The following is a 178,565-nucleotide window of genomic DNA, read 5'->3' as shown; positions in this document are numbered from 1 at the left end:
TCAGAAGTGAAACGCCGTAGCGCCGATGGTAGTGTGGGGTCTCCCCATGTGAGAGTAGGGAACTGCCAGGCATCAAACAAGTGAAGAGGCCATCCGAAAGGATGGCCTTTTTGCGTTTATGCGCTGCACAAACTGATCCCCCATCACCCTGCTTATACGGTAAACTACCTGCGTTTTTGCATCAGGATAGCGTCTATGAACCACTCCCTTAAGCCCTGGAATACCTTTGGCATTCAACGCAATGCTAATCAAATTGTACGTGCCGATACTGCACAGCAACTGCTGGATGCATGGCAAAACGCGACAGAAAATAACGAACCCGTACTGATTCTGGGCGAAGGAAGTAATGTCCTGTTTCTCGATGATTTTGTGGGAACGGTGATCGTTAACCGCATCATGGGAATTGATGTGGTAGAGCGTGCCGATAGCTGGCACGTGCACGTGGGTGCCGGAGAAAACTGGCATCATCTGGTGCAATTTACCCTCGAAAAAGGGATGCCGGGCCTGGAAAACCTTGCGCTTATTCCAGGCTGCGCCGGATCGTCTCCTATTCAAAACATCGGCGCCTACGGCATCGAACTGAAACATGTTTGTGAATATGTCGACTGCATCGAACTGGCGACCGGAACGGCTAAGCGTTTAACGGCAGAACAGTGCCGTTTCGGCTATCGTGACAGTATCTTCAAACATGAATATCAGGATCGCTACGTGATTGTCGCCGTGGGCCTGCGCCTGTCGAAGAACTGGCAGCCGGTGTTGACCTACGGGGATTTAACGCGTCTCGATCCGGCGACCGTTACCGCCCGCGACGTTTTTGACTCGGTTTGCCATATGCGGATGACCAAGCTTCCCGATCCAAAAGTAAACGGAAATGCAGGAAGCTTCTTCAAAAACCCGGTTATCAGCAGCGAAAATGCAAAAGTCTTTCTTGAAGGATGGCCAGCAGCGCCACATTACCCTCAGGCGGACGGCAGCGTGAAGCTGGCCGCGGGGTGGCTCATCGATCAATGCCAGCTAAAAGGCACTTCAGTTGGCGGGGCAGCCGTTCACCAACAGCAGGCCCTGGTGCTGATTAACCAGCGCGATGCGACCAGCGACGATGTGGTACAGTTGGCTCACTACGTTCGCCAGCGTGTCGGCGAAAAATTTAACGTCTGGCTGGAGCCAGAAGTCCGCTTCATTGGTCGCACAGGTGAAGTCAACGCTGTGGAGACTATCGCATGAAGGACAATACGGTCCCGTTAACCCTGATTGGTATCCTGGCGGATGGTGAATTTCATTCCGGCGAGCAGCTGGGTGAACAGCTGGGCATGAGCCGCGCCGCCATTAACAAGCATATCCAGACGCTTCGCGACTGGGGTGTGGATGTGTTTACGGTTCCCGGAAAAGGCTACAGCCTGCCGGAGCCGATTCAGTTGCTGAATGAAGACGCGATCCGCAGCCAGATTGGACACGGCAATGTGGCGGTGCTGCCGGTGATTGACTCGACGAACCAGTATCTGCTGGATCGTCTGCCTGAGCTGAAATCCGGCGATGCCTGCGTTGCTGAATATCAGCAGGCCGGTCGTGGCCGTCGCGGCCGCAAGTGGTTTTCACCCTTTGGCGCTAACCTCTATCTGTCCATGTACTGGCGACTCGATCAGGGCCCGGCCGCTGCCATTGGCCTGAGTCTGGTCATCGGCATCGTCATGGCGGAAGTGCTGCACGATCTGGGGGCGGATAAAGTGCGTGTTAAATGGCCTAATGACCTCTACCTCAACGATCGTAAACTTGCCGGGATTCTGGTCGAACTGACGGGAAAAACGGGCGATGCGGCGCAAATCGTCATTGGCGCAGGCCTCAATATGGTGATGCGCAATGTCCAAAATGATGTGGTGAACCAGGCCTGGACTAACCTCCAGGAGGCGGGGATCGTCATCGATCGTAACACCCTTGCCGTACGTATGATTAAAGAGCTGCGCAGCTCGCTCACGCTTTTTGAGCAGGAAGGGCTGGCACCGTTCCTGTCTCGTTGGGAAAAGTTGGATAACTTCATCAACCGCCCGGTGAAATTGCTGATCGGTGATAAAGAGATCTACGGGACTTCCCGCGGTATTGACGCTCAGGGTGCGCTGCTTCTGGAGCAGGATGGCGTGATCAAACCCTGGATGGGCGGTGAGATTTCCCTGCGAAGTGCCGAATAACCGGATGGAGTGAATGATGCGAAAACCCGTCTGCGCGACGCTGGCCGTCATGATGAGTCTGCTGTTCTCACCCCTCTCTCAGGCAGGTCAGGCCTGGGAGAGTTACAAGGCGCGCTTTTTCAAACCGGAAGGCCGCATTGTCGATACCGGCAATGGCGGCGTGTCGCATACGGAAGGTCAGGGCTTTGCCATGCTGATGGCAGTGGCCAACGACGATAAAGCCACGTTCGATAAGCTCTGGCAATGGACAAACCGTGAGCTGAAGAACAAAGAGAACGGTCTGTTTTACTGGCGCTTTAACCCCGCAGAGTCCAACCCGATCGCCGACAAAAACAACGCTGCCGATGGCGATGTGCTGATTGCCTGGGCGCTGCTTAAAGCCGATGCCCGCTGGCATGACAAACGCTACAGCGCCGCATCGGATGCTATTACAAAAGCGCTGGTCGCCCATAGCGTCATCCGCTATGCGGGTTACCGCGTGATGCTGCCCGGCGTCCAGGGATTTAAGCTTGACGGTGAAGTGGTTCTTAATCCTTCCTATTTTGTGTTTCCGGCCTGGCAGGCCTTCGCCGGACGCAGTCATTTGCCGGTCTGGCGCGATTTGATTAAGGACGGGGAACGCCTGCTGGGGAAAATGGGCTCGGGTAAAGCGAACTTGCCCACTGACTGGGTTTCACTGACATCAGGTGGCAAGCTGGCTCCCGCTAAAGGCTGGCCACCGCGAATGAGCTATGACGCGATTCGTATTCCGCTGTACGTTGCCTGGTCTGAGAAACAAAGCCCGCTCCTGGCGCCGTGGAAGGCCTGGTTCGGTCAGTTCCCCCGGGAACAAACGCCCGCCTGGGTTAACGTCACGACTAACGAATATGCGCCCTACATGATGGAAGGTGGTCTGCTGGCGGTTAGGGATTTAACGATGGGACAGTCTTCCGGAGAACCCGAAATCACGTCTAAGGACGACTACTATTCGGCAAGTCTGAAAATGCTGGTGTGGATTTCAGCGCAATAATAACGCACTGGCTATCCCCTCTCCCCGATGAGGAGAGGGGTAAATCAGTTACTGTGGATACGGTACCCAATCCCCGCCGTTCAGGCGAACGTACGGTTTGTTCTGATACTGAATCACTACCGCGTTGGCGTTCTCCGAGACTTCTGCCGTTTGCGGCAGTTTGCTGGTGAGCTGGTCCCAGTTCACGCTATCTTCCACAAAGAGTTTCCCGTCAACGGCGCGGGCAACCAGTTCTGAGATCGCCAGATAGCTGGTTGGCTGCGTAATCTCTATTGGTGCGCCCTGATGCGGTGCCTTCATACCAAAGAATTTAATGCCTGCAGGTACGTTGGTGATGGACGGGCTTGGGATATCACGCAGACCTGACACCTGCATTCTGTCACCTTTCAGCGCACCACCGTGCTCAGGCACCACAACCACCATCACTTTACGGCCTGATTTTTCCAGCTCCGTGAAGAACGCGTCCAGCTCGTCGAAGAATTTCTGCGCACGCACTTTATAATCTGCCGTTTTGCTCACGCCCGGGAAATGGTTACCGTCGTGGAGCGGCAGGGTATTAAAGAACGTCGCGCTGCGTGGATTACTGTCTTTTTCGATGGTCTGCAGCCAGCGTTGCAGGACGGCGGTATCGTCATAGACGGGCGAGCCGTCGAAGCCCAACAGAGAGACAGGAAGACCGGTTTGGTCCATCAGCGGTGACTGCATACCACCCTGTTCGCGCACCTCTTTCAGGAAGTTACCGAACTGGCCGTTATGTCCCAGCATCAGATGCTGCGTAAAGCCCAGCTTGGCGAGGTTATCGAACAGATAACACTGGTTGCCGGCGGGTTGATACAGATTCTTATGCGATGCCTGACCGCAGCTTGCACGCAGCAGGCGGATCGCCGCCGGGCCGCTGTAGGAGGTGGCAGAGTTGAAATCTTTAAACTGAATGTCGAAATGTGACCACAGCGGATGAGACATCAAACCAGCTGCATCCACATCGGCCCAGGAGAGAGAGCAGATGTTGATCACCAGCAGTTCAAACGGCTGAGCATCCGCAGGCAGCGCATCCGGGAATTTCGTCTGTCGCTTGTCTTCCGCGGTATAGAAACTGGAGAGCCAGGCGTTCAGGTTGGTTGAGGTCGGCGGTGCGGTCTGGGTTGGGATATCACCCACCACTGGCGTATCGCCTGCCGTGGTGACGGTGGCCGCTGCGCTTCCCCCGGTGGTGGTCACCGTGGTGGTCGGTTGACCGGCAGGCCACAGCGAAAAGTTTGGCCCAGCCAGGGTCAGCACGTTAAGCCAGATCATAATCGCGACGACAAACACCGTGACGCGGATCCACTGTGACAGGAACAGCCAGGCAACCAGCAGCACAAATACCGCGCCTATCATCTGCCAGTTAATAAACCGCTCGGTCAGATCGAGGACATAGCTGGCGCTAAAGCCTGCCACCTGGGACCCCTGGCTCATAATGCTGTCCGGCCCCGGTAGCCAGGTATCATGCCAGAACAGCGCAAAGCCGACGGGGATGGCAACCCAGTGACGTAAGCGATGCAGCCTGATATTTGGCAGCGGCATCAGCAGGAAGGCCATAAACACGAGGTTGAGTAGAGGATGGAAATTCAGATAGCCTGCCCAAAGCAGACCAAACTTCACCAGAAAGTAGAAGTTCCAGCCGGAAAGGCCGCGCCAGTATTGCCAGAGCGGCGAGGGTGACGAAGCGGTATAGGTAGAATTAGTCATGTTTTCGGTCTGCCTTGACGTGTGATGCCCGTGTCAGTGTTCCGGCTGGTTTTACATAGCGAGGTTTTATAAACAGCACTCTGGCCGTATCACGGATACGGCGTATGGAATGACGCGCATAGTAGCCAAGCGGGAAAAAGATCAGCGCACAGAATATAACCAGTTGAATAATATCGCTGATATTCATGATGATGCGTTCTCCGCGTTGTCTGTTAATAAGCGAAGGGGTTCCGGAACCCGACGCCAGACGTGTCCATCATGTCTGGCATTGAGGATCGGTTTAGCATCGCTCTTGATAGCGAGCGGTTTAACCCATTGTTCAGGCTGGAGCGCACGCATCTGCACCAGCTCCGCGCTGATCGTATTATCTTCGAACCAAATCATACGGTTCGAGAAAATATCCCCGGTAGGCAGGGGGAAGATGTGGTTAAGCGCCGTATCGAGATCGTTTACCCGGCAGAAGGACAAAAACAGCACCAGGCGATTGTCGCCAATGGTCATGATGTCCCCTGTACGGTTCGGGCGGCATAAGGTAAGCGCCTGTTCAACGCGGATACCCGGAACAGGGCGCAGGGCAACCATAACCCCTTTTCCGTCTGCAGGAAGAAGCGTATTGCTCATCATGTTGCCGACGGCGTCGCAGAAGGTATCCCATTTTTGGTAACCGCGCAGCTTCATCGGCTGCGTCATGGAGAGCAGCGTAGAAATGTCTTCCGGTACATGGCGGCTAAACTGCTGACCCTGAACGCTTTCGATAAGCGTCAGGCAGCGTGACAGCGGCGCGTTCCAGGGGATAACCATATTGGCGCCGCAACCCAGAAGCAGACGCTCATCGGTGGCGCGCAGGCTGGTATTGTTTTCGCGTACGATGATTTTTAACGCACTGCCGCGCTGGCGGCGTAAGGTGTGGATTTGCCTTGCCAGCGTCTCAATCTGATTATTCTGCATCAGCGAGAAAATAATCGTTGCCGCCTGGGTTGTGCGCGCTTCATGGAAAAGGGCTTCGTTAGATTCAAACAGTGACCAGTTTTCCGACAGGGCGGGCGCCCCCTCTAAAACCGCGATATGGCTCAGAATGCGTTTTTCATCACTGCGCGGCTGCACCACGGTTTCTTCCTGCTGCGCCAGGTGCCACTTACCCTCGATATGTTTCAGCGTAAGTTGTTGCCTGGCGCTCACACCTTTTTCATTACACCAGAATGCAATATCGTAGAGATAGCTTCCCGCCTGGTCACGAACGCTTGCCAGACCGAACAGGGAGCGATATTCACCCATTAAAAGTGAGAATAGCTTGTCATTATTACTGCCGGGATTGACTATCAATAGCGTGCAATTTTGAAATTTTGCCCATTTATTGATTTTTTCCAGCCACGGCAGCAGTTTTTCAGAAGGGATATTTTGCAGGACGTTATTTGCGCATTTAAGGATCACTAAATAGTGATCCGGATCAATAGTGCACTGAACGTCGCGGGACAAAAAGTATAGACTATCGGCATCCGATGTCATGGAAAATAATCGCACCGTCTGAGGCCCGCAATCGTTTTCCAGCGTGATAATTTTCTTCGGATCTTCGCCCATGCTAATGACGGCCACGCGGGAATCCTTATCCTGGGCAGCAATTGTCTGGTTTACTAGACTGATAGCATCTTCATTTCGGTCCGTATTAATCCACCAGACTCCTCCGACTGGCATGTGGCTCAATTCGTCCCATAATGACTGGATGCCAATAGAAAATATGGAGTCCACGGTGTCCCTCTTTTCGTCTAATTTATCTGTATCTCAGTTTACTAGCGAAAGCGTAGAAATAAACCTAACATTGAAATTAAAGAACATCAGATTTAGCATGTAAATGAAATTTGTCAGGGCAGGAAGCCCCGCAACTTCTTTAGCGTGCGATTTTCCTCAAAGGGATGGAAAAAGAATGGATAATAACGAACCCGGAACCCCAGTCGATTCGACCCTGGGTTACACATTCCAAAACGATTTTCTGGCGCTGACGCAGGCCTTTTCTTTACCTGAAATAGATTACACCGATATTTCCCAGCGGGAACAGTTGGCCGCGGCTATTAAACGCTGGCCGTTATTAGCTGAATTCGCCCATCAACATTAAGGGAGCCATTGATGGCCATACTCGGATTACAGGGTGTCCGTGGCGGTGTGGGTACCACATCTGTTACCGCGGCGCTGGCGTGGTCATTACAGCTTTTAGGTGAATCGGTGCTGGTTATTGACGCCTGCGCCGATAATTTGCTGCGTATGTCGTTTAACGTCGACTTTACTCGCGAAGAGGGCTGGGCCCGGGCGCTGCTCGACGATAAAGACTGGCAGGATGCAGGGATGCGCTATACCTCCCAGCTCGATCTGCTGCCGTTTGGTCAACTGACCACCACGGAGCGCGAGAATGAAGCCGCGTATCAGCGTCTGTTTTCGCAGTTCACGCTGGCGCTGCAGACCCTGAAAGAAAAGGGGCACTACAAGTGGATCCTGCTGGATCTGCCGCACGGCGCCGGCACGCTGACCAGACAGCTTATTGCCCAGTGCGATCATGTGCTCTCGATCGTCAACGTCGATGCGAACTGCCATATCCGCCTGCATCAGCAGGGGCTACCTCAAAATGGCCATATCCTGATTAACGATTTGCGCATTGGCAGCCAGATCCAGGACGATCTGTATCAGGTCTGGCTGCAGAGCCAGCGCCGCCTGCTTCCCATTGTCATCCATCGTGATGAGGGCATGGCGGAATGCCTTGCGTCGAAGCAACCGCTCGGCGAATACCGTAGCGATTCACTGGCGGCAGAAGAGATCCTGACGCTGGCTAACTGGTGTCTGCTGAACTTCGCCAACAGGGCGGAGCATGCAGGGAGTGATGTATGAGTCGTCTCGCCAGCTGGTTACTCATCCCACCGGTCAGTTCGCGTTTGAGCGAACATTACCGGCATTTTCGCCGTCACGGCGCGTCGGCATTCAGCGCCGCGCTCGGCTGTTTCTGGATGATTCTGGCCTGGATATTTATTCCACTCGAACACCCGCGCTGGCAGCGCATACGTGCCCGGCACAGTGAGCTTTATCCGCACATTAATCCCGACCGACCACGTCCTTTGGATCCGGCGCGTTATCTCATTCAGGCCATCTGGCTGGTGGCGACCTCATCCCGCGCGGAGACAAAAACGCCGCACTGGCGCAGTTTCTCCCGCGTGCAGCAGCTACGTGAACGCTACCACCAGTGGCTGGATAAACTGCCCAACAGCGTCAGCGATAAGACCAGCCATCTGGATAACCATAAAGAGCTCGGGCATCTCCACCCGGGCTTGCGGCGTTTTATCCTCGGCGTGATCGTCGTGTTCTCGCTCATTCTGGCGCTGGTCTGTATTACGCAGCCTTTCAACCCTCTGGCGCAGTTCACCTTCCTGATCCTGCTGTGGGGCGTGGCGCTGTTGGTCCGCCGTATTCCGGGCCGTTTCTCGGCGCTGATGCTGATTGTGTTGTCGTTGACCGTCTCCTGTCGCTACATCTGGTGGCGTTATACCTCGACGCTGAACTGGGACGACCCGGTGAGTCTGGTGTGCGGCCTGGTGCTGCTGTTTGCTGAAACCTACGCCTGGATTGTGCTGGTGCTGGGCTATTTCCAGGTGATTTGGCCGCTCAACCGCCAGCCGGTTCCGCTGCCAAAGGACACCACCCAGTGGCCAACCGTCGATCTCTTCGTGCCGACCTACAACGAAGACCTGAGCGTGGTGAAGAACACCATCTATGCCGCGCTGGGCATCGACTGGCCGAAAGATAAGCTCAAGGTCTGGATCCTGGATGACGGCAACCGTCCGGCGTTCCGCCAGTTCGCAGAGGAGGTCGGCGTCGAGTACATCGCCCGTCCGACGCACGAACATGCTAAAGCCGGGAACATCAACAACGCGTTGAAGTATGCCACCGGGGAGTTTGTCTCGATCTTTGACTGCGACCACGTGCCGACGCGCTCGTTCCTGCAGATGACCATGGGCTGGTTCCTGAAGGAGAAAGAGCTGGCGATGATGCAGACGCCGCACCACTTCTTCTCGCCGGACCCGTTTGAACGTAACCTTGGCCGTTTCCGTAAAACCCCGAACGAAGGCACGCTGTTCTATGGCCTGGTGCAGGACGGAAACGACATGTGGGATGCCACCTTCTTCTGCGGCTCCTGTGCGGTTATCCGCCGTAAACCGCTGGATGAAATTGGTGGTATCGCCGTCGAAACGGTCACCGAAGATGCGCATACCTCGCTGCGCCTGCACCGTCGTGGCTATACCTCAGCCTATATGCGCATTCCGCAGGCTGCCGGTCTGGCAACGGAGTCACTGTCGGCGCACATTGGTCAGCGTATTCGCTGGGCGCGCGGGATGGTGCAGATTTTCCGTCTCGATAACCCCCTGATCGGGAAAGGGCTCAAGCTGGCGCAGCGTCTCTGCTACGTCAACGCCATGTTCCACTTCTTATCGGGTATCCCGCGGCTGATCTTCCTGACCGCGCCGCTGGCGTTCCTGCTCCTTCACGCTTATATCATCTACGCCCCGGCGCTGATGATTGCGCTGTTTGTTCTGCCGCACATGATCCACGCGAGCCTGACGAACTCGAAGATACAGGGTAAATACCGCCACTCCTTCTGGAGTGAAATCTACGAAACGGTGCTGGCCTGGTACATCGCACCGCCGACGATGGTGGCGCTGATTAACCCGCATAAAGGGAAATTCAACGTCACCGCGAAGGGCGGCCTGGTGGAAGAAGAGTACGTCGACTGGGTGATCTCCCGTCCGTATATCTTCCTGGTACTGCTGAATATCGTTGGCGTCATCGCCGGTATCTGGCGTTATTTCTACGGCCCGGAAAACGAAATCCTGACCGTCTTCGTGAGTATGGCCTGGGTCTTCTACAACCTGATTATCCTCGGCGGCGCGGTGGCGGTGTCGGTGGAAAGCAAACAGGTTCGTCGTGCGCATCGCGTTGAAATCTGCATGCCTGCGGCGATCGCCCGTGAAGATGGCCATCTCTTCTCCTGTACCGTGCACGACTTCTCTGACGGCGGTCTGGGGATCAAAATCAACGGCCAGGCGAAGGTGCTGGAAGGGCAGAAAGTTAACCTGCTGCTTAAGCGCGGTCAGCAGGAGTATGTCTTCCCGACGCAGGTTGTTCGCGTGGCGGGCAATGAAGTCGGTCTGCAGCTGATGCCGTTGACCAAAAAGCAGCATATCGATTTTGTGCAGTGTACGTTTGCCCGCGCGGATACGTGGGCTCTCTGGCAGGACAGCTTCCCGGAAGATAAACCTCTGGAAAGCCTGCTGGATATTCTGAAGCTGGGGTTCCGTGGCTATCGTCACCTTGCAGAATTTGCCCCGTCGTCGGTGAAATTAATTTTCCGGTCACTTACTTCGCTGGTTTCCTGGGTCGTGTCGTTCATTCCTCGTCGTCCTGAGCGGGATGAGGCGAAGCAGGCGGACCCGGTTATGGCTCAACAATGATGATAACGCGATGAAAACAAAACTTTCCTGGTTATGTGCAGTGGCAATGGGGATGAATGTCCTCCCCGCAACAATGGCTAACGCCGCTCCTGGTAATGCAGCGGCAACGCCTGCGCCAACGGTACCTGTCGTCGCGCAAGCAACCGATCCGGTTGTCACCGCGGCACCCGGTCAAACGGAAAACATCATGCCGAACCAGCCAACGGAGGGGAACACCCTGCCGGCAGACGGTCAGGTCATCGGACAGGTGATGCCGGGCGTCCGGGGGGCGAATGCGCCCGTCGTCGCGGACAATGCGCCGTCACGGGACGTGAAGCTGACCTTCGCGCAAATTGCGCCGCCTCCGGGCAGCATGGTGCTGCGCGGTATCAACCCTAACGGCGGCATTGAATTTGGCATGCGCAGCGATGAGGTCGTCTCTAATGCGGTGCTGAACCTTGAGTACACCCCGTCACCGTCGCTGCTGCCGACCCAGTCTCAGCTGAAGGTCTATCTGAATGATGAGCTGATGGACGTCCTGCCGGTCACGAAAGAGCAGCTGGGCAAGAAAACCCAGGCTCAGGTGCCGATCAACCCGCTGTTCATCACCGACTTTAACCGTATCCGCCTGGAATTTGTCGGTCACTACCGCGATGTCTGCGAAAACCCGGCCAGCAACACGCTGTGGATGGACGTCGGGCGTAACTCCTCGCTGCAGCTGACCTACCAGTCGCTGGCGTTGAAAAACGATCTCTCAGCCTTCCCGGTTCCGTTCTTCGATCCGCGTGATAACCGTCCGCTCACGTTGCCGATGGTGTTTGCCTCTTCCCCGGACGTGACCGAGCAGCTGGCGGCCACCATCGTGGCGTCCTGGTTTGGTTCACGCGCGGGCTGGCGCGGCCAGAGCTTCCCGGCGATGTATGACAAGCTGCCGGACAGAAATGCCATTGTGTTTGCGACCAACGCTAAACGCCCGGCCTTCCTGCGCGATCATCCGGACGTCAAAGCGCCGACCGTTGAGATGATAAGCCATCCGGAAAACCCGTACGTGAAGCTGCTGGTGGTCTTTGGTCGTGATGATAAAGATCTGGTGCAGGCAGCAAAAGCCATTGCCCAGGGCAACGTCCTGTTCCGCGGCAACAGCGTGGTGATAGATGAGGTCAAGCCGCTGCTGGCGCGTAAACCGTATGATGCGCCAAACTGGGTGCGTACCGACCGTGCGGTAACCTTTGGCGAGCTGAAAACCTATGAAGAACAGCTGCAGGCGACGGGGCTTGAGCCAGCGCCGATTAGCCTGTCGCTGAATCTGCCGCCGGATCTGTACCTGCTGCGCACCAACGGCATTGATATCAATCTGAACTACCGGTATACCGCGCCAGCCACCAAAGACAGCTCGCGCATGGATATCAGCCTGAACAACCAGTTCCTGCAATCCTTCAGCCTGCAAAGCACGCAGGATACGAACCGCCTGATGCTTCGCCTGCCGGTGCTGCAGGGGCTGCTGGACGGTAAAACGGATGTTTCCATTCCGGCACTGAAGCTGGGTGCGATAAACCAGCTGCGCTTTGACTTCCAGTACATGAACCCGATGCCTGGCGGCTCGGCGGAAAACTGCATCACCTTCCAGCCGGTTCAGAACCACGTGGTGATTGGCGATGAGTCGACCATCGACTTCTCGAAGTACTATCACTTCCTGGCGATGCCGGACCTGCGCGCGTTTGCTAACGCGGGCTTCCCGTTCAGCCGCATGGCCGATCTCTCTGAGTCCATTGTGGTGATGCCAAAAGCGCCAAACGAAGGGCAGGTCACGACCCTGCTGGACACCATGGCGACCGTTGGGGGACAAACAGGATTACCGGCGATTAACGTCACGTTGACGGACGATGGCAGCCAGATTCAGAACAAAGACGCTGACATCATGGTGATCGGTACCATTCCGGATAAGCTAAAGGATGACAAACGTATCGATCTGCTGGTGAAAGCGGCCCAGTCCTGGGTTAACACGCCGCTGCGCCAGACCGAGTTCCCGAGCATTATGCCGGATGTGAACGACCGTCAGGCCAGCGCGCAGACGACGGTAACGTCTCAGGGGGCGATGGCCGCAGTGGTGGGCTTCCAGTCCCCATACAACGAACAGCGCAGTGTGGTGGCTCTCCTTGCGGACAGCCCGCGCGGGTATGAGCTCCTCAATACGGCCATGAACGACAGCGGTAAACGTGCCGCGATGTTTGGTTCCGTGTCGGTGATCCGTGAGTCCGGCGTCAATAGCCTGCGCGTGGGCGATGTGTACTACGTGGGCCATCTGCCGTGGTTTGAACGCCTGTGGTATGCGCTGGCCAACCATCCGGTGCTGCTCGCCATCCTGGCTGCGGTCAGCGTGGTCTTGCTGGCATGGGTGCTGTGGCGTCTGCTGCGTATCATCAGCCGTCGCCGTCTGAACCCGGATGAGTAAGATGTAATGAAAGCCTTTCGCTGGTGTGCATTAGCAGCGGTGATGCTGGCGGCGCTTCCTCTTCGCGCCGCCTGTACCTGGCCTGCCTGGGAGCAGTTTAAAAAGGACTACATCAGTGAGGGCGGGCGTGTCATTGATCCCAGTGACACGCGCAAAATTACGACCTCGGAAGGGCAAAGCTACGCCCTGTTCTTTGCCCTGGCGGCGAACGATCGCAACGCGTTTGACCAGCTGCTGACGTGGACGCGCGATAATCTTGCCAGCGGCGATCTCAACGACCATCTGCCTGCCTGGCTATGGGGTCAGAAGGATAAAGAAACGTGGGCGGTGATTGATACCAACTCCGCCTCAGACGCCGATGTCTGGATCGCCTGGGCACTGCTCGAAGCGGGTCGGCTGTGGAAACATCCGGACTATACCCGCACGGGTAAAGCGTTGCTGAAACGCATTGTCAGCGAGGAAGTGGTGAAAGTGCCGGGGCTCGGCGCAATGCTGCTTCCCGGTAAAGTCGGTTTTGCCGATGAACAGGTCTGGCGCTTTAACCCCAGCTATCTTCCTCCGCAGTTAGCGAGTTATTTCACGCGCTTTGGTTCCCCGTTGACCCAGCTTCGTGAAACCAATCTGCGTCTGCTGCAGGAGAGTGCGCCGAAAGGTTTTTCGCCGGACTGGGTGCAGTATCAGAAAAACAAAGGCTGGTGGTTACAGCAGGATAAGGCGCTGGTGGGCGGCTACGACGCCATCCGCGTGTATCTCTGGGTGGGCATGATGAGTGACAACGATCCTCAGAAAGCCCGGCTGCTGACGCGCTTCCAGCCGATGGCGGCAAAGACCATGAAACGGGGTGTGCCGCCGGAGAAAGTGGATGTGGCGACGGGGAAACGCACCGGGAATGGTCCGGTCGGGTTCTCTGCCGCCATGCTGCCGTTTTTACAACAGCGTGATGCCCAGGCGGTTCAGCGCCAGCGCGTTGCGGACCATTTTCCCGATAACAATGCCTATTACAGCTACGTGCTGACTCTCTTTGGGCAAGGATGGGATCAGCATCGTTTTCGCTTCACCGCAAAAGGTGAATTAATACCGGATTGGGGCCAGGAATGCGCAAGTTCACAGTAAATCTACTCACTTTATCGCTTGGCCTGGCACTGATGCCGCTGGCTGAAGCCGCCAACTCTCCGCAGCAGAAACAGCTGCTGGAACAGGTTCGGCTGGGCGAATCGACACAGCGTGAGGATTTGGTTCGTCAGTCGCTTTATCGTCTAGAGCTGATTGACCCGAACAACCCTGACGTCATTGCCGCACGCTTTCGCTACCTGCTGCGCCAGGGCGATAACGCCGGTGCGCAAAAAGAGCTGGATCGTCTGAAAGGGATCGCGCCGGGCTCGAGTGCGTACCAGTCATCACGCAACACGATGCTGCTTTCTACCCCGGATGGCCGGCAGCAGCTCCAGCAGGCGCGACTGCTCGCCACCACGGGACACACGCAGGAGGCGATTGCCGCCTATGACAAGCTGTTTGACGGCAACCCGCCGGGCGGCGACGTGGCCACGGAATACTGGAACGTTGTGGCGAAAGACCCTGCTCGCCGAAATGCAGCCATTAACCAGCTCAAGAAAATAAACAGCAGCAGCCCCGGAAATACGCAGCTTCAGGCAACGCTGTCCCAGCTTTTGTTCCAGAGCGGACGCCGTGATGAAGGCTTTGCGGTATTGCAGGAGATGGCCAAATCCACCAATGGCCGTAACCAGGCGTCTGATATGTGGTATGACCAAATCAAAGGTCAGCCTGCCAGCAGTGCCAGCGTCAGCGCGCTGCAAAAATACCTGAGCGTATTCAGCGACGGTGATAGCGTCGCGGCGGCGCGTGCCCAGCTTGAAGCGCAGCAAAAACAGCTCGCCGATCCGGCGTTCCGCGCGAAAGCGGAAGGGCTGGCGGCGGTGGATGCCGGGCAGGGGAGTAAGGCGGTGGCGGAGCTGCAAAAAGCCGTCAGCGCCAACCATGCCGACAGTGAGGCTGTGGGGGCCCTTGGACAGGCGTATTCTCAGAAGGGCGACCGCGCCCGCGCGGTGGCACAGTTTGAAAAGGCGATTGCCCTCGATCCCCAGAGCGATAACCGGGGTAAATGGGACAGTCTTCTGAAGGTTAACCGCTACTGGCTGCTGATTCAGCAGGGTGACGCGGCGCTGAAGGCGAATAACCCGGCGCAGGCGGAGCGTTACTATCAGCAGGCACGCGGTATCGACAATGCCGACAGCTATGCCGTGCTGGGGCTGGGCGACGCCGCCGCGGCGCGTAAAGATAACGACGCGGCGGAACGTTATTATCGCCAGGCGCTGCGTATGGACAGCGGCAACAGCAATGCGGTTCGCGGGCTGGCCAATATTTACCGCGCGCAGTCGCCGGAGAAGGCTTCGCAGTTTATCCAGTCTCTCTCCGCCAGCCAGCGCCGGAGCATAGACGATATTGAACGTAGCCTGACCAACGAGCAGCTCTCCACTCAGGCCGAACAGCTGGAAAATCAGGGGAAATACGCTCAGGCGGCAGACATTCAGCGTCGTCGTCTGGCGCTCTCTCCCGGCGACGTGTGGATAACCTACCGTCTCTCGCGCGATCTCTACAGCGCGGGTCAGCGCAGCCAGGCGGATACCCTGATGCGTCAGCTTGCCAGCCAGAAACCGTCCGATCCGGATCAGGTGTACGCCAACGGGCTCTATCTTTCCGGAAACGATCAGGACCGCGCCGCGCTGGCGCATCTGGACACGCTGCCGCGCAGCCAGTGGAACGGCAATATTCAGGAACTTGCCGACCGCCTGCAAAGCAACCAGGTGCTGGAAACCGCCAACCGTCTGCGCGACAGCGGCAAAGAGCAGGACGCAGAGAATCTCCTTCGCCAGCAGCCGACCTCCACCCGTATCGACCTCACGCTGGCGGACTGGGCACAGCAGCGTGGCGATCTGGACTCGGCGAAAACGACGTACAACGCCGTCCTGCAGCGTGAACCGCAGAACGAAGACGCAATCCTCGGCCTGACCGAGATTTACAGCGCGCAGGGTAACAAAGATGCCGCGCGCGCAGAGCTGGCGAAACTGCCCGCCGCGCAAAACGGTCAGCCGCTGTCGCTCAACATGCAGCGCCGCATCGCGATGGCGCAGGCGGGCCTGGGCGATTCCGCTGCCGCAGAACAGACCTTCAACAAAATCATTCCGCAGGCTAAATCGCAGCCCGGCTCCATGGAAAACGCGCTGGTGCTGCGTGATGCCGCACGTTTCCAGGCGCAGAACGGCCAGCCTCAGCAGGCGCTGGAAACCTATAAAGATGCGATGGTATCGACAGGTATCACCACGACGCGTCCGGCTGACAACGACAGTTTCACCCGTCTGACGCGTAACGATGAAAAAGACGACTGGCTGAAGCGCGGCGTGCGCAGCGATGCCGGTGACCTGTACCGTCAGCAGGATGTTAACGTCACGCTGCAGCACGACTACTGGGGCTCCAGCGGCACGGGCGGTTATTCCGACCTGAAAGCGCATACCACTATGCTACAGGTGGATGCCCCGCTCTCAGATGGGCGCATGTTCTTCAGAAGCGATCTGGTCAACATGGACGCCGGTTCATTTGATAGCAAGAACGGGACTTACGACCCTAAATGGGGAACCTGCTACGAAACGCCGTGTAGCGGCAACACCCATCAGTCCGACAATGGCGCGAGCGTCGCCGTCGGCTGGCAGAATAAGACCTGGGCGATGGATATTGGCACCACACCAATGGGCTTTGACGTCGTCGACGTGGTGGGCGGCATCAGCTACAGCAGCGATCTGGGGCCCATCGGCTATACCGTTAACGCCCATCGCCGCCCAATCTCCAGCTCTCTGCTGGCCTTCGGCGGGCAAAAAGATACCAATACCGGCACCACCTGGGGCGGCGTACGCGCCACCGGTGGCGGCGTAAGTATGAGCTATGACAAAGGGGAAGCGAACGGCGTCTGGTCAAGCCTGAACGCGGAAACGCTGACGGGTAAAAATGTGGAGGATAACTGGCGCGTCCGCTGGATGACGGGTTACTACTACAAGCTCATTAATAAAAACAATGAGCGCCTGACGGTCGGCGTCTCCAATATGCTCTGGCACTACGACAAAGACCTGAGCGGTTATACCCTGGGCCAGGGCGGCTATTACAGCCCGCAGGAGTATGTCTCCTTCGCCTTGCCGGTGACATGGCGTAAGCGCACGGAAAACTGGTCCTGGGAGCTGGGTGGCTCGGTGTCCTGGTCCCACTCCAAAACCAAAGACGAGCTGCGCTACCCGATTCAGAATCTGATCCCGACCGATGAGCCAGACCGCTATACCGACCGGGGCGCGATGGAAACCGGCAGCAGTTCTTCCGGTACGGGTTATACCGCACGGGCCATTATCGAACGCCGCGTAACGTCCAACTGGTTTGTGGGCATGGGCGTGGATATTCAGGAAGCGAAAGACTATACCCCAAGCCACGCGCTGATCTATGTGCGCTACTCTGCTGCAGGCTGGCAGGGCGATATGGACTTACCGCCGCAGCCGCTTATCCCGTACGCGGACTGGTAATCGGATTTTCCTTAATCCATTTGTAAGTCTCTCTTAATAGCGCGGCAATCGGGTATACTCAGGCGCGCCAGGTTTACACCCTGGCGCGCCCTGCGCTTCGAGTTTTGTGGAGAGTCATTTTGCGTGTCAGCCGTTCCTTAACAATCAAACAGATGGCGATGGTTTCTGCCGTCACCATGCTGTTTGTCCTGCTTTTCTGCGTAATTCTGCTGTTTCATTCCGTACAGCAGAATCGCTATAACACGGCTTCGCAGTTAGAAAGTATTGCCCGCTCGGTGCGCGGCCCGCTCTCCGCCTCGATTCTGAAAGGGGATATTCCCGAAGCGGAAACCATTTTAAAACGCATTCAGCCTGCCGGCGTCGTTAGCCGCGCCGACGTCGTCTTGCCTAACCAGTTTCAGGCGCTGCGGATGAGCTTTATCCCGGAGCGTCCCGTCCCGATGATGGTGATGCGCCTGTTTGAACTGCCGGTGCAAATTTCGCTGCCCGTTTATTCACTCGAACGCCCTGCCAATCCGCAGCCGCTGGCCTACCTGGTATTACAGGCGGACTCCTACCGCATGTATAAATTCGTCATGAGCTGGGTGGTTACGTTAGTGACCACTTGCTTACTTATGACGCTTATTCTCAGCGTGGCGCTCACCTGGTGCATTAACCGGCTGATTGTTCATCCGCTGCGCCGCATCGCCCGCGAGCTGAATACGCTTGCGCCGCAGGATCAGATGGGACATCAGCTTGAGCTACCGCGTCTGCATCATGACGATGAGATAGGCATGCTGGTGCGCAGCTACAACCTCAACCAGCAGCGCATCCAGCGTCAGCAGGATGAGTTAAACAGCAGCGCCACGCGCTTCCCGGTGTCGGAGCTTCCCAATAAAGCCTTCCTGATGGCAATGCTGGAGCAAACCGTTGAGCGCCAGCAAACCACGGCGCTGATGGTTATCGCCTGTGAAACGCTGCAGGACACGGCTGGCGTGCTCAAGGAGAGCCAGCGCGAAATGCTGCTGCTTACCCTGGTGGAAAAGATCAAATCTGTCCTTGCCCCGCGCATGGTGCTGACTCAGGTCAGCGGTTACGACCTGGTGGTGATTGCCAATGGCGTAAAAGAGCCCTGGCATGCGATCACATTAGGTCAGCAAGTACTCACTGTCATTAATGAGCGGTTGCCCATTCAGGGTATCCAGCTTCGCCCGAGCGCCAGCATCGGTATCGCCATGTACTACGGTGATTTAACGGCGGAGCAGCTTTATCGTCGCGCCTTCTCGGCGGCGTTTACCGCCCGGCGCAAAGGGAAAAATCAGATCCAGTTCTTCGACCCGGAGCAGATGGAAAAGGCGCAGCAGCGCCTGACGGAAGAGAGCGACATCCTGACCGCGCTGGATAACCGCCAGTTTGCCCTCTGGCTACAGCCGCAGGTGAATTTGCTGACGGGAGAGGTGAAAAGCGCCGAGGCTCTGCTGCGTCTGCAGCAGCCGGATGGTTCATGGGAGCTGCCGGAAGGGCTGATTGAGCGCATTGAGTCCTGCGGCCTGATGGTTACCGTCGGCTACTGGGTGCTGGAGGAGTCCTGCCGTCAGCTTGCGGCCTGGCAGGAGCGCGGCGTGACGCTGCCGCTGTCGGTTAACCTGTCTGCCCTGCAGCTTATGCACCCGACCATGGTTTCAGAGATGCTGGAGCTGATCCATCGTTACCGCATCAAGCCAGATACGTTAACCCTGGAAGTGACGGAGAGCAGACGTATTGACGACCCCAATGAGGCGGTCGCGATCCTGAAGCCGCTGCGTAATGCCGGTATTCGCATTGCGCTGGACGATTTTGGCATGGGGTACGCCGGGCTGCGCCAGCTTCAGCACATGAAAACCCTTCCGGTAGATGTGCTCAAAATTGACAAAGCGTTTGTCGACGGTCTGCCGGACGACAGCAGCATGGTGCAGGCGATTATCCAGATGGCGCGCAGTCTCAACCTGCACCTTATTGCCGAGGGGATTGAAACCGACGCGCAACGCGCCTGGCTGGCAGAGGCGGGTGTGGAGAGCGGGCAAGGCTTCCTTTTTGCCCCCGCTGTTCCTTCGGATGTCTTTGAACAACGATACCTTTCTGGTGCTGACGACCCCGCAAAAGTGTAACTTTGTTGCTGGCTTGTGCGAGCCAGCTCAAAGTTCTTAACATTTGTGTTTCAAATTTGAACTGAGTTTATTTCTGTCCTGTTATGTGGGTGTTATTTTAAAGCCGCAGGTTAACCATAACCTTACAAAGCCTGTGGTTTTTCTTCCCAAGGACACCTTATGAAAACCTCACTCTTCAAAAGTCTTTATTTCCAGGTCCTGACAGCCATCGCCATCGGTATTCTGCTGGGTCACTATTACCCTGAACTGGGCGCGCAAATGAAACCGCTTGGCGACGCGTTCGTTAAGCTCATCAAAATGGTCATCGCGCCGGTGATCTTCTGTACGGTAGTCACGGGCATCGCTGGCATGGAAAGCATGAAGGCGGTCGGTCGTACCGGTGCAGTGGCGCTTCTTTATTTCGAAGTGGTCAGTACCCTTGCGCTGATTATCGGTCTGATCATCGTCAACGTGGTGCAGCCAGGCGCGGGGATGAACGTAGACCCCTCAACGCTGGATGCCAAAGCGGTCGCGGTGTATGCCGAGCAGGCGAAAGATCAGGGCGTGGTCGCCTTCCTGCTGGACGTCATTCCTGGCAGCGTCATTGGCGCGTTCGCCAGCGGAAACATCCTCCAGGTTCTGCTGTTCGCCGTGTTGTTTGGCTTTGCCCTGCACCGTCTGGGCAGCAAGGGCCAGCTTATCTTTAATGTGATCGAAAGCTTCTCACAGGTCATTTTCGGCATCATCAATATGATCATGCGCCTGGCGCCCATCGGTGCCTTCGGTGCGATGGCCTTCACCATCGGTAAATATGGCGTCGGCACGCTGGTGCAGCTGGGTCAGCTGATTATCTGCTTCTATATTACCTGTATCCTTTTCGTGGTGGTGGTGCTGGGCTCCATCGCCCGCGCGACAGGTTTCAACATCTTCAAATTTATCCGTTACATCCGTGAAGAACTGCTGATTGTTCTGGGGACCTCCTCTTCAGAATCGGCGCTGCCGCGTATGCTCGACAAGATGGAGAAACTCGGGTGCCGTAAATCGGTGGTCGGGCTGGTGATCCCGACGGGCTACTCCTTCAACCTGGACGGTACCTCGATATACCTGACGATGGCGGCCGTATTTATCGCTCAGGCGACCAACAGCCATATGGATATTTTCCATCAGATTACCCTGCTGGTGGTGCTCCTGCTCTCCTCTAAAGGTGCGGCAGGCGTAACGGGCAGCGGCTTTATCGTGCTGGCAGCCACCATTTCTGCTGTGGGTCACCTGCCGGTGGCGGGTCTGGCGTTGATTCTGGGTATTGACCGCTTCATGTCTGAGGCGCGTGCGTTAACCAACCTGGTGGGTAACGGTGTGGCAACGGTGGTGGTGGCGAAATGGGTGAAAGAGCTGGATCACAAAAAGCTCGACGATACTCTGAATAATCGTTCAACTGACAGCAAAAATCCTGGCTTATCCTCTTAAACTTGTCACAAATGCCCGTATTCCCTTGTGGGGATGCGGGCTCCTGCGCATAATAACTGTTCATACCTGTCATAATTCGACAAGATTTTTTTTGGGTATATTTCACTTCGGACCGTGACGTTTTGCCGAACGCGCGGTCTAATCGACGTGTTTTCATCGTCATCTTTAAGAGTGAAGCGCGTCGCGAGGCACTCTTTTTTAACCAGGAATGTTGATCAGGGGTTCACATGCAGGGCACAAAAATTCGACTCTTAACCGGCGGTTTGCTGATGATGGCAGCAGCCAGTTATGTGCAGGCAGATGCGCTCCAGCCAGACCCGGCCTGGCAACAAGGGACATTAGCGAACGGTTTTCAATGGCAGGTCTTAGCCACGCCGCAACGTCCCAGCGATCGTATTGAAATCCGTCTGTCCGTAAATACCGGCTCCCTCACGGAAAGCACTCAGCAAACCGGTTTCAGCCACTTTATTCCCCGGCTGGCGCTCACGCAGAGCGGCAGCCTGCAAGCGGTTCAGGTGCGTTCACTCTGGCAGCAGGCCATCGATCCGAAACGCCCACTCCCCCCGGCTGTTGTCTCGTATGACTACACCATGTTTAACCTGAGCCTGCCAAACAACCGTAACGACCTGCTTAAAGAAGCGCTGACGTATCTCTCCGATGCCTCTGGCAATCTGGCGATTACGCCGGACACCGTCAACTATGCGTTGAGTAACAGCGACATGGTGGCAACCTGGCCTGGGGATACCAAAGAGGGCTGGTGGCGTTACCGCCTGAAGGGCTCAACGTTACTGGGACATGATCCGGCCGAACCGCTGAAACAGCCGGTGGACGCCGAACAGGTGAAATCGTTCTATCAGAAGTGGTACACCCCGGACGCGATGACGCTGATCGTGGTGGGTAACGTGGACAGCCGCGCGGTGGTGGAGCAGATCAACAAAGCGTTTGGCGATCTGAAAGGCAAGCGTGAAACGCCAGCCCCTGTCCCGACGCTCTCTCCGCTGCGTGCAGAGCCTGTCAGCATTATGACGGACACCGTGCGTCAGGATCGCCTCTCCGTCATGTGGGATAACGCCTGGCAGCCCATCCGTGAATCTGCGGCGATGTTACGCTACTGGCGTGCCGATCTGGCACGTGAAGCGCTGTTCTGGCACGTCCAGCAGACGCTGAGTAAGAACAACGTGAAGAATATTGGTCTTGGCTTTGACTGCCGCGTGCTGTTCCAGCGTGCGCAATGTGCCATCAACGTTGAATCACCGGGCGATAAGCTAAATGCCAATCTGGGTGTGGTCGCGAAAGAGCTGGCAAAAGTGCGTAAAGAGGGGCTTTCCGAAGAGGAATTCAACGCTCTCGTGGCGCAGAAAAAACTCGAGCTGCAGAAGCTGTTTGCGACCTACGCTCGTGCCGATACCGACATTCTGATCAGCCAGCGTATTCGTTCCCTGCAGAATCAGGTGGTGGACATTGCGCCGGAACAGTATCAGAAGCTTCGTCAGGACTTCCTGAACGGTCTGACCGTCGATATGCTCAATCAGGACCTCCGTCAGCAGCTGTCGCAGGAGATGGCGTTGATCCTTCTGCAACCGAAGGGCGAGCCGGAATATGACATGAAGGAACTTCAGACGACCTGGGATGCCATTATGGCTACCGCGCCGCAGCCAGCGCAGGCCGCCACGGCGGATGATTTACATCCGGACGCGACGGATATTCCGCAAGGGCAGTAATCCCCTCACCCCGGCCCTCTCCCCAAAGGGGAGAGGGTGTTCATAGTCCCCTCTCCCTGTGGGAGAGGGTTAGGGTGAGGGCATCAGCCCGCACCCTACTTAAACAGGCATCGCCTCGCGCGGAATAATCGCCCCGCGATACTGAATCACCGTGCTGGCCGTCAGGTGCCCGCGCTGTGCCGCCGCTTCCGGCGTTCCACCCGTCAGGCGTACCGCCAGATAGCCCGCGCTGAATGAATCACCCGCCGCCGTGGTATCAATCACTTTCTCTTTGGCAAGCTTCACTGCCGGAACGTCAACCAGCGCTTCACCCGCCACCGCGACCAGGCACGAATCCGCACCGCGCTTAATCACCACTTCGCTCACGCCTGCCGCCTGCGTGCGCGCAATTACGTCATCTACCGGCTTTTCACCCCACAGGGCGTCTTCATCGTCGAGCGTCAGGAAGGCGATGTCGGTGCACTGTAGCATCTGCTGATAGACCTGCTGCGTCTCTTCGCGGCTGGCCCACAGGCGCGGGCGGTAGTTGTTATCGAAAATAACCTTACCGCCGTTGGCACGACATTCGCGCAGCAGCGAGAGCAGCTTGTCTCGGCTGGCGGGGCTTAAAATCGCCAGGCTAATGCCGCTCAGATAGAGATAGTCAAATGTCGCCAGCTCTTCGCAGATGGCCGCGGCCGCGTCGCTCTCCAGCCAGAATTTGGCTGCGGCTTCGTTGCGCCAGTAATAAAACGTGCGTTCGCCTGTACTGTCGGTTTCGATGTAATAAAGCCCCGGGAGGCGGTTTTCCATACGCTGAATCAGCGACGTTTCAACATGTTCACTCTGCCAGGCCTCCAGCATTTGCTGGCTGAAGCTGTCCGTACCCAGGGCGGTAACGTAGTTCACGGTGAGCGCCTCAGGCGCGACCTGACGGGCAATATAAACGGACGTGTTTAACGTATCGCCACCAAATCCGCGGCTGACTTCCGCGCCTTTTTGTGACAGCTCAATCATGCATTCGCCAATCACGGCAATTTTTTTGGACATAGTCGTGAACCTGAACAGAAGAATTATCAGCAGTGTGCGCTGAGTGAATTAACCGGTCAACTATATTAAAACAACGTTCCATTATTTTTTTTGAGCCAGCGCGTGTTCCCGCGCATTTCTGTCATCTTAATTTCATTTTCCGGGTGAATTGAACATAAAGTTCTCAATTGTCGCGCCGATAATCCTGTGACGAGTCCAGAAAGGCTATCCCAACAACAGGACATCTGAAATGAAGTCAGAGCAGGTTATCCAGCGGCTGAGCACTACGCCTGAGGCAAGTATTGAGAACTTGCAGGAGCATCGCTACTGGCTGCAATGTGAGCGTGCGTACACCTATCAGCCGATCTACCGAACAGATGGTCGACTGATGGCCATCGAAATTTTGACCGTCGTTACGCACCCCTCAAACCCTACTCAGCGCATCGCGCCGGATCGCTATTTTGCCGAAGTTGCCGTTCGCCAGCGTCTGGACGTGCTGGAAGAGCAGCTTCGCATGCTGGCAACGAAGCACGCCTTTTTCGAACAGCACGATATCCTCGCCTCGGTGAACGTCGATGGCCCAACCCTGCTGGCGCTGCGCCAGAACGCGAAATTGCAGGAGCTGATCGCCACCCTGCCGTGGATGCGCTTTGAGCTGGTGGAGCATGTCCGTTTGCCGCAGGACTCCTCGTTTGCTTCGATATGCGAATACGGCCCGCTGTGGCTGGATGACTTTGGCACCGGCATGGCGAACTTCTCCGCCCTGAGTGAAGTGCGCTACGACTACATTAAAGTGGCCCGCGATCTGTTCATTATGCTGCGTCAGACCCCGGAAGGGCGGAATCTGTTTACGCTGTTATTACAGCTGATGAACCGCTATTGCCAGGGCGTGATTGTTGAAGGTGTGGAAACGCTGGAAGAGTGGCGCGATGTGCAAAACTCTCCCGCAGCGGCGGCGCAAGGCTACTATCTCTCTCGCCCGGTACCCATGGATCGCCTCGATAACGTCATAACGACCCTCTGAAAAACCCGCTTCCCTTTGTCTGGACTATAGTTTTACAGGACAGGTCATCAGGAAAGGGGATAAAAATGACAAGAACAACCAGGGTAATCTCCTGGACAGCAGGGATTTTCTTGTTGTTGATCGTGGTTGTCGCCATCATTATTGCGACGTTTGACTGGAACCGTCTCAAGCCGACCATCAACCAGAAAGTCTCAACCGAGCTGAACCGCCCCTTCGCCATACGGGGTGATTTAGGGGTGGTATGGGAACGCCAGAAAGAGGTGCCCGGTTGGCGAAGCTGGATCCCCTGGCCACATATCCATGCTGACGACATCATTCTCGGCAACCCGCCGGATATCCCGGACGTCACTATGATCCACCTGCCGCGGGTTGAAGCCACGCTGGCTCCGCTGGCACTCTTCACCAAAACGGTCTATCTGCCGTGGATCAAACTTCAGCAGCCCGATGCGCGCCTGATCCGCCTCTCCGAAAAAAACAACAACTGGACGTTTAGCCTGGCCAGCGGCAGCGAAAAAGATCCGAATGCCCAGCCTTCTTCCTGGTCATTCCGTCTCGACAATATTCTCTTCGATCGCGGGCGGATCGCCATCGACGATAAGGTCAGCAAGGCGGATGTGGAGATCCTGGTCGATCCGCTGGGCAAGCCGCTGCCGTTCAGCGAGGTCACGGGGACGAAAGTGAAAGGTGACACGGCCAGCGTGGGCGACTATGTCTTCGGCCTGACGGCAAAAGGACGCTATAACGACCAGCCGCTCAGCGGTAAAGGGAAAATAGGCGGCATGCTGGCGCTACGGAGCGAAGGCACGCCGTTCCCGGTGCAGGCGGACTTCCGTTCCGGTAACACCCGCGTGGCGTTCGTGGGCACGGTCAACGACCCGATGAACATGGGCGGCGTTGATCTTCAGCTTAAATTTGCCGGTGATTCGCTGGGCGAGCTGTATGAACTGACCGGCGTACTGCTGCCGGATACCCCACCGTTCGAAACGGACGGGCATCTGGTCGCCAAAATTGATACCGAAAAAGCGTCCGTTTTTGACTACCGTGATTTTAACGGCCGCATCGGCGACAGCGACATCCACGGCACGCTGACCTACACCACCGGAAAACCGCGCCCGAAACTGGAAGGGGATGTTGAGTCCAGCCAGCTGCGTCTGGCCGACTTAGGCCCGTTGATAGGTATCGACTCCGGTAAAGGTACGAAGTCAAAAGAGGTGAAGAAAGATCCTCAGCCTGCCGGCAAAGTGCTGCCTTATGAACGTTTTGAGACGGATAAATGGAACGTGATGGATGCGGATGTGCGCTTCAAAGGCGGAAAAATTGAACATGGCAGTACGCTGCCGATAAGCAATCTTACGACCCATATCCTCCTTAAAAGCGCCGACCTGCGTCTGCAGCCGCTGAAGTTTGGCATGGCGGGCGGGACGATTTCCTCGAACATTCACCTGGAAGGCGATAAGAAGCCGATGCAGGGACGGGCGGAGATTCAGGCGCGTCGATTGAAGCTGAAAGAGCTGATGCCGAACGTCGAGTTGATGCAGAAAACCCTCGGTGAAATGAACGGTGATGCCGATATTCGCGGCGTGGGGAACTCGGTGGCGGCGCTGCTGGGCAGCGGCAATGGTAACCTGAAGCTGCTGATGAACGACGGGCTGGTGAGCCGCAACCTGATGGAGATCCTGGGGCTGAACGTCGGTAACTACGTCATCGGGCAAATCTTTGGTGATGACGAGGTGCGGGTGAACTGCGCGGCGGCCAATCTGGATCTGGTTAACGGCGTGGCGCGTCCGCAGATTTTTGCCTTTGACACGGAAAACGCGGTGATTAACGTGACCGGTACCGCGAGCATGGCCTCGGAGCAGCTTGATCTGACTATTGACCCGGAAAGTAAGGGGATTCGTATCATCACCCTGCGCTCGCCGCTTTACGTGCGCGGGACCTTCAAAAATCCGCAGGCGGGCGTGAAGCCCGGACCTCTGATTGCGCGTGGCGCAGTGGCTGCGGCGCTTGCGACGCTGGTCACTCCAGCCGCAGCGCTGCTGGCCTTGATTTCGCCGTCAGAAGGCGAGGCGAATCAGTGTCGGACCATTTTGTCGCAGATGAAGAAGTAACGCTTTTCTCCCTCTCCCTGTGGGAGAGGGCCGGGGTGAGGGCATCAGGCCGCACGCAGTGAATTACAGAGCCTGGTGCTTCGTCTCGTGCGTCAGCAGCAGCGCAATCAGCGTCAGCCCCGCCATTGCCGCCAGATAAACCCCCACATAGAACAGACCATAGTTTGCCTGCAGCCAGGTGGCGATATACGGCGCAACGGAGGCGCCCAGAATAGACGAGACGTTGTAGGAGAACGACGCGCCGGTATAGCGCACTTCCGTCGGGAACAGCTCAGGCAACAGCGCACCCATCGGGCCGAAGGTCAGCCCCATCAGGCTCAGGCCAATCAGCAGATAGGCCATCACCAGCGCCGGGCTACCTGAACCCAGCAGCGGCGGGAAGACAAACAGGGCAAACAGAATGATCAGCGTGGTGATGGTAATCATGCTCGCGCGGCGACCGAACTTATCCGCCAGCAGGCCCGCAATCGGAACCATCACGCCAAACCCGATCACCGCCATCATCAGCATCCACAGCACTTCGTTACGCGGCAGACCCAGCCCAACCGGCGCGGCGGCGGTACTGAAGGTCATGGAGTAAACGGTCATGATGTAGAACAGCGTATAGGTTGCCAGCATGATGAACGTGCCCAGCACGGTCACGCGGACGTGTTTGGTCAGCAGTGTACCCAGCGGCACTTTCACCTGCTTGTTCGCCGCGGCCACTTTTGCGAAAACTGGGGTCTCATGCAGAGAAACGCGCACGTACAGGCCAATCAGCACCAGCACGGCTGAGAAGATAAACGGAATACGCCAGCCCCAGCTCATGAACTGTTCATCCGTCAGCAGCCAGGAGAGCAGCAGGAACGTCCCGTTGGCAAAGAAGAAGCCAATCGGTGCGCCCAGCTGCGGGAATGAGCCATACAGCGCGCGCTTGCGCGCAGGGGCGTTCTCGGTGGCCAGCAGCGCCGCGCCGCCCCATTCGCCGCCAAGGCCCAGACCCTGACCAAAACGGGCCAGCGCCAGCAGGACAGGCGCCAGAATGCCGATGGTTTCATAGGTCGGCAGCAGGCCGATGGCCACGGTGGAGATTCCCATCGTCAGCAGCGAGGCCACCAGGGTGACTTTGCGGCCAATGCGATCGCCAAAGTGTCCAAACAGCGCAGAGCCAATCGGACGCGCAACAAACGCGATAGCAAAGGTCGCCAGAGACTGCAGCGTGGCCGCGGTCGGATCGCCCTGCGGGAAGAAAATATGCGGGAAGACGATGACCGCGGCGGTGGCATAAATATAAAAGTCGAAGAACTCAATGGCGGTGCCAATCAGCGATGCGACGACAACTTTATTGCGCGAGTTTACCGGAACGTTTTCCGTTCCTGAGTCGAGTGTGGTGGCGGTTGCTTGCATAATATTTTCTTATTTTTGTCGAACGAAAGGCCATATTACGCACAGCAAAAGCGACATTTCAATCTGTAACAAAGCCGCGTGCTGGTGATAAAAGCAACAAAAAGCGGATAATTTTCAGGCCAGCCAAAACACGTCTATGAAATGCTTCACAGATTTTAAATATCAGTCAATAAAACTGGTTTTTGGTTAAATAAAAGTTACAGGCTGGATTTATATGCTGAAATGATGAATCGGGCTGAAATTTCAGCCCGAGAGTGGGGTTACCGGTGCGTTTTGCCCGGCATTCGCGGGTCGTCTTTGTACTCGGCAGTGGCAATCCACGCCGCGCAGAACAGGGTCAAACGCGCGAAGAAGTAGAAGAACGCCATCAGCCCCAGCACCGAGCCAAACGCCGCGCCGGAAGGAGATTTAACCAGTGACGGTAAGGTGTAGGTCATCACGATTTTGATCGCTTCAAAGCCGATCGCCGCAATCAACGTGCCGCGGATCAGCGCCTTCTTGCGCGGACGATGGCGGGGCAGACGCCAGAAGATCCAGAAGAACAGCAGGTAATTGGCAAAGATGGAAATGGCCAGACCAATGCTGCGCCAGGCGGGCTTCAGCCATTCGATGTAATCAAGGTAAAGCGCGGAGATGATCATCTGCTGCGCCGAGCCTGCCACGGAGGTAATAGAAAGCGTTACGATGAGCGCGACAAGCAGGCCAATCAGCGAAACAAAATCGCGGAGGTACTTAACCCAAATTTTCTCCTGGTCCTGCGGCTTACGCTCCCAGACATCGCGCGACTGGGCGCGAATGGCCTCGCGCAGGTTGCCCATCCAGTTAACGCCGGAGTAAAGGGCAATCAGCAAACCGACGATACCGACGGTAGTACGCTGCTGAACGGCGGTATTGATGGTGCTTTTGAGCGTGCTGGCAAGGGTCGGGTCGCTGACGTTATTCAGGATCTTATTGAAGATATCCTGCAGCAGCGTCGGGTGCGACGCGAGCACAAAACCTGCCGCCGCAAACGACACCATCAGGATCGGGATCATCGACAGGAAGGAAAAATAGGTGATGGCGGCACCAAACTGGTTTCCCATGCGATCATTAAAGCGTTCGGTCGCGCGTATCAGATGCGCAATCATGGGAAACTGCTGAATTCTGGCGACAATGCCGGTGACGGTCCCCAGCGCTTTGCTGGCGGTACCAGGGGACCTGGCCTCTTCAGGCCCGGTTTCCATCTTTTTGACGGGCTCATACTCTAAATGTTGGGTGGGTCGTTGCGGGTTGTTTTCCGGCGTCACGCGTCTTTTCCTTTTCGTTTGGCTGGATGTTACTGAATTATAGCTTGCGACTAGTCCACGTAAGCTTTTGTGAGTTCGGTTAGCCACTCCATGAACAGATGGACCCGGCGGGAGAGGTTGCGGCGGTGGGGATAAATCAGGGAGACAGGCATCGGTTCGGCCCGGTATTGCGGCAGGATCTCAACCAGTTTCTTCGCGCGGAGTAAATCGCGCACCCCAACCCGCGGAACCTGAATAATGCCCAGCCCGGCGAGGCAGGCAGCCTGGTAAGTTTCCGTGCTGTTGACGGTTAACACCCCGCCCGTTTTTACCCACTGCGTCGCACTGCCGTTATAAAACTCAAAGCCCTGCGGGCGAGTTCCCAGCATCGCGGCGTAGTGGATCACGGCGTGTGAGCCTAAATCGTCCAGCGTTTCCGGGTAGCCAAAACGCGCCAGATAATCCGGACTGGCGCAGTTAATCACCGACAGCTTGCCCAGCGGACGGGCAATCAGCCCTGAATCCTTCAGCGTGCCGACGCGGACGACGCAATCAAACCCCTCACGGATCACATCCACCAGACGATCGCTGCTGCTGAGTTCCAGTTCAATGCCCGGATAGTGCTGCAGGAAAGCAGGCAGTTTGGGGATGACTAAATTTCGAGCAACGCCGACGGGCATATCCACGCGGAGCCGTCCGCTGATGCTGGAGGGATCGTGCTGAAACATACCGTCGAGTTCATCAAGGTTTGCCAGCAGATCTTTTGCCCGCTCGTAATAGACCATGCCGTCCTGCGTCAGGCTGACGCGGCGCGTGGTGCGGTGCAATAGCTGGGTGCCAAGCCGGTTTTCCAGGGCCTGAATTTGTCGTGAAACGCTGCCTTTCGGCAGGGTTAATGTTTCGGCTGCGCGGGAAAAACTCTCCAGTTCCGCGACGCGGACGAATAACTGCATTGCGTGAATTTTATCCATAGCGGAAGCTCATTGTTGTTACAGCTGAAACAGTGAAGCGTTTTAACCCATCTTTATTGATTTTCTATCACCTAATAAGCTCTTTCTCAATCTCCTTAACAGCCAAAACGAGGTTTATGATGAGTGAACGTATCGCATTAGTGACGGGTGGTAGCCGTGGTCTGGGTAAAAACGCTGCGTTAAAGCTGGCGGCAGACGGCACGGGAATCGTCCTGACATACAACCGTAGCCAGCAGGAAGCGCTGGATGTTGTGCATGAAATTCAGGAAAAAGGCGTTAACGCAGCGGCATTACAGCTCAACGTCGGGGATATCACGGGTTTTGATCATTTTGCCCAGCAGCTTCAGGAAACCCTTAGGCGTGTCTGGCAGCGTGAAACTTTTGACTATTTATTGAACAATGCCGGAACGGGTTTATATGCGCCCTATACCGACACGACGGAAGCCCAGTTTGATGAGGCGCTGAACGTTCATTTCAAAGGACCTTTCTTCCTGACCCAGCGCCTGCTGCCGTTGCTGAACGACGGGGGACGGATCCTCAACGTCTCCAGCGGGCTGGCCCGCTTTACCCAGCCGGGCTCAGGGACCTACGCGGCCATGAAGGGGGCGATGGAAGTGCTGACGCGTTATCAGGCGAAAGAGCTGGGCGCGCGCGGGATCGCCGTCAATATCATCGCGCCGGGCGCGATTGAAACTGACTTTGGCGGCGGACGCGTGCGCGACAACGCGGAGCTGAATCAGCTGCTGGCCTCGCAAACGGCGCTGGGACGGGTGGGGCTGCCGGACGATATTGGCGATGCCATTGCGGCACTGCTCAGCGACAAACTGGGCTGGATGAATGCGCAACGTATTGAAGTCTCAGGCGGCATGTTCCTGTGATGTACGCGCTTAAGGAAATCCTTAAGGTCAATGTGTCTAAATACGGACAGATTTAAAGAACTCGGGGGGATTTGTAACGTCTCCATTCGTTGAGTTTTTTCTTAAATAACCCCTCTGTAGAATCCCCCTTCGCTATTCTCAGAGGGATAAAAAACGATGCGAGTAATCATGTTTGACAGGCAGTCACTCTTTATTCACGGAGCGATACACAGTCTTCAGACGCTCATTCCGGAAATAGATATGACAGGGACCTGTCAGGCAGACGATTTATGGACCCAGATTTCCGCTTCACCGTCAGCTATCGCCATGATTGACGGCAATTTAATGCAGGACGAGGGGAGCGCTTTGCTGGAAGAGATGCTGCAACGCTTTCCGGCGATACGCGTGATTCTGGTTTTGGCGAAAAAAGAGGCCAGATGGGTTGAGCAATTGCGGCAGCGAAACATCATGGCCATTATTCCCCGAAATGCCAGTCCCGAGCGGTTTTCCGCTGTGCTGGATTCGGTGTCCAGAGGGATGGTCTGTTTTCCCGGGGAGTGGGTCAGGCAGCCGTCGTCTCAGGCGTTATCATCCCTGAGCGAGCGTCAGCGCGACGTGTTGGAATTGCTGGCGGCGGGGGAGTCAAATAAAGAGATTGGCCGCAATCTCAACATCAGTGCGGCCACGGTAAAAGCGCATCTCGAGGCGCTTTTCCGGCGGCTGGACGTGAAAAACAGAACGCAGGCTGCCATGTACTATACCCGTGCGAAGGCCTGAAAAATCGCGTTTGGGAGCGAGGGCATCTCTCCGAAGCTGAATATCATCATGACCAGCGCATCATGCTGCTGTTGGGTTAATGGATATGTCACACTTTCCCGCAGCAGCGCCTCACGCAGCTGAATATCGTCATGCAGCAAATCTTCTGCCTCGGCAGGCGTGATGGGACCGTGAAAAAGTGCCCGATCGCGGATAACATGGCCATAGCCAATTACCCATAATCCGTTTTCGTCACGATATTTCTCCAGAGAAAGACCCTGATGTTTTTTTATTAACGCAATGGCGGCAGAAGATATTTTCAGCGCATGACCTTTCATATTCATTTCCTCTTAAGAGCGACACTGTAGAGGAAACGACGTCCGAGAAATATCCGCCAAATGGCTATTGATCAGGCATTATTATTCAGGTATTCCTGCTGCAATAAACCAAATAACCAGTCATTTTGCCAGCGCCCCGCAAGGTAATAGCTCTCGCGTAATTCGCCTTCCAGGCGAAAGCGGGCTTTTTCCAGCAGGCGCCTTGAAGCGACATTTCCCACGGTGACGGTGGCGGTGAGTCGACGTATACCGCCCTGATGAAAAGCATAATCACAAAGCGCTTTCAGGGATTCAAAGCCGTAGCCTTTCCCCTGCGCCTCGGGTGCGAAAAGGAAGCCCACTTCGGCACAGTCCCCCTCCCGATGAATATACCCGGTAACGCCCAGCGGAGCCTGTGAGGCGGCGTTACGCACGACGAGACAGAGCCAGTGCGCGCAGCCCGGTGACCAGGGCGTCAGGCGTGAATCAAACGCCTCGCGTATAGCCGCAACGGGGCGGTTTTCCGCCACAAAGCGCATGACGTCGGGATTCTGCTGTAATGCCAGAAAAAAGGGCCAGTCTTGTTCCAGCAGAGGTGAGCAGGTAAGGCGAGGGGTAATTAAAACCGGCATTCAGATTCTCCTGAAACATTTTAAATGATTTTAGGGTTGTCACTTTATTTCAACAGAAAGTCAGGTATGGTTAATCGCGTATAAATAAAAAGAAAAAAAGGCCGTCTCGTGCCCATTCCGGATGTCTTCGTTGTCGCTTAAGGAAAACAATGAGTCTCAGCACATCACATCATATTCGCGAACAGTTCGAACACTGTCTGGCGGTCATTCGCCATGCGTCGGTGGAAATTTTGCTACTTCTGAATGTACATGCTTCTGAGGGTAAAGATCCACGCTGGTTTCTGGAGCAACTCGACAGTGCTCGATTAGCGCTGGGCGGCTGGGGAGCCGTTGCGAAAAAACTCAACCTGAATGACGCCGAGATGTCGGAATTTACGCTCCAGCTGCGCCTGCTGCAGCAGCGCGTTCCGCAGTATGAAAGCGGACAGGATGTGAGTGAAAACCAGCTTATTGCGGCGATGCGGTTTGTCACCGCGCTGGAACACCTGCGCCTGCAGCAGCCGCTGCTGACCTACAGCACGGACCTGGCACCGGGAAGCGAACTTCAGCAGCAGCAGGCGCACAAGCAGGTGCGGGCGATTGAGCTGATGATTAAAGGGCTCATCCAGCAGGCCTGGCCCGATCAGGTACGGCTGAACAATCATCTGAAGACCTTGTTTAACGCCGATCGCGTTCGGCGCTGGCTGAAGCTTGGCGAGATCAACGATGTCCTGAGCGGTATGATGTTCAGCGAGCTGGCGCAGATGCTGGTGGATAAAAAAGAGTTCAGCCGCTATTACGCTTCGCTGTTCAGCGATCCGTCCATGCTGACGCTGCTGGTTGAACCGCGTAAAACGCTGCAAACCTTCCTCGACGACATCCGGCAAATTCGCAACAGCATCACCGTTCAGAAAACGTTGAGCTCGGCGCAAATACAGCTGCTGGATAACTACTACGCGCAGATCGCACGGCCCGTTCAACGCGCGTTTGAAGAGGGGAGAACGCGCGTCAATCCGGCGGGATTCATGGCGGTAGATGCCAGCGAATTGCATACCTTCTGGGAAAAGGCGCAGAAAATGGATCGGGTTACCGGTGGGGATCTGTTTGAAGTCCGCGACACCATTGAAAAGCCGACCCAGCGCGCGCCGCGTACCCCCGAACAACGTGAGCAGCTTATTTCCGGTGCGCTATGGGGGGCGGTTGGCGTCATGGTGATTGCCATCGTGGCGGGGGGATTCTGGCTGGTGACCAGCAGCAAACCGCAGCCTGCGACCGCCAGCGCGGCTGAATCGGTGCCACCACAGGAAATGCGCGAGACGCCTTCCTCGCGTGAAACGCTCACGCGCATGGGGGTGACCTGGGACGAGAATAATTTCCGCTCGGCCATTAATCGCAACGACACCCGCGTGACCCAGCTCTTTTTGCAGGGTGGTATGGACTGGAAGCTGTCCTGGACCGAAGAGGCGATGTCGGCAGGCTATGACGACGTGCTGGAGCTGATGTTACGCTACCGGCAAAACATGGTGGAGGAGAAGCCGTGTCGCCGCTTCATCAACACGCTCAGCCACGCGATGTCGAACGGCGAGTCTCTGACCTCGGTACGTAAAGAGTATCTTAAAGCGTTCTGCACCGTGCCTGCCGTGGTGAAACGCCAGCAGCACGATCTCGACATGGCCACACGCCGTGCGCAGTCACAGCCGGATGCCACCACCAAAAAATGGCAGTCTATTCAGAGCGCCATTTATGAGGTGATCCGCTAAGTTGTTCTCCCTCTCCCTGTGGGAGAGGGCCGGAGTGAGGGCACCAGACCGCACCTCGCACCCTGCTCAAGGCTCCCCATACAACCCAATCAGCCGCCGCACCACGCCGTTCGTCCAGCCGAAACCATCCTGCAGCGGATACTCCCCCCCGCCACCTTCGCGCGGCGTGCTGCTGGCGATGTGGTACTTCTCAATCAGCTTATGGTGCGTCTGATAAAAATGGTTCACCGTATGCAGCCAGCTCCAGGCGATCTCATCCCCCAGCGAATCGTTGCCGTACTGCTTGAAGCCCTGAATCGCCATCCACTGCAGCGGCGCCCAGCCGTTGGGTTTATCCCACTGCTCGCCGGTTTCGTACTCGGTCGCCAGAATCCCGCCTGGCGTGAGCAGCCGCGCTTTGACCGCATCCGACAGGCGCTCGGCCTGCTCATGGGTTGCCATGCCGACATACAGCGGCACGATGCTGGCGGCAGAAAACAGCGCCAGCTCTTCGCGTCGCCAGTCATAATCGCGGTAACAGCCGCTCTCCTCGTCCCACAGATAGCGGTTCACCGCCGCGCGGCGATCGCTGGCTTTCTGGCGGAACAGGTCGGCCGTCTCTTTGTCCCCTTTTGACGCCGAGATGTTGGCGATGGCGCTTTCCAGCTTGAACAGGAAGGCGTTCAGGTCGATGGGGATAAACTGAGTCGTGCGGATGCTGGCGAGCCGCGACGGATCGCGCAGCCAGCGGGACGAATAATCCCAGCCGGAAGCCGCCCCCGCCCGCAGGTCGCGATAGACCTCGTTTGGCGGTCGCCCTGAGTGGCGGGCAGTTTCCACGTCCTCGATCCACGATTCGTCGCGCGGGGTATCACGGTCGTCCCAGTAGCGGTTGAGCAGTGAACCGTCCGGCATGCGCACGGCGCTGCGGTAGGCCTGGTTAAGCAGCAGCGACTCCGCGCCGTCCATCCAGAAGGCGTACTCCATTTTGAGGTGATCCAGATAGCGTTTCGCACCGCGCACGCCGTCCTCCTCGAACAGCTCCACCATCAGGGCAAAGACCGGCGGCTGGGAGCGGCTGAGATAATAGGTACGATTGCCGTTGGGGATATGCCCGTAGCGTTCAATCAGCCAGGCGAAGTTGTCCGCCATGCACTTCAGCAGGTCGTTACGACCGCTCTCCGCCAGCCCCAGCATGGAGAAATAGGAATCCCAGTAGTAGGTCTCGCTGAATCGTCCGCCGGGAACGATATAGGCCTGCGGCAGCGCCAGCAGAGAAGACCAGGGAATATGATCCTGCGGCTCGCGCGTCAGCACCGGCCACAGGTTATCAATGTGCTCCTTGAGGGAGAGGCCCGGGTCGGAGACATACTCGGTGCCGAACGTTTCCGGCATCCAGAAGTGGTTCTCCACAAACTGGCGCAGGTCGAAGTCCCGGTGACGTCTGACCTTGCGGTAGCGGATCAGGATATCCAGCGGATCCATTTTCGGCGCGCAGTCGGGGAAGGTTTTGCTGTCCGCAAACAGCCGCGTCGACTGCACATGCTCGAACAGTTCAAGATAGCGGTCTGCGGGCGTCAACGCATCGGAGGCGGGTAGCCCCTCGATCATTTCGGGTTCCGGCTCCGCCTCAATCATTTCATCCAGTTTCAACTCGCAGGGATCGGTCTCGTAGCGCAGCTCTTCTGCAATCTCGAATTCGATGTTCTCGGTAGCCTGTAGTTTCTGGTTGAACATGGTGATAGGGACCTCCGGTTGTGTGTTCAAAAGACAGGTTTATCCGGGCGTCTTATAAGCGTAGACATTCGCTTCGGTAGAGGGGGAGGAATATGTGCGGTAGATCACTATTTTCGGAGCATTCGTTTTGCAACGATTTATGTATGTTAACAGTAGCCTCTCCAGGAGAGGCTACTGAACAAGAGGGGAGCCTGCCGGATCAAAGGCCTTGTTTTAGCCGCTTAGCAATCGGTTCAAATTCCTCGGTAGAATGGCGCTTGAGCGTATCAGGTGCGTTATCCTCAATGGCTTTCCAGTAGGCCCACGGCACCGGTTTTTTCCCCAGCTCATAGTCCATGGCGTCCCAGGCATCTTCACGAAACGCATAAAATGCCCAGTGTGCATGATGTTTGTCGAGGACGGTCAGGACATCATTAAGCCACTGCCTGCAGCCCTGCAGCGTGCGAACGCAGCCAAACTCTCCCGCGACAACCCGGTTGGCCGGAATACCGTGCTGTTTCGCCCAGTCAAAGGGCGCGTTCATCCATTTCTCTATGGCCGTAGCGTCCCATTTCACCTTTTTACCGCCGAACGTGACCATGCCGGGATAGTCGAACGGCACCTTGCGGCGTGCATTTGGCGCGCTGGTGAAATCATAGGGCTCGTACATGTGGAAGCTGTAGAGCACCCGCTTATCCTCAAGCGCGGACGGCCAGCCAGAAAAACCACGCGCGGAGGCGTACCAGCCTCCATCGACCATTATCGGTGTGGTGGCATCGACCTCGCGGATGGCGGCAATAATCTGATTGTAGAGAGCGGGGAGGTTGCGCGCCGTGCTTTGCTGCTGCTGATACCAGGTTTTTAACGCCTCTGGCGACGCCTGCTCGCTAATGTTGCCTCTTTTTTCAGGCGCGGGTTCATTGACCAGGTTCCAGGCGGCAATGCCCGGTTCGTCCTTCAGGGCCTGGGCCAAATCACGCCAGAACTGAGCGGCTTCCTGCCAGTATTTTTTGTCCTGCCAGATGCGGTCATCAAACTGGTTATTGTTATTTTGCGCCCAGCGCATGCCGGGCAAAGAGAGTGGGGCAATGACGACCTGTAGCCCGGCCGCGTGTGCTTTCCTGATGGAGGCTTTGAGCGTCGCGAGGTCTGTGGCCTCGAGCCCACGATAGCCGTCGGCGTTGCCGAGAAGAAAATCTCTCCCGGCAGGTTTCCATTTGTCGTAAGAGAGGCGAACCCACGTCGCGCCATAGCCTCGCAGCGCGTCATAGTATTCCTGCGTGGGCGGCAGGCGGTTAAAGCTGTTTCCACCGTGCTGAGGGGTATCCCAGAAGGTGATTTTGTCAGAGGAGGCGGCGGCAAAGCAAAAAAGAAGTAGGGTCAACCCAATAAGCGCTTTCATCTCAATTCCTTTTTAGCGTGATGATGATTTTATATTCGCTGGGATGATGAAGCTTTATCTTTAAATTATCGAGCCATATAAAAAAACTGGCCCGCGAAGGCCAGTTTTTATAGCGTGCTTTCCTGCGAAAAGCCCTTAACGCATGGTCACAAATTCTTCCGCCGCCGTTGGGTGGATTGCCACGGTATTATCAAAGTCTTTCTTCGTTGCGCCCATCTTCAGCGCCACGGCGAAGCCCTGCAGGATCTCATCCATGCCGAAGCCGATGCCGTGGATACCGACAATCTTCTCGTCCGGACCGACGCAGACCAGCTTCATGCGGCACGGCTGACGGTGAGAGGTGACGGCGGTATACATCGCGGTAAACGCCGATTTATACACTTTCACCTGGTCGTCGCCATACTGCTCGCGCGCCTGCGGCTCGGTTAAGCCGACGGTGCCGATTGGCGGGTGACTAAAGACCACGGTCGGGATGTTGCTGTAGTCCAGATGCTCGTCCGGCTTGTTGTTAAACAGGCGCTCGGAAAGACGACGACCCGCCGCAACGGCCACTGGGGTCAGCTCAACCGCACCGGTATTATCGCCGACCGCATAAATGCCCGGTACGCTGGTGTTCTGGAATTTATCGACGACGATATAGCCTTTTTCGTCGGTTTTCACGCCGGTCACGCCCAGGTTGAAGTTATCGTTAGCCGGTTCACGGCCAATCGCCCAGATCAGGCAATCGACGGTCTGGCTGCGGCCATCTTCCAGCTCCAGGGTCAGGCTGCCGTCTGCATTTTTCACGACCGCTTTTGGCACGGCGTTGGTATGCAGGGTTGGACCTTCGGTGTTCATCACTTCAACCAGCGTATCAACGATCAGCGGATCGAAGCTGCGCAGCGGCGCGTGTTTGCGCACGAACAGGTGCGCCTCTGCGCCCAGGCCGTTAATCACCCCGGCCAGTTCCACCGCGATGTATCCCGCACCAACAACGGCAACGCGCTTAGGCAGGGCAGGCAGCTCGAAGAAACCGTCGGAGTCGATGCCGTATTCCACGCCCGGGATATTCGGGTGGCTAGGACGGCCGCCGGTGGCGATCAGGATGTGATCGGCGGTGATCGTCTCACCGTTTACTTCGATCGTTTTCGCGTCCACAAAGCGGGCGAAGCCGTGGATAACGTCGACGTTATTTTTGCCCAGCACGTTGTCGTACGAGGTGTGAATACGGTCGATGTAGGCGGTACGGCTGGCAATCAGCTTGTCCCAGTCAAAGTTATTAATGGTGGTGTCAAAGCCGTAGTCCGGGCCATACATATGGATAGCTTCACGGATCTGCGCCGCATGCCACATCACTTTCTTCGGTACACAACCCACGTTCACGCAGGTGCCGCCCAGCGCTTTGGCTTCAATCAGCGCGCACTTCTGGCCGTACATGGCCGCACGGTTGATGGAGGCGATGCCGCCGCTGCCGCCGCCGATTGCGATGTAGTCATAATGCTTAGTCATAGCTTTTGTCCTTAATCGTGAATTGCCGCGATTGTATACCTGAAATCAATAGTTTCCACCGATGGCTGCGATTACTCCGGCACGATCCAACTGACGGTGGCGTGGCCTGTACCCGCTGGCACCAGCGTTTTATGCAGCCACGGCAGCACGTTGTTCATCTGCGCTTCGAGCTTCCACGGCGGGTTAATGACGATCATGCCCGAGGCGGTCATGCCGCGCTGGTCGCTGTCCGGACGTACCGCCAGCTCAATCTGCAGGATTTTGCGGATGCCGGTCGCTTCCAGATCCTTGATCATGCGTTTGATTTGCGCGCGCAGCACCACCGGGTACCACAGGGCGTATGTCCCGGTAGCGAAGCGTTTGTAGCCTTCGTGGATACCGGTCACCACCGCCTGATAGTCGGTTTTGATTTCGTACGGCGGGTCGATCAGCACCAGGCCGCGACGGGAAACCGGCGGCAGCTTGGCTTTCAGCTGCTGGTAGCCATCGGATTTTTCCACGCGGGCGCGGCTGTCTTTCTGGAATTCAGAACGCAGCAGCGGGAAGTCGCTCGGATGCAGCTCGGTCAGCTGGAGGCTATCCTGCTCGCGCAGCAGCTGGCGGGCAATCAGCGGCGAGCCCGGGTAGTAGCGCAGCTGGCCGTTGCGGTTGAAGTGATTCACCACGCCGATGTACGGCTCCAGCTCGGCAGGCAGATCGTCCTGCTGCCAGATGCGGGCAATCCCTTCCAGATATTCACCGGTACGCTCGGCATGCTCGCCGCTCAGTTGGTAACGGCCCGCGCCCGCGTGGGTGTCCAGATAGAGAAACGGCTTCTCTTTCTCTTTGAGCGATTCGATGATCAGGCTCTGAACGGTGTGTTTAAGGACGTCGGCGTGGTTGCCAGCGTGGAAGCTGTGGCGATAACTGAGCATGGGTAATGATATTCCGCTGAATTGACGATTTGCCACAGTTTACAGCAGAACGGCGCAGATTACCCGTAGGCCCGGTAAGCGCAGCGCCACCGGGCTCTTTTCCGCCACGTCTGGCATTGAAATCCTCTACACTTAACCCCATTCTAGATCGCATATGCACAGCGCCGGATGCGCGCTTCATTCACCTATTTCAACAGGACAGCGTTTATGACCAATCCATTACTGACGCCTTTTTCGTTGCCGCCGTTTTCTAAAATCCTCCCTGAGCATGTGGTTCCAGCCGTTACGCAATCGCTGGACAACTGCCGCGCGGCGGTAGAAAGCGTGGTAGCGCAGGGCGCGCCGTACACCTGGGAAAATCTGTGTCAGCCGCTGGCCGAAGTGGACGACGTGCTGGGGCGTATCTTCTCCCCGGTGAGCCACCTGAACTCGGTAAAAAACAGCCCGGAGCTGCGCGAAGCCTACGAACAGACCCTGCCGCTGCTCTCTGAGTACAGCACCTGGGTCGGCCAGCACGAAGGGCTCTACAAAGCCTACCGCGACCTGCGCGACGGCGACCATTATGCCGAACTGAACACGGCGCAGAAAAAATCGGTCGATAACGCCCTGCGTGATTTTGAGCTGTCCGGGATTGGCCTGCCAAAAGAGAAGCAGACCCGCTACGGTGAAATTGCCGCGCGCCTGTCCGAGCTGGGCAACCAGTACAGCAACAACGTGCTCGACGCCACCATGGGCTGGACGAAGCTGATTACCGACGAAGCGGAGCTTTCCGGCATGCCGGAAAGCTCCCTGGCGGCGGCAAAAGCCCAGGCCGAGGCGAAAGAGCAGGACGGCTTCCTGTTAACGCTGGATATCCCGAGCTATCTGCCGGTGATGACCTACTGCGACAACCAGGCGCTTCGCGAAGAGATGTACCGCGCCTACAGCACCCGCGCTTCCGATCAGGGGCCGAATGCCGGTAAGTGGGACAACAGCCCGGTGATGGCGGAAATCCTCGCCCTGCGCCACGAGCTGGCCCAGCTGCTGGGCTTTGAGAACTACGCCGACAAATCTCTCGCCACCAAAATGGCGGAAAATCCGCAGCAGGTGCTCGACTTCCTGACCGATCTGGCGAAACGCGCCCGTCCGCAGGGTGAAAAAGAGCTGGCCCAGCTGCGCGCCTTCGCGAAAGCGGAGTTCGGCGTGGACGAGCTGCAGCCGTGGGACATTGCTTACTACAGCGAAAAACAGAAGCAGCACCTCTACAGCATCAGCGACGAGCAGCTGCGCCCGTATTTCCCGGAAAACAAAGCCGTTAACGGCCTGTTTGAAGTGGTGAAGCGCATCTATGGCATCACCGCCAAAGAGCGTACCGATATCGACGTCTGGCATCCGGACGTGCGCTTCTTTGAACTGTATGACGAGAAAAACGAACTGCGCGGTAGCTTTTACCTCGATCTCTACGCGCGTGAGAACAAGCGCGGCGGGGCGTGGATGGACGACTGCGTGGGCCAGATGCGTAAAGCAGACGGTTCTCTGCAGAAGCCGGTCGCCTACCTGACCTGTAACTTCAACCGTCCGGTGAATGGCAAACCTGCGCTCTTTACTCACGACGAAGTGATCACCCTGTTCCACGAGTTCGGCCACGGTCTGCACCATATGCTGACCCGCATCGAAACCGCAGGCGTGGCAGGCATCAGCGGTGTGCCGTGGGATGCGGTCGAACTGCCGAGCCAGTTTATGGAAAACTGGTGCTGGGAGCCGGACGCGCTGGCGTTTATCTCCGGTCACTATGAGACCGGCGAACCGCTGCCGAAAGAATTGCTGGATAAAATGCTGGCAGCGAAGAACTACCAGGCGGCGATGTTTATCCTGCGTCAGCTGGAGTTCGGTCTGTTCGACTTCCGCCTGCACGCCGAGTTCAGCCCGGAGCAGGGCGCGAAAATTCTTGAAACCCTGGCCGAGATTAAAAAGCAGGTTGCCGTTATTCCTGGGCCAACCTGGGGCCGCTTCCCGCACGCGTTCAGCCATATCTTTGCAGGCGGTTACGCGGCAGGTTACTACAGCTACCTGTGGGCCGACGTGCTGGCTGCGGATGCCTTCTCTCGTTTCGAAGAAGAGGGGATCTTCAACCGCGAAACCGGCCAGTCGTTCCTCGACAACATCCTGACCCGCGGCGGTTCCGAAGAGCCAATGGTGCTGTTCAAACGCTTCCGCGGCCGCGAGCCGCAGCTGGATGCGATGCTTGAGCATTACGGGATCAAAGGCTGATTGTTACGTGAAGATCTGCTTAGTGGATGAAACAGGCGCCGGAGACGGCGCCTTATCTGTTCTGGCCGCCCGCTGGGGGCTGGAGCACGATGATGAAAACCCGATGGCGCTGGTGATGACCACAGCACATCTTGAATTACGCAAGCGCGACGAACCGAAGCTCGGCGGGATTTTTGTCGATTTTGTCGGTGGCGCGATGGCGCACCGGCGCAAGTTCGGCGGCGGTCGCGGCGAAGCGGTGGCTAAAGCGGTTGGGATTAAAGGAAGCTACCTCCCGGACGTTGTCGATGCCACGGCGGGGCTGGGGCGTGATGCCTTTGTGCTGGCGTCTGTCGGCTGTCGGGTGCGGATGCTGGAACGTAACCCGGTGGTGGCGGCCCTGCTCGACGACGGTCTGAGCCGTGGCTACGCGGACCCGGAAATCGGCCCGTGGTTGCAGGAGCGTTTGCAGCTGATTCATGCCTCGAGCCTGACGGCACTGACCGATATCACCCCGCGCCCGCAGGTGGTCTATCTTGACCCGATGTTCCCGCACAAGCAGAAAAGCGCGCTGGTGAAGAAAGAGATGCGGGTGTTTCAGTCTCTGGTGGGGCCTGATTTGGATGCGGATGGTCTGCTGGAGCCAGCTCGTCAGCTGGCGACGAAGCGGGTGGTGGTGAAGCGCCCTGACTATGCGCCGCCGCTGGCGGACGTTGCCACGACCAACGCGGTGACCACCAAAGGGCACCGGTTTGATATCTACTCAGGTACGCCGGAATAAAAAAAGCCGGGAGGCGGCTTCGCCTTACCCGGCCTACGTCCTCGATCTATCCCCTCTCCCTGTGGGAGAGGGTTAGGGTGAGGGGAATTTAACGCACTTACTCGTCTTCTTCGTCACGCAGTGGAACAATCAGCATATCCACGTGAACGGTGTTAATCAGCTGGCGCGCGGAAGACATCAGCTTGCTCCAGAAGTCCTGATGGTGACCGCACACCACCAGGTCCATGTCATATTTCTTGATCGCATCAACCAGTACCTGGCCCAGGTCGCCGCTGCCGCTCAGGGTTTCGGTAATCGGATAGCCTGCGTTGGTGGACAGTTCGCTCAGGGCGTGGTGTGTCTCTTCGGAGATGCGCTTTTGCATATCGCCAAGATTGACGTCGATCAGACCGGTGTAGAGGTCGGAGTAATTCACATCAACGTGAATCAGCGAAACTTTCGCGTTGTAGGGACGTGCCATGGATACCGCTTTATCAACCAGCACTTTGCTCTCCGGGGAGAGGTCTACCGCGATGAGAATGTGTTTGTAAGCCATAGTGTTACTCCTTCCTTAAGTTATCGATGACTAAATAGGAAAGCCGTCGTCTGATGCTTTCATTACGGCCCAGTTAAACATATTTTTCAAGCTTTGGTGTTGATAACGATTAACCTTGTGGCAAAAAAATTAACGGATCTCCTACACTATTAAATGAGCCGTTCGGATATTAAAACGCGAACCGGATCGACTTTTGGTCATTCTTTCACTGAACTGTCTGTCAGGGCATTGGGGTGCGGTAGCTCAGAAGCCTTGCTTCGTGGGCGGACGCCGGGGAGGATGTATGATTAGCACCGTCGCATTGTTTTGGGCGTTATGCGTGGTTTGCATAGTGAATATGGCGCGCTACTTCTCATCGTTACGTGCGCTGTTAGTGGTACTTCGTGGTTGCGATCCGTTGCTTTATCAGTATGTGGACGGTGGAGGGTTCTTCACCTCGCATGGGCAGCCCAGCAAACAGATGCGTCTGGTGGGATATATCTACTATCAGCGCTACCGCGATCATCACGATGAAGAGTTTATCCGTCGCTGCGAGCGCCTGCGTCGTCAGTTCATTTTAACCAGCGCCCTGTGTGGCCTGGTCGTGGTCAGCATGATTGCATTGATGATTTGGCACTGAGCATCACAGCAGGCGGGGTCAGCCCCGCCTTCTTTCCTCTGGCTCAGGGCTTAACCGTGAACCGGAGATCGGAGATATCGCTCTCAATCGAAATAACCTTCCCGCTATAGGCGATATTAACGTCTCCGTTTGTATCAATGCTGGCCGCAGTGATTGTACCCGTACCTTCAATGACAGGATGCTTCATTGCCAACTGATGGATAATGTCGATGTCTTTCCCTGTTATCTTTTCCGAGAGATAGTAACGGTAGATTGTCGGTACGGTGGCGCCACCCTGATTGTTCACGGTCATATAGAGCCAGACGCTGTCAGATAATTTATAAACGCGTTGAAGTGCATCGTTATTTCGCTGATTAGGCTGGTGGTTTAGCCACATAAATCCAATGACCAGAGCCAGAAGCGAAACCGTAACAAGGCGATGAATCCATTTAGTAGCCGTTTTGAATGGCATAGTCTTTTCCGTCATGGGGGGAACTGAGAATATTCGCGGGGATAATAGTTATTTGTGCAGTAAAAATCTGAACAGATAGTGTTCAGATTTTCCTAATCACAGCAATGGATTAAGTGACACAACAGCCATAAAAAAAGCGGGTCAGTTTCCTGACCCGCTTTTTGTCGCCTTCAACCGATTAAATCAGCTTCAGCGAAATCCAGTACAAACCGCCAGACAGCAGGATGGATGCCGGAAGGGTGAACACCCAGGCCATCAGAATGTTGGTTACGGTTTTGCGCTGCAGACCGCCACCGTCAACAATCATGGTACCTGCCACGGACGAAGAGAGTACGTGGGTGGTGGATACCGGCATACCGGTGTAGCTCGCCAGACCGATAGATACCGCCGCCGTCATCTGCGCGGACATACCCTGCGCATAGGTCATGCCTTTCTTACCGATCTTCTCGCCGATGGTGGTCGCCACACGGCGCCAGCCAATCATCGTGCCGATACCGAGCGCCAGCGCGACCGCCATGATGATCCAGATTGGCGCGTACTCAATGGTGTTGAGCATATCGCCTTTCAGTTTCTTCAGGAGACGCTGGTCGTCAGCATTCACGTCAGGCAGCTTCGCCACTTTATCCGTCACATCAGAGATGCACAGCATAATGCGACGCAGCTGACCACGCTGCTCAACGGTCAGTTTGTCATAACTTTCGATATTGCCCAGCATGCCTTTGGCACGTTCCAGCGCGTTAATCGCGTTTGCCGGATGGCAGTGGAATTCGCCTGGCGCAGTCGTGGCCCCGGCTTCCGGAGACGGAATCAGCTGGTCAACGCCGGTCGCTTTTTTCAGCAGCTCAGGGTGCTGCTGGAAATAGGTTTCAACGTTGTTGACCGCATCGCGAGTACGGGTGATTTCGTAGCCGGAGGCGTTCATATTAACCACGAAGCCTGCCGGAGCAACGCCAATCAGTACCAGCATCACCAGACCAATGCCTTTCTGACCATCGTTCGCGCCGTGTGAGAAAGCCACGCCGATAGCGGAAATGATCAGGGCGATACGCGTCCAGAATGGCGGCTTTTTCTTGCCGTCTTTCTTTTCACGCTCTGCTGGCGTCAGGTGAATACGGGAGCGTTTTTTAGTATTGCTCCAGTAACGACGCAGGATGAAGATCAGCCCGCCTGCCACCACCAGACCCACGATTGGGGAGACGATGAGAGAGGCAAAGATCCCCAGTACTTTCGGGATATTTAACGCATCAACAACCGATGTACCGGTCATGAGGGCGTTGGTTAACCCGATACCGATAATCGCGCCGATGAGGGTGTGAGAACTGGATGCAGGCAGGCCGAAATACCAGGTACCGAGGTTCCAGATAATTGCAGCAAGCAGCATTGAGAACACCATAGCGAGGCCATGGCCAGAACTTACGTTAAGCAGCAGATCCGTTGGCAGCATATGCACAATGGCATACGCAACGCTCAGTCCGCCCAGGAGGACACCAAAAAAGTTAAATACCGCCGCCATAACAACCGCAAGCTGCGATCGCATTGCGCGAGTGTAGATAACCGTCGCTACTGCGTTTGCAGTGTCGTGGAAGCCGTTGATCGCTTCGTAAAACAGTACAAAAACCAGAGCAAGCAATAATAAAAGCCCGGTATGTAAATCCAGGCCGGCAAACAAATGTAGCATAGGACGTTACGCCATTTTGAGGACATGAACGCGGCGCATTATCCAGGACAAATGCGCAACGGGCAAAGTGAAATATAGACTTTTTTTGACATACCACCTGATTTGAGAAAAGTGCCTGAAAGGATATTCTTTAAATTTCAAGGGAATGGCTTTGTAATATCTTTTTACGCTGGTGTGACCACAGAGGAAACTTTACAATCCGCGGCAGTTAACAAAGAGGGTTTTGACGTGGAAAGGTTTGATGCCGTGGTAATTGGCGCCGGTGCGGCGGGTATGTTTTGTGCGGCGATGGCCGGACAGGCGGGTCGTCGCGTGCTGCTGCTGGATAACGGTAAAAAGCCAGGCCGTAAGATCCTGATGTCCGGCGGCGGGCGCTGCAACTTTACTAACCTGTATGTTGAACCCGCGGCCTATTTGAGCCAAAACCGTCATTTTTGTAAATCTGCGCTGGCGCGTTATACCCAGTGGGATTTTATCGACCTGGTCGGTAAGCACGGTATCGCATGGCATGAGAAGACGCTGGGCCAGCTGTTCTGCGACGACTCCGCGCAGCAGATTGTCGATATGCTGGTGGCCGAGTGCGAGAAGGGCGGCGTCGTCATGCGCCTGCGCACGGAAGTGCTGGAAGTCGCCCGCGACGACCAGGGCTATACGCTACAGCTCAACGGTGAAACCGTCAGCGCCGATAATCTGGTGATCGCCAGCGGCGGCCTGTCCATGCCGGGTCTGGGCGCTTCCCCGTTTGGCTATAAGATTGCCGAACAGTTTGGCCTGAAAGTCTTGCCCACGCGCGCCGGGCTGGTGCCGTTCACGCTGCATAAACCGCTTCTCGAACAGCTTCAGACGCTGTCTGGCGTGTCTGTTCCCTCCGTCATTACCGCCGAAGACGGGACGGTGTTCCGCGAAAATCTGCTCTTTACCCATCGCGGTCTCTCCGGCCCCGCGGTACTGCAAATCTCCAGCTACTGGCAGCCGGGGGAGTTTGTCACGGTTAACCTGCTCCCGGACTGCGATCTCGACGCGTTCCTTAACGAGCAGCGTACCGCGCACCCGAATCAGAGCCTGAAAAACACGCTGGCAATGCAGCTGCCGAAGCGTCTGGTGGAGTGTTTGCAGGTGCTGGGGCAAATCCCGGACGTGTCGCTCAAGCAGCTTAACAGCCGCGAGCAGGAGATGCTGGTAGAGACCCTGACAAACTGGCGCGTGCAGCCAAACGGCACGGAAGGCTACCGTACGGCGGAAGTGACGCTGGGCGGGGTCGACACGAATGAGCTCTCTTCCCGCACCATGGAAGCGCGCAACGTGCCGGGGCTCTATTTTATTGGCGAAGTGATGGATGTGACCGGCTGGCTCGGCGGGTACAACTTCCAGTGGGCATGGGCAAGTGCCTGGGCGTGTGCTCAGGCGCTGGCTGAAGACAAGTGACATCAGCGCGCTGCCACTCGTCGCGGTTGGCTTTACGGGCTGACGGTGGTGACGTCCGTCACGGCCAGAATATTGCTCGCGGCCACGGTCCCCATCCTGATATATGATGCTGCGGTAACGCCGCCAATATGCGGTGAAATGACCACGTTTTCTACGGATTGCCAGAGGTGCGGCGTCGTCAGCGGCTCGTGGGGAAAGCTGTCCAGCGCTGCGCTGTGCAGCGTGCCATCCCGGAGCGCTGCCAGTAATGATTCACTGTGGATCAGTCCACCGCGTGCCGTATTGACCAGAATAGCGTTCCGCTTGCAGTGTGCAAGCGTCTGGCTATTGATCATCCCCCGGTTCTCATCGGTTAGCGGACAGTGCAAAGAGATAACATCGGAACGGGAAAGAAGCCCGGTCAGCGTTTCTGCGCGTTCGCACAGGGCAGGCATGGACTTAGCATAGGGATCGTAAGCCAGCACCTTCATGCCGAATGCGTGGCCAATATTTGCCACGCGCGAGCCGATAGCGCCCAACCCGATTAGCCCCAGGGTTAATCCCTCCAGCTCAATGGATTTATGCGTTGCCTTATCCCAGTGCCCGTCCCGCAGCCGCTTGTCCAGAGGCACCACGGACTTTGCGCAGGCGAGGATCAGCGCCCAGGTATGTTCAGCCACTGCCGCTGCGTTTGCGCCTGGTGCAGCACGGACGGCGATATTGCGCTCGGCTGCTGCCGTCTGGTCTATCGCATCGATCCCGCTTCCGTGCTTGGAAATAACCTGCAGAGCCGGGGCAGCATCCATCACTTTCGCGGTGATCCGGCCGTAACGAACCAGAATCGCCACGGGATTGTGTCGTTCACACAGCGCGATCAGGTCATCTTCTGTGGGCTGGCGGCCTGCAAACACCACTTCAAAGCCCTGCAACATCACCATGGCCTGCTCCGCCAGGTCGCTTCCGGTAACCAGAATTACGTCTTTGCCCCCCATCACAGCGTCTCCCCGTCAGCTAACATACCTGCCTTACGAAGTGCGTCATCAAGCCAGTGTGGACGTAAATCACCTTCACGGATGGCGGCAAGACGCCGGGTCTCCATCTCCAGCTTTTCTTTTGCCAGCGCGATGACCTGCTGAACCTCATCACGCGGGATGACGACCACGCCGTCGATATCCGCGACAACCAGATCCCCGGCCTGAACCGTCGCCCCGGCGACTGAAATGGGATGATTAACCCGGCCAGAAATTAACTTTGTCGGGCCGCAGGGATTCAGACCGGCAGAAAAGACAGGGTAGTGGCCTTTGCTCAGGGAATCGGCGTCACGTACAGCGCCGTCAATAATGATGCCCGCAATGCCGCTCGCCTGAGCCTGAGTGGCCATGATTTCGCCAAGCAGCGCGCAGCTCAGGTCGCCTTTGCCATCGACGACCAGGACATCGCCGGGTTGCGCCACCGCCATCGCGGCATGAATCGCCAGATTATCACCCGGACGGACCTCAACGGTGATGGCCGGGCCCGCAACCGACATATGTGGGGCCAGCGGTTTGATGCGGCCATGAAGCGTACCGCGGCGACCGGCCACGTCGGCCAGAATGGCGGCCTGATACTCGGCAGCCCGACGAACGTCCTCGGCAGAAACGCGTTCGAACTGGCGATTAATCGGTTTTTTTTCAGAAACGGACATGAATGCCTCCATATTGTTTTACTAGGTACAGCGCAGGTGTACAGAACAAAACAACTATAGCGGTATTGCTTTCCTTTTAGCCAGACCCGAGGTGGCGTTTGTGATGTAAACACGAAGTGACTCACAAAATTTGAGGTACACTCACTGCCGGGCTAACAAGGAGATAATGATGGGGAATGAAGGCGTTGTAGCGGTTGAAAAAGCGCTGGCTTTACTGGATTGCTTCCGTCCTGGGGATGAGAGCCTGACGCTGACCGCGCTGGCACAGCTGTCGGGTTATCACAAAACCACGGTTTACCGCTTGATGAATTCTCTTGAACGGATGAATTACGTCGTCAGGCATGAAGACGGCAATTATGCGCTTGGCCCACGTCTGCTTTACCTCGGCAAGCTTTATGAACAATCTTTCCATCTTTCACGAGTGGTTCAGCCAGAGCTTCAGGCGCTCTCTCTGGCGTCTCAGGAGAGTGCCAGCTGGTATGTGCTGGAGGGCGGGCAGCGCCTTTGTCTGTTTCGCGCTGAAGCATCGCACGGCCTGCGACACAGCAATCTTCCCGGCAGCCAGTTCCCGCTCGATAATTCGGCCATCAGTAAGGTCTTACGCCATTGGGGGCTCAATGAGAGCCTGCCGGAGGGAGACGCTGACCTTCCTTTCTACACGTCAGGCGCACGCGATCCCCACACCGCGGCGTTTGCGATGCCCGTCTTCGGCGTTCATGACAAGCTGGTTGCGGCGTTAGCCCTGACCGGCCCCATCTCACGGCTGACGGAAGATCGTCGTGAGAAGGAGATAGGTCCGTTGATGAAGGCGGCGGCCAGCCGTCTGTCGCAGAAAATGGGAGCCAGTAAGCCCTTCTGTCAGCAGTTCTTTGGTGAAACGAGCGACGCGGCGGAAGAAAATCTATAATCGCAGAAGCGGGACGAGTATCCCGCTTCTGTCATCATTAATGCGTGACCTGTTTTTCGTGTAGCTGAGCGTTGCGGGCCTGCCGTCCCATAATGAGCACCGCGATACCCCCGGCCAGGCACAGCGCGGCCAGCGGAAGCATAGCCAGCGTGTAGCTGCCCGTCCGCTCGCTGATCATGCCGTAGGCATTTACCATGACCGCCCCGCCAATCAGGTTCGCGATGGCGCCAATCGCGGCCAGCCCCGCCGCCGCCGAGGAGCTGCTCATCCAGCCGGATGCCAGCGCCCAGAAAGGCCCTTTCATAGAATACGCGCCTGTCAGGATAATGCTCAGGATCACGATAGTGGCAAAGAGCGAGACGCTTACAAAGGCAGCGAACACGCCGGCGGCAATCATGAACAGCGTCAGCGCGGTATGCCAGCGGCGTTCGTTGGTGCGATCGGAGTGTCGTCCCCAGACAATCATCAGAACCGATGCCAGACCGTAAGGAATGGCGTTAAGCAGACCTGTCTCAAGATTATCGAGATGGAAGGATTTCAGCAGTTGAGGAGACCAGACGCTGATGGTAGTGCCCGCGGACGATGCGCCCGCGTAAATCAGCGCCATCAGCCAGATCTGACGATGCTTCAGCAGCTGCCACGTCGTCTGGTGTCCGATGTTCTTTTGCTGGCTCCGCTCGGTCTCAAGCGTGGTTTCCAGCCACTTTTTCTGTTCAACACTGAGCCATTTCGCCTGATGAGGGCGATCCCGGAGAATAAACCAGGCCGCAATACCCAGCAGCACCGCAGGTAAGCCTTCAATAATGAACAGCAGATGCCAGCCGCGAAGACCCAGCCAGCCATCGAGCGACAGTATCAACCCGGAAAGCGGGGAGCCGATGAAGTTAGCGAGCGGGATGGCGACCATAAAGGACGCAATAATGCGCGCGCGGTAGCGGGAAGGGATCCACCAGGTCAGATACAGCACAACGCCGGGGAAGAAGCCTGCTTCCGCTGCCCCGAGGAGAAAGCGGACGATATAGAGCGAGGTGGTATTTTGAACCAGCGCCATGCCCATGGAGACAATGCCCCAGCTGATCATAATGCGCGGGATCCACAGCCGGGCGCCGACTTTCTGCATGGCCAGATTACTGGGTACCTCAAACAAAAAATAGGCCACGAAGTAAAGGCTGCTGGCGAAGCCAAACGCCGCTTTGCTGAGGCCAAGGTCCTCATTCATCTGCAGCGAAGCCATGCCGATATTCCCGCGATCGATAATCGAGACCAGGTAACTGACAATCAGAAACGGGAGAATACGCCAGATCACCTTCCGCATCGTCTCTCTTTCTATGTCCTCGGTGGCGGTCGCGCCGTTACGTAAATGTTCTGTCATTGTATCCTCGCAGGGTGTGTTCTTTGTTTTATTAGGTACAACTTAGTTTTATTAAACAAAACCACTATAGCGACGGCGCGTTCTTTTTATCCAGTTAATGGAAGGTTTAAATGGTGTAAATAAGAGGTGACTCACAGATAGTGCGCTCTGGATATCGCTTACAGCTGCTGACCAACCGCAAACGGGACGGGCTGGTAGGGAAATAATCACGCAACGCAATTATTGCACCAACTTTTCTGCTCCGTTCAACTAAGCTTCGACCAGATGCCCCGCCGCGTTAGTGGGGCCATATTCCTTTTGGTCGAGCACGCATCATGCAGCTACTCAGTATTATTATTTTGCTTACCCTAACCGTGGTGATTCATTCGCTGTGGATGTTTGGCGTTTTAAAATTCATTACGTTAGAAGTCGATTCTGCGGTACGCATTGTTTTACGCAATGTCGGTATCGTGATCTCTATGATTTTCGCCCATCTCCTGGAAGCCGGGCTGTTTGCTGCGTTTTATTTTGTCATCGACGCGTTTAATGACTGGAATACCAGCTTCTACTTTTCGCTGGTGAGCTATGCGACGGTAGGGTACGGCGACGTCACGTTGCCCCAGCACTGGCGGCTCATCGGCGGGGTGGAAGGGCTGGTGGGCGCGTTGATGGTAGGCTGGTCTGTGGCGGTTCTGGTGGCGGTGCTGCAGCGTTTGCGCGGCATGAGCGCTTAAACGGCAGATGCACGATCCCCGTCTGGTAAGGTAAAGTACCCCTCCTTGCGCGGCCAGATGGCTGCGATTTTGAGGGCGAAGAGGCTGATTAACGGCCCGCCCTTTTCTGTTCCTGGTTTACGCCAGTTTGCATGGTGTTGTGTTTTGTCTGCCAAAAGGGTTTTGTATGTCTGCTGCTCATCTCGGTTTCCCGACGGAAACCGTTGTTGTCTTTGTGGTGATGGCCGTTGGGGCGATGTTTATCGACCTCTTTATGCACCGTCACGATAAACCTGTTTCGCTGAAAAGCGCGGCGATGTGGTCCATCTTCTGGGTCATGATGGCGATGGCCTTCGCCGGATTCCTGTACGTTCACCACGGCGCCGAGATGGCGAGCCTGTTCCTCACCGGCTATGCGCTGGAAGAGGTGCTCTCCGTCGATAACCTGTTTGTGATGATGGCGATCTTCGCCTGGTTCGGCGTGCCGGATAAGTACCGTCACCGCGTGCTCTACTGGGGCGTGCTGGGGGCGATTGTCTTCCGCGGTATTTTCGTGGCTATCGGCACCAGCCTGTTAAGCCTGGGGCCGTACGTTGAGGTGATTTTCGCGCTGGTCGTTGGCTGGACGGCGGTGATGATGCTCAGACGTAATGAAGAGAGCGACGAAGTGGAAGATTACTCGGGTCATCTCGCCTATCGCCTGGTGAAGCGCTTCTATCCGGTCTGGCCGAAAATCAGCAGCAATGCCTTTATTCTGACGCAGAAAGAGGTGGATGCGGAGCTGGAGAAGCCGGAAAACCAGGACGTGATGGTCGGCCGCGTGAAGAAGGCGAAGCGCTATGCGACACCGCTGTTGCTTTGCGTGGCCGTCGTTGAGCTCTCTGACGTGATGTTCGCGTTTGACTCCGTGCCGGCCATTATTGCCGTGAGCCGCGAACCGCTGATTATCTACAGCGCCATGATGTTCGCCATTCTTGGCCTGCGTACGCTCTACTTCGTGCTGGAAGCGCTGAAGCAGTACCTGGTACACCTCGAGAAAGCCGTGGTGCTGCTGCTGTTCTTCGTGGCGTTCAAGCTGGGGTTAAATGCCACCGACCACTTCTGGCATCATGGTTACAGCATTGGCGCGACGGCCAGCCTGTTTGTGGTACTAGGCGTGCTGGCGCTGGGGATTATTGCGAGCGTGATGTTCCCGGGAAAACGTGAGGCCTGATGTACCGCTTTTCTCCCTCTCCCTCTCCCTGTGGGAGAGGGCCGGGGTGAGGGCACCAGAGCGCACCTAACCCTTAATCGGTGAATTCCGGCGCTTGCGCGGCGGGTGGAAGTGCCGCCAGTGCGGATCCTGCGCCGCCGCCAGCAGCTCGTGGTCGCCGCGGGTGTCTCCCCAGGCGCGCAGGTGATAGGCGTTCAGATCGCCATACACTTTTTCAAGCCTTGCCACCTTCTGGGCGCAGCGGCAGTTGTGGCCCGTGATGCGCCCTGTCAGCTTGCCATCTTTCACTTCCAGCTGCGTGCCAATCAGCTTAATGCCCAGTTTGTCAGCCCACGGCTGAAGCACCAGCGCCGGAGAGGCGGAACAGATGGTCACCTCCGCACCGGAATTCACCTCAGCCGCCACCGCCAGAACCCCTTCGGGACGCATCAGCTTGTTCCAGTATTTTTCGCAAAAGGCTTCCGCCTGCTGGCGCAACCAGTGTTCATCCACGCCCGTCAGGAACGTTTTGATCAGCACTTCCTTTAGCTCATCGCGCGTCAGCTTACGACGCACGCAGTGGAGCGTGGGCAGCGCCATACGCACCAGACGACCCGCGAAGTAACGTTTCCCGAAGGCAAAGCGCAGGAAAGGAATAAAGCTGTCGTGGTGCGTTAATGTCCCATCAAAGTCAAAGACAGAGAGCACGCTGGATTTCGCCACCGTCTCGTCGGCAATCATATTGGTCATAAATACGTCTTAGCTGAAATACACATTCTGTGGATCAGTTTACCTGCTTTACCAGGACAGTCCTTACATCACCACCATTTTTTCTCGATCTTGCGATCTCAAAGTGAGTCCATTTTTGGCCTCGATAAGAATTGGTGAAAAAACGATCTGTCTATATTATCGCCACATCGCACGATATTTAGGGGAACCCTTTGGCCCCCACAGGGAAGGAAAAACTCACTCACTACCTCTTTCTTGATATGACTCTTAGATCGCTTATTTCAATCCTCACGTTAAGTTTTGCTTCGTTTTCTGCAATGAGTTTTCAACTTCCCGCGTCGATGTTATCGATGAACCATGAACTGGCAGTATCGCCAGCGAAATCTGCCCTGAAGCATCAGGCAACGGATCCGCTGCGCTCGCGTATTCTCGATCCATACCAGAAAGGGGAAATCACCCGGTAACCGCGGGGCGGAATCACGCATTGCGGCGCGCAGATTGCTCCATTCCGCCCGACGTGTTGCGGCAAGTGATGCCTGACAACATTAAATAATGTCATCCACGACGCCGCCGTCGACGCGTAACGCCGCGCCGGAGGTGGCGGAGGCCTGTGGCGAACAGACATAAATCACCATATTGGCCACCTCTTCAACCGTGGCCGCGCGCTGGATCACCGAGCTGGGGCGGTTGGCCATCACAAACTCTTTCGCCAGCTGCTCCAGCGATTTGCCGGTTTTTTCGATTTCATCTTTCATCATCTCTGCAAAACCGTCCGACATCGTCGGGCCTGGCAGTACGCTGTTGACCGTCACGCCGCTCCCTGCCACGAACTTCGCCAGCCCGCGCGCCAGCGAGAGCTGTGCCGTTTTGGTCACGCCGTAGTGGATCATATCCGCCGGGATATTGCAGGCCGACTCGGAGGAGATAAACACCACGCGTCCCCAGCCTTTCTGCACCATGCCCGGCAGCAGGGCGCGGGACAGACGCACGCCGGACATCACGTTGGTCTGCCAGTAACGCTCCCAGGTTTCATCGTCGGTGGCATAGAAATCCTGCGGGCCGTAAATCCCGGCGTTGTTAACCAGAATATCGACGTTATTCGCCACCTTCAGCAGCGACTCGACCCCTTCCGCCGTGCTGAGATCGGCAATCGCGGCGCGCACCTGTACGCCCGGCACCACCTGCTGCAGCTGCTGAATGCCTTTGTTCACCGATTCCGTGCTGCGGCCATTGACGATCACCTCGGCACCGCTTTCTGCCAGCCCTCTGGCAATGGCGAACCCGATCCCGCCGGTTGAGGCGGTCACCAGCGCCACTTTCCCCGTAAAGTCGATTTTCATCATCAGCTCCTTATCGTTTTAACGTTCGGACCTTAAAGCGTAGCAGGTGAGGATGACGGCTCCTGGCTAAAAAGGCGCAGCAGCGTCTCCACCTGCTCGTCAAGCGGGGCGAGGGAGCGCTTTACAATCAGGTGAAGCGGCGTTGCTCTGCGCGCACCGTGGCTCAGCGGCAGGCGTTTCAGGACGCCTTGATCCAGCTGGGTCTGGATGCGTTCCTCTGGCAGCCAGCCGTAGCCGACCTGAGAGAGGACGGCCTCTATGGCGGCATCGATGGTGGAGAAGGTCCACGACTCACTGGCAGCACGTGCGGCGGGCTGGCTGTCCGCAATCTGGATAAGCGGCCACGGGCGCAGCATCTCATCATTTAGCGGCGCGTCGAGGTGAAAGAGGGGATGCTGGTGATGGGCCACGGCAACAAAGTCGATATTCATCAGCCATTCGCCGAGCCCGGTAATGTCCTGGCGGCGGGTTAAGATCATCACATCGGCTTCGTCGTTAATGGCGTCGGCGCGGGTGTTTTCCAGCACTTCGGTAAGTCGTACCTGGGTCTGCGGATACTGCTGCTGGAACTGACGCAGGATAGCGAACAGGCGGCGGCGCGGGAAAATGGAGTCCACCACCAGATCCAACCGCGTGCGCATCCCGTTGCGAAGGGTCGCTGCGCGCGTCTCAACATACGAAAAGGCTTTCAGCAGCGGTTTAACCTGGTTGAGCAGAAGCTCACCGGCCGGGGTTAACACCGCCCGTCGCCCCTCCGGGACCAGCAGCGCCACGCCGAGCCGCTCCTGCAGCAGCGACAGGTTATAGCTCACCGAAGACTGGCTGCGGTGGGTTTCTTCTGCGGCTTTGGCAAAGCTGCCCGCTTCCACCACTCGTTCCAGTAAGGACCATTGTTCCAGCGTCGTCTTATGCATGATTTATCTAAAATCTGGATGAATTTGATTAAAACATAGCGTTATTCATCCATTTTTTGAAGGGGTACGATCGTCTCATCAAAACAAAGGAGACATCTTATGAACACCTTCGACAAACACGACTTAAGCGGCTTCGTTGGCAAACACCTTGTTTATACCTACGACAACGGCTGGAACTACGAGATTTACGTCAAAAATGAGACGACCCTGGATTACCGTATTCACAGCGGTCTGGTGGCAAACCGTTGGGTGAAAGATCAGCAGGCTTACATCGTGCGGGTAGGGGAGAGCATCTATAAAATTTCCTGGACCGAGCCAACCGGTACCGACGTCAGCCTGATTGTGAACCTGGGCGACAAACTGTTCCACGGCACCATCTTCTTCCCGCGCTGGGTCATGAACAACCCGGAAAAAACCGTCTGCTTCCAGAACGACCATATTCCGCTGATGAACAGCTATCGCGATGCGGGCCCGGCGTATCCAACGGAAGTGATTGATGAATTTGCCACGATCACCTTTGTGCGCGACTGCGGCGCAAATAATGAAATCGTTATCGCCTGCGCCGCCAGCGAATTGCCGAATGATTTTCCTGCTAATCTTAACTAAGCGCGACAGTTGAATGCGCGACAATTGATATTAATAGAAAGTTCCCGGAGGATGACGGAATTCCCGCCCAAACCTCCGGGATTTTTATTTTGGTTGAGTATTCATTTACTTTTCTTATAATTTTAATGTAAACAAAATGAAATAGTAGAGTAATCGCTGTGAGTCCACACACAAAAAAACAAAAAAATAGTTAGAATGACTATCTTGCTGTTGTAAAACGATTTTCTATCCTATTTTATGTGCTGTTTCCCTTCTGCTCTTCGCCTGTCTTAATTTTTTCCTAAGAAAACGACGCTACTTTTGCTTCAGTTGATGGTTTGTTGACATAACTGTTATAGCGACTTAATTTTATTTGGTCTTTATTTAATAACCATCTTGCATGATCCCATTGAGCTGCCCATTACGACAGCGCAGTAAAAGATGACGCCTTTAATACAGCAAGGAAATTAATAATGAGTGATTTTCTGCCTTTTTCGCGACCGTCGATGGGCGCTGAGGAAATTGCGGCGCTTCAGGACGTTTTGATGTCGGGCTGGATCACCACGGGGCCTAAGAATCAGGAACTTGAAGAGGCATTCTGTCAACTTACCGGGAATCAGCATGCGATTGCCGTCTGTTCAGCCACCGCGGGTATGCACGTCACGCTGATGGCGCTGGATATTGGCCCGGGCGATGAAGTCATTACCCCTTCCCAGACCTGGGTCTCCACGCTGAATATGATCGTGTTGCTGGGTGCCACACCGGTCATGATTGATGTGGACAAAGATACATTAATGGTGACGCCAGAAGCCGTTGAAGCCGCCATTACCCCGCGTACCAAAGCCATTATTCCCGTTCATTATGCCGGCGCGCCGTGTGAAATCGACGCTATCCATGCCATCGGTGAACGTCACGGTATTCCGGTTATTGAAGATGCGGCCCATGCCGCCGGAACGTACTACAAGAACCGTCACGTGGGCTGGAAAGGGACGGCGATTTTTTCCTTCCACGCCATTAAAAATATGACCTGCGCGGAAGGCGGCTTAGTCGTCACGGATAATGCCCAGCTGGCACAGCGGATCCGCAGTCTGAAATTCCACGGCCTTGGCGTAGACGCCTATGACCGCCAGACGCACGGTCGTGCGCCGCAGGCGGAAGTGATCGCGCCGGGCTATAAATACAACCTGGCGGACATTAATGCCGCGCTGGCGCTGGTGCAGTTAGGTAAACTGAAAGAGGCCAACAGGCGCCGCCAGGAAATCGCTGAACGCTACCTGCGGGAGCTGGCCGATACGCCGTTCCAGCCGCTCACCATTCCGTCATGGCCGCACGTGCACGCCTGGCATCTGTTTATTATTCGCGTTGATGAAGCGCGCTGTGGGATCTCACGCGACAACCTGATGGCGGCGCTGAAAGAGAAAGGCATCGGTACCGGCCTCCACTTCCGCGCGGCCCACACCCAAAAATACTACCGCGAGCGTTTTCCTGAAGTATCGCTCCCGAATTCTGAATGGAATAGCGCGCGTATTTGTTCCCTCCCTCTTTTCCCGGATATGACTCATGACGACACAACCCGTGTCATTACCGCACTCCATCAGCTTGCAGGACATTGATATGTTCAGTGCACCGCCTGTACAAAAAGTTTCCGTGGTCATCCCGGTTTATAACGAGCAGGAGAGCCTGCCCGAACTGATCCGCCGTACAACGGCCGCCTGTGACACGATGGGCAAGGCTTACGAAATTCTGCTGGTGGATGACGGCAGTAGCGATAATTCCGCACTGATGCTGACCGAAGCCGCGCAGGCTGAAGGCAGCCACATTGTGGCCGTGCTGCTCAACCGCAACTACGGCCAGCATTCGGCGATTATGGCGGGGTTTAGCCACGTCACGGGCGATCTGATCATCACCCTGGATGCTGACCTGCAAAACCCGCCGGAAGAGATCCCGCGCCTGGTTGCCAAAGCCGATGAAGGCTATGACGTGGTTGGCACGGTACGTCAGAACCGCCAGGACAGCCTGTTCCGTAAGCTGGCGTCACGCACCATTAACCGCCTGATCCAGCGCACCACCGGTAAAGCGATGGGTGACTACGGCTGCATGCTGCGCGCCTACCGCCGCCATATTGTCGACGCCATGCTGCATTGCCATGAGCGCAGCACCTTCATTCCTATTCTGGCGAACACCTTTGCCCGCAAGGCAACGGAAATCCCGGTTCTGCACGCCGAGCGCGAGCACGGGGAATCGAAGTACAGCTTTATGCGTCTCATCAACCTGATGTATGACCTCATCACCTGCCTGACCACCACGCCGCTGCGTCTGCTGAGCGTGTTCGGCAGCATCATCGCCGTGGCCGGTTTTGCGCTGTCCGTTCTGCTGGTGGTACTGCGACTGGTCTTTGGCCCGCAGTGGGCGGCGGAAGGGGTCTTCATGCTCTTTGCCGTGCTGTTTATGTTCATCGGCGCCCAGTTTGTCGGGATGGGCCTTCTCGGTGAATACATTGGCCGTATCTATAACGATGTTCGCGCGCGTCCGCGCTACTTTATTCAACGTGTTGTCCGTCAGGAACACAAAGCATCTCAAGAGGAAATTCACCCATGAAAGCTGTTGTATTTGCCTATCACGATATGGGGTGCACGGGCACGCTGGCCCTGCTGGAAGCGGGCTATGACATTGCGGCAATCTTTACCCATCCGGACACCGCCGGAGAGAATAACTTTTTCGGCTCCGTGGCGCGTATCGCCGCCGAGCGTGGGATCCCGGTTTATGCGCCGGACGACGTAAATCACCCGCTGTGGGTGGATCGCATCCGCGCGCTCGCGCCTGACGTGATCTTCTCGTTCTACTATCGCAACCTGCTCTCCGACGAGATCTTAGGCCTGGCTGCAAAAGGTGCCTTTAATCTTCACGGCTCTCTGCTGCCGGCCTACCGTGGCCGCGCCCCGCTGAACTGGGTGCTGGTGAACGGTGAAACGGAAACGGGCGTGACGCTGCACCGCATGGTGCACCGTGCGGATGCGGGCGCTATCGTGGCACAGCAGAAGGTCGCTATTGATGCGGACGAAACTGCGCTGCAGCTGCATCACAAGCTGAACGCGACGGCACAGACGCTGCTGCGTGATGCACTTCCCGCCATCCTCAGCGGCACCTTCAGCGAAACCGCGCAGGATGAGAGCAAGGCAAGCAGCTTTGGTCGCCGTACGCCGGAAGATGGTCGTCTGGACTGGAACAAACCGGCCCGCCAGCTGCACAACCTGGTGCGCGCCGTGACCGACCCGTGGCCGGGCGCGTACAGCTTTGCTGGCGTTAGCAAATTTATCGTCTGGAAATCCCGCGTGCGTGACGATATTCCCGCCGCTAAACCGGGCACCGTCGTCTCTGTCTCCCCGCTGATTGTGAGCTGCGGCGAGCAGGCGCTGGAGATCGTCACCGGACAAACCGACAACGGCCTGTACGTTCAGGGCACACAGCTGGCTCAGTCTCTGGGCCTGGTGACCGGGGCGCTGATCACCAGCGCACCGGTTGTAGCCATCAAACGCCGTACCCGCGTGCTGATCCTCGGCGTAAACGGCTTTATCGGTAACCACCTGACCGAGCGTCTGCTCAAAGACGATAACTACGAAATCTACGGTCTGGATATCGGCTCTGATGCGATCAGTCGTTTCCTCGACAACCCGCGTTTCCACTTCGTGGAAGGGGATATCAGCATCCATTCCGAGTGGATCGAATATCACATTAAAAAATGCGACGTGGTGCTGCCGCTGGTCGCCATTGCCACGCCAATCGAGTACACCCGTAACCCGCTTCGCGTGTTCGAGCTGGACTTCGAAGAGAACCTGAAGATCATCCGCGACTGCGTGAAATACGACAAGCGCATCATCTTCCCGTCCACCTCTGAAGTGTACGGCATGTGTACCGATAAGAACTTCGACGAAGACACCTCCAACCTGGTGGTCGGGCCGATCAACAAACAGCGCTGGATCTACTCCGTCTCCAAACAGCTGCTGGACCGCGTGATTTGGGCCTACGGTGAGAAAGAAGGTCTGCGCTTTACCCTGTTCCGTCCGTTCAACTGGATGGGGCCACGTCTGGATAACCTGAACGCGGCGCGTATCGGCAGCTCCCGTGCGATCACCCAGCTGATCCTGAACCTGGTGGAAGGCTCACCAATTAAGCTTATCGAAGGCGGGAAACAGAAACGCTGCTTTACCGATATCAGCGACGGTATCGAAGCGCTGTTCCGCATCATCGAGAACAAAGATAACCGCTGCAACGGTGAGATCATTAACATCGGTAACCCGGACAACGAAGCGAGCATTCGCGAGCTGGCCGAGATGCTGCTGGCCAGCTTCGAGCGTCATCCGCTGCGCGATAAGTTCCCGCCGTTTGCCGGTTTCCGCGAAGTGGAAAGCAGCAGCTACTACGGTAAAGGGTATCAGGACGTTGAGCACCGTAAGCCAAGCATTCGCAATGCGAAGCGCTGCCTGAACTGGACGCCGACGGTGAAGATGGAGCTTACCATTGATGAGACGCTCGATTTCTTCCTGCGCACCGTGGAGCTGTCGGAACAGGACTCATGAAAAAAGTCGGTTTACGCATTGATGTCGACACCTTCAGGGGAACGCGTGACGGCGTACCCAAACTGCTGGAACTGCTGAGCAAGCACGGTGTGCGTTCCAGCATTTTCTTCAGCGTGGGGCCTGACAACATGGGACGCCATTTATGGCGTCTGGTTAAACCGGCATTTCTGTTCAAAATGCTGCGCTCGCGCGCAGCATCCCTCTATGGCTGGGATATTTTGCTGGCCGGCACCGCCTGGCCCGGCAGACGCATCGGCGCGGGTAATGAAGCGATTATCCGCGAGGCGGCTCAGCATCATGAGATTGGCCTGCATGCCTGGGATCACCATGCCTGGCAAGCCTGGGCAGGCGTCTGGGACATCCCGCGCCTGTCCCGTGAGGTCGAGCGGGGGATGCTGGAGCTGGAGGCCATTACCGGTCAGCCCGTGCGCTGCTCTGCCGTGGCGGGATGGCGTGCGGATCAGCGCGTCGTGAAAGCCAAAGAAGCCTTCGCGTTTCGCTACAACAGCGATTGCCGCGGAACCGGACCCTTTTTGCCGCTGTTAGGCGAAAATCGCTACGGTACGGTGCAAATTCCGGTCACGCTTCCCACCTGGGATGAAGTGGTCGGACGCGAGGTAAAGGCGGATGAGTTCAATCGCTACATTCTGGACCGCATTCATCGTGACGCCGGTACGCCGGTGTATACCATCCATGCCGAAGTGGAAGGGATTGCGTATCAGCATGATTTCGACGAACTGCTGACCATGGCCGCTCAGGAGGGCATCGAATTCTGCCCGTTGAGCGAGCTGCTGCCAGACGACCTCAGCACCCTGCCCGTGGGCAAAGTCGTACGTAATGAACTGGCTGGCCGGGAAGGCTGGCTTGGCTATCAACAAACCGTGAGTCCGGTCCCATGAAAACAGCCCGTTATGGCTTAGCGCTTCTCGCACTGTTTATCGTTTACTACCTCATTCCTGTCGATGCCCGCCTGCTGTGGCAGCCTGATGAAACGCGCTATGCGGAAATCAGCCGCGAAATGCTGGCCTCCGGAGACTGGGTTGTCCCGCATTTTCTGGGGCTGCGTTACTTTGAAAAGCCGATCGCTGGCTACTGGATCAACAGTATCGGGCAGATGCTGTTCGGGCACACCAACCTCGCCGTGCGCGCCGGTTCCATATTCTCTACAGGGGTAGCGGCGCTGCTGGTCATCTGGATGGCCTGGCGTCTCTGGCGAGATAAGCGGACTGCCATTTTCTCTGGCCTGATCTTCCTGACCCTGTTCCTGGTGTATGGCATCGGCACGTATGCGGTGCTGGATCCTGTCATCACCCTGTGGCTGGTGGCGGCGATGTGCAGCTTCTGGCTGGCCTCACAGGCGCAAACCGTTGCCGGAAAAGCGGGTGGCTATGTGCTGCTCGGGCTGGCCTGCGGGATGGGGGTGATGACCAAAGGCTTCCTGGCGCTGGCGGTACCGGTGATTGGCGTGCTGCCGTGGGTGATCGCCCAGAAGCGCTGGAAAGAGGTGCTGATTTTTGGCTGGCTCGCGATCCTGAGCTGCGTGCTGATTGTTCTGCCATGGGGGCTGGCCATTGCGCAACGTGAGCCTGACTTCTGGCGTTACTTCTTCTGGGTTGAGCATATTCAGCGTTTCGCCCAGAGCGACGCGCAGCACAAAGCCCCGTTCTGGTACTACATACCGTTCCTGATTGCGGGTAGCCTGCCGTGGCTGGCGCTGCTGCCCGGCGCGTTTCGTCTCGGCTGGAATGACCGACAAAACGCGGGTGGCGGGTTCTATCTGCTGGGATGGGTGGTGATGCCGCTGCTGTTCTTCAGCATTGCCAAAGGCAAGCTGCCGACTTACATCCTGCCGTGCTTTGCCCCGCTGGCGATCCTGATGGCGCGCTATGCCTGCCTCGCGGCGGAGAAAGGTGCCAGAGCGTTGCGCATTAACGGCGGGATTAACCTGGCGTTTGGCGTTATCGGCGTGATAGCGGCACTAGTGGTCTCGCCGTGGGGACTGTCTAAGCATCCGGTCTGGACCTCGGTCGAACTGTATAAAGTCTTCTGCGCGGTGGTCGCGTTCCTTATCTGGGCCGCGGTAGGCTGGTTTACGTTCAGGCAGAGTCAGCAGCGCTGGTGGCTGGCGGCACTGTGCCCTGCGGGGCTGGCGCTGCTGATTGGTTTTGCCATTCCTAACCTGGTGGTGGATTCCAAACAGCCGCAGTCGCTGGTCGACACCGTGCGCGAGCCGCTTCAGGACAGCCGATTTGTTCTGGCCAATAACGTGGGCGTGGCCGCTGGCCTGGCGTGGGAGCTGAAGCGCAATGACATCACGCTGTTTGGTCAGAGCGGCGAGCTGCGTTACGGGCTGGATTATCCTGATGTGAAAGATCGTTTTGTCGGTAGAGATGACTTCGCGCAGTGGCTGGCAGAGCACCGTCAGCAGGGACGCGTATCGCTGGTTATCCTGCTGTCAAAACGCGATGACCTTTCGCGGGCTAATCTGCCAGAACCGGATAGCCTGTATATCCAGGGCCGTCTGGCCTACCTGCAGTATCTGCCGAAGTGATGACCTGGATCTGGCTGATACTGGCAAGCCTGCTCAGCTGCGCGGGACAACTGTGTCAGAAACAAGCCACCCGTCCGGCGAAAGCCGGGCGGCGTGGGGCGCATATTGCGCTGTGGCTTGGCCTGGCCCTGCTGGCGCTGGGCAGCGGGATGCTGGTCTGGCTGGTGGTGCTGCAACGCCTGCCTGTCGGCATTGCCTACCCTATGCTGAGCCTCAATTTTGTCTGGGTGACGCTGGCGGCGAAGGTATTCTGGCGTGAAACCGTCGCGTTGCATCACTGGCTGGGGGTGGGGTTGATCATCGTTGGGATTGTTATCCTGGGAGGGAGCCTGTGAAAGGAGCGTTTTGGGCCTTATGCAGCGTGCTGTTAGTCAGCGCCGCGCAGCTGTTGCTGCGAGACGCCATGCTGGCACTGCCACCGGTCAGCGATGTTCTGGCGCTGATTTCCGCGCTGTGGCACTTCTCATCCGGCACGGGCGCGCTGCTGCTGGGGTTGATGGGGTATGTGGCCTCTATGGGCTGCTGGTATCTGGCGCTGCATCGTATGGCGCTCAGCAAAGCCTATGCCTTGCTGAGCCTCAGTTATATTCTGGTGTGGGGCATCGCGATCCTGCTGCCGGGCTGGGAGGAGCATTTTTCCTGGCACGGGCTGGCGGGGGTCGGGTTTATTATTCTGGGTGTGTTAGTGATTTTTCTGCCCCGAACGTCCCAACGTGAATAATCGACTCGTTGGTCAGGGTATAAGGGGTCGATGTGCAGACGGCAAGGCTCAGCGAGCCGACCTGTAACTGACTGACCGCATGTGTCTGCGCAGTGCTGTCGATGCTGACAATCTGCCAGGCACTGCCGCCACGCTGTTTCACAATCGCTTCTTTCCGTGTCCAGATACGCCAGAACGCAGAAAGCCGTTCCTCGGGCGCTTCACGCTCCAGCTCATCATGCTCTGTCACGCTGAATACCGCATTAGCCAGCGCCTGCCAGTTCTTCCTTGGACGAATCACTTCGATATCACAGCCGACTTCGCCTTCATCGCTCATCAGTAAGGCGATATCGTCACCGCTGTGGCTCAGGTTGAACCACAGTGGATGACCCTTCGCAAAGGCTGGTTTCCCCTGCTCACCGTAAATGATGTCGGGGAGCGGGTTAGGGGATAACGTTCTGGCGAGCAGCGTCCTCCCGGCCAGCCAGGAGGCATGTCGGGCACCCTGAGGTGCCCTGTGTGCGAGCGTTGACGCCAGCGGGTCCGCGCTAAGGGTGGAGATCTTTCCCAGTACAAACTGGTACATAGTTACGCCCAGCGTTTAATGATAATCGAGGTGTTGATGCCGCCGAACGCGAAGTTATTACTCTGCAGATATTCGCAATCGATCTGGCGGGCTTCCCCCATAATATAATCTAAAGCACCGCATTGCTCATCCGGGTGGGTTAAATTGAGCGTCGGGGCAAACCAGCCTTCACGCATCATCTGCAAGCTCATCCACGCTTCCAGCGCGCCGCAGGCCCCTAACGTATGGCCAAAATAGCTCTTCAGCGAGGAGACCGGCACGTTGTCACCATAGATAGCGGCAGTGGCCTGACTTTCGGCGATATCACCGCGATCGGTGGCGGTACCGTGCGCGGAGATATACCCCATATCCAGGGCGCTTAATCCCGCCATGGCCAGCGACTGCTCCATGCAAATCTGCATGGTTTCACGCTGAGGCTGGGTGATATGGGCCGCGTCACAGTTAGTGGCAAAGCCCACGATTTCGCCGTAGATCCTGGCTCCGCGCGCTTTGGCATGCTCCAGCTCTTCGAGTATCAGGGTACCTGCGCCTTCCCCAATCACCAGACCATCGCGTTGCGTATCGAACGGTGAAGGGGTGGTTTTGGGTTCGTCGTTACGCTGGCTGGTGGCAAACAGCGTGTCAAACACCGCCGCTTCAGACGGGCACAGCTCCTCAGCGCCCCCCGCAACCATAACGGTCTGGTAGCCGTGGCGAATCGCCTCCCAGGCGTAGCCAATCGCCTGGCTGCCGGACGTACAGGCGCTCGACGTCGGGATGACGCGGCCACGTAGCCCAAAGAACAGGCCGGTATTCACCGCGGTCGTGTGCGGCATCATCTGCACGTAGGTTGTCCCGGTGATGTTATTGGTGTGCTTTTCGGTGAGCATGGTCGCGAATTCGCTGACCGGTCCGGTACTGCCTGTAGAAGAACCGTAGGCAATACCGGTTTGCCCGTTGGTGAGTACCGCTTCGCCAATCAATCCCGCCTGCTCCAGCGCCAGCTCGGTGGCGCGGGTCGACATCAACGACACCCGGCCCATGGCGCGAATACGCTTGCGGGTATAGTGTTCCGGCAGCGTGAAATCATCGATCGGCGCACCCAGCAGGGTGTGCAGGCCATCATACACCTGCCATTCCGGCATTTTACGCACCGCGTTTTCATACGCCAGCAGTCTGCTGGACACGGATTGCCAGTTTTCGCCAAAGGCGGTCACGCCGCCCATGCCCGTAATCACCACGCGACGCGTCATAGCATTCCTCCGTTAATGGAAATGACCTGGCGGGTGACGTAGCCCGCAATATCTGACATCAGATAGCTTGCCAGCCCGGCGACCTCCTCAGCCTGGCCCATGCGTTTCATTGGAATGATGGACATCGCTTCTTTCAGCGCGGCCTCTTCCATCTCAATCATGCCGGTATCAATCAGCCCCGGGGCAATGCAGTTCACGGTGATTTTGCGTTTTGCCAGCTCAATCGCCAGCGCTTTGGTAGCACCGATAATGCCCGCTTTTGCCGCGCTGTAGTTCACCTGCCCGCGGTTGCCCATCACGCCGGATACGGACGATAAGGTGATAATACGTCCCCCTTTACGGGTGCCAATCATCGGCATAATGCAGGGGTGAATGACGTTATAAAAACTGTCGAGATTGGTGTGGATCACGCTGTCCCAGTCGTCTTCACTCAATGCCGGAAAGGCGCCATCGCGGGTGATACCGGCGTTGCTGACCACGCCATACCATGCGCCATGGGCTTCAATGTCCTGCTCCAGCACCTCGCGGCACTGTTCGCGGTTGCCCACATCAAAGGCGAGTAAACGACCGTTGCCACCCGCCTGCGTGATGGCGTCCAGCGTCTCCTGCGCGCCTGCGGCATCACGATGGTAATGCACGCCTACGGTAAACCCGTCGGCGGCGAGCTGGCGGGCGATGGCGCGCCCTATGCCTTTGCTGGCCCCTGTGACCAGTACGGAACGACTCATGCGTTAGATCCCTGATTAAAAAGCGAGGTTAATTCTTCTGCGCTCGGCTGGAAGGTGTTGACCCGGCCCGTGGCCAGCGTCTCTTCATCAGCGGAAATCGCGCATTCAAAACTGCCGAAGCGTTCGTCCTGCATCAGCAGTTTTACGGTGATTTCCAGCGTCAGACCTTGCGTAAAACGCCCGCTGGCGCAGACCAGCTCGCGCGCGCCGAGCACCATGCCCAGCGCAATATGATCCTGCCCCTGCTGCTGGCGATGCCAGCCTGACCAGACGCCGACGGTCTGCGCCATCAGCTCGAGCGCGTACCAGCCCGGCAGATCGCCATCGGCATTCAGAAACGGCGCCAGTACGCTTTGCCTGTCGACCACAACGCGGCATACCGCCGTGTCATCCGTAACGCACTCAACGGACTCGAGCAGCATCATTGGCGCATCGTGCGGCAAATAGTCGACGGGTGATAAGTAGCTCATGACGCTCTCCCCAGCAGAATGCTGGCGTTATTGCCGCCAAACGCGAACGAATTAGACAGAATGATCGGTTTTTTCAGAGCGGCACTCTGGTGCAGCAGGCCGCACGGCGCCAGCGTGTCGTCCGGTGCGTAGCGGGCGAAGTCCTGCGGCGGCAAGGGCAGATCGCGCGTCAGGATCAGCCAGCTCAGGGCCGCTTCGGTAATGCCGGCAGCGCCCAGCGTATGGCCGGTAAGGTGTTTGGTTGAGCTGCACGGCACGCTTTCCCCGAAGAGATCGTGAACGACCTGCGATTCAATCTGATCGTTGAGCGGCGTGGCCGTGCCGTGCAGGTTGATGTAGCCGATATCCTCCGGCTGCATACCCGCGTCATTAAGCGCCTGCGTGATGGCCCTGATCGCTCCTTCGCCCTGCGGATGCGGAGCGGAAATATGGTAAGCATCGCTGGATTCGCCCGTCCCGAGCAGCGCCACATCGGCGGGCTCACGGCTCAGCACCATCAGCGCGGCGGCTTCACCGATGGTGATCCCCCGGCGATCGCGACCGAACGGCTCGCAGAGCGTAGGGGAGAAGGATTCAAGGCTGTTAAAACCGTTGACGGGCATTCGGCTCAGGGTATCGGCCCCGCCGACAATGGCGATATCCACCAGTCCGGCGTCGATCAGGCGTTTGCCGCCGATCATCGCCCGCGCGCTGGAAGAGCAGGCCGTCGAGATCGTATAGGCCGGGCCCTCGAGCTGAAGCCAGTTGGCAAGGAAGCGGGACGGATCGCCAAGCTCCTGCTGCGCATACTGCCAGCGCGTGCTGGTCTCGCCGTCGGTCATGCGGCGCACATGCTCATCGCCTTCATCCAGCCCGGAGGTACTGGTTCCCAGCACCACGGCCACGCGGTCGCGACCGACGCGGGCGATGGCCTCGTCGACGGTCGACTGAATCTGCGCCAGCGCGGCCAGCAGCAGCTGGTTGTTGCGGGTGCGGTGTGCGGACAAGGTATCCGGGATGGTCGGCAGCTCGCCTTCCACGCCACCCAGTACGGCTTCGGGTGAGTCCTGCAGCCAGCCGGTCCGGGCATGCATCCCCGGCGCCACGCCTGCCGTCAGGTTCGCAGCAATCTCATCAGGCGAGTTGCCCAGCGCGTTGACCATGCCAACAGCGGAAATATAAATCATCTCAGTCACCCAGATATTGAATGGTGATGTGGTATTTGAATACGTGTTGCTCGATGCTGATCGGCTCGCGCTTGCCTTTGCGCTGCAGATAGACAATCTCCGTCACCAGCTTGCCGCTGGCGTTGCGCAGCTCGCGTCGATCGCCATTGTCCGTTAACGTCCAGCCCTTCGGCAACTGTGGCTGCCAGGCGCTAATTGGCCAGTGGCTGAGCATCACGTCGGCCAGCACCTGGCTGGCGGGCGGCAGCTGCGGCACGACGATCGACTGCTCGGTATGAATACCGGTCTCATCGTACGTCGCGAGGAACAGACGAATGCCCACGGAAGAGAGTCCGGCCAGCGTCACTTTATGCGCATCCGCGTTGAGCATCACCAGCAGAGACTGCGATTGTCCATTAAAGCTGCCGGTCAGCAGCTGTTGGGAGCTTACTGCCGGGCTAATGCCGGGTGGCGGGAGCGTAACTTTAGTTCCCGGCTGGAGCCAGGCCTGGGGACGCGTCTCTTTGGTATCGGTCGAATGGCTGCAGCCTGCCAGCAGCAGCGCGGCGGCCAGCGCGGCGGCGCGGTAAAAAGCGTTCATTTACGTTTTCTCTCTTTCTTATCCGGCATCGCCAGCGGCGCCAGCAGGAAGGCGGTAAAAATACCGCTCACCAGCACGATACCAAAGCTGCTTATGGCCTGGGTGGCGCTGAAGACGAGCATGCCCAGCGTCAGCAGCGTGGTCATCATCGCCAGCGTAATCGCCAGCATTGAGGTCAGCGGCGTACCGCGCGGGTTGCTGAAAAACAGCGTGTAGTTAATGCCAATGCCGAGCACCAGTACCAGCGCCAGCAGTGAAAACAGATTCACCGGATGGCCCGTTGCGGCCAGGACCGCCAGCCCGCAGCTCAGCGACAGCACGGAAGGCACCAGGCTTATCAGCCCTTTACGCCAGCCGAGGCGCAGCATTGCCCCACAGGCAATCACTGCCAGCGCCGCAAACAGTAGCCCCGTCAGCAGCGTGCGATAGAGGGCAAACAGGCTGTCAAAGCTGGCTTTGCGATCGACCCAGACGACGCCATCATGGCACGCGGCCAGTTCACTGAGGTGCGCGCTGTTTTTCGCGCCGTCCACCGGCACCAGCACGCCGCTTTCTCCATCAGGCAGGGTCAGCCAGAGCAGACGCCAGCCTTCGCTGGCCGGGCTTTTAAGCCACGCGTCCACGCTGACCGGCATGGCGTCGAGATTCGGGGAGACGGCGTTGAGCCCGGCGCTTTGCAGCACGTTCGTTACCGCAGGGGCAGCGTCGCGCAGCAGCGTAAGATCGCTTTTCTGGCGGGCCAGCGAGTTCAGCGGCAGGGTACGCCAGCGGGCGATCTCTCCGGCTTTTTGCGCCTCGGCCAGCGCCGGGGTAAAGGCTTCCAGTCGCTCCAGCGTTTGCTGAGGCGAGGCGCCATGGACCACAAACCATTTCTGATCGACGCTCTGTCCGGTCAGGGCGGTAATGGCCTTCTCCTGCGCCAGAATATCTTTTGGCAGGGCCTGTAGTTGGGCGATATCGTCGTCCACCCTCAGGGTGCTCATCCCCACGGCGGAGAGCAGCGCCAGCGCGACGGGCAAACCAACGGACAATTTTTTATTGCGTCGCCAGGCGGCCAGCCAGCGCATCATCGGGACCATCAGCGGAACCGGGCGCACCGGTAAACCCCGGCACAGCCATGGATGCCAGAAAATCACCGTCAGGCAGGAGGCGCTCAATCCCACGGCGGCGAACACCGCCATCTGGCGGATCCCGGGGAAGGGGGCCAGCATCATAATCAGGTAGGCGGCGACGGTCGTCAGCAGCGCCAGCAGCAGCGCATTGCGCACTTTCCCCAGGCTTTGCCAGGGGGAATGCTCCGCGCCGTGCACCATCCGTTCGGTCAGGTAGTAGAGCGTGTAGTCGGCTGAAATACCGATGATGCTCATGCTCATCACCAGCGTCATCAGGTGCAGCTCGCCAAAGAGCAGCAGCGTTACCACCGTGCCCGCCAGCGCGCCGATGGCAATCGAGAGCACGCTCAGCAGCAGCGGACGCAGAGAGCGGAACACCGCCACGATGAGCAGGAACACGCCAAGCAGGGTGGCGATGCCCAGCGTTGAGACGTCGCGTTTGGCCTGCTGGCTGGCGTAATCGCTGTAAAACACGGTTCCGCGGGAAAGCAGCTGTGCCTGCGGGTAACGGGCTTTGAGCGTCTCCTGCAGCGCGTTAAGCGTCGTCACGAGCCGGTGGGTCTGCTGCATATCAAATGACGAGCCCGCCAGTTCACCGTGAAGCAGATACCAGTAGTTTCCCGCCTCATCTTTTGTGACCAGCCAGCCGTCCATCAGCCGCAGCTTCTGGCCGTTTTGCGCCAGAGCGAGCTGCGAGCCGCGCATCAGCATCAGGGGATCGTTTTGCAGCTCTTTGCCGCTGACGCCGGAAAAGGCTGAATAGAGCTGAGATAAAATCCACTGCGCCTGCGCGTTTCCGCCGTTTTGCAGGCGGGCGCGGGTGGCGGGATCGATAAGGCCGTTGCGGTGCTGCCAGAAGAACTCTCCCCAGGCTTTTTGCCCGGCGGCGTCCATCGGGCCTTTGACCTCGCTGAGCGCGTCACTGCTTTGCAGCATCGCCAGCCACTGCTGCGCCACGCGCGAATCCGGCTCTTTGCCGGGGCTAACCAGCCAGACCAGCTGGCGGTCGAGACGCTGCATAAACCCGTCGTTAAGCGCCGGCGGGATCGCCCCCAGCGTCTGTTTCGGCAGCATGGCCAGCACGCTGCTGTTCAGCCGCGCGCCGGGCAGCCGCGACAGCAGCACGCCCAGCAGGATCAGGCATAGCGTGGCCCACAGCAGCGCCGGGCGCAGGGATTTACGGTGCGGCAAAGCGTTGGCGTTCGTCATCGGTCAGGCTGGCGGGCGTCAGTTGGTGGCGTGAAAGGGCGATATCGGTACGGTCACCCTGTTTGTCGTTGAGGCGAATCGTCTCCAGATAGGTCGCGCCGCCCAGATCGAGGGTGGCGAAAATCTTGTCCAGCGGCGTCGTTTTTGGCGTGAGCACCAGCGACCAGCGGCCTGCTCCCTGGTCTTTAAAATCGATGCGGAAGTTCTCTTCAAGCACCTTGCGGTCGGCCTGGAACAGAGCCCGCAGAAGGTGGTTGAACTGGAACATCTGCGGATTATTGTCGGCAGTGATGGTCTGCGGCGGCTGGCCGTTGATCGCCTGAACCATCCGCTTGTCGTCCAGCAGGAGCGTCATCGGAAACGGCGCTTTTTGATCCCACAGCAGGCCACTGTCGCGGGCGATCAGCATCTCGCCCTGCGAGCGCAGCGGCTGCGGCATATCTTTTATCGTGCGAACCTGTTCGAAGTGCGCACGCACGACAGGCTGCTCGGTGAAGCGCTGCTGCAGTTCATCCAGCGTCACGGCGCTGACCAGCGGGCTGACGATCAGCGCCAGCAAAGGCAACCATTTCATGGCGTCACTCCCATTCGTTCAAACAGTATTGCCGGGCTCACAAAGCACATTTCGCGGGTGGCTTCTTCTACTGCCACCTGGATGGTGTAACCGGTGGTGGTGCGTTTGCCGGTCTGCGCATCGAAAATTTGATAGGCAATGCGCAGGCGGTTTTCATACTCTTCAATGTGTGCGCGGACGCGAATTCGCTGCTCAAAGGTCACCGCATCGCGGTATTTCACCCGGGTATCGACGACGGGCCAAACGTAGCCGGAGGCCTTCATCTGGCGATAGCCATAGTTAAACTGATTGAGCAGCGCCTCGCGGGCGATCTCAAAGTAGCGGAAATAGTTACCGTGCCAGACCACGCCCATCATATCGACGTCGTGGAACGGAACGGTGATCTCGACTTCAGTCGTAAAGCGGGGATCGGTCAGCACCCTTTACTCCTTCTCTCTGGACTCTGGCAGATGCCAGAAATCGAAAAAATTAAACCAGTCGAGCGGCGACATGAGGGCGTAATGCTCCAGCCGCTGCGCGTAGCGATCGACGATATCCTGCAGCGCCTGCTGGCGTTCACCGCGCGGCAGGTGCAGCGGGTCGGCAAACGGTTCGCAGTGCAGGGTGAGCTTCCCCTGCTGGCGCAGAGCGAAAATCAGCACCACCGGGCAGCGCAGGATGGAGGCCAGAATAAACGGCCCCTGTGGGAACGGCGCAGGTTGGCCCATGAACGGACTCCAGATCACGCGCCAGTCACCGCCACGCTGCGGATTCACCGCGATGCGATCGCCCACAATCGCGACCCACTCTCCGCGCTCAAGCTTCTCTTTTATGGCAATCGCGGTGTCCGGGCCGATGTCGGTAACCGACATCAAATTTACGCTGGCCTGCGGCGCCATTTCGCTCATGATTTGCTTAAAGCGCTGGGCGTTCTCGCTGAAAACCAGGGCGTTGATGGTTTTGCTCTCTTCCAGCTGAGCCAGCGCCCGGCAGGCTTCTACGTCGCCAAGGTGCGAGGCGAGCAGGAGCTTGCCCTGCGGCGCCGCGATATCTAGCGCTTCGCTCGCGCCGGGAGCAAAGACCACGTCGCGATCAAACTTCAGCTCACCGCGCCAGCTGGCGACTTTATCCAGCATCGCGTTGCCAAAGCGCATAAAATGGAAAAAACTGTTGAGCCGTGAGGGAACAGGCATGCTCCGCTGACGCAGTTCTTGCTTCACTCTCGCAATCCACTGCCGCGAGGCTTGCCGCGCCGGACGCGCGATAAGCCAGTACACGCCGATCACCGGCCACAGCAGCACGGCAAAGGCCCGCCGCCCCAGCAGTTGCCAGACGCGCAGCATCAGGCGCATCCCCCGCAGACCCTTGACTTCGTCCTGCTGCGCCCAGTGCTGGCGGCGTCGACGGAAAAGCAGGCCGGGCATGCGGGGCAGCATGCCGAAGAAGAGTCGGGTATGCATCAGGGAGATCCGCACGTTATCTTTTAACGCATCGAAGTGGGACAACCCGTCCTTCGGATAGGTCACGCGGGTGGGCAGAAAGACGCTGGTGTTGCCCTGCCAGTAGAGACGGACCATCACTTCGGTGTCAAAGTCCATCCGTTTACCGAGCGGCTCACGCGCTGCCAGCCGCAGCGTGGGCGAGACCGGGTAGACCCGAAAGCCGCACATGCTATCTTTAAGCTGCAGGGATAAGGTCTCAATCCACACCCAGACGTGGGTTACCCAGCGACCGTAGAGTCGCGAGCGTGGAATGGAATCATCGTAAATGGGCTGGCCGGAAATCAGCGCGTCCGGGTGGCGCTCTGCCAGCGCCAGCAGTTTGGGGATATCTTCGATGGCGTGCTGGCCGTCCGCGTCCACCTGCACGGCGTGGGTATAGCCCGCGCGCGCGCACTCCTCCAGCCCCCTGATGACCGCGGCACCTTTCCCGGCGTTTTGCGCCAGACGGACCAGCGTCATCTGTGGCTCCGCCGCCGCCAGGCGTTCGAGCTCCTGACGGGTGACAGCTTCGCTGCCGTCATCCACCACCAGGCACGGCAGGCCGAACGGTGCGAGACGCGACAGCACGCTGGCGATCATGGCGCCGTGGTTGTAGCACGGGATTAGAACGCAGGGGCGAAAGATTACTGACATAGACGAATCTTTCCGCTGCTGGCGGTATGGCGCTCATCCCCGGCGTGACGCTGGTAGCTGAAGGTCAGCATCTGACGTTCGGCATGCCACTCAAGCACCAGCGTGACCGTGGTTTCCGGCAGCAGAGGCGCCTGGAACTTCACGTTTTGAATGCTGTGAAAGCGGTAGCCCGGTGCCAGTAATGTCGTGGCGTAGTGCATCACCCAGTCAAGCTGTGCAACGCCGGGCAGTAGCGGTTGTACGGCAAAATGGCCCTGAAACCAGAACAGCGCCGCGTCGAGATGCAAAATGATTTCCAGCTTCTCCGGCTGTGTCTGGTGGCGCTCAATTTCATGAATTTTCATGAAACAACTCCTCTAACTGCGCATAGACACGCTTGTTCATACTGTTTACCGGCATTTCATCGACAATACGCCAGTAGCGTGGAACGGCGACCGGCTCAAGCCACGGCAGCAGGGCGCGACGCCAGGCGAACTCCTGCGCTTTTTTATCCTGCATATACCCGCGCTGACGAACCGCTTCGTCCAGGACCAGCAGTGCACCAATCCCCTGACGGCCTCCGCGCGTGACCGGCAGTACAGCCGCTTCGCAAATGCCGTCGAGCTCCAGCAGGCGACGTTCGATCTCGTTAAGCGAGATGCGCTTTTCTTCAATTTTGACCACCCGCCCGCGACGACCGGCGATGCTGAACAGCCCCTCGCTATCGAAGTGGAGGATATCGTCCAGCTGGAGTCCTTCAGCCTCATGGATCAGTGGCGACGTGACGCGACAGGCTTCATCTTCCAGATGGAAGATCACGCCGGGGAACGCCAGCCACGGGACGTTATCCTGCTGGCGAAGGCGCCAGGCAAGGATCCCGGTTTCGGTACTGCCATAAATTTCATCCGGGCAGATGTTAAGCCAGCCAGCGGTGGTGGCGACGTCACACCAGGGCAGCATTCCGCCTGCGGAAATCAGCATCCTGACGGGCGGCGCGGCCAGCTCGGTATCCAGGCGCTTCAGGAACGCCGGGCTGCTGATGAACAGGTAAAGCCTGTCATGAGGAAGGGCGGCCAGCTGTTCTGCGTAATAGAGCATCGCGGCATGCAGCGGCAGACCCAGCGCCATCGGCAATACGATGCGGAATGTCAGACCGTACAGGTGTTGCGGTACGACCGAGGCGACAACGCTGCATCCGGCCAGACGCTCGCCGAAGCGGTCAGCCAGCAGACGGGCCTCGCGATCCAGACTGACGATGTGCTTAATCACCCGGCGCGGGGTACCCGTGGAGCCGGAGGTGAACAGCTCTACGAAGCGGCTTTCGTCAATCTCCGGCAGGGGCGCCCAGTGGTTAACTGTCTGATGGTGGGAGGCCACCACAATCAGCTTCCCATGGAAAGCGAGAGTCCGATCGCTCAGAACGCCGCTAAACAACGCCTGCTGTTCTTCAAGCTGTGAGACGCGGCTATGGCCGGGAATGACCGGTGTTTTACCGGCATGCAGCGAGGCCAGCAGCGCAACAATAAACAGGTAGCTATTTTCAAAGCACAGCGCCCAGCGCTCGCCTTCCTGCTGACGCAGGGTGTCGACCAGTAAGGTCACGTCGTGGCGCAGCTGGCCCAGCGTCCAGGTACGATCGTCAAGCCAGGCAACGGGCGTATCGTCAGGGCGCGGCGCGTTTAACCACTGGCCCAGTGGAAGGGGGTTAGTCATTGTGCATCTCTTTTTTTATCACCCGCTGGCGCACCAGCCACTCTGTCGCCATCAGCGTCCCCATCAGGATGTAAGCCACCATACCGTTCCACAGCGTCCACAGATGCATGTCGCCGTGGAGGACGGTGAACAGCGCCATCGCGCCGTTACCGATGAAAAAGCCGCACCAGACGAGAGTCACCCTGCGGGTATAGCGCACGCCCTCCGGGGGCAAATCTGGCTCGCGCAAGCGCGCCAGTCGCTCGACAAGTGGCATCGCGGTCCACAGCGAACCCCCGAACACGGCCAGCATCACCAGGTTGACGACCACCGGGTAGAGCAGCAGCCACTGATGGGTTTTCAGCAGATAGCTGGCCGCGCAGAGCACGATGCCCGCCAGCGCAACACACTGCACCACGTACCGCATCGGGCCGGTGTTTCGCTGCGCCTGACGCAGCCGCAGCAGCAATACCAGCGCCATCACCGGTAACAGCCATTGCAGGCTGTTGTGCGTCAGCCCAAATCCAATCAGGAAGGGCCACGCCAGCAGCATCAGCCCCGTCAGCAGTGGGATGACCGGGAACGTCCGTCCACCACGCACAATGTCTTACTCTTCGCGCAGAAGCTGTTCGACGGCGTCTACCACATCCTGAACGGTACGAACCGATTTGAAGGTTTCCGGCTTGATTTTCTTGCCCGTCTTTTTCTGCAGATGAACAATCATGTCCACCGCATCAATGCTGTCCAGCTCCAGGTCTTCGTAAAGACGGGCTTCGGGCGTAATATCCTGCGGGTCGATTTCAAAGAGCTTGGTCAAAAGGCCACAGACTTCCTGATAAATGGTTTCTTGTTCGGTCATCGTGATCACATCTCAGGCGCGTTGAGCGTTGATAAAGGACGCCAGCGTGGCGACGGAAAAGAAGTGCTGGCGCATCTCTTCGCTTTCGGCGGAAAGCACCACGCCATACTGGTTTTTCACGGCCAGCCCCAGTTCCAGCGCGTCGATAGAGTCGAGACCCAGCCCATCGCCAAACAGCGCGGCATCGGTATCAATATCCTCTGCGGTAAGCTCGTCCAGATTCAGCGTGGTGATAATGAGATTCTTAATTTCAAGATAAAGCGCTTGCATCATTAATTCCTGACAAAGATTGAAGGCCTGATGTTAATCGATGCTGTAGATGCCGGTTTAACTGCCTTGCCGCCAGCGCCGGTTCTTGTTCAGTTGCATCGTAAAATTCGTCGATGTTCACGCGGTCGCGGACATCCACGGTGAAAACAGGTTTTTCTGGCGGTACATCATACCAGTGACTTTTTTTATCCAGCAGATGTTCGCTACAGTGGATCAGCACCACCCGCAGATCGCTGTTACAGCGCACGGCGATATTTGCCGCGCCGCGCTGGAGGGAGATAGCCTCGCCAAATCGGGTACGCGTGCCTTCCGGGAAGATTAAAAGCGTGTCGCCCTGAGCCAGACGCTGCTGGCTGGCCGCGAGCAGGGGCTCGGCTTCGCTGTTAATCAGGTAATCCGCCGCGCGGATAACGCCGCTGACAAACGGGTTGCGCAGCAGCGCGCTCTTCACCAGACAGTCGGTTTCCGGCATCACCGACGCCAGAATCACGTAGTCAATTAACGTGGGGTGGTTAGCCACCACCAGACAACCCCGATCGCTGCGCAGCGCGTCAAGATTGTGAATGCGATAGTCAAGTACTCCGAGGCTGCGAGCAACGGTCAGGAAGAAGCGGAAGCTGGCCGCAATGCTGCGACGCGCCAGGCGACGACGGCTGGCGCGATCGCGCTGGACGATCAGCAGCAGGTTGAACCAGACCAGCGACAGCAGCAGCCCGCCCACGCCAAACAGCGCGAAGCAGAAGCCGGTCATCACCAGACGCCATAACCAGTTGATACGGGCAGCCAGGCGGTTCATGCGCGCGTCCATTGCCACAGCAAACGTTCCCCGGGCACCACAAACTGCCGTGCCTCGCTGAGATAGCGTTGCAGGAACAACAGGCTTTGCGGCAGGACGGGTTCTTCACCCGTGCTGCCGCTGCGGGTTTCACACTGCAATCCGTTGCCGGATTCAATCACCAGCGCCAGCGCGTACGGCCAGGTGGGCATCTGCGGCGGTAACGCCGGATGGTAAAATTCCGGCAGCGCGCCGTCAAAATCGACCAGCAGGACGCGGGAATAGCCCGCATGCAGCAGGCTCAGCACTTCACATAAGGCCTGCTGGAAGGTGTCCAGTCCGGCTGAGATGGATGATGAGACGATGGCCTGGCGTGCGGTAATCGTGAGATTGCCCACCGCGGAATTGTGCACGGACATGGCGAAATCGGTGGGGGAAACGGACTGCCCGGTCGCCAGAGCATGCAGAATACGGTAGTTGCGCTCCAGCTCGCCGTGACGGCTGGAATAGACGACGGCATCAATGGCGTGCTTTTGCAGCATGGCAAGACCAATGTCCACCGCCAGCTTACTGCCTGAATTGAGGCGGCGCGCGGTCATCATGGGTAAAGCGGTCAGCCGGGGAAGCGGGGCCGCTGGGTCAACGGCCAGCTGCAGGCGAGACCACGCCTGCCACTCTGTGGCATCGCTGAGTCCTGGCGCTCTCGCCTGCCAGTCGATAATGTTCAGTGAAAATTTCATCTACGCGCGTCCGCGAAAAAAACCGTATTCAAAGGGCAGGCTGGGCCACCCGGGCAGCTACGCTGCTCTGTTGTTCACGTTTGGTGCATATCAGCAGGGTATGACCGACCCCAAGGTTGTCCAGCCGCTGTTCAACGCTGAAACCTGCGCTCTCCAGGTAGCGATAAAACTTCTCTACGCTGTAAAACCGGCTATTACCATTCGCCATACAGGTGAAATAGAGCGAGGTGGCATTCAGGCTGAAAGAGGCCGCTTCAAACTTCTGGGCATCCCAGAAAAGCTCCATGATGCACAAGCGTGCGCCTGGCTTCATGACCTGTGCGACGCGCGTCAGCATGGCGACAATCTGATCCGGAGAGAAACAATCCAGGAACTGGCTCATCCACCAGACGTCGGCGTCACCCGGCAATGCTGCTGGGCTAAGCATATCGACAGCATGGAATCCAATACGATGAGAAAAACCTGCTTTTGCGATGTTTTCCTGCGCCAGCGCTATCTGCTGCGGCAGATCGAGGATCGTCACGGCAACATTTTCGTCATAGCGGCAGCAGCGTAACGACCATTTACCCGTATTTCCGCCCACATCGTACAATTTTGTCGGCGAGCTTGCGAATATATATGGTAACGCAGCGTCAAAAGCGGCGTCAGAATAGTAATGATCAAAGGCGAACCAGCTCTCTTTCGCCGGAGCCGGTAATTGGGATAATGCCGGGTAGATGGTTGGCCAGTTGCCAAACACGGCTAATCCGGCCGGCTTTTCTTCCTGCAGGGCGTCCGCCAGGTGAAATAGCCCCTGATAACAAACGTCCTGAGTGAAATCCATATTTACGCGGGTCATTGCGTCGTGCAGTAAAAAATGTCCCACTTTCGCCAGAAAATAACGTCCATCCTGTTGGGTAACGATGCGTCCGCTTAATCCCATATCCAGCAGGACGCTGACACCATAGCTACTCAGGGTGCTATTTTCGGTTATTTCCTCGAGGGTAGCTCCCTCTTTGCCTTGTTTATCGAGCCAGGCGAGAACGCCTGAGTTACGCAGACAAAGCGCAGTCTGGAATAACATCGGGGCAAAGGCGATGCGTTGCGCTTCGGTAATGGCATCCAGTGCGCTGAGTGTGTCCTTTTCGTACATTACTGCGTAACCTTTTAGGGCAATAAAGAGAGGTTATCGGGCCATACGCGGCCCGACTTTAGAAAAATATTACAGCGCGGCGCCAGCGGAGAGGTTCAGCTGAATATCGTGGTCGAGGTTATTCACCCAGCGGTTATAATTCTTGTGAATTTTACCGTCTGCCGCTTTCAGGTTAAGGCTGTTTTCATAGTTGATTGAATAGCTTGTTGCCGTGTACGGAATACTCACCTGGACCGAGTGATCGCGTGACTGCAGACGTCCCTTAATCACCCCAGGACCCGCTTCCGTCATGATCCAGTCACGCTTTTGGCCTGCTTTCAAAATTGCCGTTTTTACCTGATCGGCAGTATGACCCGCGCTGACAATAGAGTGAACCTGAGCGATTGGGGCGGTACGCGCACAGCCTGCCAGTGCACCCACGAATACGGCAGCAGTACACCATTTAACGATCTTTTTCATCAACAACTCCATATCAATAATAACAATTAAAGGTGGTGGTTTTTACAAATAATACGCATCCGGCTTTTTTTAGCCGCCAGATGTATTTTTAATCAATATTAATGTTTGCATTGCGTTGACGCGAAGGCGGGCATAATAACATGGAAAATAAATAAGAATTTCATTTTTTATAATTTGCGTTAAATCATGAATTGCGTTTCAACATAATGCGCGTGGCGTAAATAAAGACAGAGTGAATATCGCCTTAACGCAAATAAAAATACCGCGACGGATTAGGGACGCGGTAATTTACGGTGTATTACTGACGCTTTAAACCTACCTGTACAGGTAGGCCGGTTACCCGGGTAGCCGGCTTTTCGGCCTCCCCGGCCCGAGCAGGATCGCCAGCTTGCTGCCGCCTTTGGTGGTTTCCATCCAGATTTTACATACGCTGGTCAGGGGGACCGACAGCAGCATCCCGACCGGGCCCAGCAGCCATCCCCAAATCAGTAAGGATAAAAACACCACCAGCGTCGACATGCCCAGCCGGTGTCCCATCATGCGCGGCTCAAGAATATTGCCCAGCACCATATGCACGACGAGGAACAGCGCGCCGACCAGCATGCATTCGTAGAAGCCGTTAAACAGAAACGCCTGAATCATCGGCGGCACGGCGGAAAGCACCGCGCCAATATTGGGCACGTAGTTGAGCAGAAACGCCAGCACGCCCCACATCAGCGCGAACTGCACGTCCATCAGCATCAGCCCCAGCCAGACAATGATCCCCGTCCAGACGCTCAGCAGCGTTTTCAGCGCCAGATATTTGGAAACGCCCTTTAGTGCCCGGTGTAATCCGGCAATGTGAATTTGTGGGTTGTTCAGGGCAAAGCGCAGCTTATAGGGAACGTGGCGGACTTCGAACAGCATAAACACCACCGTCATGACCAGCAGCAGAATGCTGGCCATCGCGCCGGAAAGCCCCGTCATCAGCGTGGTGGCGTAGGTCATGACCTTCTCGGAATCCATCCTGCGCAGCATCCGTTCGGGTGAGATATGCAGATTAAGAAAGGGCACCATCTCCTGGAGTGCGACAATCTTACGGGTCAGCTCTTTGTTGTACTGCGGCAGCATGGTGGAGAATTCGCTCAGCGAGGCCGCCAGCACGCCAAAGAGCGCCGTCAGGGCAATCAGCATCACGATGACGACGATGGTGATGGCGACCGGACGGCTGACGCCCCGGCGTAAAAACCAGGTGACCAGCGGATTAAGCACAATGGCAAAAAAGAGCGCCAGCAGGAGCTGGACAATAATGTCAGCGGCAGCGTGGATACCCGCAAGGATAACCACCAGACAGGCGAGTTTTAATAAGATATGGAGCCCTGCTTTGTCGGACGGGTTAGCGATCATGCGTGTTCCTTAATGTGATGACCCGATAAGTGTAGTGTCCGGGCTCCGCTTCGTCTGGGGCCGTTAATCTGAAAGTCGGGGCTGATTTTCTTATTGGGGCGTGGTAATAGTGAAACACTGTTGTAAAAAATCCAGGTAGAACCCCATGCCCGAACCTGCCGCTGAACCGGCACTGAGCGGACTGCGCCTCAATCTGCGCATCGTTTCCGTTGTGATTTTCAACTTTGCCAGCTATCTGACCATTGGCCTGCCGCTGGCGGTCCTGCCGGGCTATGTCCATGACGTGATGGGCTTCAGCGCCTTCTGGGCGGGGCTGGTGATTAGCCTGCAGTATTTCGCCACGCTCCTCAGCCGCCCGCATGCCGGGCGCTACGCGGACACGTTCGGTCCAAAAAGCATCGTGGTGGTGGGATTGTGCGGCTGCTTCCTCAGCGGCCTGAGCTATCTTCTGGCTGCCGCAACCAGCCACTGGCCGCTGGTCAGCCTGGCGCTGCTCTGCCTGGGGCGCGTCATTCTGGGCATTGGGCAAAGTCTGGCGGGAACCGGCTCGACGCTGTGGGGCGTGGGGGTTGTCGGCGCGCCGCACATTGGCCGGGTGATCTCCTGGAACGGGATTGTCACCTACGGTGCGATGGCGCTCGGTGCGCCGCTCGGCGTGGCCTGCTATGCGCTGGGCGGGCTGCATGGGCTGGCCATCACCATTATGGCGGTCGCGCTGCTGGCGATCCTCTTGGCGCTGCCGCGCCCGAAGGTGAAGGCCAGCAAAGGCAAGCCACTGCCGTTTCGGGCGGTGCTGGGGCGCGTCTGGCCGTACGGCATGGCCCTGGCGCTGGCGACAACTGGCTTCGGCGTGATAGCCACCTTCATTACTCTATTCTATGACGCCAAAGGCTGGGACGGTGCGGCCTTTGCGTTAACCCTGTTCAGCTGTGCGTTTGTTGGCGCGCGCCTGCTTTTCCCTAACGGCATCAACCGTCTGGGCGGGCTGAACGTGGCGATGATCTGCTTTGCGATAGAGATTGTTGGGCTGCTGCTGACCGGAATAGCGATGGTGCCCTGGGTCGCGAAAGTGGGCGTCTTCCTCGCGGGGGCAGGCTTTTCTCTGGTCTTCCCGGCGCTGGGCGTGGTGGCGGTAAAAGCCGTGCCGCAGCAGAATCAGGGGGCGGCGCTGGCGACCTATACGGTGTTTATGGATATGTCTTTAGGCATTACCGGCCCGCTGGCGGGGCTGGTGATGGCCTGGGCAGGCGTGCCGGTGATCTATCTTGCCGCGGCGGGTCTGGTGATTATTGCGCTGCTGCTGACGTGGCGGCTAAAAAAATGGCCCCCGGTGCAGGCACCGGAGGCCACGTCATCATCGTGAATCGTTACTGGATCACGATGGTGTTAATGATGTTTTCAGCAGCCGTCTGTGCTTTCTGCTGATCTTCCGCTGGCAGGGTGATCTGCAGGGTCAGTAGTTTGTTATCGACCTTGCCCAGCACGACAGAGGAGTAAGCTGTCTGGCCTTTTGCAGAGATGATGCTGTCCAACTGCTGCAGCTTATGACCTTTCAGCTCGATGGATTTATTGGTCACGACCTGCAGCTGCGGGTCGCGGCCGCGCTGCTGATCTTCCAGACGTTTGGACAGAACGGCCAGATCTTCGCTGGTGTCGTCGCCCACAATTACAATGACCGCTTTCTGCCCGGTTGCGTCGGAGTAAACGTGCATGTTATTCGCCTGGGTGCCCAGCTTGCCGCTCTGGTCAGTCATATCGGCTGGCAGAGAGAAACTGAGTTTGCCATCCATCAGATTGACCGGCTGGCCGGTCGCGTTGCTCTCTGCGGATGCGCCCTGAGCAGGCGTTTTCGTGTCGCTGTTATCACAGGCTGCAAGACCCACAACCAGCAGGCCAATCCCGACATATTTAACCAGATTGCGCATTGACTTCTTCCTTTCGATAAACGGCCATAACGGCTCATTCGCTCATCTTATCACAACTGATAAAGCGAACCCTTAACCAGCCTGCAATGCCGTGATTTCAGATTTATCTGCCAGCCTTTTCAGCAGCATATTGAGCAGTACGCCGTACATGGGCAGGAAGAAGACAATGCTGATGAGGACCTTGAAGCAGTAGTCCACCAGCGCGATTTCCATCCAGTGTTCGGCCATGAACGCATCCGGGCTGCGCCAGAAGGCGATGAAGAAGAAGGCCAGCGTATCGCTCACGTTACCGAACAGCGTGGAGGCGGTTGGCGCCATCCACCAGCGGTGATTTTGCCGCAGGCGGTTAAACACGTGCACGTCGAGGATCTGCCCCAGCGCGTAGGCCATAAAGCTGGCGGCGGCGATACGGGCGACAAACAGGTTAAAGTGGGTTAACGCCTCAAAGCCCTGCCAGCTTCCCATATAAAACAGAGACGAAATCACGTACGAGATGAACAGCGCCGGGAGCATGACCGAAAAAATAATGCGGCGAGCCAGCGGTGCGCCAAAGATACGCACGGTCAAATCGGTCGCGAGGAAAATAAACGGAAAACTGAACGCGCCCCAGGTGGTATGAAAACCAAAGATGGAGATCGGGAGCTGCACCAGATAGTTGCTGGAGGTGATCACCAGCAAATGGAAAAGCGAAAGCCAGAACAACGCTTTTACGCGCTGAGATTCGGAAAACGACGTCATATTGTGACCTTTTTATACGTTGGGGTGAGGGAACCCAATAAAAACCGCAGCATGATACTGCTTTGGCAGGACATTGCAATGGTTAGTTTTTACGCAATCGTTAACCTGGTTTGCATTGATCGCAACCGGGCGTAAACTACAGCCGTTTTTATCTGACCGAGAAGATCATGACCGACCTGTTTTCCAGCCCAGACCACACCCTTGATGCCCAGGGCCTCCGCTGCCCGGAACCGGTAATGATGGTACGTAAGACCGTGCGCAATATGCAGACCGGTGAAACGCTGTTGATTATTGCCGATGACCCGGCCACAACCCGCGATATTCCAGGCTTTTGTACCTTTATGGAACATGAGCTGGTGGCACAGCAGACCGAGGCGCTGCCGTACCGGTATTTAATTCGTAAGGGGTAGATGGGCTGGTGGTGTTGTAGGCCGGGTAAGGCAAAGCCGCCACCCGGCAAAAATACGTCCTCTGCGGCCTGATGCCCTCACCCCGACCCTCTCCCACGGGGAGAGGGAGAAAGTCATCCTTTCATCCACGCCCGGATCCCGTCCAGGAACATCTGCGTCGCCATCATGACCAGAATCAGCCCCATCAGGCGCTCCAGCGCGTTCACCCCTTTCTCACCCAGCAGGCGCAGGAACAGGGACGACTGCAGCAGGATAATAAACGTCCCGCCCCAGGCAATCAGCAGGGCAATCACCAGATGACTCATCTGGTTCGGATACTGATGCGACAGCAGCATCAGCGTGGCCAGAATGGTCGGGCCCGCGACGAGGGGGATCGCCAGCGGCACAATAAACGGCTCTTCACCCGCAGGCAGCCCGCTGCTGCTGCCTTCCGCGCTCGGGAAAATCATCTTAATGGCAATCAGGAACAGAATAATCCCGCCGGAAATCGACACGGTTTCGGCGCGCAGGTTCAGGAATGCGAGAATTTTTTCCCCGGCAAACAGGAAGATAAACATCACCAGCAGGGCGATGAGCAGCTCGCGGATCATGATCGCCCGGCGGCGCTTCGGCTCGGTGTGCTTCAGCACCGACATGAAGATCGGCAGGTTACCCAGTGGATCCATTATCAGAATCAATAAAACCGCTGCGGAAATGATTTCACTCATGTAAATTATCCCTGAAATTCTCTATGGTTATTATGATAATTAGCTGTATTTCTGATTGCCGGGCAATCATCGATTAATTTCGCTTGCGACTTTGGCAGCATTTTGTAATGTGAAGCATATCCCAGTTCAATACTGGCTTGCACAAACAGCACACACCCTCAGCAGGAAAAAAATGCTATGAAAAACGTTGGTTTTATCGGCTGGCGCGGTATGGTCGGCTCTGTACTCATGCAACGCATGGTTGAAGAGCGCGATTTCGACGCTATCCGCCCGGTCTTCTTCTCCACTTCCCAGCTCGGCCAGGCTGCTCCGTCCTTTGGTGGTACCACAGGCACGTTGCAGGATGCTTACGATCTGGAAGCGCTGAAGGCGCTCGACATTATTGTGACCTGCCAGGGCGGCGATTATACCAACGAAATCTATCCAAAGCTGCGTGAAAGCGGCTGGCAGGGCTACTGGATTGACGCGGCCTCGTCGCTGCGCATGAAAGACGATGCCATCATCATTCTCGACCCGGTTAACCAGGGCGTGATCACCGATGGCCTGAACAACGGCGTGAAAACCTTTGTCGGCGGCAACTGCACCGTCAGCCTGATGCTGATGTCCCTCGGCGGCCTGTTCGCGCAGGATCTGGTGGAGTGGGTCTCCGTGGCGACCTACCAGGCGGCGTCCGGCGGCGGCGCGCGTCACATGCGCGAGCTGCTGACCCAGATGGGCCAGCTGCACCAGAGCGTTGCGACCGAGCTGGCAAACCCGGCATCCGCTATTCTGGATATCGAGCGTAAAGTGACCCAGCTGACCCGCAGCGGCGAGCTGCCGGTGGATAACTTTGGCGTACCGCTGGCAGGCGGCCTGATCCCGTGGATCGACAAACAGCTGGATAACGGCCAGACCCGCGAAGAGTGGAAGGGGCAGGCTGAGACCAACAAAATTCTCAATACCGCGAACACCATTCCGGTTGATGGCCTCTGCGTGCGTATCGGCGCGCTGCGCTGCCACAGCCAGGCCTTCACCATTAAACTGAAAAAAGATGTGTCTATTCCGACCGTGGAAGAGCTGCTGGCCGCGCACAACCCGTGGGCGAAAGTGGTGCCAAACGATCGCGATATCACCATGCGCGAGCTGACCCCGGCTGCCGTTACCGGCACGCTGACCACGCCGGTTGGCCGTCTGCGCAAGCTGAACATGGGGCCGGAATATCTCTCCGCGTTCACCGTTGGCGACCAGCTCCTGTGGGGCGCTGCCGAGCCGCTGCGCCGCATGCTGCGCCAGCTGGCGTAATAATTTGTTAAATACCGGGGGTGATTTTCACCCCTTTTTTTTGCGTACTACATGGAGTAACACGCGTATGTCTTATTTTTTATCAGGAGTCATCTAGAGCGTTGGCTATGCTTTAAGGAAGAGTCATTTCTTACCTGAGGTTCGAACGGAGCAGATTGGATGCACATTTTTGTGCTGTCCCGTTCAGGTCACATTAAAAGTCGTCCCGGAGCGCTTAAAAAGGACGACATAAAAAACAGGATGAATACCATGTCCGATCGTGTGGATAGAGACGTGATTAATGCGCTTATTGCGGGTCATTTCGCTGACCCCTTTTCTGTGCTTGGGATGCACCGTACTGAGGCCGGTCTGGAAGTTAGGGCACTGTTACCGGATGCCACAGAAGTCTGGGTGATTGAACCCAAAACCGGCCGCAAGGTGGGTAATCTTGAATGCCTCGATTCCCGTGGCTTCTTCTCGGGCGTAATGCCCCGTCGTAAAAACCCGTTTCGCTATCAGCTCGCCGTTCTCTGGCACGGTCAGCAAAACCTGATTGACGATCCCTACAGCTTTGGCCCTCTGCTTAAAGAGATGGACGCCTGGCTGCTCTCCGAAGGGACGCATCTTCGTCCTTATGAAACGCTGGGTGCCCATGCCGATACCATGGACGGCATTACCGGCACGCGCTTCTCCGTGTGGGCGCCCAATGCCCAGCGCGTCTCCGTTGTCGGGCAGTTCAACTACTGGGACGGCCGCCGCCACCCGATGCGTCTGCGCCGGGAAACCGGCATCTGGGAGCTGTTTATCCCCGGGGCGCACCACGGGCAGCTTTATAAATTCGAGATGATCGACGCCCACGGCAAGCTGCGCATTAAAGCCGACCCGTATGCCTTCGAAGCGCAGATGCGTCCGGATACCGCGTCGCTGATTTGCGGCCTGCCGGAGAAGGTCGTTCAGACGGAGGAGCGTAAACAGGCTAACCGCTTTGATGCGCCGATCTCCGTCTATGAAGTCCATCTTGGCTCCTGGCGTCGCCACACCGATAACAACTTCTGGCTGAGCTACCGGGAGCTTGCCGACCAGCTGGTGCCGTATGCAAAATGGATGGGCTTTACCCACCTTGAGCTGCTGCCGGTCAACGAGCACCCGTTCGACGGCAGCTGGGGCTATCAGCCCACCGGGCTGTATGCGCCAACGCGCCGCTTCGGCACGCGCGACGACTTCCGCTATTTCATTGATGCCGCGCACGCCGCCGGGCTGAACGTGATCCTCGACTGGGTGCCGGGTCATTTCCCTGCGGATGATTTCGCGCTGGCAGAGTTTGACGGCACGAAGCTGTACGAGCACAGCGACCCGCGCGAAGGCTATCACCAGGACTGGAACACGCTGATCTACAACTACGGTCGCCGTGAGGTCGCAAACTACCTGGTCGGGAATGCCCTGTACTGGATCGAGCGGTTTGGCATCGATGCCCTGCGCGTGGATGCGGTGGCGTCGATGATCTACCGCGACTACAGCCGCAAAGAGGGGGAGTGGATCCCGAACGAGTTTGGCGGCCGCGAAAACCTGGAAGCGATTGAATTCCTGCGTAATACCAACCGCATTATCGGCGAGCAGGTGGACGGTGCCGTGACCATGGCGGAAGAGTCGACCGACTTTGCGGGCGTCTCCCGTCCGCCGTCATTGGGCGGCCTGGGGTTCTGGTATAAGTGGAACCTGGGCTGGATGCACGACACGCTCGACTACATGAAGCTGGATCCGGTTCACCGTAAGTATCATCACGATAAGCTGACGTTCGGGATGCTCTACAACTACACCGAAAACTTCATGCTGCCGCTGTCGCACGATGAGGTGGTACACGGCAAAAAATCGATTCTCGACCGCATGCCGGGCGACGCGTGGCAGAAGTTTGCCAACCTGCGCGCCTATTACGGCTGGATGTTTGCCTTCCCGGGCAAGAAACTGCTGTTCATGGGCAATGAGTTCGCCCAGGGGCGCGAGTGGAACCACGACGCCAGCCTCGACTGGCATCTGCTGGAAGGCGGCGACAACTGGCACCACGGGGTGCAGCGTCTGGTGCGCGATCTGAACCTGACCTATCGCCACCACAAAGCGCTGCACGAGCTCGACTTCGATCCGTACGGCTTTGAATGGCTGGTGGTGGACGACCATGAGCGCTCGGTGTTTGTCTTTGTGCGTCGTGACAAGGCGGGTAACGAGATCATCGTCGCCAGCAACTTCACCCCGGTGCCGCGCGAACACTACCGCTTCGGCATTAACCAGCCGGGCAAATGGCGTGAAATTCTGAATACCGACTCGATGCACTACCACGGCAGCAACGCCGGTAACGGTGGGCTGGTACAGAGCGACGCCATTGAAAGCCACGGGCGACCCAACTCCCTGAGCCTGACGCTGCCGCCGCTTGGCACCATCTGGCTAATGCGGGAGGGCGAATGACGCAGCTTACGGCAGGTAAACCCGAACCGCTCGGGGCGAGTTTTGACGGGAAGGGGGTCAATTTCACCCTCTTTTCCGCTCACGCTGAGCGGGTAGAACTGTGCGTGTTTGACGGGGAAGGTAACGAGCACCGTTACGATTTACCCGCGCGCACGGGGGATACCTGGCACGGCTACCTGGCCGGAGGGCGGCCAGGCTTGCACTATGGCTTTCGCGTACACGGTCCGTGGGATCCGGCGCAGGGTCACTGGTTTAACCCGGCGAAGCTGTTGATTGACCCGTGCGCGCACCGCGTGGACGGCGAATTTAAAGACGACCCGCTCTTCCACGTGGGCTACGGCGATCCCGACCACCGCGACAGCGCGCCCGTCGCGCCAAAAAGCGTGGTGGTGAACGATCTTTATGACTGGGAAGACGATGCCCCGCCGCAGACGCCGTGGGGCCATACCGTCATTTATGAAGCCCACGTCAAAGGACTGACGTACCTGCACCCGTCGATCCCCAAAGAGATGCGCGGTACCTACAAGGCGCTCGGGCATCCCACCATGATCGCCTACCTGAAGCACCTCGGCATCACCGCTCTGGAACTGCTGCCCGTCGCCCATTTTGCCAGCGAGCCGCGCCTGCAGCGGCTGGGGCTCAGCAACTACTGGGGCTACAACCCGCTGGCGATGTTCGCGCTTGAGCCACGCTATGCCGCTCATCCGGAAAAGGCGCGGGACGAGTTTCGCGATGCGGTGAAGGCGCTTCATACGGCGGGCATTGAGGTCATTCTGGACGTCGTGCTGAACCACAGTGCCGAAAGCGATCTCGACGGTCCGACGCTCTCCATGCGCGGAATTGATAACCGTAGCTATTATTGGATCAGGCAGGATGGCGATTATGAGAACTGGACCGGCTGCGGCAACACGCTCAATCTCAGCCATCCGGCGGTCACGCATTTTGCTTATGAATGCCTGAAATACTGGGTAGAAACGTTCCACGTCGACGGTTTTCGTTTCGACCTGGCCCCGGTGATGGGGCGCACGCCGGCGTTCAGCCAGCAGGCGCCACTGTTTGAGGCGATAAAAAATTGTCCGGTGCTCTCGCAGGTGAAGCTCATTGCCGAGCCGTGGGACATCGGAGAAGGCGGTTATCAGGTCGGGAATTTCCCGCCGCTGTTTGCCGAGTGGAACGACCACTACCGCGACGCCGTACGCCGCTTCTGGCTGGAGCGGAATCTGTCGCTCGGGGAGTTCGCCGGACGCTTTGCTGCTTCAAGCGATCTCTTTAAGCGCGACGGCAAACGCCCGTCGGCCACCGTCAATCTGTTGACGGCGCACGACGGTTTTACCCTCAGGGACTGCGTTTGTTTCAATCAGAAACACAATGAGGCAAACGGCGAAGAGAATCGCGATGGCACTAACAATAACCATAGCTTCAATCATGGTATAGAAGGGTTAGGCGGAAGTCTGGATGTGATAGAGCGGCGACGCGCCAGCGTACATGCGCTGCTGACAACGCTTTTATTGTCGCAGGGCACGCCGATGCTGCTGGCAGGCGATGAACACGGCCACAGCCAGCACGGTAACAACAATGCGTATTGCCAGGACAACACGTTAACCTGGCTCGACTGGGGTGAAGCCAACAGCGGGCTGATTCATTTTACCGCTGCGCTGATCCATCTTCGCCAGCAGATCCCCGCGCTGACCGCCGACCGCTGGTGGGAAGAGGGTGACGGCAACGTTCGCTGGCTGAATCAAGACGCGCAACCGTTAAGCGCGCAAGAGTGGCAACACGGCGTACCACGCCTGCAAATCCTGCTGTCGGATAAATGGCTGGTCACGCTGAACGCGACGGATGACGTCGCAGAGATTGTTTTACCTGAAGGGGAATGGCGAGCTGTTCCCCCCTTTGCCGGAGTGGATAATCCGGTAGTAATGGCTGTCTGGCACGGGCCTGCGCACGGAGTGTGCGTATTCCAAAGATGATAAAAAAGGAGTTAGTCATGGTTAGATTAGAGAAGAACGATCCCTTAATGTTGGCACGCCAGCTACCATTAAAAACGGTTGCCCTGATACTTGCGGGTGGGCGTGGTACCCGTCTGAAAGATTTGACCATCAAGCGCGCCAAACCGGCTGTTCACTTTGGTGGTAAGTTCCGCATCATCGACTTTGCGCTCTCCAACTGCCTGAACTCGGGCATTCGCCGTATTGGCGTCATAACGCAGTATCAGTCGCACACGCTGGTTCAGCATATCCAGCGCGGCTGGTCATTCTTCAGCGAAGAGATGAACGAGTTTGTCGATCTCCTCCCTGCGCAGCAGCGCGTTCACGGCGAGAACTGGTATCGCGGGACGGCGGATGCGGTGACCCAGAACCTCGACATTATTCGTCGCTATAACGCGGAATACATCGTGATCCTCGCCGGGGACCATATCTACAAGCAAGATTACTCCCACATGCTCATCGACCACGTCGAAAAAGGGGCGCGCTGCACCGTGGCGTGTCTGCCTGTGCCCGTTGCTGAAGCGACGGCGTTTGGCGTCATGCACGTGGATGCCGACGACAAAATTATCGACTTCGTTGAAAAACCGGCGAACCCGCCAACCATGCCGGGCGATGACACCAAATCGCTTGCCAGCATGGGGATCTACATCTTTGATGCAGAATATCTTTATGAGCTGCTGGAAGAAGACGACAAAGACGAAAACTCCAGCCACGACTTCGGTAAAGACATCATTCCGAAAATCACGAAAGCTGGCATGGCGTATGCACATCCTTTCCCACTGTCCTGCGTGCAGTCCGACCCGAATGCGGAACCCTACTGGCGCGACGTGGGAACCCTGGAGGCGTACTGGAAAGCGAACCTCGACCTGGCGTCGGTCACGCCTGAGCTGGATATGTACGACCAGAACTGGCCGATTCGTACCCATATGGAGTCGCTGCCGCCAGCCAAGTTCGTGCAGGACCGCTCCGGCAGCCACGGTATGACGCTGAACTCGCTGGTGTCCGGCGGGTGCATTATTTCAGGCTCGGTGGTGGTGCAGTCGGTGCTGTTCCCCCGCGTGCGGATAAATTCATTCTGTAATATCGATTCGGCAGTCTTATTGCCGGATGTCTGGGTAGGGCGCTCGTGTCGTCTGCGTCGCTGCGTGATCGACCGTGCCTGCGTCATCCCTGAAGGGATGGTGATTGGGGAGAATGCGGAAGAAGACGCGCGTCGTTTCTATCGTTCGGAAGAGGGGATCGTGTTAGTCACACGGGAAATGTTGCGGAAGCTGCAGATCAAACAGGAGCGATGATGCAGGTTTTACACGTATGTTCTGAGATGTTCCCGTTGTTGAAAACGGGCGGTCTGGCAGATGTTTTGGGTGCATTACCGGCAGCGCAAATCGCCGGAGGCGTGGATACCCGAGTCCTGCTGCCCGCCTTTCCGGATATCCGGCGTGGTATACCCGATGCAAAAGTGGTGACCCGCCGTGAGACCTTCGCCGGACGCATCACTCTGCTGTTTGGACATTACAATGGCGTAGGGATTTACCTGATCGACGCGCCGCACTTATACGATCGACCGGGCAGCCCGTATCACGATACGAACCTGTTCGCTTATACCGACAACGTGCTGCGCTTTGCGCTGCTCGGCTGGGTCGGCGCAGAAATGGCGACGGGGCTGGATCCGTTCTGGCGCCCGGATGTGGTGCACGCGCACGACTGGCACGCCGGGCTTGCCCCGGCGTATCTCGCCGCGCGCGGCCATCCGGCCAAATCGGTCTTTACCGTGCACAATCTGGCGTATCAGGGGATGTACTATGCCCATCACATGAGTGAAATCGATCTGCCATTATCGTTCTATAACATGCACGGGCTGGAATTTAACGGGCAGATCTCGTTCCTGAAAGCCGGGCTGTACTACGCCGATCACATCACGGCGGTGAGCCCAACCTACGCGCGTGAGATCACCCAGCCGGCGTTTGGCTACGGTATGGAAGGGTTGCTGCAGCAGCGCCATCGCGAAGGACGCCTGTCGGGCATTCTGAACGGCGTGGACGAACAGATCTGGAGCCCGGAAACCGATCTCCTGCTGGCGGCGCGTTATGGCCGTGATTCCGTGGAAGACAAAGCGGAAAACAAACGCCAGCTGCAGATTGCGATGGGCCTGAAGGTTAACGACAAAGTGCCGCTGTTCGCGGTGGTCAGCCGCCTGACCAGCCAGAAAGGGCTGGATCTGGTGCTGGAGGCACTGCCCGGTTTACTGGAGCAGGGCGGACAGCTGGCGCTGCTCGGCGCGGGCGACCCGGTGCTGCAGGAAGGCTTCCTTGCCGCCGCGGCGGAACATCCGGGTCAGGTGGGCGTGCAGATTGGCTACCACGAGGCATTCTCGCACCGCATTATGGGCGGCGCGGACGTCATCCTGGTGCCAAGCCGTTTCGAACCCTGCGGCCTGACGCAGCTGTACGGCCTGAAATATGGCACCCTGCCGTTGGTACGCCGCACGGGCGGACTGGCGGATACCGTATCCGATAGCTCTCTGGAAAACCTGGCGGACGGTATCGCCAGCGGGTTTGTCTTTGAGGACAGTAATGCCTGGTCGCTGCTTCGGGCGATTCGGCGTGCTTTCGTCTTGTGGTCCCGTCCATCGCTGTGGCGTTACGTACAACGTCAGGCGATGTCCATGGACTTTAGCTGGCACGTCGCGGCGCAGTCATACCGCGATCTCTATCAACGCTTGATGTAACGAGGCGAAGTTACTGATATGAACGCTCCATTTAGCTACTCTTCACCCACGCTCAGCGTTGAGGCGTTAAAGCACTCTATCGCCTACAAGCTGATGTTCACCATCGGGAAAGATCCGGTTATTGCCAACAAGCACGAGTGGCTGAACGCTACCCTGTTTGCGGTGCGTGACCGTTTAGTGGAACGCTGGCTGCGCTCAAACCGCGCCCAGCTCTCTCAGGAGACGCGTCAGGTTTACTACCTGTCGATGGAATTTTTGATTGGCCGCACGCTGTCCAATGCGCTGTTGTCGCTCGGTATTTATGACGACGTCAAAACCGCACTGGAAGAGATGGGGTTAGATTTAGAAGAACTGATCGACGAAGAGAACGACCCGGGCCTCGGTAACGGCGGTCTGGGACGTCTCGCCGCCTGCTTCCTCGACTCGCTGGCGACGCTGGCGCTGCCGGGCCGCGGCTACGGTATTCGCTACGATTACGGCATGTTCAAGCAGAACATCGTCGACGGGCGTCAGAAAGAGTCCCCGGACTACTGGCTGGAGTACGGTAACCCGTGGGAGTTCAAGCGCCACAACACGCGCTACAAGGTGCGCTTTGGCGGGCGTATTCAGCAGGAAGGGAAAAAATCCCGCTGGGTGGAAACGGAAGAGATCCTGGCCGTGGCCTACGACCAGATTATCCCCGGCTACGACACCGACGCCACCAACACGCTGAGGCTGTGGAGCGCCCAGGCCAGTAGCGAAATTAACCTCGGTAAATTTAACCAGGGTGACTACTTCGCGGCGGTGGAGGATAAAAACCACTCCGAGAACGTATCCCGCGTGCTGTACCCGGATGACTCGACCTACTCAGGCCGCGAGCTGCGCCTGCGTCAGGAGTACTTCCTTGTTTCGGCGACCATTCAGGACATCCTTAGCCGTCACCATCAGCTGCACAAAACCTACGCCAACCTGGCGGAGAAAACCGCGATCCACCTTAATGACACCCACCCGGTGCTTTCTATTCCGGAGCTGATGCGCCTGCTGATCGACGAGCATAAATTCAGCTGGGACGACGCCTTTGAGGTGACCTGCCAGGTGTTCTCGTACACCAACCACACGCTGATGAGCGAAGCGCTGGAAACGTGGCCGGTGGACATGCTCGGCAAAATCCTGCCGCGCCATCTGCAGATTATCTTTGAGATTAACGACTACTTCCTCAAGACGCTGCAGGAGCAGTATCCGAACGATACTGGCCTGCTGAGCCGCGCGTCCATCATTGATGAGTCGAACGGTCGTCGCGTGCGCATGGCCTGGCTGGCGGTTGTCATCAGCCACAAGGTCAACGGGGTGTCCGAGCTCCACTCGAACCTGATGGTGCAGTCGCTGTTTGCGGACTTTGCGAAGATCTTCCCGACGCGGTTCTGCAACGTGACCAACGGCGTCACCCCGCGCCGCTGGCTGGCGCTGGCCAACCAGCCGCTCTCTGAGGTACTGGACGAGAATATTGGCCGTACCTGGCGTACCGATTTGAGCCAGCTGAGCGAGCTGGAACAGCATATTGATTTCCCGACGGTGAACAAAGCCGTGCGCGAAGCCAAGCTGCTGAACAAAAAGCGTCTGGCGGTCTGGCTGGCGATGCACCTCAACGTGGTGGCAAACCCGAAAGCGCTGTTCGACGTGCAGATCAAACGCATCCATGAATACAAGCGTCAGCTGATGAACGTGCTGCACGTGATCACCCATTACAACCGCATTAAGGCCGATCCGACGGCCGAATGGGTGCCGCGCGTGAAGATCTTTGCCGGTAAGGCGGCGTCGGCCTACTACATGGCGAAGCACATTATTCATCTCATCAACGACGTGGCGAAGGTGGTTAACCAGGATCCGGACATTGGCGACAAGCTGAAGGTGGTGTTCATTCCGAACTACAGCGTCAGCCTGGCTCAGCTGATCATCCCGGCGGCGGATCTCTCTGAACAGATTTCCACGGCGGGGACGGAAGCATCCGGCACCAGTAACATGAAGTTTGCCCTTAACGGCGCGCTGACCATCGGTACGCTTGACGGGGCGAACGTCGAGATGCTGGAGCACGTGGGCGAAGACAATATCTTTATCTTCGGTAATACGACAGAAGAGGTGGAGGCGCTACGCAGAAAAGGCTACTCGCCACGTCAATATTACGAAGGGGATGAAGAGTTGCGTCAGGTGCTGACGCAGATCGCGACCGGCGTGTTTAGCCCGGATGAACCGAGCCGCTACCGCGATCTGGTGGATTCGCTGATTAACTTTGGCGATCACTATCAGGTGCTGGCGGATTATCGCAGCTACGTGGACTGTCAGGACAAGGTGGACGAACTGTATCGCCAGCCGGAGAAGTGGACCAGCGCCGCGATGTACAACATCGCCAATATGGGCTATTTCTCGTCTGACAGGACCATCAAGGAGTATGCCGAGACGATCTGGCATATTGATCCGGTGAGGTTATAAAAGCAAAACGGCAACCTCGGTTGCCGTTTTTAGTGTTTGTTCCCTCTCCCTGTGGGAGAGGGTCAGGGTGAGGGCATCAGCCCGCACCGATCGCATTAAGACGCCAGCGACAGCTCACGCTTTCCCGCATGTTGCAGTAACCACTGCGCCACGCGAGACTGCTGCTCGGCGTTGAGCCACATCCCTTCTTTGGTACGGCGCCAGATAGCATCGTCCAGACGACGCACCCACTCGTGCTCAACCAGGTAGCGCAGCTCGGCTTCGTACAGCTCGTGGCCGAAATGCTCGCCCAGATCCGCAATGTCCTTCGCATCGCCCAGGAACAGCTCGGTATTGCTGCCGTAGGTGCGGGCATAGTGGCGCGCCATCCCTTCGGTGATGAACGGGAAGCGACGGCGCAGTTTCGCGGCGTAATCATCGCGGTTACCGCCGATATCACCGCCGGGCAGCACCGCGCCTTTGGTCCATGCCGGGCCAATGCCTTTGTAGTACGGCGCCAGTTTTTCCAGCGCGTGCTCGGCCAGTTTGCGGTAGGTGGTCAGCTTGCCGCCAAACACGGACAGCAGCGGCGCCTGACCGTCTACGTCGTGAATATCGAGCGTATAGTCGCGGGTGATGGCCTGCGGTGAGTCAGACTCGTCATCGCACAGCGGACGCACGCCGGAGTAGGTCCAGACCACGTCGTCGCGTGACAGCTGTTTCTTAAAGTGCGCGTTATACACTTTGAGCAGGTAGTTCACTTCGCTCTCGTCGATCTCGACGTTCTTCGGATCGCCTTTGTACTCCACGTCGGTGGTGCCGATGATCGAGAACTCGTCCATCCACGGGATCACAAACACGATGCGCTTGTCTTCGTTCTGCAGAATGTAAGCCTGCTTCTGGGTATGCACGCGCGGCACCACAATGTGGCTGCCCTTGATCAGGCGGATGCCGTACGGCGAAGGCAGATGCATGCCGTCGTCGAAGAACTGCTTCACCCACGGGCCGGTAGCGTTCACCAGGCCGCGCGCTTTCCAGCTGAATTTCTCGCCGGTATCGATGTCTTCCGCTTCCACAATCCACAGGCCGTTTTCACGACGGGCAGCGGTCGCGCGGGTACGGGTTTTCACCTCGCCGCCTTTCTTCTCAACCATCTGCGCGTTCGCCAGCACCAGACGGGCATCGTCCACCCAGCAGTCGGAATATTCGAATCCGCGCACGATTTCAGGCTTAAGGACCGATTCTGAGCCAAAACGCAAACCTTTCGAACCCGGGAGACTGGTGCGTTTACCCAGATGATCGTACATAAACAGACCAATTCGGATCATCCATGCCGGACGCAGATGCGGGCGATGGGGCAGGCGGAAGCGCATCGGAATCGCCAGATGCGGGGCCATTTTCAGCAGCACTTCACGTTCGGCCAGCGCTTCACTGACCAGGCGGAATTCGTAGTGTTCCAGGTAGCGCAGGCCACCGTGAATCAGTTTGGAGCTGGCGGACGACGTCGCGCAGGCGAGATCGTTAGCTTCCAGCATCAGTACGGATAAACCGCGTCCTGCGGCATCGACCGCAATACCGGCACCGTTGATGCCACCGCCTATCACAATCAGATCTTTGGTTTCCATAACACCCTCATGCACTTTCGTTAAAGCTCAGAAATGTTCGATATCGCTCATAATAGCAAAGGAACGCGCTTTTGGTAACATCAAAAAAACAATTTAGAGTGATATGGATAACATAATGGCGTTTACCCGCCGCCAGGACGTACACTACGGGGTAAAATCTTGTCGTTGACCACTGTAAAGAGAACACCATGGATCAGTTTGAATGTATTAACGTAGAAGAAGCCCACCAGAAGATGCACCAGGGAAAAGCGGTGCTGGTGGACATCCGCGATCCGCAGAGTTTTGCGATGGGCCATACGCCGGGCGCGTTCCATCTCACCAACGACACGCTGGGCGCGTTTATGCGCGATAACGACTTCGACACGCCGGTCATGGTCATGTGCTATCACGGCAACAGCAGCAAAGGCGCGGCGCAGTATCTGCTTCAGCAGGGCTACGACGCGGTATACAGCGTCGACGGCGGCTTCGATGCCTGGCATCGTCATTTCCCGGCAGAAGTGGAATACGCTTTTGAGCGCTGATCCCGCTATACTGTCCCCTTTTGTGTGGAAATAAGCGACCGCTGCCCATGTTGATGATCACCTCTTTTACCAACCCGCGCGTCGCCCAGGCGTTTGTCGACTATATGGCGACGCAGGGCGTTATTCTGACTATTCAGCAACATACGCAGACCGACGTCTGGCTGGCCGATGAGAGCCAGGCCGGGCGGGTAAACGAGGAACTGGCGCGTTTTCTTGAGAACCCTGGCGACCCGCGCTATCTGGCGGCAAGCTGGCAGTCCGGCCAGACCGGAAGTGGATTGCACTACAGCCGCTTTCCCTTCATCGCCACCATTCGCGAGCGCGCGGGCCCGTTTACGCTGCTGCTGATGGCGGCCTGCATCATTGTCTTCATTATCATGAACGTGGTCGGCGACCAGAGCGTGATGATTGCCCTGGCGTGGCCCTATGATCCGTCTGTTGAGTTTGACGTCTGGCGCTACTTTAGCCACGCGCTGATGCACTTCTCGGTGATGCATATCCTCTTTAACCTGCTCTGGTGGTGGTATCTCGGCGGTGCCGTTGAAAAGCGTCTGGGCAGCGGCAAGCTGATCGTTATCACCCTTATCAGCGCCCTGCTGAGCGGCTACGTGCAGCACAAGTTCAGCGGGCCGTGGTTCGGCGGGCTATCGGGCGTTGTGTATGCCCTGATGGGCTACGTCTGGCTTCGTGGGGAGCGCGACCCGGAAAGCGGCATCTATCTGCAGCGCGGATTAATAACCTTTGCGTTAATATGGCTAATTGCCGGATGGTTTGATCTGTTTGGTATGTCTATCGCCAACGGTGCACACGTCGCCGGGCTGGCCGTGGGGCTGGCGATGGCGTTTGCCGACACGCTCCATGCGCGAAAACGAACATAATTCTCAGGGATAATTGATGAAACAAACACAACGTCATGACGCCATTATCGAACTGGTAAAAAAACAGGGATACGTCAGCACCGAAGAGCTGGTGGAGCAGTTTGCCGTCAGCCCACAAACCATCCGTCGTGACCTGAACGACCTGGCCGATCAGAACCGTATTCTTCGCCACCACGGCGGCGCGGCGCTGCCGTCCAGCTCGGTTAACACCTCCTGGCACGACCGTAAAGCCACGCAGACGGCGGAGAAAGAGCGTATTGCCCGCAAGGTCGCCAGCCAGATCCCAAACGGGGCAACGCTGTTTATTGATATCGGCACCACGCCGGAAGCGGTCGCCCATGCCCTGCTGGATCACGAGAACCTGCGCGTGGTCACCAACAACCTGAACGTGGCCAATACCCTGATGCAGAAAGACGATTTCCGCATCATCCTCGCGGGCGGCGAACTGCGCAGCCGCGACGGCGGGATTATCGGCGAAGCGACCCTCGATTTTATCTCTCAGTTCCGCCTCGACTTCGGCATTCTGGGGATCAGCGGCATCGACAGCGACGGCTCGCTGCTGGAGTTTGATTACCACGAGGTGCGCACCAAGCGCGCGATCATTGAAAACTCGCGCCACGTGATGCTGGTGGTAGACCATTCGAAGTTTGGCCGTAACGCGATGGTGAACATGGGCAGCATCAGCATGGTGGATGCGGTCTACACCGACGTGATGCCGCCGGCGGGCGTGATGCAGGTGATTAAAGATAATAATTTGCAGTTAGAGTTGTGTTGAAAAGCCGTTCTCCCTCTCCCTGTGGGAGAGGGTCGGGGTGAGGGCATCAGGCCGCACAAAACCTAAACCCCGTACCCCATCATCTTCAACAGCTGCTGCGCATGCTGTACCGCATCCTGACGATGCGCCACGCCCAGCTTCTGGTACAGGTTGCGGATATGCGTTTTGATGGTGGTCGCCGCCACCGCAAGCTCACCGGCAATCTGCTCATTGCTGTAACCTGAATAGATCAGCCCCAGAACCTGCCATTCGCGCTGGGTGAGCGGGCTGGTGCGAATTAGCTCCGGCACTTCCGGGTGGTTCAGCAGACGTTCAACGAAGTTCTCATCGAAGTGCGCGAACTTGTGCCGATGATGCTGGTTAATCTCGCGCAGAATACGCTGGGCGCGATGCTGATCCAGCTCCGGCAGCGTGTTGAGCTGAATAAGCTGACGCAGCTGCTGCGCCATCACTTCACCTTCAATCACAAAGTGGCTGATAAACCCGGTGCGGTTAGCCAGCTGCAACGCCTCCAGCAGCACGCGCTGGGCATCATTTTTACGACCCGCCTGCCAGTAGAGCTGGTTCTGCAGCAGCAGGTTGCGGTTCAGGTCGCTCATCAGGCGCAGGCTGCGCGCGTTCTCGTTCAGCTCCTCCAGGACAATCTCTGCGGGCTCTAAATCACCGAGCAGGATCTGCGCGCGGGCGATGTTGCGCCACTGGCTCTGCAGAAAGTGGTTGTTGGCAAATTCCGGTTTTGGCGTCTGGCGCAGCCAGTTGGCGGCGGATTTTTTGTCGCCGGTCATCTGCCAGTAAATCACCCGAACCTTATCGGCGTTCGATACCCAGTCGCTATGATACTGGCCGTTGCCGAGCAGGTTCTCCAGGCGGTTCAGATGGTTGCGGGCGTTATCGAGATCGCCGCGCGCCAGCGAGCACTGCACCAGCAGCGCCAGGCACTGCAGCTGCTGCTGCGGCTGGAAGCTGGAGAGCACGTCTACACCCTGACGGGCGCAGCTTTCTGCTTCATCCAGACGCGACCATGCCCACAGCAGCTGAGCGCGAATACGCAACAGGAACTCGTGCATCGGCAGCTGTTCCAGATGCTGTTCACGAATCAGCTGGAACGCTTTTTCCTGGTTTTCCCAGGCGGCCTGCAGGAACCCCTGCGCGAATAAAATCTCACTCTGTTGGATCAGGCTCCACAGCGCGTAGTGCCAGACATCATGACGACGCGCCATCTGCTCGGTTTGCTGCATCAGTGAAAGCGAACGCGTGAGATCGCCTTTGCAGTGCAGCACTTCGCCGTGCACCGAGGTCGCCACGATGCGGCTGTAGAAGTTAGCCAGCGGCAGTTCATCCAGCGCGACCATCGCCAGCCGTTCAGCTTCGTCCGGGTCGCCGTCGTTAATGGCCACCTGAGCGCGCAGCGCGTTGAACTCGCCGTGCAGGGTGGTATCCATTTCGCTTTCCATCTCCTGCTCGGCGCGCGCCAGCAGGGTGTTCACTTCGCTGTAACGATGCTGGCTCTGCATCAGCCAGGCCTGCAGCAGCACCAGACGCGGGTTCTCCAGCAGGCTTTCCCACGGCAGGGCTTTGAGGGACTCTTCCAGCAGCGTCAGTTCGCTGTGGTTAAACAGGCCCCATGCATGGTTGAGGAGGATATCGCGCAGCATGCTGGCATCACCGGCGGCCAGCGCGTGGTGGATGGCCTCGCTCGGGAAGCCTTGTGCCATCCAGCCTTCAGCGGCGGCACGGTGAATCTCCGGGAGTTCAACCGCCATTTCCCACTGACAGCGCTGGCGCAGGAAGCTACCAAACAGCGGGTGATAGCTAAACCACTCGCCCGGATCGTCCATGCGCGTCAGGAAAAGGCCCTGACGTTCAATCTCTTCGAGCTGCAGCTGACCGTTTTCACAGCCCGTCACCCGCACGATGAGCGCATCATTCATGGAACGCAGCAGAGAGCTTTTCAGCAGGAAATTACGCGTCGAGGGATCGACGCTGTCCAGCACCTCATCCACCAGGTAGTCAGAAAGGTGGCTGGCGTTGATGCCCGCCAGACGCCGCGCAGACTGATGCGCCGGACTGTTGTTTTGCCGGGCAGAGAGGGCGATAAGCTGCAGCGCCGTGGCCCAGCCCGCAACGTCATCACACAGACGGCTGCTTTCGGCGGCCTCAATCGGTGAGGTCAGGCGGCAGTCAAAGAACTGTTTAGCTTCCTGGTGGGTAAAGGCCAACTGCTGGCTGCCCACTTCCAGAAGCTGATCGCGCACGCGCAGGTTGGCAATACCCAGCTGCGGCAGGTTGCGTGACAGCACGACTAAAGTCAGGTTTTCCGGCTGATGGCGCAGGAAGAAACGCATCGATTCATGAATCACCGGGTTAGTGATGAGATGATAATCATCAATCACCACGTAAAGCGGGCGATGCCATTCGGCCAGTTCGATAAACAGCTGAGAGAAAAGGGAAGACAAGCTGGCATACTGGCGCTTTTGCACCATCATCTCACTGGCGACGCAGTGTCCATGGGTGGCTTGCTGTATGGCAGCAATCAGATAGCTGGCAAAACGCTCTTGCTGGTTATCGCCCTCATCGAGGGAGTACCAGCCAAGATCGCTCTTACCTGCGGCCCATTGCGAAATGAGCGTTGTTTTTCCATAACCTGCAGGGCTCGTAACCAGCGCCAGTCGGAAATTATGCGCGCCGGAAAGTTTAGCCAACAGACGTTCGCGGACCACTGTATGGTCAAGGCGAACCGGGCGACTTAATTTAGACGGAATCAACATAGGTTTCACTTCACTGTGGGGAACGAGAGATTTTATTTTTTTTGCGCTTCGTAATTAATGGATATAAGGTCGGCCAATAAGTTAACTATTGCAAGTTATGTCTGGATTTGGTGGCTGTGAATTTGCACTCTGTCACAAAACATTCAGGAAGAAGATGGAACTTTCTGGAAAGGTCTTTGACGCCGCGTCACTGCTGGCTTGTCTGTACTGGTTACCGCTGCGCTGAAACTGGTTTCAGAAAGGGATAGTGACGTCAAATTTAATATACTGCTGGTAAAGTTAAGGGAGATTAATAATCTCCTTAGCGATTACCCGATTGCAGAAATATTATTCTACGTAAGTAATTATTTCGGTGGGGTTTGATTTCACCCGAAACTGCATTTCATTTCTTTGACATTATACTCGGTTACTTTTTTATCTTCCGGGCACACTCGAACTATGCTCTGAGAGTGGCCTCGATCACACTTTTCTGCTCATCCCCGCTACTCCTCCCTGTCTAATCCCCCACGGGAGGAGGAAGAGGGGAAATGAGCCAGGCACACTAGCGCCAACTTGTGTTTTCTTTCTAAAGGATGCCGATCCCCTATGTCACAGCCTACCTTCAACAAAGCTCAATTCCAGGCTGCCCTGACGCGTCAGTGGCAGCGTTTTGGCCTTCATGCTGCAAACGAAATGACGCCTCACCAGTGGTGGCAGGCAGTGAGCGGTGCGCTCGCAGAGCAGCTGGATGCTCAACCCCTGGCAAAACCGGTAAAAGGCCAGCGCCATGTAAACTACATTTCAATGGAATTCCTGATTGGCCGTCTGACGGGCAACAACCTGTTGAACCTCGGCTGGTATCAGGAGGTCGGTGACGTCCTTAAAGAACACGACATTAACCTGACCGACCTGCTGGAAGAAGAGATTGACCCGGCGCTGGGCAACGGCGGCCTGGGACGCCTGGCGGCCTGCTTCCTTGACTCCATGGCGACCGTCGGCCAGTCGGCGATTGGCTACGGTCTGAACTACCAGTACGGCCTGTTCCGTCAGTCGTTTGCTGACGGCCACCAGATGGAAGCGCCGGACGACTGGCATCGCAATACCTATCCGTGGTTCCGCCATAACGCGCAGCTTGACGTGCAGGTTGGCATTGGCGGGAAAGTGACGAAACAAGGTCTCTGGGAACCGGCGTTCACCATCACCGGCGAAGCCTGGGATCTGCCGGTGCTTGGCTACCGTAACGGCGTGGCGCAGCCGCTGCGTCTGTGGCAGGCGAAACACGCTCACCCGTTTAACCTGACTAAATTCAACGACGGCGATTTCCTGCGGGCCGAGCAGCAGGGCATCGACGCCGAGAAGCTGACCAAAGTCCTCTATCCGAACGACAACCACCTGGCCGGTAAAAAGCTGCGCCTGATGCAGCAGTACTTCCAGTGCGCCTGCTCCGTGGCGGACATTCTGCGTCGCCATCATCTGGCGGGCCGCAAGCTGGCGCAGCTGCCGGACTTCGAAGTGATTCAGCTCAACGATACGCACCCGACCATTGCCATCCCGGAACTGCTGCGCGTGCTGATCGACGAGCATCAGCTGAGCTGGGACGACGCCTGGGCCATTACCAGCCGTACCTTTGCCTACACCAACCACACGCTGATGCCAGAAGCGCTGGAGTGCTGGGATGAGAAGCTGGTGAAAACGCTGCTGCCGCGCCACATGCAGATCATCAACAAGATTAACGACCAGTTTAAAACCCTGGTGGACAAGACCTGGCCGGGCAACAAGGCGGTCTGGGCGAAGCTGGCGGTGGTTCACGATAAGCAGGTACGTATGGCGAACATGTGCGTGGTGAGCGGCTTTGCAGTGAACGGCGTGGCGGCGCTGCACTCGGATCTGGTGGTCAAAGACCTCTTCCCGGAATACCACCAGCTGTGGCCAACCAAATTCCACAACGTGACCAACGGCATCACGCCGCGTCGCTGGATCAAGCAGTGCAACCCGCTGCTGGCGAGCCTGCTGGACAAGACCCTGAAGAAAGAGTGGGCCAACGATCTGGACCAGCTCATCAACCTGGAAAAATACGCTGACGACGCGACATTCCGCGAGCAGTATCGGGCGATCAAGCTGGAGAACAAGGTTCGCCTGGCGGAGTTTGTGAAAGTGCGTACCGGGATTGAGATCAACCCGAATGCGATTTTCGATATTCAGATCAAGCGTCTGCACGAGTACAAACGCCAGCACCTGAACCTGCTGCACATTCTGGCGCTGTACAAAGAGATCCGCGAGAACCCGCAGGCCGATCGCGTCCCGCGCGTGTTCCTGTTCGGTGCGAAAGCGGCCCCGGGCTACTATCTGGCGAAAAACATCATCCTCGCCATCAATAAAGTGGCGGCGGCGATCAACAGCGATCCGAAAGTGGGCGACAAGCTGAAGGTGGTGTTCCTGCCGGATTACTGCGTCTCGGCGGCTGAAATGCTGATCCCGGCGGCGGACATCTCCGAGCAGATCTCTACCGCAGGGAAAGAAGCGTCCGGTACCGGCAACATGAAGCTGGCGCTGAACGGCGCGCTTACCGTCGGTACGCTCGACGGGGCCAACGTCGAAATCGCCGAGAAGGTGGGGGAAGAGAATATCTTTATCTTCGGCCATACCGTGGAAGAGGTGAAAGCCATCAAGGCCAAAGGCTATGACCCGGTGAAATGGCGTAAGAAAGACAAAGTGCTTGATGCAGTGCTGAAGGAGCTGGAAAGCGGTAAATACAGCGACGGCGACAAGCACGCGTTTGACCAGATGCTGCACAGCATGGACAAACACGGCGGTGACCCGTATCTGGTGATGGCGGACTTCACGGCCTATGTCGAAGCGCAAAAGCAGGTCGACGTGCTCTATCGCGATCAGGAGGCGTGGACCCGGGCGTGCATCCTGAACACCGCCCGCTGCGGTATGTTCAGCTCTGACCGTTCAATCCGTGATTATCAGGCCCGTATCTGGCAGGCAAAACGCTAAGGAAGCGCGATGGAGAGTAAACGTCTGGACAGCGCCGCGCAGGCGGCGGGGATCAGCCTCAGTTACATCAATGCTCACGGCAAACCGCAGTCTATTGGCGCCGACACCAAAAGACGTTTGCTGGACGCTATGCACAAAACCGACGCGAAAGCGTCGGCTGCGCCGGTGCCGAACGTGAAGGTATTCACCGCAGGCAAAAAGATGCCGCTGGCGGTGGAGGGGCGCGGCGAGTTTAGCTGGCTGCTGACCACCGAAGAGGGGCATCAGCACAAAGGTCACGCCACCGGCGGCAAAACGTTAAACCTTCCGGCGAAGCTGCCGGAGGGCTATCACACCCTCACGCTCACCCAGGATGATCGGCGTTTCCACTGCCGGGTGATCGTCGCGCCAAAACGCTGCTACGAGCCGCAGGCGCTGCTCGAAGGCAAAAAGCTGTGGGGCGCCTGCGTGCAGCTCTACACCCTGCGTTCCGACAGCAACTGGGGCATCGGTGATTTTGGCGATCTGAAGAACATGCTGGCATCCGTGGGCGAGCGCGGCGGCGCGTTTATCGGCCTCAACCCGATCCACGCGCTTTATCCCGCCAACCCGGAGAGCGCCAGCCCGTATAGCCCGTCGTCCCGTCGTTGGCTGAACGTGATTTATATCGACGTTAACGCCTTAGATGACTTCAAAAACAGCAAAGAGGCGCAGGCGTGGTGGAAACTCAGCACCACGCAGCAGGCGCTGAAGCAGGCGCGCGACGCAGACTGGGTGGACTATTCCACCGTCACGGCGCTGAAAATGGCCGCGCTGCGTCTGGCGTGGAAAGGCTTTTCGCAGCGTGACGACGAGCAGATGGCCGCGTTCCGTCAGTTTGTGACGCAGGAGGGCGAGAGCCTGTACTGGCAGGCGGCGTTTGATGCGCTGCACGCGTATCAGGTGAAAGAGGACGAAATGCGCTGGGGCTGGCCGGTCTGGCCTGAAGCGTATCAGTCCATCGACACGCCGGAAGTAAAAGCGTTCTGTAAAAAATATGCCGATGAGGTGGACTTCTACCTGTGGCTGCAGTGGCTGGCGTACAGCCAATTTGCCGCCTGCTGGCAGGTGAGCCAGGGCTATAAGATGCCGATCGGCCTCTATCGTGACCTGGCCGTCGGCGTGGCGGAAGGCGGCGCGGAAACCTGGTGCGATCGTGAACTTTACTGTCTGAAAGCCTCCGTGGGTGCGCCACCGGATATCCTTGGCCCGCTCGGTCAGAACTGGGGATTGCCGCCGATGGATCCGCACGTCATGGCGGCGCGCGCCTACGAGCCGTTTATCGACCTGCTGCGCGCTAACATGCAGAACTGCGGGGCGCTGCGTATTGACCACGTGATGTCCGTGCTGCGCCTGTGGTGGATCCCGTACGGTGAAACGGCGGATCACGGGGCGTACGTGCAGTACCCGGTTGACGATCTGCTGTCGATCCTGGCGCTGGAAAGTAAGCGTCACCAGTGCATGGTGATCGGTGAAGATCTCGGTACCGTGCCGGTGGAAATTGTCAGCAAGCTCCGCGACAGCGGCGTCTACTCCTATAAAGTGCTCTATTTTGAAAACGACCATGAGAAAACCTTCCGCGCGCCGCAAGCGTACCCTGAACAGTCAATGGCAGTCGCGACGACGCATGACCTTCCTACGCTTCGTGGCTATTGGGAAAGTGGCGATCTGACGCTCGGCAAAACGCTGGGACTGTATCCTGATGAAGAGGTGTTACGCGGCCTGTATCAGGATCGCGAGCTTTCTAAGCAGGGGCTGCTGGATGCGCTGCACAAGCAGGGCTGTCTTCCGAAACGCGCCGGGCATAAGGCGTCGTTGATGTCGATGACCGCGACCCTCAACCGTGGTTTGCAGCGCTATATTGCCGACAGCAACAGCGCCCTGCTGGGCCTGCAGCCGGAAGACTGGATTGATATGGCGGAGCCGGTGAACATTCCGGGCACCAGCTATCAGTACAAGAACTGGCGTCGCAAGTTGTCCACCACGCTTGAGAAGATGTTTGCCGATGACGGGGTGAACAGGCTGATTAAGGATTTGGACAAGCGCAGAAGGGCGGTGAGTAAGAAGCGATAGTTTCACCCTCACCCTCTCCCAGAGGGAGAGGGAATAGAATGTAGGCCGGGTAAGCGTCAGCGCCACCCGGCTTTTTTACATCAAACCACCATATTCAACAGCAGCACCCCGACCAGACCGCACACCGAAATAATGGTTTCCAGCGCGGACCAGGACTTGATGGTTTCACCGATGGTCAGGTTGAAGTACTCCTTGAACAGCCAGAAGCCCGGGTCGTTAACGTGAGAGAAAATCACGCTACCGGAACCGACGGCGATAACCATTAGCTCAGGGCTCACGCCCGTGGTGGCAATCAGCGGGGCAACGATACCGCCTGCGGTAATCGCCGCAACGGTCGCAGAACCCAGCGCAATACGCAGCACGGCAGCGATAGACCAGGCCATCAGGAGCGGCGACACGTTGGTTTCATGCATCATGGCCGCGATGTATTTGTCCACGCCGCTGTCGACCAGAACCTGCTTGAATGCACCGCCACCGCCGATGATCAGGAGCATCATGGCAATGATTTTGATGGACGAGGTCAGCGTGTCGTTGATCTGATCCATTGAACGGCCGCGATTAAGACCGAAGGTGAACATCGCGATCAGCACGGCAATCAGCGTTGCCATCACCGGGTCACCCAGGAATTCCGCAACGGACAGGAACGCATGACCTTTCGGCAGGATCATCTCTGCCACGGCACGCATTGCCATCAGGATCACCGGTACCAGAGAGGTCCAGACGCTGACGCCAAAACCAGGCATCTCTTCTTCGGTGAAGGTTTTGGCGCTGTACAGACCTTCCGGGATTGGCTTATCAATGCCCTTCAGGAAGCGGGCATAAACCGGGCCTGCCAGAATCACCGTCGGGATCGCCAGAATCGTACCGAACAGCAGGGTTTTACCCATATCCGCGTGGAAGATGGTCGCGATAGCGGTTGGACCCGGGTGCGGCGGCAGGAAGCCGTGGGTCACGGACAGCGCCGCAGCCATCGGCACGCCAACATACAGCAGCGGGATGCTCGCGGCAGCCGCGATGGTGAACACCAGCGGCAGCATCAGCACGAAGCCCACTTCATAGAACAGCGCGAAACCGACGGTAAAACCGGTTAACACCACTGCCCACTGAATATTCTTCTTACCAAATTTGTCGATAAGCGTGGTAGCAATACGCTGGGCGCCACCACAGTCCGCCAGCATTTTACCGAGCATGGCGCCGAAGCCCATGATCAACGCCAGGCTGCCGAGCGTGCCGCCGACACCGGCTTTGATGGAACTGATAACTTTAACCAGCGGCATGCCCTGCATCAGACCGACTGCAAGTGCCACCAGAACCAGAGCGATAAATCCGTTCATTTTGAAACGGATCATCAAGAGCAGTAATAACACAACACCGATAGCAACGATGACTAATGGCATGATTTACCTGGCCTTTGAATTGTTATGGGTAACGTCATTGTTTCAACGACACATTCCGATTGTCCCAACTGGGAACAGAGAAGTAACGGCACTAATACTGATGCCTTGGAAACCATTAAGTTTAGTCGGCTGTTATGAGTGTGCTTAGTGCCCATGAGAATGATACGGGTAACATGACGTGATTGAGAATCACCCTGGCAGGCAAAATGTGAATTATGAGACGCAGGTCAACATATAGAGGGGAACGAAGAGGGGGAGCAGGGTTTTGTAGGCCCGGTAAGCGCAGCGCCACCGGGCAATACAGACGGGCACTGAATCAGTAGTAGGAGTGCTCGCCGCGCTGGTGTTCGGTCAGGTCACGCACGCCTTTCAGTTCCGGGAACTCGTTCAGCAGCTGCTTCTCGATCCCTTCTTTCAGGGTGACATCGACCATTGAACAACCGTTACAACCGCCGCCAAACTGCAGAATGGCAAAACCTTCGTCGGTGATTTCCATCAGGGAAACACGGCCGCCGTGGCCCGCCAGCTGTGGGTTGATTTGGGATTGCAGCAGATACTCGACGCGCTCCATCAGCGGGGCATCGTCAGACACTTTACGCATTTTCGCGTTCGGCGCTTTCAGGGTCAGCTGAGAACCCAGCTGATCGGTGACGAAGTCGATCTCCGCATCTTCAAGATACGGTGCGCTCAGCTCATCAACATAGGCGGTGAGCTGTTCAAATTTAAGGGCAGTGTCGGTGGCTTCCACAGCGTCCGGAGGACAATAAGAAACACCACATTCTGCATTCGGAGTGCCTGGATTAATCACAAACACGCGGATCTGCGTCCCTTCTTCCTGATTTGCCAGCAGTTTGGCAAAGTGCGCTTGTGCAGAATCGGAAATACGGATCATAGCTTTGGCCTAATAGTTGACTAAATTACCTGGGTATAATCATACGCCCATTGAAGAAGGGCTACAAGGTACGGCACAGACACCATACCTGAACCGACGCGGCGCCGCTTCGCAAAAGCAGTCGGGAAAGTTCAGCAACGGTACTGCCCGTGGTGACGACATCATCCACAATCGCGATATGGAGACCGTCGACCGGTAATTCAAGGCGAAAGGCATTTTTGAGATTTCTTTTGCGAAGCCGCGCGCTGAGCTGATGCTGGATGGCGGTGGCATGAACACGCGTCAGCGCGCTGGCATCATACCGACAGCCGAGCCACCGGGCGAGGGGACGGCAGATCAGGTCACTCTGGTTATAGCCGCGCCGCCAGTGCCGATGTCGGTATAAGGGGACATTCACCACCCTGTCAATTTTCGGCAGTGCGCGATGACGCCGTGCCTGCAAAACCGCCAGCAATAGCAGGCGGGCAAGGGGCGGTGCAAGCGAGCTCTGCCCGGAAAACTTCAGCGCGTGAATCAGCCTGCTCAGCGGTGGAACATAATCATCCACGGCCACCAGCGCGCTCCACGGCGGGGATTTCTTCAGGCAGCGGCCGCAGGGCAAAGAGGAATTTGTGGCCGGTAAACCACATTGTGGACAGATCCCGATACGCCATTCCAGCGAACGCGTACAGACGGAGCAGACGCCCCACCCGCTGAGCGCCAGCGGCATTCGGCATAGCCAGCACAACCCAGGTACTGTTAGCATGTGCAACCTCCATGTGAAAAAAGAGAACAGTAACTGATGAAGACGCTGTGGTGGCAGACTGTAGGGACAGGAAATTGCCATCTTGTGCTGCTGCACGGATGGGGCCTGAATGCGGAGATATGGCATTGCATACGTGAGGAACTCGCCTCGCATTTCACACTGCATCTGGTGGATTTACCCGGCTTTGGCCGCAGCCGCGGGTATGGCGCGTTGTCGCTTGATGAGATGGCGCAGCAGGTTCTGGACGCCGCGCCGCAAAACGCTGTCTGGCTGGGCTGGAGCCTGGGCGGGCTGGTGGCGAGCCAGGTTGCGCTGTCGCGACCAGACCGCGTACAAGCGCTGGTGACGGTGGCGTCGTCGCCCTGTTTTAGTGCGCAGGACGCGTGGCCGGGGATAAAACCCGAGGTACTGGCGGGATTCCAGCAGCAGCTGAGCGAAGATTTCCAGCGGACCGTAGAGCGGTTCCTCGCCCTGCAGACGATGGGAACTGAAACCGCCCGTAAGGATGCCCGCACGCTGAAGCAGACCGTGCTTTCACTGCCGATGCCGGAGGTTGAGGTGCTTAACGGTGGTCTTGAGCTCCTGAAAACCGTTGACCTGCGCGAGCCGCTGGCCGCCCTGACGCTGCCGCACCTGCGTATCTACGGTTACCTCGACGGAATTGTGCCGCGCAAGGTGGTTCCACTCCTGGATTCACTTTGGCCGAACAGCGAATCGCAGATCGTTGCCAAAGCTGCACATGCCCCGTTCATCTCTCATCCGGCGGAGTTTTGTTCAGCGCTCATTGCGTTAAGTCAACGTTTCGACTGATTATTTTCTATCCAGCCTGGAAAAAGTTACACACCGCAACCATACTCCAGATGTCGTTGCGGTTGTTCTGCCTACGATAATCAAAACAACAATCCTATGGAGAGTCAGGTTATGAAACTTGTTACAGGTATTGTCACTTCTCTGGTTATTGGGTCACTTTCATTTGGCGTCTTTGCGGCAAAAGAGCTGGAAAAAGATAAAGTTGCCGGCATGAATCTGACCAAAGTTGGTGAGATCTCTACGTCTGATACTACCGCGCCGATGGATGCTCGCAGAGAGCTGTCGAAGAAAGCGGATGAACTGGGTGGGACGTACTACGTGGTAACCAGTGCAAACAAAGACACGAAGAACGTACGCGCAACGGCGGACGTCTACAAGTAATACGATAAAGCCGGGCAGCGATGCCTGGCTTTACTAGCGCAGTGCCCACCACTCCCTGAGGCAGGCCTTTCCTTCCGGACAGCTTTTACAACTGCCGGAGAGACAGCCGTCCGCGTCTTCCTGAATCCGCACGGCTTTCCCCATGGCTTCCAGTCTTTCCAGCATGGCATCGATCATCGGCTGCGGCGTATGCAGGCTGAGGCTCAGCTGTTTCGCCTCCATTCGCCCCTGCAGCGCCAGCAGATCACGAACCTGAATCAACGATGCCATGATGTGTGCTCCTTAGTGACAGTCGCCCGCCGGGCTGTTGCAGCAGGTTGCGGCGGTTTTACGGTTTGCCAGCAGGTCGATGTCGACGCGGCTGCGTGCCCGCCGCAGCAGACCGAGAACGACCACGTTGAACAGCACAACCGCAAGAATGCAGACCAGGCTGTAGCGCGGGTGCTGGCTGAAGTTAACGGTTTGATAAAACAGCGTCGCCAGCGAGTAGGCAATGTTTAACCCCCACAGGATGGAGAAACCCATCCAGCCGCGGCTGGACTCGCGGGCAATCGCCCCCATCACGGAGATGCACGGAATATAGAGCAGAACGAAGATGAGATAGCTGTAGGCCGCGGACGCGCTGCCAAATTTCTCGCCCATCACGCCCATGGCACCCGTCGCCATTTCGCCGTCGCCTTTGCTGGCCTCAATCGGGTTCGCCAGCACGCTCAGGCTGAAGGTGTCCTTCAGGCTCTGCCAGGTTTCCTCTACGGCACCCAGCAGTTCGTCACCGAGGTGAAACTCCGCCGGGTTAAATTCCTGCTCCTGAATGTTCTCGGCGGTGTAGAGCGTATTCAGGGTACCGACAACCACCTCTTTTGCCATCGCGCCGGTAAACAGGCCGACGGTTGCCTGCCAGTTATCCTCATGCACGCCAATCGGTTTGAAGACCGGCGTGATGACGCGGCTGACGGAGGCGAGGGCAGAGTCGTTAATGTTATCCGCTGCCTGTCCACTCAGGGTGAAGCTGTTCAGGGCGCTCAGGAAAACGCTGACGATGACAATCACCTTACCGGCGCGCAGGACGAAGCCTTTCAGACGCTGCCAGGTCTGGATCGCCAGGCTTTTCAGATGGGGGACGTGGTACACCGGCAGCTCCATCACGAACGGTGACGCCTCACCGCGCATGATGGTGTGCTTGAGCATTAAACCGGTCAGGATCGCCATCACGATGCCCAGGACATACAGCGAGAAGACCGCCAGCGCGCCCTGCTGGCCAAAGAAGGCTGCGGCAAAGACCGCAAAGATCGCCAGGCGGGCACCGCAGGACATAAACGGCGCCATCATAATGGTCATCAGACGTTCACGCGGTGCATCCAGCGTACGTGCGCCCATCACCGACGGCACGTTACAGCCGAAGCCGACGATCAGCGGGACGAAGGATTTACCCGGCAGGCCCAGCGCCTGCATCAGACGATCCATCACGAACGCCGCGCGCGCCATGTAGCCGGAATCTTCCAGGAACGAGAGGAACAGGTACATCATGCCGATCTGCGGCACCAGCGGCAGAACGGTATTGATACCGCCGCCGATCCCCTGCGCGAGGAAGATGGTGAGCCATTCCGGGAAGTGCAGGGTGTAACCCACCCACTGGATCCCGTGGACGAAGACCGCGACGGAACCGGCGTCAAAAATCGGCTGCAGTGCGCCACCGATGTTAATGGCAAGCAGGAACATCACGTACATCACCAGCAGGAAGATGGGCAAACCGAGGAAGCGGTTAAGCACAATCTTATCCACTGCCGCCGTAAAGCGGCTGGGTTCCGCCGTCAGCGCGTTACTGACCACGTCGCAAATCGAGGCGATGGCCTGGTAACGGGCATCGGCGATGTGCAGCGCCGGGTCGTCCAGCTCCTCGCTAAGACGGGCCACCGTTACGTCCAGCTTATCGGCCGCATGCCCGGCGTAAGCGCGGCTGTAGATATCCCCTTCCAGCATCTGCAGGCCAAGCCACAGACGCTGTTTCGCAGGCATAGCGTTATCCATCTCCTGCGCCAGCACGTTGGCTTCACGCAGGAGAGGCTGTGCGTAATGCACCAGTTCAACGTCGCGATTTCCCGCGTGACGGTCAATGGCCAGCTTCAGCGCATCAATACCGCGCGCGCGCGTCGAGACCAGCGGAACGACCGGGCACCCCAGGCGCGCGGAGAGGGCATCGACGTCGATGCGCAGCTTTTGTTTCTCTGCGATATCGAGCATGTTGAGCGCCACGATGCAGGGGATACCCAGCTCCAGCAACTGCAGCGTCAGATAAAGGTTACGCTCGAGGTTTGAGGCGTCGACCACGTTGATCAGCAGATCCGCGTCGCCGCCAAGAATATAGTGACAGGCGATTTGCTCATCGAGCGAGGTTTGTGACGAAATGGTGGTTAAGGAGTAGGTGCCGGGAAGGTCAACCAGCGTCACCTGGTTGTCTGTCGTCGTGAACTGGCCCTCTTTACGTTCAACCGTCACGCCCGCCCAGTTGCCCACGCGCTGGCGAGCCCCGGTCAGCTGGTTAAAAAGCGTGGTCTTGCCGGAATTAGGATTGCCAATTAAGCCAATAGTTAACTTTTTCATTTTTTTAGACTCACTGAAACCGCTGGCTTGTTATCGGGATAAGGCTTCGACTTCTATTAACGCGAGGTCTTTTTTACGCAGGACCAGATTCACGCGTCGGGTTTCGATATGAACCGGATCGCCTAACGGCGCCACGCGTACGACCTGGAATGACGAGCCGGGCAGCATGCCCAGCGACAGCAGCTTCTGCCGATAGGCCGGGCTAATTTCGCGGGTAAAACCGGTAATCTTCCATGCACTGTCTGGAGTGAATTGCATAACGCCTGATTCCACGAAAGGTTAAATTATCTACTATGCGATGATAATGAGAATAGTTTTTATCAGCAATATTAAAACTGTGACGGAATGTTGTTTGCGATATTAATTTACGGCCTTTTTGACCTTGCTCAATATTTGCTGAAATGCCGGGAAAACGAAAAGCGGAGTATTTGTTAACGGGGTGATAATTCGCGGTTTAAATATGGCTACACACTATTTATTTTAATTCCCTGCGGCCTGCTTGCCGGGCGGCACTGCGTTTGCCCGGCCAACAAAACCGTAGGCCCGGTAAGCGCAGCGCCACCGGGCATTTATGACCTTAGCGTTTTTTACCCATCGCGGCCGCCAGCGCATCCATCATCGCGCTGTTGCCTGCAGGCTGGGCGTCACGTCCACGCGGTTTTGCCGCTTTCGCGGCCGGACGCTGCTGCTCGCGGCCACCGCCATTGCCGCCGCGGCGCGCGTTGGTGTCACCCGGCTGCTCGTCCAGACGCATGGTGAGCGCGATACGCTTGCGCTGCAGGTCCACTTCCAGCACTTTGACCTTCACGATGTCGCCCGCTTTGACCACGGTGTGCGGGTCTTCAACGAACTTGTCGGCAAGGGATGAGATATGGACCAGGCCATCCTGATGCACGCCGATATCCACGAACGCGCCAAAGTTGGTGACGTTAGTCACCGCACCTTCCAGCACCATGCCTGGCAGCAGGTCGTTCATGGTCTCGATACCGTCAGCAAAGGTCGCGGTTTTGAACTCAGGACGCGGATCGCGGCCCGGTTTTTCCAGCTCTTTGATAATGTCGGTAACGGTTGGCACACCAAATTTGTCGTCGGTGAAATCGACGGCTTTCAGGTTGCGCAGGGCGCTGCTGTCACCCATAAGATCTTTCAGCGCCTGCTGAGTAGCGGCCAGGATGCGTTCCACCACCGGATACGCTTCCGGGTGAACGGTGGAGGCATCGAGCGGGTTATCGCCGTGGTTGATGCGCAGGAAGCCCGCGCACTGCTCAAACGCTTTTGGCCCCAGACGGCTTACCTTCAGCAACTGCTGACGGTTCTGGAACTGGCCGTTCTCGTCGCGCCAGGCGACGATGTTCTGCGCCATCATGCGGGTTAAGCCCGCCACGCGGGTCAGCAGAGGAACGGAGGCGGTGTTCAGATCAACGCCAACGGCGTTTACGCAGTCTTCCACGACCGCATCCAGCTTGCGCGCCAGCTGAGTCTGGCTCACGTCGTGCTGATACTGGCCCACGCCGATCGATTTCGGATCGATCTTCACCAGTTCCGCCAGCGGATCCTGCAGACGGCGAGCGATCGAGACCGCGCCGCGCAGGGAAACGTCCAGGTCAGGGAACTCCTGTGCCGCCAGCTCGGACGCGGAGTAGACGGATGCCCCGGCCTCACTGACGATCACTTTCTGTGCCGTCACTTTCGGGAACTGCTTCTGCACGTCGAGATAGAAACGCTCGGTTTCGCGGGACGCCGTACCGTTGCCGATGGCGACCAGCTCGACGTTGTATTTTTCGCACAGCGCCGCCACCACGACGGCCGCTTTCGCTGCCTGGCCGGTGTGCGGATAGATGGTGTCGGTGGCGACCAGCTTGCCGGTGCCGTCAACGACAGCGACTTTTACACCGGTACGCAGACCCGGATCGAGACCCATGGTCGCGCGCAGGCCAGCAGGGGCGGCCATCAGCAGGTCGTGCAGGTTGCGGGCGAAGACGTTAATCGCTTCATCTTCAGCACGTTCGCGCACGGTGCCCATCAGCTCGGTTTCGAGGTGCATCAGCACCTTGATGCGCCAGGTCCAGCTCACCACGCCTTTACGCCAGCTATCAGCCGGGGCGTTGTTCAGGCGCAGGCCGAGATGGTCGATGATGATCTGCTCGCAGTGGCTCTCTTTCGGCGGCTCGTCAAACTGCGGGTCGGCGTTCAGGGAGAGTTGCAGCACGCCTTCGTTGCGGCCGCGGAACATTGCCAGCGCGCGGTGGGAAGGGGTGGTGGAAATCGGTTCGTGGTGATCGAAGTAGTCGCGGAATTTCGCGCCTTCTTCCTCTTTACCCGCGACGACGGTAGAGACGATGTGAGCGTTCTTCCACAGGTAATCACGCACTTTGGCGAGCAGGGCAGCGTCTTCGGCGAAGCGCTCCATCAGAATATAGCGCGCGCCGTCGAGGGCGGCCTTGGTGTCCGCTACGCCTTTGTCGGCGTCGATGAATTTCGCCGCTTCGGTATCCGGATCGTGGGACGGTTCGTTCCACAGCAGGTCGGCCAGCGGCTCAAGACCCGCTTCAATCGCAATCTGTCCGCGCGTACGGCGCTTCGGCTTGTACGGCAGATAGAGGTCTTCGAGTTCGGTTTTGCTCAGGGTGCCATTGATAGCGCTTTCCAGTTCGCTGGTCAGCTTGCCCTGTTCGCCGATGGATTTGAGGATCGCCTGACGACGTTCTTCCAGTTCGCGCAGATAACCGAGACGGGTTTCCAGGTTACGCAGCTGCGTGTCATCCAGACCGCCGGTGACTTCCTTACGATAGCGTGCAATAAACGGCACGGTGTTCCCTTCATCAAGCAGGCGAACGGCAGCTTCTACCTGTTCGGCTCTGGCCTGAAGTTCACCCGCAATAATGCGGCAGAGCGAATCTTTCATCATGGCTTTATCATCTGTTGAGTCGAAAAAATCAGGGGATAGTTATACGGGCTGACACGGCAAAATGCCAGCCGGGGAGGGCGCTCTCGGACTATTTTACGTAGACGATCTCATTAACGTACCAGCTGGCTTCACCGGCTGGGGTCTGCACGACGGCCAGATCGCCCACTTCCTTTTTCAGCAGCGCGCGGGCCATCGGCGAGTCGATGGAGATGTAATCCTTACGACCAAAAATTTCATCGTAGCCGACAATGCGAAAGCGCAGGGTGTCGCCGTCGTCGTTTTCAATCTCCACCCACGCGCCGAAGAACACTTTGCCCTCCTGCTGCGGGGAGTAATCGACAATTTTTAGATTTTCGAGGCATTTCGTCAGATAGCGTACCCGGCGGTCAATTTCGCGCAGCCGCTTCTTGTTGTACTGGTAGTCAGCGTTTTCGCTGCGATCGCCCAGGCTCGCGGCCCAGGTCACCTTTTTGGTTACCTCAGGACGCTCTTCGCGCCAGAGGAAATCCATCTCTTTTTTGAGTTTCTCGTACCCTTCGCGGGTGATCAGGGGCGTTTTCATGGTGCTGCCTTTGCTGCCGGTTCTCTGTTTTGCGCACAATACGTACCACACAGTGTAACAGACAGGATTAATAATGATTTATGTGATGAAATGAACAGATAAGCTGCTGTTAAATATGCTTTGTAACAATTTCGACTAGAATTTATACCAGAATTAACTGGTCGAATACGTGCACTTTTTTAGAATACGCTGTTACAAAGACTATCCGAACCTTTGGGAGTACACACAATGCAAGAAAACTACAAAATTCTGGTCGTGGATGACGACATGCGCCTGCGTGCGCTGCTGGAACGTTATCTGACCGAGCAGGGCTTCCAGGTTCGTAGCGTCGCGAACGCTGAGCAGATGGACCGTCTGCTGACCCGTGAATCTTTCCATCTGATGGTTCTCGACCTGATGCTGCCTGGCGAAGATGGACTTTCTATCTGCCGCCGTCTGCGCAGCCAGAGCAACCCGATGCCGATCATCATGGTGACGGCGAAGGGCGAAGAAGTTGACCGTATCGTGGGCCTCGAAATCGGCGCCGACGACTATATTCCAAAACCGTTTAACCCGCGTGAACTGCTGGCGCGCATTCGCGCCGTACTGCGTCGTCAGGCGAACGAACTGCCGGGCGCGCCGTCGCAGGAAGAAGCCGTTATTGCCTTCGGCAAGTTCAAGCTGAACCTCGGCACGCGCGAAATGTTCCGTGAAGACGAGCCAATGCCGCTCACCAGCGGCGAGTTTGCGGTCCTGAAAGCGCTGGTCAGCCACCCGCGTGAACCGCTTTCCCGTGACAAGCTGATGAACCTGGCGCGCGGTCGCGAATACTCCGCAATGGAACGCTCTATCGACGTGCAGATCTCCCGCCTGCGCCGCATGGTGGAAGAAGATCCGGCGCATCCTCGTTATATTCAGACCGTATGGGGTCTGGGCTACGTGTTTGTCCCGGACGGCTCTAAAGCATGAGGCGAATGCGCTTCTCGCCGCGAAGCTCGTTTGCCCGCACCCTGTTACTGATCGTCACCCTGCTGTTCGTCAGCCTGGTGACGACCTACCTGGTGGTGTTGAACTTTGCGATCCTGCCGAGCCTCCAGCAGTTCAATAAGGTCCTGGCCTACGAAGTGCGTATGCTGATGACCGATAAGCTTCAGCTGGAGGACGGCACGCAGCTCGTCGTTCCCCCGGCGTTTCGTCGTGAAATCTACCGTGAACTGGGTATCTCGCTCTACTCGAATGAAGCGGCGGAAGACGCGGGCCTGCGCTGGGCGCAGCACTATGAATTCCTCAGCCAGCAGATGGCGCAACAGCTGGGTGGCCCGACGGAAGTGCGCGTTGAGGTCAACAAAAGCTCGCCCGTCGTCTGGCTGAAAACCTGGCTGTCACCCAACATCTGGGTGCGCGTCCCGCTGACCGAAATCCATCAGGGCGATTTCTCGCCGCTGTTCCGCTATACCCTGGCGATCATGCTGCTGGCGATAGGCGGGGCCTGGCTGTTTATCCGTATACAGAACCGACCGCTGGTCGACCTGGAGCACGCTGCGCTGCAGGTCGGTAAAGGGATTATTCCTCCTCCGCTACGCGAGTATGGCGCCTCGGAAGTCCGCTCGGTGACGCGTGCGTTTAACCATATGGCGGCAGGCGTGAAGCAGCTGGCGGATGACCGTACGCTGCTGATGGCGGGCGTGAGCCATGACCTGCGCACCCCCCTGACGCGTATCCGTCTGGCGACGGAGATGATGGGAGAAGAGGACGGTTATCTTGCCGAGTCCATCAACAAGGATATCGAAGAGTGCAACGCCATCATCGAGCAGTTCATCGACTACCTGCGCACCGGTCAGGAGATGCCGATGGAGATGGCGGATCTGAACGCGGTGCTGGGCGAAGTGGTGGCGGCGGAAAGCGGCTACGAGCGCGAGATTGATACCGACCTTCAGGCGGGCGAGATCCAGGTACGCATGCACCCGCTCTCCATTAAGCGCGCGGTGGCCAACATGGTGGTTAACGCGGCGCGCTACGGCAACGGCTGGATTAAGGTCAGCAGCGGCTCTGAGCTCAACCGCGCCTGGTTCCAGGTGGAAGACGACGGTCCGGGCATCAAGCCCGAGCAGCGTAAGCATCTGTTCCAGCCGTTTGTGCGCGGTGACAGCGCGCGCAGCACCAGCGGTACGGGCTTAGGCCTGGCGATTGTGCAGCGTATTGTGGATAACCATAACGGGTTGCTGGAGATTGGCACCAGCGAGCGGGGTGGGTTGAGCATTCGCGCCTGGTTGCCGGTACCGGTCACGCGGGGGCAGGTGAAAGAGAGTTAAAAAAAGGGTGGCATTCGCCACCCTTTTTTGTAGGTCGGGTAAGGCGAAGCCGCCACCCGACAAGATACGGTCTCTGCGGCCTGATGCCCTCACCCCGACCCTCTCCCACAGGGAGAGGGGGAAGGGCTACAGCTTCGGACCCGCACTCACCAGCGCAGCACCCGCCGGAGTATCGGTGTACTTCTCGAAGTTCTCGATAAACAGCTTCGCCAGCGATTCCGCTTTCTCACGCCACTGCTCCTGCGAACCGTACGTATTGCGCGGGTCGAGGATATGCGTATCCACACCCGGCAGCGACGTTGGGATCGCCAGGTCAAACATCGGCAGCGTGAAGGTTTCGGCGTCGTCCAGAGAACCATCCAGAATGGCGTCGATAATCGCGCGGGTATCTTTGATGGAGATACGTTTGCCGGTGCCGTTCCAGCCGGTGTTCACCAGGTATGCCTGCGCGCCGGATGCCTGCATGCGTTTCACCAGCACTTCAGCATACTGTGTCGGGTGCAGCGACAGGAAGGCTGCGCCGAAGCAGGCGGAGAAGGTTGGGGTTGGCTCCGTCACGCCGCGCTCGGTACCCGCCAGCTTGGCGGTGAAACCCGAGAGGAAGTGGTACTGCGTCTGGCTGGCCGTCAGGCGAGACACCGGAGGCAGTACGCCGAACGCATCCGCCGTCAGGAAAATAACCTTCGTGGCATGACCCGCTTTTGACACCGGCTTCACGATATTGTCGATGTGGTAGATCGGGTAAGAGACGCGGGTGTTTTCCGTTTTCGACGCATCGTCGAAGTCGATGGAGCCGTCGGCACGCACGGTGACGTTTTCCAGCAGCGCATCGCGACGGATCGCGTGGAAGATATCCGGCTCGGCTTCTTCAGACAGGCGAATGGTCTTCGCGTAGCAGCCGCCTTCAAAGTTGAATACGCCATCGTCATCCCAGCCGTGTTCGTCATCGCCAATCAGACGACGTTTAGGATCGGTGGACAGAGTCGTTTTCCCGGTGCCGGACAGGCCGAAGAAGACCGCCACGTCGCCTTTTTCACCGACGTTCGCCGAGCAGTGCATGGAGGCAATGCCCCGCAGCGGCAGCAGGTAGTTCATGACCGAGAACATCCCTTTCTTCATTTCGCCGCCGTACCAGGTACCGCCGATCAGCTGGATACGCTCGGTCAGGTTGAAGGCAACAAAGTTTTCGGAGTTCAGACCCTGCTCTTTCCACTGTGGGTTGGTGCATTTCGCGCCGTTCATCACGATGAAATCAGGGGTGAAGTCCTGCAGCTCTTCGTCGGTTGGACGAATAAACATGTTTTTCACGAAATGCGCCTGCCAGGCCACTTCGGTGATAAAACGTACGGAGAGACGGGTGTCGGCGTTAGCGCCGCAGAAAGCGTCGACAATAAACAAACGCTTGCCGGAAAGTTGCTGGGTGACGAGCCCTTTCAGGTGCTGCCAGGTTTCCGGAGAGAGCGGTTTGTTGTCGTTCTTCCCTTTGCCCTTGTCAGCCCACCACAGCGTATCGCGGGTGGTTTCGTCTCGGACGATATACTTATCTTTCGGCGAACGACCGGTAAAGATACCGGTATCGACGGCGATAGCACCAAGATTCGTCAACACACCACGCTCGTATCCTTCCAGTGCTGGATTGAGCTCTTCCTGATACAGCGTATCGTAGTCGGGGTTGTAGACGATTTCCTGGACGTCGTGAATACCATAAGCCTTGAGATCTTGCGGGGTTAAACCAGTAACACGCATATCACTGCTCCTTAGCCAATATGTACTGCCTGAAATTGTAGGGTTTTTCTGGGGTTGTTTACCGCGACGGGGCTCATAGATTCATGCATCTGGACAAAACCCTTACTAACGGAAAACGCTGCGACTCCAGTCACAGCGCAGGCGGATTATCGCAGGAATCGCTTTTTGGGTGGGGAAAATGTTCCTAAAAGGTTAAAGACTGGTGATTTTATCGGAAGGAATGTGAATGTAATCGCATACACGTAAGAAAATTACGTAAGAGTTACATAGGGAAAACGATTCAGCTTGGGGGGAGTTTTTACCCTCACCCCAGCCCTCTCCTCAAAGGGGAGAGGGTTATAGGGTGAGGGGAAAGAGGTTTAGTGAACCTGTGGATCTGCCGGGGAGGCGTTATTGCGGATCTCTGCGATATCCATTGAATTGAACACATAGTGCGTACCGCAGTAGTCACAGTGCATATCAATTTCACCGTCTTCCGCCATGATGCTGTCGATCTCTTCATCCGGGAGGGTTTTCAGTGCGCCAGCGCAGCGTTCGCGGGAGCAGGTGCACTTAAATTCCACGGACTGCGGGTCGTAAACGGTCACTTCTTCTTCGTGGTACAGACGCCACAGCACGTCAGTCGCTGACAGGTTGAACAACTCTTCCGCTTTGATGGTTTCTGTCAGCGTCGCCAGGTGTTCAAAGTCATTGGTCTGTGCGTCCTGCGCAGGCAGAACCTGAAGCAGCATACCGCCCGCAGCAGGCTGACCGTCCACTTCACCGGTGCGAATGAACAGACGCGTCGGCAGCTGTTCAGAACGCATAAAGTAATCTTCCAGGCAGGCCGCCAGGGTATCGCCTTCCAGACCTACCACGCCCTGATAGCGCTCACCTTCCTCAGGGGAGATGGTGATCACCAGGTAGCCATTACCCACCAGCGTTTTGAGGTCTGCATTTTCAGGCACGTCGCCCTGAACGCGCGCGACGCCGCGCATCTGCTGCTGGTTATTGCCGTTAATGACCGCCAGCGTCATCGGGCCGTCACCCTGCAGCTGCACGGTGATATCACCGGCAAACTTCAGCGTCGCCGTCAGCAGGCTGGTGGCAACCAGCAGTTCGCCCAACAGGGTCTTCACCGGCAGCGGGTAGTTGTGGTTTTCCAGAATCTGTTTCCAGGTTTCAGATACGGTGACCAGCTCGCCGCGCACGGCGAATTGTTCAAACAGATAGCGGTGTAATTGGTCGTGTTGGGCCATTTTCATCTCTCGTGCGGGTGAGGTTATTCAGTCTCACCGTGTTTAAATTTCATCAGGTCGCGGCGCTCTTTTTTATCCGGTCGCCGGTCCGGGTGAGGCATCGTCAGCGCGTTCATTTTGCGCGCCAGCGCGGTCTTCTCGCGCTTTTCAATGCTCTCCGTCGTCTCTTCATAAAGCAGTACGGCTTCCGTTGCGGGTCGACGTTGTTCGGTAATGGCTTTAATCACTACCGTACGTTCATCGTTGCCCTGACGCAGCGTTAAGGTGGCATTCAGCTCAACCAGCTTGCTCGGTTTGCTGCGCTGGCCGTTGTAATGCACTTTTCCGCCGTCAACCATCTCGCGGGCAAGGGCGCGCGTTTTATAAAAACGCGCCGCCCACAGCCATTTATCCAGTCTTACCCCGTCAGAGGGTTTTTCTTTCATGGCGTCTCCTTCACGGTCAGTGAGGGGATCATCTGGCGATAGTCGTTCAGTCCAGGGTGGCGCAGATAGCTTTTTTCAGCCAGGCCAGAGTCAGGATTGGTAACGCCCAGACAGTAGCGGATGCCAAACTTTGCCGCGGAATCCAGAATGGGCTCGCTGTCATCAATGAACAGCGTACGTTCTGGCTGCAAACCCGTCTCTTCCTTCACCGCATGCCACAACCGCTGATCCTCTTTCGGATAACCAAATGTGTGGGTGGAAAGTAATAAATCAAGGTGCGACGCCAGACCCGTATGCTCCAGCTTCACCGCCAGATTATGTGGATGCGCGTTGGTCAGTAAAATACGGCGCTTGCCGCTTGCTTTCAGCGCATCCAGGAACGGAACCGTATCCTCGCGCAATACGGCGCGTGGACCCTGGGCGGTGGTCATGGCACAAATATCCAGACCGAGGCGTTCGCTCCAGTAGTCAAGACAGTACCAGTTTAGCGTATGTTGGACCGCGCTATATTGCGAACGAATGAATGCCTGCGCTTCTGTCGGGGAGATCCCCTGCTGCTCGCCATAGGTTTCTGGAACCAGCGTTTGCCAGAAATAGTTATCAAAGGCGAGATCGAGCAGCGTGCCGTCCATATCCAGCAGAACGGTATCAACCTCCTGCCAGGCGATATCAAGATGCATAAGGGGAACTCCAGCCAGAAGAAACGTGCGCGACAGGGTAGCACATCTTGTCGCGCAACGACGTTATCAGATCAGGCTCTCAGACGAGGGGATCAGCTTAGGATTGAGGCAGTTTTCATAATACTGCTGGATGTCGGCAAGCCGGGTGCGCGAGCGCTGGTAGCGGCGCAGGGCCATAAAACCGTTCCAGAAAATGGCGATCAGCATCGCGGTCATCAGCAAAGAGGTGCCAACGTAACGCCATAAACCTGCGCTATCCGGCATCCGGTGCAGGCCGATATGGCGAGTGCCGTTGGCATCGGTGTAAAGGCTTGTGACAATCCCTTCGGCGCTGAACGGCGTTTGCATCAGCATCTGCGCGAGGCGCTGGAATTGGCTCCACTGCTCCTGCGCCGGATAGTCATAAAGCGCAACCTGCGGGTAAGGCTGATCGACCAGGTCGCTGCCTTCATCGCTGACAATCACAAACCCGCCCGGTGCCGGGCTGTTCAGCGCCTGAGCCGCACGGGTGGTCTCGCGCATCATGAACGGCGAGGTGGAGGTGGCGACCAGGTTATCCAGCGATTCAGCGCTCACCGGACGCAGCAGCACGTTAACACCGTCCAGTCGTCCCGCTTCGGCGCGTTTCACCAGCGAGTCCCAGTCTTTACTGTTACCCAGGTTTACCAGGGCGTTTTTAAGACGTATGCACTCATCCTGAGAGGAGCATAAATCCTGCGTTTTCAGGACGATGTCACCAAAATCATCCAGCAGAACCATGCCTGATTTTTGAATGGCCGAGCGCAGCGCGGGGCTGACGCGCGAGTCATCGTCCGTTTTCGGGTGCAGCTGGCGGTTCACCGTCTGGGTAAGGGCCGTGGCTTTATTCACCACTTCGGATTCCGGCAGCGGCAGCGGCGGTGCGTCGTTCCAGATAATTTGCGAGCAGTCGAACGGCATGAACGGCGAATTCTGGCGGGTGTTCCACGCCCCCGGGGTGTGAATATTACACATCCCGGTACCCTTCAGGCGCAGCGTGTCCCCCACGCGCACACCGGCTTCATCCAGCTTGTTGACGCTGGTCGCTTCGATGGTTTGCGCCCCTTTGATCCACGACAGGGTGAATTTGATGGGCATATCCAGCGGCACGAAAAGCAGCAGCATGACTAAGACCAGCGCCGCGCCGCCGGCAATGACCGTGCTGCGAAGCCAGTGCTGAAGCGGGAAATTTTTCACTTCATCATGCAGGGACAAGAAGCGCCCCTGACGCACAACGTGTCGGTCAAGGTAGATATCAATATCCGTTTTCTGACCCAGGTCCTGCGCAATCCACGGTTGCCAGTGGCGCGGGTAGATCAGGTCGATAATACCGAGCGAAATATTATTGAGATGTTCCTGATCGTTTTCACCGAACAGGCCCCAGCGCTTTGGCGTACCGCGCAGGCAGTGGATCTCGCGCAACGAGGTTTTGGCCGGTGGGGCAAAGAGACCCCAAAGCCCGGCCGCCAGCAGCAGCACCGCGCCTCCCGCCAGCCAGGGGACAAACACATCCGGCGTCAGCAGGCAGACAAAAAAGAGCAGGAAGGCGGAGACGATCAGAAGCGCTTCACGAATGCCGTCCGGGCGGCTCAGGGCGTACTCTTCATGCGTCTCCTGGCGAATATTCAGCAGTTCGATCTGCTCAGTCTCTTCGCCACGAATGGAAGCCTGCGTTGAACTCGCACGCTCCAGCGCAAAACGCGGGGCTTCCTGAAGATATTCATTCAGCGTGTGGCCGTTAAGCGAGATAACCAGGGGCAACGAATCGGTGTGAATCAGCTCAACGCTGTTTTCGTCATTAATGTATTGCTCCCAGGACGGAGGGAGATGCACTTCGACGGAATCCAGGTAATAGCGCCATTTGTTGGGGTCATCAGTGGTGATGCCATAGCGCGTGATGGAGCGCGTCACGCAGAGCACGGTATCACTTTGCGCATTGAGCTTTAGCGCGACGGGGGCGGCGGTAGCTCCCGTTGGCCCAGGCGTGAGCTGAGAACGGTTCAGGATTTCGAGATAGTTTTCAACTGCATCGCGCTCGTCTTGCGTGAGTTTACGCGTGGTCGCGCCCGCAAATGCATTTAAAAAGGGCAGACGATAACGGCGCTGTACGCGGCGCCTGTACATCCACCCTGCAACCAATGCGCCGGCCAGCATAGCAGCGAGAACAATCAAAATGGTGCTCATGCTTTCCCCATCTTACTTATCTTACAGGTGTAGTCAGTAGCACCTTTACATTGAATGAGTGTCTGTGGTTGGCTATCGGCAAGTATGGAGTCGAACTTGAGCATTCTGAAGCGCATCCCAGTGACCGGTGATGATAGCAAAGCCTGTTATGGCGCGATATCAGCAAATTCCTGGAAACATTTCAACCTCTTGACATTTGTTTTGAATTGAGGATTGATTCCTGCTACGTTGCACAAATGTAAATACAGAACAATTGACATTGCCGAAACCGTGCGGCGTATCGCACAATAACCCCAGTTCTCACTGCTAAGACCCATCACGATGAGCAAACCACTACAAAAACCCACCATTCTGAATGTTGAAACTGTCGCCAAATCGCGCCTGTTTAATGTTGAAAGTGTGGACCTGGAGTTCAGCAACGGTGTGCGTCGCGTTTATGAACGTATGCGCCCCTCGTCGCGCGAAGCGGTGATGATTATTCCCATTATCGACGATCATCTGATTTTGATCCGCGAATATGCTGTAGGAACGGAATCTTACGAGCTTGGGTTCTCGAAAGGGCTTATCGATCCGGGTGAAACCGTCTTTGAAGCGGCAAACCGCGAGCTGAAAGAAGAGGTCGGTTTCGGGGCGAATGAGCTTTCATTCCTGAAAAAACTGAGCATGGCGCCGTCTTATTTTTCCAGCAAAATGAATATCGTGGTCGCTGAAGATCTCTACCCTGAATCTCTCGAAGGGGATGAGCCGGAGCCGCTGCCGCAGGTTCGCTGGCCGCTGGCGCATCTGATGGACCTGCTGGAAGACCCTGACTTTAACGAGGCTCGCAACGTGAGCGCGCTGTTCCTGGTACGGGAGTGGTTGAAGGGGCAGGGGCGGCTGTAGGCCATAAAAAAGCCGGGTGGCGGCTTCGCCTTACCCGGCCTACGATGCTTTGCCCGGTTTTTACCGGGCATTTTTATGTTTAGAACAGCTCGTGCGTTTCGCCGTTGTCGATGATCTCTGTGCCCACCTCATGCACCGCCTGTGTGGTTGGCTGGGTGCCCTCAATGAAATACTCTTCGCGACTGTTACCGCCGTTGGCGAGCTGACCCGTGCTGCGGTCGATATTGACCGTCACCACGCCTGGCGGTGGCGTTAACGGCTGCTCCGGCACGCCTTCAAGAACGGACTTCATGTAGGCGTCCCAGGCCGGCTGCGCGCTCTTCGCTCCGCCTTCGTAACCGGAAATCTGATCCTTAATCGCGCCGGAGGCCGTTGTACGACCTAAGTCGCGGCGATGATCGTCGAAGCCGATCCAGACCGATGTCACCACGCCCGGCCCGTAACCGGAGAACCACGCGTCTTTCGAGCTGTTGGTTGTCCCCGTTTTACCGCCGATATCATGGCGCTGCAAATCACGTCCTGCACGCCAGCCGGTACCCTGCCAGCCCGGTTCACCGAAGATGTTGGTGTTCAGCGCGCTCTTGATCAGGAACGACAGCGGCGTGTTGATCACATGCGGGGCATACTGCTGCGCACCGGTCTGCGCCACCAGCGCCTGGTTCGCCTGTTCCAGCTGCGGCTGCGGCACAACGCCGTTCTGCTGCTCCTGCGACACGGCTGGGTCTTCCATGTCCTTGTTTTCAAGCACGTCGGATTTCGGCGTATTGCCATAAATGACTGGAATATCGCAGTCAGGGCAGGCAATTTTCGGCTTCGCTTCAAACAGCACGCCGCCCTGGTCGTTCTCGATCTTGCTGATGAAGTACGGATCAATCAGGAAGCCGCCGTTGGCCATCACCGAGTAACCGCGTGCGACCTGAAGCGGCGTAAAGGAGGCTGAGCCCAACGCCAGCGACTCGGTGCGAACGATATTCTGCGCCGGGAAGCCGAAGCGCTGCAGATACTCTGCGGCATAGTCGACGCCCATCGCGCGCATGGCACGCACCATCACCACGTTTTTCGACTGTCCCAGGCCCTGACGAAGACGAATAGGACCGGCATACTCCGCAGGGGAGTTCTTCGGCTGCCAGTCGGAACCGGCACCGGCATCCCAGCGGGAAATTGGCACGTCGTTCAGGATGCTGGCGAGGGTCAAGCCCTTATCCATCGCTGCCGTGTAGAGGAACGGTTTGATATTGGAACCGACCTGACGCAGCGCCTGGGTGGCGCGGTTAAATTTGCTCTGGTTGAAATCAAACCCGCCGACCAGGGCCAGGATGGCGCCGTTCTGCGGGTTGATAGAGACCAGGGCCGAGTTGACGTCCGGCACCTGCGCCAGCCACCAGGATTCACCTACCTTGCGCACCCAGATTTGCTGCCCGGTTTGTACCGCGTCGGTCACTTTACGCGGCGTGGCGCCCTGCAGCGTATCCGAGCGGTACGGACGCGCCCAGCGGATACCGTCCATACGCAGGGAGACGGAGGTACCGTCCGCAAGCGTCGCAACGGCCTCCTGAGGATCGGCCTGCGTCACCACGGCAGGAAGGAGCGGACCGTAGGTTGGCAGCGCCTTCAGCGTACTGGTGATTTTTTTACTGTCCCACGCGCTTTCGCCCACTTTCCACAGCACGTTTGACGGGCCGCGATAGCCGTGACGCATATCGTAGTCCATCACGTTGTTGCGTACCGCTTCCTGCGCCGCCTGCTGAACTTTGCGGGTGACGGTGGTGTACACGCGATAGCCATCTTCATAGGCCTTATCACCATAACGATTCACCATCTCCTGGCGAACCATTTCGGTCAGGTAAGGGGAGGCGAAGGCGATCTCAGGGGCGTGGTAGTTAGCGTCAATGACATCGTTACGCGCCTGGTCGTACTCGCTCTGGCTGATGTAGCCTTCGCTCAGCATACGTGACAGGACGACGTTCCGACGCGCGGTGGCGCGATCGAGCGAGTAGAGCGGGTTAAACGTGGACGGCGCTTTCGGCAGACCGGCAATGGTTGCCATTTCGCTTAAGGTGAGTTGCTCAACAGGCTTACCGAAGTACACCTGTGCGGCAGCCCCCACGCCATAAGCGCGGTAGCCCAGGTAGATTTTGTTGAGGTACAGCTCAAGGATTTCGTCTTTGCTCAGCAGCTGCTCAATACGGATAGCAAGGAACACCTCTTTGATCTTACGTATCAGCGTCTTTTCAGGGCTGAGGAAGAAGTTACGCGCCAGCTGCTGCGTAATGGTACTCGCTCCCTGAGAGGCGTGACCAGAGAACAGCGCAATGCTCGCGGCACGGAAAATCCCCACAGGATCGACACCGTGGTGCTCGTAAAAACGGCTGTCCTCCGTGGCGATAAAGGCTTTCACCATCACGGGGGGAATTTGGTTTAAGGTCAGCGGAATACGACGCTTCTCGCCATACTGCGCCATGAGCTCGCCATCGGCGCTATAGACTTGCATCGGGATCTGGAGTCGCACATCGCGAAGCGTGGCGACATCAGGTAGCTGTGGCTCAATATATTTGTACAAACCGTAAATCGAGCCTGCTCCCAGCAGAATGCAACAGACTGCAAGGATGAATAAATACTTTACGAACTTCACCGGAGATTTCCCATTTGGTTTCACTTGGGCAGTTTCTAAACAATCGCGCGGTAGTATAAAGGCAAGCCTGATTCATTGATATAGCCGTCAGGGTGACGGGCGATAAGGAGATCGTGAAGCATGGCTTTCAAAACATGGCAAACGGGCATTCATATTCAACAGGATAGGGTGCTGATCGTCGCACTGGACCGGGAGAAGTCCGGCTGGTGTTTGCGGCGCTGGTGGGCAATCCCGCTGGCTGAAGGCATCATTCGTGACGGCAAAATTTATCAGCCAGAACAGCTGGTTGATGCGTTACGCGACTGGCGAAAAACGCTGCCGCACTACCACCGGGCGTTCCTCTCTTTCCCGACAGCCCGCACCCTGCAGCGGTCGCTTGCCCGCCCGACCGTTGCGCTGCGCGACAGCGAGCAGCTCTCATGGCTTGGCGCCGCGCTCGCCCGCGAACTGGAGATGTCTGCCGATACGCTCTGTTTCGATTACGTGCAGGATACGTTCAGCAATACCTTTCAGGTGACAGCCGCACAAAACAACGAGGTCGACACCCTTCTGGCGCTGGCGAAGACGCTGCGTTTGCGGCTGATGACCATTACGCCGGATGCCAGCGCTCTGGCTAATCTTCTTCCTGCGGTGACACCAGCGACGTGCATCGCCTGGCGGGATGATCGGCAGTGGCTCTGGGCGATGCGCCACCAGTGGGGACGACGCTTTACCACAGAAGCAGATAATGTGGCTGAGCTGTCGGCGCTGCTGGCGCTTGGTCCGGATGACATCGCGCTGTTTGATAGCCGACGTGACCCGTGGGAAATCCTTGAGCGCTGCCATGCCCCGCTGCCGGACTGCGGAGCTGATTATACCGTTGCGCTGGCGCTGGCCATGAGCGAGGTGCCCGGATGAGCATCATGAACTTTCTGCCCTGGCGTCAGCAGCGACGCGCGCGATGCCTGCGTTTCTGGGGCGCAATGTGTGTCGGCACCGTACTGTTAATCTTCATGGCCATTTTCTGTCTGCGGATGAACCCTCTTATGAGGCTGCACGCTCTGCAAACGGATCTGACGGGCATGCAGGCCGTGCAGCATGTGCTTCTCTCCCGGCAGAGACTCGCCTCACAGGCGCAGCTGCCAGCGCAGGAAATTCAACGACGTGCATGGCAACCGGTGCTGGAAGCCCTTTCTCGCACCATTCCGGCACAGGTCTGGCTGACAGAGCTGCGCTATCAGCCTCCTGCTCTGATGCTGAGCGGGTATGCCATAACCCTGCCGGCCCTGTCTGCTCTGCGCGATGCGCTTGGCCAAATAGCGGGTTTTACGCCCGGGACGGCGGGTGAGCTTCGGCGGGACAGCCAGGGGCGCTGGATGTTCACCCTTCAGCTTAAAAGCGAGGGGTAACGCGTGGATACCCTGTTAGAACGCTGGTGCGAAAGCCGCCCCTGGTATCGGGTACTCTTCTGGTGTCTGGGGAGTCTCCTGGCAGGACTGGCCGCGTGGGGCACCTTGCTCAGACCGGTAGACAGGCAGTGTGCTGAACGACAGCGTCAGCTGATTCAGGACACGAGAGCTAACGCAGCGTTATGGCCTGCCGTCAGAAAGGTGCCGTTTCGTCCGGAAACGCCGGAATCACGGGAGTTGATATCTTTTTCCCCGCTCGATTTTCAGGGTGATAACACGACGCTGATTCACTGGAAGCCGCTGCAGAACGGAGGGGAACTGATGCTGGAGGTTGAGTGGCAGGCGCTTCCGGCGCTTTTTTCCCGGCTGGCGCAGCGGGATGTGCAGATCGCCGCTTTTGCGATTTCGCCACAAGGTACGGCGTTGCGCCTGCGGCTGGAGCTGGCACATGCGAAATAGCGCGCGATATTTGCTGGTTTGCTCAGCGCTGCTATTGACCGGCATGCGCGATCCGTTTCACCCGCCGGACGATCCCTGCGCCATTGGCGAGCTGGCGCAGTGGCACTATCGCGGCATGGTGGGAGGGCAGCAGGCTATCGGCATTTTACAGGATGGGCAAAAGCGCTGGTACCGGCTGAAAACGCATAAGCGCTTCCCGGCAGGCTGGACGATAACAGCCATCAATGCAACGGAACTGGTTGTTGATGTGGGTGACACATGTGAACCAGAAAAATGGACGTGGCAACGAGAAGGAACGGATAAGAATGAATTTACGGATAATGCTGTGGCTGCTGGCGTTCAGCCATCCGCTGTGGGCCGCCGCGCCAAAACCGGTCACGCTGGTGGTGGATGACGTTCCTGTGGTCCAGGTGTTACAGGCCCTGGTCGCACAGGAGAACCGTAATCTGGTGGTCTCGCCTGATGTCAACGGCACGATTTCGCTCAACCTGACGCGCGTCCCCTGGCGGCAGGCGTTACGGACGGTAGTCTCCAGTGCCGGACTTGTCCTGCGCGAGGACGCGGGCATTTTTTACGTGCATACCGCCGCCTGGCAGCGTGAACAGCAGGAACGTTCAGAACAGGAGCGGGCGCGTCGACAGCTTGATGCGCCGCTGGTGTCTCACACTATCCCTTTTTCCTATGCCGATGCCGGAGAGCTGCAAAAAGCCGCGGAAAAACTCCTGAGCCCGAAGGGGAGTTTATCTGTCGACAAACGCACCAACCGCCTGCTGATCCGGGATAACCAGACGGTGGTGGAGACGCTGCAGCGCTGGGCCGCTCAGATGGATATTCCCGTCGAACAGGTCGAGCTGGCGGCGCACATTGTGACCATTAATGAAAAAAGCCTGCGTGAGCTGGGAGTGAAGTGGAATCTCGCCGACGCCACCGACGCGGGCAAGGTTGGCCAGCTCACCACGCTTGGCAGCGATCTTTCCGTCGCCAGCGCCACCAGCCACGTAGGTTTTAACATCGGACGGATCAATGGTCGGCTGCTGGATCTGGAGCTCTCTGCGCTGGAGCAAAAACAGCAGGTCGATATCATCGCCAGCCCGCGGCTGCTGGCCTCGCATATGCAGCCGGCCAGTATCAAGCAGGGGAGTGAGATCCCGTATCAGGTCTCAAGCGGTGAAAGCGGCGCAACCTCCGTTGAGTTTAAGGAAGCGGTATTAGGGATGGAGGTCACGCCGGTGGTGCTACCGGGAGGGCGCGTGCGCCTGAAATTGCACATTAGCGAAAATATGCCGGGACAGGTTCTGCAGCAGGCGGACGGCGAAACGCTGGCGATCGACAAACAGGAGATAGAAACCCAGGTGGAGGTAAAAAGTGGAGAAACGCTGGCGTTGGGCGGAATTTTTTCGCAGAAGAACAAAACCGGCAGTGACAGCGTGCCGGGGCTGGGAAAAATCCCCTGGCTTGGTCAGCTTTTTCGCCATGACGGGAAAGACAACGAACGGCGTGAGTTAGTGGTGTTTATTACACCACGTCTGGTCGGTATTCGCTGACGGGTAACGATCCCCGCAATGAATTTGCATTCAGTTTGTTGCAGATGTTTGACGTGGGGCATGAATTAGCATACAAGGAGTACCGATTTGAGTTGGACTTACGTCTTATTACCTTATGCGCCCGGCGCGGTGATTTAATCAGTTGCCAAACAAGCCGGAGTATTGAGATAATTTTTAGTCTGACTCTCGCTCTATTGCATATGAGGTTTCAGTTCATGTCCTGCTACGCCGGGTGTCTGCGCAGCGGGGATTACCATTAACGAATAGTCTTAGTAGTACCGATAAAATGGCAGAGAAACGCAATATCTTTCTGGTTGGGCCTATGGGTGCCGGCAAAAGCACTATTGGGCGTCAGTTAGCTCAACAACTCAATATGGAATTTTACGATTCTGATCAAGAGATTGAGAAACGAACCGGAGCTGATGTGGGCTGGGTTTTCGACGTAGAAGGCGAAGAAGGTTTCCGTGACCGAGAAGAAAAAGTGATCAACGAACTCACGGAAAAACAGGGCATCGTTCTGGCAACAGGCGGCGGCTCTGTGAAATCTCGCGAAACCCGCAACCGTCTCTCCGCCCGTGGCGTAGTGGTCTATCTTGAGACGACTATCGAGAAACAGCTGGCACGTACGCAGCGCGATAAAAAGCGCCCGCTGCTGCAGGTTGAAACGCCACCACGCGAAGTTCTGGAAGCGTTGGCCGATGAACGCAATCCGCTGTATGAAGAGATTGCCGATGTGACCATTCGTACTGACGACCAGAGCGCTAAAGTGGTTGCAAACCAGATTATTCATATGCTGGAAAGCAACTGATTCTGGCTTTATATACACTCGCCTGCGGGTAAAAGCATTAAAGGTGGATGTCGCGTCATGGAGAGGATTACAGTTACTCTCGGGGAACGTAGTTACCCTATCACCATCGCGGCTGGTTTGTTTAACGACCCAGCTTCCTTTTTACCACTGAAAGCGGGTGATCAGGCGATGCTGGTCACCAATGAGACGCTGGCTCCGCTTTATCTCGACCGCGTACGCCACCTGCTTGAGCAGGCGGGCGTAAAAGTCGACAGTGTGATTCTCCCCGATGGCGAGCAGTATAAAAGCCTGACGGTACTGGATACCGTCTTTACCGCATTGCTGCAAAAACCACACGGTCGCGATACAACACTGCTTGCCCTGGGCGGCGGTGTTGTTGGCGATCTGACCGGTTTTGCGGCCGCAAGCTATCAACGTGGCGTCCGTTTTATTCAAATCCCGACCACGTTGCTGTCCCAGGTCGACTCCTCTGTCGGTGGCAAAACGGCAGTCAACCATCCGCTCGGTAAAAACATGATTGGCGCGTTCTACCAGCCCGCATCGGTGGTGGTGGATCTCGACTGTCTGAAAACGCTGCCGAAGCGCGAGCTGGCTTCTGGTCTGGCGGAAGTGATCAAATACGGCATTATTCTGGATGGCGAGTTCTTTAGCTGGCTTGAAGAGAATATGGATGCGCTGCTGGGCCTGGATGAGGCTAAACTGGCATACTGCATTCGTCGTTGCTGTGAGCTGAAAGCAGAAGTTGTTGCCGCAGACGAGCGTGAAACGGGCTTACGTGCTTTACTGAATCTTGGGCATACGTTTGGTCACGCGATTGAAGCCGAAATGGGCTACGGTAACTGGCTGCACGGTGAAGCCGTTGCGGCCGGCATGGTGATGGCGGCTCGCACCTCCGAACGTCTCGGGCAGTTCAAGCCGGAAGAGACGGCACGCATCATTGCGCTGCTTGAGCGTGCAGGTTTGCCGGTAACCGGGCCGCAGGAGATGTCGGCGCAAGCGTATTTACCCCACATGATGCGCGATAAAAAAGTATTGGCAGGCGAGATGCGTCTTGTACTCCCGCTTGCAATAGGGAAGAGTGAAGTACGCGGCGGAGTGCCGCACGATGTCGTTCTTGGCGCTATCGCTGACTGTCAGCAGGCGTAACAACTAGAAAGGTCAGGCCACTGTCGCAGGTGGTCGTTTAGCTTCAGGTGAAATGCAAAGTCGTTGGCATAAGCCTTTGAGTGGGGTGTTAAATGGATGAATTCAAACCAGAAGACGAGCTGAAACCCGATCCCAGCGATCGTCGTACTGGTCGTTCTCGTCAATCTTCAGAACGTGATAACGAGCCGCAGATCAACTTTGACGATGTTGATCTGGATGCAGACGATCGTCGCCCTTCGCGCAGCCGCAACGCGCACGAGGAGCGAGCAGAAGAGGATTATGAGTCCGAAGAAGATTCAATGGACGAACAGCCTGTAGAGCGTCGCCCGCGTAAACGTAAAAAAGCCGCTGCGCCTAAACCGGCGTCCCGCCAGTACATCATGATGGGCCTTGGCGTTCTGGTGCTTGTGCTGCTGATTGTCGGCATTGGCTCCGCGCTTAAAGCACCGTCAACGAACTCAACCGAGCAAACGGCTTCCGCTGAGAAGAGCATCAACCTGTCCGGTAACGATGCGTCCAATCAGGCGAATGGTGCGCAGCCTGCTCCGGGTACCACTTCCGCAGAGCAGACCGCAGGGAACACCGCAGCGCCGCAGGATGTTTCTCTGCCGCCTGTTTCTTCAACCCCTGCTCAGGGTCAGTCACCTGCTACGCCTGAAGGCCAGCAGCGCGTAGAAGTTCAGGGAGACCTGAACAATGCGCTGACGCAGCCGCAGAACCAGCAGCAGGTTGATAACGTCGTGGTTAACTCTACGCTGCCAACTGAACCTGCAACCGTTGCCCCGGTTCGCGGTGGTAACGCTCAGCCGCAAGCGGCCGCGACGGAAACCAAGCCGCGCCAGACGCAGACTGCGGCACGTCCTGAACGTAAGCAGGCGGTGATTGAGCCTAAGCGTGAAACTAAACCTCAGGCAGTTGTTAAAGCGCCTGAAGTGAAAGCTGTTCCGGCCCAGCCGAAACATACCGAAACGGCCGCGGTGAGCGAGCCGGCTAAAGCGCCCGTCACGCAGACTGCGCCGAAAGCCACGGCGACCACCACGGCACCGGCTGCCACAGCTGCACCTGCAGCAACGGCTCCAGCAGCCACGGCAACAGCCTCCAGCAGCGCCGCAGGTAAAACTGCAGGTAACGTTGGCTCGCTGAAGTCTGCGCCATCCAGCAACTACACGCTGCAGCTGAGCAGTTCGTCTAACTATGACAACCTCAACAGCTGGGCGAAGAAATCAAATCTGAAAAACTACGTTGTTTATCAGACGACCCGTAACGGTCAGCCGTGGTATGTGCTGGTGAGCGGTGTTTATTCGTCCAAAGATGAAGCAAAACGTGCCGTAGCGGCGCTGCCAGCTGATGTTCAGGCGAAAAACCCATGGGCGAAGCCGATTCATCAGGTTCAGGCCGATCTGAAGTAATGTTTAAAGCGCAGGATGCTGTCGGAGCTTTCTCCACAGCTGGAGAAGGTGTAATCAGTTAGTCAGCATGAAAAAAAATCGCGCTTTTCTGAAATGGGCAGGGGGGAAATACCCCCTGCTCGATGATATTAAAAAGCACCTGCCTAAAGGCGAGTGTCTTATCGAACCTTTCGTGGGTGCAGGATCGGTGTTCCTCAACACCGATTTTTCTCGTTATATCCTGGCGGATATCAACAGCGACCTTATCAGCCTCTATAACATCGTTAAGCTGCGTACCGATGAGTATGTCGCCGAGGCGCGCAAACTGTTTACGCCCGAGAACAATAACCCGGACGTTTACTACCAGTACCGCGCGGAGTTTAACCAGAGCCAGGACCCGTTCCGCAGAGCCCTGCTGTTCCTCTACCTCAACCGACATGGTTACAACGGCCTGTGCCGGTATAACCTGCGCGGGGAATTTAACGTGCCTTTTGGCCGCTATAAGCGCCCGTATTTTCCGCAGGACGAGCTGTATCACTTTGCCGAAAAAGCGCAGAACGCAGAGTTTCATTGCCTCTCCTATGAAGAGTGTATGGAACTGGCAGGCGTAAACTCGGTGGTTTACTGTGACCCGCCATACGCGCCGCTGTCTGCGACGGCGAACTTCACCGCCTATCACACCAACAGCTTCAGCCCGGCCGAACAGGCTCGTCTGGCTGAGATGGCGGAAAAGCTGGTCAGCAAAAGAATTCCGGTGTTAATTTCGAATCACGATACCCCTGATACGCGCGAATGGTACAAAGCCGCGAAGCATTTTCAGGTCAAAGTGCGGCGTAGCATTAGCAGCAACGGCGGCACACGTAAAAAGGTGGACGAACTTCTGGCTCTTTATCGCCCCTGAGCCGTTTTGCCCGCCGGTAAACACATTTCAAGGAGAAGCGGATGAAACAGTTTTTGATTGCTCCCTCAATTCTGTCGGCCGATTTTGCCCGTCTGGGTGAAGATACCGCCAAAGCTCTCGCGGCTGGCGCAGATGTCGTCCATTTCGACGTGATGGATAACCACTACGTTCCGAATCTGACCATTGGTCCAATGGTGCTCAAGGCATTGCGTAACTATGGCATTACCGCGCCGATCGACGTTCACCTGATGGTGAAGCCTGTTGACCGCATCGTGCCTGACTTCGCCGCGGCGGGTGCCAGCATCATCACCTTCCATCCGGAAGCCTCTGAACATGTGGATCGCACGCTGCAGCTGATCAAAGAGAACGGCTGTAAAGCAGGTCTGGTGTTTAACCCGGCCACGCCGCTGAGCTATCTCGACTATGTCATGGACAAGCTGGACGTGATCCTGCTGATGTCCGTTAACCCGGGCTTTGGCGGCCAGTCGTTTATTCCCCACACGCTGGATAAGCTGCGTGAAGTCCGCCGTCGTATTGACGAATCAGGCTACGATATTCGTCTGGAAGTGGACGGCGGCGTGAAAGTGAATAACATTGGTGAAATTGCGGCGGCAGGCGCGGATATGTTCGTTGCCGGTTCAGCCATTTTCGACCAACCGGATTACAAAAAAGTCATTGATGAAATGCGCCGCGAGCTGGCGAAGGTAAGTCATGGATAAATTACAGGCTATTCGGGGTGTGGCATTCGACCTCGACGGTACGCTGGTCGACAGCGCGCCGGGCTTAACGAGCGCCGTAGATCAGGCGCTGTACGCACTTGAGCTGCCCGTTGCAGGTGAAGAACGCGTGGTAACGTGGATTGGCAACGGCGCCGATGTTCTGATGGAGCGTGCACTGACGTGGGCTCGCCAGGAGCGCGCGTCGCAGCGTTCCGCGCAGGGTAAACCGAGCGTCGATCACGCTGACATTCCTAAGGATGAGCAGCTGCGTATTCTGCGCAAACTGTTCGATCGTTTCTACGAAGAGACCGTCGAGGAGGGCAGTTTCCTGTTCCCGGACGTTCAGGAAACGCTGAGCGCGCTTCACGCGAAGGGTATCCCGCTGGGGCTGGTGACTAACAAGCCAACCCCGTTCGTTGCGCCTCTGCTGGAAGCGCTCGATATCGCGAAGTATTTCTCCGTGATTGTGGGCGGCGATGACGTGCAGAACAAAAAGCCGCATCCGGAACCGCTTTTGCTGGTGGCAGGAAAATTATCCTTAACGCCCGCGGAGCTGCTCTTTGTCGGGGATTCGCGCAATGATATTCTGGCTGCCCGAGCGGCAGGGTGTCCTTCCGTCGGATTAACCTATGGCTACAACTACGGTGAGGCCATCACGCTAAGTGAGCCGGATGTGGTCTTCGACCACTTCAAAGATTTGTTGCCCGCACTCGGGCTTTCGCACAGTGAACATCAGGAATTGAATAATGACTAAGCCCATCGTTTTTAGTGGCGCACAGCCTTCAGGTGAATTGACCATTGGTAACTACATGGGTGCGTTACGTCAGTGGGTCAGCATGCAGGATGACTACCATTGCATCTACTGCATCGTCGATCTCCATGCGATTACCGCGCGTCAGGATCCTGAGAAGCTGCGCAAAGCCACTCTCGATACGCTGGCGCTGTACCTGGCCTGCGGCATCGATCCTGAGAAAAGCACCATCTTCGTTCAGTCTCACGTGCCGGAGCACACGCAGCTGGGCTGGGCGCTGAACTGCTACACCTATTTCGGCGAGCTGAGCCGCATGACCCAGTTCAAGGATAAATCCGCGCGCTACTCTGAAAACATCAACGCCGGTCTGTTTGACTATCCGGTGCTGATGGCGGCAGACATCCTGCTGTATCAAACCAACCAGGTGCCGGTGGGTGAAGACCAGAAGCAGCATCTTGAGCTGAGCCGCGATATCGCCCAGCGCTTTAACGCAATCTACGGCGATGTGTTCAAAGTGCCAGAGCCGTTTATTCCAAAATCCGGTGCGCGCGTGATGTCGCTGCTGGAGCCGACCAAAAAGATGTCCAAGTCTGACGATAACCGCAACAACGTTATCGGCCTGCTGGAAGACCCGAAATCCGTCGTCAAAAAGCTCAAGCGTGCGGTCACCGACTCCGACGAGCCGCCTGTTGTGCGCTACGACGTGCAGAACAAAGCGGGCGTCTCCAACCTGCTGGATATCCTCTCCGGCGTGACCGGCCAGAGCATTCCTGAGCTGGAACAGCACTTCGAAGGCAAGATGTATGGCCACCTGAAAGGTGAAGTGGCAGACGCCGTTTCCGGGATGCTGACCGAGCTGCAGGAGCGCTATAACCGCTATCGCAACGACGAAGCCTTCCTGCAGAAGGTGATGAAAGAGGGCGCGGAAAAAGCCAGCGCACGCGCGTCCGAAACCCTGAAAGCGGTATACAACGCGATTGGGTTTGTGGGTAAACCTTAAGTAAAAGCAAAACGGTAACCACGTTACCGTTTTTAGGGTTTGTTCCCTCTCCCTGTGGGAGAGGGTCAGGGTGAGGGCATCAGGCCGCACTTCCCTAAACAAAAAAACCGGGACATCCCGGTTTTTTTATGCCTGTAAAACGTTTACTGCTGCGCCGCCGGGCCGCAACCACCGATGATCTTCGAAATGGAGATCGCCGGGTGCAGCAGATAATCGTAGCTGCAGTTATTTTTGGTGTTCTGTACGTGACCGGTGCAGGCCGTCAGCGTCGATAACAGGCCAACCAGAATGGCGGCTTTTGCCAGTTTGAACATACGCATTCCTTGTCTTAAAAACGAAAATTGGATGTAACTCAAGGGAATAAAGGGAAAAGTTCCACTTCGGGGCGGTATGTTATCGACAGCGGTAAGAGGGGAGTAGTCCGCTTAAGGACTACTCCGGACAGGAAGAATATGCGTTAGTGATTCGAGAACCAGTTCAGCCTGTCGCGCAGTTCAACCACACGGCCCACCACAATCAGCGCCGGGCTTTCAACCTGCTGCGCCAGCTCACCGAGCTGCGTCAGTACGCCATCCACCACGCGCTGCGTAATGGCGGTGCCGTTTTCGACCAGCGCGACGGGCATATCCGCATTCATACCGTGCTCCAGCAGCTTCGCCTGAATCGTGTCGGCCTGATTGAGCCCCATGTAGAACACCAGCGTCTGCTTTTCGGCGGCCAGGTTATGCCAGTCCAGCTCGCTGCCGGTCTTCAGGTGGCCCGTCACCAGGCGCACGCTCTGGGCGTAATCCCGGTGGGTCAGCGGAATGCCAGAGTATGCTGAGCAGCCGGATGCTGCCGTAATGCCCGGCACGACGGAGAACGGAATGCCCGCGTCGCACAGGGTTTCCAGCTCCTCGCCGCCGCGACCAAAGATAAACGGATCGCCGCCCTTAAGGCGCACTACGCGTTTACCTTTCTGCGCCTCGCGCAGCAGGATCTGGTTAATCTCCTCCTGCGGCACGCAGTGGTAGCCTGCCCGTTTGCCCACGAAGACGCGGTCGGCGTCGCGACGGACCAGATTCATGATGTCATCAGAAACCAGACGGTCGTACACCACGATATCCGCCTGCTGGATCTGCTGTAGCCCTTTCAGCGTCAGCAGACCCGCATCTCCAGGGCCTGCGCCTACCAGCACCACTTCACCGCGATGGTCCAGCGGTTCACTCAGCAGCTGTTCGGTCGTCTCTTCAACGGCTTTGGTATCCTGATTCGCCAGCGACTGCGCCAGCCTGTCGTTCACAAAGAATTTTTCCCAGAAGCGGCGGCGCTCGCCCACTGTCGAGAAGGTTTGCTTCACGCGGGAGCGGAGTTGCCCGGCATAATGCGCAATCTGACCAAGATGCTGGGGTAACAGGGCTTCCAGTTTTTCCCGCAGCAGACGCGCGAGAACCGGTGAACGTCCCCCGGACGATACCGCAATCATCAGCGGCGAGCGGTCGATAATCGACGGCATGATAAAGCTGGCCTCTTTCGGCGCATCCACCACGTTGCAGAAGATACGGCGCGCTTCGCAGGCATCGCTCACGCGCTGGTTCACTTCATCGTCATCCGTCGCGGCAATGGTCAGCCAGCAGGTATCCAGCAGGGATTCATTAAATGCACCCTGTTCCAGCGTGAGCATCCCTTCCTGCGCCCAGACCTCAAACTGGGGGGCAAAGGAAAGGGCGTTAACGGTCAGTCGGGCGCCAGCCTCTAACAGCAGGCGCGCTTTGCGTTCAGCCACGTCGCCGCCGCCCACGAGCAGGCAGTCGCGGTTGCGTAATTGACAAAAAATCGGCAGGTGATCCACGACGTTACCTCGCAGCATTCATGGAGGGGGTAAGAATTGACGTCAGGATAACAGCAGGGATCGTACAGAACATACGACTTTCCTGCCGTTATCCCTAAAAGGGCGGGGGATTAGCCTTTCAGCTGCACCTTACCGTCCTTCACGCGGACGTCGTAGTGCTTCACAGAGCGGCTCTCATCTTCCATGCAATACCCGTCGCTTAAGCGGAAACGCTGCTTTTTCAACGGGCTGGCGACCCACAGTTCACCCTGGTGCTCGGCAATCAGTCCGCGGGAGAGCACGCTGGCCTCGAAGAACGGGTCGATATTGCTGATGGCAAAAACCTGTTCATCGTGACGAGGGCGGAAAATCGCCACCTGCTCGTTGCCCAGCAGCGCACAGACGCCGGTTGCGGGGAGAATGTCGTTAATATTGCAGATGTTTACCCACTGGCTCATGCGTTTTCCTCCACCAGCGTGACCGGAATACGTTCATACGGCGTCGCCGGACGATGCTGTTCGCGCTCCGGCACAACCTGTACGTTTGGGTCGCGCTGGGTGCTGTTGATAAAGTGTTTGAAGCGCGTCTGTGCCGCCGGGGTGTTGACGGTTTCCGTCCACTCGCAGATCACCGCCTCGCGCAGGCGCGCCATTTCCGCTTCCAGATGCTCGTTCAGGCCCAGCTTGTCGTCGATGATGACCGATTTCAGGTAGTCGATGCCGCCCTCGAGGTTATCGAGCCAGGAGGCGGTACGGGTCAGCTTATCGGCGGTACGGATGTAGAACATCATGAAGCGGTCGAGATACTGAATCAGCGTGTCGCGATCGAGATCCGCCGCCAGCAGGTCCGCATGGCGCGGTTTCATCCCGCCGTTGCCGCACACATACAGGTTCCAGCCTTTCTCGGTGGCAATAATACCCACGTCTTTACCCTGCGCTTCCGCACATTCGCGGGTGCAGCCGGAGACACCAAACTTCATTTTGTGCGGGGTACGGATGCCTTTGTAGCGGTTTTCCAGCTCCACGCCGAAGCCCACGCTGTCGCCCACGCCGTAGCGGCACCAGGTGCTGCCCACGCAGGTTTTCGCCATGCGCAGCGCTTTGGCGTACGCGTGGCCGGTTTCGAAGCCCGCTTCAATCAGCTGACGCCAGATTTCCGGCAGGTCGTCCTTCTGCGCGCCGAACAGGCCGATACGCTGGGAGCCGGTAATTTTGGTGTAAAGGTTAAATTCACGGGCTATACGGCCCACCGCGACCAGCCCTTCCGGCGTGATTTCGCCACCGGCGGAACGTGGGATAACGGAGTAGGTGCCGTCTTTCTGAATGTTGGCCAGGAAGTTGTCGTTGGTGTCCTGCAGCGGCGTGTGCTCCGGCTGGAGCACGTATTCGTTCCAGCAGGAGGCCAGCAGGGAGCCGACGGTCGGTTTACACACTTCACAGCCGTAGCCCTGGCCGTGCTTCGCCAGCAGTTCATCGAAGGACTTGATGCCTTCCACGCGGATCAGGTGATACAGCTCCTGGCGAGAATACGTGAAGTGCTCGCACAGGTTGTTGTTCACTTCGATGCCCTGTTTCGCCAGCTCGGCGTTCAGCACCTGAGTGACCAGCGGAATACAGCCGCCGCAGCCAGTACCGGCTTTGGTTTCCGCTTTCAGCGCCGCCACGGTGTGGCACCCTTTGTTGATGGCAGAGATCAGCATGCCTTTGGTGACGTCGAAGCAGGAGCAAATCTGCGCGCTGTCCGGCAGTTTATCCACGCCGATGGACGGCTTGCCGCTGGAGGCGTGCGCCGGGAGGATCAGCGCGTCCGGGTTTTCCGGCAGCTCCATGGCGTTCAGCACCAGCTGGAGCAGGTTGCCGAAGTCGCTGGTGTCGCCCACCAGCACCGCGCCGAGCAGGGTTTTGTTGTCCTGGCTGACGATGAGGCGTTTGTAGACCTCTTTGCTTTCGTCGAGATAGACATAGCTGCGGGAATTCGGGGTGCGGCCGTGCGCATCGCCAATACCGCCTACGTCCACGCCCAGCAGCTTCAGCTTGGCGCTCATGTCTGCGCCGGTGAAGGCGTTTTCGCTGCCGAGGATATGGTCCACGGCGACCTGCGCCATTTTGTAGCCCGGCGCCACCAGACCGTATACGCGGTTGTTCCAGCTGGCGCATTCGCCGATGGCGTAGATATCCGGATCGGAGGTCTGGCAGGCGTCGTTAATCATGATCCCGCCGCGCTGCGCTACGGCCAGCCCGCACTGGGTCGCCAGCTTGTCGCGCGGACGAATACCGGTGGAGAAGACGATGAAGTCCACTTCCAGCTCGCTGCCGTCGGCAAAGCGCATGGTTTTGCGTGCTTCGGTGCCTTCCTGGACAATCTCTTTGGTGTTCTTGCTGGTGTGAACCTTCACGCCCATGCTCTCGATTTTACGACGCAGCTGGTCACCGCCCATGTGGTCCAGCTGTTCGGCCATCAGCATCGGGGCAAATTCGATGACGTGGGTTTCAACGCCGAGGTTTTTCAGCGCACCAGCCGCTTCCAGGCCCAGCAGACCGCCGCCGACCACCGCACCGCGCTTGCTGCGGCGTGCGCAGGACTCAATGGCGTTGAGGTCTTCAATGGTACGGTAGACGAAGCAATCCTGCGTTTCCGAGCCTTTAATCGGCGGGATCCACGGATAGGAGCCCGTCGCCATGATCAGCTTGTCGTAAAAAACCGTACGCCCGGCGCTGGAGTGGATCACTTTTTCCTGACGGTTGATGGTGATAGCGCGTTCGCCCACCAGCACCTTTACGCCATGCTTCTCGTAGAAACCTTCCCGCACCAGAGAGAGCTCTTCGGCGGTATGATGGGAGAAGTAGGAAGAGAGGTGCACACGGTCGTACGCCTTGCGGGGTTCTTCACAGAACACGGTAATATCGAACTGCTCAGCATCGGCCTTATCGAGAAGATCCTCGATAAAGCGGTGGCCGACCATGCCGTTACCGATGATAGCGAGTCTGACTTTGCTCATTATTGCCTCGATTTCTTTTCTATTATTGCCTACCTTAACGATTCAGCAGGGGCGCTTATTGATGCAAATCAAATACGTCTTCGCCTACTCCTTAGGTGGTATATGACTGATTTGTCAGGATTTTTATAAGTAGTGGAAATCGAAGGCTTTTCGTGTTCGTTGAATTTGTGTACAACTCAGGGGCGATTTTGCAAAAAACGATACGCCTGAATATCAGCGGCGTTTTTTAGGGGAAGGTATGTCTACAGCACCGTTATGGCTTGTTCAGAATGTTCGTTTACCGGGTCGGGAAGGGCTGTGGCAGCTCGCCATTGAGAACGGGCGATTTGGTGACATCACCCCGATGGACGACACCCATGCCGAAAGTTATGAAGTACTGAACGCGCGCGGTGGGCTGGCTATTCCGCCGTTCATCGAGCCGCACATCCATCTTGATACCACCCAGACGGCGGGTGAGCCGAACTGGAACCAGTCCGGCACGCTGTTCGAAGGCATCGAGCGCTGGGCTGAGCGCAAGGCGTTGCTCAGTCATGAGGACGTTAAAGCGCGAGCCTGGAAAACGCTGAAGTGGCAAATTGCCAACGGCATTCAGTTTGTTCGCACCCATGTGGATGTCTCCGACCCGACGCTGACCGCCCTGAAGGCGATGCTGGAGGTGAAGCAGGAGGTGGCGCCGTGGGTAACTATGCAAATCGTCGCGTTCCCGCAGGAAGGTATTCTCTCTTATCCGAACGGCGCGGCGCTGCTGGAAGAGGCGTTAAAGCTGGGCGCCGACGTGGTGGGGGCGATCCCACACTTCGAATTTACCCGGGAATATGGCGTCCAGTCGCTGCACATCGCTTTCGAGCTGGCGAAGAAGTATGACCGTCCGCTGGATATTCACTGCGACGAAATTGACGACGAACAGTCGCGGTTTGTCGAGACGGTGGCCGCGCTGGCGTATGAGGCCGGTATTGGGCCGCGCGTGACGGCCAGCCACACCACCGCCATGCACTCCTATAACGGCGCTTACACCTCGCGGCTCTTCCGCCTGCTGAAAATGTCGGGGATTAACTTCGTCGCGAACCCGCTGGTCAACATCCACCTGCAGGGGCGCTTTGATGACTATCCGAAGCGTCGCGGCATCACCCGGGTGAAAGAGCTGCAGGAGGCGGGCATTAACGTCTGCTTCGGTCACGACGACGTCTTCGACCCGTGGTACCCGCTCGGCACCGGCAACATGCTGCAGGTGCTGCATATGGGGCTGCACGTCTGTCAGATGATGGGCTACCCGCAAATCGACAATGGCCTGAATCTCATCACCCACAACAGCGCCCGGACCTTTGGCCTGAGCGATTACGGCATTGAAACCGGAAACCCGGCAAACCTGATTATTTTGCCTGCGGAGAGCGGGTTTGAAGCGGTGCGCTGCCAGGTGCCGGTGCGCTGGTCGATTCGTCAGGGACGCGTGATCGCTACGACGCAGCTGGCGCAGACCTGGATCCAGACGGACGTCGGGGGAGAAGAGGTGAGTTTCGCCAGAAACAGCCCCTCTGCGTAATGCAAAGGGGCGCAGGGTTTAGTGCGATGCCGCTGCCGCGTTGTGCTGGCGGTGGCGGGTCACAAAGCCCAGGATGAAGCACATGATGAACACCACGGCGTACAGACCGTTCGCGGTATGCAGCGCGGCCAGCGGGCCGCTGTGGGCAACGATCGGGCCCGTCACCACGAAGGTCAGCATGGTGCCGATGGTGCCGCAGGTCAGAACGAAGTTAACCAGCTTCGGCGAGGCCACTTTGGTCTGCAGAGAGCCCAGGGTGATGATCGAGGTGTAGATCGCGCTGGAGAAGAAACCCAGGGTCAGAATGAACCACGGCATATGTTCTGGTGAACCGTTGATGAACAGGTACATCAGCACGGTCGCCAGACCTGCCAGCACGGTCAGAATGCGCTGCAGGTCGAAGAAGCGCAGGATGAAGCTAAATGCCCACATGCCGAACATGTAAGACATCCAGAAATCGCTCACCAGTTTACCCGCATCGTTCAGGCTCATGCCCAGACCTTTGGCGTATTCCGGTACCCAGGAGATAAAGCCCAGCTGCCCCAGGATATAGCACAGGGCGGCGATGGAGAGGAACAGCACGCCGATGCCCCACTTCTCTTTCGCGACGGGTTCTGCGGTGGTTTGCGCTTTCTTGCCCAGCACCGGGAACTCGCAGCCGAAGGTCAGAATGAAGATGGCAACGTAGACCAGCCCAATGCAGGCATAGACCCAGTACCACTCGATGCTGCGCGCCAGTAGAACGGCCGCGACCATCGGGAAGATCATTCCGGCCATGCTGAAGAAGGAGTCGGTAAACAGCAGGCGCGCGCCGCGCTGGCGGCCTTCATACATATGGGTAATCAGGAACGTACCGATCGACATGGTGATCCCGCTGACCAGACCAAGCACGAACATCGCGGCGGAGAACAGCGCGATGCTGTGGCTTAGCATCAGGCCAGCCACGGCGGCGACCATCAGCACAAAGCCAAAACGCAGCTGGGTTTTCAGCGGGACGATTTCCATCAGCCAGGCATTCAGGAAGATAGAGATCAGGATCCCTGCGTTGAGGAAGGTGAAGGTATTACTCATGCTGGAAACGGGCAGCTGGAAGTAGTCTGCGATATTTCCCATCACCATCCCGGTGACGATCACCAACGCGCCGGTCAGGGCGTAGGAGAAGAAGCTGATCCATGTGAGCTTGATGCGATTGCTGTTAGTCATGTCTGGCCTGTTCAGAAAAAGAAAAGCGCCCAGGGGGCGCTGAGAGCGGGCAGATTTTAGACATTAAAGTGATCTATTCATATCTTTTAAGAGAAATTAGAACTTCATTGCATGTTTTTGTGTGATCCTGATCACACAAAATGGTGCTAAAGCCAACCGTTTGCGTGGTTACAACTGTTTCAATTTCGTAAAATTAGGTAAAAGGCTGGTCTCCGTTCATACTGCTCTTTAGAATCAAGCCATTCGCTTTTTATACTGCGCTTTGTTAAGGAATTCTCATGCTCAAATCAACACTGGCGGCTGTCGCAGCTGTGTTTGCTCTTTCTGCCGTTTCCCCTGCTGCGCTGGCAGCCAAAGGGGATCCTCACGTTCTGCTGACCACCTCCGCCGGGAACATTGAGCTGGAACTGAATAGCCAGAAAGCTCCGGTTTCTGTGAAAAACTTCCTCGACTACGTGAACAGTGGTTTCTATAACAACACCACCTTCCACCGCGTGATCCCTGGCTTTATGGTGCAGGGCGGCGGCTTCAACGAGCAGATGCAGCAGAAGCAGCCGAACCCGCCTATTAAAAACGAAGCGGACAACGGCCTGCTGAACAAGCGCGGCACCATCTCCATGGCGCGTACCGCAGACAAAGATAGCGCGACCAGCCAGTTCTTCCTCAACGTGGCGGATAACGCCTTCCTCGACCACGGTCAGCGTGACTTCGGCTATGCGGTGTTCGGTAAAATCGTGCAAGGGATGGACGTGGCTGACAAAATTTCTCAGGTGCCTACTCACGACGTCGGTCCGTATCAGAATGTGCCGTCAAAACCGGTGGTTATCCTCTCCGCAAAAGTTCTGCCGTAATTCTTCTGAACGCGGGCTCTCCTGCCCGCGTGATGTCGCCCTCCCTGCGAAAGCGCGTTTTGCTGCTTATACTTGTGGCAAACGGACTATTCAGGGAGGCGTTAAGTGAAAAAACTCACCGACAAGCAAAAATCCCGTCTCTGGGAACAGCAGCGTAACGTCAATTTACAGGCCAGTTGTCTCCTTGAAAAAGGTAATGGTCCCTCGGAACCCCACATTGAGACGCTGGAGCTTGGGCCTTCCGCGCCCGGGTTGCCCCATCTGTGCCTTATTCATCGTCATCTGTACCGCAGCGAGATGAAGCGGGCAGGCGAACTCCGTACCGACGATATTTTCAAGGGTGACATTCCGTTCTGCCATTTCGAATACATCGAAAAGATGGGTAACGAGCTGATGGCGGCGCTGGAAAGCGAAAAATATCTTGTGGGTCTTGAGAAAGCGGCGTTTGTTGACCGGGTTAGCCACTATTACTGCGAAATCAACATGCTGCATCCCTTCATGCGCGGCAACGGTATTGCCCAACGCGTGTTCTTCGAGCAATTGGCGCTCCATGCAGGCTACGCGCTGGACTGGCGCGATATCGATCCCGAGCAGTGGGTGGCGGCTAACCGCAGCGGCGCAACGGGTGATTTATCCGCGCTGAACGCTATCTTTGCCAAAGTAGTGAGCGAAGCGCGGGAATCTGAGTAGAATAGGGCGGCATTTTTTTCGGGAGCCGCCATGATTCTGATGATTGATAACTACGATTCCTTCACCTGGAACCTTTACCAGTATTTTTGCGAACTGGGTGCCGAGGTGGTTGTTCGTCGCAACGACGAGATCGATCTCGCCGATATCGAGACGCTGGCTCCACAGAAAATCGTGATTTCTCCGGGGCCGTGTACGCCCTCGGAGTCGGGTATTTCTCTGGATGTGATCCAGCACTATGCCGGCAGGCTGCCGATCCTGGGCGTCTGTCTGGGCCATCAGGCGATTGCCCAGGTGTTTGGTGCCACCATCGTGCGCGCCGCCAAAGTGATGCACGGTAAAACCTCGCCGGTCACCCACACGGGCACCGGAGTGTTCACGGGGCTCAATAATCCGTTAACCGTGACGCGCTACCATTCCCTGGTCATTGACCCGCCGACGCTGCCCGACTGCTTTGAGGTGACGGCCTGGAGCGATACGCAGGAGATCATGGGGATTCGTCACCGCGAATGGGACCTCGAAGGCGTGCAGTTCCACCCGGAAAGCATCCTCAGCGAGCAGGGCCATGCGCTGCTGGCAAATTTCCTCCATCGCTGAATAACTGTTGCCTTGCTGTGATTTTTTATGCATATTTTGTGATTATATTTTCACAATCAATGTGACATAAAATGGATGGGCATGACATGGCAACTGAACAACCAGCAATTACCCGCGCGACTTTCGATGAAGTGATCCTGCCGATTTATGCACCGGCTGAGTTTATCCCAGTGAAGGGAAAGGGCAGCCGCGTCTGGGATCAGCAGGGTAAAGAGTATGTGGATTTCGCGGGCGGTATTGCGGTCACGGCGCTGGGTCATTGCCATCCCGCGCTGGTTGAGGCGCTAAAAACCCAGGGCGAAACCCTGTGGCACACCAGCAACGTGTTCACCAACGAACCGGCGCTGCGCCTGGGACGTAAGATCATCGATGCCACCTTCGCCGAGCGCGTGCTGTTTATGAACTCCGGCACCGAAGCCAACGAAACCGCCTTTAAGCTGGCGCGCTACTACGCCACAACGCGCCACAGCCCGTACAAAACCAAAATCATCGCCTTCCACAATGCCTTCCACGGACGCTCCTTCTTTACCGTCTCCGTTGGCGGCCAGCCGAAGTATTCCGACGGGTTTGGCCCGAAACCGGCTGATATCGTCCACGTGCCGTTTAACGATCTGCACGCGGTGAAGGCGGTGATGGACGACCATACCTGCGCGATAGTCGTTGAGCCGATCCAGGGTGAAGGCGGCGTGACGGCGGCAACCCCGGAATTCCTGAAAGGACTGCGCGAACTGTGCGACGAGCATCAGGCGCTGCTGGTCTTTGATGAAGTGCAGTGCGGAATGGGGCGTACCGGCGATCTGTTCGCCTATATGCACTACGGCGTGACGCCGGATATTCTGACCAGCGCGAAAGCGCTCGGCGGCGGTTTCCCGGTGAGTGCGGTACTGACGACGCAGGAGATCGCCTCCGCGTTCCACGTTGGCTCTCACGGCTCTACCTACGGCGGTAACCCGCTGGCGAGCGCCGTAGCGGGCGCCGCGTTCGACATCATCAACACGCCGGAGGTGTTGAACGGCGTTAGCGCGAAGCGCGAGCTGTTCGTAAAACACCTGCAAAAGATTGACGAGCAGTACGACGTGTTCAGCGAGATCCGCGGGATGGGACTGCTGATTGGCGCTGAGCTGAAGCCGCAGTACAAGGGACGCGCGCGTGATTTCCTGCATGCCGCCGCTCGCGAAGGGGTGATGGTGCTGAACGCCGGGCCGGACGTGATGCGCTTTGCGCCGTCGCTGGTGGTGGAAGATAAAGACATCGAAGACGGGTTAACCCGCTTTGCCGCCGCGGTCGCGAAGATCGTAAAAGGTTAATACGCCGTCCGCTTCAACCTGCGGGTTAGCCAAATCCCGTGATGCGGACGCTGACGCCATGCCACCGAAGAAATGGTGTGCATGGTGTTCAGATGCCCCAGTACGCGCTGCAAATGCTGCTCCAGGGTGCTCATTGGCCCGTGGGTTAACGTTTCCGGCGCTTCCAGAATGTTCGAATCTCCCGACTCACCCGGCGAGTCATATTCCAGACGCTGCTGACAGCGCTGCAGCGCAATTTCACACGACTGCAGGTAGCGCTGCGCCAGATCCGGCGTCAGCATCGTGTGCTCGCGCGCCAGCGTGGTCATGGCGTTAATATGCTCGACGATAAACTGGCTGTGCGTCACCCAGAGCTTCATGTCTGCCAGATAGTGCGAGTTAAAGCCCGGCTCCTGCATTGCCTGGTTGAGTGAGTTGAACAGGGCGTTGTGAGCCTGGTTGACCTTCATGCGCTGATAAGCCAGCGGAGAGGGCTGCGGGTCGTCGCTCAGGATCAGGCGAATGGCCTGCTGGTCGGCCTCCAGCGCGTCGTGGGCATTCTGGCGCAGCAGTCCGCTTTGCCACTGCGGCCAGAGCCAGACCATACCGCCGAAGGCAATCAGGCAGCCGATCAGGGTATCGATCAGCCTGGCGACAATAAACTGTTCGCCATTGAGCGTGAGTAGCTGCAGGGTGTATACCGCCGTCACCGTGAAGCCCACCATCGCCCAGCCGTAGTTTTTGCGGATAATCAGGTAGCTCACCAGCGTGATCGCCAGCATCCCTGCCAGGGTGTAGCCTTCCGGCACGTGGAAGTGCAGCGTCACGCCCGCAATGATCAGCCCGGCCATCGTTCCGCCCGCCCGATGCAGAATACGCACCCGCGTGGCGCCGTAGCCGTTCTGAGTGACAAACAGCACGGTCATTAATATCCAGTAGGGTTTCGGCAGATGCAGCGCCATGCCCATCAGGCTGGCGGTACTGAGCATCACGCTAATACGTGCGGCGTTGCGCAGGGCGGACGATTTAAGAGAAAGGTAGCTTTTGAGCGCGGGCAATAGCGGCAGCCGTTTCTGCTTATCCGCCATCAGGTCGCGGGGATAAAGCGGGCGCTGCGTGCGCAACACGCGGGCGATACGGCTGAAGTGCCAGGCGGCAAACTGGCCGACGGGGTTATCCGGATGCTGACGAGCGATTTTCTCCAGCGCGCCCAGTTGCTTATCCATGTTAAAGCGCGTCGGGTAGCGGTGATAGAGAATATCATCGGCCAGAACGCGCAGGCGTGCGGACACCGTCTGCGCGTTCCAGCGGATCACCGCTTCGGCGTGGCTGCGCTCGACCAGCTTTTGCACCTCCTGCGGGTGGTGCAGGCTCACGGAGATATGCTCCTGCAGATCCAGCCCGACCTGGAAGGTGCGCAGCAGCCGTTTGTACTCGTGGTTCTTGTTGGCGGCGAGCATATGCAGCTGCTGATAGCACTGGCTTATCAGATCCACCACCTTCTGCTGGCGCGTCAGCAGGGGCGGTAAGGATTTTTCCGGATCGGTATGCTGGGTCAGCAGGGTGTATTTGGCTTCGCAGTAATCCGCAAGCTGCACATAGAGCAGGCTCAGGGATTCACGCAGCGGCTGCTCCCGCCACAGCCAGAACCAGAACCAGTTAAACAGGCCGTACCATAATGTCCCCAGGGCGTAGATCAGCAGCGGCTCCCACACCGGCATATTCCCGGCGAGGCTCAGCGTGAAAATGGCCGCAATCAGCGACGCGGGAAGCAGGCGGGCGTGCAGCGAACTGATTTCCGCCGTGACGCCGAGGGTCATCGCCAGCACGGTCAGGATCAGCGGCAGCGGGATATCACGAGCCAGTAACAGCTGTACGGCGAGGCTACAGCCCGCAAACAGGCAGCCGCCGATAATCAGGCGTTTGAAAAAGCGCTTATGCGGCGTGTCCAGACCGGCGATGTTGCAGCAGGCAGGCACGAGGGAAAACAGCAGACCTTGCTGAAGATGTCCGAGGATCAGGCCTATGGCCACGGGAAGACACAACACCAGCGTTTGTCGCAGTGCGTAGTTAACTTCCGGGTGATAGATCAGCCTGCGCCACATGGGGAGTAGAGACAAAAACGGCGTGACACCTTGCGATGGCACGCCGTTTAAGCGGAATTAACGCGTTCCGTAAACCACGATGGTTTTACCGTGGGCGGAGATCAGGTTTTGATCTTCCAGCATTTTCAGGATACGGCCCACTGTTTCACGGGAGCAACCGACGATCTGACCAATTTCCTGACGGGTAATTTTAATTTGCATGCCGTCCGGGTGGGTCATGGCGTCTGGCTGTTTCGCCAGGTTCAGCAGGGTCTGTGCGATACGGCCAGTCACGTCCAGGAAGGCGAGGTTGCCCACTTTCTCTGAGGTGACCTGCAGACGGCGCGCCATCTGGGAAGAAAGACGCATCAGGATGTCAGGGTTAACCTGAATCAGCTGACGGAACTTCTTGTAAGAAATTTCAGCCACTTCACATGCTGTCTTTGCACGAACCCAGGCGCTACGTTCCTGGCCCTCTTCAAACAGGCCCAGTTCACCGATGAAATCGCCCTGGTTCAGATAAGAAAGGATCATCTCTTTCCCTTCTTCATCTTTGATCAGCACTGCCACCGAGCCTTTAACGATGTAATACAACGTTTCCGCTTTTTCACCCTGGTGAATCAGCGTGCTCTTTGATGGGTACTTATGAATGTGGCAATGAGACAAGAACCATTCGAGAGTCGGGTCTGTTTGCGGTTTGCCAAGCACCATGCGCTGTTATCCTCTGTTATAAGCTGTCACCAGAGTCATCAGATGCATCCGGACTCTGGGGTTGCAATCGAATTCTTACCCATACCCTGGGAAGTCGGCTACCGTAACGTTTCGCAGCCAGTAAAGTTTGATGTCCTCTGCATACATGTGTAACGTCAATGTATTACTGTAGCATCCAGAGTGTTTTAGCATAGCTTTCGCCGCGTGTCTCCTGGTGTCTCGCTTCAGCATGATGCAGGTCGCCTTCCATTGCGAGAAATGTAACGCACGCGTAATCTGTCACCAAAAATGCAACGTTGGAGTTTAAGAATATGCAAGCGCGCGTGAAATGGGTTGAAGGTTTAACGTTCCTGGGCGAGTCCGCGTCAGGGCACCAGATTTTGATGGACGGTAACTCCGGCGATAAAGCGCCCAGCCCAATGGAAATGGTGCTGATGGCGGCAGGGGGATGCAGCGCCATTGACGTGGTGTCGATTCTGCAAAAAGGCCGTCATGACGTGACGGATTGTGAGGTGAAACTGACGTCAGAACGTCGCGAAGAGGCGCCACGCCTGTTCACCCATATTAATCTGCACTTTGTGGTTACCGGTAAAGAGTTGAAGGACGCGGCGGTCTCGCGTGCGGTTGACCTGTCTGCGGAGAAGTACTGCTCTGTGGCGTTAATGCTGGAGAAAGCGGTAAAAATCACGCATTCGTATGAAGTGATCGAGGCTTAATTATTGGGGCATCGTGCGTGTTGATGCCCTCACCCTAACCCTCTCCCACAGGGAGAGGGAACATGTTCACGCAATCTGCTTCCCTTCCATCAGTCGCTCCACCAGCGGCGTCATGATGAGCTCCATCGCCAGCCCCATTTTTCCGCCCGGCACGACTAACGTATTCATGTGCGAAATAAACGAGCCCTGCAGCATGGCCAGTAGCCAGGGGTAATCAATGCCTTCGAGATTGCGGAAATGGATCACCACAAAGCTCTCATCCAGAGACGGGATGCTTTTGGCCGCAAACGGGTTGGAGGTATCCACCGTCGGCACGCGCTGGAAGTTGATATGGGTGCGGGAGAACTGCGGCGTCAGGAAGTTGATGTAATCTTCCATGGAGCGCACCACCGAGTCCATCACCGCCTCTCGTGAATGGCCGCGCTCGCTCATGTCGCGCGTCAGCTTCTGGATCCACTCCAGGTTAACGATAGGGACCACGCCGACCAGCAGATCCACGTGGCGCGCCACGTCGTGTTGAGGGGTGACCACGCCACCGTGCAATCCTTCGTAAAACAGCACGTCGGTGGGTTCCGGCAGAGGTTGCCACGGGGTGAACGTCCCCGGCACCTGATTCCAGGGAACGGCTTCATCATAGGTATGCAGATACTTGCGGGACTGCCCTTTGCCGCTCTGACCGTACTCGATAAAGGTTTGTTCCAGCAGGCCGAAGTCATTGGCTTCCGGGCCGAAATAGCTGATGTGTTTACCCAGATCGCGCGCCTTACGGATGGCCATATCCATCTCCGGACGCGTGTAGCGGTGAAAGCTGTCGCCTTCGACCTCCGCCGCACGAAGATTCAGCTGGGCGAAAATCTTGCGAAAGGCGAGGCTGGTGGTGGTGGTTCCCGCACCACTCGACCCCGTAACGGCAATAACCGGATGTCTGGCAGACATAGCAACTCCCTGACTTAAAAGGGTGGAAGATCAGCCGTGAAACGCGTTGCGGGGCATGATATTGACCGTCTCATGCAGTTCTGACCACACCAGCACCACGTCGCCGCTTTTCAGCTGGCGCTTTACATCGTTGACCTTTTGCTCAAGCGAGCGTTCCTGTTCACCATAATCGGTGCCTTCGCGTAATACAAAGCTTTCAATCAGATTATCGAGCGTTTCGGGAGCCAGATCCTGCCAGGGAATAATCATTTTGCACCGTCCAGATAAGGGGTTAGCCAGTCAGGAATACGCGTCTCAAGCCACATTTTCGGGCGGCGCAGCGTACCGCCGATAAACCCGACGTGGCCGCCGTGCTCGGTCAACTGATAGTGAACGTTGTCGGGCAGGAATTCCTGAGCGGGGATCGAGTGATGATCCATAAACGGGTCATCTTTGGCATGGATGATCAGCGTCGGCTGCGTGATCTTGCTGAGCAGCGGCATGGCGCTGCACTGACGATAATAGTCAATCGCATCGGCGAAGCCGTGGATTTTCGCGGTGATCAGGTCGTCGAACTCGCGAATACGGCGCACCTTTTTCAACTGGCGCAGGCTGACCGGCAGGGTATCCGGATAGGCTTTCAGCTTACGCGCCGCGTTGGCCTTCAGCAGGTTGAGCAGGTAGCGCTGATAGACGCGGGAAAAGCCTTTATCCATGTGGTAGCTGCACTGCTCCAGCATAAACGGTGCGGAGACAATGACGGCGGCATCCAGCGGGACGCTTTCACCCTCTTTGGCCAGCAGGCAGGCCAGCATATTGCCGCCCAGCGAGTAGCCCACCGCGGCGGTCGGCACGGTGCCAAAGTTGTCCCGCAGCCAGTGTAAAAACCACGTTCCGTCTTCGGTTTCACCCGAGTGATAAATGCGTTTCTGACGATTCGGTTCGCCGCTGCAGCCGCGAAAATGCATCACCACGCCGAGCCAGCCGCGCGCTTTTGCCGCCTCAATTAACCCGTGTGCATATGGGCTGTGCAGGCTGCCTTCCAGACCGTGAAAGACCACCAGGCGCGGCTTATGGCGGGCCTGCTCCGGCGCTTCGCTCCAGGCGAGATCCAGAAAATCACCGTCTGGCAGGTCAAGCCGCTGCCAGTGTGGGGTGAACTGAACCTTGCGGCGGATCAGTCGCGGCAGCATGGTCTGCAAATGGCGATTGGCCACGCCGCGCATAGGCACGAACTCAGTGCTGTCTTCGGCCGCAATGTCGAAGTCTGATGGAATGATTTGGGTCATAAGGGCGATGCTGATTCTTGTCAGAAATTTACGGTACTTTCCGAATTGTACCCCGTTTAGCCTGGTTTTCCGAAACATGAACTGATCCCGATCACAAATCTTTACCTTGATTATTACTCTCAGGCTAATGATTCCACTCTACGCTTAATTGATGCCTTTCTCACCAGAGCGCACACTTTACTCAACGTTAAGCAAATCAAAATGATTAGCTGAATCAGGAGGTTAATAATGTTATCTGGGCAAACACCCACCCGGCAATGGAACACGCGACGCAGCGAAAAAGCGCGTCGCCTGGCGTCCGTACCGGTGCAGGGCAAGGTACTGCCAACCGGCGATCTTGTCGCCATGCTGGAAAAACTGATCGCGCCTGGCGACAAGGTCGTTCTGGAAGGTAACAACCAGAAGCAGGCGGATTTCCTTTCCCGCTCGCTGGCCGAAGTGAATCCGCAAATTGTCCACGACCTGCATATGATCATGCCGAGCGTCGGCCGCAGCGAGCATCTGGATATCTTCGAGAAAGGCATCGCCCGCAAGCTGGATTTCTCCTTCTCCGGGACGCAGAGCCTGCGAATCTCCCAGCTGCTGGAAGACGGTCAGCTCGAAATCGGCGCAATTCACACCTACATCGAACTTTACTCACGTCTCTACGTCGACCTGTCGCCCAACGTGGCGCTGATTGCCGGCTTTAAAGCCGACCGCAAAGGCAACCTCTACACCGGGGCGAGCACCGAAGATACCCCGGCGCTGGTGGAAGCCGCTGCGTTCCACGACGGCATCGTCATCGCGCAGGTGAACGAGCTGGTGGACGACGAATGCGAGCTGCCGCGCGTGGATATCCCGGGCTCCTGGATCGATTACGTCGTGGTTGCCGATAAGCCGTTCTTTATCGAACCGCTGTTCACCCGCGACCCACGCCTCATTAAACAGGAACATATCCTGATGGCGATGATGGCCATCAAAGGCATCTACGCGGAGCACCAGGTGCAGTCCCTGAACCACGGTATCGGCTTTAACACCGCAGCGATCGAGCTGCTGCTGCCCACCTACGGCGAACAGCTCGGCCTGAAGGGCAAAATCTGTAAACACTGGACGCTGAACCCCCATCCGACGCTGATCCCCGCCATCGAAAGCGGTTGGGTGGAGAGCGTGCACTGCTTCGGCGGCGAGCTGGGGATGGAAGAGTACATCCGCGCGCGTCCGGACGTCTTCTTTACCGGTGCCGACGGCTCTATGCGTTCCAACCGTGCCTTCTGCCAGCTGGCAGGCCAGTACGCGGTGGATATGTTCATCGGCTCTACGCTGCAGGTTGACGGCTATGCCAACTCCTCAACCGTGACCCGCGGTCGTCTTTCCGGCTTCGGCGGTGCGCCAAACATGGGCCATGACCCGCACGGTCGCCGCCACGCCACGCCGGCCTGGCTGAACATGATCACCGAGCCGGACCCGATGCAGCGCGGTAAAAAGCTGGTCGTGCAGATGGTCGAAACCTTCCAGGCAGGCGTGAAGCCAACCTTCGTGGAAAAACTCGATGCCGTAGACGTGGCGAAAGCCTCCGGCATGCCGCTGGCACCGGTGATGATTTACGGCGATGACGTGACGCACGTGCTGACGGAAGAGGGGATTGCCTACCTCTACCGGGCGAAAGATCTGGAAGAGCGTCGGGCCATGGTTGCCGCCGTCGCGGGGATCACCGACATCGGCCTGGGCGTGGACGCCAAACGCGTGGCGGAACTGCGCCAGAGCGGCAAGGTTGTGTATCCGGAAGATATGGGGATTCGCCGCACTGACGCCACCCGCTCTCTGCTGGCGGCAGGCAGCGTGTCTGACCTCGTGGAATGGTCCGGCGGTTTGTATAACCCACCTGCGAAATTCCGGAGCTGGTAATGAAACTTCTCCCCCAGATTCAGGTTGAAGGCGGTGCCGAATGGCTGGCGCGAACCGCCACGCAGTGTCTGATTGACGAAGCACGTTTAAGCCCGAAACCCGGTCTGGTGGACAGTCGGGGGAACGGCGCGCACCACGATTTATCCCTTGCGCTGATGGAGCGCTCCGCGCACAGCCTGACCTCCACGTTTCAGGCGCTGGCGCAGCAAAGCTGGCAGCGTCCGGCAGATATTGCGCTTCGGCAAACCGTCGGGCGACTCGGTCGCGAAGGCGAGCAGCAAATGATGTCCGCAACCGGGGGCGTAAACACCCATCGCGGCGCGATTTGGGCGCTGGGATTGCTGGTCAGCGCGGTGGCGATGCTCGGCGGTGATGCCAGGGCGCAAGACGTCGCCCGCACCGCCGCACAGCTGGCGAGACTGCCGGACGACGCGGCGCCGAAGGTGTTCAGTAAAGGCCTGCGCGCCACGCACCGTTACCGCGTGCCGGGCGCGCGTGAAGAGGCGCAGCAGGCGTTTCCGCACGTTATGCAGCGTGCGCTGCCGCAGCTTCGTCTGAGCCGCCTCAACGGCAGCAGCGAAACGCACGCCAGGCTCGACGCGCTGATGGCCATCATGACCTCACTCACCGACACCTGCGTGCTGTCACGTGCCGGAATGGAAGGGCTTGACGCCATGCAGGACGGCGCCCGTGCGGTGCTGAACGCCGGCGGCAGCGCAGCGCCTGCGGGCCAGCAGGCGCTGGCCAGGTTAGACCGTCAGATGCTGGCGCTCAACGCCTCACCGGGCGGCGCTGCCGACCTGCTTGCCGCCACGCTGTTTCTCGACCGCATCGAAACGCCAAATTCAAAGCATTAAGAGGATGTTATGGAAAAAATCACATTGACCATGCCAGCCAGCCGCGCGTTGAGCGGCAGGGCGCTGGCAGGGGTAGTCGGTTCCGGGGATATGGAGGTACTCTTCACCGCCGAACCGGGCCAGACGTTAACCATTGATATCACCACCTCCGTGGACAACAGCCGGGGGCGCTGGGAGGCGCTGTTCAACCGTCTGCAAACCGTCAGCAGCCTGCCCGCAGGGAAGTTGACCATCCACGACTTCGGCGCGACGCCGGGCGTGGCCCGCATTCGCATCGAACAGGTTTTTGAGGGGGTGAGCCATGCGTGATGACAACAGCTTTATCGAACTGAAAGCGCGCCAGCGCGCGCAGGCTCTGCTCGACGAGGGCAGCTACCGCGAACTGCTGGATCCGTTTGAAGGCATTATCTCTCCGTGGCTTGGGCCGCAGGGGATTGTTCCTCAGGCCGATGACGGCATGGTCGTCGCAAAAGGAACCATCAACGGTCAGCCTGCGGTCGTGGTCGCGATTGAAGGCGCGTTCCAGGGCGGCAGCATGGGCGAAGTGTCCGGTGCAAAAATGGCGGCGGCGCTGGAGCTGGCGGCGGAAGATAACCGCAACGGCATTCCGACGCAGGCGGTGCTGTGCCTCGAGACCGGCGGCGTGCGCCTGCAGGAAGCGAACCTCGGCCTGGCGGCGATTGCCGATATCCACGCCGCGATTGTTGACCTGCGCCGCTACACCCCGGTGGTGGGGATTGTGGCCGGGACCGTGGGCTGCTTCGGCGGGATGTCCATCGCGGCAGCGCTGTGCAGTTACCTGATTGTGACCCGCGAAGCGCGTCTTGGTCTTAACGGCCCGCAGGTTATCGAGCAGGAGGCGGGCATTGAGGAGTACGACTCCCGCGATCGTCCGTTTATCTGGAGCATGACCGGCGGCGAAGTGCGCTATCAAAGCGGGCTGGTGGATGCGCTGGTAGGCGACGGCGTAAACGCGGTGAAAGCGGCGATGAACGACGCGATTGCGAAAGGCGTGCCGGCGAAACACCGCACCGACAACTACGACGATTACCTGAACCGTTTAACGAATTTCGACACCCGCAAACAGGCCGATGCCGAACAGATTAACGCGCTTTTTGCCCGGGAGGTGAAATGATGAGTAATTCAAAAAGCCGTGGCGAGCTCTGGCTGGAAACCCTCGCCCCGAATGTCAAACGTATCGCGGGACTGTGCCCGTCCGTGCAGGCGGCAGACGGCGAGCTGAACGGTGAATCGGTGCGCTTTGTCGCCGTGGTGCCGGATGCCAACAACCACTTCCCGCGCGCGGCGCAGGGCGAAGTTGGTCTGCTGGAAGGCTGGTGGCTTGCGAAAGTGGTCAGCGAAACCGTCGCGGCGGATGCCGATAAAGCCGTGAAGCGCCCGATTGTGGCGGTGATCGACGTCCCAAGCCAGGCCTATGGCCGTCGCGAAGAGGCGTTTGGTATTCATCAGGCGCTGGCCGGTGCGGCGGCAGCCTATGCGAATGCGCGCCTGGCCGGTCACCCGGTGATTGGGCTGATCGTCGGCAAGGCAATGTCCGGCGCGTTCCTGGCGCACGGCTACCAGGCCAACCGTCTGATCGCCTTTAATGACAAGGGCGTGCTGATCCATGCGATGGGCAAAGAGTCCGCGGCGCGCATCACGCTGCGAACCGTCGAGGCGCTGGAAAAACTGGCGGCGACCATTCCGCCCATGGCGTACGACATCGGCAACTACGCCACGCTGGGGCTGCTCTCTAACCTGCTGGATATCAGCAACCCGGATGCCCCCTCCGATAACGATCTGACGCTGGTGAAAACCACCCTGCAACAGGCCATCAGTGACGCTCGTCAGGACACCACCCTGAAAAACCGTCTGGGTGCTGACAACCGCCGCAGCTCGGCGCTCGTACGCGAACGTATGCGAGCCAGCTGGTAAGTAAAAAAAAGACCTGCCGGAGATGCAAACCCCGTGGGCGCGCCCGCTGCGCCCGCGCGGGAGCCTGCATCCTGAAAAATAATAAACATCGCACCAGTGCTAAAACTTTTTTTACTACAGGTGATTTATGACTTACGTAATTGTTCATGCTCTTGCACCGATTTTCGTCATCATGCTGCTGGGATTCTGGGCCGGTAAGGCAAAGATGGTCGATAACAAAAATGTATCCCTGCTCAATATCTTCGTGATGGATTTTGCACTGCCTGCCGCGCTGTTTAGCGCCACCGTGCAAACGCCGTGGACCGGCATCGTGGCGCAGTCGCCGCTGATTCTGGTTCTCACTCTGGCGATGTGGATCACCTATGCGGCCATCTACTTCCTCGCCACGAAAGTCTTTAAGAAATCCCCGCAGGACGCGGCCGTGCTGACCCTGACGGTAGCTTTACCGAACTATGCAGCGCTTGGCCTGCCGATTCTGGGCAGCGTGCTGGGTGAAGGTTCGTCCACGTCGCTTTCCGTTGCGGTCTCTATTGCCTGCGGTTCGGTGCTGATGACCCCGTTCTGCCTGCTGATCCTGGAGCGGGAAAAAGCGCGCGCTGAGGGGAATAACTCCGGCTCAACGCTCTCCATGCTGCCGGTGCTGATGTGGCGCTCCATTAAAAAACCGATCGTGATGGGCCCGCTGCTGGGCGTGATTCTGTCCGCCATCGGGATCAAAATGCCGGAACTGGTTCTTGCAGCGATTAAACCGCTGGGGCTGTCCGCCACCGCTGCCGCGCTGTTCCTGACCGGGGTGATCCTCTCTGCCCGTAAGCTGCAGATCAACACCATGGTGATTACGTCAACCATCGCCAAGCTGCTGATTCAGCCAGCGATTGCCTGGGGTATTGTGCTGATCTTCGGCCTGCATGGCTCCGTGGCGATCACCGCTATCCTGATGATTGCACTTTCTGCGGGCTTCTTCGGCGTGGTGTTCGGTAACCGCTTTGGCGTGCAGTCGCCGGATGCTGAAGCCGTGCTGCTGTTAAGCTCCGTACTGTGTATCCTGTCGCTGCCGCTGTTTATCTCGCTGACTTCAGGAATGTAATTATGACCACAACATTACGCCCGCACGACCTCATCTGGCTTACCGCGCGCGATGCGCTGGAAGGCATCACCGAATCCTGGGTGGAGGCGGCCTGGCATACCGGCCTGCCGGTGGTGGTGCGGCGTGATGTTGACAGTGAAGGCCGGATCCCCGTTGGCGTGCGCGGACTGCGCCGCGACCAGCGGGCGGCCGGGTGGGTGAAGCCGGAAAACGTGTTACGCGTGGTTTCACCGGAAGACCTGAGCGTTGCGGCCGATCTGCTGCGCTCGCCGTTTGTTACCCAGCCACCCGTTCAGGTGGCGCTGCAGCTTTCTCAGCAGGCGTGGCCGTGGAAGTGGGGCATTACCGGCAGCACCGGCTACGCGCTGGCGACCGGTATTCCGGTTATTCATGCCGACAGCGATCTTGATCTGCTGATCCGCGCCCCGCACGCCGTTTCCCCTGATGCGTTTGCTGGCTGGCAGTCTCAGCTTAGCCGGGCGCTGTGTCGGGCGGATACGCAGGTGGATACCCCCGAGGGTGGCTTTGCGCTGGCAGAGTGGCTGCGCGACGGCAAAACGCTGCTGAAAACCCGCCGAGGACCGCGCCTGGTGGCGGATCCGTGGCGCAGGGAGGAGTGATGAAAATAGTGTTTACCTTTCCGGGGCAGGGTACGCAGCACGAAGGTATGCTGCAAAATTTGCCGGGAACGGAGCTGGAACGGGCGCGAGAGGTGCTTGGCGCCGAAGTGGATACGCTGGACAGCGCAGACGCGCTAACCCATACCCGTGCGGTCCAGCTGTGTCTGCTGATTTCAGGCGTGGCCTGGGGGCGAGAGCTGGAGCGTCGCGGCGTGACGCCGGATATCGTTAGCGGGCTGTCCATCGGCGCTTATCCGGCGGCGGTTATCGCAGGCGCACTGGACTTTTCGGACGCGCTGAGGCTGGTGGCGCTGCGCGGTGACCTGATGGAGCAGGCGTACCCGCACGGCTACGGCCTGACGGCCATCATGGGCTTAACCCTGCCGCAGGTGGAAGACCTTATCCAGGGCACCGGGACCTACATTGCCAACCTGAATGCCGAAACGCAGATCGTGATTGCCGGAGCCGATCAAGGAATGGCGCAGGCGGCGGCACGCGCGCTGGCGAAAGGGGCGAGCAAGGCCAAACGGCTGGCGGTCAGCGTGCCGTCCCACTGCGAACTGCTGGCGGAACCGGCACAAAAGCTGGCGGAGGCGTTTAAATCCGTCACGCTTTCACGCCCACGCTGCGCCTATCTGAGCGGCAGCACCGGGCGCGTGCTGTGGCAGCCGGAAAAGATCGCCGACGATCTGGCGATGAACATGGCGCGTACGGTGCGCTGGCAGGAGGCGATGATTTCAGCGAATGAACGCGAAGCCCGGCTGGCGATTGAAATGCCGCCTGGCGGCGTACTGACCTGCCTGACGCGTCAGGCGCCGTGGGAAGGAGAGACGATTTCACTGGAGCGCAGCGGGGTGGACGTGGCGGTGCATCTGGCGCGTCGGCTTCGCGGGTGAGTTTTTAGTCCGGTGGCGGCTACGCCTTACCGGGCCTACGGGTTCGGTTGCCTTGTTTTGTATCACGTACTTTCCTGCAGGCTGCGCGCATACATCCGCCCTTCGGCGGCTAATGCCCGCAGGCTCGGGTCCTGCTCGCGGTTGCGGGCAAAGACGATCGCGATCAGCTGCTGCATCTGGTACGGCTCCGCCAGCTTCAACAGCTGCACGGAATTCTCATACACTTTCTTCATCCTGCCCGGCATTAGCGTAAATCCAACACCTGCCTGCACCAGGCTGAGCATCGAGAAAATGTCATTCACCCGGGTAACTATCTCCGGCTCGAATCCGGCGATATGAAAGGCTTCCTGAAACCCTGCATAGGTGGCGAACCCTTCTGCCAGAGCGACAAATTTCTGGTCTTTGTAATCACGCAGATCCGCGGGGCCGCGAGTATTCAGCGTGGCGGAAGCCGGTGCGGCAAGGAAAATGTCGTCGTGGAACAGGGGCAGCACTTCGAGGCTGTTACGGTCAATGTCGCTTTCGGAGATGGAGATAAGAATCGCGTCCAGCGAGCCTTCATCCAGCATGTGCAGCAGGGTGTCGTTGGAGCCCATCGTCAGATCCATCTCCAGATCCGGACGACGCAGCTTCATGCCCATGATCAGACGCGGCACGGTTTCCAGGGTGAGCGAGTAGAGCGTCCCGACTCGCAGCCGCCCCTGACCGATCCCGGCAATTTTGCGCGACGCTTCCAGCCCGCGCTCCATCACCTGCATCACCTCCTGGCAATACTCCAGCAGCGTCCAGGCGGAAGGCAGGGCAATCAGGTTGCGCCCCTTATGGGTAAAGAGCGGGCAGCGCACGTTTTCTTCCAGCGTGTGCAGTGCACGGTGAACGCTGACGCCGCTCAGGCCCAGAGTTTCGGCGGTACGCGCGATATTCCCCTTCTCCATAAACGTCATGAAGATGCTGAGCTTGCGGAATGTAATCTCGCTTGTGATATCGAAACTCATAGCCCTCCCGGCGTGTTATTCAGCCTGCAGCATCGCTTCCAGCTGTTCCTGTGCGTCGAGCCACGCCATTTCGCACTCTTCGAGACTGGATTTGGTCTTCGCCTGCGTTTGCAGGCAGTCGGTCAGTTCCGCTTTGCGGCTCTGGTCATACAGACCGCTGTCGCCGAGCTTCTCTTCAACAGCGGCAAGCGTGGCGTTGAGTTTTTCCATCTCTTTTTCGAGACGGATAATCTCTTTACGCAGCGGCTGCGTCTGGGTGCGCAGCTCCGCTTCACGACGCTTCTGGTCTTTACGCGCCTGCGCGCTGTTGGCGTTGTCTTTTGCCGATTCCTCCGGCTGGTTTTCCTGCTTCTGCACGTCCGTCAGCCACTGCTGGTAGTCTTCCAGATCGCCGTCGAACGGTTCGACTTTGCCGCCATGCACTAAATAGAGATCGTCCGTGGTGGAGCGGATCAGGTGACGGTCATGCGAAACCACCACCAGTGCGCCTTCGAACTCAATCAGCGCTTCGGTCAGCGCCTGACGCATATCGAGATCCAGGTGGTTGGTCGGTTCATCGAGCAGCAGCAGGTTCGGGCGCTGCCAGACGATCAGCGCCAGCACCAGACGGGCCTTTTCGCCGCCGGAGAAGCGCTCGGTGTTTTCCGTCACCTTATCGCCCTGGAAGCCGAAGCCGCCGAGATAGTCGCGCAGCTTCTGCTCCATCTCCTGCGGCGCCAGACGCGCGAGGTGCTGAATCGGCGATTCATCCGCGCGTAAAAATTCCAGTTGATGCTGGGCGAAGTAGCCAAGCTTGATGCCCTTCGCCAGGCCGATTTCACCGCTGACCGGGCTAAGCTCGCCCGCCAGCAGCTTGATCAGCGTCGATTTACCGGCGCCGTTACGTCCCAGCAAACCAATACGTGAACCCGGCACCAGGTTGAGCTTGATGGAGTCGAGAATAATGCGGTCGGCATAGCCCGCGCTGACCTTCTCCATCTTCAGCAGCGGGTTCGGCAGACTTTCCGGCTCGCGGAAGCTGAAGTGGAACGGGTTATCCACGTGCGCCGGGGCGATCATCTCCATGCGTTCCAGCATCTTGATGCGGCTCTGGGCCTGCTTGGCTTTTGAGGCTTTGGCCTTAAAGCGATCCACGAAGCTCTGCAGGTGTGCCACGCGCTGCTGCTGGCTTTCGTACATGGACTGCTGCTGGGCAAGGCGCGTCGCGCGCTGACGCTCGAAGGAGCTGTAGTTGCCGGTGTACTCGAACATCGTTTGCTGTTCGATGTGAATGATTTTATCCACCACCGGGTCGAGGAAGTCGCGGTCGTGGGAGATCAGAATCAGAGTGCCCTGATAGCTCTTGAGCCACTTCTCCAGCCAAATAACCGCATCGAGATCGAGGTGGTTGGTCGGTTCATCGAGCAGCAGCAGGTCAGAGCGGCAGATCAGCGCCTGCGCCAGGTTGAGGCGCATACGCCAGCCGCCGGAGAAGTCGCTGACCGGGCGTTCCAGCTGTTCATTGCTGAAGCCCAGGCCGTGCAGCAGGCTGGAGGCGCGGGAGCGAATGGTCCACGCGTCGATAGCGTCCAGCTTGCCGTGAACGGTGGCGATGGCGTGACCGTCGTTGCGCTCGTTAGCGGCGTTAAGTTCCGCCTCGAGCTTGCGGTATTCCCGGTCGCCGTCGATAACATAGTCGAGTGCCGGTTCGCTCAGCGCCGGCGTCTCCTGGTTTACCCAGGCGAGCTGCCAGTTCCCCGGGAAGGTAAAGTTACCGCCATCCGCGCTAATCTCGTTTTTCAGCAGTGCCAGCAGGGTGGATTTACCACAGCCGTTTTTGCCGACCAGGCCCACTTTTTGGCCCGGGTTGATGGTAGCAGTGGCGTTATCCAGCAGGACGCGCACGCCGCGACGAATTTGTAACGAGGAGAAAACAATCATAGAAGCGCCGTATGTTCCGACTATGTTAATTTGTCATTATGATAATGTAAGGTGTGGGCCATTTTCCGCACCGGGCCGCCATGGTAGCCCAAAACAACGACGATACACAAAAACAGAAACAAGACCGGGAGGGGAATGATGTCTCAGACAGCAAAAGTGCTGCTGCTGTATGCCCATCCGGAATCTCAGGACTCGGTGGCAAACCGGGTGCTGCTTAAGCCGGCCACACAGCTCAGCAACGTGACGGTGCACGATCTCTACGCGCACTATCCTGATTTCTTTATTGATATCCCTTACGAGCAGGAACTGCTGCGTCAGCATGACGTCATTGTGTTCCAGCATCCGCTTTACACCTACAGCTGTCCGGCGCTGCTCAAAGAGTGGCTGGACCGCGTGCTGAGCCGGGGCTTCTCCAGCGGGGTGGGGGGGAACCAGCTGGCGGGAAAGTACTGGCGTAGTGTGATCACCACCGGAGAGCCGGAAAGTGCTTACCGCCACGACGGGCTGAACCGCTATCCGATGAGCGATATTCTGCGGCCTTTCGAGCTGACGGCGGCGATGTGCCGTATGCACTGGATGAGCCCGATTATTGTCTACTGGGCCCGACGTCAGGATCCGAAAGAACTGGCCAGCCACGCCAGAGCCTATGGTGAATGGCTGGCGTCACCGATTCCGGCAGGAGGTCGTTAATGGAAGGATCGAATTTGCTTCTCGCCGGGGTGCTGTTTTTATTTGCGGCCGTCGTCGCGGTGCCGCTTGCGGCACGTATTGGTATCGGTGCGGTGTTGGGGTATCTGCTGGCGGGGATCGCGATTGGCCCCTGGGGACTGGGATTCATCAGCGATGTAGATGAGATTCTCCATTTCTCCGAACTGGGCGTGGTGTTCCTGATGTTCATCATCGGGCTGGAACTGAATCCTTCGAAATTGTGGCAACTCCGACGCTCTATCTTTGGCGTGGGCGCCGCGCAGGTGATGTTCAGCGCCGCGATCCTGGGTGGCCTGTTAATGCTGACCAATTTTTCATGGCAGGCGGCGGTGATTGGCGGGATAGGCCTTGCGATGTCGTCGACGGCGATGGCGCTGCAGCTGATGCGCGATAAAGGGATGAATCGCAACGAAGCCGGCCAGCTCGGCTTTTCGGTGCTGCTGTTCCAGGATTTGGCAGTCATCCCGGCTCTGGCGCTGGTGCCGCTGCTGGCGGGGTCCGGCGACGATCACTTCGACTGGGCGAAAATCGCCATGAAGGTGCTGGCCTTCGCGGGCATGCTGATTGGCGGTCGTTTCCTGTTACGTCCCGTATTCCGCTTTATTGCCGCGTCGGGCGTTCGCGAGGTATTTACCGCTGCGACGCTGCTGCTGGTGCTGGGGTCGGCGTTGTTTATGGACGCGCTGGGGCTGTCGATGGCGCTCGGGACCTTTATCGCGGGGGTGCTGCTGGCGGAGAGCGAGTATCGGCACGAGCTGGAAATTGCCATCGATCCCTTTAAAGGGTTGCTGTTAGGCCTGTTCTTTATTTCGGTGGGGATGGCGCTCAACCTTGGCGTGCTCTATACCCATCTTCTGTGGGTTGTGGTGAGCGTGGCCATCCTGGTGGCGGTGAAAACGCTGGTGCTGTACGTCATGGCGCGCATTTACGGCTTACGCAGTTCGGAACGCATGCAGTTTGCCAGCGTGTTAAGCCAGGGGGGCGAGTTCGCGTTTGTGCTGTTCTCTACCGCCTCCTCCCAGAAGTTGTTTAAAGACGATCAGATGGCGCTTTTGCTGGTAACGGTCACGCTGTCGATGATGACCACGCCGCTGCTGATGAAGCTGGTGGATAAACTGCTGTCGCGCCGCCTGAATCCCACTGACGATGAAGACGAAGCGCCGTGGGTGGAAGACGACAAGCCGCAGGTGATTGTGGTGGGCTTTGGTCGTTTTGGACAGGTTATCGGGCGTTTGCTGATGGCGAACAAAATGCGCATTACGGTACTGGAGCGGGATATCAGCGCGGTTAACCTGATGCGTAAATATGGCTATAAGGTTTACTACGGCGACGCGACCCAGCTTGAGCTGCTGCGCTCGGCGGGGGCCGAAGCGGCAGAGTCCATTGTGATTACCTGTAACGATCCGGAAGACACGATGAAGCTGGTGGAGCTGTGCCAGCAGCATTTCCCGCATCTGCATATTCTGGCGCGTGCGCGGGGACGTGTTGAAGCTCACGAATTGTTGCAGGCGGGTGTGAAACACTTCTCCCGTGAGACGTTCTCCAGCGCGCTGGAGCTGGGCCGTAAGGCGCTGGTCTCGCTCGGCATGCATCCGCATCAGGCGCAGCGCGCCCAAATGCACTTCCGCCGGCTGGATATGCGGATGCTGCGCGAGCTAATGCCGGTCCATACCGATACGGCGCAGATCTCCCGCGTGCGGGAAGCACGTCGCGAGCTGGAGGAGATCTTTCAGCGCGAGATGCAGCAGGAACGACGCCAGCTCGATGGCTGGGATGAATTTGAATAAAGGGTAACGAAAGATGGCTGTACGTAAACGCTTTATCGCGGGTGCAAAATGCCCGACCTGCCAGGCGCAAGATACCCTGGCGATGTGGCGGGAAAATAATATTGATGTTGTTGAGTGTGTTAAGTGCGGTCACCAGATGCGTGAGGCCGACAAAGAGGCCCGCGATCACGTTCGCAAAGAAGAGCAAGTTATCGGGATTTTTCATCCGGACTAGCGATATGCCCTGAGTTTTTTTAAGCTAAAGGGTACACAGGTGCAGATTTCCGCTACAATCTGCGCCAGCAATTTTCCCACGCTCAGGAGATATCATGAAAGTAGCAAAAGACCTGGTGGTCAGCCTGGCCTATCAGGTACGTACAGAAGACGGTGTGTTGGTTGATGAGTCTCCGGTGAGTGCGCCGCTTGACTACCTGCATGGTCACGGTTCCCTGATTTCCGGCCTGGAAAACGCGCTGGAAGGTCATGAAGTTGGCGACAAATTTGACGTTGCTGTAGGCGCGAACGACGCTTACGGTCAGTATGATGACAACCTGGTTCAGCGCGTTCCTAAAGACGTGTTCATGGGCGTTGACGAACTGCAGGTTGGCATGCGCTTCCTGGCTGAAACTGACCAGGGCCCCGTTCCTGTTGAAATCACCGAAGTGGAAGATGACCACGTCGTGGTTGACGGTAACCACATGCTGGCTGGCCAGAACCTGAAGTTCAACGTAGAAGTTGTTGCGATCCGTGAAGCGACCGAAGAAGAGCTGGCTCATGGCCACGTTCACGGTGCGCACGGTCACGACCATGACCACGATCACGGCCACGACGGCTGCTGCGGTGGTCACGGCCACGACCATGGTCACGACCACGATCACGGTAAAGGTGGTTGCGGTAACGGCGGCTGCGGTTGCCACTAATTCCGTCATGCGGAAAATAAAAAAGCGGGATAATCCCGCTTTTTTTACGCCTCAATAATGAGGAGGTGGCGTCTCTTCTGACTGAGAGGCAATGTTTGACGGCTGCGTGGCCTTCAGCTTTTCCGTCAGCAGGCGCATATGATCCCGCAGTTTTGCCATTTCGAGCTCATGTGCGGTCACGGTCTGGTTTAGCTCTTCGATGGTGATGTCCTGAAAAGCCAGGCGGCTTTCCAGCTCAGCCATTCTCGCTTCTAATGCTGTATCCTTCATCATTCACCTCGTTTATTTCAGATTCGCCATATTGGTCCTGCGGCGGCGCAGTTTAACCGAGTTTATCCTTAAGTACAGTCCGCATCCCCTTGGCAGGAAACTTATTTAAACAAAAATAGTCTGAAAAGTGGCGAGAATTGGAAGTGTCTGTCTGTAGATTTCTTCCGCAACGTTTTATAGTACGTAACTCATTTACGTTTAACGCTGGGGTGAGAGTCCCCAGGCCCTGGAGATATGGATGAAATCACTGTTTAAAGTAACGCTGCTGGCGACGACGATGGCTGTTGCGCTGAACGCGCCGCTGTCATTCGCTGCTGATACTGCTGCGAAGCCTGCTGCCACTGCAGACAGCAAAGCGGCGTTCAAAAATGACGACCAGAAATCTGCCTACGCACTGGGCGCATCTCTGGGCCGTTACATGGAAAACTCTCTGAAAGAACAAGAGAAACTGGGCATCAAACTGGATAAAGCTCAGCTGATCGCGGGCGTTCAGGACGCATTTGCAGATAAGAGCAAACTGTCTGACCAGGAAATTGAACAGACTCTGCAGGCGTTTGAAGCGCGCGTGAAGGGTGCCGCGCAGACTAAGATGGACGCGGACGCTAAAGACAACGAAGCGAAAGGCAAAGCCTACCGCGACACCTTTGCTAAAGAGAAGGGTGTGAAAACCTCTTCGACTGGCCTGGTGTACAAAGTTGAGAAAGAAGGCACCGGCGATGCGCCTAAAGACAGCGACACCGTTGTTGTGAACTACAAAGGTACGCTGATCGACGGTAAAGAGTTCGATAACTCTTACACCCGCGGTGAGCCGCTCTCCTTCCGTCTGGATGGTGTGATCCCTGGCTGGACTGAAGGCCTGAAAAACATCAAGAAAGGCGGCAAGATCAAGATGGTTATTCCACCGGATCTGGCCTATGGCAAAACCGGCGTTCCGGGTATCCCTGCCAACTCTACGCTGGTCTTTGACGTAGAACTGCTGGACATCAAACCGGCACCGAAAGCGGATGCCAAGGCAGACGCGCCGGCTGACGATAAAGCCGCTGCTGCTAAGAAGTAATGCTGAAAAAAAACCGCCGCCTTTAAGGCGGCGGTTTTTTATTGTGGGGCAGATATAATTAACACTGGAAAGCGTTAGGCACGCTGTATTAATTTAGTTGTCCGTGTAGATAATGAGCCTGCCCTGAAAACCTAACGACAGGCTCCTGAAAAGGAGTGTTTTTTTCATGTCCAGGTCGCTTTTAACCAACGAAACCAGTGAACTTGATTTGCTGGATCAACGTCCTTTCGATCAGACCGACTTCGATATTCTGAAATCCTATGAAGCGGTAGTGGACGGGTTAGCGATGCTCATTGGCTCCCACTGCGAAATCGTATTGCACTCCCTGCAAGATCTGAAGTGTTCCGCCATCCGCATTGCGAATGGTGAGCATACTGGCCGTAAAATTGGTTCGCCAATTACCGACCTTGCATTGCGTATGCTGCATGACATGACCGGCGCGGACAGCAGCGTCTCCAAATGCTATTTCACCCGCGCCAAAAGCGGCGTGCTGATGAAATCAGAAACCATCGCGATTCGAAACCGCGAGCATCGTGTTATTGGGCTGCTGTGCATCAACATGAACCTTGATGTGCCATTCTCGCAAATCATGAGCACCTTTATTCCACCAGAAACGCCGGACGTTGGCTCTTCTGTTAACTTTGCCTCCTCCGTTGAAGATCTGGTGACGCAGACGCTTGAGTTTACGATTGAAGAGGTGAATGCCGATCGCAACGTCTCGAACAACGCGAAGAATCGTCAGATCGTGCTCAATCTCTATGAAAAAGGGATTTTTGATATTAAAGACGCCATCAACCAGGTGGCCGATCGTCTGAACATCTCCAAGCACACGGTCTACCTCTATATTCGTCAGTTCAAAAGCGGCGATTTCCTGGGACAAGACAAGTAATGCGTTTTGCGTTAATGGTGACAGGCCCGGCGTACGGTACTCAGCAGGCCAGCAGCGCGCTGCAGTTTGCGCATGCGCTACTGGCGGCTGGACATGAGCTGGCGAGCGTCTTCTTCTATCGGGAAGGGGTGTATAACGCGAATCAGTTTACGTCACCGGCGAGCGATGAGTTCGATCTGGTGCGCGCCTGGCAGGCATTAAACGAAAAGCAGGGCGTAGAACTGCACATCTGCGTGGCGGCGGCACTGCGCCGCGGCGTGACCGATGCAACCGAAGCCGCGCGTTCTGGTTTATCGGGTTCTAACCTGCAGCCCGGTTTTTCGTTGAGTGGTCTGGGTGCACTGGCACAGGCGGCATTAACCTGCGACAGAGTGGTGCAATTCTGATGAAGCGCGTGGCATTTGTTTTTACGTCTGCGCCACACGGCAGCGCTTCCGGCCGCGAAGGGCTGGATGCGTTACTTGCGACCTCCGCGCTGACCGAAGATATCGGCGTCTTCTTTTTGGGGGACGGGGTGTTTCAGCTTCTGGCGGGTCAGCAGCCACAGGCCATTCTTGCGCGGGATTATATCGCTACCTTCAAAGTGTTGCCGCTGTACGACATTGAAAACCTTTATGTCTGCGCCGACTCGCTGGCCGCTCGCGGTTTGGATGAGAAGACGCCTTTCGTGCTGGATGTGACCGTCGTGTCTTCTGCGGCGTTGCGCGAACACCTTTCCCACTACGACACCGTTCTGACTTTCTGAGGCCGCCATGCTCCATACTCTGAGCCATTCACCGTGGCAATGTGATATCGACGCGTTACTGAGTATGCTGCGCGAAGGTGACGATCTGCTGCTGATTCAGGATGGCGTGCTTGCCGCACTGGAAGGCAGTCGTTTCGTTGAAATTCTCACGAACGCCCCCATAACAGTCTCTGCGCTGAAAGACGATCTGGATGCGCGGGGTCTTTCTGGTCAAATTTCAGCCAAAATTGACGTGGTTGGCTATACTGATTTCGTCAATCTTACTGTGACGCACGCCAGTCAAATGAACTGGTGATCTGAGATCGCTGTATATTTCTTGACACCTTTTCGACGTAGCCCTAAAATTTCGCGTCCTCATATTGTATGAGGTCGATTTATTACGTGTTTACGAAGCAAAAGCTAAAACCAGGAGCTATTTAATGGCAACAGTTAACCAGCTGGTACGCAAACCACGTGCACGCAAAGTTGCGAAAAGCAACGTGCCTGCGCTGGAAGCCTGCCCGCAGAAACGTGGCGTATGTACTCGTGTATATACCACCACTCCTAAAAAACCAAACTCCGCACTGCGTAAAGTATGCCGTGTGCGTTTGACTAACGGTTTCGAAGTGACTTCCTACATCGGTGGTGAAGGTCACAACCTGCAGGAGCACTCCGTGATCCTGATCCGTGGCGGTCGTGTTAAAGACCTTCCGGGTGTTCGTTACCACACCGTCCGTGGTGCGCTGGACTGCTCAGGTGTTAAAGACCGTAAGCAGGCTCGCTCCAAGTACGGCGTGAAGCGTCCTAAGGCTTAATGGTTCTCCGTTAAGTAAGGCCAAACTGATTTATCTTAATGTCACACTAAACTCTTTGAGTTTTGGACAATCCTGAATTAACAACGGAGTATTCCCATGCCACGTCGTCGCGTCATTGGTCAGCGTAAAATTCTTCCAGATCCGAAATTCGGATCAGAACTGCTGGCAAAATTTGTAAATATCCTGATGGTAGATGGTAAAAAATCTACTGCAGAAGCAATCGTATACAGCGCGCTTGAGACCCTGGCTCAGCGTTCTGGTAAAAATGAACTGGAAGCTTTCGAAGTCGCTCTCGACAACGTTCGCCCAACTGTAGAAGTTAAGTCCCGCCGCGTTGGTGGTTCTACTTATCAGGTTCCAGTTGAAGTTCGTCCGGTTCGTCGTAATGCCCTGGCAATGCGTTGGATCGTTGAAGCTGCTCGTAAACGCGGTGATAAATCCATGGCTCTGCGTCTGGCGAACGAACTTTCTGATGCTGCAGACAACAAAGGTACTGCAGTTAAGAAACGTGAAGACGTTCACCGTATGGCAGAAGCCAACAAGGCGTTCGCACACTACCGTTGGTAATCCCTTCGGAGTCTTAGTCACCAGGCGGGCGCTTCAGAGAAGCCGCCCGCTCTGGGTAACTTAACTGAACGCCTAAAGATATAAACGAGGAATCAAATGGCTCGTACAACACCCATCGCACGCTACCGTAACATCGGTATCAGTGCGCACATCGACGCCGGTAAAACCACTACTACCGAACGTATTCTGTTCTACACCGGTGTAAACCACAAAATCGGTGAAGTTCATGACGGCGCAGCCACCATGGACTGGATGGAACAGGAGCAGGAGCGTGGTATTACTATCACCTCCGCAGCGACTACTGCATTCTGGTCAGGTATGGCTAAGCAGTACGAACCGCATCGCGTAAACATCATCGACACCCCAGGGCACGTTGACTTCACCATCGAAGTAGAACGTTCCATGCGTGTTCTTGACGGCGCGGTAATGGTTTATTGCGCAGTTGGTGGTGTTCAGCCACAGTCTGAAACCGTATGGCGTCAGGCGAACAAATATAAAGTTCCACGCATCGCGTTCGTTAACAAAATGGACCGTATGGGTGCTAACTTCCTGAAAGTTGTTGGTCAGATCAAAACCCGTCTGGGCGCGAACCCTGTTCCGCTGCAGCTGGCAATTGGTGCTGAAGAAGGCTTCACCGGCGTTATCGACCTGGTGAAAATGAAAGCCATCAACTGGAACGATGCAGACCAGGGCGTTACCTTCGAATACGAAGATATCCCAGCTGCAATGCAGGACCTGGCTGACGAATGGCACCAGAACCTGATCGAATCCGCTGCTGAAGCTTCTGAAGAGCTGATGGAGAAATACCTGGGTGGTGAAGAACTGACTGAAGAAGAGATCAAAAAAGCTCTGCGTCAGCGCGTTCTGAACAACGAAATCATCCTGGTAACCTGTGGTTCTGCGTTCAAGAACAAAGGTGTTCAGGCGATGCTGGATGCGGTAGTTGACTACCTGCCATCCCCAGTTGACGTTCCTGCGATCAACGGCATCCTGGACGACGGTAAAGATACCCCGGCTGAGCGTCACGCAAGCGACGAAGAGCCATTCTCTGCACTGGCGTTCAAAATTGCTACCGACCCATTCGTGGGTAACCTGACCTTCTTCCGCGTTTACTCTGGTGTGGTTAACTCCGGTGACACCATCCTGAACTCCGTGAAAGCGGCGCGTGAGCGTTTTGGCCGTATCGTACAGATGCACGCTAACAAACGTGAAGAGATCAAAGAAGTTCGTGCGGGCGACATCGCTGCAGCTATCGGTCTGAAAGACGTGACCACTGGTGACACCCTGTGTGACCCGGATCACCCGATCATTCTGGAGCGTATGGAATTCCCAGAGCCGGTAATCTCCATCGCAGTTGAACCAAAAACCAAAGCTGACCAGGAAAAAATGGGTCTGGCTCTGGGCCGTCTGGCGAAAGAAGACCCATCATTCCGCGTATGGACTGATGAAGAATCTAACCAGACCATCATCGCTGGTATGGGTGAACTGCACCTGGACATCATCGTTGACCGTATGAAGCGTGAATTCAACGTTGAAGCGAACGTGGGTAAACCTCAGGTTGCTTACCGCGAAGCGATTCGCGCGAAAGTTACCGACATTGAAGGTAAACACGCTAAGCAGTCTGGTGGTCGCGGTCAGTACGGTCACGTTGTGATCGACATGTACCCACTGGAGCCGGGCTCTAACCCGAAAGGTTACGAGTTCATCAACGACATCAAAGGTGGTGTAATTCCTGGCGAATACATCCCAGCCGTTGATAAAGGCATCCAGGAACAGCTGAAAGCGGGCCCTCTGGCTGGCTATCCGGTTGTTGACATGGGTGTTCGTCTGCACTTCGGTTCTTACCACGACGTTGACTCCTCTGAACTGGCGTTTAAACTGGCTGCGTCTATTGCCTTTAAAGAAGGCTTTAAGAAAGCAAAACCAGTTCTGCTTGAGCCAATCATGAAGGTTGAAGTAGAAACTCCTGAAGAGAACACCGGTGACGTTATCGGTGACTTGAGCCGTCGTCGCGGTATGCTGCGTGGTCAGGAATCCGAAGTAACTGGCGTTAAGATCCACGCTGAAGTTCCGCTGTCTGAAATGTTCGGATATGCAACTCAGCTGCGTTCTCTGACCAAAGGTCGTGCATCATACACCATGGAATTCCTGAAGTATGATGATGCGCCTAACAACGTTGCTCAGGCCGTTATTGAAGCCCGTGGTAAGTAATCCACAGGATTAAAACCTAAGTCCCGTGCTCTCTCCACAGGGGAGAGCACTATAGTAAGGAATATAGCCGTGTCTAAAGAAAAATTTGAACGTACAAAACCGCACGTCAACGTTGGTACTATCGGCCACGTTGACCATGGTAAAACTACCCTGACTGCTGCAATCACTACCGTTCTGGCTAAAACCTACGGTGGTTCTGCTCGTGCATTCGACCAGATCGATAACGCACCAGAAGAAAAAGCACGTGGTATCACCATCAACACTTCCCACGTTGAATATGACACCCCGACTCGCCACTACGCACACGTAGACTGCCCAGGCCACGCCGACTATGTTAAAAACATGATCACCGGTGCGACACCCCGACTCGCCACTACGCACACGTAGACTGCCCAGGCCACGCCGACTATGTTAAAAACATGATCACCGGTGCTGCGCAGATGGACGGCGCGATCCTGGTTGTTGCTGCGACTGACGGCCCAATGCCTCAGACTCGTGAGCACATCCTGCTGGGTCGTCAGGTAGGCGTTCCTTTCATCATCGTGTTCCTGAACAAATGCGACATGGTTGATGACGAAGAGCTGCTGGAACTGGTAGAGATGGAAGTTCGTGAACTGCTGTCTCAGTACGATTTCCCAGGCGACGATACCCCAATCGTTCGTGGTTCTGCTCTGAAAGCGCTGGAAGGCGAAGC

General features: G+C 57.1%; 162 protein-coding genes and 1 pseudogene. 89 read left to right on the top strand and 74 right to left on the bottom strand.

The features are described 5' to 3' along the window. The first annotated feature begins 195 nt into the window (after positions 1-195). From murB to GXP72_RS21680, 3 genes are read left to right on the top strand one after another with little or no spacing between them, the layout of a single operon-like run. Positions 196-1,224, top strand: a complete 1,029-nt coding sequence (gene murB, locus GXP72_RS21690) for a UDP-N-acetylmuramate dehydrogenase (RefSeq protein ID WP_208763335.1) — start codon at positions 196-198, stop codon at positions 1,222-1,224. Next, positions 1,221-2,183 (top strand): bifunctional biotin--[acetyl-CoA-carboxylase] ligase/biotin operon repressor BirA, encoded by a 963-nt coding sequence (birA, locus tag GXP72_RS21685; RefSeq protein WP_048992968.1) that lies wholly within the window; start codon positions 1,221-1,223, stop codon positions 2,181-2,183. Before murB ends, birA begins: the two co-directional genes overlap by 4 nt. 16 nt (positions 2,184-2,199) lie before the next feature. Next, the gene (locus tag GXP72_RS21680) at positions 2,200-3,192 is read left to right on the top strand and encodes a glycosyl hydrolase family 8 (protein ID WP_208763934.1); all 993 of its coding nucleotides are present in this window, start codon (positions 2,200-2,202) and stop codon (positions 3,190-3,192) included. Positions 3,193-3,240: 48 nt separating this feature from the next. On the opposite strand, the gene bcsG is transcribed toward GXP72_RS21680, so the two are convergent. From bcsG to bcsE, 3 genes are read right to left on the bottom strand one after another with little or no spacing between them, the layout of a single operon-like run. Beyond that, complete coding sequence (gene bcsG, locus GXP72_RS21675) at positions 3,241-4,920, bottom strand: cellulose biosynthesis protein BcsG (protein ID WP_208763334.1); 1,680 nt, start codon at positions 4,918-4,920, stop codon at positions 3,241-3,243. Next, positions 4,913-5,110 carry a cellulose biosynthesis protein BcsF gene (bcsF, locus tag GXP72_RS21670; RefSeq protein WP_024908822.1) on the bottom strand — a complete coding sequence of 66 codons (198 nt, stop codon included), beginning with the start codon at positions 5,108-5,110 and terminating at the stop codon, positions 4,913-4,915. Before bcsF ends, bcsG begins: the two co-directional genes overlap by 8 nt. Further along, positions 5,104-6,666, bottom strand: a complete 1,563-nt coding sequence (gene bcsE / locus GXP72_RS21665; RefSeq protein ID WP_024908823.1) for a cellulose biosynthesis c-di-GMP-binding protein BcsE — start codon at positions 6,664-6,666, stop codon at positions 5,104-5,106. Before bcsE ends, bcsF begins: the two co-directional genes overlap by 7 nt. Positions 6,667-6,841: 175 nt before the next feature. Between bcsE and bcsR the strand changes: the two genes are divergently transcribed. The 9 genes from bcsR to GXP72_RS21620 all read left to right on the top strand — a co-directional run bounded on the left by bcsR (position 6,842) and on the right by GXP72_RS21620 (position 22,707). Beyond that, on the top strand, positions 6,842-7,030 hold the full coding sequence (gene bcsR, locus GXP72_RS21660) for a cellulose biosynthesis protein BcsR (protein ID WP_024908824.1): 189 nt from the start codon (positions 6,842-6,844) through the stop codon (positions 7,028-7,030). Positions 7,031-7,041: 11 nt separating this feature from the next. Further along, on the top strand, positions 7,042-7,794 hold the full coding sequence (bcsQ, locus tag GXP72_RS21655; protein WP_024908825.1) for a cellulose biosynthesis protein BcsQ: 753 nt from the start codon (positions 7,042-7,044) through the stop codon (positions 7,792-7,794). After that, positions 7,791-10,406: a UDP-forming cellulose synthase catalytic subunit gene (bcsA, locus tag GXP72_RS21650; protein ID WP_208763333.1), complete on the top strand. Its 2,616-nt coding sequence runs from the start codon at positions 7,791-7,793 to the stop codon at positions 10,404-10,406. The genes bcsQ and bcsA overlap by 4 nt, the downstream gene beginning before the upstream one ends. A gap of 10 nt (positions 10,407-10,416) precedes the next feature. Next, positions 10,417-12,837, top strand: a complete 2,421-nt coding sequence (gene bcsB / locus GXP72_RS21645) for a cellulose biosynthesis cyclic di-GMP-binding regulatory protein BcsB (protein ID WP_024908827.1) — start codon at positions 10,417-10,419, stop codon at positions 12,835-12,837. 6 nt (positions 12,838-12,843) lie between these two features. Further along, positions 12,844-13,950, top strand: a complete 1,107-nt coding sequence (bcsZ, locus tag GXP72_RS21640; RefSeq protein ID WP_208763332.1) for a cellulose synthase complex periplasmic endoglucanase BcsZ — start codon at positions 12,844-12,846, stop codon at positions 13,948-13,950. Further along, complete coding sequence (gene bcsC, locus GXP72_RS21635) at positions 13,932-17,414, top strand: cellulose synthase complex outer membrane protein BcsC (RefSeq protein WP_208763331.1); 3,483 nt, start codon at positions 13,932-13,934, stop codon at positions 17,412-17,414. Before bcsZ ends, bcsC begins: the two co-directional genes overlap by 19 nt. 119 nt (positions 17,415-17,533) lie before the next feature. Then, positions 17,534-19,540 carry a biofilm formation regulator HmsP gene (gene hmsP, locus GXP72_RS21630; protein WP_024908830.1) on the top strand — a complete coding sequence of 669 codons (2,007 nt, stop codon included), beginning with the start codon at positions 17,534-17,536 and terminating at the stop codon, positions 19,538-19,540. 159 nt (positions 19,541-19,699) lie between these two features. Then, positions 19,700-20,986: a dicarboxylate/amino acid:cation symporter gene (locus GXP72_RS21625; RefSeq protein ID WP_023333768.1), complete on the top strand. Its 1,287-nt coding sequence runs from the start codon at positions 19,700-19,702 to the stop codon at positions 20,984-20,986. 227 nt (positions 20,987-21,213) lie between these two features. After that, entirely contained in the window at positions 21,214-22,707 is a 1,494-nt protein-coding gene (locus GXP72_RS21620; RefSeq protein ID WP_024908831.1) for a pitrilysin family protein, read from the top strand. Between the two features lie 99 nt (positions 22,708-22,806). Here GXP72_RS21620 and GXP72_RS21615 read toward each other — a convergent pair whose 3' ends face one another. After that, positions 22,807-23,736, bottom strand: a complete 930-nt coding sequence (locus GXP72_RS21615) for a sugar kinase (protein WP_148769156.1) — start codon at positions 23,734-23,736, stop codon at positions 22,807-22,809. A 229-nt stretch (positions 23,737-23,965) separates the two neighbouring features. Here GXP72_RS21615 and pdeH point away from each other — a divergent pair, with 229 nt between their 5' ends. After that, positions 23,966-24,739, top strand: a complete 774-nt coding sequence (gene pdeH, locus GXP72_RS21610; RefSeq protein ID WP_024908833.1) for a cyclic-guanylate-specific phosphodiesterase — start codon at positions 23,966-23,968, stop codon at positions 24,737-24,739. A gap of 65 nt (positions 24,740-24,804) precedes the next feature. Further along, entirely contained in the window at positions 24,805-26,847 is a 2,043-nt protein-coding gene (locus GXP72_RS21605) for an AsmA family protein (protein WP_208763330.1), read from the top strand. Between the two features lie 63 nt (positions 26,848-26,910). Here GXP72_RS21605 and GXP72_RS21600 read toward each other — a convergent pair whose 3' ends face one another. From GXP72_RS21600 to GXP72_RS21590, 3 genes are all read right to left on the bottom strand, one after another. Then, positions 26,911-28,233: an MFS transporter gene (locus tag GXP72_RS21600; RefSeq protein WP_024908835.1), complete on the bottom strand. Its 1,323-nt coding sequence runs from the start codon at positions 28,231-28,233 to the stop codon at positions 26,911-26,913. Positions 28,234-28,493: 260 nt separating this feature from the next. After that, entirely contained in the window at positions 28,494-29,519 is a 1,026-nt protein-coding gene (yhjD, locus tag GXP72_RS21595; RefSeq protein ID WP_032648228.1) for an inner membrane protein YhjD, read from the bottom strand. Between the two features lie 50 nt (positions 29,520-29,569). Beyond that, positions 29,570-30,469: a LysR family transcriptional regulator gene (locus GXP72_RS21590; protein ID WP_048991720.1), complete on the bottom strand. Its 900-nt coding sequence runs from the start codon at positions 30,467-30,469 to the stop codon at positions 29,570-29,572. A gap of 119 nt (positions 30,470-30,588) precedes the next feature. Between GXP72_RS21590 and GXP72_RS21585 the strand changes: the two genes are divergently transcribed. Both GXP72_RS21585 and GXP72_RS21580 read left to right on the top strand, forming a co-directional pair. Beyond that, on the top strand, positions 30,589-31,347 hold the full coding sequence (locus tag GXP72_RS21585) for an SDR family oxidoreductase (protein ID WP_061716335.1): 759 nt from the start codon (positions 30,589-30,591) through the stop codon (positions 31,345-31,347). Between the two features lie 156 nt (positions 31,348-31,503). Next, a complete protein-coding gene (locus GXP72_RS21580) occupies positions 31,504-32,103 on the top strand; it encodes a response regulator transcription factor (protein WP_208763329.1) in 600 nt (199 codons plus the stop codon). Here GXP72_RS21580 and GXP72_RS21575 read toward each other — a convergent pair. Both GXP72_RS21575 and GXP72_RS21570 read right to left on the bottom strand, forming a co-directional pair. Next, positions 32,082-32,420 carry a lysozyme gene (locus GXP72_RS21575; RefSeq protein WP_024908840.1) on the bottom strand — a complete coding sequence of 113 codons (339 nt, stop codon included), beginning with the start codon at positions 32,418-32,420 and terminating at the stop codon, positions 32,082-32,084. The two genes, GXP72_RS21580 and GXP72_RS21575, sit on opposite strands and share 22 nt — an antisense overlap. A gap of 71 nt (positions 32,421-32,491) precedes the next feature. Next, a complete protein-coding gene (locus GXP72_RS21570; RefSeq protein ID WP_208763328.1) occupies positions 32,492-33,031 on the bottom strand; it encodes a GNAT family protein in 540 nt (179 codons plus the stop codon). A gap of 149 nt (positions 33,032-33,180) precedes the next feature. Between GXP72_RS21570 and GXP72_RS21565 the strand changes: the two genes are divergently transcribed. Further along, positions 33,181-34,770: an STY4199 family HEPN domain-containing protein gene (locus GXP72_RS21565; protein ID WP_208763327.1), complete on the top strand. Its 1,590-nt coding sequence runs from the start codon at positions 33,181-33,183 to the stop codon at positions 34,768-34,770. A 66-nt stretch (positions 34,771-34,836) separates the two neighbouring features. On the opposite strand, the gene GXP72_RS21560 is transcribed toward GXP72_RS21565, so the two are convergent. The 4 genes from GXP72_RS21560 to GXP72_RS21545 form a co-directional block, all read right to left on the bottom strand. After that, complete coding sequence (locus GXP72_RS21560; protein WP_048991530.1) at positions 34,837-36,486, bottom strand: alpha,alpha-trehalase; 1,650 nt, start codon at positions 36,484-36,486, stop codon at positions 34,837-34,839. A 199-nt stretch (positions 36,487-36,685) separates the two neighbouring features. Further along, entirely contained in the window at positions 36,686-37,867 is a 1,182-nt protein-coding gene (locus tag GXP72_RS21555; protein WP_244319932.1) for a cellulase family glycosylhydrolase, read from the bottom strand. 135 nt (positions 37,868-38,002) lie between these two features. Then, a complete protein-coding gene (gene gorA, locus GXP72_RS21550; protein WP_024908845.1) occupies positions 38,003-39,355 on the bottom strand; it encodes a glutathione-disulfide reductase in 1,353 nt (450 codons plus the stop codon). Between the two features lie 71 nt (positions 39,356-39,426). Further along, entirely contained in the window at positions 39,427-40,269 is an 843-nt protein-coding gene (locus tag GXP72_RS21545) for a 23S rRNA (adenine(2030)-N(6))-methyltransferase RlmJ (protein WP_023333753.1), read from the bottom strand. 207 nt (positions 40,270-40,476) lie between these two features. Here GXP72_RS21545 and prlC point away from each other — a divergent pair, with 207 nt between their 5' ends. Next, on the top strand, positions 40,477-42,519 hold the full coding sequence (prlC, locus tag GXP72_RS21540; protein WP_208763326.1) for an oligopeptidase A: 2,043 nt from the start codon (positions 40,477-40,479) through the stop codon (positions 42,517-42,519). A 7-nt stretch (positions 42,520-42,526) separates the two neighbouring features. Beyond that, complete coding sequence (gene rsmJ, locus GXP72_RS21535) at positions 42,527-43,279, top strand: 16S rRNA (guanine(1516)-N(2))-methyltransferase RsmJ (protein WP_024908847.1); 753 nt, start codon at positions 42,527-42,529, stop codon at positions 43,277-43,279. A 97-nt stretch (positions 43,280-43,376) separates the two neighbouring features. On the opposite strand, the gene uspA is transcribed toward rsmJ, so the two are convergent. Further along, positions 43,377-43,814, bottom strand: coding sequence for a universal stress protein UspA (gene uspA / locus GXP72_RS21530; protein ID WP_003861223.1), 438 nt, complete (start codon positions 43,812-43,814; stop codon positions 43,377-43,379). 283 nt (positions 43,815-44,097) lie between these two features. Here uspA and uspB point away from each other — a divergent pair, with 283 nt between their 5' ends. After that, positions 44,098-44,433, top strand: coding sequence for a universal stress protein UspB (gene uspB, locus GXP72_RS21525; protein WP_003861224.1), 336 nt, complete (start codon positions 44,098-44,100; stop codon positions 44,431-44,433). Positions 44,434-44,476: 43 nt separating this feature from the next. Here uspB and GXP72_RS21520 read toward each other — a convergent pair whose 3' ends face one another. Continuing rightward, a complete protein-coding gene (locus GXP72_RS21520; RefSeq protein ID WP_048991533.1) occupies positions 44,477-44,884 on the bottom strand; it encodes a hypothetical protein in 408 nt (135 codons plus the stop codon). Between the two features lie 178 nt (positions 44,885-45,062). After that, positions 45,063-46,562 carry an inorganic phosphate transporter PitA gene (gene pitA, locus GXP72_RS21515; RefSeq protein WP_008503116.1) on the bottom strand — a complete coding sequence of 500 codons (1,500 nt, stop codon included), beginning with the start codon at positions 46,560-46,562 and terminating at the stop codon, positions 45,063-45,065. A 228-nt stretch (positions 46,563-46,790) separates the two neighbouring features. Between pitA and GXP72_RS21510 the strand changes: the two genes are divergently transcribed. Then, complete coding sequence (locus GXP72_RS21510; RefSeq protein ID WP_208763325.1) at positions 46,791-47,987, top strand: NAD(P)/FAD-dependent oxidoreductase; 1,197 nt, start codon at positions 46,791-46,793, stop codon at positions 47,985-47,987. A gap of 32 nt (positions 47,988-48,019) precedes the next feature. Here GXP72_RS21510 and GXP72_RS21505 read toward each other — a convergent pair whose 3' ends face one another. Next, positions 48,020-48,958 carry an NAD(P)-dependent oxidoreductase gene (locus tag GXP72_RS21505; protein WP_208763932.1) on the bottom strand — a complete coding sequence of 313 codons (939 nt, stop codon included), beginning with the start codon at positions 48,956-48,958 and terminating at the stop codon, positions 48,020-48,022. Then, positions 48,958-49,650 (bottom strand): ribonuclease activity regulator RraA, encoded by a 693-nt coding sequence (locus GXP72_RS21500; RefSeq protein ID WP_023345059.1) that lies wholly within the window; start codon positions 49,648-49,650, stop codon positions 48,958-48,960. Before GXP72_RS21500 ends, GXP72_RS21505 begins: the two co-directional genes overlap by 1 nt. 169 nt (positions 49,651-49,819) lie before the next feature. Between GXP72_RS21500 and GXP72_RS21495 the strand changes: the two genes are divergently transcribed. Next, entirely contained in the window at positions 49,820-50,557 is a 738-nt protein-coding gene (locus GXP72_RS21495) for an IclR family transcriptional regulator (protein WP_133295478.1), read from the top strand. 37 nt (positions 50,558-50,594) lie between these two features. Here GXP72_RS21495 and GXP72_RS21490 read toward each other — a convergent pair whose 3' ends face one another. Then, the gene (locus GXP72_RS21490; RefSeq protein ID WP_208763324.1) at positions 50,595-51,929 is read right to left on the bottom strand and encodes an MFS transporter; all 1,335 of its coding nucleotides are present in this window, start codon (positions 51,927-51,929) and stop codon (positions 50,595-50,597) included. A gap of 314 nt (positions 51,930-52,243) precedes the next feature. Between GXP72_RS21490 and GXP72_RS21485 the strand changes: the two genes are divergently transcribed. Both GXP72_RS21485 and GXP72_RS21480 read left to right on the top strand, forming a co-directional pair. Further along, positions 52,244-52,642, top strand: coding sequence for a potassium channel family protein (locus GXP72_RS21485; protein WP_024908850.1), 399 nt, complete (start codon positions 52,244-52,246; stop codon positions 52,640-52,642). Between the two features lie 166 nt (positions 52,643-52,808). Next, positions 52,809-53,834, top strand: coding sequence for a TerC/Alx family metal homeostasis membrane protein (locus GXP72_RS21480; protein ID WP_024908851.1), 1,026 nt, complete (start codon positions 52,809-52,811; stop codon positions 53,832-53,834). A 66-nt stretch (positions 53,835-53,900) separates the two neighbouring features. Here the strand turns inward: GXP72_RS21480 and GXP72_RS21475 are convergent, their stop codons facing one another. The 3 genes from GXP72_RS21475 to GXP72_RS21460 all read right to left on the bottom strand — a co-directional run bounded on the left by GXP72_RS21475 (position 53,901) and on the right by GXP72_RS21460 (position 56,796). Further along, on the bottom strand, positions 53,901-54,563 hold the full coding sequence (locus GXP72_RS21475; protein ID WP_024908852.1) for an HAD family hydrolase: 663 nt from the start codon (positions 54,561-54,563) through the stop codon (positions 53,901-53,903). 524 nt (positions 54,564-55,087) lie between these two features. Further along, on the bottom strand, positions 55,088-55,882 hold the full coding sequence (locus GXP72_RS21465; protein ID WP_021242161.1) for an SDR family NAD(P)-dependent oxidoreductase: 795 nt from the start codon (positions 55,880-55,882) through the stop codon (positions 55,088-55,090). A 32-nt stretch (positions 55,883-55,914) separates the two neighbouring features. Beyond that, positions 55,915-56,796 (bottom strand): LysR family transcriptional regulator, encoded by an 882-nt coding sequence (locus GXP72_RS21460; RefSeq protein ID WP_208763323.1) that lies wholly within the window; start codon positions 56,794-56,796, stop codon positions 55,915-55,917. Between the two features lie 99 nt (positions 56,797-56,895). Here GXP72_RS21460 and GXP72_RS21455 point away from each other — a divergent pair, with 99 nt between their 5' ends. The 8 genes from GXP72_RS21455 to arnF all read left to right on the top strand — a co-directional run bounded on the left by GXP72_RS21455 (position 56,896) and on the right by arnF (position 65,230). After that, complete coding sequence (locus tag GXP72_RS21455; RefSeq protein WP_208763322.1) at positions 56,896-57,402, top strand: phenolic acid decarboxylase; 507 nt, start codon at positions 56,896-56,898, stop codon at positions 57,400-57,402. Between the two features lie 452 nt (positions 57,403-57,854). Continuing rightward, positions 57,855-58,994 (top strand): UDP-4-amino-4-deoxy-L-arabinose aminotransferase, encoded by a 1,140-nt coding sequence (gene arnB / locus GXP72_RS21450; RefSeq protein WP_061716347.1) that lies wholly within the window; start codon positions 57,855-57,857, stop codon positions 58,992-58,994. Between the two features lies 1 nt (position 58,995). Next, positions 58,996-59,979: an undecaprenyl-phosphate 4-deoxy-4-formamido-L-arabinose transferase gene (gene arnC / locus GXP72_RS21445; RefSeq protein ID WP_023333737.1), complete on the top strand. Its 984-nt coding sequence runs from the start codon at positions 58,996-58,998 to the stop codon at positions 59,977-59,979. Further along, entirely contained in the window at positions 59,976-61,958 is a 1,983-nt protein-coding gene (gene arnA / locus GXP72_RS21440; protein ID WP_208763321.1) for a bifunctional UDP-4-amino-4-deoxy-L-arabinose formyltransferase/UDP-glucuronic acid oxidase ArnA, read from the top strand. The genes arnC and arnA overlap by 4 nt, the downstream gene beginning before the upstream one ends. Next, on the top strand, positions 61,955-62,857 hold the full coding sequence (arnD, locus tag GXP72_RS21435; protein WP_024908858.1) for a 4-deoxy-4-formamido-L-arabinose-phosphoundecaprenol deformylase: 903 nt from the start codon (positions 61,955-61,957) through the stop codon (positions 62,855-62,857). Before arnA ends, arnD begins: the two co-directional genes overlap by 4 nt. Beyond that, positions 62,854-64,509 carry a lipid IV(A) 4-amino-4-deoxy-L-arabinosyltransferase gene (arnT, locus tag GXP72_RS21430; RefSeq protein ID WP_208763320.1) on the top strand — a complete coding sequence of 552 codons (1,656 nt, stop codon included), beginning with the start codon at positions 62,854-62,856 and terminating at the stop codon, positions 64,507-64,509. Before arnD ends, arnT begins: the two co-directional genes overlap by 4 nt. Beyond that, complete coding sequence (arnE, locus tag GXP72_RS21425; RefSeq protein WP_032645411.1) at positions 64,509-64,844, top strand: 4-amino-4-deoxy-L-arabinose-phosphoundecaprenol flippase subunit ArnE; 336 nt, start codon at positions 64,509-64,511, stop codon at positions 64,842-64,844. Before arnT ends, arnE begins: the two co-directional genes overlap by 1 nt. Beyond that, positions 64,841-65,230, top strand: a complete 390-nt coding sequence (gene arnF, locus GXP72_RS21420; RefSeq protein ID WP_208763319.1) for a 4-amino-4-deoxy-L-arabinose-phosphoundecaprenol flippase subunit ArnF — start codon at positions 64,841-64,843, stop codon at positions 65,228-65,230. Before arnE ends, arnF begins: the two co-directional genes overlap by 4 nt. Here arnF and acpT read toward each other — a convergent pair. The 20 genes from acpT to GXP72_RS21320 all read right to left on the bottom strand — a co-directional run bounded on the left by acpT (position 65,178) and on the right by GXP72_RS21320 (position 82,272). After that, a complete protein-coding gene (gene acpT, locus GXP72_RS21415) occupies positions 65,178-65,795 on the bottom strand; it encodes a 4'-phosphopantetheinyl transferase AcpT (protein WP_208763318.1) in 618 nt (205 codons plus the stop codon). The two genes, arnF and acpT, sit on opposite strands and share 53 nt — an antisense overlap. 2 nt (positions 65,796-65,797) lie before the next feature. Continuing rightward, on the bottom strand, positions 65,798-67,027 hold the full coding sequence (locus GXP72_RS21410) for a beta-ketoacyl-ACP synthase (RefSeq protein WP_148769385.1): 1,230 nt from the start codon (positions 67,025-67,027) through the stop codon (positions 65,798-65,800). Further along, positions 67,024-67,755, bottom strand: coding sequence for a 3-ketoacyl-ACP reductase FabG2 (locus tag GXP72_RS21405; protein WP_148769384.1), 732 nt, complete (start codon positions 67,753-67,755; stop codon positions 67,024-67,026). Before GXP72_RS21405 ends, GXP72_RS21410 begins: the two co-directional genes overlap by 4 nt. Further along, a complete protein-coding gene (locus GXP72_RS21400) occupies positions 67,752-68,225 on the bottom strand; it encodes a 3-hydroxy-fatty acyl-ACP dehydratase (protein ID WP_032648277.1) in 474 nt (157 codons plus the stop codon). Before GXP72_RS21400 ends, GXP72_RS21405 begins: the two co-directional genes overlap by 4 nt. Beyond that, entirely contained in the window at positions 68,222-69,391 is a 1,170-nt protein-coding gene (locus GXP72_RS21395) for a beta-ketoacyl-[acyl-carrier-protein] synthase family protein (protein ID WP_208763317.1), read from the bottom strand. Before GXP72_RS21395 ends, GXP72_RS21400 begins: the two co-directional genes overlap by 4 nt. Before the next feature lies 1 nt (position 69,392). Next, on the bottom strand, positions 69,393-69,971 hold the full coding sequence (locus GXP72_RS21390; RefSeq protein ID WP_024908867.1) for a DUF3261 domain-containing protein: 579 nt from the start codon (positions 69,969-69,971) through the stop codon (positions 69,393-69,395). Then, positions 69,968-72,292 (bottom strand): MMPL family transporter, encoded by a 2,325-nt coding sequence (locus tag GXP72_RS21385; protein WP_208763316.1) that lies wholly within the window; start codon positions 72,290-72,292, stop codon positions 69,968-69,970. Before GXP72_RS21385 ends, GXP72_RS21390 begins: the two co-directional genes overlap by 4 nt. Further along, complete coding sequence (locus GXP72_RS21380; protein ID WP_024908869.1) at positions 72,261-72,866, bottom strand: outer membrane lipoprotein carrier protein LolA; 606 nt, start codon at positions 72,864-72,866, stop codon at positions 72,261-72,263. Before GXP72_RS21380 ends, GXP72_RS21385 begins: the two co-directional genes overlap by 32 nt. Continuing rightward, positions 72,863-73,285 carry a thioesterase family protein gene (locus tag GXP72_RS21375; RefSeq protein ID WP_061716356.1) on the bottom strand — a complete coding sequence of 141 codons (423 nt, stop codon included), beginning with the start codon at positions 73,283-73,285 and terminating at the stop codon, positions 72,863-72,865. The genes GXP72_RS21380 and GXP72_RS21375 overlap by 4 nt, the downstream gene beginning before the upstream one ends. 3 nt (positions 73,286-73,288) lie before the next feature. Then, entirely contained in the window at positions 73,289-74,980 is a 1,692-nt protein-coding gene (locus GXP72_RS21370; RefSeq protein ID WP_148769381.1) for a glycosyltransferase family 2 protein, read from the bottom strand. Then, positions 74,971-75,324, bottom strand: a complete 354-nt coding sequence (locus GXP72_RS21365; protein WP_157189825.1) for a hydroxymyristoyl-ACP dehydratase — start codon at positions 75,322-75,324, stop codon at positions 74,971-74,973. The genes GXP72_RS21370 and GXP72_RS21365 overlap by 10 nt, the downstream gene beginning before the upstream one ends. Next, complete coding sequence (locus GXP72_RS21360) at positions 75,311-76,672, bottom strand: AMP-binding protein (protein ID WP_208763315.1); 1,362 nt, start codon at positions 76,670-76,672, stop codon at positions 75,311-75,313. The genes GXP72_RS21365 and GXP72_RS21360 overlap by 14 nt, the downstream gene beginning before the upstream one ends. Next, complete coding sequence (locus GXP72_RS21355; RefSeq protein ID WP_032648291.1) at positions 76,665-77,252, bottom strand: hypothetical protein; 588 nt, start codon at positions 77,250-77,252, stop codon at positions 76,665-76,667. The genes GXP72_RS21360 and GXP72_RS21355 overlap by 8 nt, the downstream gene beginning before the upstream one ends. Before the next feature lie 6 nt (positions 77,253-77,258). Beyond that, the gene (locus GXP72_RS21350) at positions 77,259-77,510 is read right to left on the bottom strand and encodes an acyl carrier protein (protein WP_024908875.1); all 252 of its coding nucleotides are present in this window, start codon (positions 77,508-77,510) and stop codon (positions 77,259-77,261) included. A gap of 12 nt (positions 77,511-77,522) precedes the next feature. Continuing rightward, positions 77,523-77,780 carry a phosphopantetheine-binding protein gene (locus GXP72_RS21345; RefSeq protein ID WP_008503081.1) on the bottom strand — a complete coding sequence of 86 codons (258 nt, stop codon included), beginning with the start codon at positions 77,778-77,780 and terminating at the stop codon, positions 77,523-77,525. Next, the gene (locus GXP72_RS21340) at positions 77,761-78,576 is read right to left on the bottom strand and encodes a lysophospholipid acyltransferase family protein (protein ID WP_024908877.1); all 816 of its coding nucleotides are present in this window, start codon (positions 78,574-78,576) and stop codon (positions 77,761-77,763) included. The genes GXP72_RS21345 and GXP72_RS21340 overlap by 20 nt, the downstream gene beginning before the upstream one ends. Then, a complete protein-coding gene (locus GXP72_RS21335; RefSeq protein WP_208763314.1) occupies positions 78,573-79,295 on the bottom strand; it encodes a beta-ketoacyl synthase chain length factor in 723 nt (240 codons plus the stop codon). The genes GXP72_RS21340 and GXP72_RS21335 overlap by 4 nt, the downstream gene beginning before the upstream one ends. 28 nt (positions 79,296-79,323) lie before the next feature. Next, the gene (locus GXP72_RS21330) at positions 79,324-80,427 is read right to left on the bottom strand and encodes a class I SAM-dependent methyltransferase (protein ID WP_208763313.1); all 1,104 of its coding nucleotides are present in this window, start codon (positions 80,425-80,427) and stop codon (positions 79,324-79,326) included. A gap of 69 nt (positions 80,428-80,496) precedes the next feature. Then, a complete protein-coding gene (locus GXP72_RS21325; protein ID WP_024908880.1) occupies positions 80,497-80,886 on the bottom strand; it encodes a hypothetical protein in 390 nt (129 codons plus the stop codon). 336 nt (positions 80,887-81,222) lie between these two features. Continuing rightward, the gene (locus GXP72_RS21320; RefSeq protein WP_024908881.1) at positions 81,223-82,272 is read right to left on the bottom strand and encodes an AI-2E family transporter; all 1,050 of its coding nucleotides are present in this window, start codon (positions 82,270-82,272) and stop codon (positions 81,223-81,225) included. Between the two features lie 145 nt (positions 82,273-82,417). On the opposite strand from GXP72_RS21320, the gene GXP72_RS21315 reads away from it, so the two are divergent. After that, positions 82,418-83,635: an MFS transporter gene (locus GXP72_RS21315; RefSeq protein ID WP_148769376.1), complete on the top strand. Its 1,218-nt coding sequence runs from the start codon at positions 82,418-82,420 to the stop codon at positions 83,633-83,635. Between the two features lie 4 nt (positions 83,636-83,639). Here GXP72_RS21315 and GXP72_RS21310 read toward each other — a convergent pair whose 3' ends face one another. Together GXP72_RS21310 and GXP72_RS21305 are read right to left on the bottom strand one after the other, a co-directional pair. Then, positions 83,640-84,197, bottom strand: coding sequence for a DcrB family lipoprotein (locus GXP72_RS21310; RefSeq protein ID WP_008503073.1), 558 nt, complete (start codon positions 84,195-84,197; stop codon positions 83,640-83,642). A gap of 72 nt (positions 84,198-84,269) precedes the next feature. Then, on the bottom strand, positions 84,270-84,935 hold the full coding sequence (locus tag GXP72_RS21305) for a 7-cyano-7-deazaguanine/7-aminomethyl-7-deazaguanine transporter (RefSeq protein WP_032648297.1): 666 nt from the start codon (positions 84,933-84,935) through the stop codon (positions 84,270-84,272). A 167-nt stretch (positions 84,936-85,102) separates the two neighbouring features. On the opposite strand from GXP72_RS21305, the gene tusA reads away from it, so the two are divergent. Further along, positions 85,103-85,345 (top strand): sulfurtransferase TusA, encoded by a 243-nt coding sequence (gene tusA / locus GXP72_RS21300; protein WP_008503071.1) that lies wholly within the window; start codon positions 85,103-85,105, stop codon positions 85,343-85,345. A gap of 113 nt (positions 85,346-85,458) precedes the next feature. Here the strand turns inward: tusA and yhgN are convergent, their stop codons facing one another. Continuing rightward, a complete protein-coding gene (yhgN, locus tag GXP72_RS21295; RefSeq protein ID WP_003861574.1) occupies positions 85,459-86,052 on the bottom strand; it encodes an NAAT family transporter YhgN in 594 nt (197 codons plus the stop codon). 177 nt (positions 86,053-86,229) lie between these two features. On the opposite strand from yhgN, the gene asd reads away from it, so the two are divergent. From asd to glgP, 6 genes are all read left to right on the top strand, one after another. After that, a complete protein-coding gene (gene asd / locus GXP72_RS21290; RefSeq protein WP_024908885.1) occupies positions 86,230-87,333 on the top strand; it encodes an aspartate-semialdehyde dehydrogenase in 1,104 nt (367 codons plus the stop codon). 249 nt (positions 87,334-87,582) lie between these two features. Further along, positions 87,583-89,769 carry a 1,4-alpha-glucan branching enzyme gene (glgB, locus tag GXP72_RS21285; RefSeq protein WP_208763312.1) on the top strand — a complete coding sequence of 729 codons (2,187 nt, stop codon included), beginning with the start codon at positions 87,583-87,585 and terminating at the stop codon, positions 89,767-89,769. Beyond that, positions 89,766-91,739 (top strand): glycogen debranching protein GlgX, encoded by a 1,974-nt coding sequence (gene glgX / locus GXP72_RS21280; protein WP_090420583.1) that lies wholly within the window; start codon positions 89,766-89,768, stop codon positions 91,737-91,739. Before glgB ends, glgX begins: the two co-directional genes overlap by 4 nt. Before the next feature lie 17 nt (positions 91,740-91,756). Continuing rightward, on the top strand, positions 91,757-93,052 hold the full coding sequence (gene glgC, locus GXP72_RS21275) for a glucose-1-phosphate adenylyltransferase (protein WP_032648303.1): 1,296 nt from the start codon (positions 91,757-91,759) through the stop codon (positions 93,050-93,052). Next, positions 93,052-94,485, top strand: coding sequence for a glycogen synthase GlgA (glgA, locus tag GXP72_RS21270; protein WP_024908888.1), 1,434 nt, complete (start codon positions 93,052-93,054; stop codon positions 94,483-94,485). The genes glgC and glgA overlap by 1 nt, the downstream gene beginning before the upstream one ends. An 18-nt stretch (positions 94,486-94,503) precedes the next feature. Further along, positions 94,504-96,951, top strand: a complete 2,448-nt coding sequence (gene glgP / locus GXP72_RS21265; protein WP_032648304.1) for a glycogen phosphorylase — start codon at positions 94,504-94,506, stop codon at positions 96,949-96,951. Positions 96,952-97,046: 95 nt separating this feature from the next. Here glgP and glpD read toward each other — a convergent pair whose 3' ends face one another. Further along, positions 97,047-98,555, bottom strand: coding sequence for a glycerol-3-phosphate dehydrogenase (gene glpD, locus GXP72_RS21260; protein WP_024908890.1), 1,509 nt, complete (start codon positions 98,553-98,555; stop codon positions 97,047-97,049). 188 nt (positions 98,556-98,743) lie between these two features. On the opposite strand from glpD, the gene glpE reads away from it, so the two are divergent. From glpE to GXP72_RS21245, 3 genes are read left to right on the top strand one after another with little or no spacing between them, the layout of a single operon-like run. Continuing rightward, entirely contained in the window at positions 98,744-99,076 is a 333-nt protein-coding gene (gene glpE, locus GXP72_RS21255; RefSeq protein ID WP_008503062.1) for a thiosulfate sulfurtransferase GlpE, read from the top strand. A gap of 47 nt (positions 99,077-99,123) precedes the next feature. Next, positions 99,124-99,954 (top strand): rhomboid family intramembrane serine protease GlpG, encoded by an 831-nt coding sequence (gene glpG, locus GXP72_RS21250; RefSeq protein ID WP_024908892.1) that lies wholly within the window; start codon positions 99,124-99,126, stop codon positions 99,952-99,954. Positions 99,955-99,970: 16 nt separating this feature from the next. Continuing rightward, on the top strand, positions 99,971-100,729 hold the full coding sequence (locus tag GXP72_RS21245; RefSeq protein WP_008503060.1) for a DeoR/GlpR family transcriptional regulator: 759 nt from the start codon (positions 99,971-99,973) through the stop codon (positions 100,727-100,729). Between the two features lie 62 nt (positions 100,730-100,791). On the opposite strand, the gene malT is transcribed toward GXP72_RS21245, so the two are convergent. Beyond that, complete coding sequence (gene malT / locus GXP72_RS21240) at positions 100,792-103,497, bottom strand: HTH-type transcriptional regulator MalT (RefSeq protein WP_024908893.1); 2,706 nt, start codon at positions 103,495-103,497, stop codon at positions 100,792-100,794. Between the two features lie 585 nt (positions 103,498-104,082). Between malT and malP the strand changes: the two genes are divergently transcribed. Then, the gene (gene malP, locus GXP72_RS21235) at positions 104,083-106,476 is read left to right on the top strand and encodes a maltodextrin phosphorylase (RefSeq protein ID WP_208763311.1); all 2,394 of its coding nucleotides are present in this window, start codon (positions 104,083-104,085) and stop codon (positions 106,474-106,476) included. A gap of 9 nt (positions 106,477-106,485) precedes the next feature. After that, positions 106,486-108,567 carry a 4-alpha-glucanotransferase gene (gene malQ, locus GXP72_RS21230; RefSeq protein ID WP_208763310.1) on the top strand — a complete coding sequence of 694 codons (2,082 nt, stop codon included), beginning with the start codon at positions 106,486-106,488 and terminating at the stop codon, positions 108,565-108,567. A gap of 80 nt (positions 108,568-108,647) precedes the next feature. Here malQ and gntT read toward each other — a convergent pair whose 3' ends face one another. The 3 genes from gntT to gntX form a co-directional block, all read right to left on the bottom strand. Further along, a complete protein-coding gene (gntT, locus tag GXP72_RS21225) occupies positions 108,648-109,964 on the bottom strand; it encodes a gluconate transporter (RefSeq protein ID WP_024907902.1) in 1,317 nt (438 codons plus the stop codon). A 316-nt stretch (positions 109,965-110,280) separates the two neighbouring features. Further along, a complete protein-coding gene (gene nfuA, locus GXP72_RS21220) occupies positions 110,281-110,856 on the bottom strand; it encodes a Fe-S biogenesis protein NfuA (RefSeq protein WP_008503055.1) in 576 nt (191 codons plus the stop codon). A 61-nt stretch (positions 110,857-110,917) separates the two neighbouring features. Next, positions 110,918-111,601: a DNA utilization protein GntX gene (gene gntX, locus GXP72_RS21215; RefSeq protein ID WP_024907903.1), complete on the bottom strand. Its 684-nt coding sequence runs from the start codon at positions 111,599-111,601 to the stop codon at positions 110,918-110,920. A 36-nt stretch (positions 111,602-111,637) separates the two neighbouring features. Here gntX and bioH point away from each other — a divergent pair, with 36 nt between their 5' ends. Next, entirely contained in the window at positions 111,638-112,411 is a 774-nt protein-coding gene (bioH, locus tag GXP72_RS21210; RefSeq protein WP_024907904.1) for a pimeloyl-ACP methyl ester esterase BioH, read from the top strand. A gap of 111 nt (positions 112,412-112,522) precedes the next feature. Beyond that, positions 112,523-112,792, top strand: a complete 270-nt coding sequence (locus tag GXP72_RS21205; RefSeq protein ID WP_024907905.1) for a YdgH/BhsA/McbA-like domain containing protein — start codon at positions 112,523-112,525, stop codon at positions 112,790-112,792. Between the two features lie 33 nt (positions 112,793-112,825). On the opposite strand, the gene feoC is transcribed toward GXP72_RS21205, so the two are convergent. From feoC to greB, 5 genes are all read right to left on the bottom strand, one after another. Beyond that, entirely contained in the window at positions 112,826-113,062 is a 237-nt protein-coding gene (gene feoC / locus GXP72_RS21200; RefSeq protein ID WP_024907906.1) for a [Fe-S]-dependent transcriptional repressor FeoC, read from the bottom strand. Positions 113,063-113,074: 12 nt separating this feature from the next. Beyond that, a complete protein-coding gene (feoB, locus tag GXP72_RS21195; RefSeq protein ID WP_208763309.1) occupies positions 113,075-115,393 on the bottom strand; it encodes a Fe(2+) transporter permease subunit FeoB in 2,319 nt (772 codons plus the stop codon). Positions 115,394-115,423: 30 nt separating this feature from the next. Beyond that, a complete protein-coding gene (gene feoA / locus GXP72_RS21190; RefSeq protein ID WP_008503050.1) occupies positions 115,424-115,651 on the bottom strand; it encodes a ferrous iron transporter A in 228 nt (75 codons plus the stop codon). 319 nt (positions 115,652-115,970) lie between these two features. Next, positions 115,971-118,301, bottom strand: coding sequence for a Tex family protein (locus GXP72_RS21185; protein ID WP_025910299.1), 2,331 nt, complete (start codon positions 118,299-118,301; stop codon positions 115,971-115,973). 88 nt (positions 118,302-118,389) lie between these two features. Further along, the gene (greB, locus tag GXP72_RS21180) at positions 118,390-118,863 is read right to left on the bottom strand and encodes a transcription elongation factor GreB (RefSeq protein WP_008503048.1); all 474 of its coding nucleotides are present in this window, start codon (positions 118,861-118,863) and stop codon (positions 118,390-118,392) included. 228 nt (positions 118,864-119,091) lie between these two features. Here greB and ompR point away from each other — a divergent pair, with 228 nt between their 5' ends. Next, positions 119,092-119,811, top strand: a complete 720-nt coding sequence (gene ompR / locus GXP72_RS21175; RefSeq protein ID WP_001157751.1) for a two-component system response regulator OmpR — start codon at positions 119,092-119,094, stop codon at positions 119,809-119,811. After that, positions 119,808-121,154 (top strand): two-component system sensor histidine kinase EnvZ, encoded by a 1,347-nt coding sequence (gene envZ, locus GXP72_RS21170; protein ID WP_008503047.1) that lies wholly within the window; start codon positions 119,808-119,810, stop codon positions 121,152-121,154. The genes ompR and envZ overlap by 4 nt, the downstream gene beginning before the upstream one ends. Positions 121,155-121,280: 126 nt before the next feature. Here the strand turns inward: envZ and pckA are convergent, their stop codons facing one another. The 5 genes from pckA to GXP72_RS21145 form a co-directional block, all read right to left on the bottom strand. Next, positions 121,281-122,900 (bottom strand): phosphoenolpyruvate carboxykinase (ATP), encoded by a 1,620-nt coding sequence (pckA, locus tag GXP72_RS21165; protein WP_208763308.1) that lies wholly within the window; start codon positions 122,898-122,900, stop codon positions 121,281-121,283. Between the two features lie 359 nt (positions 122,901-123,259). Continuing rightward, a complete protein-coding gene (hslO, locus tag GXP72_RS21160; protein ID WP_161495995.1) occupies positions 123,260-124,144 on the bottom strand; it encodes an Hsp33 family molecular chaperone HslO in 885 nt (294 codons plus the stop codon). Between the two features lie 17 nt (positions 124,145-124,161). Beyond that, on the bottom strand, positions 124,162-124,563 hold the full coding sequence (gene hslR, locus GXP72_RS21155; RefSeq protein ID WP_024907912.1) for a ribosome-associated heat shock protein Hsp15: 402 nt from the start codon (positions 124,561-124,563) through the stop codon (positions 124,162-124,164). Next, the gene (yrfG, locus tag GXP72_RS21150; RefSeq protein ID WP_032648326.1) at positions 124,560-125,243 is read right to left on the bottom strand and encodes a GMP/IMP nucleotidase; all 684 of its coding nucleotides are present in this window, start codon (positions 125,241-125,243) and stop codon (positions 124,560-124,562) included. The genes hslR and yrfG overlap by 4 nt, the downstream gene beginning before the upstream one ends. Before the next feature lie 66 nt (positions 125,244-125,309). Then, positions 125,310-127,445 (bottom strand): intracellular growth attenuator family protein, encoded by a 2,136-nt coding sequence (locus GXP72_RS21145; protein ID WP_024907914.1) that lies wholly within the window; start codon positions 127,443-127,445, stop codon positions 125,310-125,312. Between the two features lie 321 nt (positions 127,446-127,766). Here GXP72_RS21145 and nudE point away from each other — a divergent pair, with 321 nt between their 5' ends. Then, positions 127,767-128,327 carry an ADP compounds hydrolase NudE gene (gene nudE / locus GXP72_RS21140; protein WP_023333707.1) on the top strand — a complete coding sequence of 187 codons (561 nt, stop codon included), beginning with the start codon at positions 127,767-127,769 and terminating at the stop codon, positions 128,325-128,327. Positions 128,328-128,406: 79 nt separating this feature from the next. Here nudE and mrcA read toward each other — a convergent pair whose 3' ends face one another. After that, positions 128,407-130,959, bottom strand: coding sequence for a peptidoglycan glycosyltransferase/peptidoglycan DD-transpeptidase MrcA (gene mrcA / locus GXP72_RS21135; protein WP_024907915.1), 2,553 nt, complete (start codon positions 130,957-130,959; stop codon positions 128,407-128,409). A 120-nt stretch (positions 130,960-131,079) separates the two neighbouring features. Here mrcA and pilM point away from each other — a divergent pair, with 120 nt between their 5' ends. The 12 genes from pilM (at position 131,080) to trpS (ending at position 141,063) form a co-directional block, all read left to right on the top strand. Continuing rightward, positions 131,080-131,856 (top strand): pilus assembly protein PilM, encoded by a 777-nt coding sequence (pilM, locus tag GXP72_RS21130; RefSeq protein ID WP_090420619.1) that lies wholly within the window; start codon positions 131,080-131,082, stop codon positions 131,854-131,856. Then, positions 131,853-132,347 (top strand): PilN domain-containing protein, encoded by a 495-nt coding sequence (locus GXP72_RS21125; RefSeq protein WP_032648332.1) that lies wholly within the window; start codon positions 131,853-131,855, stop codon positions 132,345-132,347. The genes pilM and GXP72_RS21125 overlap by 4 nt, the downstream gene beginning before the upstream one ends. Before the next feature lie 3 nt (positions 132,348-132,350). Then, complete coding sequence (locus GXP72_RS21120; protein ID WP_090420622.1) at positions 132,351-132,806, top strand: HofO; 456 nt, start codon at positions 132,351-132,353, stop codon at positions 132,804-132,806. Beyond that, the gene (locus GXP72_RS21115; RefSeq protein WP_090420624.1) at positions 132,796-133,200 is read left to right on the top strand and encodes a HofP DNA utilization family protein; all 405 of its coding nucleotides are present in this window, start codon (positions 132,796-132,798) and stop codon (positions 133,198-133,200) included. The genes GXP72_RS21120 and GXP72_RS21115 overlap by 11 nt, the downstream gene beginning before the upstream one ends. Next, positions 133,112-134,350 carry a DNA uptake porin HofQ gene (gene hofQ, locus GXP72_RS21110; protein ID WP_090420628.1) on the top strand — a complete coding sequence of 413 codons (1,239 nt, stop codon included), beginning with the start codon at positions 133,112-133,114 and terminating at the stop codon, positions 134,348-134,350. Before GXP72_RS21115 ends, hofQ begins: the two co-directional genes overlap by 89 nt. A gap of 286 nt (positions 134,351-134,636) precedes the next feature. Continuing rightward, complete coding sequence (gene aroK / locus GXP72_RS21105) at positions 134,637-135,158, top strand: shikimate kinase AroK (RefSeq protein WP_003861630.1); 522 nt, start codon at positions 134,637-134,639, stop codon at positions 135,156-135,158. A 57-nt stretch (positions 135,159-135,215) separates the two neighbouring features. Next, positions 135,216-136,304 (top strand): 3-dehydroquinate synthase, encoded by a 1,089-nt coding sequence (gene aroB / locus GXP72_RS21100; protein ID WP_024907920.1) that lies wholly within the window; start codon positions 135,216-135,218, stop codon positions 136,302-136,304. A 92-nt stretch (positions 136,305-136,396) separates the two neighbouring features. After that, positions 136,397-137,713 (top strand): cell division protein DamX, encoded by a 1,317-nt coding sequence (damX, locus tag GXP72_RS21095; RefSeq protein ID WP_090420631.1) that lies wholly within the window; start codon positions 136,397-136,399, stop codon positions 137,711-137,713. 67 nt (positions 137,714-137,780) lie between these two features. After that, a complete protein-coding gene (gene dam, locus GXP72_RS21090) occupies positions 137,781-138,593 on the top strand; it encodes an adenine-specific DNA-methyltransferase (RefSeq protein ID WP_024907922.1) in 813 nt (270 codons plus the stop codon). A 41-nt stretch (positions 138,594-138,634) separates the two neighbouring features. Then, positions 138,635-139,312 (top strand): ribulose-phosphate 3-epimerase, encoded by a 678-nt coding sequence (gene rpe, locus GXP72_RS21085; protein ID WP_024907923.1) that lies wholly within the window; start codon positions 138,635-138,637, stop codon positions 139,310-139,312. Then, complete coding sequence (gph, locus tag GXP72_RS21080) at positions 139,305-140,066, top strand: phosphoglycolate phosphatase (protein WP_024907924.1); 762 nt, start codon at positions 139,305-139,307, stop codon at positions 140,064-140,066. Before rpe ends, gph begins: the two co-directional genes overlap by 8 nt. Next, complete coding sequence (gene trpS, locus GXP72_RS21075; protein ID WP_090420633.1) at positions 140,059-141,063, top strand: tryptophan--tRNA ligase; 1,005 nt, start codon at positions 140,059-140,061, stop codon at positions 141,061-141,063. Before gph ends, trpS begins: the two co-directional genes overlap by 8 nt. A gap of 143 nt (positions 141,064-141,206) precedes the next feature. On the opposite strand, the gene GXP72_RS21070 is transcribed toward trpS, so the two are convergent. The 4 genes from GXP72_RS21070 to nirB form a co-directional block, all read right to left on the bottom strand. Beyond that, positions 141,207-141,377 (bottom strand): YhfL family protein, encoded by a 171-nt coding sequence (locus GXP72_RS21070; protein ID WP_090420636.1) that lies wholly within the window; start codon positions 141,375-141,377, stop codon positions 141,207-141,209. A 143-nt stretch (positions 141,378-141,520) separates the two neighbouring features. Further along, complete coding sequence (gene cysG, locus GXP72_RS21065; RefSeq protein WP_090420638.1) at positions 141,521-142,894, bottom strand: siroheme synthase CysG; 1,374 nt, start codon at positions 142,892-142,894, stop codon at positions 141,521-141,523. Positions 142,895-143,004: 110 nt separating this feature from the next. Continuing rightward, positions 143,005-143,331 (bottom strand): nitrite reductase small subunit NirD, encoded by a 327-nt coding sequence (nirD, locus tag GXP72_RS21060; RefSeq protein WP_032648347.1) that lies wholly within the window; start codon positions 143,329-143,331, stop codon positions 143,005-143,007. After that, on the bottom strand, positions 143,328-145,871 hold the full coding sequence (gene nirB, locus GXP72_RS21055; RefSeq protein ID WP_090420641.1) for a nitrite reductase large subunit NirB: 2,544 nt from the start codon (positions 145,869-145,871) through the stop codon (positions 143,328-143,330). The genes nirD and nirB overlap by 4 nt, the downstream gene beginning before the upstream one ends. Before the next feature lie 238 nt (positions 145,872-146,109). On the opposite strand from nirB, the gene GXP72_RS21050 reads away from it, so the two are divergent. Then, on the top strand, positions 146,110-147,411 hold the full coding sequence (locus tag GXP72_RS21050; RefSeq protein ID WP_090420644.1) for a cytosine deaminase: 1,302 nt from the start codon (positions 146,110-146,112) through the stop codon (positions 147,409-147,411). Positions 147,412-147,429: 18 nt separating this feature from the next. Here GXP72_RS21050 and tsgA read toward each other — a convergent pair whose 3' ends face one another. Continuing rightward, complete coding sequence (gene tsgA / locus GXP72_RS21045; protein WP_021242206.1) at positions 147,430-148,614, bottom strand: MFS transporter TsgA; 1,185 nt, start codon at positions 148,612-148,614, stop codon at positions 147,430-147,432. Positions 148,615-148,892: 278 nt separating this feature from the next. Here tsgA and ppiA point away from each other — a divergent pair, with 278 nt between their 5' ends. From ppiA to GXP72_RS21025, 4 genes are all read left to right on the top strand, one after another. Further along, positions 148,893-149,465 carry a peptidylprolyl isomerase A gene (gene ppiA / locus GXP72_RS21040; protein ID WP_090420647.1) on the top strand — a complete coding sequence of 191 codons (573 nt, stop codon included), beginning with the start codon at positions 148,893-148,895 and terminating at the stop codon, positions 149,463-149,465. 105 nt (positions 149,466-149,570) lie between these two features. Then, the gene (locus tag GXP72_RS21035; RefSeq protein WP_024907930.1) at positions 149,571-150,155 is read left to right on the top strand and encodes a putative adenosine monophosphate-protein transferase Fic; all 585 of its coding nucleotides are present in this window, start codon (positions 149,571-149,573) and stop codon (positions 150,153-150,155) included. A gap of 30 nt (positions 150,156-150,185) precedes the next feature. Beyond that, on the top strand, positions 150,186-150,749 hold the full coding sequence (gene pabA / locus GXP72_RS21030; RefSeq protein WP_090420651.1) for an aminodeoxychorismate synthase component 2: 564 nt from the start codon (positions 150,186-150,188) through the stop codon (positions 150,747-150,749). An 86-nt stretch (positions 150,750-150,835) separates the two neighbouring features. Continuing rightward, entirely contained in the window at positions 150,836-152,056 is a 1,221-nt protein-coding gene (locus tag GXP72_RS21025; protein WP_208763307.1) for an aspartate aminotransferase family protein, read from the top strand. Here GXP72_RS21025 and GXP72_RS21020 read toward each other — a convergent pair. Then, positions 152,053-154,140 carry a YccS/YhfK family putative transporter gene (locus tag GXP72_RS21020; protein WP_032648358.1) on the bottom strand — a complete coding sequence of 696 codons (2,088 nt, stop codon included), beginning with the start codon at positions 154,138-154,140 and terminating at the stop codon, positions 152,053-152,055. The two genes, GXP72_RS21025 and GXP72_RS21020, sit on opposite strands and share 4 nt — an antisense overlap. A 57-nt stretch (positions 154,141-154,197) precedes the next feature. Beyond that, complete coding sequence (gene crp, locus GXP72_RS21015; protein ID WP_000242758.1) at positions 154,198-154,830, bottom strand: cAMP-activated global transcriptional regulator CRP; 633 nt, start codon at positions 154,828-154,830, stop codon at positions 154,198-154,200. A 311-nt stretch (positions 154,831-155,141) separates the two neighbouring features. On the opposite strand from crp, the gene GXP72_RS21010 reads away from it, so the two are divergent. Continuing rightward, positions 155,142-155,546 (top strand): OsmC family protein, encoded by a 405-nt coding sequence (locus tag GXP72_RS21010; RefSeq protein ID WP_008503018.1) that lies wholly within the window; start codon positions 155,142-155,144, stop codon positions 155,544-155,546. A gap of 66 nt (positions 155,547-155,612) precedes the next feature. Here the strand turns inward: GXP72_RS21010 and GXP72_RS21005 are convergent, their stop codons facing one another. The 3 genes from GXP72_RS21005 to GXP72_RS20995 are packed head-to-tail and all read right to left on the bottom strand — an operon-like array spanning position 155,613 to position 157,750. Further along, positions 155,613-156,482, bottom strand: a complete 870-nt coding sequence (locus GXP72_RS21005) for a phosphoribulokinase (RefSeq protein WP_008503017.1) — start codon at positions 156,480-156,482, stop codon at positions 155,613-155,615. A 30-nt stretch (positions 156,483-156,512) separates the two neighbouring features. Continuing rightward, complete coding sequence (locus tag GXP72_RS21000; protein WP_008503016.1) at positions 156,513-156,731, bottom strand: YheU family protein; 219 nt, start codon at positions 156,729-156,731, stop codon at positions 156,513-156,515. Next, complete coding sequence (locus GXP72_RS20995) at positions 156,728-157,750, bottom strand: hydrolase (protein WP_032648359.1); 1,023 nt, start codon at positions 157,748-157,750, stop codon at positions 156,728-156,730. The genes GXP72_RS21000 and GXP72_RS20995 overlap by 4 nt, the downstream gene beginning before the upstream one ends. 228 nt (positions 157,751-157,978) lie before the next feature. Here GXP72_RS20995 and mdcA point away from each other — a divergent pair, with 228 nt between their 5' ends. The 8 genes from mdcA (at position 157,979) to mdcH (ending at position 165,029) form a co-directional block, all read left to right on the top strand. After that, positions 157,979-159,634 (top strand): malonate decarboxylase subunit alpha, encoded by a 1,656-nt coding sequence (gene mdcA, locus GXP72_RS20990; protein ID WP_032648362.1) that lies wholly within the window; start codon positions 157,979-157,981, stop codon positions 159,632-159,634. Beyond that, the gene (locus tag GXP72_RS20985; RefSeq protein ID WP_090420658.1) at positions 159,634-160,491 is read left to right on the top strand and encodes a triphosphoribosyl-dephospho-CoA synthase; all 858 of its coding nucleotides are present in this window, start codon (positions 159,634-159,636) and stop codon (positions 160,489-160,491) included. The genes mdcA and GXP72_RS20985 overlap by 1 nt, the downstream gene beginning before the upstream one ends. Before the next feature lie 9 nt (positions 160,492-160,500). After that, a complete protein-coding gene (gene mdcC / locus GXP72_RS20980) occupies positions 160,501-160,800 on the top strand; it encodes a malonate decarboxylase acyl carrier protein (RefSeq protein WP_090420661.1) in 300 nt (99 codons plus the stop codon). Next, a complete protein-coding gene (locus GXP72_RS20975) occupies positions 160,793-161,626 on the top strand; it encodes a biotin-independent malonate decarboxylase subunit beta (protein WP_090420664.1) in 834 nt (277 codons plus the stop codon). The genes mdcC and GXP72_RS20975 overlap by 8 nt, the downstream gene beginning before the upstream one ends. Then, positions 161,626-162,426 (top strand): biotin-independent malonate decarboxylase subunit gamma, encoded by an 801-nt coding sequence (gene mdcE, locus GXP72_RS20970; RefSeq protein WP_090420667.1) that lies wholly within the window; start codon positions 161,626-161,628, stop codon positions 162,424-162,426. Before GXP72_RS20975 ends, mdcE begins: the two co-directional genes overlap by 1 nt. Positions 162,427-162,553: 127 nt before the next feature. After that, the gene (locus GXP72_RS20965; RefSeq protein ID WP_024907941.1) at positions 162,554-163,513 is read left to right on the top strand and encodes an AEC family transporter; all 960 of its coding nucleotides are present in this window, start codon (positions 162,554-162,556) and stop codon (positions 163,511-163,513) included. Positions 163,514-163,515: 2 nt separating this feature from the next. Further along, positions 163,516-164,133: a malonate decarboxylase holo-ACP synthase gene (locus GXP72_RS20960; protein WP_090420670.1), complete on the top strand. Its 618-nt coding sequence runs from the start codon at positions 163,516-163,518 to the stop codon at positions 164,131-164,133. Further along, positions 164,133-165,029, top strand: a complete 897-nt coding sequence (gene mdcH / locus GXP72_RS20955) for a malonate decarboxylase subunit epsilon (RefSeq protein WP_090420673.1) — start codon at positions 164,133-164,135, stop codon at positions 165,027-165,029. Before GXP72_RS20960 ends, mdcH begins: the two co-directional genes overlap by 1 nt. Before the next feature lie 62 nt (positions 165,030-165,091). On the opposite strand, the gene GXP72_RS20950 is transcribed toward mdcH, so the two are convergent. Both GXP72_RS20950 and GXP72_RS20945 read right to left on the bottom strand, forming a co-directional pair. Further along, on the bottom strand, positions 165,092-166,024 hold the full coding sequence (locus GXP72_RS20950) for a LysR family transcriptional regulator (RefSeq protein ID WP_061716386.1): 933 nt from the start codon (positions 166,022-166,024) through the stop codon (positions 165,092-165,094). Positions 166,025-166,039: 15 nt separating this feature from the next. After that, positions 166,040-167,944 carry an ABC transporter ATP-binding protein gene (locus GXP72_RS20945; RefSeq protein WP_090420676.1) on the bottom strand — a complete coding sequence of 635 codons (1,905 nt, stop codon included), beginning with the start codon at positions 167,942-167,944 and terminating at the stop codon, positions 166,040-166,042. 135 nt (positions 167,945-168,079) lie between these two features. Between GXP72_RS20945 and kefG the strand changes: the two genes are divergently transcribed. The 4 genes from kefG to slyD all read left to right on the top strand — a co-directional run bounded on the left by kefG (position 168,080) and on the right by slyD (position 171,338). Further along, the gene (kefG, locus tag GXP72_RS20940; RefSeq protein ID WP_021242220.1) at positions 168,080-168,634 is read left to right on the top strand and encodes a glutathione-regulated potassium-efflux system ancillary protein KefG; all 555 of its coding nucleotides are present in this window, start codon (positions 168,080-168,082) and stop codon (positions 168,632-168,634) included. Then, the gene (gene kefB, locus GXP72_RS20935; protein WP_208763306.1) at positions 168,634-170,439 is read left to right on the top strand and encodes a glutathione-regulated potassium-efflux system protein KefB; all 1,806 of its coding nucleotides are present in this window, start codon (positions 168,634-168,636) and stop codon (positions 170,437-170,439) included. The genes kefG and kefB overlap by 1 nt, the downstream gene beginning before the upstream one ends. Positions 170,440-170,452: 13 nt before the next feature. Then, complete coding sequence (locus tag GXP72_RS20930) at positions 170,453-170,653, top strand: YheV family putative zinc ribbon protein (protein ID WP_010436300.1); 201 nt, start codon at positions 170,453-170,455, stop codon at positions 170,651-170,653. 94 nt (positions 170,654-170,747) lie between these two features. Beyond that, complete coding sequence (gene slyD, locus GXP72_RS20925; protein WP_024907947.1) at positions 170,748-171,338, top strand: peptidylprolyl isomerase; 591 nt, start codon at positions 170,748-170,750, stop codon at positions 171,336-171,338. Between the two features lie 51 nt (positions 171,339-171,389). On the opposite strand, the gene GXP72_RS20920 is transcribed toward slyD, so the two are convergent. After that, entirely contained in the window at positions 171,390-171,608 is a 219-nt protein-coding gene (locus GXP72_RS20920; protein WP_024907948.1) for a protein SlyX, read from the bottom strand. A 238-nt stretch (positions 171,609-171,846) separates the two neighbouring features. Between GXP72_RS20920 and fkpA the strand changes: the two genes are divergently transcribed. From fkpA to GXP72_RS20875, 9 genes and pseudogenes are all read left to right on the top strand, one after another. Continuing rightward, positions 171,847-172,665: an FKBP-type peptidyl-prolyl cis-trans isomerase gene (fkpA, locus tag GXP72_RS20915; protein ID WP_023309460.1), complete on the top strand. Its 819-nt coding sequence runs from the start codon at positions 171,847-171,849 to the stop codon at positions 172,663-172,665. 166 nt (positions 172,666-172,831) lie between these two features. Continuing rightward, a complete protein-coding gene (locus tag GXP72_RS20910; RefSeq protein WP_003861697.1) occupies positions 172,832-173,554 on the top strand; it encodes a transcriptional regulator in 723 nt (240 codons plus the stop codon). Then, positions 173,554-173,940, top strand: coding sequence for a sulfurtransferase complex subunit TusD (gene tusD, locus GXP72_RS20905; protein ID WP_048992404.1), 387 nt, complete (start codon positions 173,554-173,556; stop codon positions 173,938-173,940). The genes GXP72_RS20910 and tusD overlap by 1 nt, the downstream gene beginning before the upstream one ends. Continuing rightward, positions 173,940-174,299, top strand: coding sequence for a sulfurtransferase complex subunit TusC (gene tusC, locus GXP72_RS20900; protein ID WP_090420686.1), 360 nt, complete (start codon positions 173,940-173,942; stop codon positions 174,297-174,299). The genes tusD and tusC overlap by 1 nt, the downstream gene beginning before the upstream one ends. A 7-nt stretch (positions 174,300-174,306) precedes the next feature. Next, complete coding sequence (tusB, locus tag GXP72_RS20895) at positions 174,307-174,594, top strand: sulfurtransferase complex subunit TusB (protein ID WP_024907951.1); 288 nt, start codon at positions 174,307-174,309, stop codon at positions 174,592-174,594. Positions 174,595-174,718: 124 nt separating this feature from the next. Further along, a complete protein-coding gene (gene rpsL / locus GXP72_RS20890; protein ID WP_000246815.1) occupies positions 174,719-175,093 on the top strand; it encodes a 30S ribosomal protein S12 in 375 nt (124 codons plus the stop codon). Positions 175,094-175,189: 96 nt separating this feature from the next. Next, positions 175,190-175,660, top strand: coding sequence for a 30S ribosomal protein S7 (rpsG, locus tag GXP72_RS20885; protein WP_004106370.1), 471 nt, complete (start codon positions 175,190-175,192; stop codon positions 175,658-175,660). A 96-nt stretch (positions 175,661-175,756) separates the two neighbouring features. Next, positions 175,757-177,871 (top strand): elongation factor G, encoded by a 2,115-nt coding sequence (gene fusA, locus GXP72_RS20880; protein WP_008503004.1) that lies wholly within the window; start codon positions 175,757-175,759, stop codon positions 177,869-177,871. Positions 177,872-177,940: 69 nt separating this feature from the next. After that, positions 177,941-178,565: pseudogene (locus GXP72_RS20875) on the top strand (GTP-binding protein); the annotation flags it as partial.

The sequence above is a fragment of the Enterobacter sp. SES19 genome (genome assembly GCF_011765665.1).
Classification (GTDB): domain Bacteria; phylum Pseudomonadota; class Gammaproteobacteria; order Enterobacterales; family Enterobacteriaceae; genus Enterobacter; species Enterobacter pseudoroggenkampii.
Note: the sequence above shows the minus strand (reverse complement) of the source record. Positions and strands in the feature narration are given on the sequence as shown.

What these genes read in the sequence shown, in the direction of transcription:
- GXP72_RS21600 (WP_024908835.1), bottom strand. Translation starts at nt 28,233, where the DNA reads ATGCAAGCAACCGCCACCACACTCGACTCAGGAACGGAAAACGTTCCG.
- aroK (WP_003861630.1), top strand. Translation starts at nt 134,637, where the DNA reads ATGGCAGAGAAACGCAATATCTTTCTGGTTGGGCCTATGGGTGCCGGC.
- GXP72_RS21625 (WP_023333768.1), top strand. Translation starts at nt 19,700, where the DNA reads ATGAAAACCTCACTCTTCAAAAGTCTTTATTTCCAGGTCCTGACAGCC.
- GXP72_RS21335 (WP_208763314.1), bottom strand. Translation starts at nt 79,295, where the DNA reads ATGAAATTTTCACTGAACATTATCGACTGGCAGGCGAGAGCGCCAGGA.
- glpE (WP_008503062.1), top strand. Translation starts at nt 98,744, where the DNA reads ATGGATCAGTTTGAATGTATTAACGTAGAAGAAGCCCACCAGAAGATG.
- GXP72_RS21505 (WP_208763932.1), bottom strand. Translation starts at nt 48,958, where the DNA reads ATGGGGGGCAAAGACGTAATTCTGGTTACCGGAAGCGACCTGGCGGAG.
- rpe (WP_024907923.1), top strand. Translation starts at nt 138,635, where the DNA reads ATGAAACAGTTTTTGATTGCTCCCTCAATTCTGTCGGCCGATTTTGCC.
- gorA (WP_024908845.1), bottom strand. Translation starts at nt 39,355, where the DNA reads ATGACTAAGCATTATGACTACATCGCAATCGGCGGCGGCAGCGGCGGC.
- bcsC (WP_208763331.1), top strand. Translation starts at nt 13,932, where the DNA reads ATGCGCAAGTTCACAGTAAATCTACTCACTTTATCGCTTGGCCTGGCA.
- GXP72_RS21370 (WP_148769381.1), bottom strand. Translation starts at nt 74,980, where the DNA reads ATGTCAGTAATCTTTCGCCCCTGCGTTCTAATCCCGTGCTACAACCAC.
- mdcC (WP_090420661.1), top strand. Translation starts at nt 160,501, where the DNA reads ATGGAAAAAATCACATTGACCATGCCAGCCAGCCGCGCGTTGAGCGGC.
- crp (WP_000242758.1), bottom strand. Translation starts at nt 154,830, where the DNA reads ATGGTGCTTGGCAAACCGCAAACAGACCCGACTCTCGAATGGTTCTTG.
- GXP72_RS21345 (WP_008503081.1), bottom strand. Translation starts at nt 77,780, where the DNA reads ATGCAAGCGCTTTATCTTGAAATTAAGAATCTCATTATCACCACGCTG.
- GXP72_RS20945 (WP_090420676.1), bottom strand. Translation starts at nt 167,944, where the DNA reads ATGATTGTTTTCTCCTCGTTACAAATTCGTCGCGGCGTGCGCGTCCTG.
- gntX (WP_024907903.1), bottom strand. Translation starts at nt 111,601, where the DNA reads ATGCTAACAGTACCTGGGTTGTGCTGGCTATGCCGAATGCCGCTGGCG.
- bcsR (WP_024908824.1), top strand. Translation starts at nt 6,842, where the DNA reads ATGGATAATAACGAACCCGGAACCCCAGTCGATTCGACCCTGGGTTAC.
- GXP72_RS20995 (WP_032648359.1), bottom strand. Translation starts at nt 157,750, where the DNA reads ATGACCCAAATCATTCCATCAGACTTCGACATTGCGGCCGAAGACAGC.
- fusA (WP_008503004.1), top strand. Translation starts at nt 175,757, where the DNA reads ATGGCTCGTACAACACCCATCGCACGCTACCGTAACATCGGTATCAGT.
- ppiA (WP_090420647.1), top strand. Translation starts at nt 148,893, where the DNA reads ATGCTCAAATCAACACTGGCGGCTGTCGCAGCTGTGTTTGCTCTTTCT.
- tusD (WP_048992404.1), top strand. Translation starts at nt 173,554, where the DNA reads ATGCGTTTTGCGTTAATGGTGACAGGCCCGGCGTACGGTACTCAGCAG.
- GXP72_RS21365 (WP_157189825.1), bottom strand. Translation starts at nt 75,324, where the DNA reads ATGAAAATTCATGAAATTGAGCGCCACCAGACACAGCCGGAGAAGCTG.
- feoA (WP_008503050.1), bottom strand. Translation starts at nt 115,651, where the DNA reads ATGCAATTCACTCCAGACAGTGCATGGAAGATTACCGGTTTTACCCGC.
- arnC (WP_023333737.1), top strand. Translation starts at nt 58,996, where the DNA reads ATGTTCAGTGCACCGCCTGTACAAAAAGTTTCCGTGGTCATCCCGGTT.
- GXP72_RS21455 (WP_208763322.1), top strand. Translation starts at nt 56,896, where the DNA reads ATGAACACCTTCGACAAACACGACTTAAGCGGCTTCGTTGGCAAACAC.
- GXP72_RS21465 (WP_021242161.1), bottom strand. Translation starts at nt 55,882, where the DNA reads ATGAAAATCGACTTTACGGGGAAAGTGGCGCTGGTGACCGCCTCAACC.
- GXP72_RS21325 (WP_024908880.1), bottom strand. Translation starts at nt 80,886, where the DNA reads ATGAAAAAGATCGTTAAATGGTGTACTGCTGCCGTATTCGTGGGTGCA.
- GXP72_RS20965 (WP_024907941.1), top strand. Translation starts at nt 162,554, where the DNA reads ATGACTTACGTAATTGTTCATGCTCTTGCACCGATTTTCGTCATCATG.
- GXP72_RS21385 (WP_208763316.1), bottom strand. Translation starts at nt 72,292, where the DNA reads ATGACGAACGCCAACGCTTTGCCGCACCGTAAATCCCTGCGCCCGGCG.
- GXP72_RS21185 (WP_025910299.1), bottom strand. Translation starts at nt 118,301, where the DNA reads ATGATGAAAGATTCGCTCTGCCGCATTATTGCGGGTGAACTTCAGGCC.
- pabA (WP_090420651.1), top strand. Translation starts at nt 150,186, where the DNA reads ATGATTCTGATGATTGATAACTACGATTCCTTCACCTGGAACCTTTAC.
- GXP72_RS21555 (WP_244319932.1), bottom strand. Translation starts at nt 37,867, where the DNA reads ATGAAAGCGCTTATTGGGTTGACCCTACTTCTTTTTTGCTTTGCCGCC.
- GXP72_RS21330 (WP_208763313.1), bottom strand. Translation starts at nt 80,427, where the DNA reads ATGTACGAAAAGGACACACTCAGCGCACTGGATGCCATTACCGAAGCG.
- yrfG (WP_032648326.1), bottom strand. Translation starts at nt 125,243, where the DNA reads ATGCATCTTGATATCGCCTGGCAGGAGGTTGATACCGTTCTGCTGGAT.
- glgX (WP_090420583.1), top strand. Translation starts at nt 89,766, where the DNA reads ATGACGCAGCTTACGGCAGGTAAACCCGAACCGCTCGGGGCGAGTTTT.
- yhgN (WP_003861574.1), bottom strand. Translation starts at nt 86,052, where the DNA reads ATGAGTGAAATCATTTCCGCAGCGGTTTTATTGATTCTGATAATGGAT.
- pdeH (WP_024908833.1), top strand. Translation starts at nt 23,966, where the DNA reads ATGAAGTCAGAGCAGGTTATCCAGCGGCTGAGCACTACGCCTGAGGCA.
- hslO (WP_161495995.1), bottom strand. Translation starts at nt 124,144, where the DNA reads ATGAAAATGGCCCAACACGACCAATTACACCGCTATCTGTTTGAACAA.
- GXP72_RS21050 (WP_090420644.1), top strand. Translation starts at nt 146,110, where the DNA reads ATGTCTACAGCACCGTTATGGCTTGTTCAGAATGTTCGTTTACCGGGT.
- GXP72_RS21680 (WP_208763934.1), top strand. Translation starts at nt 2,200, where the DNA reads ATGCGAAAACCCGTCTGCGCGACGCTGGCCGTCATGATGAGTCTGCTG.
- arnB (WP_061716347.1), top strand. Translation starts at nt 57,855, where the DNA reads ATGAGTGATTTTCTGCCTTTTTCGCGACCGTCGATGGGCGCTGAGGAA.
- GXP72_RS21320 (WP_024908881.1), bottom strand. Translation starts at nt 82,272, where the DNA reads ATGATCGCTAACCCGTCCGACAAAGCAGGGCTCCATATCTTATTAAAA.
- glgC (WP_032648303.1), top strand. Translation starts at nt 91,757, where the DNA reads ATGGTTAGATTAGAGAAGAACGATCCCTTAATGTTGGCACGCCAGCTA.
- GXP72_RS21405 (WP_148769384.1), bottom strand. Translation starts at nt 67,755, where the DNA reads ATGAGTCGTTCCGTACTGGTCACAGGGGCCAGCAAAGGCATAGGGCGC.
- hofQ (WP_090420628.1), top strand. Translation starts at nt 133,112, where the DNA reads ATGAATTTACGGATAATGCTGTGGCTGCTGGCGTTCAGCCATCCGCTG.
- uspB (WP_003861224.1), top strand. Translation starts at nt 44,098, where the DNA reads ATGATTAGCACCGTCGCATTGTTTTGGGCGTTATGCGTGGTTTGCATA.
- GXP72_RS21005 (WP_008503017.1), bottom strand. Translation starts at nt 156,482, where the DNA reads ATGTCTGCCAGACATCCGGTTATTGCCGTTACGGGGTCGAGTGGTGCG.
- malP (WP_208763311.1), top strand. Translation starts at nt 104,083, where the DNA reads ATGTCACAGCCTACCTTCAACAAAGCTCAATTCCAGGCTGCCCTGACG.
- bcsB (WP_024908827.1), top strand. Translation starts at nt 10,417, where the DNA reads ATGAAAACAAAACTTTCCTGGTTATGTGCAGTGGCAATGGGGATGAAT.
- bcsA (WP_208763333.1), top strand. Translation starts at nt 7,791, where the DNA reads ATGAGTCGTCTCGCCAGCTGGTTACTCATCCCACCGGTCAGTTCGCGT.
- feoB (WP_208763309.1), bottom strand. Translation starts at nt 115,393, where the DNA reads ATGAAAAAGTTAACTATTGGCTTAATTGGCAATCCTAATTCCGGCAAG.
- GXP72_RS21460 (WP_208763323.1), bottom strand. Translation starts at nt 56,796, where the DNA reads ATGCATAAGACGACGCTGGAACAATGGTCCTTACTGGAACGAGTGGTG.
- GXP72_RS21020 (WP_032648358.1), bottom strand. Translation starts at nt 154,140, where the DNA reads ATGTGGCGCAGGCTGATCTATCACCCGGAAGTTAACTACGCACTGCGA.
- trpS (WP_090420633.1), top strand. Translation starts at nt 140,059, where the DNA reads ATGACTAAGCCCATCGTTTTTAGTGGCGCACAGCCTTCAGGTGAATTG.
- GXP72_RS21380 (WP_024908869.1), bottom strand. Translation starts at nt 72,866, where the DNA reads ATGAAATGGTTGCCTTTGCTGGCGCTGATCGTCAGCCCGCTGGTCAGC.
- GXP72_RS21245 (WP_008503060.1), top strand. Translation starts at nt 99,971, where the DNA reads ATGAAACAAACACAACGTCATGACGCCATTATCGAACTGGTAAAAAAA.
- GXP72_RS21315 (WP_148769376.1), top strand. Translation starts at nt 82,418, where the DNA reads ATGCCCGAACCTGCCGCTGAACCGGCACTGAGCGGACTGCGCCTCAAT.
- GXP72_RS21400 (WP_032648277.1), bottom strand. Translation starts at nt 68,225, where the DNA reads ATGAGCTACTTATCACCCGTCGACTATTTGCCGCACGATGCGCCAATG.
- GXP72_RS21410 (WP_148769385.1), bottom strand. Translation starts at nt 67,027, where the DNA reads ATGACGCGTCGCGTGGTGATTACGGGCATGGGCGGCGTGACCGCCTTT.
- GXP72_RS21620 (WP_024908831.1), top strand. Translation starts at nt 21,214, where the DNA reads ATGCAGGGCACAAAAATTCGACTCTTAACCGGCGGTTTGCTGATGATG.
- GXP72_RS21205 (WP_024907905.1), top strand. Translation starts at nt 112,523, where the DNA reads ATGAAACTTGTTACAGGTATTGTCACTTCTCTGGTTATTGGGTCACTT.
- aroB (WP_024907920.1), top strand. Translation starts at nt 135,216, where the DNA reads ATGGAGAGGATTACAGTTACTCTCGGGGAACGTAGTTACCCTATCACC.
- GXP72_RS20975 (WP_090420664.1), top strand. Translation starts at nt 160,793, where the DNA reads ATGCGTGATGACAACAGCTTTATCGAACTGAAAGCGCGCCAGCGCGCG.
- GXP72_RS20950 (WP_061716386.1), bottom strand. Translation starts at nt 166,024, where the DNA reads ATGAGTTTCGATATCACAAGCGAGATTACATTCCGCAAGCTCAGCATC.
- murB (WP_208763335.1), top strand. Translation starts at nt 196, where the DNA reads ATGAACCACTCCCTTAAGCCCTGGAATACCTTTGGCATTCAACGCAAT.
- mdcH (WP_090420673.1), top strand. Translation starts at nt 164,133, where the DNA reads ATGAAAATAGTGTTTACCTTTCCGGGGCAGGGTACGCAGCACGAAGGT.
- envZ (WP_008503047.1), top strand. Translation starts at nt 119,808, where the DNA reads ATGAGGCGAATGCGCTTCTCGCCGCGAAGCTCGTTTGCCCGCACCCTG.
- damX (WP_090420631.1), top strand. Translation starts at nt 136,397, where the DNA reads ATGGATGAATTCAAACCAGAAGACGAGCTGAAACCCGATCCCAGCGAT.
- feoC (WP_024907906.1), bottom strand. Translation starts at nt 113,062, where the DNA reads ATGGCATCGTTGATTCAGGTTCGTGATCTGCTGGCGCTGCAGGGGCGA.
- GXP72_RS21565 (WP_208763327.1), top strand. Translation starts at nt 33,181, where the DNA reads ATGAGTCTCAGCACATCACATCATATTCGCGAACAGTTCGAACACTGT.
- GXP72_RS21145 (WP_024907914.1), bottom strand. Translation starts at nt 127,445, where the DNA reads ATGAGCACCATTTTGATTGTTCTCGCTGCTATGCTGGCCGGCGCATTG.
- bioH (WP_024907904.1), top strand. Translation starts at nt 111,638, where the DNA reads ATGAAGACGCTGTGGTGGCAGACTGTAGGGACAGGAAATTGCCATCTT.
- birA (WP_048992968.1), top strand. Translation starts at nt 1,221, where the DNA reads ATGAAGGACAATACGGTCCCGTTAACCCTGATTGGTATCCTGGCGGAT.
- rpsL (WP_000246815.1), top strand. Translation starts at nt 174,719, where the DNA reads ATGGCAACAGTTAACCAGCTGGTACGCAAACCACGTGCACGCAAAGTT.
- tusC (WP_090420686.1), top strand. Translation starts at nt 173,940, where the DNA reads ATGAAGCGCGTGGCATTTGTTTTTACGTCTGCGCCACACGGCAGCGCT.
- GXP72_RS21125 (WP_032648332.1), top strand. Translation starts at nt 131,853, where the DNA reads ATGAGCATCATGAACTTTCTGCCCTGGCGTCAGCAGCGACGCGCGCGA.
- acpT (WP_208763318.1), bottom strand. Translation starts at nt 65,795, where the DNA reads ATGTACCAGTTTGTACTGGGAAAGATCTCCACCCTTAGCGCGGACCCG.
- arnE (WP_032645411.1), top strand. Translation starts at nt 64,509, where the DNA reads ATGACCTGGATCTGGCTGATACTGGCAAGCCTGCTCAGCTGCGCGGGA.
- tsgA (WP_021242206.1), bottom strand. Translation starts at nt 148,614, where the DNA reads ATGACTAACAGCAATCGCATCAAGCTCACATGGATCAGCTTCTTCTCC.
- glgP (WP_032648304.1), top strand. Translation starts at nt 94,504, where the DNA reads ATGAACGCTCCATTTAGCTACTCTTCACCCACGCTCAGCGTTGAGGCG.
- GXP72_RS21560 (WP_048991530.1), bottom strand. Translation starts at nt 36,486, where the DNA reads ATGTTCAACCAGAAACTACAGGCTACCGAGAACATCGAATTCGAGATT.
- pitA (WP_008503116.1), bottom strand. Translation starts at nt 46,562, where the DNA reads ATGCTACATTTGTTTGCCGGCCTGGATTTACATACCGGGCTTTTATTA.
- kefG (WP_021242220.1), top strand. Translation starts at nt 168,080, where the DNA reads ATGATGTCTCAGACAGCAAAAGTGCTGCTGCTGTATGCCCATCCGGAA.
- slyD (WP_024907947.1), top strand. Translation starts at nt 170,748, where the DNA reads ATGAAAGTAGCAAAAGACCTGGTGGTCAGCCTGGCCTATCAGGTACGT.
- gph (WP_024907924.1), top strand. Translation starts at nt 139,305, where the DNA reads ATGGATAAATTACAGGCTATTCGGGGTGTGGCATTCGACCTCGACGGT.
- hslR (WP_024907912.1), bottom strand. Translation starts at nt 124,563, where the DNA reads ATGAAAGAAAAACCCTCTGACGGGGTAAGACTGGATAAATGGCTGTGG.
- GXP72_RS21545 (WP_023333753.1), bottom strand. Translation starts at nt 40,269, where the DNA reads ATGCTCAGTTATCGCCACAGCTTCCACGCTGGCAACCACGCCGACGTC.
- prlC (WP_208763326.1), top strand. Translation starts at nt 40,477, where the DNA reads ATGACCAATCCATTACTGACGCCTTTTTCGTTGCCGCCGTTTTCTAAA.
- GXP72_RS21570 (WP_208763328.1), bottom strand. Translation starts at nt 33,031, where the DNA reads ATGCCGGTTTTAATTACCCCTCGCCTTACCTGCTCACCTCTGCTGGAA.
- arnT (WP_208763320.1), top strand. Translation starts at nt 62,854, where the DNA reads ATGAAAACAGCCCGTTATGGCTTAGCGCTTCTCGCACTGTTTATCGTT.
- GXP72_RS21360 (WP_208763315.1), bottom strand. Translation starts at nt 76,672, where the DNA reads ATGACTAACCCCCTTCCACTGGGCCAGTGGTTAAACGCGCCGCGCCCT.
- GXP72_RS20960 (WP_090420670.1), top strand. Translation starts at nt 163,516, where the DNA reads ATGACCACAACATTACGCCCGCACGACCTCATCTGGCTTACCGCGCGC.
- dam (WP_024907922.1), top strand. Translation starts at nt 137,781, where the DNA reads ATGAAAAAAAATCGCGCTTTTCTGAAATGGGCAGGGGGGAAATACCCC.
- GXP72_RS21585 (WP_061716335.1), top strand. Translation starts at nt 30,589, where the DNA reads ATGAGTGAACGTATCGCATTAGTGACGGGTGGTAGCCGTGGTCTGGGT.
- GXP72_RS21025 (WP_208763307.1), top strand. Translation starts at nt 150,836, where the DNA reads ATGGCAACTGAACAACCAGCAATTACCCGCGCGACTTTCGATGAAGTG.
- GXP72_RS21115 (WP_090420624.1), top strand. Translation starts at nt 132,796, where the DNA reads ATGCGAAATAGCGCGCGATATTTGCTGGTTTGCTCAGCGCTGCTATTG.
- GXP72_RS21070 (WP_090420636.1), bottom strand. Translation starts at nt 141,377, where the DNA reads ATGTTCAAACTGGCAAAAGCCGCCATTCTGGTTGGCCTGTTATCGACG.
- ompR (WP_001157751.1), top strand. Translation starts at nt 119,092, where the DNA reads ATGCAAGAAAACTACAAAATTCTGGTCGTGGATGACGACATGCGCCTG.
- kefB (WP_208763306.1), top strand. Translation starts at nt 168,634, where the DNA reads ATGGAAGGATCGAATTTGCTTCTCGCCGGGGTGCTGTTTTTATTTGCG.
- GXP72_RS20985 (WP_090420658.1), top strand. Translation starts at nt 159,634, where the DNA reads ATGAAACTTCTCCCCCAGATTCAGGTTGAAGGCGGTGCCGAATGGCTG.
- glpD (WP_024908890.1), bottom strand. Translation starts at nt 98,555, where the DNA reads ATGGAAACCAAAGATCTGATTGTGATAGGCGGTGGCATCAACGGTGCC.
- GXP72_RS21500 (WP_023345059.1), bottom strand. Translation starts at nt 49,650, where the DNA reads ATGTCCGTTTCTGAAAAAAAACCGATTAATCGCCAGTTCGAACGCGTT.
- GXP72_RS21605 (WP_208763330.1), top strand. Translation starts at nt 24,805, where the DNA reads ATGACAAGAACAACCAGGGTAATCTCCTGGACAGCAGGGATTTTCTTG.
- GXP72_RS21000 (WP_008503016.1), bottom strand. Translation starts at nt 156,731, where the DNA reads ATGATTATTCCCTGGCAGGATCTGGCTCCCGAAACGCTCGATAATCTG.
- tusA (WP_008503071.1), top strand. Translation starts at nt 85,103, where the DNA reads ATGACCGACCTGTTTTCCAGCCCAGACCACACCCTTGATGCCCAGGGC.
- tusB (WP_024907951.1), top strand. Translation starts at nt 174,307, where the DNA reads ATGCTCCATACTCTGAGCCATTCACCGTGGCAATGTGATATCGACGCG.
- GXP72_RS21475 (WP_024908852.1), bottom strand. Translation starts at nt 54,563, where the DNA reads ATGACCAATATGATTGCCGACGAGACGGTGGCGAAATCCAGCGTGCTC.
- glgA (WP_024908888.1), top strand. Translation starts at nt 93,052, where the DNA reads ATGCAGGTTTTACACGTATGTTCTGAGATGTTCCCGTTGTTGAAAACG.
- GXP72_RS21305 (WP_032648297.1), bottom strand. Translation starts at nt 84,935, where the DNA reads ATGACGTCGTTTTCCGAATCTCAGCGCGTAAAAGCGTTGTTCTGGCTT.
- GXP72_RS21485 (WP_024908850.1), top strand. Translation starts at nt 52,244, where the DNA reads ATGCAGCTACTCAGTATTATTATTTTGCTTACCCTAACCGTGGTGATT.
- GXP72_RS21350 (WP_024908875.1), bottom strand. Translation starts at nt 77,510, where the DNA reads ATGACCGAACAAGAAACCATTTATCAGGAAGTCTGTGGCCTTTTGACC.
- GXP72_RS21590 (WP_048991720.1), bottom strand. Translation starts at nt 30,469, where the DNA reads ATGGATAAAATTCACGCAATGCAGTTATTCGTCCGCGTCGCGGAACTG.
- pilM (WP_090420619.1), top strand. Translation starts at nt 131,080, where the DNA reads ATGGCTTTCAAAACATGGCAAACGGGCATTCATATTCAACAGGATAGG.
- pckA (WP_208763308.1), bottom strand. Translation starts at nt 122,900, where the DNA reads ATGCGTGTTACTGGTTTAACCCCGCAAGATCTCAAGGCTTATGGTATT.
- malT (WP_024908893.1), bottom strand. Translation starts at nt 103,497, where the DNA reads ATGTTGATTCCGTCTAAATTAAGTCGCCCGGTTCGCCTTGACCATACA.
- gntT (WP_024907902.1), bottom strand. Translation starts at nt 109,964, where the DNA reads ATGCCATTAGTCATCGTTGCTATCGGTGTTGTGTTATTACTGCTCTTG.
- rpsG (WP_004106370.1), top strand. Translation starts at nt 175,190, where the DNA reads ATGCCACGTCGTCGCGTCATTGGTCAGCGTAAAATTCTTCCAGATCCG.
- bcsG (WP_208763334.1), bottom strand. Translation starts at nt 4,920, where the DNA reads ATGACTAATTCTACCTATACCGCTTCGTCACCCTCGCCGCTCTGGCAA.
- nfuA (WP_008503055.1), bottom strand. Translation starts at nt 110,856, where the DNA reads ATGATCCGTATTTCCGATTCTGCACAAGCGCACTTTGCCAAACTGCTG.
- greB (WP_008503048.1), bottom strand. Translation starts at nt 118,863, where the DNA reads ATGAAAACGCCCCTGATCACCCGCGAAGGGTACGAGAAACTCAAAAAA.
- GXP72_RS21010 (WP_008503018.1), top strand. Translation starts at nt 155,142, where the DNA reads ATGCAAGCGCGCGTGAAATGGGTTGAAGGTTTAACGTTCCTGGGCGAG.
- arnA (WP_208763321.1), top strand. Translation starts at nt 59,976, where the DNA reads ATGAAAGCTGTTGTATTTGCCTATCACGATATGGGGTGCACGGGCACG.
- bcsZ (WP_208763332.1), top strand. Translation starts at nt 12,844, where the DNA reads ATGAAAGCCTTTCGCTGGTGTGCATTAGCAGCGGTGATGCTGGCGGCG.
- GXP72_RS21340 (WP_024908877.1), bottom strand. Translation starts at nt 78,576, where the DNA reads ATGAACCGCCTGGCTGCCCGTATCAACTGGTTATGGCGTCTGGTGATG.
- GXP72_RS21495 (WP_133295478.1), top strand. Translation starts at nt 49,820, where the DNA reads ATGGGGAATGAAGGCGTTGTAGCGGTTGAAAAAGCGCTGGCTTTACTG.
- GXP72_RS21615 (WP_148769156.1), bottom strand. Translation starts at nt 23,736, where the DNA reads ATGTCCAAAAAAATTGCCGTGATTGGCGAATGCATGATTGAGCTGTCA.
- nirB (WP_090420641.1), bottom strand. Translation starts at nt 145,871, where the DNA reads ATGAGCAAAGTCAGACTCGCTATCATCGGTAACGGCATGGTCGGCCAC.
- fkpA (WP_023309460.1), top strand. Translation starts at nt 171,847, where the DNA reads ATGAAATCACTGTTTAAAGTAACGCTGCTGGCGACGACGATGGCTGTT.
- GXP72_RS20910 (WP_003861697.1), top strand. Translation starts at nt 172,832, where the DNA reads ATGTCCAGGTCGCTTTTAACCAACGAAACCAGTGAACTTGATTTGCTG.
- glpG (WP_024908892.1), top strand. Translation starts at nt 99,124, where the DNA reads ATGTTGATGATCACCTCTTTTACCAACCCGCGCGTCGCCCAGGCGTTT.
- asd (WP_024908885.1), top strand. Translation starts at nt 86,230, where the DNA reads ATGAAAAACGTTGGTTTTATCGGCTGGCGCGGTATGGTCGGCTCTGTA.
- GXP72_RS21520 (WP_048991533.1), bottom strand. Translation starts at nt 44,884, where the DNA reads ATGCCATTCAAAACGGCTACTAAATGGATTCATCGCCTTGTTACGGTT.
- malQ (WP_208763310.1), top strand. Translation starts at nt 106,486, where the DNA reads ATGGAGAGTAAACGTCTGGACAGCGCCGCGCAGGCGGCGGGGATCAGC.
- GXP72_RS20920 (WP_024907948.1), bottom strand. Translation starts at nt 171,608, where the DNA reads ATGAAGGATACAGCATTAGAAGCGAGAATGGCTGAGCTGGAAAGCCGC.
- GXP72_RS21395 (WP_208763317.1), bottom strand. Translation starts at nt 69,391, where the DNA reads ATGATTTATATTTCCGCTGTTGGCATGGTCAACGCGCTGGGCAACTCG.
- mdcE (WP_090420667.1), top strand. Translation starts at nt 161,626, where the DNA reads ATGAGTAATTCAAAAAGCCGTGGCGAGCTCTGGCTGGAAACCCTCGCC.
- mdcA (WP_032648362.1), top strand. Translation starts at nt 157,979, where the DNA reads ATGTTATCTGGGCAAACACCCACCCGGCAATGGAACACGCGACGCAGC.
- bcsQ (WP_024908825.1), top strand. Translation starts at nt 7,042, where the DNA reads ATGGCCATACTCGGATTACAGGGTGTCCGTGGCGGTGTGGGTACCACA.
- GXP72_RS21310 (WP_008503073.1), bottom strand. Translation starts at nt 84,197, where the DNA reads ATGCGCAATCTGGTTAAATATGTCGGGATTGGCCTGCTGGTTGTGGGT.
- nudE (WP_023333707.1), top strand. Translation starts at nt 127,767, where the DNA reads ATGAGCAAACCACTACAAAAACCCACCATTCTGAATGTTGAAACTGTC.
- GXP72_RS21480 (WP_024908851.1), top strand. Translation starts at nt 52,809, where the DNA reads ATGTCTGCTGCTCATCTCGGTTTCCCGACGGAAACCGTTGTTGTCTTT.
- nirD (WP_032648347.1), bottom strand. Translation starts at nt 143,331, where the DNA reads ATGAGCCAGTGGGTAAACATCTGCAATATTAACGACATTCTCCCCGCA.
- GXP72_RS20930 (WP_010436300.1), top strand. Translation starts at nt 170,453, where the DNA reads ATGGCTGTACGTAAACGCTTTATCGCGGGTGCAAAATGCCCGACCTGC.
- arnD (WP_024908858.1), top strand. Translation starts at nt 61,955, where the DNA reads ATGAAAAAAGTCGGTTTACGCATTGATGTCGACACCTTCAGGGGAACG.
- GXP72_RS21575 (WP_024908840.1), bottom strand. Translation starts at nt 32,420, where the DNA reads ATGAAAGGTCATGCGCTGAAAATATCTTCTGCCGCCATTGCGTTAATA.
- GXP72_RS21390 (WP_024908867.1), bottom strand. Translation starts at nt 69,971, where the DNA reads ATGAACGCTTTTTACCGCGCCGCCGCGCTGGCCGCCGCGCTGCTGCTG.
- glgB (WP_208763312.1), top strand. Translation starts at nt 87,583, where the DNA reads ATGTCCGATCGTGTGGATAGAGACGTGATTAATGCGCTTATTGCGGGT.
- GXP72_RS21490 (WP_208763324.1), bottom strand. Translation starts at nt 51,929, where the DNA reads ATGACAGAACATTTACGTAACGGCGCGACCGCCACCGAGGACATAGAA.
- GXP72_RS21580 (WP_208763329.1), top strand. Translation starts at nt 31,504, where the DNA reads ATGCGAGTAATCATGTTTGACAGGCAGTCACTCTTTATTCACGGAGCG.
- uspA (WP_003861223.1), bottom strand. Translation starts at nt 43,814, where the DNA reads ATGGCTTACAAACACATTCTCATCGCGGTAGACCTCTCCCCGGAGAGC.